At 43.9% G+C, this 230,686-nt stretch carries 172 protein-coding genes and 2 tRNA genes (1 of these 174 running past the window's edge); 43 read left to right on the top strand and 131 right to left on the bottom strand.

Features of this window, described 5'->3' with window-relative positions:
* The 7 genes from FAM09_RS24960 to gap all read right to left on the bottom strand — a co-directional run.
* Positions 1-7, bottom strand: the 5' portion of a protein-coding gene (locus FAM09_RS24960; protein WP_136579889.1) for a TPM domain-containing protein. It extends 788 nt beyond the left edge of the window; the window shows 7 of its 795 coding nt (coding positions 1-7); the start codon lies at positions 5-7; its stop codon lies beyond the left edge, outside the window.
* Between the two features lie 94 nt (positions 8-101).
* The gene (locus FAM09_RS24955; RefSeq protein ID WP_136579888.1) at positions 102-563 is read right to left on the bottom strand and encodes a TPM domain-containing protein; all 462 of its coding nucleotides are present in this window, start codon (positions 561-563) and stop codon (positions 102-104) included.
* Between the two features lie 5 nt (positions 564-568).
* Positions 569-1,165, bottom strand: a complete 597-nt coding sequence (locus FAM09_RS24950) for a LemA family protein (RefSeq protein WP_136579887.1) — start codon at positions 1,163-1,165, stop codon at positions 569-571.
* A 476-nt stretch (positions 1,166-1,641) separates the two neighbouring features.
* Positions 1,642-2,274, bottom strand: coding sequence for a hypothetical protein (locus FAM09_RS24945; RefSeq protein WP_136579886.1), 633 nt, complete (start codon positions 2,272-2,274; stop codon positions 1,642-1,644).
* Between the two features lie 131 nt (positions 2,275-2,405).
* Positions 2,406-3,041 carry a hypothetical protein gene (locus FAM09_RS24940; protein WP_136579885.1) on the bottom strand — a complete coding sequence of 212 codons (636 nt, stop codon included), beginning with the start codon at positions 3,039-3,041 and terminating at the stop codon, positions 2,406-2,408.
* A gap of 116 nt (positions 3,042-3,157) precedes the next feature.
* Entirely contained in the window at positions 3,158-4,357 is a 1,200-nt protein-coding gene (locus FAM09_RS24935; protein ID WP_136579884.1) for a phosphoglycerate kinase, read from the bottom strand.
* A gap of 109 nt (positions 4,358-4,466) precedes the next feature.
* Positions 4,467-5,507, bottom strand: coding sequence for a type I glyceraldehyde-3-phosphate dehydrogenase (gene gap, locus FAM09_RS24930; RefSeq protein WP_136579883.1), 1,041 nt, complete (start codon positions 5,505-5,507; stop codon positions 4,467-4,469).
* A gap of 384 nt (positions 5,508-5,891) precedes the next feature.
* Here gap and FAM09_RS24925 point away from each other — a divergent pair.
* Positions 5,892-5,963: transfer RNA gene (locus tag FAM09_RS24925), tRNA-Glu, on the top strand.
* A gap of 176 nt (positions 5,964-6,139) precedes the next feature.
* The gene (locus FAM09_RS24920; RefSeq protein WP_166437264.1) at positions 6,140-7,273 is read left to right on the top strand and encodes a tyrosine-type recombinase/integrase; all 1,134 of its coding nucleotides are present in this window, start codon (positions 6,140-6,142) and stop codon (positions 7,271-7,273) included.
* A gap of 223 nt (positions 7,274-7,496) precedes the next feature.
* Here the strand turns inward: FAM09_RS24920 and FAM09_RS24915 are convergent, their stop codons facing one another.
* From FAM09_RS24915 to FAM09_RS24670, 51 genes are all read right to left on the bottom strand, one after another.
* Complete coding sequence (locus FAM09_RS24915; protein WP_136579881.1) at positions 7,497-9,161, bottom strand: hypothetical protein; 1,665 nt, start codon at positions 9,159-9,161, stop codon at positions 7,497-7,499.
* Positions 9,067-9,747 (bottom strand): hypothetical protein, encoded by a 681-nt coding sequence (locus tag FAM09_RS24910; RefSeq protein ID WP_136579880.1) that lies wholly within the window; start codon positions 9,745-9,747, stop codon positions 9,067-9,069. The genes FAM09_RS24915 and FAM09_RS24910 overlap by 95 nt, the downstream gene beginning before the upstream one ends.
* Positions 9,744-10,451: a hypothetical protein gene (locus tag FAM09_RS24905; protein WP_136579879.1), complete on the bottom strand. Its 708-nt coding sequence runs from the start codon at positions 10,449-10,451 to the stop codon at positions 9,744-9,746. Before FAM09_RS24905 ends, FAM09_RS24910 begins: the two co-directional genes overlap by 4 nt.
* A 44-nt stretch (positions 10,452-10,495) precedes the next feature.
* Entirely contained in the window at positions 10,496-10,750 is a 255-nt protein-coding gene (locus tag FAM09_RS24900) for a hypothetical protein (protein ID WP_136579878.1), read from the bottom strand.
* 465 nt (positions 10,751-11,215) lie between these two features.
* Complete coding sequence (locus tag FAM09_RS24895) at positions 11,216-11,548, bottom strand: DUF1943 domain-containing protein (protein ID WP_136579877.1); 333 nt, start codon at positions 11,546-11,548, stop codon at positions 11,216-11,218.
* A 187-nt stretch (positions 11,549-11,735) separates the two neighbouring features.
* A complete protein-coding gene (locus tag FAM09_RS24890; RefSeq protein ID WP_136579876.1) occupies positions 11,736-11,933 on the bottom strand; it encodes a hypothetical protein in 198 nt (65 codons plus the stop codon).
* A gap of 63 nt (positions 11,934-11,996) precedes the next feature.
* Positions 11,997-12,368 carry a DUF4031 domain-containing protein gene (locus FAM09_RS24885; protein WP_136579875.1) on the bottom strand — a complete coding sequence of 124 codons (372 nt, stop codon included), beginning with the start codon at positions 12,366-12,368 and terminating at the stop codon, positions 11,997-11,999.
* An 18-nt stretch (positions 12,369-12,386) separates the two neighbouring features.
* On the bottom strand, positions 12,387-12,650 hold the full coding sequence (locus FAM09_RS24880) for a hypothetical protein (protein WP_136579874.1): 264 nt from the start codon (positions 12,648-12,650) through the stop codon (positions 12,387-12,389).
* Positions 12,640-12,891 (bottom strand): hypothetical protein, encoded by a 252-nt coding sequence (locus FAM09_RS24875; protein ID WP_136579873.1) that lies wholly within the window; start codon positions 12,889-12,891, stop codon positions 12,640-12,642. The genes FAM09_RS24880 and FAM09_RS24875 overlap by 11 nt, the downstream gene beginning before the upstream one ends.
* Positions 12,892-13,077: 186 nt before the next feature.
* A complete protein-coding gene (locus FAM09_RS24870) occupies positions 13,078-14,877 on the bottom strand; it encodes a hypothetical protein (protein ID WP_136579872.1) in 1,800 nt (599 codons plus the stop codon).
* A gap of 2 nt (positions 14,878-14,879) precedes the next feature.
* Positions 14,880-16,718 (bottom strand): hypothetical protein, encoded by a 1,839-nt coding sequence (locus FAM09_RS24865; protein ID WP_136579871.1) that lies wholly within the window; start codon positions 16,716-16,718, stop codon positions 14,880-14,882.
* A 3-nt stretch (positions 16,719-16,721) separates the two neighbouring features.
* Positions 16,722-17,231, bottom strand: coding sequence for a hypothetical protein (locus FAM09_RS24860; protein ID WP_136579870.1), 510 nt, complete (start codon positions 17,229-17,231; stop codon positions 16,722-16,724).
* Complete coding sequence (locus FAM09_RS24855) at positions 17,224-18,006, bottom strand: hypothetical protein (RefSeq protein WP_136579869.1); 783 nt, start codon at positions 18,004-18,006, stop codon at positions 17,224-17,226. Before FAM09_RS24855 ends, FAM09_RS24860 begins: the two co-directional genes overlap by 8 nt.
* Entirely contained in the window at positions 18,003-19,034 is a 1,032-nt protein-coding gene (locus FAM09_RS24850; RefSeq protein ID WP_136579868.1) for a DUF6712 family protein, read from the bottom strand. The genes FAM09_RS24855 and FAM09_RS24850 overlap by 4 nt, the downstream gene beginning before the upstream one ends.
* A gap of 7 nt (positions 19,035-19,041) precedes the next feature.
* Entirely contained in the window at positions 19,042-20,448 is a 1,407-nt protein-coding gene (locus FAM09_RS24845; protein ID WP_136579867.1) for a hypothetical protein, read from the bottom strand.
* Positions 20,445-20,777 (bottom strand): hypothetical protein, encoded by a 333-nt coding sequence (locus FAM09_RS24840; RefSeq protein ID WP_136579866.1) that lies wholly within the window; start codon positions 20,775-20,777, stop codon positions 20,445-20,447. The genes FAM09_RS24845 and FAM09_RS24840 overlap by 4 nt, the downstream gene beginning before the upstream one ends.
* 45 nt (positions 20,778-20,822) lie before the next feature.
* Complete coding sequence (locus tag FAM09_RS24835; RefSeq protein WP_136579865.1) at positions 20,823-21,128, bottom strand: hypothetical protein; 306 nt, start codon at positions 21,126-21,128, stop codon at positions 20,823-20,825.
* 1 nt (position 21,129) lies between these two features.
* Positions 21,130-24,027 carry a hypothetical protein gene (locus FAM09_RS24830; RefSeq protein WP_136579864.1) on the bottom strand — a complete coding sequence of 966 codons (2,898 nt, stop codon included), beginning with the start codon at positions 24,025-24,027 and terminating at the stop codon, positions 21,130-21,132.
* 2 nt (positions 24,028-24,029) lie between these two features.
* A complete protein-coding gene (locus tag FAM09_RS24825) occupies positions 24,030-24,488 on the bottom strand; it encodes a hypothetical protein (protein WP_136579863.1) in 459 nt (152 codons plus the stop codon).
* Between the two features lie 81 nt (positions 24,489-24,569).
* Positions 24,570-24,794, bottom strand: coding sequence for a hypothetical protein (locus FAM09_RS24820; protein ID WP_136579862.1), 225 nt, complete (start codon positions 24,792-24,794; stop codon positions 24,570-24,572).
* Between the two features lie 53 nt (positions 24,795-24,847).
* Positions 24,848-25,384 (bottom strand): hypothetical protein, encoded by a 537-nt coding sequence (locus FAM09_RS24815; RefSeq protein WP_136579861.1) that lies wholly within the window; start codon positions 25,382-25,384, stop codon positions 24,848-24,850.
* A gap of 57 nt (positions 25,385-25,441) precedes the next feature.
* Positions 25,442-25,732 (bottom strand): hypothetical protein, encoded by a 291-nt coding sequence (locus FAM09_RS24810; protein ID WP_136579860.1) that lies wholly within the window; start codon positions 25,730-25,732, stop codon positions 25,442-25,444.
* Positions 25,733-25,783: 51 nt separating this feature from the next.
* Positions 25,784-26,188 carry a hypothetical protein gene (locus FAM09_RS24805; RefSeq protein ID WP_136579859.1) on the bottom strand — a complete coding sequence of 135 codons (405 nt, stop codon included), beginning with the start codon at positions 26,186-26,188 and terminating at the stop codon, positions 25,784-25,786.
* A 74-nt stretch (positions 26,189-26,262) separates the two neighbouring features.
* Entirely contained in the window at positions 26,263-27,228 is a 966-nt protein-coding gene (locus tag FAM09_RS24800) for a hypothetical protein (protein WP_136579858.1), read from the bottom strand.
* A 53-nt stretch (positions 27,229-27,281) separates the two neighbouring features.
* Positions 27,282-27,713, bottom strand: coding sequence for a hypothetical protein (locus tag FAM09_RS24795; RefSeq protein WP_136579857.1), 432 nt, complete (start codon positions 27,711-27,713; stop codon positions 27,282-27,284).
* A 15-nt stretch (positions 27,714-27,728) separates the two neighbouring features.
* On the bottom strand, positions 27,729-28,532 hold the full coding sequence (locus FAM09_RS24790) for a S49 family peptidase (protein ID WP_136579856.1): 804 nt from the start codon (positions 28,530-28,532) through the stop codon (positions 27,729-27,731).
* A gap of 248 nt (positions 28,533-28,780) precedes the next feature.
* Positions 28,781-29,248, bottom strand: a complete 468-nt coding sequence (locus FAM09_RS24785) for a hypothetical protein (protein ID WP_136579855.1) — start codon at positions 29,246-29,248, stop codon at positions 28,781-28,783.
* Positions 29,249-29,304: 56 nt separating this feature from the next.
* The gene (locus FAM09_RS24780) at positions 29,305-29,523 is read right to left on the bottom strand and encodes a hypothetical protein (protein WP_136579854.1); all 219 of its coding nucleotides are present in this window, start codon (positions 29,521-29,523) and stop codon (positions 29,305-29,307) included.
* Positions 29,524-29,702: 179 nt separating this feature from the next.
* The gene (locus FAM09_RS24775; protein WP_136579853.1) at positions 29,703-30,164 is read right to left on the bottom strand and encodes a CHAP domain-containing protein; all 462 of its coding nucleotides are present in this window, start codon (positions 30,162-30,164) and stop codon (positions 29,703-29,705) included.
* A complete protein-coding gene (locus tag FAM09_RS24770; RefSeq protein WP_136579852.1) occupies positions 30,161-30,667 on the bottom strand; it encodes a hypothetical protein in 507 nt (168 codons plus the stop codon). The genes FAM09_RS24775 and FAM09_RS24770 overlap by 4 nt, the downstream gene beginning before the upstream one ends.
* Positions 30,664-30,990, bottom strand: a complete 327-nt coding sequence (locus FAM09_RS24765; protein ID WP_136579851.1) for a hypothetical protein — start codon at positions 30,988-30,990, stop codon at positions 30,664-30,666. The genes FAM09_RS24770 and FAM09_RS24765 overlap by 4 nt, the downstream gene beginning before the upstream one ends.
* A gap of 5 nt (positions 30,991-30,995) precedes the next feature.
* Positions 30,996-31,514 carry a hypothetical protein gene (locus FAM09_RS24760; protein ID WP_136579850.1) on the bottom strand — a complete coding sequence of 173 codons (519 nt, stop codon included), beginning with the start codon at positions 31,512-31,514 and terminating at the stop codon, positions 30,996-30,998.
* 1 nt (position 31,515) lies between these two features.
* Positions 31,516-31,755, bottom strand: coding sequence for a hypothetical protein (locus tag FAM09_RS24755; protein WP_136579849.1), 240 nt, complete (start codon positions 31,753-31,755; stop codon positions 31,516-31,518).
* A 245-nt stretch (positions 31,756-32,000) separates the two neighbouring features.
* Positions 32,001-35,225, bottom strand: a complete 3,225-nt coding sequence (locus FAM09_RS24750) for an SGNH/GDSL hydrolase family protein (RefSeq protein ID WP_166437263.1) — start codon at positions 35,223-35,225, stop codon at positions 32,001-32,003.
* A 2-nt stretch (positions 35,226-35,227) separates the two neighbouring features.
* Complete coding sequence (locus FAM09_RS24745) at positions 35,228-35,818, bottom strand: hypothetical protein (protein WP_136579847.1); 591 nt, start codon at positions 35,816-35,818, stop codon at positions 35,228-35,230.
* 57 nt (positions 35,819-35,875) lie between these two features.
* Positions 35,876-36,460: a hypothetical protein gene (locus FAM09_RS24740; protein ID WP_136579846.1), complete on the bottom strand. Its 585-nt coding sequence runs from the start codon at positions 36,458-36,460 to the stop codon at positions 35,876-35,878.
* A gap of 5 nt (positions 36,461-36,465) precedes the next feature.
* Entirely contained in the window at positions 36,466-36,804 is a 339-nt protein-coding gene (locus FAM09_RS24735) for a hypothetical protein (protein ID WP_136579845.1), read from the bottom strand.
* Entirely contained in the window at positions 36,773-37,300 is a 528-nt protein-coding gene (locus tag FAM09_RS24730; protein WP_136579844.1) for a hypothetical protein, read from the bottom strand. The genes FAM09_RS24735 and FAM09_RS24730 overlap by 32 nt, the downstream gene beginning before the upstream one ends.
* A 17-nt stretch (positions 37,301-37,317) precedes the next feature.
* On the bottom strand, positions 37,318-38,460 hold the full coding sequence (locus tag FAM09_RS24725) for a phage Gp37/Gp68 family protein (protein WP_136579843.1): 1,143 nt from the start codon (positions 38,458-38,460) through the stop codon (positions 37,318-37,320).
* A complete protein-coding gene (locus FAM09_RS24720; protein ID WP_136579842.1) occupies positions 38,460-40,250 on the bottom strand; it encodes a DNA cytosine methyltransferase in 1,791 nt (596 codons plus the stop codon). Before FAM09_RS24720 ends, FAM09_RS24725 begins: the two co-directional genes overlap by 1 nt.
* Positions 40,247-40,543, bottom strand: coding sequence for a hypothetical protein (locus FAM09_RS24715; protein ID WP_136579841.1), 297 nt, complete (start codon positions 40,541-40,543; stop codon positions 40,247-40,249). Before FAM09_RS24715 ends, FAM09_RS24720 begins: the two co-directional genes overlap by 4 nt.
* 184 nt (positions 40,544-40,727) lie before the next feature.
* On the bottom strand, positions 40,728-41,807 hold the full coding sequence (locus tag FAM09_RS24710; RefSeq protein WP_136579840.1) for an RNA-directed DNA polymerase: 1,080 nt from the start codon (positions 41,805-41,807) through the stop codon (positions 40,728-40,730).
* 213 nt (positions 41,808-42,020) lie between these two features.
* Complete coding sequence (locus FAM09_RS24705; protein WP_136579839.1) at positions 42,021-42,398, bottom strand: hypothetical protein; 378 nt, start codon at positions 42,396-42,398, stop codon at positions 42,021-42,023.
* Between the two features lie 43 nt (positions 42,399-42,441).
* Positions 42,442-42,903 (bottom strand): hypothetical protein, encoded by a 462-nt coding sequence (locus FAM09_RS24700; RefSeq protein ID WP_136579838.1) that lies wholly within the window; start codon positions 42,901-42,903, stop codon positions 42,442-42,444.
* A 236-nt stretch (positions 42,904-43,139) separates the two neighbouring features.
* Positions 43,140-46,469, bottom strand: coding sequence for a DNA primase (gene dnaG / locus FAM09_RS24695; protein ID WP_166437262.1), 3,330 nt, complete (start codon positions 46,467-46,469; stop codon positions 43,140-43,142).
* A 329-nt stretch (positions 46,470-46,798) separates the two neighbouring features.
* Positions 46,799-46,870: transfer RNA gene (locus FAM09_RS24690), tRNA-Ile, on the bottom strand.
* A gap of 89 nt (positions 46,871-46,959) precedes the next feature.
* On the bottom strand, positions 46,960-47,184 hold the full coding sequence (locus FAM09_RS24685; RefSeq protein ID WP_136579836.1) for a hypothetical protein: 225 nt from the start codon (positions 47,182-47,184) through the stop codon (positions 46,960-46,962).
* Positions 47,181-47,330 (bottom strand): exodeoxyribonuclease X C-terminal domain-containing protein, encoded by a 150-nt coding sequence (locus FAM09_RS31615; protein WP_394347830.1) that lies wholly within the window; start codon positions 47,328-47,330, stop codon positions 47,181-47,183. The genes FAM09_RS24685 and FAM09_RS31615 overlap by 4 nt, the downstream gene beginning before the upstream one ends.
* Positions 47,331-47,334: 4 nt before the next feature.
* Positions 47,335-47,583: a hypothetical protein gene (locus FAM09_RS24680; RefSeq protein ID WP_136579835.1), complete on the bottom strand. Its 249-nt coding sequence runs from the start codon at positions 47,581-47,583 to the stop codon at positions 47,335-47,337.
* Positions 47,584-47,585: 2 nt separating this feature from the next.
* A complete protein-coding gene (locus tag FAM09_RS24675; protein WP_136579834.1) occupies positions 47,586-47,795 on the bottom strand; it encodes a hypothetical protein in 210 nt (69 codons plus the stop codon).
* A gap of 44 nt (positions 47,796-47,839) precedes the next feature.
* The gene (locus FAM09_RS24670) at positions 47,840-48,070 is read right to left on the bottom strand and encodes a hypothetical protein (RefSeq protein ID WP_136579833.1); all 231 of its coding nucleotides are present in this window, start codon (positions 48,068-48,070) and stop codon (positions 47,840-47,842) included.
* 146 nt (positions 48,071-48,216) lie between these two features.
* On the opposite strand from FAM09_RS24670, the gene FAM09_RS24665 reads away from it, so the two are divergent.
* The gene (locus tag FAM09_RS24665; protein WP_136579832.1) at positions 48,217-48,660 is read left to right on the top strand and encodes a hypothetical protein; all 444 of its coding nucleotides are present in this window, start codon (positions 48,217-48,219) and stop codon (positions 48,658-48,660) included.
* 29 nt (positions 48,661-48,689) lie between these two features.
* On the opposite strand, the gene FAM09_RS24660 is transcribed toward FAM09_RS24665, so the two are convergent.
* From FAM09_RS24660 to FAM09_RS24650, 3 genes are all read right to left on the bottom strand, one after another.
* Positions 48,690-50,276, bottom strand: coding sequence for a recombinase family protein (locus tag FAM09_RS24660; RefSeq protein WP_136579831.1), 1,587 nt, complete (start codon positions 50,274-50,276; stop codon positions 48,690-48,692).
* 913 nt (positions 50,277-51,189) lie between these two features.
* Positions 51,190-51,798, bottom strand: coding sequence for a hypothetical protein (locus FAM09_RS24655; protein ID WP_136579830.1), 609 nt, complete (start codon positions 51,796-51,798; stop codon positions 51,190-51,192).
* Between the two features lie 15 nt (positions 51,799-51,813).
* Positions 51,814-52,158: a hypothetical protein gene (locus tag FAM09_RS24650; protein WP_136579829.1), complete on the bottom strand. Its 345-nt coding sequence runs from the start codon at positions 52,156-52,158 to the stop codon at positions 51,814-51,816.
* 340 nt (positions 52,159-52,498) lie between these two features.
* Between FAM09_RS24650 and FAM09_RS24645 the strand changes: the two genes are divergently transcribed.
* From FAM09_RS24645 to FAM09_RS24630, 4 genes are all read left to right on the top strand, one after another.
* The gene (locus tag FAM09_RS24645; RefSeq protein ID WP_136579828.1) at positions 52,499-52,741 is read left to right on the top strand and encodes a helix-turn-helix domain-containing protein; all 243 of its coding nucleotides are present in this window, start codon (positions 52,499-52,501) and stop codon (positions 52,739-52,741) included.
* 626 nt (positions 52,742-53,367) lie between these two features.
* Entirely contained in the window at positions 53,368-53,949 is a 582-nt protein-coding gene (locus tag FAM09_RS24640) for a hypothetical protein (protein WP_166437261.1), read from the top strand.
* 18 nt (positions 53,950-53,967) lie between these two features.
* The gene (locus FAM09_RS24635; RefSeq protein WP_136579826.1) at positions 53,968-54,681 is read left to right on the top strand and encodes a hypothetical protein; all 714 of its coding nucleotides are present in this window, start codon (positions 53,968-53,970) and stop codon (positions 54,679-54,681) included.
* Entirely contained in the window at positions 54,678-55,226 is a 549-nt protein-coding gene (locus tag FAM09_RS24630) for a hypothetical protein (protein ID WP_136579825.1), read from the top strand. The genes FAM09_RS24635 and FAM09_RS24630 overlap by 4 nt, the downstream gene beginning before the upstream one ends.
* 91 nt (positions 55,227-55,317) lie before the next feature.
* Here FAM09_RS24630 and FAM09_RS24625 read toward each other — a convergent pair whose 3' ends face one another.
* The 4 genes from FAM09_RS24625 to FAM09_RS24610 all read right to left on the bottom strand — a co-directional run bounded on the left by FAM09_RS24625 (position 55,318) and on the right by FAM09_RS24610 (position 62,621).
* The gene (locus FAM09_RS24625) at positions 55,318-56,067 is read right to left on the bottom strand and encodes a hypothetical protein (protein WP_136579824.1); all 750 of its coding nucleotides are present in this window, start codon (positions 56,065-56,067) and stop codon (positions 55,318-55,320) included.
* A 271-nt stretch (positions 56,068-56,338) separates the two neighbouring features.
* Positions 56,339-57,670 carry a hypothetical protein gene (locus FAM09_RS24620; RefSeq protein ID WP_136579823.1) on the bottom strand — a complete coding sequence of 444 codons (1,332 nt, stop codon included), beginning with the start codon at positions 57,668-57,670 and terminating at the stop codon, positions 56,339-56,341.
* Between the two features lie 658 nt (positions 57,671-58,328).
* Positions 58,329-62,156, bottom strand: coding sequence for a PA14 domain-containing protein (locus FAM09_RS24615; RefSeq protein WP_136579822.1), 3,828 nt, complete (start codon positions 62,154-62,156; stop codon positions 58,329-58,331).
* A gap of 39 nt (positions 62,157-62,195) precedes the next feature.
* Positions 62,196-62,621, bottom strand: coding sequence for a hypothetical protein (locus FAM09_RS24610; protein WP_136579821.1), 426 nt, complete (start codon positions 62,619-62,621; stop codon positions 62,196-62,198).
* 666 nt (positions 62,622-63,287) lie between these two features.
* On the opposite strand from FAM09_RS24610, the gene FAM09_RS24605 reads away from it, so the two are divergent.
* Positions 63,288-65,444, top strand: coding sequence for a glycoside hydrolase family 44 protein (locus FAM09_RS24605; protein WP_136579820.1), 2,157 nt, complete (start codon positions 63,288-63,290; stop codon positions 65,442-65,444).
* 109 nt (positions 65,445-65,553) lie between these two features.
* On the opposite strand, the gene FAM09_RS24600 is transcribed toward FAM09_RS24605, so the two are convergent.
* Positions 65,554-66,204 (bottom strand): carbonic anhydrase family protein, encoded by a 651-nt coding sequence (locus tag FAM09_RS24600; RefSeq protein WP_136579819.1) that lies wholly within the window; start codon positions 66,202-66,204, stop codon positions 65,554-65,556.
* 205 nt (positions 66,205-66,409) lie between these two features.
* On the opposite strand from FAM09_RS24600, the gene FAM09_RS24595 reads away from it, so the two are divergent.
* Positions 66,410-67,102, top strand: a complete 693-nt coding sequence (locus FAM09_RS24595; RefSeq protein ID WP_136579818.1) for a TetR/AcrR family transcriptional regulator — start codon at positions 66,410-66,412, stop codon at positions 67,100-67,102.
* A 111-nt stretch (positions 67,103-67,213) separates the two neighbouring features.
* Here FAM09_RS24595 and FAM09_RS24590 read toward each other — a convergent pair whose 3' ends face one another.
* Positions 67,214-69,883, bottom strand: coding sequence for a metallophosphoesterase (locus FAM09_RS24590; protein ID WP_136579817.1), 2,670 nt, complete (start codon positions 69,881-69,883; stop codon positions 67,214-67,216).
* A 405-nt stretch (positions 69,884-70,288) separates the two neighbouring features.
* On the opposite strand from FAM09_RS24590, the gene FAM09_RS24585 reads away from it, so the two are divergent.
* Both FAM09_RS24585 and FAM09_RS24580 read left to right on the top strand, forming a co-directional pair.
* The gene (locus tag FAM09_RS24585) at positions 70,289-71,269 is read left to right on the top strand and encodes a lysophospholipid acyltransferase family protein (RefSeq protein ID WP_136579816.1); all 981 of its coding nucleotides are present in this window, start codon (positions 70,289-70,291) and stop codon (positions 71,267-71,269) included.
* A 30-nt stretch (positions 71,270-71,299) separates the two neighbouring features.
* Positions 71,300-72,274 (top strand): fatty acid desaturase family protein, encoded by a 975-nt coding sequence (locus FAM09_RS24580; protein WP_136579815.1) that lies wholly within the window; start codon positions 71,300-71,302, stop codon positions 72,272-72,274.
* Between the two features lie 78 nt (positions 72,275-72,352).
* Here the strand turns inward: FAM09_RS24580 and FAM09_RS24575 are convergent, their stop codons facing one another.
* Positions 72,353-72,703, bottom strand: a complete 351-nt coding sequence (locus tag FAM09_RS24575; protein ID WP_136579814.1) for a TfoX/Sxy family protein — start codon at positions 72,701-72,703, stop codon at positions 72,353-72,355.
* A 362-nt stretch (positions 72,704-73,065) separates the two neighbouring features.
* On the opposite strand from FAM09_RS24575, the gene FAM09_RS24570 reads away from it, so the two are divergent.
* From FAM09_RS24570 to FAM09_RS24550, 5 genes are all read left to right on the top strand, one after another.
* A complete protein-coding gene (locus FAM09_RS24570; RefSeq protein WP_136579813.1) occupies positions 73,066-75,003 on the top strand; it encodes a T9SS type B sorting domain-containing protein in 1,938 nt (645 codons plus the stop codon).
* Between the two features lie 225 nt (positions 75,004-75,228).
* On the top strand, positions 75,229-76,302 hold the full coding sequence (locus tag FAM09_RS24565) for a glycoside hydrolase family 43 protein (protein ID WP_208025651.1): 1,074 nt from the start codon (positions 75,229-75,231) through the stop codon (positions 76,300-76,302).
* Between the two features lie 647 nt (positions 76,303-76,949).
* The gene (locus tag FAM09_RS24560; protein ID WP_136579812.1) at positions 76,950-78,194 is read left to right on the top strand and encodes a DUF4153 domain-containing protein; all 1,245 of its coding nucleotides are present in this window, start codon (positions 76,950-76,952) and stop codon (positions 78,192-78,194) included.
* Between the two features lie 27 nt (positions 78,195-78,221).
* Entirely contained in the window at positions 78,222-79,619 is a 1,398-nt protein-coding gene (locus tag FAM09_RS24555; RefSeq protein WP_136579811.1) for a B12-binding domain-containing radical SAM protein, read from the top strand.
* A gap of 103 nt (positions 79,620-79,722) precedes the next feature.
* Complete coding sequence (locus tag FAM09_RS24550) at positions 79,723-80,913, top strand: right-handed parallel beta-helix repeat-containing protein (protein ID WP_166437260.1); 1,191 nt, start codon at positions 79,723-79,725, stop codon at positions 80,911-80,913.
* Between the two features lie 8 nt (positions 80,914-80,921).
* Here FAM09_RS24550 and FAM09_RS24545 read toward each other — a convergent pair whose 3' ends face one another.
* Positions 80,922-82,139, bottom strand: a complete 1,218-nt coding sequence (locus tag FAM09_RS24545; RefSeq protein ID WP_136579809.1) for a hypothetical protein — start codon at positions 82,137-82,139, stop codon at positions 80,922-80,924.
* A 90-nt stretch (positions 82,140-82,229) separates the two neighbouring features.
* Positions 82,230-87,263 (bottom strand): LamG-like jellyroll fold domain-containing protein, encoded by a 5,034-nt coding sequence (locus FAM09_RS24540; protein WP_136579808.1) that lies wholly within the window; start codon positions 87,261-87,263, stop codon positions 82,230-82,232.
* A gap of 511 nt (positions 87,264-87,774) precedes the next feature.
* Between FAM09_RS24540 and FAM09_RS24535 the strand changes: the two genes are divergently transcribed.
* From FAM09_RS24535 to FAM09_RS24525, 3 genes are all read left to right on the top strand, one after another.
* Complete coding sequence (locus tag FAM09_RS24535) at positions 87,775-88,746, top strand: hypothetical protein (protein WP_136579807.1); 972 nt, start codon at positions 87,775-87,777, stop codon at positions 88,744-88,746.
* Between the two features lie 375 nt (positions 88,747-89,121).
* Positions 89,122-90,378: a YncE family protein gene (locus FAM09_RS24530; RefSeq protein ID WP_136579806.1), complete on the top strand. Its 1,257-nt coding sequence runs from the start codon at positions 89,122-89,124 to the stop codon at positions 90,376-90,378.
* 318 nt (positions 90,379-90,696) lie between these two features.
* A complete protein-coding gene (locus tag FAM09_RS24525; RefSeq protein ID WP_136579805.1) occupies positions 90,697-93,864 on the top strand; it encodes a TonB-dependent receptor in 3,168 nt (1,055 codons plus the stop codon).
* A gap of 74 nt (positions 93,865-93,938) precedes the next feature.
* Here the strand turns inward: FAM09_RS24525 and FAM09_RS24520 are convergent, their stop codons facing one another.
* Complete coding sequence (locus FAM09_RS24520) at positions 93,939-94,502, bottom strand: porin family protein (RefSeq protein WP_136579804.1); 564 nt, start codon at positions 94,500-94,502, stop codon at positions 93,939-93,941.
* A 173-nt stretch (positions 94,503-94,675) separates the two neighbouring features.
* On the opposite strand from FAM09_RS24520, the gene FAM09_RS24515 reads away from it, so the two are divergent.
* The gene (locus FAM09_RS24515; protein ID WP_136579803.1) at positions 94,676-95,344 is read left to right on the top strand and encodes an FAD-binding oxidoreductase; all 669 of its coding nucleotides are present in this window, start codon (positions 94,676-94,678) and stop codon (positions 95,342-95,344) included.
* Positions 95,345-95,346: 2 nt separating this feature from the next.
* Here the strand turns inward: FAM09_RS24515 and FAM09_RS24510 are convergent, their stop codons facing one another.
* Complete coding sequence (locus tag FAM09_RS24510; RefSeq protein ID WP_243751771.1) at positions 95,347-96,195, bottom strand: rhomboid family intramembrane serine protease; 849 nt, start codon at positions 96,193-96,195, stop codon at positions 95,347-95,349.
* 496 nt (positions 96,196-96,691) lie between these two features.
* Positions 96,692-97,030, bottom strand: coding sequence for a cupin domain-containing protein (locus FAM09_RS24505; RefSeq protein ID WP_136579802.1), 339 nt, complete (start codon positions 97,028-97,030; stop codon positions 96,692-96,694).
* Between the two features lie 213 nt (positions 97,031-97,243).
* Here FAM09_RS24505 and FAM09_RS24500 point away from each other — a divergent pair, with 213 nt between their 5' ends.
* Complete coding sequence (locus tag FAM09_RS24500; protein WP_136579801.1) at positions 97,244-98,257, top strand: LacI family DNA-binding transcriptional regulator; 1,014 nt, start codon at positions 97,244-97,246, stop codon at positions 98,255-98,257.
* 101 nt (positions 98,258-98,358) lie between these two features.
* Here FAM09_RS24500 and FAM09_RS24495 read toward each other — a convergent pair whose 3' ends face one another.
* Positions 98,359-99,399, bottom strand: a complete 1,041-nt coding sequence (locus tag FAM09_RS24495; protein WP_136579800.1) for a LacI family DNA-binding transcriptional regulator — start codon at positions 99,397-99,399, stop codon at positions 98,359-98,361.
* 193 nt (positions 99,400-99,592) lie between these two features.
* Between FAM09_RS24495 and FAM09_RS24490 the strand changes: the two genes are divergently transcribed.
* From FAM09_RS24490 to FAM09_RS24480, 3 genes are all read left to right on the top strand, one after another.
* Positions 99,593-101,542, top strand: coding sequence for a heparinase II/III domain-containing protein (locus tag FAM09_RS24490; RefSeq protein ID WP_243751770.1), 1,950 nt, complete (start codon positions 99,593-99,595; stop codon positions 101,540-101,542).
* Positions 101,543-101,749: 207 nt separating this feature from the next.
* A complete protein-coding gene (locus FAM09_RS24485; protein WP_136579799.1) occupies positions 101,750-102,223 on the top strand; it encodes a helix-turn-helix transcriptional regulator in 474 nt (157 codons plus the stop codon).
* Between the two features lie 144 nt (positions 102,224-102,367).
* Positions 102,368-102,916 (top strand): DUF4199 domain-containing protein, encoded by a 549-nt coding sequence (locus tag FAM09_RS24480; RefSeq protein ID WP_136579798.1) that lies wholly within the window; start codon positions 102,368-102,370, stop codon positions 102,914-102,916.
* Positions 102,917-102,996: 80 nt separating this feature from the next.
* On the opposite strand, the gene FAM09_RS24475 is transcribed toward FAM09_RS24480, so the two are convergent.
* The 4 genes from FAM09_RS24475 to FAM09_RS24460 form a co-directional block, all read right to left on the bottom strand.
* A complete protein-coding gene (locus FAM09_RS24475) occupies positions 102,997-103,989 on the bottom strand; it encodes a DUF4466 family protein (protein WP_208025650.1) in 993 nt (330 codons plus the stop codon).
* Positions 103,990-104,090: 101 nt separating this feature from the next.
* Positions 104,091-104,501 carry a hypothetical protein gene (locus FAM09_RS24470; RefSeq protein ID WP_136579797.1) on the bottom strand — a complete coding sequence of 137 codons (411 nt, stop codon included), beginning with the start codon at positions 104,499-104,501 and terminating at the stop codon, positions 104,091-104,093.
* A gap of 72 nt (positions 104,502-104,573) precedes the next feature.
* Complete coding sequence (locus tag FAM09_RS24465; RefSeq protein ID WP_136579796.1) at positions 104,574-106,448, bottom strand: RagB/SusD family nutrient uptake outer membrane protein; 1,875 nt, start codon at positions 106,446-106,448, stop codon at positions 104,574-104,576.
* Positions 106,449-106,460: 12 nt separating this feature from the next.
* A complete protein-coding gene (locus tag FAM09_RS24460; protein WP_136579795.1) occupies positions 106,461-109,598 on the bottom strand; it encodes a SusC/RagA family TonB-linked outer membrane protein in 3,138 nt (1,045 codons plus the stop codon).
* A 204-nt stretch (positions 109,599-109,802) separates the two neighbouring features.
* On the opposite strand from FAM09_RS24460, the gene FAM09_RS24455 reads away from it, so the two are divergent.
* On the top strand, positions 109,803-110,588 hold the full coding sequence (locus FAM09_RS24455) for an RMD1 family protein (RefSeq protein ID WP_136579794.1): 786 nt from the start codon (positions 109,803-109,805) through the stop codon (positions 110,586-110,588).
* Between the two features lie 94 nt (positions 110,589-110,682).
* Here the strand turns inward: FAM09_RS24455 and FAM09_RS24450 are convergent, their stop codons facing one another.
* Positions 110,683-111,318 (bottom strand): SET domain-containing protein, encoded by a 636-nt coding sequence (locus FAM09_RS24450; protein WP_136579793.1) that lies wholly within the window; start codon positions 111,316-111,318, stop codon positions 110,683-110,685.
* A 599-nt stretch (positions 111,319-111,917) separates the two neighbouring features.
* Between FAM09_RS24450 and FAM09_RS24445 the strand changes: the two genes are divergently transcribed.
* Positions 111,918-113,267 (top strand): T9SS type A sorting domain-containing protein, encoded by a 1,350-nt coding sequence (locus FAM09_RS24445; protein WP_166437259.1) that lies wholly within the window; start codon positions 111,918-111,920, stop codon positions 113,265-113,267.
* A 157-nt stretch (positions 113,268-113,424) separates the two neighbouring features.
* Here the strand turns inward: FAM09_RS24445 and FAM09_RS24440 are convergent, their stop codons facing one another.
* The 3 genes from FAM09_RS24440 to FAM09_RS24430 form a co-directional block, all read right to left on the bottom strand.
* Positions 113,425-115,788: a glycoside hydrolase family 127 protein gene (locus tag FAM09_RS24440; protein ID WP_136579791.1), complete on the bottom strand. Its 2,364-nt coding sequence runs from the start codon at positions 115,786-115,788 to the stop codon at positions 113,425-113,427.
* Positions 115,789-115,886: 98 nt separating this feature from the next.
* Complete coding sequence (locus tag FAM09_RS24435) at positions 115,887-117,596, bottom strand: DUF885 family protein (protein WP_136579790.1); 1,710 nt, start codon at positions 117,594-117,596, stop codon at positions 115,887-115,889.
* Between the two features lie 229 nt (positions 117,597-117,825).
* Positions 117,826-118,755, bottom strand: coding sequence for a dihydrodipicolinate synthase family protein (locus tag FAM09_RS24430; protein ID WP_208025649.1), 930 nt, complete (start codon positions 118,753-118,755; stop codon positions 117,826-117,828).
* 391 nt (positions 118,756-119,146) lie between these two features.
* Here FAM09_RS24430 and FAM09_RS24425 point away from each other — a divergent pair, with 391 nt between their 5' ends.
* The 4 genes from FAM09_RS24425 to FAM09_RS24410 all read left to right on the top strand — a co-directional run bounded on the left by FAM09_RS24425 (position 119,147) and on the right by FAM09_RS24410 (position 131,111).
* On the top strand, positions 119,147-120,025 hold the full coding sequence (locus FAM09_RS24425; protein ID WP_136579789.1) for an AraC family transcriptional regulator: 879 nt from the start codon (positions 119,147-119,149) through the stop codon (positions 120,023-120,025).
* Positions 120,026-120,429: 404 nt separating this feature from the next.
* Entirely contained in the window at positions 120,430-124,416 is a 3,987-nt protein-coding gene (locus FAM09_RS24420; protein WP_136579788.1) for a T9SS type A sorting domain-containing protein, read from the top strand.
* A 516-nt stretch (positions 124,417-124,932) separates the two neighbouring features.
* A complete protein-coding gene (locus FAM09_RS24415; protein WP_136579787.1) occupies positions 124,933-128,778 on the top strand; it encodes a T9SS type A sorting domain-containing protein in 3,846 nt (1,281 codons plus the stop codon).
* Between the two features lie 404 nt (positions 128,779-129,182).
* Positions 129,183-131,111, top strand: coding sequence for a T9SS type A sorting domain-containing protein (locus FAM09_RS24410; RefSeq protein WP_136579786.1), 1,929 nt, complete (start codon positions 129,183-129,185; stop codon positions 131,109-131,111).
* 204 nt (positions 131,112-131,315) lie between these two features.
* Here FAM09_RS24410 and FAM09_RS24405 read toward each other — a convergent pair whose 3' ends face one another.
* Both FAM09_RS24405 and FAM09_RS24400 read right to left on the bottom strand, forming a co-directional pair.
* The gene (locus FAM09_RS24405) at positions 131,316-131,549 is read right to left on the bottom strand and encodes a fibronectin type III domain-containing protein (protein WP_136579785.1); all 234 of its coding nucleotides are present in this window, start codon (positions 131,547-131,549) and stop codon (positions 131,316-131,318) included.
* A gap of 481 nt (positions 131,550-132,030) precedes the next feature.
* Positions 132,031-134,817 carry an immunoglobulin domain-containing protein gene (locus FAM09_RS24400; protein WP_136579784.1) on the bottom strand — a complete coding sequence of 929 codons (2,787 nt, stop codon included), beginning with the start codon at positions 134,815-134,817 and terminating at the stop codon, positions 132,031-132,033.
* Between the two features lie 579 nt (positions 134,818-135,396).
* Between FAM09_RS24400 and FAM09_RS24395 the strand changes: the two genes are divergently transcribed.
* Positions 135,397-137,601, top strand: coding sequence for a DUF5723 family protein (locus tag FAM09_RS24395; protein ID WP_136579783.1), 2,205 nt, complete (start codon positions 135,397-135,399; stop codon positions 137,599-137,601).
* Positions 137,602-137,697: 96 nt separating this feature from the next.
* On the opposite strand, the gene FAM09_RS24390 is transcribed toward FAM09_RS24395, so the two are convergent.
* Complete coding sequence (locus FAM09_RS24390) at positions 137,698-138,276, bottom strand: DUF4136 domain-containing protein (RefSeq protein WP_136579782.1); 579 nt, start codon at positions 138,274-138,276, stop codon at positions 137,698-137,700.
* 756 nt (positions 138,277-139,032) lie between these two features.
* Complete coding sequence (locus FAM09_RS24385; RefSeq protein WP_136579781.1) at positions 139,033-141,168, bottom strand: response regulator; 2,136 nt, start codon at positions 141,166-141,168, stop codon at positions 139,033-139,035.
* 76 nt (positions 141,169-141,244) lie between these two features.
* On the opposite strand from FAM09_RS24385, the gene FAM09_RS24380 reads away from it, so the two are divergent.
* Both FAM09_RS24380 and FAM09_RS24375 read left to right on the top strand, forming a co-directional pair.
* The gene (locus tag FAM09_RS24380; RefSeq protein ID WP_136579780.1) at positions 141,245-141,649 is read left to right on the top strand and encodes an Hpt domain-containing protein; all 405 of its coding nucleotides are present in this window, start codon (positions 141,245-141,247) and stop codon (positions 141,647-141,649) included.
* A complete protein-coding gene (locus FAM09_RS24375) occupies positions 141,646-142,338 on the top strand; it encodes a LytR/AlgR family response regulator transcription factor (RefSeq protein WP_136579779.1) in 693 nt (230 codons plus the stop codon). The genes FAM09_RS24380 and FAM09_RS24375 overlap by 4 nt, the downstream gene beginning before the upstream one ends.
* 1,167 nt (positions 142,339-143,505) lie before the next feature.
* On the opposite strand, the gene FAM09_RS24370 is transcribed toward FAM09_RS24375, so the two are convergent.
* From FAM09_RS24370 to atpG, 5 genes are all read right to left on the bottom strand, one after another.
* Positions 143,506-144,909, bottom strand: coding sequence for an MBL fold metallo-hydrolase RNA specificity domain-containing protein (locus FAM09_RS24370; RefSeq protein ID WP_136579778.1), 1,404 nt, complete (start codon positions 144,907-144,909; stop codon positions 143,506-143,508).
* A gap of 121 nt (positions 144,910-145,030) precedes the next feature.
* Positions 145,031-145,522: a DUF4442 domain-containing protein gene (locus tag FAM09_RS24365; protein WP_136579777.1), complete on the bottom strand. Its 492-nt coding sequence runs from the start codon at positions 145,520-145,522 to the stop codon at positions 145,031-145,033.
* Positions 145,523-145,654: 132 nt separating this feature from the next.
* Positions 145,655-146,869: a diaminopimelate decarboxylase gene (gene lysA / locus FAM09_RS24360; protein ID WP_136579776.1), complete on the bottom strand. Its 1,215-nt coding sequence runs from the start codon at positions 146,867-146,869 to the stop codon at positions 145,655-145,657.
* Between the two features lie 243 nt (positions 146,870-147,112).
* On the bottom strand, positions 147,113-148,198 hold the full coding sequence (gene scpB, locus FAM09_RS24355; protein ID WP_136579775.1) for an SMC-Scp complex subunit ScpB: 1,086 nt from the start codon (positions 148,196-148,198) through the stop codon (positions 147,113-147,115).
* A gap of 73 nt (positions 148,199-148,271) precedes the next feature.
* Positions 148,272-149,153 (bottom strand): ATP synthase F1 subunit gamma, encoded by an 882-nt coding sequence (atpG, locus tag FAM09_RS24350; RefSeq protein ID WP_136579774.1) that lies wholly within the window; start codon positions 149,151-149,153, stop codon positions 148,272-148,274.
* A gap of 352 nt (positions 149,154-149,505) precedes the next feature.
* On the opposite strand from atpG, the gene FAM09_RS24345 reads away from it, so the two are divergent.
* The 4 genes from FAM09_RS24345 to lpxB all read left to right on the top strand — a co-directional run bounded on the left by FAM09_RS24345 (position 149,506) and on the right by lpxB (position 152,632).
* Positions 149,506-150,156 (top strand): NAD-dependent epimerase/dehydratase family protein, encoded by a 651-nt coding sequence (locus FAM09_RS24345; RefSeq protein WP_136579773.1) that lies wholly within the window; start codon positions 149,506-149,508, stop codon positions 150,154-150,156.
* 115 nt (positions 150,157-150,271) lie between these two features.
* Entirely contained in the window at positions 150,272-151,060 is a 789-nt protein-coding gene (surE, locus tag FAM09_RS24340) for a 5'/3'-nucleotidase SurE (RefSeq protein ID WP_136579772.1), read from the top strand.
* Complete coding sequence (locus FAM09_RS24335) at positions 151,060-151,356, top strand: hypothetical protein (protein ID WP_136579771.1); 297 nt, start codon at positions 151,060-151,062, stop codon at positions 151,354-151,356. The genes surE and FAM09_RS24335 overlap by 1 nt, the downstream gene beginning before the upstream one ends.
* A 163-nt stretch (positions 151,357-151,519) precedes the next feature.
* Entirely contained in the window at positions 151,520-152,632 is a 1,113-nt protein-coding gene (lpxB, locus tag FAM09_RS24330; protein WP_136579770.1) for a lipid-A-disaccharide synthase, read from the top strand.
* Between the two features lie 134 nt (positions 152,633-152,766).
* On the opposite strand, the gene FAM09_RS30935 is transcribed toward lpxB, so the two are convergent.
* Positions 152,767-152,937 carry a DUF6728 family protein gene (locus tag FAM09_RS30935; protein ID WP_166437258.1) on the bottom strand — a complete coding sequence of 57 codons (171 nt, stop codon included), beginning with the start codon at positions 152,935-152,937 and terminating at the stop codon, positions 152,767-152,769.
* A gap of 220 nt (positions 152,938-153,157) precedes the next feature.
* Between FAM09_RS30935 and FAM09_RS24325 the strand changes: the two genes are divergently transcribed.
* Positions 153,158-155,731: a zinc-dependent metalloprotease gene (locus tag FAM09_RS24325; RefSeq protein ID WP_136579769.1), complete on the top strand. Its 2,574-nt coding sequence runs from the start codon at positions 153,158-153,160 to the stop codon at positions 155,729-155,731.
* Positions 155,732-155,820: 89 nt separating this feature from the next.
* On the opposite strand, the gene FAM09_RS24320 is transcribed toward FAM09_RS24325, so the two are convergent.
* Together FAM09_RS24320 and FAM09_RS24315 are read right to left on the bottom strand one after the other, a co-directional pair.
* Positions 155,821-156,285 carry a hypothetical protein gene (locus FAM09_RS24320; RefSeq protein ID WP_136579768.1) on the bottom strand — a complete coding sequence of 155 codons (465 nt, stop codon included), beginning with the start codon at positions 156,283-156,285 and terminating at the stop codon, positions 155,821-155,823.
* Between the two features lie 896 nt (positions 156,286-157,181).
* Positions 157,182-157,577, bottom strand: a complete 396-nt coding sequence (locus FAM09_RS24315) for a group III truncated hemoglobin (RefSeq protein ID WP_136579767.1) — start codon at positions 157,575-157,577, stop codon at positions 157,182-157,184.
* Between the two features lie 367 nt (positions 157,578-157,944).
* Between FAM09_RS24315 and FAM09_RS24310 the strand changes: the two genes are divergently transcribed.
* Both FAM09_RS24310 and FAM09_RS24305 read left to right on the top strand, forming a co-directional pair.
* Positions 157,945-158,508 carry a YciE/YciF ferroxidase family protein gene (locus tag FAM09_RS24310; protein WP_136579766.1) on the top strand — a complete coding sequence of 188 codons (564 nt, stop codon included), beginning with the start codon at positions 157,945-157,947 and terminating at the stop codon, positions 158,506-158,508.
* Positions 158,509-158,804: 296 nt separating this feature from the next.
* Entirely contained in the window at positions 158,805-160,286 is a 1,482-nt protein-coding gene (locus tag FAM09_RS24305) for an MFS transporter (RefSeq protein ID WP_136579765.1), read from the top strand.
* A gap of 208 nt (positions 160,287-160,494) precedes the next feature.
* Here the strand turns inward: FAM09_RS24305 and FAM09_RS24300 are convergent, their stop codons facing one another.
* From FAM09_RS24300 to FAM09_RS24175, 26 genes are all read right to left on the bottom strand, one after another.
* Positions 160,495-161,877 (bottom strand): chloride channel protein, encoded by a 1,383-nt coding sequence (locus tag FAM09_RS24300; RefSeq protein WP_136579764.1) that lies wholly within the window; start codon positions 161,875-161,877, stop codon positions 160,495-160,497.
* Between the two features lie 340 nt (positions 161,878-162,217).
* Positions 162,218-162,967 carry a hypothetical protein gene (locus tag FAM09_RS24295; RefSeq protein WP_136579763.1) on the bottom strand — a complete coding sequence of 250 codons (750 nt, stop codon included), beginning with the start codon at positions 162,965-162,967 and terminating at the stop codon, positions 162,218-162,220.
* A gap of 288 nt (positions 162,968-163,255) precedes the next feature.
* Positions 163,256-163,531: a zinc ribbon domain-containing protein gene (locus FAM09_RS24290; protein WP_136579762.1), complete on the bottom strand. Its 276-nt coding sequence runs from the start codon at positions 163,529-163,531 to the stop codon at positions 163,256-163,258.
* 285 nt (positions 163,532-163,816) lie between these two features.
* Entirely contained in the window at positions 163,817-165,112 is a 1,296-nt protein-coding gene (locus FAM09_RS24285; protein WP_136579761.1) for an MFS transporter, read from the bottom strand.
* Positions 165,113-165,174: 62 nt separating this feature from the next.
* Positions 165,175-165,834, bottom strand: a complete 660-nt coding sequence (locus tag FAM09_RS24280) for a bifunctional 4-hydroxy-2-oxoglutarate aldolase/2-dehydro-3-deoxy-phosphogluconate aldolase (protein WP_136579760.1) — start codon at positions 165,832-165,834, stop codon at positions 165,175-165,177.
* The gene (locus FAM09_RS24275; RefSeq protein WP_136579759.1) at positions 165,831-166,841 is read right to left on the bottom strand and encodes a sugar kinase; all 1,011 of its coding nucleotides are present in this window, start codon (positions 166,839-166,841) and stop codon (positions 165,831-165,833) included. The genes FAM09_RS24280 and FAM09_RS24275 overlap by 4 nt, the downstream gene beginning before the upstream one ends.
* A complete protein-coding gene (gene uxaC, locus FAM09_RS24270) occupies positions 166,841-168,241 on the bottom strand; it encodes a glucuronate isomerase (RefSeq protein WP_136579758.1) in 1,401 nt (466 codons plus the stop codon). Before uxaC ends, FAM09_RS24275 begins: the two co-directional genes overlap by 1 nt.
* Positions 168,242-168,427: 186 nt before the next feature.
* Positions 168,428-170,083: a UxaA family hydrolase gene (locus tag FAM09_RS24265; RefSeq protein ID WP_136579757.1), complete on the bottom strand. Its 1,656-nt coding sequence runs from the start codon at positions 170,081-170,083 to the stop codon at positions 168,428-168,430.
* Positions 170,083-171,597, bottom strand: coding sequence for a tagaturonate reductase (locus FAM09_RS24260; protein ID WP_136579756.1), 1,515 nt, complete (start codon positions 171,595-171,597; stop codon positions 170,083-170,085). The genes FAM09_RS24265 and FAM09_RS24260 overlap by 1 nt, the downstream gene beginning before the upstream one ends.
* Before the next feature lie 238 nt (positions 171,598-171,835).
* Positions 171,836-173,776, bottom strand: a complete 1,941-nt coding sequence (locus FAM09_RS24255; RefSeq protein ID WP_136579755.1) for a glycoside hydrolase family 88 protein — start codon at positions 173,774-173,776, stop codon at positions 171,836-171,838.
* Positions 173,777-173,822: 46 nt separating this feature from the next.
* Entirely contained in the window at positions 173,823-175,469 is a 1,647-nt protein-coding gene (locus tag FAM09_RS24250) for a glycoside hydrolase family 28 protein (RefSeq protein ID WP_136579754.1), read from the bottom strand.
* Positions 175,470-175,922: 453 nt separating this feature from the next.
* The gene (locus tag FAM09_RS24245) at positions 175,923-177,611 is read right to left on the bottom strand and encodes a RagB/SusD family nutrient uptake outer membrane protein (protein ID WP_136579753.1); all 1,689 of its coding nucleotides are present in this window, start codon (positions 177,609-177,611) and stop codon (positions 175,923-175,925) included.
* A 31-nt stretch (positions 177,612-177,642) separates the two neighbouring features.
* Positions 177,643-180,915 (bottom strand): TonB-dependent receptor, encoded by a 3,273-nt coding sequence (locus FAM09_RS24240; RefSeq protein ID WP_136579752.1) that lies wholly within the window; start codon positions 180,913-180,915, stop codon positions 177,643-177,645.
* A 148-nt stretch (positions 180,916-181,063) separates the two neighbouring features.
* The gene (locus tag FAM09_RS24235; RefSeq protein ID WP_136579751.1) at positions 181,064-182,161 is read right to left on the bottom strand and encodes a FecR family protein; all 1,098 of its coding nucleotides are present in this window, start codon (positions 182,159-182,161) and stop codon (positions 181,064-181,066) included.
* Positions 182,162-182,490: 329 nt separating this feature from the next.
* Positions 182,491-183,078, bottom strand: coding sequence for an RNA polymerase sigma-70 factor (locus tag FAM09_RS24230; RefSeq protein WP_136579750.1), 588 nt, complete (start codon positions 183,076-183,078; stop codon positions 182,491-182,493).
* 144 nt (positions 183,079-183,222) lie between these two features.
* Entirely contained in the window at positions 183,223-184,827 is a 1,605-nt protein-coding gene (locus FAM09_RS24225) for a glycoside hydrolase family 43 protein (protein WP_136579749.1), read from the bottom strand.
* Between the two features lie 262 nt (positions 184,828-185,089).
* Positions 185,090-186,088 carry a pectinesterase family protein gene (locus tag FAM09_RS24220; protein ID WP_136579748.1) on the bottom strand — a complete coding sequence of 333 codons (999 nt, stop codon included), beginning with the start codon at positions 186,086-186,088 and terminating at the stop codon, positions 185,090-185,092.
* Positions 186,089-186,135: 47 nt separating this feature from the next.
* Positions 186,136-187,050: an alpha/beta hydrolase gene (locus tag FAM09_RS24215; protein WP_136579747.1), complete on the bottom strand. Its 915-nt coding sequence runs from the start codon at positions 187,048-187,050 to the stop codon at positions 186,136-186,138.
* Positions 187,051-187,155: 105 nt separating this feature from the next.
* On the bottom strand, positions 187,156-194,829 hold the full coding sequence (locus tag FAM09_RS24210; protein ID WP_136579746.1) for a pectinesterase family protein: 7,674 nt from the start codon (positions 194,827-194,829) through the stop codon (positions 187,156-187,158).
* Positions 194,830-195,098: 269 nt separating this feature from the next.
* Positions 195,099-195,833 carry a rhamnogalacturonan acetylesterase gene (locus FAM09_RS24205; RefSeq protein WP_136579745.1) on the bottom strand — a complete coding sequence of 245 codons (735 nt, stop codon included), beginning with the start codon at positions 195,831-195,833 and terminating at the stop codon, positions 195,099-195,101.
* A gap of 6 nt (positions 195,834-195,839) precedes the next feature.
* Complete coding sequence (locus tag FAM09_RS24200; RefSeq protein ID WP_136579744.1) at positions 195,840-197,243, bottom strand: pectate lyase family protein; 1,404 nt, start codon at positions 197,241-197,243, stop codon at positions 195,840-195,842.
* A gap of 23 nt (positions 197,244-197,266) precedes the next feature.
* Entirely contained in the window at positions 197,267-198,892 is a 1,626-nt protein-coding gene (locus FAM09_RS24195) for a DUF5123 domain-containing protein (protein WP_136579743.1), read from the bottom strand.
* 21 nt (positions 198,893-198,913) lie between these two features.
* A complete protein-coding gene (locus FAM09_RS24190) occupies positions 198,914-200,770 on the bottom strand; it encodes a RagB/SusD family nutrient uptake outer membrane protein (RefSeq protein ID WP_136579742.1) in 1,857 nt (618 codons plus the stop codon).
* 10 nt (positions 200,771-200,780) lie between these two features.
* Positions 200,781-204,017 (bottom strand): SusC/RagA family TonB-linked outer membrane protein, encoded by a 3,237-nt coding sequence (locus FAM09_RS24185; protein WP_136579741.1) that lies wholly within the window; start codon positions 204,015-204,017, stop codon positions 200,781-200,783.
* Positions 204,018-204,375: 358 nt separating this feature from the next.
* Entirely contained in the window at positions 204,376-206,184 is a 1,809-nt protein-coding gene (locus tag FAM09_RS24180; RefSeq protein WP_136579740.1) for a RagB/SusD family nutrient uptake outer membrane protein, read from the bottom strand.
* Positions 206,185-206,308: 124 nt separating this feature from the next.
* Positions 206,309-209,515, bottom strand: coding sequence for a SusC/RagA family TonB-linked outer membrane protein (locus FAM09_RS24175; RefSeq protein ID WP_136579739.1), 3,207 nt, complete (start codon positions 209,513-209,515; stop codon positions 206,309-206,311).
* A 534-nt stretch (positions 209,516-210,049) separates the two neighbouring features.
* Between FAM09_RS24175 and FAM09_RS24170 the strand changes: the two genes are divergently transcribed.
* From FAM09_RS24170 to FAM09_RS24160, 3 genes are all read left to right on the top strand, one after another.
* On the top strand, positions 210,050-211,090 hold the full coding sequence (locus tag FAM09_RS24170) for a LacI family DNA-binding transcriptional regulator (protein ID WP_136579738.1): 1,041 nt from the start codon (positions 210,050-210,052) through the stop codon (positions 211,088-211,090).
* A 1,279-nt stretch (positions 211,091-212,369) separates the two neighbouring features.
* Positions 212,370-213,053: a ribose-5-phosphate isomerase RpiA gene (rpiA, locus tag FAM09_RS24165; RefSeq protein WP_136579737.1), complete on the top strand. Its 684-nt coding sequence runs from the start codon at positions 212,370-212,372 to the stop codon at positions 213,051-213,053.
* Positions 213,054-213,227: 174 nt separating this feature from the next.
* Positions 213,228-214,667: an aminotransferase-like domain-containing protein gene (locus FAM09_RS24160; protein WP_136579736.1), complete on the top strand. Its 1,440-nt coding sequence runs from the start codon at positions 213,228-213,230 to the stop codon at positions 214,665-214,667.
* Positions 214,668-214,812: 145 nt separating this feature from the next.
* Here FAM09_RS24160 and mobA read toward each other — a convergent pair whose 3' ends face one another.
* The 11 genes from mobA to nirB form a co-directional block, all read right to left on the bottom strand.
* Entirely contained in the window at positions 214,813-215,403 is a 591-nt protein-coding gene (mobA, locus tag FAM09_RS24155; RefSeq protein ID WP_136579735.1) for a molybdenum cofactor guanylyltransferase, read from the bottom strand.
* Between the two features lie 33 nt (positions 215,404-215,436).
* Positions 215,437-215,724, bottom strand: coding sequence for a SelT/SelW/SelH family protein (locus FAM09_RS24150; protein WP_136579734.1), 288 nt, complete (start codon positions 215,722-215,724; stop codon positions 215,437-215,439).
* 117 nt (positions 215,725-215,841) lie between these two features.
* A complete protein-coding gene (locus FAM09_RS24145; RefSeq protein WP_136579733.1) occupies positions 215,842-217,332 on the bottom strand; it encodes a rubredoxin in 1,491 nt (496 codons plus the stop codon).
* Between the two features lie 91 nt (positions 217,333-217,423).
* Positions 217,424-220,945: a nitrate reductase gene (locus FAM09_RS24140; RefSeq protein WP_136579732.1), complete on the bottom strand. Its 3,522-nt coding sequence runs from the start codon at positions 220,943-220,945 to the stop codon at positions 217,424-217,426.
* 183 nt (positions 220,946-221,128) lie between these two features.
* The gene (locus FAM09_RS24135; RefSeq protein WP_136579731.1) at positions 221,129-222,436 is read right to left on the bottom strand and encodes a NarK family nitrate/nitrite MFS transporter; all 1,308 of its coding nucleotides are present in this window, start codon (positions 222,434-222,436) and stop codon (positions 221,129-221,131) included.
* A 147-nt stretch (positions 222,437-222,583) separates the two neighbouring features.
* Complete coding sequence (locus tag FAM09_RS24130; RefSeq protein ID WP_136579730.1) at positions 222,584-223,453, bottom strand: ABC transporter ATP-binding protein; 870 nt, start codon at positions 223,451-223,453, stop codon at positions 222,584-222,586.
* Between the two features lie 37 nt (positions 223,454-223,490).
* The gene (gene ntrB, locus FAM09_RS24125) at positions 223,491-224,273 is read right to left on the bottom strand and encodes a nitrate ABC transporter permease (RefSeq protein WP_136579729.1); all 783 of its coding nucleotides are present in this window, start codon (positions 224,271-224,273) and stop codon (positions 223,491-223,493) included.
* Positions 224,274-224,306: 33 nt separating this feature from the next.
* Positions 224,307-225,530 carry a CmpA/NrtA family ABC transporter substrate-binding protein gene (locus FAM09_RS24120; RefSeq protein WP_136579728.1) on the bottom strand — a complete coding sequence of 408 codons (1,224 nt, stop codon included), beginning with the start codon at positions 225,528-225,530 and terminating at the stop codon, positions 224,307-224,309.
* 26 nt (positions 225,531-225,556) lie between these two features.
* Entirely contained in the window at positions 225,557-227,098 is a 1,542-nt protein-coding gene (locus FAM09_RS24115; RefSeq protein ID WP_243751769.1) for an alginate export family protein, read from the bottom strand.
* 264 nt (positions 227,099-227,362) lie between these two features.
* Positions 227,363-227,719, bottom strand: coding sequence for a nitrite reductase small subunit NirD (gene nirD, locus FAM09_RS24110; protein ID WP_136579726.1), 357 nt, complete (start codon positions 227,717-227,719; stop codon positions 227,363-227,365).
* 316 nt (positions 227,720-228,035) lie between these two features.
* Positions 228,036-230,537 carry a nitrite reductase large subunit NirB gene (gene nirB / locus FAM09_RS24105; protein ID WP_136579725.1) on the bottom strand — a complete coding sequence of 834 codons (2,502 nt, stop codon included), beginning with the start codon at positions 230,535-230,537 and terminating at the stop codon, positions 228,036-228,038.
* Positions 230,538-230,686 lie beyond the last annotated feature (149 nt).

Below are 230,686 nucleotides of genomic sequence, written 5' to 3'. Positions count from 1 at the left end.
CTGTCATTGCTATAGATATAAAACCTGCTGATTATCGTCAGTTACCGGTTACCGGTTACCAGTTCCCGGGACCCGGTAACTGGCAACTGGTAACAATTCAATCACTTCCCAAACACCATGTCATCGGGTAATTCATTCTTATCGTTTGAACGGTCGTAAGGAAAATGTGTTTTTAAAGCCAGTCCTATGTCATTGACCACCGCTTCAATAGCTTCTGCAGGGTGTGCTTTGCTAAAATGCGATTTCATCACCGCAACTTCCTGGTACCAGAATGCTTGTCCAACCTTTTCATGAATACCCTGATCGGCCAGGATAGCAAACTGATGATCTTTCATAGCCACGTAAACCAATACCCCATTACGGTCTTTGGTAGCGTCCATTTTAAGACCCCAGAAAATTTCTGCAGCCCTGTCTAAGGGATCAACAAACCGGCAGCGGCTTTCGGTGTATACCCTGATCTCGCCGCTGGTTTGTTGTTCGGCCTGACGAATGGCGTTTACAATACGGTTCTGTTCGTCGGGCGAAAAAAATTCTTTCCTTTTGGAAAAGGGGAAAAATGCCATGGATATTATTTTTGGAAATCTACTTTAGGAGCTCTTTCTGAACCGGCTTCTGCCTTGAATCCCTCTTTTACGGTGAACCCAAACATGCCGGCAAAGAGGTTGTTAGGGAAACGACGAACTACTGAGTTATACTCCTGCACAGCAGAGTTAAAGTCGTTACGGGAAACCTTGATGCGGTTTTCTGTTCCTTCCAATTGAGCCTGCAGATCTCTGAAACTTTGCGTAGCCTGCAATTGAGGATATTGTTCTGCCACCACCAGCAATCGGCTTAACGCACCGCCCAATTGGCTTTGCGCTTGTTGGAATTGCTGTATTTTTTCGGGTGTAAGATTTTCGGCATTAATATTCATAGAAGTGGCTTTTGCCCTTGCTTCAATTACCTGAGTCAACGTTGTTTGTTCAAAATTGGCTGCGCCCTTTACCGTACTTACCAGGTTTGGAATGAGGTCGGCGCGTCGTTGGTAATCGCTCTGCACGTTGTTCCACTTGTTCTTTACATTTTCATCGAGGTTGATCATTCTGTTATATCCGTTACATCCGCAGCCACCTAATATTAAAATAAAGGCCAACACAACGATGAGAACCAGATTACGAGATTTCATATCTATTTAGAGTTTTATGTCTTATAAATGTACCGATTTTTTACTATAACCTATCTACCATTTCAGTGAGTAACAAACTGTTAAGGTGATCTGGTCATCCGCGGTCGTCTTTTAACACGCACTACGGGCGCCGTGTTATAAACAACGTACTACTTTAGTCGTAGCACCATGGTTTTCGTTACACAGCTTAGGCAAAATCTTATTTTATGAAACAATTTATCACTTACAACTGTTTATGCATCACGATGCTTTCTGGTATAATTCGCTGTTGCTGGCTACATGAAAGAACAACCGGTTGGTTCAAGTGAAGTTGAGTACAGCGCGTAAGGTATTGACAGTACATTCGAATTCTACATTAATTAAGACCGTATGCGCGATGTGTGTATTTCGCCTGATGGTAAAGGATGTGTTTGTACAGATAAGAAACGATGATAAAATAACAGAAGTGTAGAAGAAGCAGGTGTTGCGTTGAGTGCTTACTGCTTTTGCAATGTAAGAACTACTACTGCATGACTGATGGTTTTTTGCGACATGCCCATTACAAACTCAAGTTTAGTATCGTCGTAAACTGTTGTCATGGTCATTTTATCGCCATTAAATTTCAGCTTATAGCCGCCAGGGGTGGCTTGCGTGGTTCCGCCTGACCCTATACCCGTAAACACGCCCGATTGAACATATATTGAATCAGCGCCTGCTTTTTTGTAGCTGGCGGTAGAACTGGTGGGGGGCACGGTAGCAGCAAATGGAAATTCGAGGGAATCTTCGAGTACTCCGTTTGTATATAGATAGCCTTTGGCCATGGCATCAACTGAATAGGTTAACCCGGTGGCAGTCATTTTGGAGCCATCGAACTTCACGGTTCCCGCATTATTTTCGGTGGTATAATCACTGATGGTAACGGTTTTAACATCGTCGATCCCATCCTTGTATTCAATAGTTTGTGAGGTAGCAGCCTGCATGAAAAGAAATTTCCACGTTCCTTTTTCACTTCCGGTACTGCCAGCGCTACCGCTCCCGTGACTTAAGGTATCAACACTTTTTTCCTTTTGACAGGAGGTCATCGCCAGTAAAATGCTACCTAAAAGCAGGAAAGGGGTTAACTTTCTCATAGTTGCTACTTTTTGAGTTTTGGTTAGGGCAGAAAATTGCTTCGCAAAAATAATATTTCGCTTTGAGTATTAAAACCTAAATAAGACAAATACTATATATCTTACGTTGCAGTGGGTAAAGCCTTATTGCATTAGTTTCTTTGCAAAGTGGCCACCAGTACGGCATGCATGGTAACTTTAGCCGGAAAGCCCTGGTAGTCCTGAGTAGTAACGATATCGTACGCAACCGTTATTTTCATGGTATTACCTTCGAAAGTTAATTTGCAACCTGTTGGGGCAGAAGGCAGTATACCGCCGGTGAGAGAATTTAACAATCCGCCATCCTGAAAATACAGGGAGTCTGCGCCTATTTTTTGATAACCGGCCGTTGTACTTTGAGGTGTAATGGTATGAGTTAGTGGCGCCTGAAGGGAATCGATCAAAAAGCCATTCATATAAACATACGTTTTGGCGGTAGTATTGATACTCAGTGCCAATCCGTTAACAGTCATGGTAGCGCTATCGAAAGTAAGTGTGCCCGCATTATTTTGTGAGGTAAAATTTGTATTGCTAACGCCTTTCAGGGAAGCCCCTGACTGGGCTACTTCAGTAGTTTGAGCAATGGTTCCCTGCAGCGAGATGAATTTCCAATCCCCTACTTCGGTACCAGGGATTGTATCGGCAGGCGTACCGGGATTCAAGGCTGCATCGCCATGAATTTCTTTTTGGCAGGAAGCCATCCCCAGGATAACAGTAGCAATAAACAGCCAGCGGTAGCCCTTTTTCATAATTCGCATATTTTACATAAGACAGGCATAAGGTTAACTATTAAAACTATGCCATAATTAAAAAAGTAATGCCACGTCCTTTGAGGGGTACGTGGCATTCAGGTATGTAAAATAAACTATTTCTTAATAGCTGCGATCCCGGGCAGTTCTTTTCCTTCAAAAAACTCCAGCATAGCGCCGCCGCCGGTAGAAACATAGCTAACCTCATCGGCATAGCCAAACTGGTTAACAGCAGCAACAGAGTCGCCCCCACCTACCAGTGAGAAAGCGCCATCCTGGGTAGCTTCTGCCACAGCAGTAGCGATGGTTTTGGTGCCATGTTGAAACTTGTCCATTTCAAACACACCCATAGGACCATTCCATAAAATGGTCTTTGACCGTTTGACCACATTGGCAAACTGTGTGCAGGCGTTGGGGCCAATGTCGAGTCCCATCCAGCCATCGGGAATATTATTGCTGGGCGCATTGGAAGTAAGCGCATTGGCATCGAATTTATCGGCGATCACAGAATCGGAAGGGAAATGCAGGCATACCCCTTTGGCTTCCGCTTTTTTCAACAGCTCGCGGGCTGTATCCAGGCGGTCGTCTTCGCAGAGCGAGTTACCGATATGGCCGCCCTGTGCTTTTTCAAAAGTATAAGCCATACCACCGCCGATGATGATATCGGTTGCTCTGTCGAGCAGGTTTTCGATGATGAGGATCTTGTCAGAAACTTTGGCGCCGCCGATGATTGCGGTAAATGGTTTTTCTGCACTGTGCATTACTTTCTCAGCACTGGCCACTTCACTTTCCATCAGCAAACCGAACATTCTTTTTTCGCTTGCGAAGAACTGTGCGATCACGGCAGTAGAAGCATGTGCGCGGTGGGCGGTACCGAAAGCATCGTTCACATATACATCGCCCAGTTTGCTTAACTTTTCAGCAAAACCTGCATCGCCTTTTTCTTCTTCTTTATAAAAACGAAGATTTTCCAGCAGCAATACCTGGCCGGGCTGTAAAGCAGCGGCTTTGTCAAAAGCTTCTTTGCCTATGCAATCATTGGCAAACGCTACATTGATGCCACCAAGCAATTGAGACAAATGGCTTACCAGATGTTTTAAAGAAGATTTTTCTTCGGGACCTTCTTTTGGCCGGCCCAGGTGGCTCATGAGGATCACACTACCACCGTCGCCCAGTATTTTTTTAATGGTGGGCACAGCCGCAGTCATGCGGGTATCGTCGGTAATAGCAAATGTTTTTTTGTCAAGCGGCACGTTAAAATCAACCCGGATCAGTGCTTTCTGACCCTTAAAGTTATATTGGCTGAATGTAGACATGAGGAGGTAGTTTTAAAAAAGTTAACCACAAAGGGAATTGAAGCGTTCTCGGCTACAACATCTTTGTGGTTAATGAAGGATTAAGAAACATTAATCCTGTGATTATTTATTAAGCTTTTACTTTTTCTTTTGCAGCGCCTTTGTTGATCAGTTTTGCAAAATAGTTCACAGTACGAACGAGCTGGCTAACATAGCTCATTTCGTTATCGTACCAGCTAACTGTGCGCACCAGTTGAACATCGCCTACAGTTTGTACGCGTGTTTGCGTAGCGTCGTATAAAGAGCCATAAGAGATACCGATGATATCGCTGCTTACGATCTCATCTTCAGTATAACCAAAGCTTTCGTTGGCAGCACCTTTCATAGCGGCGTTCACTTCTTCAACGGTAACTTTTTTGCTTAATACAGCGGTAACTTCAGTTAAAGAACCGGTGAGGGTTGGTACGCGTTGAGCAGAACCATCTAATTTACCTTTCAGGTTAGGCAATACCAGGCCAATGGCTTTGGCAGCACCGGTACTGTTAGGCACGATGTTTTGTGCAGCAGCGCGGGCGCGACGCAGGTCACCTTTCGGATGGGGTGCATCCTGGGTGTTCTGGTCGTTGGTATACGCGTGGATGGTGGTCATAAGACCGTTAACGATACCGAATTTTTCGTCGAGTACCTGAGCCATTGGAGCCAGACAGTTGGTAGTACAGCTGGCGCAGCTGATAACAGTTTCAGTACCGTCGAGAATACTATGGTTAACGTTGAATACGATTGTTTTCAGATCACCGGTTGCGGGTGCGGAGATTACCACTCTTTTTGCACCAGCGGTGAGGTGAGCTTCAGCTTTTGCTTTATCGGTGAAGAAACCGGTACATTCCAGTACAACATCAACATCGTGTTGTTTCCAGGGAATTTCGGCCGGGTTCTTTTGAGCATAGATTTTTACTTCGTCGCCATTTACTATAATAGAGTTGTCGGTACTTTTTACTTCAGCATCGAAACGGCCCTGTGCGCTATCATATTTGAGGAGGTGGGCTAAAACTTTAGGGCTGGTGAGGTCATTGATAGCTACTACTTCGATCCCGTCCATTTTATAAATCTGACGATATACTAAACGGCCGATACGACCAAAACCGTTGATCGCCACTTTGACTGTGCTCATGATCTAATTTTTTAATAGTTAAAAATTGCGGGGGCTAAGGTACAATTTTGTGAGTAATTGGGTTTATGAAATTTGTGTATTGAGGCCACCAACCGGCGATTTTGTTGAGTTTGCCGAGAATACTCTACTTGCGAAAGGGATTAACCAGGAAATCGAAAGAAGAAGTAATTAAGCGCAAAAAAAGGTAAGCGGGTAGCTGTCATTTGATTAGTTAAAATTTGGTTATCAGGTATGGAATAAAATTGTAACGGGATGATTTAGGGGAAGTAAGCATCGGATAACGAGATAATCGGCAAAGTGAGGGGTTGAAAAAATATTTGAAAGAAAACGAGATTTTTTTTGGAGGAATGTGGCCGCTCCCTATCTTTGCACTCCCAAAAACGAGCCGCGTTCGTCTAAGGGCTAGGACACCACCCTTTCACGGTGGTGATACGGGTTCGAATCCCGTACGCGGTACAAAGCAAAGTCGCTCTCAAGGCGACTTTTGTCGTGTAGGGAGCAAAAGTCAGCCAAAAAGTAAGGCAAGCAATAAAGCGCTTTATAAAGACTTTTTAAATGCTCCCACTATGCAAACACAGTACACAAAACCGGAATTGTATGATGCCGGCGGAGATATTACCAAACCCTGGTATGTGGAATACTACTTCCTTAATCCGGAAACACACTTGATGGAACGGTTCCGCCCAACGTTTAAAATGAATTATAAACGTACATTATCTGACCGCTATGCATGGGGGCATGAAGCCGTAAAATTCATGAAGGAAAGATTAAAGGAAGGCTACAACCCTTTTGAAGAAATAAAGTTACAATCACAACCAGTCACCAATAAAGTTGTGATCATACCTACCTGTAAAGATCAACTGCAAAAAATATTGGATGAACTATGCAAGATCAGTACTCCAAATGCAGGTGAAACATACCGGTTAATGTTTGGGCGTTGGAAAAAATATTTAGATGCAAAAAACAAAGGGCAACTAAAGATCGATGAGGTAAACCTATCAGAATGCTTACAGTTTCAAACCTACTTAAAGGAAGATTGTAAACTAGCCCGAAAAACTGTGAATGCAACGGTTTCACATTTGGGCATTTTGTGGGATGAATTAAAAATTGGTTCCAATCCATTCCGCAACGTACCGGTTTTAAAGGCTCAAAGAGGCCGCAAACTGAAGGAAAGCAGAAAGGATATATTTGAACCTTTTACTGCTAAAGAATTAGAAAGAATTATTAAGCACTTGCTCGAAAAAGAACAGCGGCCATTTGTAAGATTCTTAGCCTTCATATATTATGCATGGGCAAGACCCATAGAAATAATGCGGCTGCGGATTAAGGATATCGATCTAACGAATCGGGCTATAATTTTTAGAAAGGAGGAAACAAAAAACGACAAACCCGCCATGGTGCAAATTCTTGATCCCTTGTATGAATTTCTGGTAGAAATGGATTTGGGGAAGTATCCTGATACCTTTTATATATTCGGCAGAAATGGGTATTTACCAGGTGAAGTAATGTTAAATCAACGGTATCACTTTAATGACTTATGGAATGATTTGGTTAAATATAGTGAACTGCAGATTGATAAAAATCCTTACGCATTAAAACATAGTGGCAATATTGAATATCTAATAAAAAATAAAGGCAAGGTTGACCTTAAATGGCAACAGCGGCAGAACCGGCATTCCAGTGCTGTACAGACTGAAAAATACAATCGTGCTTTAGGGGTTTATTTTATTGATACTGAGCAAATTAACTTCAATAGCTTTATATAGGACTTTAGTAACGTAATATTTACCAAACTACTACCGCACAACCAATTCGGAACGGTTGTTCCAAATAAATTTGAAAAAAGGCGCTCGATTCTTGGGTGTCCCTGTCAACGCGGCCGGCGGATGTTTGCCGGCATAGATATATGACGCGCTGTACGGCGCTATACAATACGCTTCGTACAGCGCTATACTATACGCTCCATGAATCGCCATGCTACATTGATAATCAATACATTCTAAACCCTAAGCCACCACCCCCAAAGGCGCTGAATTGTACACGCTTAAGCTTCAGCACGCCATGATTGATCATATCAAATGCGTCGCTATAGTGTGTGGTTTCGGATTGATCAAGGTTGGGGTATTTCGCGGTGTTCTCATACTTCTTATCCTTTTCGGTCTTCCCGCCTTTCATGGTTACCGGCGCACTTGTGATAGATCGTATGAGCTTGCAACACCGGTTCCTATTGATATAAATATCCATTGTATCACCTGTATCGTTCTTTAACCACGTTTTGGTGTCGTTGTACTTATCGAAGTGAGTAGGCGCCAGGCCGGTATAGACCTCCACAACCTTCCATCTATTCTTACGGAAGGTATTAAGCACAATGGTATAATACTTCTCCGCATCATTACGCTTACCCTTTGCTGTGTGATCGTATATATAATACACCACTTTACGCCCATGTAGCTTATACTTATTACACAGCATTTGAACAGCATCTTCTAACCCTTGCGGCGCTAATGTGTGTATGCAATCAATATAGTTCAATGAATCTTTTTGCTTACCTTGTAGTTTACCAATCTGTGTTATTGGGATAGGGCTTACACTGTGTTGATAATCGGCAGCAATAATTAATGGCTTATTAGCATCATAATCATTCATTAGCTCATGGCAATGTTTATTCTCGTCAAAGTCTGGATAGAAGCCATCCTCGGGACGATCGGGATCTTCATTCTTAATAGCTACCTTAAGCTCATACGGTCGGGTGCTGGCGACTTTATCATCATACCAGCGCTGTCCCAATATTTGAATGGTGTGCGTATGGTCGCTTTCGACGTAGAAGGTAAGGTTGCGGCGAAGGTTGGATAAACGCACTTCAATGGCGTGGATCTTTGGTTTTAACTTCTGGCGTTTGTTGATGCCGGCGCCGTCATATTCTTCTTTTAACCGGTTCAACTCCAACTGCAGCGTTAAAATAATATCCAGCTTTCGGTAGTCATTAAGTTGTTTTTTGTTGAGCACCCACCGTATATGGGCCGGATCAGCCAGCTTATCAGTGGCAAAAAACTTACTCATAAACAACGGATGGTCATAGAATCGCATTCCTTTATTCGGGTGGCCTTCCTCGGTAATTACCGCCTTTTCATTACCGCGGAATACGGGAAACACCACATCGTTTAGTTCCTTTTCATCCATCAGTTTGATTTCATCAAATACACCGTGTTGCGCGGAGATCCCGTTCGCAGACCCCTTCTTTTGCATTGAAATCAGGAAGTGATTCACTCCATTCCACCAACTGATCATATGATCATATTTCTTTGCCGTATCAACCCGGATGAGTGGTTTTTCCCAGGTATCTGGCGGTTTGGTGCCTAGCACGTAATGCACGCCCGGTTCAAAGCCATCTTCATTTAAGCTATTGAATAATGGATTCAGGGTATTATCGCCCAGGTGCTCGAATGTTGGGCCGCATATGATGCCCGTTGAGCGGGGCAATTCCTTTACGGTATCTACCACATACAGGCTGATACCCATCGTCGTTTTAAACCCACCTCGGTTTGCCACGAAATAAGTGTTATTCGCCCTCACCAGGCGAATCATCATGTGCGGTACCGGCATCACCTTCTCGCGTACCGGCTGATCCATCGGGTTGTATATCGGTTGGTCCATTGTTGTTGATTTCTTCGTAATCGATGTATTCATCAGCAGCTTTCAAGGCATCCGCCACACTCATAGGTTGGGTTATGCTAACCCCATCAGGTAATTTGAATATGTAAATGGGTGGTGGTAGCTTGGTTCTGTCAGCATCATCGGGGATGCTATTAAGGGCATAGGTGTAGGCTTCCATAAGACGCGCAAAAGCGGCGATTTCTTTGTCTTTTGGGGTACGGTTCTTTTTCACCCGCAATTCGTCATCTTCAATATAAAACAACCCTTCACGAATGCGTTCAATATCCCGATCCATCCTATCGAGGTGCAGGTGTAACAGAAACCGTTTATTGATTTTACGGTTCGAACCAAATACCTCCTGGGCGTTGCAGATATCATTTTCAGCGGTGAATTTTGAAACGGAAAAAGTTCCGGCAATATGATCACGAATCTGCAACCAGGTCTTTTCTTTCGCTACCAAAAGCTCGTTAGCCGTTTCCCACCGGGCTAAAATCTTTTCTTCATCGCTGTTCAGTAGTATCTTTTCGCCGGCCAGGAACTTACCAATCCTTGTTTTAACATCCCCTCTTTGTGCTAACTGTTTCATTCATCATCGAGCTTTAAAAGTTTATTAAACTGGTCCACTTCCTTTTGCCAATCGAGTATCTTTTGCTCCCATTTTGGAACCAGCTTGTTTGTGGGGTCCTTTTTAATCTTTGCACGGTAGTCGCGGATGTAACGTAAAGCATTTTGCCGCTCGGTTACCCATCGAACCGGATCACCTACTACCTCTTTTTCCCAGCCGCCATCAGGTAGGTGACCGTTGGCCAGATAATGATCACGTTGTGCATAGAGATCGTCGCACTGATTATCCAGATCCATAATTCGGTGAGCAAGCTGGCAAGATTCCAGCGCTTTGGCCGTATTGCCATTTTCGCCTTGCAGGGCAACTTCATAGATGCGCTGTTGGGCGCTCATCAATTCAGAATACAAAGGGCGCCATTGCTCAAATAGGGCCTGAATAACGGGGTCAGTGATCGGATTGGGCCACCCTTTGTGAAGTTGGTTAAATTCAGGTTTTATGGCGTTATAGATCAATGGAGAAAACTTCAGATTGGCTTCAGTTGTAACCGGCGTAGGGCAAATCAATTCCTGCAGCGCCTGTTGCAGCCGCGTGCGTTTAAAATCGCTTTCGGCTTCTTTTGTAAAAAGGGCTACAAGCGCGGGATCTTTCCCGAACCTTAAATATAGTTTCACCCCTGCATCATAGTTTTTAACCCGGCTGTTGAGCCAGGCTTTAATGTCTACCATGCTGGAAATTTCGGTGGATGTTTTTTAGCTGGAAAGGACAAATATCATGTGCAGGTAATGTCGTTTATGTCGTTTACCAGACGGTAAATTTTTTGCAGCAACAGCATATATGAAAAGTAGCGCTCCCTTTCTTCCTGGCTACAGTCAGGGCATTTAATTTTTTGGCCAATTAGCGTAATAATACTAACCAGATCATAGTTTACCTGTTCAATGGTCAATTCTGACTTAAACAGGGCCAATGTTTCCTGAATTTGTTCAATTGTGGTTGGTACTTGCATCAATGCAGGGATTTGGGACATAGTTAAGGCGGTTTTGGGGTGTTAAATAGGTACAAAAAAAGCGCGGCCCTCGTTGCTAGTTGATCAGGCACGGGCGTACCCTTAACACAGCAACTACCGGCCACGCATAGCGTGGGCCAGTAGTCTTCGTGTTAAGTAAAATTTTGCCCGTTTCGATCAACTGAAGACTACGACAATAATATTTTAGAGCCGCTAATATAGGCGGCATTATAGGGGATCACAAAAATAATTAATAGAAAATAAATAAAATACTTATCTGCAGGCGGAGTAAAAAAATAACTCCTACGGTTAACTGGAAATACCATAGATAAAGAAGTTAAATGAATAATAATTGAATATCGCCTGGCTGGAATTACACTATTGTAGTTAATAAGGGTAAAATCAATAGTTTATAAATGTATAAAAATCATTTAAAATACATTGTTAAAAAGAAAGACCGGGTTTAACCGGTCTTGATAAATTTAATTAGCAGTTTGGTTCTGTATTAATACCCAAATGATTATTTACCGCATCATCAAAAAATTCGTACAACCCTGCCATCATTTGCATATGACCATAATGCTTACGCCGGGTTACTTCATCGTTGGTTTCGGCCATTTGCTTTCCCAGGAACAATATGATGTTTACACAATCATTTCGAAGCTGGTTGAAATGGTAATCCTGATCTAACATCCATAACCGTAATGCGGCATAATGCTCCTGATCGGGTGAGTGCTGTTTGCTTTTAAGATGTTTGCTAAGTTTGTTTAGCTTCCGTTGGAAGGAAGATTGTTGATTTTTTGCGGTTGCCTTCTGCATACAACATTGTTTTAAATATAAATTCCCCCACGCTGCAGAAGACAACCAAACCCTTGTACAGGGAATGAGTAGAATTACCGGGCCAACCGGCTCGTGGGGGAAAAATTTTAATCTTAGATCTTAGGATTGACCTGTACATAATGAATAATTTGGTGTTCTTCTGCAATCCTAAGGTAACAATTTTTTCTTAACTAACTAATTTTTTACCGCTTGCGAAAACACATATTGCGGCAATCCAAGGGGTTAAAAAAAGACTATAAATAAGGGCTTTGAACCAGCCTATATTATAATCTTGTGCAATTAAGGTATTAAATATTGTAAATAATGGGTAACCAACAATTAGGTATAACCACCATAAATCCAAAATAATTTGTAAATCGTTCATACAAAATATGTTTTGCATTAAGGTAGCAAACTTTAGTTTTAATGTTAAAAAAATTGAGGGCGATCAATTATAACGGCTAGGATTTACGCGCAATATGGACAGTACCTTATTTACGATCTTATCGCAATTCGTATTATTTTTTACAGCATCAATTTTGCCATATTTATTCTCCCATTCACTTATTTCTTTCTCAGTACGCGGAAAATTGTAGTTAAGCTGCAGCAATTTAACCAGGTGCCGACTGGATGTATGGACTACCTGGTTATCGGTTAATATTCGCTGCCTAACTTTTCCATAAATCTTGTAATGTGGATGGCTTGCAATTATACCAGTTACTTCAAATGCAGTTCGGTCAATACCCATGGATTGGGCATAGGTATGAAGATCTTCGATACCAATATCTGAAATTAGGTGTAAACCATCAGTAAATAACATTGTAATGAGTTTAGAGGGTTAATATGCCTGAATATCATGCTCCAGTTTTTCAAAATGCGAGATTGCTTTTACTATGTCGTTTTCCGTTCCCTTAAAGCGTTTAAAGTACTGTTGCTTCAGTTCAAGCACCAGAACAACCGCGGCCAGCTTACTTTTATCCCAGCTAATGCCAACGTTTTTGAAGCGCATAATGTATTCATGTGCTTTCAGCTTAATAGCCTTTTCAGCGGTCATTGGGTCATTATCAGTTTCCCAGGCCATGGTAATTGCATTAACGTTCAATAACAAATTTTGAACTATCAACTACATAGGTGCGGCCGCTGCTATCCTTTAAGCGTGTACCAGGCAATTGATCGAAATTTCTGCCATCAGCATAGTCATTCACTAAGCCGGGGCGCATACGTATATATGTATGATGATGATCACGCACCAGGAACTTTTTTCGTGGCCTGTGGGGGAAGATCACCCAGGTACCGGGCTTTACCATAAAAAGTGGGATGGTTATGGTGGATGTAGAAGGCATATATAAAAATTAAAAATCCCAGTCAGCCGGGTGTCGAAATCGCACCGCTTCGGATGTTACCTTTGCAGTAACAATTACCGGCTGACTGGGATTTAATAAGTTAATAGCACGATTTCGACAGGGCAAACATAGAATGTTTTTTGATAACCAGTTACCATTTTTTGATAATTATTTATCAAAATAAGGTTAAATCCTTATTAATTCCATGTTAACGAACCCTTTAAGAGGCAGTCTGAAGTGTGGATTTTTTATAAAATATTCCGCATTACGTATTAAAATGGTTTGCGTATAGTTTATATTCAGTAATTCGGCAACAGTAAAAGGCATTTGTATTGTTATTTCTTCCCGCTGCTGTAGAAAGGTTAAAAAGAAGGACCAGTTTTTTATGAATAAACCATAATCGGTTGTTGCATCATTAAACTCAAACACCAATGCTGTGCTAGTTATTAAGTTACCTTTATTATCATAGCAACCTGCCGATGCCATAGGATATTTATAATCAGGTTGACCATTTGAGTTATAACTATCTTTTAATCCAAAATTATAAGCCACATAAAAAGTATCAGTTTCACTTTCACCAGGGAATATATTGATATATGGTACAGTAATATTTCGGTTAAGGCTGTTCCTGCCAATATCCCGCAGCAAATCGAAGTAGCTTTCAGGTACCAAACAGTTTGTTATTATTTCATCAGTTTGGTCCTTCTGAATATAATCAAAGGTATTATCGGCAGATTTCTCCCATGTAAATATGTTTTCATCACTAACACATCTGTAATATGCATTCTCACTGAGCACAAAGAACATTTGATTTTCCACACCTTCACCGGCAGTTGGTAAATTATGCCGATTATTCACTATGCCCTGCAAATTGGTAACATCAATTTTTTCACCGCTTCCGGATGCCTGTTTTATGCTATAAATTTTGGCTTCACTATTTACTTTAAAATTATAGGTTGCTGCAGGAATAACGTTTCTCTGGGTACGTACGGCTACTACATTGTTCCGGTGCCTAATGGTTACTATTTTTTTTCTGTAATCAAAATCGAGCCACCAACCAAATCGGTTACTCAGCGCTAACAAAAATGTACCAATTTTTACCCTCGGTACATGATTCTTCATATTCCATACAACAAACTGAGAACTACCATTAAGAGCAGCTACTGAAGGACCAACATAATCGATTATTTTATTATGGAGCAAAACAATTTTAAGAAAATCAGGATCATTTAAAACAGATCCCTGAACTGACCAACCGAATGTGCTAAAAAGCTTTTGAATAACGAATTTTAGATATGGGAAGGGGCAAATTTCATTGCGCCAGCCTAATCGGAAGTTTACCCAACTAAGATCTAAGGTATAATTACCTGGTAATACATAAGGGTTATTGGCGCTTCCATCGCCACTTGTAATGCTACCACCAAAATTAAGGATACAAGGTCCTTGCGCCTGGTACCTGGTTAAGCCACCAGCATTAATTATTGGAAATATTGCATAATCAAACGTTCCTGGTGAGCTATTCATAACAGTTGTTACATGTGCCCAAAATCCATTACCGCTATAAACGTTTGTGCCATGCCAGGGAAAGCTAATATCTGAACCATAGTCACAATCAGCCAATGACTTATTTTCAACAAACTTATAGAAGTCGCTAACTCCAAAAAGATAGTAAACGGAAATACTTCCACGGCCACTGGCATTTAAATTACTCTGACCACTTTCTAACTTAATCTGTCCTCTGCTGTGTTGAAGACCATTGGTTATGCAAACAGTTTCAATTCCTACAGTTGATTTTTTAACATTAAGCAGATTGGGATAACCCAATAGCCTCATATTCTTTTCTGTTAATGGTATAGACAATGGCAAACTATACTGACCTTGTACTTCGTTAGTTAGCTGAAGGAAAGGATTTTCTTCCTCCAACTCTAATATAGTGTTGGGAAACAGATCAAGGAATTCCCCTTTTATTTGTAATCCGAAATCCATAATTAAAAAATTGATATAATCATGCCCGCAAAAGCGTTGGAAGTTATATTATTCCAGAGTACATGTTGGCCTGTAATATTACCAGCATGTTCATTAAATCCTATACTTAAAATAGCATTAGATGGTACAATGCCTATTAACTCCAAATCATAACTGGCAGTGCCGCCCGGTACAAAAATGGGATCATAAACACCTGGGCCAATTGAACCCTGAGCAATAAGGGCACCATTGCGCGTCAAAATATAGGAGAACGGAATATCGGTATGGTTACGTACAGTACTATTGGCATCCTGACCTGCCGTTGTGGTATTAACTGTTTTCATTACCACCGGCCCATATCCATCGTTTTGGCAAACAGTACGCATATATAAGGTTATGGACTGTCCGGCCAGAACTGTATAACTAAGTATACCACTGGGCTGATAAGTAAGATCAGTCCAATTGGTAATAAACCCGGGTATCTTATACTGCAGCTTTTTTGGGGTACCTGTTGGCACCTGATAAAAGAAGTTAACCGTTGCATTTGCCCCACTGTAAGTGGTTGTAGCAGCTCCTAACAACATAATTATTTCACAAACTTCGTTGCTTTGACCATCACCTAAGTCAACATTATTAAGGTCAATGAAATTATTCTGCCCATCGCCCAGGGATACCCCTGGCGTATAGTAATAGCTTCCAGCATCTGCCAACATCCATTCAATTGGTAGGGAGAATAATTTATCGGTAGTAGCCCTTAACCGATATTGTTTGGTTAACAGCTTTACCGGTAGTAACCGGCTACCCTGGGCCATGTACACTTCGCGGTTAAGAAAGGCATCGCGCAACCGTTCTTGTTCTTCCCTGGTTATATACCCAGCATCACCCTTATATGCCGGCAATTCCCGGTGTGGTGTGCTGGCATCGAACCGGGGCAAGGTATTGGTGAACGGCCAATCGGCCGCGGCAGTCATTTCAATATCCTGCCCATCAAGGGCTATATTGGTTTCTATGACGCCGCGAATACGAACAGTATCCAGCCCGCCCAAACTGTTGCGATATAGCAGGAACTTTTGGTTATAATCGTTACGTTGATCGTGCTGAAACCGGTATTTTTCTGTCAACAATTCATCGTTGACGTTAGTTACCCATACATCCCAATACCATATTGTTTTGTTTGCCTGCAATGCCTGTAATCCTAATTGCAATACACCGGCGGGCAAAAAATATACAAAAAATTGTTTCAGCGGTTGGGCAATATTGTATTGTGTGGTTGTTTGTGTAGCATCAGTATAAGTAAGTTGAATTTTTACAGTTAACGCCACATTTCCTGCAACATCGGTATTTAACCAGGTTAACCATAAAGGCTCTGTTAATGAGGCAAGCCGGCCTCGTTGCTGCCAGGTTAAAAAAGGTTTATTGGTTGGGAAATAATTAATGAAAAAGTTATTACCCTTCCACATATAAGGGTGTACCCCGCCCTTTACAATATTACATACACTCTGTTCTTCACTTGTATTCCATGGCGTGTTTGTATTGGTAGTACTTACACGCCTGTAATGGATGAAGAATTTACCGCTATGCAAGCCGGTAGATTGAGCGCCGGCCGTAGCCGGGTCGGGTGTATAAAAATTAAGCTGGCTATTGAGCAAGTCGGCAAGATCAATGAACGCAACTCCTTTATAAGGAGCAAGGGGAATGATGGCAATTTCTACCGGCGCCGCTGCTTCTTCGTAACGGGCAAATAATACCTTTACTTCAAAAGTATAAGAGTTATCGGCCACCGCCTCCGAATCATATAGTTGGTACAATATGCTGTTGCCAGCCAGGTTTATTGTGTATGGGCGCCGCTGTATTCCTATCATAATTTATACGTTCCATTTATCGGCATTGTACGCCGGTGCGTTAACATTAAAAGGAAGATCCATTTGCCAACCATAATGGTTTTCCAGTACAGGCCCGTCAACCGGGAAAAAATTCATTTGGTCAGCCATCAGGAAGCGCAAGGGTCCGCAATCATCATTCTGCATATCGCGGATCATACGGGCATAAAAATCGAACATGATGTTCATGGCCTTTTGCAGGGCAGATTCAACGGCTACATACATATTGCCGTCGGTAACAGCAACATTGACTACGAACAACAGGCTTACCTGTTGTTGCAGACGGGCTTCATCTACCGTGCCAATAGCCCGGCCGGTAAAGTTGTCAATAACCACCAATACACTGCCTGCATTGTTAGGAATACTCTCAACATCCTCGCCGGATTGAAATCTAATGAAAGCCCGCCGGGTTGTATCATCGTGCAAAACATCCTTATGCTTAATGCACAAACTCTTTACGTAATCTTCAAATTCTTTAAAATAGTACTCAGCCATTGCCAGTATTTTTATAGGCAGCTTTAATGCGGTCTGCTTCAGCTACCAGCTCGTTAAGTTCCATCATGAATACGTGAACGTACATTCTTTCTACATCATTAATATTACCATGTATAGCCTTTTCTGCCACCCCACGCATTACACTCCACAGGCCATACTTTGCAGGATCGCCACCGGCGCCGCCAAACACGTCGGGATTATTTTTAACCAGGCTGGTGCGGCAACCTTCATACCAGAATAATATGGCCTCCTTTATTGCCACAGGCCACCTGGCCACGGACCGGACATACAAGGCTGTTAAATTATCATTATAAGGCTCACGCATATCGCCTTCTTCATTACGCAACTTATTGTACCCTTTTTTTAATGGCCGGTACAAAATTGCAATCAACGTGTTCAAATGCTGTACACCGCCTTCCTCTTTATACTGCTGGTAATACTGCTCGGTAAATATGAACTCACACACCTGCAGATTACTAAAGTTATCGGCAGGGCCATAGCGGCCCCGGTAAATAGGTAGCAGGTTTTTAGTGATCGTATTTTCTTCAAACACCCAATCGACCAGGTACAACTTATCCTCAATCTCCATTGGCCCATTCCACCATAAAATAAACCACCGAATACCTGTTAATATTTTAAAAAGTTGAACCTGCGCAACCAAAAGAGTATGGCCAAGATTGCAAATACGAAGTACTTGTACCAATTGCCTGCAAGTAAGTTCGTCCCATGTTTCAGGAATGTTATACCATTTTTTATTGAGGTTAACTTTTTTCATCTGAACCGGAATATTTTTCGGCGTTCGTTACCGTTGGTGTAGGGCTCCTTATTGGGATCGGTTTTCAAAGGGCTACTGTCAAAGGCATTGGCAAAATCGTCGCCAAAATCAACATTATACATGCCGTTGGCTATATTAACCAAGTAGGTTGTTGAGCGGCTTAAATTATTCTGCCCTTCCCTATTGGCAGCATCCAGTTTACCAACCAGGTCATTAGCTGATGCCGCTACTCTGCCATCGCTTGTTGGGCTATCGAGACTACCTCTAAAGGCCAGGGTAGTAAAACCGTTCTCATCAAATTGAACAGCCATTGTTTCACCTGCATGTTTTATTGTAAACTGGGCCAACGACCTCTTTAAAATTTTCTTTACATCCACTTCGCCACCATCTGCCGTAATGATTATTTCATCCTGTGTTTTTACCCATGCCAATAAGTCCCTACCAAGTGCCGGGGCTAAATAATTTTCCTCTACTTCCTGCATAATTGGGCGTAAGGTCCAATACGTACGCAACGGTTGAAAAAGTGGGTAGTATCTTTTGAAATCGGTACCGGTTTTAATTAAGAAACTATCCAGTTCCTTAAACTCGTTGCTTTCCGTCCATTGCGCCCATTTATCTTTTGTTTCGAATAAGTAGCCTAACAACAACTCGATGCCATCAGTAGCATAGGACATAAGAGCGTTTTGAAGCTCTCTGAACTCCCACCGATGCGCGGCCTCCATTTTATCACTGCCAGCAGTTCGTATGCCACTATCCGTAATAATCGTGTGCATAAATGCCAGGTCATCTAAAAGGGCAAAGGCCGATAACGGCAACTGAATGTTCTTTAACAGTTCCTGCTCATCGGCTGTTAAAGGCGTTGCCGAGTTATACTTTGTATTAAGCGCACTGTATTGACCATTGCCGAGCAAAGGCATTATATGCATACGGCCAGCTTTATCTACATTCGGCAGGTTAGCCGTATCGCTTAACCTGCTAAGGCGGGGAATAACGGCCCTAATTTCTGCGATGGTTTTAATGAGTGCCATAATTAAGTTATGAAGCGCTGGCCGGTTCTTGTGCCGGCGCCGCGCCTGTTACCATTGGTTTTACGTTGCTGCCCGTATCGAGCGTTGTAGGAATTGTTGCCGGTATAATAAATTCCAACTTTTGCTTTTCGTTCAAAACATACTTCTTATCCCACCCATTGAACCGCTTTATTACGTTGAATATCCGGCGCACATTCTGACGTTCAAGTTCATGAATGATCACTTGTATTAATGTGCTTTCACGAACGTTAGAACCGCCCTGGGAGTTGGTATATGGGCCACTTGGCATGTTGGCACCAATGATGGCCGGATTAAACAAGGTGGCAAAGGCTATTTCACTATTAGCTGCCGCACTATCGGGCAACAACTCCCCCTGCTTAGTGGGGTCATCGATAGGTTTAACTTCTATTTCGGGTACCAGCTTTCCGTCGGGGGTAAAATAACCATCTACAAAAATTGTTTTGTATACGTTTTTGTTACCAGCCAGGTGTTCATCTATATCGTCGTACACCTTGTTCTTCTTATCGGAAATTTGGGCATCGGTGTAATCGTTCCAGTTCTTTTCCCCTTCGCCCAGGAAAACCCGCTCCCAAAATTTATCTGAAATTATTACAATGTACTTTGGCCGGAAATTATTCTCAAACATGGCTGCTTTCATTTCCGGTACGCCCTGGGCAATTTTAACCCAATTATACGCTGCATACCACAAAGGGGTGCTGTAATATTTTTTACCCCACCCGGGGTACTTAAAGGTCATTGCAAATTCAACCTTATTGGTGGCATTCACCCGCTCAACCAGGTCTTTTAAAGGATTGTTCCAGTTAAGGAGGGGAATGGTGATTATACGGTTATCGTTCGGGCTTCTTACCTTATCCCAATGAGCGCTGAGGTAAATGTTGTTGATACGGCCGCCGGCATCCTGCTTTTGGTACCTCATTTCCGTAACATCGTCACGTTGAAAACTGGCTATTTGATTTCTGGCGCCATTGAGCATAAAACGCGCTACACCGTTACCGAACCCACATTGATCCTTCATCCATGCATAGCAGTGAAAAAAGTGGTTGTTATCGTCGAGAAAGTCCTGTATTTCGGAAGCCATTATTATATCATCAACCACCATTTGCCCATTTTTTTCGTAATGCACCAGGGCCGGCAGTATACCGTTGTTGATGGCAAAGCGTGCTTTACCATCAATGATACTGTTTAGTATACCACATGTTTCAATGTCGCGAAACATTTCGCAGGGCAATTGATTGTTATCGCCCCATTTTGCCCACGGATAACCCTTCTCTGTATCATCGACCGGAACATTTGTGGTGTTGCGGGCAGGCGTTTGTGCGGCAGAACCCATATCGATAAACAGGGCGCCACTTCGGGTGCTGAAACCAATTCCATTTTTTATGCGAACACTCATTGCAGTACTCGTTTGCCGTTAAAAAAAATAATCAGCCGCCAATGCACTTTGGTAGCATGATCGCCGGGGTTACCCGGGTTGTATATATTGATAGTTTTATGTTCTCCATGGCTGGGGTTCTTCTTAAGCGATAGACTAGTTATACGGCTGAACTCACCAGGCAGGCGGCTAACCTGCTCACCGCCTATTATTTTTACCCAATTGCTCACCCGCTTTATTTTACCGCCCGTACCCCGGCGCCGGTCGGCAGTTATGAAAACCATATCGAACAGATTACCTGTATCGAGTTCTTTTAGCACTTCATGCCGCAATATGGTTTGTTGGCTCATTTCAATTAAAGTTCACCTTTTATTATAGGCAAGGAAAGGACAAGGTTATTTACCCGTAGCAGATTTCCACTTTTCAAGAATATATTCAGCACCCATTTTTTTAGTGGCCTGGCTGGCGTTGATGGCAAATCGTATTGCTTCTACAACGTCCTTATCAGTATACTGAAAACTTTCCAGCCGGTAACCAGCACGTTGCAATACCCACAATTTTTTATCAATCGTTATATGTACGTTTCGTTTCAATTTCCAACGATACTGAGCTACATTATTTTTTGGAATGTTCAGTTTATGGTAAATACCAGGTGTACCAATTACCTGTTTAAATGCTATATGCACTTTTTCAATGTTCATATTACTTAAATGTTGCGTCTGAACGAATAGCATCAATTCGTTGCTGCTGTTTTTCACTTTGCGAAATTGACAAGTAAGCTGTGATACCAGCAGCCAGTTGAGCATTCAGGTTATCGACGCTGGTTTGTAAATTGGCTATTACGGCCGTATTGGCTGTTGTAGCTTCATTATTAGAACTGGTGGCTATTACCCCGCCTTTTTCAAAAAGGCGAACCCGATGCATGCTCTCATTAATAACAGGAATATTGAGATAAGACGAACTGGTATTCTTCCATTTTGAGACAATTGGAGCGCCATTATTGTATAGGCTATTGTGCAGCAATTGATCTACCAGAGCAGCGTTGTTGCGAACAGTATTGCGGCTCAGAATTACCTCACCACCTTCAACCTCAGCAACCTTCCGGCCGGTGGACGGGTTTATAATGGGCATACCACCTTGGGAATGTGTAGGACCATCGAGGCGACCCCCTTTTGCAAATTTTGGAGGTTTTTGAGCTGCAATAAATCCAAGTTGAATAGCTCCTAAAATACCCATAAATGCAGCCAAACCAATATTGGGAACTGGTGGAGTAGCTAAAGCTTCAGCAACGCCCCGAGCCACTGTGATTGAAGTATTAACAAAATTCGTTGCTTTGTTTCTATTGAATTCCCTAATACGTACCTGCTTTTCCCGTTCTTCCTGTTGTTTCTCTACCTGTTGAACTTTTTTGTCATACTCTTTCTGACTTATGACTCTTCCATCGAGTTGGCGCTTATAAAGTTCTTTCTTCCTATCATTACTTAATCGTTCCTGTTCTAATTGTTGCTGATCACGTTGATTAGCCGCATCAAAAAACGCATTCAGAACAAGGGACGCATTTTGAATGAAACCAACTATTTGGTTGATAAGATTAACAGTTCCCTGTAACTTTTCATCGGCAATTAGCTTCTGGTACTTACGATTAATATCTGCTATATCTTTACCTGTCTTTTCAGCATTTGAAATTTCTTTATCTCGTTCTAATTCAAGCTGCTTTATTTTAATTGCAGTTCTTTCTTTACCGGTAGCCAATAATTCATCCACCTCTAACTGAAATTGCCGTCTACCTAAGGCTTTATCGGCTGTTTCAGCGGCACTGCGTGCAACTTTTTCTTGAAATACCAGTAACTGCTGTAGCCTATGCTCTTCAATCTCTCTTATCCTTTGCTGATTCTTTTTTTCTTCTTCAAGTCTTTTATGATTAATCTCCTTTACCCATCGATCATAAATTTGAGACTGTTCGTTTAATCGATTATCATCATTTTGTATTGACAAAATGATGAATTGATCTTCAGTTAGCTGCTTTTTTTTAAGGGCTTCCTTTAATTGAAATAACTGCTTGTCGTATTTTATTTCATTTGCAATTAATTCTTTGTCAATCTGGGCTTTATTAATAATATCGATTTCCCTAGCCTGTTCAAGTAACTGCTCCTTAAATTTTTGAAATAGGTTTTCAATTTTGCTTTTCTTCGCAGGATCCTCCGTTTCGGCTCCCCCTAAACCCAATAATTTATCTGCCTCATTAATCTGTGCTTTAATTTGTGGAATTAACTTTTTGATTACTTCAATACGAAGTCTATATCTTTCGGCTCTGTCACTTGATGAATCTCCCTGTCGCTTTGCACCGGTTAACAACTTTTCAGTTTTTTCCAGTTCTGAATTTAATTTAATAAGTTCTGAGGTAAGATCGGCTGCTGATAAATTAGCAATTGCATCAAATTCTTTTTGCGCCTGATCTGTTGTAAATTTTGAAAAAGCTTCAATGTTTCTTCTAAGATCATCCGCTTGAAATATATTAAGACCTGTTTTTAATGAAAGCGAAATTGTACTGCTGAGCTTAGTAAACCCAGTTGCAACATCATCAACAAAACTGAGCAGTTTAACTTTTAATGGGAGTAACTTTGTACCAATACTTTCCTGAATATCCTTTAACTTTTGTTCAGACTTTGCTAATGCTCCTGGTAAACTTTCCCCAAAGGATTCAGCAGCACCATCAACCTTTTCCTTTAATAAACCGGTGATAATACTAAAGCGTTCTGTTTCACTTGATGTTTCTTTAATTTTAATACCATAATCTTTTAACGCTTTGCCATTCCCTTCCAACGCCTTTATAATTACCCTTGAAGCCTCATCAAGTGAGATTCTATTTTTTGCCGCAAAATTAACAATGATTGGGGTTAGCTCATCAATTTGCTTCTCTGTTAGCTTACCATAGGTAATAAGATTATTAAACACTTCAACAACATCATCATTGTCTAAAAACTTAAACTTATCAGCCATTTTTTGAGCCTTGCCGCTCAACCGGTCAAAAGCATCTGCACGACCAATATTGTCCAATGTATTCCTAAAACGAGCTGTTGCATTTTCAGCCTGTAAAGCTTCCTCAATAGATGAATTGAAAAAACTACGAACAGCACTACCTAATGCTTGAACAGTTGCAATACCTGCACCGAGGCCGGCACCCTCCAAAAATCCGCTTACACTACCAAAAGCTTTTTTAGTTAAAGACTCATCAATGTTTCCTGCTTTTGATTTTGCATCAGCCAAAGCATTTTTTACCGACTGTATTTGAACACCAAGCTGGTGAAATCGAGCAGTGCCCTGATCAACAACTAAAAATTCTTTATTTAATGCTGCTAATGTTGTTTGCAACTCACGTATACTCGGTTGCAGTTCACCCCGAAGTTTTTTCCCGGCTCTGTCAATTGGCTCTTGAAGCTTATTAATTTCGGTTGTTAGCCTTTGAATTTGCTTTGGATCAGTTGCCTTTTCCAATTCAATTTTCAATTGTTGCTCTTTCTTTATAAGCCTGTCATATGCCTTTTCAGCCTCACCACTTTGAATAAATATATTAACGTTTCTATTAACAGTAGTTGCCATATTTATTTAACATAAATGTTTTCAATAATTGCATCAACCTGGTGTATTGCCACTATGTCGGCTAACGCTTCAACCCCATTCGAGCCATTTAGCGTAGTATCAATAAAAGGTTTTGCAGTACGGCCACCGGTGCCAGCTTTCCCTAAGCTACCAGCATTGGTGCTTTTACGGCTTCCATACTTATCAATCCATCGGCTACCTTTGTTGCCACCCCTTCCTTTACCAGCGCCGGCACTGGTATATATTAAGCTGCGGTTAATTGTGCTAAAAATGACTTTGTTTATAAACCCGGCATTATCACTCCCGTATTTATCCTTTATTTTTTTAAGGCTTTCTCCTTTACTAGGACTATTTGCACGGTGGGTAATACTCATAGCTGTACCCGTAGCCTGCAATTGAGTACGTGCAGTGCTACCCCAGGCTTTTACCGCTTCATTGTATTTATCAGCATTTAATGCCATAAAATAAGTTTAGAAAAAAGCCCCGCCGGATGCGGGCGGGGCCTATTGGGTAAGGAATTACAACCGGTTATTCACAGTAAATTATTTTTTGCCGGGTTCAACGACAGGCGTTTCCTGTTTGTTCTTACCGCTGGCTTCAATAGGAACAAAATCTTTTCTACCCTGTTTAATAAGCACCTCTACTGCGTGTGGTGGTATGTCTTTTACATGGCCTGACCATACACCAGGTATCTGTATTGACCGGTTCCAGTTACCCGTATGTTTCCACCGGGCACGGGTATCAGGGTTAGTTAATTCCATTTCCATAAATGAATAACTTTAAATTAGAAAATAGTGTTTACCAAAGAGTATTTCTGGAATTAAGCGAACGTTACATCAAGCGCTGCCAGGTAAAAGAATTTCTTTTTACTTTTAATGGTAACGGTGTAAGCCTTCTGACCTTCCTTAGTTGTTTTACCATCAAAGGCAATTGATGCTTCCACAGGAACACAATCATCACCTAACTGAATATAAGAATCGTTGGTAAGGCAATCCGCATCTTTCAAAAATACTACCTTATCATCATTCAATGCTTGCACCATTTGTTCAAGCGTAGCGGGATTGTCTCCTAAGACAATCAATTCGGCAGTGTGTTCTAATTCCTGAGCGCCGGCATCACCAACGGTAGCGCTTGTATGTTTAACAGAATGAAGCTGACAATCCCATTTATAAGCACCTAACCCGGTTCCCCAGGTATGTGCCGTGGTGATCTTCACTTTATCACCAATAGCTGCAGGCGTGTTGGTTGGCCGCTGCCAGGTTGTTATGTCCTCAATAGGGCTGAAGTACAAGGCAGGTTTGTAACCGCCTGTTTTGCCGGTTTGCGATGCTTTTGGAAGGTTGCCGTAATTGGGCATATTAAAAGGTTTTTGAATTAAAAATGATTGTCGAATCAAGCTACAGGAAACAGTTAATTAGCTAACGACTTCCTCTAACACAGATCCTATGCAATTGTTCTTTATAAGCCATTGTTGAGCTTCAACATCAACAGCCAATTCCAATGCAGTTCTTTCGCCTATTTCGGGTATACGCACTTTTGGCAACTTTACCCGATACTTTTTGCCATCTACAACAAAGCACCCTTCTTCAACAAGTGGCATTACTTCATCGGCAGGCGCTTCAACAGATGGAGTTATTTCATCGGCAGGCGCTTCAACACTTGGTGCTTGAAATTCTGTATCCTGCTTTTGTTTGATTTTTGACATAAAGAATAATGATGGTAATGAAATTGTTTGTACCTGGTATAGAATTATACTTTACAACCGCCTTCGAATCATATAACCTTTGGCTGTAAGCTTAGTGGTTCCACTACTAATCAACTCAATATAATAGGATCCATAATAAAGTGGGCTAATAGTCCAAAACTTTGTATTGGTTGCTGCATTTGAAAACGTTAACGTATCGGTACTGATACCAATAAAATTTACTCCATCATTACTTGCTTTTAAAACAGCCCTGCCTGCAGCGGTTCCACTTGCCCTTTTTACAACCAACTGGATACTTTTTGCATCGTCAGGTGTTTCGAATTTAATGTAGCTGGTATCGGCATTGTTTAGCGTGTCTTTGGCGCTTTTTACCACTGTAACCTGCTGGGCATTTATATTGCCGGTAAAACACAGTAGTGTGGTTATGCTTAACAAAAAAACAATAATTCGTTTCATTTATAATTTTTTTGAAATGATATAATGAGGATAAGAAAAAAGGATAAGGTTACGGATTAAGGCTGCGATATAAATTACAGGTCCTGGTCGTTGGTGAAAACCAAATCTTTCAACAAGAACCCTTCTCCAATGTGAAAGTCGGTCCAAATTTTAACATTACGATCCACGCTTTCAACTTCAAGCGCTGTACTGTTCTCAAAACCTTTGACACCGAAAATGGCATTCTCCTTTGGAGTGCTCCAAATTTTTGCAGAACCAGACATTGAAGCCCGACCCATTACGCGGAATCCGGGGAATTCTTCTACCGTTTGGAGATCGGAAACCTGGGCGTAATTGATGTTGTATTTCTTTTTCTTACCTCTATAATAGCGTAAGGCCAGGGTACGGTTCATGTTAATGTCCATCGATTTGTCCCAGTACAATTCAGGGATGGCAGCAACAAACGCCTCAACCTGATCGCACCAGGTTTCAGGGTCAGTACTTGGTGCACCCGTTACTATAGGAGTTATTTCGGTTGCCGTAATTGCATCATTGATTATCTTTCTTACGGCATCAATTACATCAACGGCATTACCTGCCGTACCAGGAGTTGGAGCCAGATAAACTCCTTTGTACACTGCCTGATTTTCCAGATCCTGATACAACTGGTTGAAAATATATACCTCAACAAACCAGCGGATGAATGGCCACGTTTTGCGATCGGTTTTTTCATTGGTTAAAAAGCCCAACCAGGTATTAACCAACTTTGTGGGATTGAACTGCTGATCTACTTTCACCATTTGTAAATCAATTACCACTGGCTTGAATACTACTGACCCTTTTGGAGTGTATGCATCCTGATAAGGTTGCAAAATTTCACCCACCTGTACATCACTATACCGAAGTTGCGTACTTTCAGTAGGCACGTTTGTAAACGCCTCCCTGGTACCAAAAGCTTCAAAGGGCCGTATAAGCAAGCTTTGCATGTTCTGTCCTTCATTTCGGTAATACGAACCGAAATCGGCAACTATTTGGGAGGCGGTTATTGTTGTATCGGGCATTTTTAAAATTTTAAAGTTTACGGAAAATGATGGCTATGAAAATTATTATAACACTATTTTGAAACTGGTTTTCCAAACATGGAATCAGCCAACCTGTTTAATGGGTTGTTTTCATCGGCATACGATGGTGTTGATGAATTGCCGGGTTGCGGATCTTCATCGCGAGCAGTTGTTTGAAACTCACCAGCCGGGCTTTTTTTCAGGGTAGCAATTTGATTTTGCAAGCTGGCAATAGTATTGTCACGGGCTTGCAAATCGTTTTGAGCCTGGGTAGCGGCAGTTTGCGCATCCTGCTGGGCTTGGGTAAGCTGTTGCTGCAGGTTATCGCGCTCTGTTGTTAAGGTAGTCACACTACCATTAACTGTTTCTAAGGCGTTTTCAATCGCATTGAAGTGGCCAGTAGTAACCCAAATTCCTTCATTCAGCGCTGTGCTGTCGAAGTATTCGCCTTGTGGCACTAATGCAGTAATGCGTGGATAACTCATATTTAAAAAGGGTTTTTAATTTTTTTTGCGGAGGGCCAACCATGCAGCTTTACTTACCACCTGCTCAAATGATCTTATGCCATCAGCGAGCCCAAGCTTAACAGCATCTTCTGCGTAAAACATTTTGCCAGTATTCCATTCTTTTATAGATGCTGCTGCTTTATCGCCACGTTGATTTTTAACAAAGCCAATAAATTCCTCTGTAAGAATTTTGAGATCCTTTTCTACAGCCGTGTAATCACCTTTAATGGCGTCCCGATAGTCCTTATTCTTATCGGCACTCTGTGGGGCGTAGATCTCGTGCAGTTTTATTCCTTCTTTTTCAAACCAGCCGGTGAAATCGGGTATGGTACAGTAAGTGCCAATGGAACCCATTTCATCCATCTTTGAACTTAGGTAAACTTCGTTTGTGCCACTGGATAACCACATGCCCAAACTTGCATTGATACCATCGATGTAAGAAAGAATGGGCTTTTTGAACGTGGTAATGGTAGGAGCAAGTGTTGTAGCTGCCCGGGCTTCACCTCCTGGCGTATCGAGCAACATTACAACGCTACCGATATTATCCCGGCTTTGCATTTGCAAAAGCCAGCTATTTCTTTGAATAGCTCCAGGTTCACCACAATCGCCATTATACTTTGTCACAGGGCCTGATATAGGAATTACACCTACACTATTCTCAGGAATATTTGGGTTGCTTCCATTTCTCCATTCAAACCGGCGCATAGTTTTGGGTTCAATGGCAAATGGCTGTTCGACCATCTGGTTACCTGTTCGAACAATAAAGCTTACAGGATTCCCTTTAAGGATTGATAACACGGCGGGTAAATGTGCAACAGCCCAATCCTGGTGTATTAACCACCTGCCGCGTAATATTGCTGATAAAGTATGATTGAAACTCACACCCCAAACATCTATAAATAGAAGTATGACGGAAAGGACAAGGAGGGGTATAAAAAATCCTGGCACTTTAACCAGCACCAGGATTATAGTAGCACGGAGGGGACCCGAGCCAAATCAAATATATAATCTTTCCTTAATGCTTAGGAAAGAAACTACGAATCGTATTATTTTTCTTTCGTTTTAAAATAAAAAAAGAACATTGCTTTCATTGCATCAGAAAGCGGTCGAACTCCATTAATTACAGCCGACAGTTGTGTATTATTCATGCCTGTATCGTCACAAATATCCTTCAGTGCAATACCCAATTGTTCCATCTTTTTTTTTATCCAAGCTGAATCAACTTTCTGTGCAGGGCTTTCCTTGTATGGTGATGCATGCACCAATACCCTTTGCTTTGGAAAAAACTTGTCAAAGCTTTCATGAACAACCTGAATCAATTCTTTTTGATTTAAGTATTGACCATTTAACAGATTTGCCTGCGTTGCTCCTATTGTAACTTCTTTATCAGTGACTTTAAGAAACCTAAAAGTTAAACGACTATTTTGCCATTTAGAAAAAGCAACTTCCTCCATTTTCTTAATGGTTTCTTCCTTCAGCCATTTAAGCAGGTGAACCCCTTTCAAAATTTCCATAAAAAAATATTTAAAAACATTTATAAAAGGGGAGGAATTAACCTCCCCCTTTTAAATTACCCGGCTACATACAGGGTAATGATAACCTCATCAAAGTCCGAGCCTTTTAGACTCATTCCGAAAGCCTGCCTGATTGTAATTCCATCTGGCCTTTCCTCAATTTCAGATCCGAAAAGCCATTGAATTTGAATCATACTTCCGTCCGGTAACACAATTGTAAAGCCATCGGGAAAACGGTCTGCTAATAAAAGCAGTTTGAAAATGAGTCTTTTCATAACTCGGTTGGCATTTTTATTCCGGCGCCATCCGGTTTGTGTGTATCAAAGAACTTTGACAACTCAAAGATAGCAAACATTTGCATATTGCAAACATTTGCAATAATTATTTTTTATTTTTTATGAAAAAAGCCCGGTAGAAACCGGGCCTAACTTCAAAACTAACTGTTTATGAGAAATCATTGAAATCTTAAATACCCATGGATTGCCGAACGGTTCCTTTTTCGCCGGCATACCTCATACCCTTCCCGGCTACCTTCATCGTTTGTGTTTCCCTCGATGGTATCAATGGTACCATCTTCATTTACTTTCTCTACTAAGCCGGTATGACCGGTCCCCTTTCCATAGTCCATTATGAAAACATCGCCTGGTTGTGGAGTGACCCCACGGAATTGATCTTTCCGGCGGCGCCACTGGTCCAATACGCCCCCAGTCAGGTATAATGGATTTTTGCGGGCCATCTTATCGGATGCTTCATTAAAACACCAGTATACAAATGCCATGCACCAGGCGTAGCCAGGGCCAAGGCCCACAGCGGCTAAATACTTTTCTACTTGTTTCCCTCTGTTTTTATTCCCAGGATCTTCGCGTACCCCTAATTGGGTGATGGCGATATCTAACGCTTTTTCTTGTAGTGTCATACTTTGATTATTTGAATTTCCATTTCATGCGGTGCGGGCTGGTTGCCTCCGAAGTAAATACCCAGGCGGTAGCAAAATTTCTTTTTATGACGATGCGCTATTATGACATAACCTTTCCCCTGATAATTAAAGGCATGCTTTTCATCGCAGGTGAAATGATAGCCGAAAGAGGATATTCTTAGTCCTATTCTGTAATCCTTGCCGATATCGCATAATGCGATCGATTTTTTTACCCTTGCACCATTCACATAACAATAGGCATGCAGTTCGATTTTACCGGTTTCAAGTTGATATGACCACCCGAACCGGGCTGAATGTTTATGGTGATTGGGCAGGTAACCGATACCGACCAGTTTATTAATATCATACTGATCACCTGATTGCAGATCATACCGGCAGGATTCCTCGAACTTAACCGCCCACGCGAAACATTTCCGGTTCCACCAAAAGCCAAATCGCCACGGCCGGGCACGGTTCCGGCCTTTGAAGATGGTGTAGATCATGGCTCAATCCAAGATATTACCACCAATAAATTGAACAATAGGGCCAATGCTGCGAATGCGTAGGTAGGGTTCAACTGCCCTTTAATAATAGGGGGCTTAAGCCAGTTAGTAAATCCAACTTTAATATTCTTTGACCAGAAACCACCTGATATGGCACCGCCAACATAAACGTTGATAATTGCAAAAACAAAAAGCAATAGTTTGCCATGCCTTTTTACAAATTCCAAACCATTTGCAGAACTGAATGGAATAAGTATGTCGATCCCAATAACAAATATTGCGGCAATAATAAGTTTCAGCAAGTTGATAAGAAATGTTTTCATAATACTTATTTAATGAATAAATCAAAAATTGAGTTTCGTTTCCACCAGGCAAGACCAAACACTACTAATACAATCAGCCAAATCCACCAAGGCATAAATGAAGACCGTTTAACGTTACTGTTATCATTGTTTATAGTGGCAGAACTATCTTCCTGTTGTATCTGTTGTACAATTGCATATTCATCGACTTGTAAACCGGTGCTATCTTTTTGTATTACTGTTGAGGTTAGCTCAGTTCTTCTTTGCCCTTTCTGTTTTACAATACGCTTTGTTTCCCGGCGAATTACATTCGAATCTATTTCTTCTTTAATGTGTTCTTCGGTAACAACATCATAAGTACTGTCGTTTGTAACAGTGATCCATTCTATTGTATTATTTACTGAACTGGAATCAACTGAAAGCATTCGTGAGCTATCTTTTGCAGACATAGAATGCTTTTCCACCTGCAGGGATTCATGGCTTACATTTTTACGTGTTGCACTGCAGGATGCAAGGAACATGCATATAATAATGAAATACTTCATATTAAATCTGTTTTTGTTCATCTTCCCCATCATCTTTTAATAATGTTTCAAAAGCATCCAATACAGCAGCAATGCCTATTGTACACCACAACTGTAGCTTAGTGGTTAATAGTTGATCCTGAAATCCCCATTGTGCTACCATGACATTAGCCGCAACAGTTAGTATTTGAATAGCCTTTTTTGTTTTCCTGAACCATTTTGGAGCAGGATGTTTGGCATTGTTAAGACTTAGTGTTGCCATTATTTTTTGGTTTTCTGGTTCTGAAATATGATATGAATGCCTTTTTACCCACTACCCACAATTCTTTCCCTGCTACTCCCATCAGCCCACACACGCCGGCTGTAATGGCACTCTCAAACAATTTTGAAAAGAATTCCAAAGGCAGGTGAATATTAATTATGAGTTTACACACTCCCGTTATTGCTCCGATTGTGAATCCGAGCTTCGTATTGTTATCCTGCCAACTCATTAATTGTTTCATTAAATTATGGTTGATAAATTACCTTCCACAGAGTAGCATTTATATCACCTGTTGTTGCACTACCTCCACCGGCCGTACCTGTTATCTTAAGTATATTAGATGTTGTAAAATCAAGGCTTCCCAGTGTAGCATAATTAGTGTAAACCTTACCATCTATATTCCATGTAATTGTGGAACGCAATGTATTGGTCCCCGTCCTTATAATTGTTCCGCGCATGGACCAGCTTCCCGTTGCAGTTATCGATAATGCAGTTGTGCCTGAAATAGAGGTGCCCGCGAAGTAGACATTCATATCGTAAGTAGTACTAGCGTCATTGAAGGTACCCGCTGATTCAAAACTTAAACTGGTTCCATCGGCACCCAATGTTAATCCGGCAACTGTCTTTGTATAAAGATCAGTTGCAGAAGTGCCCGAATTACTCTGAGTTGTATATTGCACATCGATCGTCCTTGTAAATATATCACTGGTAGGATCAGCGCTAACTGTGACAGTATTTGTAGTTGTGTTAACAGTAATGCCAGAGCCGCCTTGTATAGTGATAGATGGCCCAGACTGCGAATTTATTGAAGTGATGCCGCCAGTTGGCGTTTGCCACGTCCCAACTCCATTCGCGTCGCTTGTTAATACCTTGCCGCTTGCCTGATTTCCATCCTGCATTTGGATGGTTCCTGTTACCTGGAGCTTCGAGGCTCCTAGATCGGAGGTTGAATTTAACTGCAATTCATTCGATGAATTAAGCCGCATACCTTCTGTTGTCCCACCTGCAGCAAATTTTAGTGGGCCGGCAAGAGCAACAATAGAATGCCCAGCAGATGGCGACCCAAGGTTATAGCTGCCTCCAGGTGCAAGCACTCCGTTGGCACTAGTCCCTGTTGAATAAATACCATTGGAAGAAAAATCATCGTTGTCGTTTTGCGCCCTGATATTTGTTTGTGCGTTTGCTCCGGAACCGCTGTTTTTAACAATCAGGTATGCATTTCCGGTAGTAGTAAATTCATTCCTTTGCAGCCCGGCCACTTGTAGTAAATTACCATCGTCGCTCGTTTTACCAATAAGTAAATTTCCTGAGGACGCAAGTCTCATATGTTCTGTCAAGCCACCTGCTGCGAATTTAATCGGGCCGGCTGTAGCTACTATAGAATGGCCCGCAGAAGGCGACCCTAATGTATAGCTGCCACCTGCTGCCAACACTCCATTAGCGGATGTTGATGTAGAGTAAATACCGGTGCCGGCAAAATCGTTGTTATTATTCTGTACCCTGATATTAGTCTGTGCATTTGAGCCTGCTGTTGTATTTTTAACTAACAGGTAATGATTCCCGTTCAACGCCTGCTCATTCCACTGAAGCCCATATACTTGAAGTTTACCTGCTGCATTACTGGTGAAGGAATTCATTAACACGCTGCCGTCGCCAGCGATATTAAAAGCCTTAGACCTATATATTGCTTCAAGGTTTTGTTTACGATAGTAAACATTCTCAATAGCCTTATATAAATGGTGCGACATAATCACCTCAGCGATCTTTGCGTGGCCAGCTTCATTGGGGTGAACGCCATCTCCACTATCATATGTTCCACTAAGGTTTGTGCCTGTGCCACTCCACAGGGGCGTATATGTATCAATGTATGTAAAAGGAAATGTTGCTTTAATAAAATCATTAACCGGAGTAATATCCAACCCTGTCCGTGGCGTTGCGAGTAGCCAAATAATTTTAGAACCATGCGCAATCAACGAATCATGTAACAATAGAAGATTAGCCTGCCAAGTAGCTGTTGGAACCGAATATGCAAGATCATTACCGCCAAGCATTATAAATGCATACTGCGGCTTCAGATGACGTACAAGGGCATACGTTTGTAACACGCCCGACGCACTTATATCACCGCCACCGGCGCAAATCACGAATTTGCAAAGGTCACCAAATCGCTTATTTATCTCAGTTGCAAAACTGCCACTGGAAATGCTGTTACCTATCAATGCTGCGATGGGTTGTTTCAAAGCGTGGGAGGAATACTTAATACGGCACAACTCCACCGAGTTGGTTGTTCCCGCGCTGTTGACAAGACTGAAATATGCTGTGTTGTGCAGGCCGCCGGTTTCACCAGATGCCTGAAAATTTCGGATTGTAGTTGCAAATCCAGTTTGCCCGCTGGTATGGTTTATAACCGTGAATTTGGTAGTGTCTTTATTACGATAAAACACATAGGTTAGGCTATCGTCTACGCTTATTCCTCCGCTCATGTTAGAACTGGCCGACAGTACCGCTTCTGAAGGCGTTCCGTTCACGACGGCGAATATTCGAACAACCCCCGTTGCTGTTCGAACTCTACCATACAATGAAACTGATAAATTAGGATGCGGGGATTCCCAACCAACCGTAAACGCACTATCGGTACTTAATAATGCTTTGTATTTAAAATCAACCTGGAGCGTTTCTTGCTCCAGCATCGATGCATGCAACCAATTGATCTTTGCTCCCGCAGGTAGCCGAATCTTGTTTGCGTTTATCGTTGGGCTACCCGTAACAGTAAACGAACTCGATGCACTTCCCCATGCGGAACTATCATACATAATTCCTATGGTGTAAGCACTGTCGACTCGTGGCATTTCACCCCTTACATTAGCAATAGCTGTATCGACCCTGTATCGTGTAGCAAAAATTGAAGAGTCACCTCCGCTTCCTCCGCTTTCATTAGCGGGTGCCCAGGCGCTCCCGTTCCATTTTAATATTTGCCCCGTTGTGGGTGACGTTGCACTAATGTTATTTCCTTGTAATTTGTCAGCATTCCATTGGGCGGTAGTAGTCCCCGCGCTTATTACGTTTGCGACAATAGACAGGCCCGAACCGGCTGCTAAAGCATCCTGCTTATTATTCCAACGCGAAGTATCTGAGCCTGTCAATGCTTTAGCAACGGTTGGTACTGTAGGATCTGTTTCAGATGGTGCACCGCCTGTATTAAGAGTAACTTTTATAGTTGTAAATCCCCCCCGCCGAACTAAAAAAAGAGTATCAGCGATTCTATATGCACTGTCGATTGCATAGGCTTTCATTAGGCTGGCAACCCCATTAAATAGCTGATTAACCTGAGTTGCAGTTATTTGTTTTGTGCCATTTGTTACTATCCAACTATTAATCTTTGTCCGTAAATCAGATGTGTCAGTTGGTATTTGCCCATAAGAAGTTACAAAACTCAACAAAATTGTGATTGACAGAATTAATTTCTTCATGCTCATATATTAAAGTCATTGCTAAAATCATCGTTAAAATCACCAACACCAGCGAATGGCGGGGTTATAATATCATCCAATATATCATCAAGGTTACCCACGTAAATAGGAGCCTGCAGTATATGCTGCCAGGTAAAGTTTATAGTTCTTTTCCTACTGGTACTATTATCAGCACTTGTATATGTGAATTCTACCTCTGCTCCTGTATCAGCATTTCCAAGAAATCTAATCTGACCATCACGATCTTTGAACATTACAACATAGTCGTTGAATGTCATTACATCGGCATTAATTGTATTACTAGAATTATTACCACCCAGGTACCCCACAACCTGCATTTCCCAATAATGGCCGGCGGATGATTTCTTTTCAGTTTCATTAAAGATTCTGCCCTTATCCACTACCTGACACTCATACCAGGTTTTTCCGGCTTTCAACGCTATTGGCGTTTTTGCCAATCCTGTTAAAGGATCAACTTGCGGCCATAAGTCAACATCCTGCCACAATGCAAAAACAATCCAACACAACCCACCAGGACGAACAGTAGGCCGGCGTAGATGCTGCACAGGCGTATAGATGTTGTTGTAATACACAAATGCAAATTCGCATTGTATAACTTCAGAGGAAAGGACAAGAAATTAAAAAGGAGATTAATCAAAAAGAGAAGGAGGGTTTGTGACATTTTTCGAGGGGACATTTCTCGATAATTTTTTTTCTTGTTGAATTTTACAGTCTTGAATCGAGAGGACATTTCTCGATAAATTTTCTTCAAGAGTTCTTCTGAATCGGTATTCAGTTTTCTTTAGACATTCAAAGGTGGTGTCTACCCCGATAATTATACCATGATTTTCTGCAAATTGTTCAATTGCCTCATTGTATCCTTTATAACGGCTGGCATGATTAATTGAACGTAGGCAATGATAATATAATTCTTCATCAAACTGAGAATCCCAGGCACGGTTTAATTGAATAATTTGATCATCAGATAAATCAACTCCAAAATGGCTCATATACCGCCAAGGTGCAAGGAATGTAATTTGGGTTGTAAACGTCCTAAACTGAAGGTGTTGGTCGCGTAAATTAAGATGCGTACATACTTTCTTTTGAAGTAAGCTTAATACAACGATACCAAGGAGCGTATTATTATTGAGCATAACAGGATGCCCATAACGGCTGGCAATATACTTTGCCAGATAAGGTTTAGTAGGAATGTTAATAGTGAAATTCTTTGACATTCAGCCTATTCTTTCATTTTTCGATAATAGTATATTGCTATTTCTGTTTGCGAGTTCGCCCCCACATTATTTGTCAGAAACCATTTCGCAAATTCAAAGCTTTCCATTCCATGTGACGGCATAGAACTTACTGAAGTTAGCTGAAACAACTTTAAAGGGTAAATAGATTCAAGTTTCCATTTGGTTGCCGGATAGCTTTCATCAGCTATTATAATTTCAATTATTGTTGATTCAAGTACATGCGCCGATACGTGTGCTTTTGGTGCAATATCAATATGAATCATACAATCACAGGCCAGTTTATTATTAAAATTAGTTGGCCAATTGATTACTTTTTTTGTCATTGCTTATACATTTAGCTTTTTTTAGCCCTTCTTCGGTTGGCAGCCAGTCAATAAGGTCCCCAATAAAAGGCAATTGATGTGTGCTGATCCAAAACTGAATCATTAAGTTGAAGGCATCCCCTGGCTGATCACGGGTCGATCCTTCAGGCCGGAAGCCATCGTGCCATGCAAAAGTGTTACGCAGTGTATCATCCAACCTGATACCATTGGTTGGTTTACCATGCGCATTTAAGTGATCTTCTTCAATCTGTACATCCTTATCGCTTATTCGGTAGCTAATTAGGTATATGTCTGTTGCTGTGATTATGATAGTGCGTACGTTGGTGCAGATCTCTTCGCGGAGTTTGCGGCACCATTTTGTACGGAGTCCAAAGTAGTGATAAAGGATATCACCTTTTTTGGCAAAGCCTTTTTTCCTACGGCCTCGTATAGTGTGTGGTTTGCTGCCATCTTCAACGAAAGGCACGAAGCGTTGTTTAAAACTATATGCTGGCATTTCAATTTATTTATAGGTTAATAATCACCGCCAGTAAAGAATAAATCTGGATCATCGGGAGTAGGCAAAAGTTTACTAGTTAATGGGAATTCGTTCCATTGCCGGCCATCGAGACTGCGGCCGGCTTTCTTTTTGCCAACCCTTGACATAGGAGTACCCCAATTAATTCCGTGTATACAAGTGAATGTGCCTACGGGATGATCCCCCCATTCGCCTGGTTTATCAACAAAAGTACCAGTATCAAAAGTTGAAAGGTCGCCATCTTCATAAGGCTTCCATTCACCCCATTGCTTAAAGAAGAAAGGGGTTCCAGCGGTTTTACATTGGTTCCTTATTGACCTGACCCATTCCGGGTGCAGTGGCCTCGCATCTTTTCCGGATTCGCCCCCTGCTATTACCCAATCAATTTTAGTGGCAATGACTTTACTACCTAAGTCATATGAATATTTGTTGCCTAACAGTACATCATAGTTTTCGGTCCAATGGTTTGACGGACCTATCTTATATTTTAATGTAAAATTGATAGTACTTAACAGCGGTTCGCATGAAAGGAACCGAACTTCAGCGGGTATTTGCATGAGTAGCGGGATACGTTCGTTGGCGGTATTTTGATCTTCAACGCTTACACCCAACCACACGTTTTTCAAAGGCCATGCATCGGTTTCAAAAGCACTTCCACACCCGGTTTCAATTCCATATTCAACACACAAGTCATAAGCATAATTCGCAGGATCATCTTGCCACTCAGGGTCCATCAATTTTAGCCATTCGAAAAAATCTAACATCCTTTGCGGCCGCTTTGTAAGAATCTGGAATGTGTGCTCTTTGCAAACTGACATAACACCGAATAGCGATCTTATAACCTGGAAAGGAACGCTTTCATGAAACAGGTCGCTTTCGCTGTTTACAAATACCATAGAAGGTTTCCTCCAGGTAAACGGCTTCACAAATTCCTTTTCAATAATATTTACCTTACCGGTCCAATTCAACTGCCCGCCGGCAGTCTTTTCTACCGTGCCAGCGTACTTATCCTTCGAGTTTGGTATATGCTGCAGGCGCCAGGCCATCCGTATCGCATAGCAGTTTTTGCAGCCAGCTGATACTTTGCTGCAGCCAACTACCGGGTTCCAGGTGCGGTTAGTCCATTCTATTTTACTCATTATGCAATTTTTTGATTGTATGTTTCAATTAATCGCGATGCTAAAGCCTCTGTCCACTTCTTCACAACCAGCGGCACTACGCTATTTCCAACAAACTTTTTTTGGTCTTCCTGGCTTCCTTCTAGTTTATAACCTAACGGAAAACCTTGTATACGTAGCAATTCATGAATTCTGAACATGCGCATCTTTATATCAGCGATGTTGAATATGGCCATGAATTCTTTTATCTTGATCATTATCTCACTATCACCTGGGTATATTGGTACCGCAACTAATCCTTCTTCAGCTTGCACCAGGTAAAGCGGAACTTTATCCTGCCGAGCAACAATAACCGGGCATGGTCCTTCGGTTGTAATAGCATGCCCCCCATATGCAGGGTTAATTAAATAATGGTGCTTGCGATTTGCAGTTATAGTAGGAGCTGGCTGATCGGTTGATACCGGTTTATTATCATAATTGGTCGGCATAATGAACGGCTCACAATTAACTACACTGTGTTTATCGTTCGTCATTATGGTCCCCGCTGGCTGCTCAATAGATTGATTGTTATGATTTGTTACCGAAACAACAGCAGACCTGTCACGTGTGCTTATTGTAGCCGATGGGCTTTCAATAGAAGAAAGCTCGCCGCCATTACTATAATAATGTTTTAAGAAACGTGTTTGCACAAGCTCTTGATTACCCCCGGTAGCCGTCAAGGTCCGAGCAGGGCCATCTATGTCAACAAGTTTACTTTCGGGTTCGCCAGAATTCCTTTGTTGAATAAATGCAGCCTTAACCAACGAATGATGATCAACCGTAGTGATCGTTCCTGCTGGCTGATCGACAGACTGAGCAGTAAACCCAACAGCTTGAACGAGGGAAGAATTGCCAAATGTCGTTACGGTAGCCGATGGCTGATTTACGCTATTCACTTTACCGGCTGGCTTCCCACTGTAATACTTGCTGATAAACGAAGTATCGCCTTTGGCCACATACTTTAGCAGTCCTGCATAGATTCTTTCCAGTGTTTTATCCGACAAAGGCTTTGCCCTTGTGAATATACTTTCTCCTTCATCGGAAAAGTCCAACACCTCTTTAACGGCCTTCCAGCGTTGCAGATCGCCATGTAGGCTGAACTTGGAAGGGTTCTTTGCGTGTGTAGGTTCAGGCCAAGCAATGGGTAACACTGGTTTGGCGAATATGCCAAACAGCCGGTTACGCGATGTATAAGCGCCATAGTTCGCGCTGTTCAGTTCTTTCCATTCATCTACATACCACCAATCTTTACTGTTCGGAAAAATTTCGCCCTTCATAACTTCGCGCCACCGCATCCAATCTTGGCCGTTCTTTCGGGAAACTGGTTTGCCGTTTGCATCGAGCGGTCCCCAACTCATGAATTCTACCACATTTTCAATCATAATGTAATCAGGATTTAATGCGGCTCTATACCGGGGGAGGTGATCTGCTAACGTCCGGCTGTCTGCGTCGCGTGGCTGCCCGCCTTTCGCCTTGCTGAAATTGGTACATTCCAGACTGGCCCAAAGTATCAGGTACGCATCCGGGTACATGGTTTGATATTGACGTGTCAATGCCGTTAATTCGGTAAGATCAAGCGTCCGGATATCTTCCTCGAAGTGCTTAACCTCCGGATGGTTTGCCCAATGTGACTTAATTGCTTTTGGATCGTGGTTAACGCAGGCAATTACCTTTGCTATTCCGCTTCCTTCCAACTCTGCCTGAACAAAACCTGTCGTTGTTCCACCAGCGCCGCAAAATAAGTCAACGATTATGAATAGCGGTTCGTTCATTGTATGTTTGAATTTGAAATAAGTGAAACGCCAATTGTTAAATTTGCAATACCATATGGAGAACCTGACTGAGAGTAAATTGCTGGCGGACGAACAATTTTTTGTTTTGGCTTATCAATTTCCACTAATCTTTTATGCGCCTTTCTCGTCAAAATATTGTTATCCTTACAGTACGCATGTATGGTTCCAATTGGCATGTTCAATTTTTCAGACAATTGCTTAAGTGTCATACTACCAGCATTCTCTTTAATGAAATCTTTTTGCCATTGTTCGTACTTTCTTAATAGTGGCATGTGGTTGATTTAATATTAAGTGAATTCGAATCGTTCATTCTCTCTAACTATTGTTGTTGTAAATGGCATTCTATCTTTAGGCACTTTTTCTATTTGGTCCATTAAACCGGCTGACCCGGTGAATACAACATGCTTTGTTTTATTTAATTCAATTTGCAGGTATAGGCATTTCCCATTGCCTTTATCATACCTTGATTTTTCGATCTTGTAGTCCATTACAACTATCTCCCGATTCAGTATCCTGTCGATCTTTATTTTGTCTCCGGTAAAGGCTTTTTGGGATGAGGTTATATTGAAGTCCTTGAATGCGTTCATTGCTTAGTAAGGTTTTAAGTAAGTGCCTGCAGTCGGCATGACAAGCCCATCCATAATAAGAGGCAATGGATAATTTATTCGGGCGTCGCGCCAGCATGCGGGCAAAATTTTGTTTTATGGATTTTCTAAGTAATGTATGCTTATGATAAAACCGGTAGCCAACGAAGTCAATGCCTCGGGAAACAACCGGGAACACTTGAAAGTTTTCTTTAACTGTAAGATTTAACTGCTCTTTTAGGTAGCTGGTAATTTCTGTTAGCAGGGTATGGAGAAAGTTTTTGTCCTGATGTAGGATTACAATATCATCCGCATAACGGAAGTAATATTTTATCCGTTTAACCTCTTTAATCCAATGATCAAAATAAGTGAGGTAAAAGTTCGCAAAGTACTGGCTGAGATAATTGCCTATCGGCAGACCATCAGCACTGTCGATGATCTCATCCAGCAACCATAAAAGGTTCTGGTCTTTAAACTTCCTGCGTAGTAACTGCTTCAGTACGGCATGATCTACCGAAGGGTAGAACTTCTTTATATCCAGCTTCAAGCAATATGTTGTTCCGGCCTCATCCTTCAGTGCACGTTTAACACCTCTGGCGGCCGCATGAATGCCCTTCCCTTTAATACATGAATAAGTATCAGAAGTAAATACGGAGATAAATACCGGCTCCAGGACATTCATTATAGCATGATGTACAATGCGGTCAGGATAATAAGGAAGTCGGAATACTTCCCGCTCCTTTGGTTCATATACTTTGAAGGTGGAGTATTTTGATGTTTGGTAAGACTTACCCACGAGAGCCAGATGCAGCGCCTGAATATTGGCCTCACGATTTTGGTCATGGATCTTAATGCCATATTGTTTGGATTTGCCTTTACGGGCGATAGCATCAGCCAAGGTTAGATTTTCAATGCTGCAAATCTCCTGGTATAATTTACCAATTCGTTTCATTACAGGCCTTGTGTTTGATAGGAAACATTCCCTTTCAGTACCAGCATCCTATTATTAAAAGTTATTTTTTGCCAAGAGGCAAGGTCTGTACTGCTATAAGGGTACACAAATCGGGCGCTGACATTCGTATTCGAGTTATCGTAATTGCAATCGTTCAGGCGAAAGCCGGAACTCGAAACCCTGCCAGCCACAGCAGTACACAACCTATTATTTTTAAAGAACCATTAAATCCTTATATAGCGCTGCAAACTGCTTCCCGGCGTATTCCGCCAGGGATCGTGTACGATACACAAGGCGGGCGCCGACATTCGTATGCGAGTAATCGTAATAGCAACCGAGCAGGCGAAAGCCGGGTTTGTCCATCCAGAACCATGGATAATATTTCCATTCACTTGTGTTATTCCAATCAGGGACCCATTTCTTTTTGCCATTATCAACAAAATTCAAAGCCTCATTGATAATGATAAGTTTGGCGGTTGCGATTAGCGCCTTTTGGTGAGCTTTTGGGAAAGACGATACTTTAGGAAGAACCTTTATTGGATCATGGCCCAAAACTTTGCATGCGCCTTCAAACGTTTTAATCTTTTTCATAAATATTCAAAAAAGAATTTAACAGGTGAATATTGAAGTTTTCCTATTCGTAGTAGTTACTGTACAAGACCAAAAATTGGTTAGCCGCGTAACGTGCCAATTCTTCTGATTTAAACACAAGGCGGGCGCCGACAGGCGTAATCGAGTAAGCGTAATCGCAACCGTGCAGGCGAAAGCCGGGTTTGTCCATGTAAAACCAGGGGAACCATTTCCGTTGGTTGCTATTATTATAGTCTGGTTCCCAACCTTCGTTTAGAGCCCTGGCAATAACCTTCAATTTCTTATATGCAACATCATCCGGTTCGTCGGCTTCATGACATACATCAGCCGGATCGATGCCAATGACCAAACAGGCATCTTCAAATGTTTTTACCCTGTCGGTTATTTTTTCATTGAAAAAATCCTTCCCGAAATTTTCAATAAGGATAGCTTTCCATTCATCTGAAGATTTTGGAAAAAGCTTTTTTGCATTATTACCATCAATGATGAGTGGTTTTTGTTCCATTTTAAAAATGCTACACTTACCAGTAGCCGGGGTTTGATGTATTTTATTACAACCGATTTTTTACAAAATGGCAATGAATTCTGTGTGCCTACGTGCCTACGTGCCTACAACGGCCTACGCGTGCCTACAAAAACAATGGGTGTGCCTACAGCATTTAAATATTATTAATTTGATTTTCACTTATTTATAGTTGTAGGCACATGTAGGCTCATTTTTTGGCATTTTAAAATCAAGGTTCAATTAAATGGTAGGCTTCCTTGATTATCCTTCAAATCATCAAAATCAGCATCAGGTATGGGTACATACCCAGTTCCAGAATTGAATTCTTCTTGCACCTGGTCGCGCTCTATATCCAAACCAAGATCCTCGTACAGGAACACATAAGAACTGCTAACAATGCTTTCTTCAACCTTATGCGTTTCAGGGATTGTAGTTGTCGTTAAACCGCCAGTACGGGTTACATTCTCAGTTTTAGTTACCCATCGTTTAAACCTGCTTTGTTTGCTGGCGCCAAGAAAATACTTCCTGCTGCTGAAATAATGTAGCAGGTTTTCCATTGTCATACCTTCTTTACCAGTACGTGTGCGGTATGCTTGTTGATAATGCTTATGAATATTATTCATACGCATATAAACGATCTTGGTAGGCTCGTTAAATGGATGTGTATATTCTTCCTTCCTTCCGTTCCTAATTCGAATCTGAGTAGTTGTTTCAATCTTATAATCCCACCCATCTATTACCATGCCCTGATCAACCAGGAAGGAAACAGTATTCCAAAACTCGCTGAGGGTGTCACTGCTTTTCATGAATGAACTCCATTGCATTCCTTTATCAAAACAGTAACTTTCAAACGACTTATTGGAAATAGGCAGAATAATGTGGTTAGCTATCAATTGCCAGCAGGTAAATAAGTGACACCAGTTTTGAACAACGCGCTGGTTAAATGCACCATCCTTACCTGAATCCGCTGCCTTTTTTCGCCACTCACTTAGGTTGGCATTAAAAGACACGCTGTATTTCTCTTTAAAGAATTGCCGGTGCTGTAAAATTTCAATTAGTATATTGCTTAGCCCGGCATCTTCATGTTTTTTTAGTTTATCGTACTGCTTCTTATCTTCCTCTGAAAGCTCGCGCTCGTTAAAGCCCTCAATAATACTTCTACTAACAATACTGTTATCGTCCATGGTGCACAGGTATTGGCCGATAAGTATTACCGTACTACGAATCTTCATTATCTCAGTACGATTTTTACTACCCATGACACCACGTTGCCGGCCTTCGCCATCGAATATGCCCTTAATTGCCTGAAACCATTCAGGCTTAATTACCTTTTCATCGAACTCATTTAATGCAGCCGGTGCATTAATGAACCGTTGCATATAACTGAAAAATGCGAAATCGGTTCCCGAGTTCAAATTGAAAGCAGGCCGTTTCTTGTAAAACAAGGCCATAACACTTTCGGCCCATTTGCTTTTTCCAGAGCTTCGTTCACCGAATCCATAAAGGTGTGGGCAGTTGTTATCAACATCAAACACTACATCACGGAAGATGGTTAGAATTACGTAAGCAATTGCAACAGGGCCTTTTTCTAAGAACACGCGGTTCATTAGGGAAGCCCATGAAGAAAAGTTTAAGTCCGTTTTTATAAATGTTAAGTAACGGTCGTTCTCGTATGGATCTTCGCCGGTAGCCTGCAATTCACGGTATGCGGCACTTGCTGCAGGAACCAGGTAATTTTGGTCGCCAAATTTCAGAATACCCCACTCATCTAGTTCATACAATCCTGAACCCGGAATATATATTTTATCAACAAAAGCGAAAAAGCCCGGCGTTTGCCATCCAAGAAATTTCACTTCATTGCAGCGTGGAAATTGACCTAATAGATTGGTAGCAATCCTTAACATCTGACCTTTGTTCCCATAAATTATGTAAGGGCCTTCACACACAACATACTGCTGTAAAAGATCAATGCTTACTAGCGCTTTGCTCTCAATGTCTAATACCGCCTTTTTTCTACCATTATCTATTTGTATAAGATGCCGGCTTTCCTTCCCTGCGTATATATGAAAAAGTGGCTTAATTATGAAGTTGGTAATCTCTATCTGTCCACCGCTTCCAAAGCTATAATACCCTGTTCTTTTATTATTATTAACTATGCAATAACCTTGCTGCAGGAACTGTTCTTTATCCATCCACTTCGGCATTTTGTCAAGGTTACTTTCACCCGTATCTTCATCTGTATTCTGCTCCTTCTCAATCAATAAATTAAGTTGCTTCTGTAGGTTTGATTTCTGCCATTTGTATTTCTTAATTATACTATCGAAATAATTGTTTCTAATAATTTCATTAGGGATGGTCATCAAAATATTTAACACGGCTTCCTGCGCTTTTCCAAGTTTAAACTCATCATTTGCTACATACTTCATGTACATATCAATCTGCCACATAACGCCGTCATAAATTTCAACGGTGCCAGCCCTATAATGATTAGCAATTAATTTTTGAGTATAGCTATCAGGATCATCTGTTTTAGGAAGTAGAATTACGTCCACTTTAAAACCAGCACGAAGTAATATTAAAAGGTCTTTTACTGTTGCCTTGCGGCCAGCATCGTCACCATCACGAAGTACCGCAACGTGATTTGTATACTTCCTTAACAGCACAGCCTGCTGATCTGTCAGTGCAGTTCCGCATGTGCCTACTGTGTTACTGTCTTTATTAGCGTGCAGGCTGATTACATCAAAGTATCCCTCAACAAGGAAGGCAAACCCTTCATAACTTATTGCTTTATCGGCTCTGCTTAAACCAAACAGTACACTACTTTTATTGTATAACTCATTTTCCGGGGGATTAATATATTTTGGAAAATCTTTCCCCTTATCGGCTGAATCAATTTCAAAAAATCTTCCCCCCATTCCAATATACTCCCCATACTTATTAGTAATTGGAATTGTTATACGACTTCTATATCCATCATAATTCCTATCTCCCGAAGCTGTTCTCTTTATGATGCCTAATTTACTTCCTTGATCATACCAACCTTTATTAATTATATCCGTGGAAATAAAACTCCATTCTTCTGTAGCCCAACCCAACTGCCATTCTGCAATAAGTTGCCTGGTTATATTTCGGTTGTACAAGTAATTTAGAACAGGGTGTTCATCAGGTAAGTTCCATAAAGATTCCTTATATCTTTCAACTGTATACCTCACCACTTGTTTAAGTTTCTCACGTTCAGATTTTTGCTTTTCAAATTTCTCCTTATCTGGAACTTCCTCATATTCTAGTGGAATGCTACATATTTTGGCAATCATCTCGACCGCCTGGTAAAATTCCACCCGTTCTTTTGAAATAATAAAACCAATTGCATCACCGCCTGCGCCGCACCCAAAACATTTATAAACTCCTTTAATATCATTAACAGTGAAAGATGGGGTCTTTTCATCATGAAATGGGCAAACACCTTTCCAATTGCTACCCACATGCTTTAGTGGGATATAATGTTTTATAACATCAACAATTGAAGCCTCACGAACCTGTTGTATTGAATTTTCAGAAAGCCGCACAAATGAGTTAATTAAGGTTGGGATTGAATAATTTTTGCTATGGTGATTACGCCTGCAATTAGGATAAGGAAAATCACCGTTCCTAAAACTGCCAAAATCATCACTGAAGAAGGTATCTGCGGGTTATTATCATCATCATAAATTGGATCAGTGTTTTTCATGCTTACTTATAATGGAGTATTAAAAAAAGTAGCCGGACGAACAACTCAACATACAATTCCGGCTACACTGCGGCATATTAATGTCCTTCGCAGCTACGGACAAGAATCTTAAAAAACCAGCGGCCAGTGTGCACCGCTGGCACCCAATTAACCTTTCCTATGAACAAGTTGCCAGGGCGGGGATCGAACCCGCGACCTTTCAGTTATGAGCCGAATGAGCTACCGCTGCTCCACCTGGCGAAATACCCCAGTACGCTCAACCAGGATATTGACCCCTAAAAACGACTATTAAAAGAACTAATGTTCAAATACAAATACGGGATCACCATTTATACTATGATATTTTCAATTGTAACAACATGGTCAAATTCTGCCTCAAATGATTTAACCTTATGGCCAATAAGCAACATTTCAAATGCTTCTAAAGAAATTTCAACACAGAATACCTTTGCAGTGGGTTCTAATGATGCGGAATAAAACAGCAAGTACAACCGCCTTCCTTTCACCGCATCTTTAAATAATTTAAGCGCATTAGGTTGTGAAAATGTAGTCATTGTCCAATGTTTTTATAGTAAGTGATTAATAATAAAAGTTCGTTGGAGAATACGACCTTCTTTTCCTCTTTCCACCATTCAAGGTATCCCGGGTTGACCTCCGAAATATATTTGAGTGTTTTTCCTTTATAAGTACCGAATGGCATTACATCATAGGTTTGCCAAACTCGAAAATTCTTTATGCTTGATTTTCTTAAGGATTTTCTTTTTCGCATACCCAAACCATTTTAAAAAGCCTATTTCTTGGCGAATTAATTTTTTGGCATCAACGATAATTGCAGGATCATAAGACTGCTCTGTTTCCGTTTTTTTCATATTTGCATCTATATAAATCCGGTAACAGATGTAGGCTATAATCAAAGTAAATATGATTAAACAATGCAGGATTAATTTATCCATAGTCAGTTGTTAATTTTGTAATGTGGATGATCTTTATTCCAATTCTTAATTAGCTGTACCTTTATATCATCTTTAGTAGTTCTTCTTTTCATTTTCTTAGTTTCCGCATCAAGATTAGAAGCAAACCCAATGTTGTTAGGATAATGCTTAACAACATTCCATATCCTTTCCAATTGGTCATTAATGCCTTTTATTTCATCAGCAATATTCATTGGTAATTGCTTATCATTTAATTATCAAATACACGGATGACTAATTACTTTAAAGCTTTTAACTTCTTAATAAGGGCTTGATGTTCTTTTTGAACTAATGAAATTTTTTCCCACACCTTAAATGTTAAAATTGTGTTTTTGTTCTTTCCCCTAATAACGTCATAAACCTGAGTATAATTAGACACAACACCGTCTTTATCAAGAAGTTGCATAACAAGTTTCACATAATTAGCAGGCAAAAGTTTTCGCTTGCATTTCCATTCTTTCTTTGTCATTCTTGTTTCAAATAATTTTTATAACTACTCTTGTATTGAATAGTCCAAAATGTTACCAAAAATTTCCAAAAGATTCCAAAACCGTAACACAACACGAATATAAGCGTTTTGGTAATTAATTACCAAATTATTATCAAATAAAATTTATGGATAAGAAGAATTACACTCAAACACTTTTTGATCAAGCATTTACCAGAGTAGTTTTATACTTATATAAAGAGGGAAAATTATCACAACAGAATCTGGCAAAGGAAATTGAAATGCCACCAAGTAATTTGAGCGATATTCTAAAAGGCGGAAGGGGTGTTCCTAAGAATAAAATTGACTTTGCGAAATTTATTCTTGCTACAAAGTATAATGTAAATAACAGTTTCCTCGATACAAATGAAGGCCCATTCCTGAATCAACCGTTAGAACCAAAAAATGAAGAACACCCACAGTTTATTGATATAAAAAATGAAAACGAAAAATTGACGATAATAAATCGGGAACTGGAAGTAAGAATTGCTGACCTGAGAAAATTAAATGAAACACAGGAAGAACTTATAAATAGTTTAAAAGAACAGTTATTAAAAACAGCCAAAAAGTAAGACATAGTAATAATAACTATAAACTATATTTAATTGAACTCAAATATATACAGTGAATGGGTAAAAGAAAAAAACATAAGGCAAGGTTTTCGAATCCCGTACGCGGTACAAGCTTCTGAAAGAGTAAAATCACTCGAGGGCTTCTCTAACAAGAGAAGCCCTTTTTCGTTGATGCTATTATAGTTGTGAGCGAGAGCCGCGTGTATGCGGGGTGTTCGAAGCGTACACCCGTCATATGTGAGACCACCTTCGAACACCTTCTTTAAAAGAGCCTGTTTACCGGCCAGAGAGATTTTCAGATATAGATTCCTGAGATTCGTTAACACAGGCATTGCCTGCTGCAACTTTTCAAAAATGTTTGTGTGGCTTTTGGCTAGATTACTAATTTCCGTTTCCAATACTCCTTTTTCGGCGGATAATTTGGTGAACCATTTTTTGTAGGTGATGGTTTCGATCTCGTCGTTTATTAGCCGCTCTTCCAACTTCTCTATCTTGGTTTTTACTTCCTTTAATTTTTGCTCCTGAGAGTCCTTCAGCAATTTCCTGTCCTTTGTTTCCTGATCCAGATTTTCCTTCGCATACCTGCTGATCTTTTCAATTTGCTGTGGAGTAAAACTCAATCCCACCAGCACCTTTTCAATTAATTCATGCATTCGTTCGCCGCGGTAATTCCGGTTTCTTTCTTTTGGACAGCTATAGTACATATAATATTGCCTCTTGCCCTTATTGAAACTGGCTGTCAGGTGCCAGCCACAATCACATTTAACGATGCCACGCAAGGGAAAATCTTCCCTTGGCCTTGAGCGGTATTTCGGTTGATTATTTAGCTTATCGTTGACGATCCAGAAATCCGCCTCATTGATTATTGGCGGATGCAATGCCTTGACCAATTTTTCCGGCTCTCCATTATAGGCAGGCAGGCGTAATAAGCCGGCATAAACGGGATTTGTAAGCACCCGCATTAAAGCGCTGTTGCCAGACCTTGTAAAACCTCTATTACGCGCTTCTTTTGCTATGAGGAAGGGAGTAACGCCACTTATGAATTGCTGGAATATAAACTGGATGATCGGCGCTCTTGTTTCGTCTATTTGCAAAGTAGGTTTGCCCTGGCTATCTCTTATGTTTTTATACCCGAATGGCGCATTGTTTACTACCCTGCCGGAAGCAATGGCATTTCGAATACCCTGGGTGGTTCTTTTCCGGATGTTTAACAGCTCATGATTTGCCATTAAATACTTGAAAGCCCTGCTAAGAAAAATGCTTGGGTCCGTTGTATCAATGTTAATTGGTTCATCAATAGCCACTACCTTAACGCCAAACTTCTTTTCCAGGTGCTCAATCTTAGCCAGCGCTTCACTGAGATTCCGGCTGAACCGGTCATGGTCTTTAATGATCAGGAAATTTACCTGTCCTTTATGTGCTTTGATAAATTTTTCTAGCGCTATGTAATCGGGCCGGTCGAACGTATCAGAACATTCGCCATCATCCCGGAAGATGGCGGAGATGGAAACATTATTTCTCTGGCAATATTCCCTGACCAGGTTCTCCTGCGCATCCAGGGAGTACATTGACTGGTCCTTTTTGCTGATCCGGACGTATCCGATGGCTATCTTCATTTTCGTTAAGTATTACCTGAACAATTAATGATGCTATTAATTTCAAAAATTCATCTTCAGTTTCACCCATCACACTACCCTTTTTAATTAGAACTACACAACCATTTCCGCAGTAATAAAATTAAAAAGGCAGCGCTGTATTATTGAGGTTTCACTATTTCAGAAATTGAAAGGGTCGCATTTTAAAAACCAGTGTGACCAAAGATGATGTTCTGTTTGAATAATTCTTTTTAGCTAAGTCTTATTTTGCTGTGCGAAATTGTATCACAAATAAGTTGCGGTATAATGCTTCGCGTTATCATAAATTTAAGACTGTTTTACTTCAAAATCGACTGACATAAATTCAGGGATTCATTTATATCACAACGGTTAAGTGAGGTGGGTTAGCAGCCGATACAACCCATAAGCTAGGGAAACCAGGCGCAAAACAATTTCTTCACTGTTTAATTCCTGTGGCACATATGTATTTAGCGACAGCTATGCCGCCAGTCATGTTTCGAACTTCTTTTAATAACTGCCCATTCGCGGCGGTGAGAAAGCCAGGCAGGCTGCTATCGGCCAGATGTAGTGTTGTATCACAACACGGATTTTAGTCGAACAAAAACTCCGGAGTCGTTTTTGTTTATTTGAAAGACAATAAGCCTATCGGCTATGGGTTCATTCTTACAGCATCCATTTAAAAAACAAGGCTTCATAAATGCTGGCACTTTCTGTGAACCACAAGCCGGTTTGTACCTTGCGGGCAGGCTGATTATACTATACACGAAGCTACTTAAAGCTAAATCTCCAATGACTGAATGACAGTGCTGACCGTCTCAATTATTAAACAGAACACGTTAATGAATGTAACACAGAAACTGTAAAACTGCATTGCTGGCCAAAAGAAAAAAAACGAGGCGCACATGGCGGTATTTTAAAGCATAGCCATGTTATTGGCTTCCATTTTTCTATACCCCTTTACTGTTCTTTTGTAATAGTGGTAAGCCGCTTCCAAAAGACATTCCAGATCATTATAAGTAAGCAACACTCTGATAGCTTTTAATTGTACCTTATCCGATTCATCAATATCAATTCCAGCCTGTAACCAATCATTTAATTCGCGCCTGATATAGATCATTGAAAACTTGCTGAAAAGAGAATGAAGCACTTCGTATGGATTGTATGCTTGATCTTGAGTTAAAAAGTAAACTTTATCCAGCCCAGCGGATTGTTCTTTTACATCTTTTTTGCCATCTAAAGGATGGCTACTTAATAGTTCATTTCTATGGATTACATAAAGAGCTTCCAATAGTAGTTCCAGGTCTACAAACAAGGTTTGCAGCCCTTGCCGGTGACAATGTTCTTCATAAACATGATTTTGATTCTCAATGGCAGCATGAAACCACCTGTTAAGGTTTAACCGAAAGCAATCGAAATCGATGCTATCAAAAACCCTGGCGATAGCACGCAAAGGATCTGTTTCAACCAGCTCAATACAAAGCGGAGGCTTATTTAAAACTTCCGCTGCAACTACACTATTCATAAGGGAAATTTTGGATTATAGGACAGGTACTTTTTTCTGCTGTTCTTCTGTATAATGGATCATCCAGCAGGCTTCTATCAATTGCTCTATTTTCTCATAAAAGAAGAAATGATTATTGCGGTCGAGGTGATCCGACGAAATGCTGTTTGGACTGGAAACAACTGCTACCGTCCAGCCCCATAGTATTTCCCTTACATCATTAAGGTGATAGCTTTGAAAAAACTCTTCCAGGATTAGGCGCGGATTGTCTCGTTCTTTTTCATTTAACCGGAGCGGTGTTTTATACCAGTCAGGATGATTGTTGGCAGTCTTGCCAATGAAGTTGATTTTGCAAGCGGATTCGTTTAATAGCTCTACCATATGTAAAAGTTTTAGGTTACAGAAGGTAAATGAGCCTGCAAGAGAAGGTGAGCTAATGTCGGATTAAAATAGAGGCCAAAAGATTATAGGGTTGAAGCCCACCTACCCTTTGCCGAACGGGCCCTGACAAAGCCCACTACCCAACGGGTAGCCGAAACACAAAGGACAAAGTGGGCCCAACCCTATAGTAAATATAAGACTGGGCACTTCACTTACCATCCTGTGTTTCGCGATTTGTCAGGTTCGTTCAGCAGGCTCGTAAGCATTATAAAGTTAAGGAAAAACACTAATACATGTATTAGGATAATAAAAATATTCTTTCCCTTACTTGCAGGTATACATGGCAAAGGAGATACAGAAAAATAAGGTAGACTGGTTTATAATAAACAAGGTAAAGGAGATCCGAACAAAGAAAGGATTATCCCAGGAAGACCTGGCTGCGCACCTGAACATATCTGCCGCATATATAGGCCAGGTAGAGAGTCCGAACTTCCGGGCGAAGTATAAGACCTTACACCTAAATGAGCTGGCGAAGCTATTGGGATGTTCGCCACGGGATTTTTGGCCGGAGAAGCCTATTTGATAAGTAGATAAATTCTCCCACTAACGAAGTATTCCTTTTATATAACAGAGCAATTACCTTTCCATTATAAATAGTTTAACGTGCCAGCCCTTAGCCAATTTCGCATTATCTACTAATGGCTAATAAGTACTATTGCTCAAACTTTTACTTATATCCAGTGCCCCATGGGACATCTTGTCGCAAATCAATTTCGCCTATTTATGTACGCTATATTCCAAACTTTGATTATATTAGATAATTACTTCATCATTTGTTTAATCTAGGCATATTAAAAAGTATTCAATATGCCCAATAATGCAGGTAGTTCAGGTAAGGATAAGCCTCATTGGCACAATTTTTTAAATATTCTTTAACGTATTGTAAATCAGGGGACATCGAAATATATGTCAATTTTACAATTTGCATAATATTTAATCTCATTAAATCATTGCCGACTTGTGGGATGATTAAAAATAAACTATTCATATTAGTACTTGTTTAAAATTTAAGACCTTAACTTAAATTTTGTCAAAAACTATATATATTTGGTCAATATGGTTCGTTTTCAGATACCCCCGCCATACCTTCCAGGCTTCGAAATATTGAGCACCCTTACTTCTGAGGAGACAAAATCGTTGTCAGATTTTTTGGGGAATGTTACAGTGGGAACTGGTCCTCAATCGTTTGGAAACGAGTTTGAAGAAGCTTTTAAATCAAACAAGAAGTTTAGTCGCGACTTATACATAACTCTTTATAGTCTTGGGAGCTTCAGAGGATATCGAGGAGAAAAATATACAGACGAGGAATTAGCTGAGGCTATTAAAGAATCATTTATAGCTCAAAAAGGAGATATTTTAAAAGATGAAGAAAAGGACCGTTTGTATGGTAATCTCGTCTTTCTATTAAAATCCGTCCTTAAACTTCAAATGACATTTAAAGCCTTCTCATTGGCTTCTGAGCGAGAAAGTGTTTATCGAGACGCAAGGATTGTAACAGATATAAGACCTTTATTCAATGAAAATTTGTCGGATAAAGGCCGGTATGGTCTTGTTACTCATCAACTAAAATTAACAACTGAAGAAAATGATGAATCCGTGGACTACTTCTTTGGCCTAAGCCTTTCCGATTTAAAGAAATTAAAGGAACAAATTGAAAGAGCTATCGATAAAGAAAATTTGATACGGGATAATTATAAAGACCAAATTTCGTTTATTACTATTACTGAATAAGTAACAAACATTCAAGCCATGATAACTTCTGACAAAAAATTGAGTTATTATCATGACGAAGTTCCTGATAGTCACAAAGATGAATTTAAATGCCTATCAGGTATGGATGTAATTTCTTTGAGTGTGCAACCAAAATTTCAAAAGGGAGTCAAACATGTAGTTCCAAGTTGCGAGTATTATCAAGTTAAAGGATCCCATTCCAATATTTACCCAGTAAAAAATAGCGTTCATGCAATTGCACGTCAAATGCGGCGTGCAGCAAGAAAATCATCTTTTGCAATAGGTTTTCCTTCTTATAAATATCCGCCCTTAGAAAATGAGGACATCCAGATAATCTACTCACAAGAAAAAGAGTCTGATATTGAAAAGGCGCTTTCGCAAGCCAAAAAAATGCTAACACTTTCAGAGGGCTGGGATGAAGCAAACGCTAAGCGAATCGAACCATCTACATTTCAAGCAGCAGCAACCTTTTTACTGCGATATGTTAATCGTTTGGAAGAAACGAACATTTACATACAAACCCCAGAAATAGACCCGTGCCCTGATGGTTCCATTGATTTAAATTGGCATACTGATAATGCTAGGATGCTTGTAAATATCAGGCAAGAAAATAACGAGTATGTTGCATACTATTATGGAGACTTCTATGATGGTAAAATGCCTTTTAAAGGCAATATAGCAGTAGATACTTTTTTTGACTTTTTTGCAGCTTGGATGAAATATCTAGTATGACTGAAAAACAATTCCTAACTCCATTACCAATTTTGGACGAGCATAACGTTTATAGACAGGTTCACATTCAAGACCTGCACCCAAAAGAACGTGACCATCCGGAAAGATATCCCAAGCCAAGCCATTTTAAACCCGATCCTGACGGCCTTTCAGTATATTGGAATCAACATATTGACCCTGAAGGAGTTTATAATATAATTGGATTAAGCTATAAAGCAAATAAAACAGAGTTTAAGGATCCTGCAAATTTTTTCGTTTTTTCAATTCCAGTTTTGTATTTAAGAGCAGTTGAGGGAATAAGTGACGTTAGTCATTCGCCCCGGTATATCGGCAATCCTGCTCCCATTGGCAGCCCCAATATATACTCACACGCATCAATTGTTTATTCTGATGATGAAGAAATAAGGTTAAAGCTATCGGACTATTGCAAATCCAACCATGCCTCATGTCATTGTAAAATAGATTTTTCAATTGTTGAGAAAAAAGTACAAGAACTTAGACAAAGACTTGACAACACAATATATCACCGCTTACCGGAAGACTGAATATAAAGCTGAAGTTTATCCCTCAATATTGCCTGTACAGGCAAGTCAAAAATTTCATTCAATTCCTCATACAGCTAAACAAAATCCTTTTTTAAATATTTCCCAACATTTCCGGCGGGGTAATTTCTGCATATTCCGGGCTAAAAGTAAAATGCTGCTGATATCTTCTACCATCAACATCCTCATACGATAAATTAATCATGCACCTTACTATATTTAACAATGAAATTTTTGCAACCAAAGTAATCGTTACAACTTCATCAGTGTCTAAAACGCTTTGTTTATCGATAATCAAATTATCAAGCGAAAAGTCATAAATAGACGCCACAACGAAAATTTTTACAGCTTTATAACCAGTATTTCGAAATCTTGCAAGAATCAGTTCTCTTGAATATATTGGTCTCCCGTGTAAAGCTAAGTTTGGCTTATGAAACGCCTTACTTTCAGCAACCCTACGCTCTATTAATTCATTTATTGAAAAACGCGGATCCTGGCCATGATTAGTGACTAATTCCAAAATAAGAGTTTCGGTATGAGTTTTCCATCCTTTGAGAACGTTAACAGTGTAGGTTAAGTCATCACTATCAATAAGCTTTGCGCAATTTTGACATAACCATATCCCATTTTCTATACACGACCTCTGTTCATTGGATTGTTGAGAGTTAAAACGCTTACCTCCGGTAGACGCAGCTTCAATATGAGCTGCTACCCCAATATTAATTGCACTGCCATGTTGAGGATGGGGCCCACTGGTTACTTTTAAGCAACCAGGATTAGAACACCTATAAGCAACCCTCCTAGCAAGTATCTCTTTAACTTTATTAGAAAACTCGTCCCGCATACATTAAGTATTTAATATCGAGCATTCGTGCTTTTAAATGAAATGAATAGAAAATACGCGAAATAATGTCACAACTATTACTGTTATTGTTGTAATAAAGAAGATTAATAGTATTATCTCATTAAATGTCAAGCATTTACACTCTATAGAAAATATTCCTAAAAACTTAATTTTCACCTCTTTGTTTTCTCGCTTACGCATTGTACAAGTCATTTGTTTCCACAAATTTGCGATGAAAGTCAGCTGGTGGGCAAGTTAGTGGGTAACCCACTTAACACTTTGCAATCTCGTCTTCGATATCTTTTACCGCTGCCATTAAACCTATTTCCTTGAAGAAGGGGATTATAAACTCCAGGTCTCTTTTAAGAGTTTTATCATTTAAATTAAATGGCTTGACAACCTTTTTATATATCGTCGTATCTTGAATACGATTTGCATTTACTTCTCTCCCTGTAAGAAATTGTATAAATTTTGCTATAGAGGAAGGATTGTCCACGATGTTTATCCCTAATTGCTTAAGCAAGTAATGTAAAGCAAGAACCTGTCTTGCAGTTGTAAAATCTTTATTCTTTCCACCAGTTTCCTCCCTATTCATATCCTCAACGGCAACTTTGGGAACTAATTTCTCAATAAGTTGCTCTGCAAGTGCAATTCTTCTTTCCCAAGTCTCATTTAAAGCACAATTATTTCTATCTCTGCATTCGTTCTGCAGATGATAATAATAAACCTTTTGGGCATATTCGACTCCCTTTTGAAGTGACTTAAGAACATACTGATCAGAAATGGTATTGAGAAAGGTTATCAGTTTGTTTTGCCATTCCATATAATCTGCATCCTTTCGAAAATGCTCCCCTTCAAACATCCTAACTATACCATGTTGTACCACATATTTCGGTAAATCCTCAAAATCAATATCGACTTTGTTTAAATATCGGCTCTCTGTAATTTGAAATTGCCTTTTCAATGCAGCGTGGACGTTTGCTTCGGCATCCTTTAACACCTTTATTTGTTCACTAGATGTCGCACAAAAATCCTTTTCAGGAGTTTTGGCGTTTGCGAGCGAGGAATGGAAATCCCTTTCAATAAGCTTTAAAATAGTATCATATTTTGGATTCAGGTTCTCGACAGGATAGCCACCATGCCAATACAAAATCATTCCCCAAAGTGTATGTTTCTGTATTTCACTTATTGGTAATGCCCGCAAATGATTAATGAAGTCTATAGGTTTATCTAGATGTCCTTTTAACTCGTCAATTTGACGGAATAGAATATTGAAAAAATCTAAAGGTTCTAAATCCTTACTTCTATACTTTTCTAGGAAATCTTTTGTGGCAAAAACAGATTTTTGATTAGGAATATTGTCAGCATTAAAATACCAATTCCAGTCTCTTTCATATTTAAACATGGTATCTACATGAATATCTTCGATTAACCTTTTGGCTTTTATTTCAAAATCATCTTCATAATCCATGGAATTTTGTAGACCCAGACCTTGTTGAGTCAAAAAGTAATTATTTAAAGCTTGATTAATGGCCAGAATTTTTTCATGCTTCGGCATGTTTATTATTTCTGCTTTAAGCATTTCAGTATTGTACTTTTCCATAATTTTTAATCACATATGCCCTTTATTAAAATTAAGGCCAATAACCTTTGCTACAAAAGCCTAATTATAAACCTTCTATTAACATGGCTAGTTCTATAAATTACATACTGGAATGCACTTGATGATCGACAAAGCTTTGATAACCAACAAACAACTGTCATTCAACAAATTTAACGAAATCAATAAATGTATTTAGGTGTTCCAATTCCCTCCCATACCCGGTACAAGCTTCTACATTCGAAGAAAATGCACTGGGTTGCTCTAACAAGAGCAGCCCTTTTTCTTTGATATTATTGTAGTTGTGCGCCAGGGCGGCGTGGAGGCGGGGATCAATTCAAATTCCCGACACCTGTGGTTCGATAATAATTTTTTTCAAAAATTAATTTGCCAGAAAGATCGAACCGATGATTAAACGTTTGCCTTGCAAGGTGGCGTTAGAATAGTAATACCCAGGCAGATTTTTAAGCATATCATATTAGGCGCAAAACAACAAATTCCTAAATCCCCCAAGAATTCAACGACGCTACATCTTTAAAAATATATAGCCCGCCAGGGCGAGCTATATATTTTTCATTTTAAGGTTCTGACCTTTTTGGTCAGCCACTTTTTTTGTGCGCCCGTCTCCTCCCAACAGGTAGGGAGAAGCCGGAGGATGATGTTATTTTCTTTTCGGCATTGACAGCCTGATCATCTTAATCGTTGCTGATCTTTCTTTAGTTATGAGCCTGCATATATAGTTGCCAGGTGTCAATCGCTGTGCATTAAACGGAATAGTATGTTTTCCAGCACCCAGGTTACCATGATAAATGTCTGCAACTTTATTTCCCTGAATATCATACAAGACAAGAGATACCCTTTCTTTTTTTGTAAGGTTGAACTCAATTGTCGTTGTTTGGCTAAATGGATTGGGAAAATTTTTAAACACAGCTTCAGTAAGGGCTGCGGAAGTGCCGGCAGCAGACTGATTGGCCGGTGTTGCAGCAAAAGGCAGGAGCCGGTTTCCGGGTATGGGCCTTTCCATACCACCGGTTGGCAGTTGCCATCCAACGGCTAAGTGATCGGGACCACCGCCATCCTTTTGCAAAGCTTCGATATAATATTTTTGACCGGCTACCAGAAAAACAGGTACTGACTTTTGCGTTGCCTGTGCCTCCCAATCACGGGGATGAACATATGACGTCACATAGGCCAGTTTAACTTTATTCGCAGGATTATCATTGGTACTTAACCACAACTCCGATTCATCATCACTGGCGATCCAGAAAGTATAGTTACCGGTAAGCGGCGCGCATATATATCCTCTTATACGGCTACCATAGGACTCTGCTATGTCGGGAACAGCTTCGAATTGTGTAAGCAAACCTGTAGATGACGGAGACGTTGTTACAGGAATGGCCGACACTGCAATTCCGCCAATATTATCCCATTGCTCCCGTAAAATAGTACCGGCGCCTGTACACGTAATCAACGGGGTCTCCACAGGCAACAGCCGGTTTCCGGGTATGGGTCTTTCCAGATCACCGGTTGGCAACTGCCATCCAACGGCTAAGTGGTCGCCACCCCCGCCATCCTTTTGCAAAGCTTCGATATAATATTTTTGACCGGCTACCAGAAAAACAGGTACCGATCTTTGCGTTGCCTGTGCCTCCCAGTTACGGGGATCAACATATGACATTAGATAGGCCAGTTTAACTTTATTCGCAGGATTATCATTGGTACTTAGCCACAACTCCGATTCGTCATCACTGGCAATCCAGAATGTATAGTTACCGGTATAAGGCGGGCATATATATCCTCTTACACGGCTGCCATAGGCCTCTGCAATGTCGGGCGCAGCTTCGAATTGAGTAATCAAACCTGTAGTTGACGGAGGCGTTGTTACAGGAATGGCCGACACTGCATTTCCGTTAATATTATCCCATTGTTCACGTAAAATAGTACCGGCGCCTGCACAGGACACAATCGGCTGTATCGGTATGAGCCGGTTTCCCGGTATAGGCCTTTCCATATCACCGGTTGGCAGTTGCCATCCAACGGCTAAGTGATCGGGACCACCGCCATCCTTTTGCAAAGCTTCGATATAATATTTTTGACCGGCTACCAGAAAAACAGGTACTGACTTTTGCGTTGCCTGTGCCTCCCAATCACGGGGATGAACATATGACGTTACATAGGCCAGTTTAACTTTATTGGCTGGATTATCATTGGTACTTAACCACAACTCCGATTCATCATCACTGGCAATCCAGAAAGTATAGTTACCGGTAAGCGGCGCGCATATATATCCTCTTATACGGCTGCCATAGGACTCTGCTATGTCGGGAACAGCTTCGAATTTTGTAAGCAAACCTGTAGATGACGGAGACGTTGTTACAGGAATGGCCGACACTGCAATTCCATTAATATTATCCCATTGCTCCCGTAAAATGCTACCGGTGCCTGCACAGGAAACAGCGGGGTGGCTGCTCAATGGGGTTTCCCAAACGCCTCTTCCCCAAAATGCTACTCTAAGAACACTGTTCGTTGTACTATCATTGAAAATCATAAATTCATTAATAGAAGCAATGGTAGGCAGCCCTTTTGAATAATTTTGCCATTTACTCATGCTATTATTCTTATAGTATACACCGGTTGCCATTCCTACATACACCGACTCATCATTGCTATATATATCATGATGTATTTTAATAATATTCACGTTTGGCAGGCCATCTGATATATTCGTCCAGGACACGCCATTATCGGCACTCCGGTATACTCTGCTTCCACATGTTATATACACAACATTCTGGTTGGTCTTAATACCCGTTATACTGGCGCTCACATTTGTTGCTGCCGGTGCTGAAAGCGTTACGAAGGAAGGGGATGCACTTAATGCATTGTCGCTTCTTAAGACGTTCCCATTTTCGGTAACAACGTATAGCGTATTGGCACTTACCGGTGACACCGCCAGGGCCTTTACCGGTGTTTTTATATTAGTGAGTTGTTTCCATCCAGGACTGGTTGATGACAGATTATCTGTTCTCCAGACCTCTTTTTTAGAAAAGAAAGCTACATTTTTTTGAAGCGGCGTAAACTCCAGCTCCATGTTCACACCCGCGGTTTCTTTGTTGCCGAAATCTGGTTCTGCCCAACTGTTTGCGAAATAATTCAGGCGTCTCCTGGTGCCATCGTCCAGATAGTAAGCCATTGCTTCATCCTGATAACTCAGCACTATTTTTGAACCCACGTCTCCACCCCGATTGGTAACCCATGCGTTGTTGCTAAAATATAATTCTCCATTGTCCTGGGTACCAATGTAAGCCATATCCTTACGCAGCCGGCTTTGGCCTGCATGGTAACATTCGGTAGCTTCCAGTCCATTACTTTTAGGAGTCCAGTTATTACCACCATCTGTACTAAGCCATACGCCGCCATCATTCACATTAAACAATTTAGAGCTGTTATAAGGAGAAATTTTGACATCATGCATATCGGTGTGCACATTTTCCCACCAGCTTGTTAGCTGCGTCCAGTTTACTCCCCCATTAACCGATTTCCACACCACATGCCCTGTTATATAAACAATATTGGCATCATAAGGGTCGGCTGTCATGCTGTAGTTATAATTACCCTGTCCACCTTCGTCAGGGCGATACCCGTTTAAATTGGGTAAGCCAGCCGGCTTCATGATAGTAAACGATTGACCACTGTTTGTTGAACGAAGTACCGGAGCAGATGCAGAAGCCTTATAGTCACCTACAAAACTTACATAAACAATGTCGGGATTAGCTCTGGAAACAGCCAGTCTTCCCCCTCCCGTAATACCGGAACCGGGAAGGGCAACCGGAGACCAGGTTTCGCCCATATCGGTAGAGCGAAAAAATTGATCAAACGTAGCAGCATAGATCGTTGACGGGAAAGGTGAAGGTTTAAAGATCATATTTGTAAACGCACCTCCGTTTTTTTTTGCAATCCAGGTGGCCCCTGCGTCATAGGATTTATATATGCCGTTATCTGTTGCCGCGATCAGTTCTTTGTTATTGGAAGAGTGCATTAAAATTTCAACCACTAACCTGTTACCCATGCCGCTATTGGAAAAATTCCAGGTCTTTCCTGCATCGGTACTCTTCCAGACACCGTATCCGCCACCATAGTAGTTGGCATCACCGGTTCCAAGATAAATGACCTGGTTATTCGTATAATCGATGCAAACCGAAGCACATGACATGCGGGGTAAACTATCAGTACCTGTTCGTTGCCATGATTTAGCGCCATCATTGCTGGTCCATAGTCCGCCCGAAGCAGATACTGCATACAATTTGCTTGAATCGCCGTGTGGATGAAATTTTATCTGGCTCACTCTGCCAATGCCGTTTATTTGTCCACTGACATTGGCTGGAAAAAGAATTGGACCTATTGGCTTCCAGTTGCCTGCGATCTGGGCAACAGATTGGGTGAGCATAAAAAAGAAAAATATCAGCTGAAAAAAAATATATTTTTTCATGAGTTCAAGGGTATATGAAGAAAAAAATGGTGAAATGAATTATTGCCGTTGGTGTTTCCAAATCTCGAGTTGCTCCTCCGCCGACAGGATGCGGCCATCTGGCTGCACAAATGGTTGCACCATGATCTGCCAGTGCTTAAACCTTTTGTACTCGAAACTGTATTGTTCGGCAGTTTTTTCGTCGTTGTATTCTTTATGGTGCAACAACTTTCGTAACGCTGTCCATTTCTTTTCCTGCGGAGGTTTTCCGTCAACGATGAAATCGTTTTCTGCAGGAACTTTCCGCTTTTTCCAAAATTCTCCAAAGGCTTTAACCGCCTCAAAATAATTAACCGAAGGATCAGCTATCATTTGTATCCAATATGGATTTTTGTGATAGTTCAGTTTTTGAATGTTTGTTTTTTGCTGGGCATGCAGCGCCAGGCAACTGCTTACCATGCACATCGTAATGAAAATGGTTTTCATAAATCGTGGTATCATTGGGTTTAATTGAAATATATTTCAGCATCAATCCCCCCAACACCACTGCATTCAGGGGCGTTGGGATCTTTAAGAAGCGGGCGCAAATGTGAGCGTTTTTCCTGGCGCACCGTTTAGTATTAATTGGAGATGCCGTTATATAATAACAGGTACTTATTTGATAAGGTTATATATATATATATATATATGAAAATTTACAAATCAAGTTTTGGGGCAAATTCGCAAAAACCGGGTCGGTAAACACCCACTTACGGGTAAACAGCTTTTTTTGTTCTTCATATGGAGTGATAGATTAGTATACTGGTAGTGGTAGTTGAGCGTATCGCAGATGCTCACAAGCCCGCCTGGTAATTGCATAGGAAGTGCATAGGAAGTGCATAGAATTTGAATTATACCATGTAATTCCGGTGGTAGGCCGATGCAAGGTCTCGTCCCAAATGTTTCTTTGAATGATAACAAATGTTACACGATAACTGCCAGTGATCTTCACCTCCCTGCCATAGAAACCAGAGCCGCAATCTTTTATAACACCCTCTCTGCTTCTACACAAATTCGCCTACAGCACCTTGTTCCTATTTTGGCACTTTACTTGTTACTATCACATTTCCAATCTCCTTCCCTTATGCTTATTTGTAACCTATTACCAACTCTATGAAACAGTTCTTCTTAACAAATTTGTTCCTTTGCCTGTATATATCACTCACTGCTCAGAACGTGCAGGTTAGCGTGAAAATATTTAATAACAGAAAGACGGTTTCTCCTTACATCTATGGCCGCAATAATTCTATTACAGACTTTATCGGCAATCCGGTTCCAGCAAATACCTGGCAACTGTATAAAGATGCAGGCCTTAATTTCTTCCGCGAAAATGGAGGCAATAACCTCACTAAACATAACTGGCGGCTTAATATCAGTAGTCACCCCGACTGGTATAATAATGTATACACTTCCAATTGGGATTATGCCGCACAAACCCTTCACCAGCAAATTCCTGCCGCCCAGGGCATGTGGGGTTTTCAACTCATTGGCCAGGCCGCCCGTACCAATGCCAACAATTTCAATGATTGGGCTTATAATAACTCACAATGGTGGTCGGGCGTAAATCAAAATCTTGCAGGAGGCGGCGTTGTTAATACCGCCGGCGGCAGCCAGGCCCTGGTGAATGGAGATCCCAGCCAATACCTGCAGACCTGGAATCACGATTCTACCACTGATATTTTGAACCATTGGTTCGGCACTGGAGGTCTGGGCCTGGACTCTACCAAGATCAGGTACTGGAATATGGATAATGAACCGGAGATCTGGTCGGGCACGCACGACGATGTGATGCCCGTACAACCCAGCGCAGAATCATTCATGCAACTTTATTTTGCAGTGGCCAAAAAAGCTAGGGCGCTTTTTCCCGGCATTAAGTTAACCGGGCCAGTGAGCCCGAATGAATGGCAATGGTACAATTGGGGCGCAGCCCCGGTTACGGGCTCCGACGGTAAACAGTACCCCTGGGTGCAGTATTTTATTAAACGGGTGGCAGAAGAACAACAAAGTTCAGGAATCAGGTTGTTAGATGTCATCGATCTCCATTTCTATCCTTCGAGCGCTTCGCCTTCGAATGTTGTTCAATATCACCGGGTGTTTTTTGACAGCACTTATATTTACCCCGAGGCCAACGGCGTGAAAGTGGTCAATGGCGGATGGGATAATTCCATACAAATAGAAAATATTTTTGGCAGATGCCAGAAGTGGCTGAACCAATATATGGGACCCGGCCACGGGGTTACTTTCGCTGTATCTGAAACGCATACACAACTTCAAAATGATCCGAATGCGGTGGCCATTTGGCATGCATCAATGATGGGCGAGTTCATGAACCATGGTGTAGAATACTTCTCTCCCTGGAACTGGGATATAGGCATGTGGGAAACGCTGCACCTGTTTAGCCGGTATAACAAAAGCAATAGTGTACAGGCTACTTCCAGTGACGAACTGAATGTATCTGCCTACACAACAGTTAATAACAATAATGATTCTGTAACAATAGCATTGGTTAACAGATCACTAAATCAGTCAAAGACTGTTGTGATAAACTTTCCCGATTTTCTTCTTGCCAACCAGGCTGTAACCACGCTCACGCTAAGTAACTTACCGGTGGGTTCAGAAACATTTGTATCGCATAGCAACAATGCACTGCAAACTGCAAGTATTTCGCCGCAGAACAATAGCTTGCAGGTTACACTGGCCCCTTTGTCGATCACTTCCCTGCTAATCACCGGCACTGGCGTTGCGCTTCCTCAAAACTTGCTCTCTTTCACCGCATCGAAGGGCGATAATAAAGTGTTGCTGAATTTTACAACCGCCAACGAAATGAAAGTTACTTCTTTTGATGTGGAAAGAAGCGCGGATGGCTCGTCCTTTACTAAAATCGGAACAGTGATTGGTGGAAGCGCCAATGGCCAATACGCATACATCGATGCACAACCGCTGCCCTCTATGAATCATTACAGACTTAAAATGAATAACCAGAACGGCGGTTATTCCTATAGTAAAATCTTATCGATCCGCTACGATAAAAATGCTTCTATTGCCATTTTCCCAAACCCGGCTAAAGACGTGGTAACTGTTCAGCTGCATATGCCGGCAGGCGCAATATCGCTTAAAATGATTGACGGAATGGGACGCATGGTGAAAACGATAACATTGCAATCATCTGGTAACACTTTATCAACTGCAATAGATATCAGTGGACTTGCTATTGGGCAGTATTATATTCATGCAGGCAGCGAAGTTGTAAGCTTTATTAAACATAAATAAACGGGCCGGTATAAAAAAATAAAAGGTCTCGATTAGTCGAGGCCTTGTTTTATTGTACCTATCATACAAAGATTAAATAAACAGGTATGTTATGGTGCGAGCCTGCTCATTACTGAGGATTGTTAAGCAAAAGTGTATCTTCATAAAAAGTGACTTCACCGTTGCTAATGTTATGCATACCACCTACAATTCCGATCTGTCCCTGCTCAATCATTTCTTTCAAAATGGGACTGCGTTCAATGATCGCATGAACTGTTCTTTTTACATTAATGCTGGCCACTTTTTCCACAAAATCACTATTGGATGAATTGCGATTTTCTTGCACCGTTTTTTCATCAAACACGGCAGGTTGCAGTTTACTTAACAACGCAGTCAAATTACCCATTTCCACATGGTCGCATGCGCCTTTCACTGCACCGCATTTAGTATGCCCCAATACCACAATTATTTTTGAACCGGCCACTTTGCATCCAAATTCCATACTTCCCAAAATATCTTCATTGACAATATTACCGGCAATGCGAACACTGAAAACATCGCCCAGCCCCTGGTCGAAGATCAACTCTGCCGATGTACGTGAATCTATGCAGCTCAGAATTACTGCAAATGGATGCTGCCCATTAGATGTTTCATTTGCCTGTTGCAGCAGGTTACGGTTTATTTTCAGGTTGTTCGTAAACCTTTTATTCCCCTCTTTTAACAGTCCCAGCGCCATAGTTGGAGTAATGGCGGCCTGCATTTCTTTAGTTAATGTTTTCATGCTTTGTTTTTGACTGGTTTAAAATATATGGCTTCTGCCCCGGCAATAATATTCCTTATTTGGGTGACGAAGATAGTGTAGTTATCTCACACAATAGTAATACTATCACAAAAAATTGTAAAACTTATATTAATTTTGCTTGTAAGATTGTAAAGTTGCTAAGTCCCTGCATTTTATATTTGAAGCATAGTTCAAAAAAGTTTATATGGAATTGCATTTGCAGATTAAAATGAATGAAAAGCTCTTTTTGCGGGACCCTGAACAATCGGAATTGGGCAAGAAAATCATTTCACATAGCATTCGCCTTATACATGAAACCGGGTTTGAATCATTCACTTTTAAAAAACTGGCCGAAGACATTGGCACTACTGAAGCCGGTATTTACCGGTATTTTGAAAACAAGCATCGGCTGCTGATTTACATTGTAGCCTGGTATTGGAGTTGGCTTGAATACCGGGTAACGGTACATACAAACAATATTAGCGACCCTATCACTAAATTAAAAAGGGTCATCAGGCTTTTAGCGGCGAATGTAGAGGATGATATACGTACAAGTCACGTTGAAGAAAACATTTTGCATCAGATAATCATTGCAGAAGGTTCAAAAGCATATCTTACTAAAAAAGTGTCGAAAGACAACAAAGATCACCTGTTTAAACCCTATAAGGACCTTTGCGCCAAAATTGCCGATATAATCCTGGAATGCAACCCCAAATACGAGTATCCACGATCGCTATCAAGCACTATTATTGAGATGGCCCATTTTCAGGTTTTTTTTATGTATAATCTTCCGTCGTTAACTGACTTTGGCCCTGCAAAGGATGAGGAGCGGGTGGTTTCCTTTCTGGAAGATCTTGCGTTGAATTGCCTTACAAAAAACCGGAAAGCAAGCCGTTAAAATTTTTCGGCACTACTCAGCCTCTTTATCATATCTGCTGCGATGTTGTTGCAGGGATTCAGCTCCAACAACTTCACCAAGACAAACACCTATGCGGAAAGAGAAAGAGCATCATTCCGTCACCACAATTTTTTGAGTAATAGCTGTTTTGTTGTCTTTTACTTTTATAAAATAAGTACCTGCCTGTAAGGTTTGGGTATCAATATAACCAGTACCTGCAAACCGAAGTATTCTAATTATTTTTCCCGAAATATCAACCAAAGTAATATCTGTTGTTTCGCCTGAATTCGTTTGCAGCCTGATGCTTTGCCCTTTCTTTACAAGCGTTGGCTGAATTTTTAAAGTATATACTGCTACATCTGCCACCTCTGATTCTACTCTTGCCCCGCTGGTAATAGTTATATTAAATACATCAGTGACACAAGTGCCCGAAGTGTTGTCTGATACGGTATACCTGGTATTGGAAGTAGGACTTACAGTTATGCTTCGGGTAGTAGAACCATTAGACCATCTATAGGTCCCTGAAGGCCATGATGCCGTTAATGTGGTTGGCCTGCCTGAAGCAATAGACAAATTCGTAGTCTTTTTTACATCTTTCATAATGGTAAACCTGTCCCAAACAGTGCCATTCATTCTAATGAATTTATGATCGAGCCGGTTTTCCTGCACTTCGATATAGGTCATACCGCCATCATTGACCGACCAGGGCATTGCATTATGCGGATAACCACTCTGTGTGCCACCGCTGGCGCCCGCAGAGCCCGACACAACATACACCGTTCCATGGTTAGCTCCTGCAGCAGGAAAATAAGGACAGGAATTAGAGCTGCCATCGTATTTACCACTGCTGCTGCTTTTTGTATGGGCGCTTACGCTGAATGAAGACTCATTGCTATAATATCCATTCAAAAAATAAGAACGCTCATAATCATGGCTATGCCCGCAGAGAATAACATCAACGCCCAGGCGCTCAAGAATGCGAATAAACCGCTGGCGAATATTAACCAGCTCTGACGAATTGTCGGAATTATGACTGCCCATTGTATAAGGCGGATGGTGCCAGTAGGCAATGGTCCATTTTTTTGTATTAGCCGCAAGATCTTTCTTTATCCAGGTCACTTGTGCACCTGAAGTGTCAAACAGGCGGGTGGTGCCGCCATTTTCTTTTCCATAAGAATCCAATGCCAGGAAGTGAACATTGCCGATATCGTAGGAGTAATATCTTTCATTGCCGGAAGGCACACCACCGCATTCTGCATTGGCGGGCAGCGAAAAGATGTTGAAGTAAGGAACATTGTGGCTTGCCTGGTTTGAAGAACTATTGGCATAGTCATGGTTGCCCAGGACGGGGTATAGCTTATGATTTTTTAATATTGTATTACCATACGCATTGAAGAAATTGCTTGTGTATTCTGCATCTGTTCCATCATTGTACGCGTTATCGCCCAGCAATAACCATGCATCTGCAGCATCCAGACCATTATTAGCAAGATAATTCCTATAGGCAGTGAGTGTATTGGACTGATGCCCCAGGCTATTTCTGCCACAATCACCAAAAGCTGCAATGCGTATCTTTCTTGCAGTGGTTGGCGGTGGAACTGTGGTAAAATAATTATCGTTGGCACTCTGTAATTTTTGTGAAGAACTGCCAAAGCGGTAATAATATTTGGTATCAGCAGCAAGGCCGGTGATGCGAACTTCGTGTTCGGTGGTTACAGTAGCATTGGTGGCAGATAAAGTATATGTACCGTATGTAGTGCCCACTTCAATTTTTGAATCGGTAGCAACATTGGTTCTCCAGCGAAGGGTAGCAGCATTTTGATTACCCATTTGCAGGTAAGGCCCGCGGGTCAGCAGTGCTGATGTTCCGCCCGACGATTGAACGGTAAAGTTCCAGGTTGTTGCATTGCTGATACCTGCATAATTATTGTTTGCATGGTCTTTGAAAGCGCCTGCAGCTATTTCGATATTTACTCCTGCACCACTGGCAAAGTCTGCCGGGTTAATGGTGGCAGAATTTCCAGAAACGGTTACGTTGGAATTTGTTACACCAATGGTTTGCCTGAGAACACCGCCTTCTTTTACTAAAATATTGCCGCTGCCTTTTTGAATGTTTTCACTGAATGTAAGAACGAGGTTGGCAGTTCTGGATATATCGGTAGCATTATCTTCTGGTGAATAGGTGCTTATAATAGGCGGTGTTACATCAGGCCCGCCTGTACCTGAGTCGTTGCCGGTCAATTCAAGATCAAAGGTGATATCATTACTTGTTGGCTTCCTCTGGTGAATTTCCACAGCTATTACATTGGTCCCTGTAACTAAAGAACCAGTTGCCAATGTGGTGGAGAACCATGTATAGCCATCATCGCTGGCAGTGGTAGATGCCCAGGTATTGTACGCAATGGTTCCCGAGGGCATGTTGTTCCTGTATTCTTCCTCACCATTTATATATACTACGATGCCGTCATCTCTCCTCACACGCAAAGTATAATTGGAAAGGTTAGATGCATTCGAAATAGTCTTTCTGAAATAGGTCGTTGTGTACCTGTTGCCGGAAGGGCCACCGTTTACAACGGTGGCTTCATCGCCATGGCCATAGCCTAATAGCGCAGGGCCCGATTTCCAGCTTCCGTCATTGAAAGAAGTGGTTCGCCAGGCAGTACCCTGGTTACTTCCATTGTCGAGGTATTTCCAAATTGAACCAGATGGAACCAGTGCCGTTTGTGCCAATACATTATTGACATAAAACAACAAAGCAAAAGTGTAGATGATCTTTGTCATAGTTATTGGTGGTTGGTTTTTAATGGATCTGTTTTAGGATCAAACACTTGAGTTAAATGACCCAACTGTTGTGTTTAAAGATTAAGCCAATATCACTTCCCTGAGGTGATATAAAACCGCTACTCCTGTATAATTTTTTGATCTTTGTTCCGGGGTCTTTTATTGTGAACTGCCAATAGTGTACTGCGTTCCGGATTTAAACCGAATGAGCCGGCCATTTTTGTTTTTGTAATGGATCCTGAAATGAGAATTTTTGTTTCAGTGTGACTATAACAACAAGATGGTTGCTTGAAAAAATTCTTTTAAATGAAGGTCGTTATGAAAGCATTTAAATATACGTAACATTTTTTTCAGAAGAGAATTGAGTTTAATGCTGATCTCTCAGAACTTCAACAAAAACCGTGGATGAAAAGTCAGGGATCTTTGCTTTTCGGGGGGGTAAACAGGAATTTTAGCCATAAATGCACCATATGTAAGGAGAAGAAGTATCTTCGCCACCGCATGCAAGGCTTGATTTATTACATTTCTTTACCGTTTATCTATTTACTTTCCCTTCTGCCCTTTCCAATCTTATACAGGGTTTGTGATGGGTTCTATTTTGTCCTCTATTATGTTATTGGCTATCGCAAAAAAGTAGCCATGCAAAACCTTCGTAATTCCTTCCCCGAAAAATCGGAAGCCGAAATAAAAAGATTGTGCAAGGATTTTTACCACTACCTCTGCGATCTATTCCCCGAGAGTTTTAAAACACTTACGATCAGCCGGTCGTCTATGTTAAAACATTGTACTTTAAGCCCGGCGGCAAAGGAAATTTTCGACCGCTATCACCGCGAAGGGAAAAGCATCATTCTTGTTATGGGGCATTACGGCAATTGGGAATGGGCAGGCAATACCTTCAGCCTCCTTTGTAAACATCAATTGTTTGTGGTATATCATCCGCTCGCCAATACATATTTCAACGGATTGATGATCCGCATGCGTACCCGTTTCGGTACCGGACTTATTGCGATGAGAGAAACCTATAAAGACATGGTGAGGCACAAGGCAATGGTCAGCGCCACTGCATTTATTGCCGATCAAACGCCACCGCCGGAAACTGCATTCTGGACAAACTTTCTAAACCAGGATACACCCGTATTCCAGGGAACGGAAAAAATTGCAAAAAAAATGGGTTATCCCATTGTATATATAACAATAAAGCGGTTGAAAAGAGGTTATTATAACATTCTGGCTGAAGTATTGTCGGAAGACTCTAAAAATACCGCTGACGGAAAGATCACAGAATTACACACCGCCAGACTGGAAAAAGATATACGAGAACAACCAGAAATTTGGCTTTGGACACATAAACGATGGAAGCACAAACGCCCGGCAGAAAATAAATAAATTGTTTAAAAATCCCTTTAGATCCAAGACATGCAAAAAAAACCGGGCAGGGAGTTGATCCTTGCAACAAAACCATTTGCTAAAGAAATCGCGTGGAAAAGCTGGTACTACACCCTGTCCACGCTTATGATCCTGATCACTTTTTTCTCAGGCATCTATTTTTTGGATAATATCTTCCTGCGGATTGCCTGCAGTCTTGCCGCCGGCCTCACCATGGTTCGCATGTTCGTGATCTACCACGATCACCAGCATCATACCATTCTGCACCGGTCATTGCCCGCAGATATACTTTTCAAATTGTACGGCATTTTTATACTTGCGCCAACCAGCATATGGAAGCGCTCGCACGATTACCATCACAACCATAACTGTAAATTATTCAGCGCCAGCATCGGGTCATACCCGGTTATGACCAAACAACGGTTTCTGCAAGCTTCCAAAGCAGAGCAGCGGGCCTACCTGGCCATCAGGCACCCACTGACCATTTTCTTCGGCTATATTACTATGTTCATTTTCGGCATGTGTGTGCGCTCCTTTGTTAGTGCGCCCAAACGTCATTGGGATTCACTGATCGCACTTATAGTTCATCTCAGCATTAGTGTATTGATCTTTGTTTACCTGGGCTGGCTCACCTGGCTGCTGGCTGCCGTGGTGCCATTTATGCTGGCCTTTATGATAGGCTCGTATTTATTCTATGCACAGCATAATTTTCCGGGCGTAACCTTCCGTGAAAAAGATGAGTGGTGCTACGAGGAAGCGGCCATGTCGTCGAGCAGCTACATGGTCATGAACCCCTTCTGGAAATGGGTTACAGCGAATATCGGTTACCATCATATTCATCATATCAATTCCCGCATTCCGTTTTACCGCCTTCCCGAAGTAATGGCCAGCATTCCGCAATTGCAGGAGGCAAAAACAACCACATTGAACCCGTTAGATATCGTAGCCTGTTTTCGGTTGAAAGTATGGGATCCGAAAACGAATTCCATGGTTGGAATTAAATAGTTATTTTATTGATAATGGTCAAAATGGTATGGCTGAAGGATATTATTCAGCTAAATATAAACTGCAATGTTTAAGCTTTTACTTTTTTTTCTTCTTCGATGATTTGGCCTTTTCATTAAAGGCCAAACACAAATTGACCCAATATTCAAAATCTGCTTTTCTTGCAAAGCCGGCAGGGTGAATATAGCAGTAACCCTTATACTCTTTACCTTTCATGATCATAGGCTGAAAGCCGTTCTTTTCAGCAACTTCTTCCTGCAAAACAGGATCAAACCGGCACATCAGGTTCTCTCCGCTTACACTAACACACATTTTGTCATTGATCATGAATGTTAGCCCCCTGAACATTTCCTTTTCTTCAATTTTTAGTTTGGGGAACTGCACAAGGTATTCCCTGATCCTGTCAACAAGTTTTAGATCATAGGCCATATAAAGGTTAATTTGAGGCAAAAGACGGAAAAATCAGGAAAGGGCTCAAAAAATTTATCAGCAGTAGTAAATCATGTCTAACTATGCCAGGTTTGTTCATATCTGGCGGCAGGAAAAAGGTCAATGGAAGATCACCAGGGTGATCAGTCTTCATTAACTCAAGTGTACGTCAGGTAAACAAACAAAACCTCTGAGTTATCCCAGGCAACGCAACACAACCAAACATATTACAATTATTTTAATGTAGATAACTCACCTAACGCTTATCAATATTTACTGCGTAAATTTATAGCACGACCATATTTTCTTCCCTGTCCATTGAATATCCGGTAGTAAACATTTTTTCCGTATAAAAATACCTTATGCGACTGGTTTGTAGTGTACCTGCTATTGCAATAATGACCTTATTCCTGTTTCAAACAACCAATGCCCAGCTTTGCAGAGGCAGCCTTGGCGATCCGATTGTGAATATTACATTTGGCGCAGGCGCCAATCCCGGACAGCCGCTGTCTGCCGCCACCACCACTTATCAATATGCAGCCAATGATTGCCCCAGTGATGGCTCATATACAGTTCGCAACAGCACCTCCCAATGTTTTTATAATGAATGGCATTCCCTTTCAGCAGATCATACCGGCAATGCCAATGGTTATTTTATGCTCGTTAACGCAACCTATCAGCCCGGCGCTTTTTATTTAGAAACGGTTCGTGGACTTTGCAGTAACACTACTTTCGAGTTTGCTGCATGGGTAGCCAATGTGCATAAACCCACGGCCTGTTCAGGCAATGGCATTCAGCCCAATCTTACTTTTACCATCGAAAAAACCGACGGCACGGTTTTGTCAACCTATAATTCCGGTAATATTCCGCCAACGGCCAGCCCTGCCTGGCAACAGGTGGGATTCTATTTTACTACCCCGGTTGGCGTAACTGATGTGGTGTTGCGCATGGTGAACAATGCACCGGGCGGGTGTGGAAATGATATTGCCCTCGATGATATTACTTTACGCCCCTGTGGCCCCAATATTACCGCGTCTATTCTTGGCTTAACTTCCAACAACCAGGCCTTTTGCCAGGGAGAAGCGCATAGCTATACATTTACGGGTACAGTAATGGCAGGCTATGCCAACCCTTCTCTCCAATGGCAACAAAATATCAATGGCAGTGGCTGGGTTGATGTTCCCGGCGCTACTACCACTACCCTTCTCCAGGACTTTCCGGCCAGTATGATGGCCGGCACTTACCTGTACCGGCTTAGTGCAGTTGAAACCGGCAATATGGGTTCAACCACCTGCAGAACGGCTTCCAACCCTATATCCATTACTATAAACTCAAATCTTGCCACTACAGCTTCTGTTAATACCCCTGTATGCACAGGCGACAGCCTTATACTCACGGCAACAGGTGGCGCACAATATCAATGGACGGGGCCGGGCAGTTTTTCATCAACCAGTGCAACCGTGTCTATTAATAATGCACAACCAACACATTCCGGGAAATATTATGTAACGGTTACCAATGCGGGTGGTTGCATGAACCAGGATTCAGTAACGGTTACTGTTAATACTGCACCGCTGGCTACAGCAGCGCCTGCCATTTCCGACATATGCCAGGGTGTTGATGTTCAGTTAACAGCCAGTGGAGGCACCCGCTATCAATGGATTCCTGCGACCGGTTTATCCTCAGCAAATATTGACAATCCCATTGCCAGGCCAACAGATACCGTGAATTATACAGTTGTTGTATATAATGAATTCTCCTGCAGCGACACAGCCATGGTTACAGTAAATGTAGCCGCAAAGCCATATGCCAATGCAGGCCCCGATAAATCGATCTTTGAAGGTGAGGCAGCGCAACTGGAAGGCGTCGTTGAAGGAAGTGATATTTATTCCTGGTCACCTGTTTTAAATATGACCAACGCCCAATTGCTCAACCCGGTGGTAACGCCCCCAACCAACACAGACTACCTGCTTACCGTTGTTTCGGAGCTGGGCTGTGGTACTGCAACCGATACCATGCGTGTTTTTGTGTACAAAGATATTTTTGTACCCAATGCGTTTACACCCAATAATGACGGCAGGAATGACTCCTGGAATATTCCTGCATTAAATGCCCTGCCCAATTTTGAAGTAAGGGTTTTCAACCGCTATGGGCAGCTCGTTTTCAACACACGCAATATTAATAGAAGCTGGAATGGAAAATTTAACGGCACCGATCAACCTATCGGCACTTATGTATACCTGATCAATATAAATAATGGTAAGAGGATATTAAAAGGCCCGCTGCTGCTTATACGGTGATCGCGCTAAAACTGGCTTATTCAAACACGAAGTTCTTCCAAAAAATCAATATAAACCCTGGCTCAAATATAGGGTCGTTCTCCCCTGTTTCTATATTTCCCCTCCATGTTGCTAAATTTGAAGCAATTGCATAATATAATTTTTTATATTACTTTCGGCTTCCGTTCGGGTTTAGAATCAGTGAATGCCGCATCATCGGCAATGCCCCAATCTTATATATAAAAAATGCATCAACAACGCGGTGAAAAGAAGTGTAAAATTGTAATAAAAAACAACATGTTTCATTCCCTGAAAATCGGCATTACCTGTATAGCGAGTGTGATTATTGCCACGCTATGCCCCGCACAACAGAAAGCAATTGAGCCTGGCAAGATCTGGAATGATACAGAGGGCAACCCCATCAATGCGCATGGCGGAGGAATACTGTATCATAATGGCAGTTACTACTGGTATGGTGAAATTAAAAAAGGTAAAACCTGGCTGGTGCCCAACCCCAACTGGGAAAATTACCGGGTAAATGCCGGTGGCGTTTCCTGTTACTCATCAAAAGACCTGGTAAACTGGAAATATGAAGGCGTGGCGTTGCCCGCTAACACGACCGATTCCACGCATGACCTGCATACTTCAAAAGTAATTGAAAGGCCCAAGGTGATCTTCAATAAAAACACCGGAAAGTTTGTGATGTGGATGCATATCGATGCCGCCGATTACCGGTATGCCCGATCTGGTGTGGCTGTCAGTGATAATCCTGTCGGTCCATTTACATATCTCAGAAGTGAACAACCCAATGGCAATATGGCCAGGGATATGACCATTTTCCAGGATGATGATGGAAAAGCCTACCATTTTTACTCATCTGAAGAAAATGCTACCATGCACATCTGTTTGCTAAGCGATGACTATACCTCTCACACAACCACCGAAAAAAGAATTTTGATTGGTAAATCGCGCGAAGCGCCGGCAGTGTTTAAAAACAACAACAAATATTACCTGATCAGTTCCGGGTGCACAGGATGGAGTCCCAATCCCGCGGCCTATGCGGTGGCGGACAGTATTATGGGCGAATGGACAGCCGGCACCAATCCCTGCATTGGCCCCGGTGGTGAAAAAACCTGGGAATCACAAAGCACTTACGTGATCCCGCTGCAAGGCCATAAAAACAGTTACATCTTTATGGCTGACCGGTGGAACAAGACTGATCTTGAACACTCCCGTTATGTGTGGCTGCCTTTACTCATCAACAGCAAAGGCATTCCCGAAATAGTATGGAAAGACAGATGGAGCATTCCAAAGAAATAAAATGCTGATCTTCGGGAAAAACCCCGAAGGAGAGCCATATCGCAAATAGCAACGTCCCAAGCTTCAACGGTTTGGGATTTTTGCTTTGCATGCTGTCAAGTATTCTTGTTTATTATAACTCATTGATTCTTTCAACTTCAGAGTATGTATAGAGTATGTATAGAGTATGTATAGAGTATGTGTAGAGTATCTATAGGGAATGCATAGATTATCCATAGAGTATGTTGAATGTGTCAACGGGGTACTCAAAGGCTACGCTACCTGATCCTACAGCCCCTCCCTACCCTGTTTTAGTACCTTCCTTCCATCCGGCGGTTTTTTCTAAAAAATATTAAGCCCGATAGGTTGCTTTTCTGAATTCCGTTCATTAACTTTGAAATACAAAGTACTTTTAGAAGAATAAATAAACGGGTTGTACCAGGAATAGGCTCCCGAAAGGTGCGGGCTTTCATATTTTTTGCTTTCCGGTTTGGCAGGCATAATGGTTGGAATTTATCTATTGGCAGGAATCCCTATTTAGTGTTTGAACTTAATCCTGATGAAATAGTGAATAGCAACAGCACGCTATCGCTAGGTATTGACCAGGATTATTTTTTTGGTTTTACACTTTGAAATTCAAAGTTCTTTTAACTACATAACAATGTTTTATGAAAAATGAAATTTTAGCCAGTCTCGATAACCCGGCGCAGCTTGAAAGGCTGTACAGGACCAACAAATCAGCTTTCAAGCAGAACTTTAATGCTTTGTATCCGGAGCTTAGAGACAATACCCTTCTTAGTTTTTGGAATGAACGATTGAACTTCGTCAGGGAAGAAATTTCCTGGGGCAGCAGTAAGGAACTGGTATTTGTGATCCTTGCTTCTCTCCTCGCAGGCCTGATCGCAAAGCTGCCGGCCTTTATATATATCAATGAGGAATTTTTTTACTCCAGGAATGCCGGTTTTATCATCTTCCTGGCACTGTCTGCTTACTTTGCCTGGAAGAACAAATTACCAATTGCTAAAATTGCTTTTATAGCCGGTACCACCATCGTTGGTTTATTATTTATCAATTGGCTTCCTGATGATAAGAAAAGCGACACCTTAATATTATCGTGCCTTCATTTGCTCTTATTTCTATGGTCGATATTAGGTTTTGTTTTTGCCGGCGAGCAGAAAAATAACGTTGAGAAACGGCTCAGCTATTTAAGCTATAACGGCGACCTGGTAGTTATGACAACGCTTATTGTGATAGCTGGCGCCATCCTGAGCGGCGTAACCATCGGACTTTTCTCATTGATCGGCATAAATATTGAAAACTGGTACATGAAGAACGTCGTTATTTTTTGCCTTCCTGCCGTACCCATTATAGGCACGTACCTTACGCAAACCAATCCACAATTGGTAGGTAAAGTTTCACCGGTGATCGCTAAAATATTCAGTCCGCTGGTATTGGTAATGCTGGTAATTTACCTTATAGCCATCGTTTACTCGGGCAAAGATCCCTACAACGACCGGGAATTTTTAATGGTTTTCAATGCACTATTGATTGGCGTTATGGCCATTATTTTCTTTTCTGTTGCAGAATCATCCAAAACAACTAAAAGCCAGGCAGAGATCTGGGTGCTTGTTCTATTATCTGCTGTAACCATAATAGTTAATGGCATTGCCCTGTCGGCCATTTTATTCCGCATCTCGGCATGGGGATTTACCCCCAACAGAACTGCGATCCTCGGCGGCAATGTTTTGATCTTGATAAACCTGCTGTTAGTAACGGGGCAATTGATAAGGGTACTTTCAAAGAAGACCGATATAACCGGCGTTGGAAAAGTCATTACGTTCTATCTGCCAGTTTACCTGGTATGGTCAACCATCGTGACCTTTTTATTTCCATTCCTGTTCGGGTTTAAATAAAACCACACACTACCTCAATACCAGAAAATGAAAATAGATCTTATCATAGCATACGTACAGCGTTATGAATTCGGGCATGAAAGGGATTTCGTGCCGCCCATTACCGGGATTCATTTAGCAGCCATTACGCCTGTTGAACATGAAGTGAGGGTATTTCACCAACAAATTGACAAGATAGAGATGGATACCGACGCAGATGTGATCGCCATCTCCTTCTTTAGTGGTTTTGCCATAGCAGCTTACAACCTTGCTATTGAATTTCGGAGAAGAGGGAAAATACTGATAGCTGGTGGCCCGCACGTTACTTACTGTCAGGCAGAAGCGCTCACTTATTTTAACGCTATTGTTACCGGAGAAGCTGAAAATGTGTGGCCAACCTTGTTACAGGACATTGAACACGGCCGGTTACAGCGCGTGTATGCCGGAACCCCCTGTGACATGACCAGCCTGCCAACGCCCAGGTACGACCTGTTACCCAACAGGTTCTTCATTAAAAAAGTACTTCAGGCAACAAGGGGCTGCCCTTTCTCCTGTTCCTTTTGTACCGTTCCTTCATTGAACCCTGGTTTCAGGTTACGCCCTATTGAGGATGTAATACGCGATGCATCCTATGATAAATTCAAATACTGGTGGCAAAGAAAAATTGTTTGGTTCTGGGATGATAACCTCACCATTAAGCGCCCCTACATCAGGCAGCTTCTAAAAGAAATGATCCCCCTGAAAAAGTGGTGGCTAACCCAGGCCAGCATGGACATTGCAAAAGACCCGGAACTGCTTGACTTAATGAAAGCCTCCGGATGTATCGGGGTATTTTTAGGCATTGAATCATTTGGGGTTGAGTCCCTGGCAGATGCCAATAAGCGGCAAAACAAAATAGCCAATTACAAAACAGCAGTAAAAGAGATCAGAAAACGGGGCATTGCCGTTATGGCTGGTTTTATTGCCGGGTTTGACCATGATGATGAACAAAGCATCATCAATATGGCCGACCAGTTGATGGAGATCGGTATTGACGTGCCCTTTCTGAGTATCATGACCCCGTTCAGAGGAACGCCTATTTATACCAAACTTAACCAGGAAGGGCGGATATTACATGACAGGAACTGGAATTTTTACAACGGATATAACGTAGCGTTCAAACCTCAAAAGATCAGTGAGCACCAATTATTGCAGGCGCACAGAGCGTTATGGAAAAAGTCATTTTCTCCCCTGTATTCTTTCAAAAGGATCCTGCGTGGCGTATTCACTTTACGGTGGGGCGCCTTTCTTTTATCGTTCTTTATGAACTCCTTTTACGGTTATAAGCGAATGAGAAAAAATTATCCTATCGACATGAGCAAACGAAAAGACCTGAACAAATTGGTTGAACCGTCGGTAAGGACCTTTGGCAAAAATGCCATAGACTATGTGAAAACGTATAGCTAAAAGTTGAGATACTAAAACAAGGTGAATGTACTCCACCTAAAAAACGTTATCTTACTTTCATCTGATGCCTTTCGCCTTGTTTAAAATACAAACCTTATTTTCAATGCTTGCATCCACCCTGAACCGGCGGCGCCTTTTTCATTTTTTCTGTCTGATCATCTTGCCCGGCTTTTTCTTACCAGTAGAAGCCAAAACACATCATGTAGGCGCCCATCAAACCTATACCACGCTTACCCAGGCCGTGGCAGTAACGGTTCCCGGCGACACTATTATGATTCACGAAGGGAATTATGCCGGTGGCTTATCTTTCTTACACTTACAGGGAACCGCTGACAAGTGGATCTATATCATTTCCGCACCATCAGCAACGGTGATCTTTAATGGCGGCGCTAATTCCTGGCAAATGTCAGATGCGGCTTACGTGCAAATAAAAGGCATCACCTTTCAACAACAAACGGGAAATGGTTTCAATATAGATGATGGGGGATCGTATAGCACTCCTTCCCACCATATCGTTTTTGACGCCTGTACTTTTAAGGATATTAAAGCAAAGGGAAATAATGATCTCCTAAAAATGTCGGGGGTAGATTTCTTCGAGATCAAAAACTGCACATTCCTCAATGGGTCAGCAGGTGGAAGCGGCATAGACATGGTGGGTTGCCATGAAGGATTGATCAAAGGCAACCGGTTTGAAAACCAGGGAAGCAATTCCATCCAGGTAAAGGGCGGCTCAAAAAATATAAGGATAGAAGTCAATTTTTTCAGGAACGGAGGTCAGCGAACGCTTAATTTAGGCGGATCCACCAACCTGAAATATTTTCGTCCCCTCGATGCCCGGTATGAGGCTGCGGGATTAACGGTTTATTCCAATATCTTCATAGGGTCTGATGCACCTATTGCGTATGTTGGTTGTATTGAAACCGAAGTAATAAACAATACTATTTATCTTCCACAAAAATGGGTGATCAGGATCTTACAGGAAACGGTGGATACATCCCGGTTTTATGCATGCGGAAATAATACTTTTAAAAACAACATCGTATACCGTGACAGCCGGGTAAGCATCGACTGTAACATCGGGGCACATACCAATCCACAAAGCTTCAGCTTTTCTAATAACCTTTGGTATCATTCACAAAACCAGGCATGGACTGGTCCTGTTCTCCCTGTAAAAGATGTTAATGGTTTAATTGGTAAAGACCCGCTTTTTAACAATGCGGCTTCCGAGGATTTTACGCTGAGCAGGATGAGCCCTGCTGTGGGAAAAGGATATAATTCTACTTTGCTGAAGTAAGTAAAATATTAATTACAGGAAATATATTTTCTAATTCTAACAACACTACTCACGGGGAAATCAGGTCCTTTATAATCCACTCTAAAAGTTGAATTCGACTGGAGGTTTACATTAGTTGTTTGCTTCTCATAAGCGCTTATCCATATATTCAAATGTTGAACTAATTTCTCTATATCTCCGTTCAATGTATCAGGAATATGAGCGGAATTTTTTGAGATGAGATCCCTGATCTTAATATCATAATTGTATAATCTTTGCGCCAGACTTAGTATATGCTTTTTCTTATAAATATCATAGATAGTTTTGTTACTATCAAGCAAAATTCTAAGCGGTATAACAAATTCGTTACACACATTAAACTGATTTGGAGCCTTTTTAACAACTGGTTCTTTGCGTTCTGAAGCCTTGACTATGTCAGTCTTTTTTACAACCGGCTCTTTGCTTTCCGGATCCTTGACTATGTCAGCCTTTTTAACTTTGGCCGAGAAGTCAATAAATATGTTACAATCTCCACTTAAACTATCCCTTGAAAACCGTTTGTTTTTAACCCCATGAAAACTATCCGATTTAATATTAAAAAGAATTCCTTCTTTTACTTCATTAGCGGATACCCTAAATTCAAATCTTCCATTCTGTTCAGTTAATACAGAAGGGTGATTTATAGAAGGTATTATCAATGCATTCGGGATTGGTGAATTATCCTGCCAATAAACATGTCCGTGGATATTAGTATACCCCTCAGCATCTATACTCAGTTTATCACCTATTGTACCTGCTATATTTTTCCTGTTTGGGTCATTAAAACTTTTCGGGTATTCAAAGAATGCACAGGAAAGCAGAAGAAATATAGAACTTATGAAGAGGATAACCATTCCCCAAACAATGAATTTACCCGGGCCATTAAAATAACTGGTCTTATTTAAAGATGCTTTTGCCAAAACCAACAGAATGGTCATTAATGCAAGAACAATAATTGTTCCCCACACTCCAACTTCATTATTGATCTTAAAAGATTTATACAAGCCAATCACGGAGCCAATACCCGCTATTCCCAAGGCGTATTTCATAACCGGAACAGCTTTCGTTGCCTCTTTAATAACCGAGATAAAATTCATAATTATTATTGCTTTTTCTGAAGAAAGAAAAGTACCAGCGGTTGGAACCGACTGCGCAAACCGGTAATTAAATGTGCAACTTTTCAATTCAGGAAAAAACCGTTTTTTCACGGTAATTATCTGGCTAAATCGGTATCAATAGTAAACAAAAAAGCCCCCTGTAGAAACAGGAGGCCACGTGCTTATGATATATACAACAGTTTATTCTTTTATTATTTTTTGAATGGTTATTTGTTGTCCGTTTTTCACCCGCACATAATAGATGCCTCTGGCCAACCAGCGTAAAGAAATGGTACTGGTTGCCTGCACCAGGTTTTTAGCAATAACCATTGTCCCCTGCGAATTGTAGATCTGTACAGTGGCGCCATTATTCAACCAACCTACCCGTACCGTAAGTTGATCTCTTACCGGATTAGGATATATGATGACATCCGTATTTCCCGGGTTACCAGGCTTTGGACTTCCTGTGCTTACACAGGCGCCTAATTGACTACCCTGACATAAATAGGCATGTACTGCAGATGCGGCCACACATAGGGTTTTGCCATTGTGACAAACCAACACTTTATTGTTACGGTTTCCACATGACACATCCTGGGTTTTGATAACTACTGAAGCCGGGATATGACAGCCCTTTGCATCGGTAACCGTCACGGTATAAGTAGCGGCTGAACTTACAACTATGGATTGCGTTGTTTGCCCCGTACTCCATACATACGAATAAGGAGCAGTGCCGCCTGCCGGCTTCACCCTGATGGTAAGGCAGGAAGGGCCGTAACCCAGGTAAATGGTATTCTTTGCAATGCCTGAAGTGTTCATCGCATACACATCAGGAATGGTAGCCGTTACAGGCACCGGATTGGTATCATCACAATCTGTATTGCTGGCAACGCCACAGGCAACAGGTGCGCCTGCGCCTGAACCATCGCCATCATTATCTGCATACAAAACGCTGCTGTCGTCACAGTCTGTATTGTTCTCTGCATAACCAGCCGGAGCAACAGCGGCCGGGATCCATTTCGTTACAGTAGAACCAAACCCGTCATTATCGCTGTCGACATAATAAAGCTTGTTCACTGTTAATTTTTGCACCACAGGTGCCGCGGCTGCATAGCGGGTATCCCCTGCCTGTATGGCGGTGATATCGGTGGTGCCGGCGCCTGTAATATGAACCATCCCATTTGTAATTACAGCCACGTTTTCATTGGAAGACGTATAAGACACCGGCAAACCAGATGAAGTGACGGCAACAGCATCAAAGTCACTGTCGCTAACCGTTTTCTCGGCCAGTGCATTGAATGTAATTACCTGTTCTTCTTTCATTGCTTCTGAAATTTCAAAAGCATTCAATGCCCTGTTATAAATTTTAAATTCATCTACTGAACCTTTTAACAGCGGGTCGTTCCATTGCGATTTACCAATATAGTTTTGATTGGTATTGCCCAGATCAGCAGGTTTAAGGGTTACTGAATTACTTGATGTTACCAATTCACCATTGATGAACAAACTAACGGTACTGCCCGATTGGGTTATGGCAAAGTGCGTCCAGGTATTTAACGGGAAAGCATAAGGATAACTGAGCGATTGTTCTCCACTGCTGTTCCTAATGCCATACCGGATGGTTGAGTTGCCGCCGCTAACACTGGCCTGCACCGTAAGGAACATGTAATTATTCGTTCCTGTACCGAAATCAAATACGCGCATCCAGGTAGACAGTGCATCCATTTTTACCCAGGCAGCTATGGTAAAATCATTTAAAGATGTAAGTATTCCTTCACCCAGTGTTACATAAGAAGTTGCCGTACCATTCAGCTTCACCGCATTGGCCGTATACCCGCTATCGCGTACGGCAGCAGCAGCCAGCGTTCCGTGATAACCACCCCAGCTATCTTCTGCGAATGAACCTGTGCTTTCATTAAAACTAACGTACAGATGGCGGCCTGCTACCGGCTTGCCCGGCAATACCGCCGTTTCAGGACTGCGTCCTGCTCCGTTATGCGCAACTACTTTGTAATAATAGGTAGCGCCATTCACAACAGTTGTATCTACATACCGCACCGCATCTACATTGGCTGCAATGGTGTCATAAATACCATTCTCTGATTCGGCACGCAGGATATCATATACTGCGTCGTAAATAAAATCCCAGGTTACCGTTATTTTAGCATCGCCGGAAGCAATATGCGGGTTTTGAACACCTGCTGGTGCAACCAGGTCTTTCGTGCGCAATTCCAGCACAGTTGAGTTTACGCTTTCCCCGGCTGAATTTAAAGAGGTAACCACATAGTAATAATTTGTAGCGGGGGTAAGGTTTTCATCGAGATACTCCATTTTGGTGGTGCGTGGCGAAATGATGGTATCGAAAGGCCCGCTTGCATTGAGCGATCGCTTCAGGTTATAGGAGCGCGCATTCGCTGCGGCATTCCAGTTCAATTTGATCTTTGTTGCTGCCAGCACTTCTCCTGTAAGGCTCGATGGGGCTACCGGAGCGGCGTCTGACACTACATCGTAAGTGGTTGAATAAACAAACTGATCGCCGGTGAGGTTAAACGCTTTTACCCGGTAGGTGGCTTTGGCATACACACTATCTATATACGATACCGTACCGCCAAAAGCATAACCGGTAAATTCCTGAACAGGTTCAAAGGCTGTATCTCTGCCGTCAATTTTTCTTTCCAGGATATATTTGGAACCGTTTTCTCCATTTAAATCCTTCCAACTGAGCGTAACCTTAAAATAATCGTCGCTGTTAATAGAACCTGAAAGCGGCGCACTTACCAGTTTCCAGTTATGCACAAAGGCTCTTTGCGGGTTGTAGGCAAAATCAGATTTATTAGCGGCATAATACTTACCGGCAGGCGTAAGCGTATCAGCCAACACCATGGCCCTTTTATTTTCTACCCAATCATAAATGGCGTACCGTTCAACAAAAGAGGTTGTATCCAATACCTGCAAAATGCCTTTCATATCGTTTAATTGCTTCTCGAATTGCGCCTGTTGATCCGTTGGCCAGCTTTCGGTAGTCCAGTTGGCGCCATTGTTCCATTCTGTGATCCAGAGCGGTCGTTTAACCCGGTCGTAAATGCTTTTTAACTGCGAGTACCATTGCTGCGGTGTTAACCCGCCCCAATAAGCATGGATGGCTACAAAGTCAACGCGGTAGTTGAGTTGATCGCATTTAGCGAGGAACTCAGTTATCCAACTGTTATGCGGACTCGCCGGTGCCGGAGAGCCAATGCGCAGTCCCGATTTCATCATCTCGGGCCATTGTGCAAAGGCCTGGTCTACGGTCATGTTCGCCTGATCCGGACGGTCGGGTTCATTAAAGCCAAGCAGATGGTTTACATTCTTTTTGTTATTAATATCCGTCCAGGATGGCCAGCCTCCATGTTGCCTGATGATGGTATAATCATAATTGGAAGCAGAAGATCCGGCAATGTTCCAGTCGTAATACCAGGTACAATTTATTTTAGCCGGAGACCAGCCCGCTTTTCCTTTTTTGCTGATCCAGTCCCACCGAAATATGCGGATAAACGAAACGGAGTCTAAACCCTGTGGCATCGTATTCACAATAAGATCATCGTCATTGGCAATGAAAACGCGGCTGTAGCCCGAACCATCTGGGTTGTTTGCCAGTGTGGCCATATAGCCTCTGCGCAGTTTGAAAGACCTTATTTTGTTATTGAAACTATCCAGGTTATTATGATAGGTTTCTATTTCAAAAGCTTTTGTATTTCCTGAAAGATTTGGGCCTGTAAATACTTCCAACGCCTTTGCAGAAGTTGCATTGCCGTTTGGAATAACGGCCGTTCCATTTTTATAAATAGCTATTCGCACCGTGGGATTGTTGGAAGCCGGCACGCCGTTAATGGTAACTTTATTAAGCCAGTTTGCTATTACATCAGATGGTTTTATATTGTCGAAGAACAGCCACGCATCTTCCGAATTCAATTCAACGGTAGAATTGATCAATGGCGCATAATCTCCGGTAAGGTGCAGATCGGTTTTTCCCGGTACAACAAAATTGGTATTGAAGGTGGGCAGAAAAGAGGCTACCCTATCTGTAATAGTTACCTGCTGGGTTGGCCCGGGAACAATGCCTGCAGGCGCATACGCTCCTGCTTCGAAGGTTGCCGAGCTTATTTCCATATCAACCGCACCGGAAGGATAGTTTTTTCCAAAGATGAACCTTGGATTGATCTCCATTTTATTTAACGATAATTCTCCGATCGAAAACAGTCCCCAGTTGCCGTTAATAGTTAAATAATACGTGCCTGCTTCCTGGGAAGTAAAAACAAAGCTTTCCCGGTTCAGCACCCTGGTACCATTGGTTGTAATTACCTGGGAAGCAATTCTTCCACTGGTAGCGGTTGTTTTACCTATGCCAACCGTCATGGTTCTGCTGCCTGTTGCATTGGTAAGGTAAGCATGCAGCATAGAGAAATCGTACGTGGTATTCGCTTCGAGCGTTACCGGGTAACTATATACTGTATTTTGAATACCACTTCCATCCCATCTTATGAAAAGGAGCCGGCCAGTATAAGTAGCGCCGTTGTATGTGTGCAGGTTTCCACCCGATGAGGCGTTTACATCCATGTACCTCGATGTACCGGCGGTAGTAGAATTGGCAGTGGAAAATAAGGTGGTAGATGTAGTTCCCGTATATGCCCATCCATAATCACTGGGCCTGCCGGTGTTATTAGGTGCAGTGCCCGCCCAGTTAGGGATCAGCGTGGGCCCTTTTACCGTATTCAGCAATTCATTCGTTTCCACCCCGCCTGCAATATCTTTTACTGTTGACAAGGGTTGGGTGAGAATATAGGCTCCGTTTTGATAAATGTAGGCGGAGTCATTATTGACAGCTACCCGTATGGTATGATACTGGCCGCCGTTGGAAGCTGTCAACGACCTGGCAGCGGTTAAGGGCGATGTCAGTTTCAAGGTAGCAGCGTCTAATGATAGCCTGAACCCTTTTACCTTATCATTACGGGCTTCAATATCAAGTCCGCGCCCGGTAGCAGCATTTACTTTTGCCACCACTTCCAGGGTGTAATTACTGGGTATAGCCTGTTGCTTTACAACAGTATCTTCCTGCGAAGCATTGGTAAATGTTCTTCCCGAAAACAGCGTTTCGCTGAGGGTTTGTTTTACGGGTAAATTGGGAGCCTGGGCTGTAACTTTTAAACTAAAGATGATAAACAGTACAAAAAGTAAATACCTGAGTGGGTGACTCATAAAGCAAGCATTGGTTAAGTAATAATTGTAGTATCGGACACAAAAGCGACACAAATTATACTTAACCAAAAGAGCCTTCAGGGGGATAATTCGCACAATAATGGGGTGATTCTGGTAAATACTGCCCTTTCAATGGCGCCCTTTTCCAATACAATAAATGGCAACAATACCAAAGCCCATTACTACCAGGTAACTTATAAAACCGATCGCGTCAATTTGACCTTTATTCTTTGTCTATCACGGCCTTCCATATTCCTGCTGTCCCTGGAAACCCATTACCCACGGCCCAAATTCCAGGCGGCATGAAGCCCGATCGGGAAAGCAATTCCTTTAGTTCTGCTGCGCTTTTTTGCATGCATTAACATTATATCATATTTATTTATTATAAATATTTGCAGGAAATTTCAGAAGAAACTGAAATGAAAATCAGCCTTAACAAGTTTTAATAATTTACGGGGGTTGTCTTCCTGCTATTTTCTTGTTATTTTAACGCAAAAAATCCCCTATAAAAATGAAAAATGTGCTTATCGTTTTTACAGTACTTGTGACACTGGTATCGTGCAGTAAAAGCGATAATGACAATCCGGCGCCGCCCACTCCCCCCTCTCCTACCGACTCAACAGGTACGACGCCTGTTACCCCTGCCAGTAAACGCTGGTTGTTAACGTATGTTGATGCCTGGAACAGCTTTAATTACAACATGGAACTGCAATATGACTCCAGCAGGCATTTAAAAAAGATCAAAGTAAGTCAACTGCTTGCGGAGTTCAATGTGTATCATAAAGACGACACCATTAATCATATTGTTTATGCTGGAAGCTACGGAGCCAAATCTTCCGCTATTTTTTTGTATCGATCCGATAAAAGATGCCATAAAGTGATCTACAAAAAAAGAGTGTATACTTATAACTATCCACCCGGCGGGCTAGACGATAGCAATCCCTATTTTTCCAATACCACAGATGGTGAGTTTGATAGGATTGATTCGTTGGTGTATTCATCTACCAACCAGTTAACAGAAGTATGGCATAAATCGTATGGTGAAGTTATGCTGCACAAGTTTATATATACCGACCTGCAAAAAACGGCGCCAGAAAGAGCGGAAACTTATGTAACGGATGGACAGGGCAACTTTCCCTTAAGATATAAAGTACTTCTCACCACGAATGACCAGGATTACCCTGGCTATCAATTTTTATGGGTATACCCGTTTATCAATCATTTACTGACGGTTCACGCTACTCTAGGTATTCGAATGCCTGTGACGCCCTATGATACACCGGCCTATTCAGCATCGATGATGGTGCTGATTCAGAAATGCATTACCAAACACGTTACTTATAATTACTATTCACCTTCCAGTATTGAAACCAGCAGTGACTTTAGTTATTTTTATAGCGCCGATTCCACCTCTTTTACCGGCCGTTATGTAATGACGGATGCCGGTTTTCCGAAATTCAAATACCTGTTTAAAAAATTCTGATAACTAACGCTGTAACAATAATGATGGGTAACCGAAAGTGAATTGGCTGCCGGTTGAATGCCATTCAACCCTTTCATAAACGCTTTGCACCCCATGAGCAAAAAAACGGTAGTTGCAATTTTTTTGCACCGTAGCTTAATCATTATTCTACACACTTATCAGCCAAAATTGCACGTTTATCGCCCAAAACAACACGCTTATTAAGTATATATATGATTATATAAATTTCTGTTTTAGATTTACGCCGGAACACACGTCAAAAATATTCTATCACTGTATTTCCGGGTTCTTCAGATTTATATTTCTATAAAAACTGAACACCCGACTGTGGCAAACTGTTAGCTATAGTGCGAAATTTAAAAAGCGAGCGGCTGCATGAATTTAGCAGACAAGTATACACCCCTGCAATCAGAGTGGAACTCGAAAGGTCTGTCGTATGCCAGGGAAATAAATGCAATGATTGCATTTGGTGAAACACATGGATGGGACAATTGGAAAGGTGAGGAACCGAGTGACAACAGAAATCATTTGGCTTCAGCAATACTTCCGCTTTTAAGAAAAGCAAATAAAGAAGGGACAATTGATGAATTCAGATCACAGTTTCCACCCGCCCATGCACCTTTTATAAATACTATTCAAGAGCAAGGACAAAGCATAGAGAATTTATGCTATATAGGCGGTAATAAAATTGCTTTTGTTATTGGCACCGCTTATGAAAAAAGAAAAGCGTACCTGTTAACGAATAGAACCCTTGAACGGTTAAGAGACTCCATTCAATCAATTGGCAAGTCGCATCAAAATGAGATTTTCGCAATAGCAGAAAACAGATCAGTTACGACTTATAAGGGTTGGGATGGAAAGAAAATATTCCAGTTTAAACTTCCTGATGTCGCCAACCTGCCCATTACACAACTTATACCCTTTAACGACGGATTATCGGTCCTGCTCATATCATCTGAAGGAATTTATCTGCTCACTGCCAATGGGAACACCATGATCCACCCGGTTCCCGATCCGGAAGATAAAGACTGGACATCTTATATTGACATGGAGCATGCGGCCTTATCGCATGACAATACATTAATAGCCCTCGGCGACCAATGCTCAGGACACAGGATCCTGAACCGGTATGGCGAGGAGATCGCTTTAATTGGTCCGCAATCATCTTATCCACATTATGCATTGTTTTCTAAAGACGGACAACAGGTAGCATTGAACTCATGTCATTTTTATAATGGCATAAGTATAGGTATTCCTACAAATAACATTCATGGATTACACATTGAAGCATATACTAAAGACGACAGGTATACGGTCATCGACAATAATTCCAGGGTGTATGCAGCAATAGCCACATCGGAGTATTATATTTTTGGCGATGCGGGTGGTAATATTAAAGCCTTTGATAAAACGGGCAAAAATATCTGGCGCTATTTTGTAGGTTCCAGTATTACCGGCATAACCATCTCTGATGATGAAAAAACGTTGTGGGTTGCTTCCTGCTCAGGCATTATCCATAAACTTAAACTCGACATAGGGAAAAGAGACGAACACACCATTGGCAATGGCAATCATTACGAAGACTTCAGGCTTATTTTCTGGAAGAATGAGTCGCAACCATTAATTTGGTAGATCGCAATTTTAAAAAATTCTCCCCTCAAAATCACGCTTCCATTCGCTTCTATTTATTAACATCATGTATAGTTGTAATATTAAGGACAAAAAATCCCTGGTGTAAACTATAAATGAAATTAATGTTATCAAATTTTTCCCTGCATTCATTCCTGGTGTCACATATTATTTTCGCGCCTGAAATTTAATACATAGTAAGTAGTTGCTATAGTACCTATCGATTGTTTTGTCCGTCTATGTTTGCACGGGCATTTATTGCACGAAGCCCCTCCCCTCAAGCATTATAATTTCTTACATACAATAAAAGTAACCCAGCAAATGAAGAAACCATTCTTAGCATCGCTGTTATTCTTGCTATTGGCAAGCCTGACAGGCTACAGACTTTCTGCACAAACAACGCAGGCATCTATCATTGGTGTAATTACCGATGAAAGCAAAAAACCGGTAAGCGGCGCCACCGTGCAGTTGTACAATGAATCTACCGGATTTACTACAGCAACATTGACTAATGCAAAAGGTGAATATATTTTTAAAGAATTGCCATTGGGCGGTCCTTATACCATCAAGGCTACATTTGTTGGTTATGGGGAGCAGAAGCGAACAGATTACTCCCTGAACCAGGGCGATCTGCTGCGGGTAAACATAAGTATGCAGGTTTCTGCGGCCAGCATGAACGAAGTTACGGTTACAGCTACGGGTCAGCGGAAAAAAACCGAAAACTTCGGCGCCGCTACCTCTGTAACAGCTCGCGATATTTCAAGATTACCGGTGAACGGCCGCAACTTCACTTCTTTGATCGACCTGTCGCCATTAAGCAGCGGCAACAACCTGGCCGGCCAGTTGGGTTCTTCTACCAATATAACCATCGATGGTACATCCGCTAAAAACCCCACCTCCAGCAGTGGTACCAATAGCAGAATTGGCGGTCCTTACGCTATATCCATGGAGGCTATCCGCGAATTCAAAGTAGTAACCAACCAATACGACGTTACTTATGGCCGTAGCGGTGGCGGTACCATTAGCACGGTGACCAAATCAGGTACCAATAATTTTTCTGGAAGCGCTTTTATGTTCTCAAGAGCCGACTGGTTGTCGAGCAAATATGATATTCGTGGCGCCAGACGCGTAAATGATTTCTCTACGTACCAGTATGGGTTCTCCTTAGGCGGCCCCATCATCAAGAACAAAGCGCATTTCTTTATTGCCTGGGATCGCCAGGATGATGCCCGGCCTTTACAGTTGGCCGACATCAAATCGGCTGCTGATGAGAAAAGATTGAATGTAACTCAAACTAGTCTTGACCGCTACCTTGAGATTGCCAGAGGCAAATATGGCGTTTCGAACGAACCGCAATTTGGCTCCTTTAATAAAAGAAGAAATACCGATGCAGCTTTTTTACGGGTCGACTGGCAGTTGAATGAAAAAAACCTGCTTACCATCCGGAATAATTATGTAAATGACCGCGCGCCATTGGGCCGTGATGACAACTCTTCTATTAACCTATATGAGGTATATGCAGATGCAAATGCATGGAATAACAGTTTAATGGCCACCTTACGTACCGTGGTAAACTCCCGCTTAACCAATGAATTGAAATTACAACACCTGTATACGTTTGAAGAAAGCACGCCCGGCGACCAGTTACCTAAACAAAATATTCCACGTGGTATTGTGGAACGCGTTCAAAGCACCATCGATGGCGCCAGTGCCTTTACCACCATTCAGTTAGGTGGGCAACGGTATTCACCGGAACACTTTTACAACAATGTATTTCAATTGGTGAATAACGTTTATTTCAACACCAACAAGTTCAATTATACGTTTGGGACCGATATCCAGTACACGCACATGAACTCTTTATATGGCAGTGAAATGAACGGACGATTTTATTTCACCGGCCTAACCAATTTCGACAACCAAACGCCATACCGCTACGCACGTGAAGTAGCTTTGGAAGACGATCCCAGTGTAGATCAAAACGTATTGAACGCTGCTTTATATGGCCAGATGAAAACACAATTGTTTCCGGGATTTGAATTAACAGCAGGCATTCGGGCAGATTATACCAATTACTTCAACAAACCCAACTTCAACCAGGTGGTGTTTGATGACCTGGGCCTGACCACGAATCGCTCCCTGAATACTTTTCAATTACAACCCCGCATCCAATTCAACTGGGACATCAATGAAAGACACCGGGATTACCTGCGGTTAGGCGCCGGTGTTTTTGGATCTGACATAAACAACTACGCCATGATCAATAACATGGTGTTTGATGGAACCAAGGTACTTTCGGTGGACATTCAGGGCGCGGGCATTCCCACCCCCAACTTCCCCGGCTATCGCAACAATCCTTCTACGGCTCCCGGCAAAGAATTGTTCGACCAGGGTATTCCCCGCCTCGCTACCATTAACATGAACGGCAAAGACGCACGGATCCCGGTTGTTTATAAAGCAAATATTTCTTACAGCCGCTTTATTACCGATCGTTTGAAAGTGGGTGTTACTTTCTTCACCACGTTGGCGCGTAATAACTATATGTATGTTGACCGCAATATGGTAGATGATCCTTATTTCCGCTTGGCGAATGAAGGCAATCGTGGCGTGTACGTTCCTGCCAACACCATCAACACAACTAATGGCGCTACCGACTGGATGAGAGGACGCAAAAGCAACCGCATTGGCCGGATACTGGAGTTGACCAGCGAAGGAAAAGTAAACCAGTATGCTTTTGTTGTTGATGGTACCTGGCGCTATTTCAAAGACGGAGAAGTATCGTTCAGCTATACATGGAACGATTCAAAAGACAATACTTCTTATAATGGTGATGTGGCTAATACAGCTACGCTATCGCTCATGGTAAATGACGATCCCCGCAATCTTAGCAAAATGTCTTACTCCGATAATCAGTTCAGACATAAAGCGGTATTCTATGGTACGCTGCCAACATTTTATGGTGTGAGCGTAGGCGTACGCTATTCAGGTATAGGCGGCACCCGCTATTCATTAGCGGTGAATGGCAACGTAAATGGTGATTTTGTAAACTCTAACGATCTGGCTTATGTTTTCGATGTCAACGATCCTAAAGTAGCAGAGAAATACCGTACCGGCTTAACTACCATTTTGAATAATCCCGGGGCAAATAAGAGCATTAAAAAATATCTCGAAAAAAGCAATGGCAATATTGCCGAACGCAATGGCGGCATCAATCGTTTTAACGGTGTATGGGATGTACGGGTTGCCAAAAAGTTCAACGTATGGAAAAAGCAATACATTGAACTGTCTGGCGACATTTTTAATGTAGAAAACCTGATCAACAAGAGTTGGGGCGCTACAAAAAACCTGGGTAAACAAAACATCTATTCTTTAGGCGGGTTTGATCCCGTAACTTCTTCTTACAATTACAATGTGAATCTGAACGCCGGCGTAATTACGCCTTCCGGCAATCCCTGGCAAATACAAGTGGGGGTTCGCTACGGATTCTAATAAAGTATATACCCTGTAAAAAAGCGCCCCGACAAATCGGGGCGCTTTTTTTAAAGTTTAGCTTTTTGAAAAAATTACTTAGGCTTAAATTGATAAAAAAGACCTATTTGCCAAACCCGGTTCTGCAGATCTGTGGTCCGGCTTTTACTCACATCGGTTAAACCCAGGTTATAACGGGCATCAACACCTAATCCCATTCTACCAACATAACTGGCGCCAAAGATCCAGGAAAAGTCAGCATTGCTCAGATCATCAACATCCGATTCTGTATTTCCGCTCTCGTACTCCGACGTAGTTAAAATACCCAACTGGGGGCCGGTCTGCAATCTAAAGCCGTTAGCAAACATGTACTGAGCCAATACGGGAACATTAATGTAATTCAGTTTTAATTTGTCGTTGCCATATTCAGCACCCTGAGTACTGTATACTATTTCAGGTTGAACAGCAAATGCGCGGGTAATATGAATATGGGCCAAACCGCCAACATGGAATCCTGTTCTGGCGTCAGCACTTTCATCGGCGGCATCATTTCTGAGATTGGCAAAGTTAACACCACCTTTAATCCCAAATTGAACATGCTGTGCATAAGCACCATGTATCAGCATTAGCATGAATGCCGAAATAATAATTCTCTTCATAATGCTGGTTTAATTAACAATACAATAGTTAATGCAAACTGAATACCAGCATAGGCATAAACGATTATTTATAACATAACCAATTGAAGGATAGAAATTTCGCACTGTGGAAATTGGGGTATTCAACACGATTAATAATCAGTAAATTGCTATAACAATAAAAAGAGTTACTTATGGAATCGCATATAGTGAAAATAACAGCTATTCACCAGGTAACCCACGATGTAAAATGTTTCCGCATCGAAAAACCGTCGGGTTATCAGTTCGTACCCGGACAAGCAACCGAAGTTGCCATTAATAAAAGCGGCTGGGAAAATGAACGGCGGCCTTTTACTTTTACTTCGTTGAATCATGAGCCTACCCTTGAGTTTACCATAAAACGATATGTTGATCACAAAGGCGTTACCGATCAATTGCACCAGTTAAATGCAGGCGATGAACTGATATTACATGACGTATGGGGCGCCATCGAATATAAAGGACCCGGTTATTTTATTGCCGGTGGCGCAGGCATTACACCATTCATTGCCATACTGAGGCAATTGCACCGCGACAATCAGCTTACCGGCAACACGCTGTTCTTCTCAAATAAAACGGCTGCAGATATTATTTATGTAGAAGAGTTAACCGCTATGCTGGGAAATAATGTCCGCTATATTCTTAGCCGTGAGCAAAAACAGGGCTATGAGAACGGGATTATCAATACCAACTTTCTGCGCTCGCACATAACCGATTTCAGTAAACATTTTTATGTATGCGGCCCTGATAAAATGATCACCGATATAAATGCAGCACTGGAGAAACTGGGCGCTAATGCCAACCTGGTTGTGTTTGAGAAATAATCTCAAATCCATCTCCGCCTCGACGCATTACGGTGCGCAATAAACTCTTTTGCAAACATCCCAATGAGCAGCATTCCAAAAATAAAACCACCGATGTGCGCTGCATAGGCTACGCCTCCTGCTTCGGTACCACCAAGCGCACCCAATCCGTTTACTACCTGAAATGCAAACCAAACGCCTACCGCAAGAAAAGCCGGCACGGTAACGATAAGAAAGAAGATCCATAGATGTATGCCCTTTCCTGGATACAACCTAAGGTAAGCGCCCAATACCGCAGAGATAGCCCCTGAAGCGCCCAGACTGGGGATCAACATGCTTTGTCCCAGGATCAACGTGCTGAATACATGACTTAACCCCGCAAGCATGCCGCATAATAAATAAAAGAGGAGATATTTCAGATGGCCTAATGCATCTTCTACATTATCGCCAAAGATCCATAAGTAAAGCATATTACCCGCCAAATGCGCCAACCCGCCATGCATAAACATGGAAGTGAACAACGTAAGAAAAACGGGGATGTTGGTAGCCTCTAACCCGGGCATTTCAAAACGCTGCCCCGTATATGGATCTGTTATGATCTTTGAATCGGTAATTATATCCTGGCCGGTCAATATTTCACCGGGTACTGCGGCATAGGCCAACGTAACCTGCATATCCTGCCCAAACTTCTGCCAATACACATAAGCTAAAATATTAAGGGCTATAAGCAGGTAATTTATAAAGGGAACAATTTTCCTGTCCCTGTTATCATCGCCAATGGGGAATACCATTTTTTTATCAAAAATAGGCAAAAGATGTACCTGTTCCGCTCTGATAAGAGAAGCGAATGAAATCGTTTTTTGTAAGTTCATATACTGCAGTAAGCCAGGGATTCCATTTCAGGTTAAAGTATTCATATCCTGTTCCCCGCAGCACAGCGCTTAGTTGTAACTTTTCATGCAAAAATCTTTTTGATGCATGAACAAAAAAACCGTAGCTCGTATAATTTAAATTATGTCCCTGAACCGGTGGGATTGATAAAGTAATTACCATCAGGCACAATGATATAATCCCTGAAATCAGCGCCAATTTGCAGATTGTAATTTGTGTGCAATAATTTCCCCAGATCAACTGCTGCTTCTGTATGTACGAGGTTGGCTTTTACTTTTAATACCGCGCCAATATCCCAGTTATTTATTTCCTGCAGTTGTTTCAGTTTGCTTTTGAAGGCATCTGTACCAGGTTGTAATCGTTTGTCATCCGCTACATCCCGCGCCTGATGATGCGCTGTGGCAACATCGGCATTTGAGGAGATGGCATTATTAAATGCATTGGAATAATCCTGGAACCATTTGTTGTAGAGGAAGATTATTGCAGGAAATCTTCACGGTGTGGAGAGAATACATCTACCAGCATGCCGGCTTCCAGGCAAACACAACCATGTATGGTATCAGGCGGCACATAATATCCGTCGCCTTTGCGAATGATCTTTTTGTGATCACCAATGGTCATTTCAAAAACACCGCTTTCAACATAGGTAACCTGTGAATGCGGATGCTGGTGCAACGACCCAACGCCTCCTTTTTCAAACTTTGCTTTTACCAGCATTACCCGGTCATCGTATCCATAGATCTGCCGTTGTATGCCATTGCCCACGTCTTCCCATAGAATTTCGTTTTCAAACTGGAACTCATTGCTTTGAATCATAACTGCCTGGTTGTATAGATTTTCAAAAATAGGAATAACTTTTTCATCAGGCTACATTACCTTCCGTAAATGAAAAAGCTGAACCATTGCCAGCCGGTGAATTACTATCCATTCTACCCCCTGCTTATTTGTTAACATGGAATAATTGGTCAGATATCCGATTTTCCATAAATATTACTTAATTTATATGCGAAAAGTGTAGAACCAACCTCAATGGAATCACCAGTTAATATCAAAAAGCTTGCGCAGCTTTTAAATTTATCGATTGCTACCGTATCAAAAGCATTGCGCGATAGCCATGACATAGGCCAGGAAACAAAGGAAAAAGTGATAGCATTGGCCAAAGAATTAAATTATCAGCCCAACCCCCATGCAAGTTTTCTGAGAAAACATAATAGCAAAACCATTGCGGTCATTATACCTGAAATTGCCAACAACTATTTTACCCTGGCGATCAATGGTATTGAATCGGTGGCTGATGAGAAGGGCTATCATGTAATTATTTATTTATCGCATGAAAATGTTGACCGGGAAGTGGCATTCAGCCGGCATTTGCATAGTGGCCGGGCCGACGGCATACTTATTTCCGTTTCCAGCACAACAACCGATTATACGCATTTGCATGACCTGCAGAAAAAAGGCCTGCCCATTGTTTTCTTTGACCGGGTTTGTGAAGATTTCAATACAGTAAAAGTAACTACAGACGATTACCAAAGTGGCTACCTCGCTACCAAACACCTCATAGATCAAGGTTGCAAACGTATTGCTCATTTAGCCATTTCCACAAGCATTTCCATCGGTAACAATAGAGCCAAAGGCTATTTACAGGCATTGCAGGACCATGGAGTAATGACCGATGAATCGTTTCTGATTGAATGCATCAATAATACCGTTCTGGATACTGAACTGATAAAAGACCTTTTTCTACACATAAAACCCGATGGCATCTTCGCTGCAGTGGAACGCTATGCCATTATCTGTTATGAGATCTGTGAAGAACTGGGCTTGAACATACCGCAGGATGTGAAGATCATCAGCTTTTCCAACATTCAAACCGCATCTTTGTTAAACCCATCTATGTCTACCATTACACAACCGGCGTTTGAGATCGGGCGGGAAGCCGCTACCATGCTATTGAAAAAACTGGAGAAGAAAAATTTTGAGCTGAAAGATGAAACGATTGTTATTCAATCGAAGCTGATACCAAGAAAATCTACTATGATGTGAATGGTGAGTGATGAGTAAGCCCGCCGAAAATTAAGCATTCCGAAAATTCCGGAACCAACTCACCACTCACCACTGACCACTCACGATCGCCCATTGCCGATTCACGTGCTCATTCTTCTAATCAACTCCACCGGTATAATTATGGGATCCGATTCAGTAATAGTTCCTTCTGTTTCATGCTCCTGCTTCAACAGCTTCAACACTTCAGCCACGATCACTTTCCCAATATTAACCGGGAATTGTTCGATGGTAGTTATAGAGGGCGTAATAATTCCGGAACGCGGATCATTGGAATATCCCACTATGCGCAATGCCTGTGGCACCTTGATCCCTATTTCCTTGGCATATTCAAGCACCGCAATCGCCGTTACATCGTTGGCGGCCATGATGGCATCGGGATAAGGCGGCTTCGCAAACAACCGATGCATCGCCTTGCGTGCATTCTCGGCTGTTAGTTCATGATAAAAGATCCAGTCTTTACGAACCGGTATTTTATGTTGTGTCAAGGCTTTTTCAAAACCGGCATGCCGGTCGATATAAATATTACAGGACAACGGCCCTGAGATATAAGCAATGCGTTTGCAACCGAGTTGAAGCAGGTGCGATGCAGCCAGGTACCCCCCACGAAAATCATCCCCTTTGATGATGCGGGCCGGATAGGGTTGCATGGGAACGCGATCATAGAAAAGCACCGGTATATTGTTCTCAATTAAAACATCAAAATGACTGAAGTTTTTTGTAAACATGGTACAGGCGGCAATCACTGCATCAACCCGCGAAGCATAGAGCGTACGCGCCAGGTCTTTTTCAATTTCAACAGAATCGTTCGACTGGCCAATGATCAGGTGATAGCCATGCGCATGCAACCCGTTCTGAATAGTGGTGATCACTTCTGTGTGCACAAACATGGAAAAACGGGGAACAATTAACCCAACGGTGTTCGTCTTATTGGTTCGCAATCCCGACGCCATAATATTACGGGTATAACCCACCTTTTCTACAAAGGCCATTACACGGTTGCGGGTGGCGGTATTTACATGCGGGTGGTTATTCAGAACCCGGGAAATAGTAGCCGGTGATAACCGCAGGGCTTTCGCGAGCTCTTGTATAGAGTTCTTTTTGGTCTGTTTCTGGGACTTCATGTCTGCAATCGTTTACAGAAAAGTTTAATGGTGGAAGAGGATCAAACTTGGTAAAAAATGATGAAATCGTTTTCATAAATAAGGTGATTTATTTACTGAAACGTTTTCGTAAAAAGGGTTTGCTTCGAGCAACTATTTTCGGCCTGCTTAACATCTAATAGAGATACATTCCCCCATAATCACATGCTGCTATATGAAAAAAACAATGCTATTCCTGACCGTATTTCTATTCTACCTGCAAATAACCGCACAACAACAAAACCTGCTAAGCGGGAAATATTCAACCCAACAATTGCAGGAATTACTAATACCCAAGGCCCAATGGACACCCTTTCCGCGAACCGATGACCGGGCAGGTTGGGCCAAAGCGAATGAGCCTATGATGCTCGCCATTGTAAAACAAGCCACATCATATATTAATTATAACTGGCCTTCTATTCCGGCCACTTTATCCCTGCTGATCGACCGCACCGGCGACCGGAACGAATACCAGCGCGTGAGTTATGAAAAACGAGAAGTACTGGGCACCTTGATCCTCGCTGAAGTATATGAGAACAAAGGCCGGTTTGTTGACCCCATCATTAATGGTATCTGGAACATTTGTGAAGAATCATTCTGGGGTGTTCCGGCCCACCTGCCCCGTGCAAAGGATTATTCGGGACTGATGGATGTTTCGCAACCATTTGTTGAATTATTCAGCGCCGAAACCGCCACCTTCCTGGCATGGGCCGATTATTTCGTGGGCGAGAAACTGGATGCCGTATCGCCCCAGGTGAGAAAACGCATTTATTACGAAACCAATAACCGCATTTTTCAACCGCTGATGAACAAACCGCATGGATGGATGGCGGCCAACGCCAATGGCCGCCCACCCAATAACTGGAACCCGTGGATCTGTTCCAACTGGTTGAACGCGGCTTTGCTACTGGAAAAGGATGCCACCAAACGCGCTGCTATGATCACCAAACTACTAACGGTGCTCGACGCATTCCTAAATCCCTATCCGCAGGATGGCGGTTGTGATGAAGGGCCCGGATACTGGGGCGCTGCAGCGGCTTCTTTATTCGATAATATTGCATTGCTGAACCTGGCCACCAACAATGCATTCAACTACGTGTATGAAGATGAAAAAATTAAAAACATGGCCCGCTTTATTTACCGGTCACAAATAAGCGCCGCCTATTTCTTAAACTTTGCCGATGCCGATCCGCAACCCGGTATGGCCGCCAGTATGATCTATCGCTTTGGCAAAGCCATTCACGACACCAGCATGATGCAATTCGGTGCTTTTTATCGCAAGCCGGCCAGTGGCCGGGTGAGCAGGTCGCATTACTTCAGGAACCTGTTCGAACTGTTCATGCAGGATGAATTTCAGCAAACACCCCAACACCTGCCGCTACCCGCCGACGTATGGTTGCCCGGTATACAGGTGATGATAGCCCGGGACAAACAAGGCAGTACCGATGGCTTATTTGTAGCCGCCAAGGGTGGCCATAACGATGAAAGCCACAACCACAATGATGTAGGCAATTACATAGTGTACTACAATGGCGCACCGGTATTAATTGACATAGGCCGGGGCACCTATACCCGCAAAACATTTGGCGACAGGCGGTACAACATCTGGTACAATTGTTCCGACTACCATAACACGCCAACCATTAATGGCGCCAATCAACCGCCCGGCCCCGGCTACAAAGCAACCCGGGTAGCGTATAACAAAAGCAAGTTGTATGCTGAATTGTCGCTTGATATGGCAGGCGCTTACCCCGAACAGGCAGCCGCCACCAGTTGGCAACGCTCCGTTAAATTAAACCGGGGGAAAAATGTTGTGATTAAAGACATCTTTGTATTGAAAAAGGCCGGCGCCATTACCGAACACCTGATGACCTGTTACCCCGCTGAAATAATAAAACCCGGAGAGCTTGTCATTCATTACCAACCAAAGAATGGCGAACCGAAGGATTTTGTTATTCAATACAATGCCCGGCAAATGCAGCCAACGGTGGAGAAAATACCATTAACGGCTATGGAAGATAAAGGTGTGCAGGATAAATGGGGCGACAATATTTATCGCATCAATTTTACCGTTACAACGCCCAAAACCAATGACGCCATCCAGTTTGTGATAGCGCCGAAATAAACCGGGGCTGACACCATCAACTTTTGGCGCATCAGGATGAAACTCAAATGAATTATCCATATATAAAGTACCGTACTTAGCCCTTAATACAAATGCCCGGTTTTTTATGGTAATAGCAACAGCCATCGCGCCCTTTTGCTTCAAACAAAAAGACAGCTCATAAAATAGTGTATTTTTATAATACAGTAGAGTTTCTAATTTTGCGATATGGCATTCAGGCAATTGGGAAAATATAAACACACGATCGGGTATGGCATTTCCCTGGCCATATTATTATTTATATTGAAGTGGCTCCAATTCAGGTTTGTTATCATTGACCATGCGCTGGAAATTTACATCGGCGCCATTGCGGTAATTTTTACGGCCCTGGGCATTTGGCTGGCGCTGAAACTGGCCCGCCCGAAAATTGAAACCGTGGTGGTGGAAAAGGAAGTTTATATAACGCCCGCCAATGATTTTGCTACCAATGATGAAGAACTGGCCAGGCTGGGATTAAGCAAACGCGAACTGGAAGTGCTGCAGTTGATCGCCGAAGGATTGAGCAACCAGGAGATCGCCGCCCGCTTATATGTTTCGTTGAACACCATTAAAACACATTCTTCCCGCATCTTTGAAAAACTGGATGTAAAGCGCCGTACACAAGCTATTGAAAAAGCTAAAAGATTGAATCTCATTCCTTAGAAACTTTCACCCTTTAGTATAAAAATCGGGGTTTAGGCAAAAATCACCCGAAAGCATGAACGGTATAATCGTTTTGCCCTTCATTTTTGTGGCATAGCATAACAGGCGCCCGTTCATGCTCATTAATAATTAAAAGTAACACCAATGAAAAAAAATGTATTCGTATTTGGCTTACTATCCGGTTTCATCATTTCAGCTTTTATGGTTTACTCCTCAACCATGTGTTATAAGACCGCCGAATTTAAGAGCAATGAAGTAGTTGGGTACGCCGGCATGCTTATAGCCTTCTCTTTTATTTTCGTAGGTATTAAAAATTACCGCGACAAATACAACAATGGGGTCATCAGTTTTGGTAAAGCTTTCAAAGTTGGGTTCTACATTACACTCATCGCATCTACTTTATATGTGCTTATCTGGCTTATTGAATACTATGTTTTCTTCCCCGACTGGATGGATAAATACTGCACCCATATGATCGATGAGGCGAAAGCAGGCGGCGTCAGCCAGTTGGAACTGGATAAAACAAACGCCCAGATGAATTGGTATAAGGAAATGTATAAGACCCCCTTGTTTGTGGTATTGCTCACCTATGTAGAAGTGTTGCCCATCGGCCTCGTTATTTCGCTCATCAGCGCCCTGTTCTTAAAACGGAAAACAAAACGCGGAAACCTGGTTACCAGTGCGGCTACCTGATAATTACCCGTGCCACGGGTTCCCTTTCGACTTCGCTCAGGACCGTGGCACGGGTATCATTTTTTCAATCAATCTATATATTATAACGCATACCGCTTCATGCTTATTAAAGCAGTTTTAGCGGTATTATTAACTCCATTAATATAAATATAGGCCCGGTATTTATGATCGGCAGTTTCAACCCAAACCCCTGCTTCCTGTTTCAGGTTAATGGCATAATTGGGTTCGTTTGCTAAATTCAATTTCTCGAAATCGAGGTCATCGATATAGATACCGTATTGCATCTGCGCCAGGTTAAAATCCTGCAGGTTAAACGTTTTGCGCTCAAAGGTGCTTCTGTTAACGCCGCTGGGCAGGGTTATGCCCGGCAAATATTGCGCATCTGCGGCCGGCGATACCAATGCATGGTTAAAAGCGCTGGTAGTTAAATTGCGGTACAAATACACCAGGTCAATAATTCCTGCCTTGCTTGCTGCATCGGTAGCATTGTAAGCGGCCATATCTGCAATAGAAATATAGGCCAGGTTGCCATCGCTGACCAAAATATTTTTCTTCATGTCCATTTTAGCAATGGTGTACGGCCCCATTTTGTATGAAACCGTTTGTCCATTGCTGCTCTCGGCTGAAAAAGTAAAGGATACGGATTGTCCACGGGCTGCTTCAGGAATATAATAATAATACCGCAAGGTAGCGGCATTGGTATCTTTATTAAAAGTTACCGTAGTTACATTCTTGTTGGTAACAGAAGCGCTGCCCACCGTTATGCCAACGTCTACACCGCTGTTGTTGGTGTAATACGACTTGTTTTCCAGGAAGGTACCTGTTGCGCCGTCAATAGAGGCTTCTACCCTGGCATTAACCAATTTTCCCTGATCGGGCAATATGGCCATAGCATAGGCAAACTCAATAATCTGGCCCACGATATTTGGCCCCTGCGTTCTTTTAATACAATCGTTTTGTAGCCCGTCTTTTGGCGTAGGCAGTGCATATTCGTTCTTCTTACAACCTATCATTACTGGTAGCGCAGCCAACAGTAAAAAAGTATATTTGAAATATGTTGTTTGATACTTCATAATTTTTTATTTAGTGGTGATCATGATCGTGAAACAGCAAACGTGAAACGGCAAATAAAACCTCGGGAACTCTTTCACGTTTTACGTTTCACGTTTCACGTCTATCTTGGCTGCACTGTAATTACAACTTTAAAGGTCCTTCTTACCTGCCGGTTGCCCGAAACCACCGTGTATTCCTTCGGGTTAGCCAGGTCGCTAAAGTCAACTTTGCCAACGATCTTGGGGTCCAGCTTGCAATCGGTAGCCAGCGTAAACTGCGGGTACAGGTTCTTCAGGTCGGTACCATACAGCACCTGTGCGTTTATCGTTTGGGTGGTATCATTTATAACCGCCGTTTTGGTAAGTACAGTTACATAATCTGCCCCTAATAATTCAAAACTGCTTACATAGCAATCTTCCCGGGGCGTTATCAATAATCCATCGTCATCAACCGGATAATCTTTTTTGCAGGAAGGCAATGCCGCCAACAAAATCAAAAAAAACACATTTATAAATATTATTTTCCTTTTCATTTTAATTACACTTTATAGTTCTGAATTCCTAATTGCCTTTTTCGCTTGCAGCTTGAAGCTTGTAGCTTTCTTCTATCTCCAGGGAGCATTCTGAGTTAAATTAGGATTGCGGTCACGCTCAGCAGGGGGAATCCTGAAAATATAATTCTGCTGGTATTCGCGGAATGTAGTGTTTTGGTAATATCGTTGCTGGTTTGCACCCCAGGTATCCTGGCGCCACACACCGGCGCCATTGCCAGGCGCTACCCATACTCTTTCAATAGCGCGCCACCGTCTGAGATCAAATGACCGCTGGCCTTCTCCTACCAGTTCAACAATTCGTTCCTGTTCAATGGCATCAAAGAAAGCAGCCGCAGAAGCTGTTTTACCGGCTGCCAATGCGGGCAGGTTACCACGGCGTCTTACTTTATTAACCAGGTCAATGGCATCAGGCAGCGGTCCGCTCACTTCATTGGAGGCTTCGGCATACATCAGGTATACATCAGCGAGGCGGATCACCGGCCAGGCAAAATCGCCATCGCCGCGTCCCTGCCCTGCATAATTGCGAACGAACTTGCGGAACGCGTAACCGGAATTAATTCCATCTGTATTGTAGGTGATATAATTTGCGCCGCCTATGTTCACCTGCGTACCCCAGGTCCTGTAAATGAATGGCACCCAGCCTGTAGGCTGTAATGAAACCATTCCCACACTCACTTCATAATCCCACATGATGGATGCTTTCATGCGGTAATCGCGGCCGGCATAACTGGCCGGGTTAACTGCCGAATTGGCCCGGGTGCGTGCATCTGTGACCGTAGTAGGGTTTAAACCAACCAATTTAGGCGCAAAATCGCCTGTACTGAGCAGTTGATAGCGGTCGGCTAATTCGAAGCGGGGCGATACCCAGCATTGTGAACCTTCGTGCGAACGGCCGGCAAAGTCGCGCATCAGTTCTTCACCCTGGCTGGTGCCGGTTCCGCCGTGCGTAAACACCATCAGCATTTCCGGATCGCCATTGGCCTTGGGTGTAAAGAGGTGATAATAATTGGGTAATTTATCGGCTTTGCCTAATGTATCTATTTCACCGGGATCGCCGCCTTTGTATAAGGTTAAACCAAAATCGTTCGCTACTTTTTTAAAATCAGCAGCGGCAGCCGTATAGGCGGCAGTTGCTTCCGATGCGTTTTTCGTAAAGCCATCCAGTTCATCCCAGCCATTCTTTTTCCAGGAGGCCCAGTACAAATACACTTTACCGCGTAATGCAAGCGCCGCAGGTTTTGCAGTTCTACCCAAGGCAGAAGCCTTCAACGGCAACTTATCATAGGCATAGGTAAAATCGGCTATAATAGAATCTTTTACCTGACCAATAGGTGTACGGGGCGCTTCGCCTATTTCGGCATTGGCTTCATTTACATCATTGGCCACGGTATGACCGATGTACGGCACATCGCCCCACATGCTTATCAGTTTGAAGTAACACAGTCCGCGAAGCAGGCGGGCTTCCCCGATAATTGTTTCCAGGTTGGCTACGGAAGAAGGAGAAGCCGTTTGTAACATGGTAGTTACATTATCTATAACATAATTGGCGCGGTTCACGCCTCCATACAAATAGCGGAACATTTTATCGAAGGACCCGCCATAGCCGGAAGGATTGTAATTGGCATTATTATACGCATCGCCTAACCGAAGGTTACCACTGGTGGTGCTGTTGTTGGCATTGCGGGTGCGCACATATTCTCCCTGGCCATCAAAATAATAGTCGCGGTCGAAGCAAGGCCTGATGGAAGCATAAGCCCCCATCAGTGCATACGTAGCATCTGCTTCTGTTTTCCAGAACTGTGCAGTAGCTAATTCTGTAGTTGGGTCCTGATTGAGCAGGTCTTTGCGGCAGGCTGTTTGTAACAGCATGCAACCAGATAAAAGGATTAATACGGGTATTGTTACAGGAATATTTCTTTTTTTCATAACAGCAGCAGTTTATAAACCTAATTGAACAGACAAGGCCCATGATTTTACCAGCGGGTACGCATTATTGTTGCTTCCCGCTTTTTCAGGATCAAGTCCGCGATAAGAGGTAAATGTGGCAATGTTTTCAGCGGTACCGGCAATGCGCAAATTGCTTAAACCGGCTTTGCCAATTAATTTCTTAGGCAGCGTATAACCTACCTGAATATTCTTCAACCGTGCAAAGCTCATATCATCGAGCCAGAAGGTTGTCATACCGCCACCGGTAGCGCCTGTTTGCTGGTTGTTACCACTACCACCCAAACGGGGCCAGGCGGCATTGCGGTTTTCCCATGTCCAGGGGTTGTTCCAGTGGTTCCAGGTAGAGGCATATCTTGCTGTGCTGAAGTTCACGTTATTGAAGGCATTTAACCAGAAATCCTTGCGGCCGGCGCTTCCCTGCAGCATGAATGCAAAATCAAAACCTTTCCAGCTTGCATAACCGCTTAAGGTAACATAGGTAGTTGGCCGGTCGCGGGCAATATTGGTATAGGCCCGCATATCATTGGCATCAATACGGCCATCGCCATTGATGTCTTTCCGAAGAATATCGCCAGGCTGCGCACCCTGAGGTGTATTGCTATAGATATCGGCCCAGGTTTGTGCAATACCGAGGGCTTCATAGGCATACACAAAATTGTAAGGCATGTCAACGAAGATATTGGCGCCTGAATTGGTTGAACCACGGCCGATATACTCATTCCACTTTTCCAGCCGCGTAGCATTGTACGAGGCATTCAATGTTATGGCGTAGTTGAGGGTGCGGATATTGTCCTTCCAGGTGAAATTTCCTTCTACACCGCGGTTACGGAGGTTGCCGATATTTTTACGCGGTGGATTATAAGCGCCCGACAACAGGATCGACAGATCGGAAGGGCGGTTCATACCGGTGGTGAGCCGGTCGTAATAATCAAACTCAGCCGTAAGCCGGTTGTTGAGGAAAGCCAGTTCCATACCCACATTAAGCACGGTTGTCTTTTCCCACGACAGATCGGCGTTCAGTAGTTTGCTGTTTACAAAACCGCGGTAAACAAGGCCATTGAGCATGTACATGTTATTGGTAAGCGTAGGTTGTTGCTCGAACCGGCCTACCCCGCTGTTATTACCCAACCCGCCATAGGATACCCGCAACTTACCATTGGTTAAAATGTTTTGGGTATAGCGGTTAATGAATTCTTCTTCGGTGAACCGCCAGCCTACTGCCACAGAAGGGAAAAAGCCATACTGGTGACCGGGCAGGAATTTCGAAGAACCGTCTACCCTTACATTTCCTTCGAACAGGTACTTGTTAAATGCGGTATAATTAATTCGACCTATGTAAGAACGCAAGCCTTCGGTGCTTGAATTACCACCGGTAGTTTGTATGTCGGTCAGGGCAGCATCTATTTCATGCAGGGTCGGGTACAGGCGATCATTACGCGAGCTACCCTGAAAACGATCGTACCAGTACTCTTCGCTATACACGAACAACGCACTAATGTCGTGATGCGTGAACAGGTTGGTATGGTAGTTCAACCGCGCGTTCATCATGGTTTTATAACCGGTGTTGGTATTGTTGCTTACACCGGCGTTAGTACCTACATACACGCGACTGCCGAAGGAATTGGTTTGAAAGTTGAATGCCTGGTTGGGCGTATTGGCATTCCAACTGAACTGGTTGTAGTAGTTCAGGGAATAATCAATAGTGCCGGTCAAGCCTTTCAGCGGGGTCCAGTCCCAATACATAGTAGCATTGGCCTCCTGGCGGTTTTGCCGGGTGAGGTTGTTGATATATAAGGTATAGGGGTTATAAGCTTGAGGATCTTCACCATAAGCCATTACACCGCCATATCTGCCAGAAACCGGATCATACGGCAAAATACCGGCAATAGCGTATTGCAGATCGGTACCGCCTGTGTTGGTAGGGTCTGAATCAGTAAAGCCTTCTTCCAGTGCATATGATATTTTCGACCAGTTGCCATTGAACTTCACACCTGTGTTCATATTGCTGCGCACTTTGTAATCGAAATTAAACCGGGCATTGTACTGCGTGTAATCATTGTTGATCTGTAAACCAGCTTCATCACGCATCCCTACCGATGCAAAGAAGTTCGATTTATCATTGCCACCTGTAGCACTGAGGTTATAGTTTTGAAACGCGCCGTCGCGTACAATGATATTCCACCAGTCGGTATTGGGATACCGCAGCGGATCTATCATACCCAGCGCCATCCACTGATCGATGGTACCGTTTTTAAAGGTTTGGCTGGATTGTAAAGTATTGGTAGCTGCACGCCGTTGTTCCAGCGTTAAAGCCCGCGGATAATCGGCCATGAACTGATAGGCCTTTACCGGTTTCTCCAGGGCCATATTAGAGTTGAAGTTGATAGCCGTTTTTCTATTTCCCTTACCCGTTCTGGTGGTAATGAGAATAACGCCATTGGCAGCTCTTGAACCGTACACCGAAGCAGACGTTGCGTCTTTTAATACCGAAATGGTTTCGATATCATTTACGTTAATGCGGTTGATGTCTACATCGGGCATACCGTCTACCACAACCAGCGGGCTGCTGTTATTAACGGTTCCCAACCCACGAATCAATAACGCCGCTCCATTGCGACCTGCCATACCGGTACTTTGCGTGGCTGCAAGGCCAGGCACCATACCGCTTAATGCGGAAGATACGTTGGGTAGTGACCGGGTGGTTACCTTGTCATCTACAGTTACTGTACCAACGGCGCCAACGAGGTTCACCTTCTTTTGCCTTCCATACCCTACCACAACCACGTCGGTCATGTTAGTTATTTTCAGTTTCAAGGTAACGGAGTAATCGTTGCGGTCATCAACCGGCACTTCCATGGTTTCAAAACTGGCGGAGGAGATCACAAGAATGGAACCCGCGGAGGCACTTATGTGAAATTCGCCTTTGTTATTTGTTTTTGTAGCTGTAGAAGAATTTTTAACGATTACCGTAGCGCCAATTACCGGGGCATTGGTTTCGTCGATTACTGTACCTGAAATCGTTTTCAGTTGGGCTAAAGTAAATAAAGGGAAGATTACTATTAATAAAGGCAATAGCAGCCTGGGTACGGGCAAGGGAATCTTAGCCCGCATATAGCAAGTAAATGGCATAAGCAATCTGTTTTAGGTTAGGATTTCTCCAGCCTCAAACTTGCTAAAAAAAGCTGGAATCGTTTTCATAAATGGACGGATTTATTTACTGAAACGTTTAAGTTTTTGAGTTTGAGGAACGAAACGACAAATGCGAAACGCCTATAAATCAGTAACTTTAAGTACTGAATGGAGATAATTGGAAGATCAATCAAAAAGACGCATATGCTTAAAGTATTGTCTTTACAAATAGCCGACAGTATTGATATTAAACAATTTAAAACAGTATTTAAGGCTGAGTTGTTGCATGAGGATTCCGATGAATTGTTTTACCGGGTTAAGTCGCAGCCGCAGAAATGTGCCTATATTTTCAAATACGGCATTGTGAGTTTGCTTGGTTACAACGAAGTGGAAACGATGGCGTTCATTCAGGCCATTTCACCGTATTGCAAGAACCTGTTCGACCAGCACATCAGTGATGAATTTGATATTGAGGTAAATGCAGGTCGCAATAAATTCGGTTATAATAAAATTGAAATAGAAGGCGCTACTACCGACAGTTTGCGACTCATTATGCTAAACGTTTCGCAGTCTGTAGCATTAGACCATTTCAACCAGCAAACCAATTTGCTGCTGGAAGAAACGACCCACCATACGCAGCAACTGGAACGAAAAGGCCGGCTCGACCTATCGGGCACCAATCTTAAAAAATACATTGGCCGCACGCTGAACCTGAAGAACCGCATTGAGGCCAACCTGTATATTTTTGATTCACCGGAAGAAACCTGGGAAGATGAAGACCTGAACCGGCTGGACATTGGTCTGAAAAAAACATTCGACCTGCAGGCCCGGTTCAGAACTATCCGCGAGGGTTTGGAAATTGTAAAAGAAAACCTCGACTTGTTTAAAGACCTGCTTCAATACAGGAACAGCATTGTGCTGGAGTGGATCATTATCCTCCTCATCCTGGTTGAAGTGGTTAATTTGTTTATTGAGAAGCTGATGAAGTAGAAAGCCAGTTAAGGGGTTATTCAGTTATTGAGTTATTCAGTTATTGAGTTCAATCCGATTAACTTAAAAACTCATGAACTTAACAACTAAATAACTATGCCCTTTTCTTCCCATTCACCTTCGCTTTAACTGCTTCGCCATTTGTTTTAACGGCATTCCCATTAACTTTAGTCCCGTTCACTTTCCTGCCATTTACCTTCGTTGCTTTTCCATTCACTTTGGCCGCCTCACCGTTCACCTTTTTGCCGTTCACTTTCCTGCCATTCACCTTTCCATTTACTTTGGTTCCGTTGGTCAGCAACTTCTTTTTCTCTTTTTCATCAATACGCATGTTGTGGCGTATCACCTGCCAGTATTCGGGACCATACCCTACAAAAATTTCCGCTCTGGCCGGTATGTCTTTAGCCGCTTCAATAAACACACGCGTACCATCCTCTACATATTCGGCGTTGTTGTTGATGTTCTTTACACGTTGTAATCCCCTGGCATCATTTGCGTATCGTGCCATAGCTTTCTTATCATTCAAAGCATCGATCACAAAATTGCGTTTAACATAATAAATATAAGGGCTCTCTTCTTCGTCCTGCTGCACTTCTTTCCATGTTCTTGTTCTGCCTTTGTACTCTACAATACGAGTTCCTTTTGGAATAAATTTTTTTGTAAATAATCCATTTCCAGCGCCGGGTAAGGTGGATTTCTTAACGTACAACTGTTTCTCCAGGAATGCCATTCAATAAATAAATAAGTAGTTTAAAAGATGCTTTTACTGTATATCAAAACCTACAGGCCATTAACCTTACTATATATTAGATTATTGTGCGAAGTACGATAATAATATTCCGTTCCCCAATAACCGAAAACTAGTGGTTAAACAGGCGTCGAAGATAAGAACTAAAGTTATATTTTTTACATGCTGCCGTTAATGAACATGCATATTATCTGATAGTCCCGCATCCAATCGTAACTTCATTAACAAGATTATTTCAGCAACATCAATAAAAAAGGCGGCCTCTTTTTTCCGGCAACGTTCCCGGAACTTTATCAATGCGCTAATCAAGCTGCTAAAAAAAGAACAATTCCCGTTTGCTTATAGTTGGGTTTAACCTAATAAAAAGCCGTTTTAAGCGCCGTTTGCCCCATACAAAATTACCCTTACAGCCTGCTATATAGTTTACCTACCGTTCAAATCCCAGCCATAACAAAACTGGAACAAAATCCCATACCGGGAAATTTTCCAATTGGCACAATTCTATAAATCATTCATAGTAAGTTATTTACATTTTGGCATTTGGATGGTTTATTAACAACATGTGCAAAAAACCCTATAAAATGAAAACAATAGCTACCCTCTACCCTTCTAAACAAAACCGTTCAACGCCGAAAATCAGCATGATCATAGCCGGCTTATTAATGCCGCTTTTCTTATCGGCACAGAACCTTACCACCAATTCTTCTTTTAATAGTGGAACAACCGGCTGGACAAACACCTGTACTGTGGAAATATATCCCGAAACAACTTATGGTGGCACTAATGCTTCTAATAACGTTACAGAAATTGATAAGGAGACTTGTATTGATCAGGACGTTTGTATAATGCCTGGTGTAACTTATGTTTTGAGTTTTAAAGGCACAAGAAGAACTGCCGGCGGTGCGCCCTCAAGCGTTGGTATTAATGTTAAAATAAAAGGTGTTAACACTGGCACTACCTACATAAACCAGGATAGAAATTACAACAACACTACATTTAATTACACTACGCAAACGTATGCATTCACAGTTGCGGCCAACAGCAACGACCGGAAAATAAACATCCATATAAAGGACAATAATAACCACACCACCCTGGGCGCTATTTTAGATGATATTGAACTGCGTCCCCAGACAGAGCTGGCCATTAGCGGTTCAACTTCAGCATTAGTTGGCGCTACTTATAATTATGCAGTGAGCAACAGTCCTGCTGCAGGCATCACTTACAACTGGAGCATGGGCGCCAATGCCACCAACGCTTCCTCTACTTCGGCAACGCCTTCAACAGGCTGGACCACCGCCGGAAATAAAACCATGAGCGTTTCAATAAGCAATTCAAGTTGTGTGGTAACTTCTTTAAGCGCAGCAGTAGTGGTATCGGGCGTACTGCCGGTAACATTTACCAATTTCACCGGCATAATAAAAGATAATAAAGCTGCATTAACATGGTCAACAGGGCGTGAAGAAAATAACAGCCACTTTATTATTGAACGATCAGCAAACGGTCGCACCTATGATTCTGTAGGCCGTGTACAGGCAGGCAGCAACATCTCTAACACATATACATTCACAGAGAACAATACAAATGCTATCAGCTATTATCGCCTGAAACAGGTTGACATCAGCGGAACATACATGTATTCTTCCGTAGTTACGCTGAAAAATACAGGCAGCAGCCGGGAAATGACAGTGTATCCTGCACAGGCTACTTCAACTGTTCAATATGTGATTTCGAACAACGCACAGGCTACGGCAACCCTGCAGGTATTTAACCTGGCCGGACAATCTGTTATGAGCCAGAAAGAAGTATTGCAGCAAGGCGTTAATATCAGATCATTGAATGTTTCGCAACTGGCTACGGGTACTTATATTCTGAAATTACAGGTACCGGCTACGGGTGTTACAGCCATCAAACAGTTTCAGAAATTGTGATAGATTGAAAGGCGACAGAGGTGACAAAGAGAGGCAGGGTTCACGAGTTGGCGATTTTACAAGTTCACGAGTTCACAAAAAAAAGTCCGGAAGCATCCCTGTTGGATTTCTTCCGGACTTTTTATCTTTTCAACCTGACCATTTTATCAACTATCGCTTACTCCCCTTTCATCATTCGCACTTCGCCATATACCGGCCCGGCCATATTGTTGGCAGCCGGTTTGAAAGTAACTTTTACTTTATCTTTTCCTTTGGTAAGTTCGGCCGGAATAGCATACACGATCTCATAGAATTTACTGGCCTTGTATTTATTCAGGTCTTCCGTAGCCACCTTCACATCGTTTATTAAAATATCGAAAATTCTGCCGCGGTTATCCATTCCCCAATAAGTGCACAACAGGCTGTTTATTGTTGACGGATCAACTTTCATGTTAAACGTGAAAAAACCGCCCGGGTATGCAATCCGGTATTTTTTGGTATGCTCTTCCCCAATATTTACCCTATCCCCAACAAAATCATGGTCCCGCTCGGGCTGCATTTCACCAAGGCGCAGCAGATCAACCGTTTTTATTTCCATTTCATGTCGTTTTTTGCGTTCCGCCTCATACACTTTTTGTTGTTCGCCCCAGCTTTGCGGCGTAAACAGGTCCCAATAAACGCTGTAAAATTCTTTTTGTACCTGGTTAAACGGCATCAGCGTAACCTCCTTCGGCTGTCCGGTATTTACAGAATGAAAAACCAGCGGCTGGCTGTTATCGGCTTTTAACCATTGCGCCGGATTGGTTTCCGTTGAAACCAGTACCGGAATGCCCGTTACCGGATCGGGTTCTTTATTTCCAAAAACACCCGCCAGCACCAGCGGCCCATAAAAAACAGCTACACGATTGGGATTATCGGGCATAGCCTCGGTATACAATTGCAGATCTGGTTTGAATTCTATTTTATCGCCGGTCTTCCAGGTGCGGGAAATGGTAAAATAACCATTGGCATCTGCTTGCACATCCGGCACTTCTTTTCCGTTCACAGCTACCACTATGCGTTGCTTTGACCAGTAGGGGTTACGAATCCGCAAAGGGAACGCTGCTGGTTTTACAGCTTTGATCGTAAACAGGATCTTATTATCGACCGGCAGTTGGGTTTGTTGTTCAACAACAACACCTTTTTCTTTCCAGTTCAAACGCGAAGCAATGAAGAGGTTCACGTACAGGCTGCCATCTGCGCCCAGAAAATAAATGCTTTCGCCATATTTAACATGGTTTTCCATGCCTGAGCCCACACAACAGGTAAATGTATTGAACGAATCGCTGAACTCTTTCTGCGTACCCATCCGCAGCGGCACAAAATAGCACATCATGCCATTACTATGATTTTGCGAGGAAAGGATATGATTGTACAACGCTTTTTCATAATAGTCCATGAAATGGACCGAAGGCTGCAATGCAAACAGATGCCGGGTTAACTTAAGCATGTTGTAGGTATTGCAGGTTTCCATGGTGTTGTCGGTAAGCGCATCGTTGAGCTTACCGGGCGGTCCCAAATACTCGTAATTGCTATTGCCACCCGGTGCGTAAGAATGATTTTCCACCACCGTTTTCCAGAAGAAACCGGCAATAGTTTTGTCTTTTTCGCTGGCAGTTAATTCATACCGGCGAATACAACCGATCACTTTAGGTATTTGGGTATTGGAATGTTTACCGGGCAGAATATCTTTTTGCAGGGCCAGTGAATCCAGGATCCTTTTATCGTGGAATTTATACGAAAGGTCAAGGTATTTTTTATTGCCGGTTAACGCATAGGAATTCACCAGCACATCGTTCATGCCGCCGTACTCGCAAAACAACATGCGTTGCAGGGAGCTGTCGGGCAGGTTGCGGATAATATGACCCGACCAGTCAGCGATACCGGTTTCCACCGTCAAAGCTTTTTTATTATCACAATACAGGTAAGCATCCAGCAACCCGGCCATGATCTTGTGCACGGTGTACCAGGGCGACCAGGCGCCGTTCAAATCAAACCCCCGCGAACGGATATTCCCTTTTTCCACCTCAGCCCACATACTATCTTCTTTGGGAATGGCGCCCACATAACCATTCCGTTTAGGCTGGCATTTAGCCAACTCATCTACGATATAATTTACTTTATCAAGGAACAGCTTGCTGCGCGTAACTGCATAATGCATGGCGCAGGCCGATAAATAATGGCCAAGCGTATGACCGGCCAAACCGGAGTTTTCCCAGCCACCATAGCGTTCACCCTTTGCTTTTAGCCCTGCATGCTCGCGAAAATCAGCCAGCAGCCTGTCTGGCTTTATCAACAGTAAATAGCGCACGTCAGCTTCCATGGCAGTTTTAAAAGGGCCGTCAAGCAGTTGCACATCCTGCAGGTGGAAACTGTAAGCCTTCACCGGCACAACCGGCTTTACTTTCATCAAAGGTTGTTGCTTCTCCGGCACGTATGATTGGGCCTGCATGCACAGGCTAAAAATCAAAATGATTGATGTTGAAAATAGGTGCTTTTTCATTTTGGTGCATTTACAGGAATAAGGTCATGGTTATAATTTGTGGGTAGCTAGTTGCCTTATTGCCTCGTTGCCTCTATGCCTTTATGCCTCGTTGCCTTTTATTTATAAAACTTCCACTCTGCTTTGTATTCCTTCGGCAGCACCTGGTTCGTTATGATCGCCCGTACCATAGATACCGGCATTGAATTTTCGTGCAGCACGGCATCGTGGTATTGCGCATAGGTCATTTTACCGCTATCAACCAGTTCTTTTTTCATTGCATAGAATTGCAAGCCGCCGATCATATAGGCCAATTGGTATAAAGGACTGTACCCGCCTACAAAAGAACGACGCACTTCGCCTTCTGCATTGGCGCGTTCGTGCCCCACGCGGTCAACGAGGAAATCAATGCACTGTTGAGGGGTCCATTTACCAAGATGATAGTTCAATGAAAAAATGATGCGGGCGCAGCGGTGCATACGCCAGAACAACATGCCAACGCGATCTTCAGGTGATTGCGGGAACTTAAGGTCCCACAACAACATTTCCCAGTACAAGGCCCAGCCTTCGATCCAGAACGGCGTATCAAAATTGCGGTACACTTTGTACCGGTTGTTCATAAAGCCCTGCAAGTGGTGCCCGGCAATCAATTCATGATGCACTGTTGCGCGGGAGAAGTGCGGATTATTACCACGCATGCTCATCAGCTTGTCATCTTCTTCCATGGTATTGGTTGGGTAAGAAATACTCAACACTTCCCCACCGGTAAAAAATGGATTGACCAACTGGCGTTCGGGCGTCATCATGATCATGCGCCAGGTTTCTTCAGCCATGGGAGGAATGGTAAGCAGGTTATTCTTTTTCAGGAACGCTACCGACTCATTGTACAATTTCATAATGGCCTCGGGTTGTTTACCCGGCGGCACATAGGTGTTCTTTACTTTTTCCAGGGCTTTCTTCCAATCCTTGCCAAAACCCATCTCCTGCGAAGCCTTTAACATTTCGGCATCGCACCAGGCAAATTCTTTATTGGCAATTTCTACCAGTTCTTCCGGTGTATATGGAATAAACTCCTGTTGCAACTGGCGAATGATCTCTTCTTTGCCGATGGGGTAACCAACGATGCCGCTGCCATCATCTTTACCACCCGGCGCTGCTTTGGCTTTCTGTTGCCACAGCTGGCCATAAGCAGCCAGGATACTGTCGATGTTTTTAAACGTATCGGGCAGCCACCAGGTAAAACCCGGGTCATACCCTGAATAAAACTCATGTACGCTTTTCAAAGCAGCCTGCAGCCCTTTCACAATACCCTGCGCCCGGCGGATAAGGTTAATGGTTATGGTTGTATCTTTTTCCAGGGCTTTGGTAAGCTTACTGATACTTGTGGTAATGGTTTTCATAGTAGCCGCCCATTGCTGCGCGTCCGGCTGGGAACCGCGACGGCGGAATTTTTCCATCTCATAAATACCTGCCGTAAATGCAAACCAGGTATTGAGCTGAGCGTATTCTTTCTTTTCCACTTCCAATGCCCGCAACTGCTCATCGAGATTTCTTTTGAACAGGATATAATCTACCCGGCTGCCTGCAGGCAGGCTCTCATAGTTGAGTTGTTGTACCTGTTTCAGGTAATCGTTGGTAAGCGTTGCCAGCCTGTCGCGGCGTTCGGGTGAATTTTCAACGAAGTAAAACCGGCTCAGGCTACCGCGGTCGGCTTCGTATTGTACCATCAAATTGTTTACTTCACTGGTTTGCAGGTATAGAACCGATTGGGCCATGGAGGATAAGGCAATTAGCATGCAGCCAATAATTAATGTATAATTCTTTCTCATAATAGTTTTGTTTCGGAAACAGAATGCTAAAGCTGCAAGCTGCAAGCTGTAAGCTGCAAGTTGTAAGCTGCAAGCTGTAAGCAAAAGGGGAAGGCAAATGCAATTTGCATTTTATCGAATGGGTTTTCTACTTCAATATTCAACACTGGAAATTCAATATTCGATATTTATAACTGCCTTCCCTTTCTCATTCCTAATTCTTAATTTCTCATTATTAATTTCCGGGCTCTTACTTCATACTTACTGCATCATACTTCAAATATTCCGGTAACTCAGGTCGGTTTTCTATACCTTTCTTAATGATCTGCAGTATCCGCTCCCGCTCTTCCCCTACCAGCGTTAACCGGGGCGCACGTACATATTCTGAGCCCAACCCAACCTGCGCTTCAGCCAGCTTAATGTATTGCACCAGCTTGGGATGAATATCCAGTTCGAGCAGCGGTAAGAACCAGCGGTAAATGGCACGGGCTTCTTCCAGCATACCAGCTTTTATTAACCTGTAAACGGCTACTGTTTCCCGTGGAAAAGCAGTTACCAGTCCACCTACCCAGCCATCGGCGCCCATCACCAATTCTTCCATGGCCAGGGTATCTACGCCACATAAAATTTTGTACCGGTCGCCAAACTCGTTGATCATGCGCGTAACATTCGAAATGTCGCGGGTTGATTCTTTTACGGCCTGTATATTATCAAACTCCTGTAGTTGTTCAAAAATATCCAACGTTACGTCTGTTTTATAATCAACCGGGTTGTTGTAGATCATAATGGGCAGGTCGGTCGATTGCGCAACGCTCTTGAAGAAAGTAAAAGTTTCACGTGCATCGGTCTTATAACGCATCGGCGGCAACAACATGAACCCTTTCACCCCCCAGCTTTTGCCCAAAGCAGCTTGTCTGATAGCTTCTTTGGTGGCGCCTTCTGCAATGTTCAATACGACCGGTACCGGGCCTGCTATTTCAATAGCCAGTTTTACCAGTGTTTCTTTTTCTTCCGTAGTGAGGGTACTGGCTTCCCCGAGACTGCCTCCTAAAACAATGCCATCTACACCGGCATCCAACTGCGCTTGCAGTCCTTTTTCAAACAATGTCAGGTCGAGGGTATCGTTAGCTGTAAACTTTGTTGTGAAGGCAGGAAAAATGCCTTTCCATGATATACTCATTCGTATTAATTTTTAATAAAGGTATTATGAAGCAGTTAGTATAGGATAGCCTGTTTTAATCAGTTTGTTACCAATATTAACAAGCTGGTGGCTAGTGGTAAATAGCTAGTGGGGCTGTTATGCCAGATTCAGTAATTATCCTGGCCACCTATTTTGCCTTTCCCTACTTGCCACTAGCTACTTACTACTCGCTCATTCTGCAATTAATCACTTCTTTACCAATATTAACCTGTTGCAACGGATTATGAGAAAAAATTGGTAATATTGGTTAAACAGACCAAAGCACTGCATATGAAAGATCCATGACAAAATTTTCATTATTTCATACAGGGAAATGAGATTTTTGTCATGGCAAGTTCCATCTGGCCAAAACAACAAATAATATTTTCAGATGAAAGTCGTTCAGTTCACCATACCGGTTTCGCAGGAACATTCCATTATGGTACAGGAAGATAAGCTGCCGCATTTTTACAACCACCTGCACCGCCATAACGAAACACAAATTACGTGGATCATCAAAGGCGAAGGCACCCTCATAGCCGGTACCTGTATGCAACGCTTTCAATCGGGCGACATATACATCCTGGGCGCTAACCAACCGCACCTGTTCAAAAGCGATCCTGTGTATTTTGAAAAGAACAGTCAGAAAGATATACATGCCCTGACCTTGTTTGTTGATTTACATGGCCCGTTTGGCAGGATCATGGACCTGCCGGAAATGAGCAACGTTAAAAAGTTTATGGAAGTCACCCGCAAAGGACTACAAGTGCCTGCATCGCATCAGCATGATATTATGAAAAAAATGATGCTGATAAAAGAAGCCAGGAACGGCATCAGGCTGGCATTCTTCATTCAATTGCTGCAAACCCTCTGCCGCATCAAACAATACAAATCACTTTCCAGCACCCATACAGAAAGCTCCATTACAGAATCGGAAGGACTGCGCATGAATGATATTTACCAATACACCATGGCGCATTATACCGAGAACATTACGCTTAAACAAATTGCCGATGTAGCCCATCTTACACCACAGGCTTTTTGCCGGTATTTTAAAAAACATACATTAAAGACATACGTTGCCTTCCTCAATGAAGTGCGCATTAATGAAGCCTGCAAGAAAATAGTAGCGGAAAATTTCGACAGCCTCGCTGCTGTAGCCTATCAAAGCGGATTTAACAATGCCGTTACCTTCAATCGCGTATTCAAAAAAATAACCGGACAACCTCCCAAGAAATTCCTTACTGAATACATGCAGAAGGTAAATTAGACCAAATAACAAGTACCAAATCACAAAAGTCGAATCCTAAACGGTATTATATCTGGAACTTGATTTTTGTATTTTGGAATTTATTATCACTCATCCCTCATCTTGCAACTATTTATAACTTATCATACATTGACCAGCACACGGGAAAAGATAAGTTCAAAATAAATATGTTTCCCCGGAAACTTTGTGTTTAATTTGATCACATTCAATAGCCTTCGCTTTAAAGAGTAGCCAACGCCCTGCAATACCTGAAATTCAATTAGTCTCCATTACACAACCTTATCAGCGAACGAACGAGCGGTTTTTACCGCCCGGGAAGTTTTGCATTTACCGGTCGCTGATCACACCCATTCAATGGCTGTAATTAGCGGTCACCCTTATACCCGTGATCAAACACAATCTATATGAAAAGACGACTACCTAAACCATTAACGCTTTTATTGCTTTTCTTTCTACTAAGTAATTACTTATCGGCCTCGCCGGATTGTCCCATTGTAACAGGCAGGATAACCGGGGCCGATGGCACGACCTCAGACCCTGCCGCAACCGGGTGGTATTTAGATGCGACCAATGTAGCTTCCTCCGGTTATTTTGCTGTAAAATCGAACCGTTTGCATGCCCAGGAATTGGGCGGCGTAGGGATCTGGTATTCGCGGGTGTTTTCTACCGCGGGTTATTCAGAGTTCCAGGTAGCAGTAAAAATTTCTTCAGAAGGTGATATGAACAGTTCGGAATATGTGCAGATCTACTACAAAATCAATGGCGGTGCAGAAACACTGCTCGATTCACGTACCGGCAACTTCGGCACCATCGATTTCATCTCGGGTGTACTTAGCGGCAACAACGTGCAATTGGTTGTAAAAATATACAACTATAACAACGGTGGTTCGCAAACCTCAAAATACTACCTCGAAGAATACCGGGTATTCAAAGAAAAAGGCCCCTGTTCAGTTTCGGCTATTAACGTAACAGCAACAGCCGGCAATTCGGGTGTGCTTACCTGTGCCAACCCATCACTGGGTTTATCAGCAACCGCCACCGGATCAGGCACCACCACCTGGAGCTGGTCGGGACCCAATGGCTATACTTCTACTTTACAAAATCCTACGATCACAACAGCCGGAACTTATACAGTAGTAGCCACCAATAGCACCGGTACCGGATCAGCCAGTGTTACGGTTACGGAAAACAAAACAGCGCCAATAATCACCGCTACCGGCGGCGCATTGAATTGCGGGTCGTGCGTAAGCATCAGCGCCACCTCTAATGTAAGCGGCGCTACGTATAGCTGGTCGGGACCGAATAGTTTTACGTCTACTTCGCAAAACCCCACGGTTTGTGCGGCCGGTACTTATATAGTAACAGTTACCAATCCGGCTAACGGGTGCAGCGCCCAGCAATCAGTTACCGTATCGGCCAGCACCGTGTCCACCATCTGGCTCGAAGACTTTACCGGCCTGGCCAACGGCACCACGTCTGATGCGGGCGCCACGGCATGGTCAACTTCTGTTACCGGCTCCGGCACCTGGTCGGTACAAAGCAATGAATATAAAGTTTCATTCAGCGGCAGCCAGGGCGTAGGCACCTGGACCTCACAGGCAATAGATATCTCTACGAAATCGAATGTCACATTCTCGGTTAACCTGCGCAGTGAAGTGGCCAGCGGCAACGATGCTTTTGAAGCCTCCGATTACCTTCGGGTTTACTATAAACTGAATGGCGGGGCAGAAACGCTGGTATATGAAGATTTCGCCGGAATAGGTACAACTACCAACACCACCGGTTCTGTTACGGTAAATTCAGCCTCTCTCAATGGCAATACCCTGCAGATAATTATCAAAGCAAGTAATTCCGACCCTACAGAACGTTACTTCTTCGACAACATCAATGTAACGGGCAGCAATGCCGGTACCGCTACCATAACACCAACCGTAACCGGAACAGTAACCTGTACAGCTACGGCGCAATTGTCGGCAACAGCCAGCAGCAGCGTAACAGCCTGGTCATGGACCGGGCCAAACGGCTTTACTTCATCGGTACAGAACCCGGTTGTAAGCGCAGGCGGTCAGTATATAGTAACCGCTACCTTAGCGTCGGGATGTGCTGTATCCGCTACTACTACGGTCGCGGAAAACAGAACAACACCCAATATAACCGCTACCGGTGGAACCCTGGCCTGTTTGTCTTCCATTACCCTGAACGTGAATTCAACCGTAAGCAATGCCACCTATAGCTGGACAGGACCCAACGGTTTTACCAGCAATGCAAAAAACCCTTCAGTAAGTACTGCAGGCGCTTATACTGCAACCGTAACCAATCCGGCCAACGGTTGTACCGCCTCTCAGGAAGTTACCGTAACTGCCGGTGCAACTTCGCCCACCACTTTCTGGACAGAAGATTTCGCAGGTCTCACCAATGGCACTACTACAGATGCAGGCGCTACTGCGTGGACCGCTTCCACCAGCGGCAGCGGTACTTATTCCGTACAAAACAATGAATTCAAAACCTCCTTCAGTAGTCAGTCGGAAGGCGTATGGACCTCACAGGAAATTGACATTTCGGGCAAATCCAATGTCACCATTTCGGTTGACCTGCGTAGTGAAACCACTTCCACAAGCGATCACCTTGAATCAACCGATTACATCAGGGTTTATTACAAACTGAACGGTGGCGCAGAAACACTGGTATATGAAGATTTCGCTGGTATTGGCAATACTACCAACACCACGGGTTCAATCACCGTTACTTCGGCAGCCCTCTCCGGCAGTACGCTGCAGGTGGTTATAAGGACCAACAACTCAGACCCCACCGAAAAGTATTTCTTTGATAACATCAACCTGACTGGCACCCCTAACTTAAACGAAAGTGCAACAGCTACTGCCGCCGGTATAATCACCTGCGCGAACACATCGGTATCACTACTGGGATCTTCGCCATCGGCCGGTGTAAGTTATAGCTGGTCGGGACCGAACGGGTATACATCAACAGCCCAGAACCCGGTTGTAACTACCGGAGGTGTTTATACGTTAACCGTTACCAACCCCTCAACCGGTTGCAGTGCCGCCGATACGGCCTTTGTTTCAATGAATACCACTGCACCTGAAATAACCGCTTCGGCCAATCCTTTACAATTAACCTGCATCGACACCAGTTCTATCCTTTCCGGCAGCGCATCTGTGCCGGGCGCCAATTACAGTTGGAGCAATGCCGGCGGTATCATTGCCGGAACGGCCAGTACCTCAATAAACACTGCAGGTACTTATACCTTAACTGTTACCAATCCAAACAACGGTTGTGCAGCCGTGAGCCAGGTGGCCGTATCGCAGAATACTGAAACCCCGGCAGGCGTAACAGCTACCCATTCAGGTTCTATCACCTGCCTTACGCCAAGTATCAATATCACCGCTACCGTTTCTTCACCCGGAGCAAACTACAGTTGGAGCGGCCCGAACGGGTACAGCGCATCTACCCTGATTGCATCCATAACAAGAGGCGGCACGTACACCTTCACGGCTATCAATTCAACCAGTGGTTGTATTGCAACTGCAAGCACCATTGTAGAAGAAAACACGGTACAACCCGGTGAAATTTCTATTAATAACTCCGGCACCATTACCTGCTTAACCAACAGCGTAACCATTTCAGGTGCTTCTTCATCAACAGGAGTGAATTATAAATGGGAAGGGCCAAACGGGTATAGCGCCTTTTCTTCATCGGCAACAGTTTCCCACGGCGGTATTTATACTTTAATAGCCACCAACCCGGTAAACGGTTGTAACTCGAGCAAATCGACCACCGTTACAGAGAACACAGCGATGCCTGAATTAACTATTAGTAATACCAGTCCGCTGAGCTGTGCCAACCCAACCGTTACCCTCACGGCAAATACAAATACGCCAAATGCTTCGTTCTTCTGGTTAGGCCCCGAAGATTTTGTAGATGTCATGAGCACAACAACAGTTACTATCGCCGGCACTTACATTGTCACCGTGACCGACCCGGCCAACGGTTGTATCACTACTGACTTTACAGAAGTAACGGAAGATTATTCTGATTGCGGCGCCCGGAAAGTTACAACTGATGCTACGGCAAAGGTTACTGAACAAAATACACCAGTTACTGCAGTAACCAGCCTTACGCATAAAGCGTATCCCAATCCGGTTATAACAAATGGGCTTATTGAGTTCACATCGCCCCTAAGCGCCAATGCTACGGTTGGCATTTACAATGCGCTGGGCACATGCGAAAAAGTATTGTTCAAAGGCAATGTAACAGCAGGCCGGTTGTACCGGGTTGCTCTTCCTGCCACACAATTATCAGCAGGCGCTTATTATTACATCATCAATACCGGCAGTAAAACCTACACCGGCAAACTGGTGATCGTGAAATAAACTGTTTTCAATAAAAACAGATATTAAAGACCCCGCTTGAAGGCGGGGTCTTTTTTTTGTTATATTAGTTTTTAATCGATTATTATACTCCGTTACTTACATTAAAGCATACATTAATTTATTATTTTGCCAGATAAGTGTATCCTTTATTTATAGCTCATACGGCCTCTTCAACGTATTAATGGTCAAATAATAGCGATAATTGCTATTTACATACAAATAACGAATTATCATAATCCAATTAGTACTAAGACACAGTTTCCCCGGGCTATCCATTTTTACAGGGCTATGTTCTGTTACTAACAAAAATCCGTTACCCGATGAAATTCGTTGTTCAAAAATACCCTGCCAAATGCATCCTGTTTACGGCTGTATGGCAACCCCAACAGCCTATGCCATGCATCATACATGGCATTATCCATTAATATAACCTGTGACCATAGTGCCCCTTCTGCCACGGCGGAACAGGGAAAACATGCATACAGGCAGCCTTATACGTGAATAAATTCCCTATATATGCAAAAACGTATACCCAAACGGTTTACTCTTTTAATGTTCTTTTTTTTGCTCAGTAATTATTTATCGGCTTCGCCTGACTGTCCTATTCTCACAGGCGAGGTTACAACAGTTGATGGCACCACTTTTAAAGAAAAAGGCCCCTGCACGGTTTCAGCTATCAATGTAACAGCAGCAGCGGGCAACGGCGGTGAACTTACCTGCACCAACCCATCATTGGGTTTATCAGCCACCGCCACCGGATCTGGCACTACCACCTGGAACTGGTCGGGACCAAACGGGTATACTTCCACTCAACAAAACCCAACCATTACTACAGCCGGCACTTATACAGTGGTAGCAACCAATAGTACAGGTACCGGATCAGCCAGTGTGACTGTAACAGAAAATAAAACAGCGCCTGATATTACGGCCATCGGGGGAACCCAGGCCTGCTCAAGGGTCATTGCGCTTACTGCAAACTCAACGGTAAGCGAGGTTACGTATAGCTGGACAGGCCCGAACGGCTTCACCAGCAATGAAAAAGATCCAAGCGTAAGTGTAGCGGGCACCTATACGGTTCTCGTAACCAACCCGGCCAATGGCTGTAGCAACCAGCAATCAGTGTCAGCAACAGCTGGTGCAGCTATACCCGCCACGCTCTGGTTAGAAGATTTTAACGGTCTCAGCAATGGCGCCACATCCGATGCAGGCGCCACCGCCTGGACAGCCACTGCCAGCGGCGGCGGCACTTACGCTGTGCAAAACAATGAGTTCAAAACCTCGTTCAGCAGCCAGAAGGAAGGCGTATGGACTTCGCAGGAAATAAACATTTCCGGCAAAAAGAATGTATATATTTCGGTTGACCTGCGTAGTGAAGCCACCCCCAACCATTCCTTCAATACACTCGATTACATCCGCATTTATTTTAAATTAGACGGGGGTGAAGAAATATTGGCTTTTGAAGACCTAGCCGGAATAGATTCCAGCACTACCGGTACAGCCTCTACTACCTTTGATTCTTGGGCGCTCCGAGGCAGTACCCTGCAGGTGATCATTAAAACAAACAACTCCGCCGATAACGAGCGCTATTATTTCGATAATATCAAGGTTGCAGGAAGCGATTTTGTCACCGAAAATGTTACGGCAACCGGCAGCATAACCAGCTGTGCCCCTTTATCAATAACTTTGTCAGGTAATGAAATACCGGGTGTAGTAATTTATACCTGGACAGGACCTAATAACTTTTTTTCATCAGGAGTACGAAACCAAAACCTGGTTGTGACTGAACCAGGTATTTACACCTTAGATGTTAAGAACTGGTCTACAGGTTGTTCTGGTACCGATACAGCCGTGGTTATCCTTGACAACTCAGGCCCGGGCGCCTGCGCCAGTGCAAGCGGAATACTCTCCTGCACCGGTACATCTTCAGTTACCCTTTCCGGCTCTTCCTCCACTTCGGGAGTAACATATAGCTGGACGGGTCTGAATAACTTTACCTCTGCAGCGCAGAACCCCGTAGTTACTACAGTAGGGCCATATAATTTAACGGTAACCGATCCGGCAACCGGATGTACCAGTACCGCAACAGTTAACGTTACTACCAGCATCAGCACAGAGGCAACGGCTACCGACATACTAACCTGTACCAGGAACAGTGTAGACCTTACAGGCAGCAGCCCGGCCACCTCACCTGTAAATTATAGCTGGACCGGCCCTGGTAATTTTACCTCAATAATGCAAAATCCATCGGCTACTGCTGAAGGTATCTATACATTGACCGTTACAGATCCGTCAACAGGTTGCATCGCCAGTGATACCGCCCTGGTTTCATTAAATAATACCCCGCCGGGCGCTTGTGCATCTGCCTTTGGAACACTTGACTGTAACAGCGGTTCTTCGGCCAACCTTTACGGTTCTTCTTCCACTTCGTGCGTAACGTATAGCTGGACGGGACCGAACAACTTTACGTCTGACGAGCAGAACCCTGTAGTTACTGTAGGAGGTACTTATAATTTAACGGTTACCGATCCGGTAAATGGTTGTACCAGCACGGCATCGGTTACAATTACCGTAAGTAACACCAAAACGAGCACCTGGCTGGAAGATTTTACCGGTTTGCCCGATGGCACTATTTCCGATGCAGGCGCCACACCCTGGACCACTTCTAAAACGGTGTCTGCGGCTGAAATTGCGGTTCATAATAACCAACTCAGGATCACCAATTGCACCACAACCGGTGAGGTAGTGTGGACGTCAGGCGCGATCGACGTGGCCGGAAAAACCGGTATCCGCATTACAGCTGGCATAAGAAGCTCCGTTATCAATGGCGCGGTGATGAATAGAGATCCTGTTTATGGGGATTACATCCGGATCTATTATAAACTAGATAATGGCAACGAAGTACTGTTTCACGAAAGAACCGGCGACATTAACTGGCACGGCGAAAACCCTGCACACATAGCTGTTGGTCCCGACAATGGAAACTATAACACGCTGCAGGTGATAGTAAGAGCAAGGGCCATAGGCAATGATGAATTCTATTATTTCGACAACTTGCAGGTAGTGGCAACCGAGGCCGCTAACATATCAGCCAGCGCAACAGGCGGAACCATTAACTGTATTAACAATTCGGTTGCGCTTCAGGGCAGCTCTGCGGCATCAGGCGTAAGCTATACCTGGAGCGGGACGGATGGTTATACCTCCAATGCACAAAACCCGGTTGTAAATACACCAGGCACCTATACATTAACAGTGGCATCTGGAAGTTGTACAGGAACAGCCACCGCAACGGTGATCATGGATACAACGAAACCTAACATAGCAACGCCCAGCCATGCGGGTATTATCACCTGCACCACGCCAAGCATTGGTATCATGGCTACCATTTCAACGCCTAATTTAGTTTATAGGTGGAGCGGCCCTGATAATTTCAGCGCTACTACATTAAATGCATCTGTGACCAGAAGTGGTACGTATATTTTCACCGCTACCAATCCAAACAATGGTTGTTATGATACAGCCATCACAGTGGTTGACGAAAACACCGCGCGACCGGGAGAAATTTCTATCAACAACTCAGGGACCATTACCTGCCTTACCAAGAACGTAACCATTTCGGGAAGTTCTACTTCATCTGGTGTTAACTATAGATGGGAAGGCCCAAACAACTACAGCTCGAATTCTTCATCAGCCACGGTGACGCGCGGCGGTACTTACACCTTAACTGCCACCAACCCGCAGAACGGTTGTACTTCAAGCAAGCCAACTACGGTTGCAGAGAACACAACGGCGCCGGTAATAAATATTACCAATACCAGCCCCATTAGTTGCGCTAACCCAACTGTTAATTTAACAGCCAATAACAATACGATGAATGCCACCTACCTGTGGCTGGGCCCTGAAGATTATGTAGCGGTAACGAAGACTATAGAAGTTAATATCCCCGGCACTTACATTATCACCGTTACCAACCCGGCCAATGGCTGTTTGACTACCGATTTTGCGGAAGTAACGGAAGATTATTCTGATTGTGCGGCTCGAAGGTCGGCCAACGTTGTCACTGAAAAGGCTGCTGAACAAAATACACCGGTTACAGTAGTAACCAGCTTTACGCATAAAGCATATCCTAACCCGGTTATAACAAATGGTGTTATTGAGTTCACAACGCCTCAAAGCGCCAATGCTACAGTTGGTATTTACAATGCGCTGGGCACTTGCGAAAAAGTATTGTTCAAAGGCAATGTAACAGCAGGCCGGCAGTACCGGGTTGCGGTTCCTGCCACACAATTATCAGCAGGCGCTTATTATTACATCATCAATACCGGCAGTAAAACCTACACCGGCAAACTGGTGATCGTGAAATAAGCAATTCGATCGTAATTAACACATCAAATGGTCCCGCCTTCAGCGGGATCTTTTTTTTGCATCACATAATACGACGATTGCCACCGGAATAGCACGACCGAAAAATAGTAGATCAACCATCACGCATTCATCAATCACTAAACACATACAATTATTTGCTTACATGACCCTGGAAATCACAATTAAACAAAACAACCATTAAACTCACGAAACGCGCTACCAGCAAGCATTTCAACAATCGTCGTATTTCTACCCACATTAAATGCATGCAAACATTAATATGTATAAATATATCACAAACATATATACGTAGTTTAAAAATAATAGTGTGTTTGGAAGAAATAATTGCATTACTTTGTTGCGGATATCCCTAATATAAGTGTACCCACTAAAATCCGAACCTAATGAAACAAATCTACCGTTTATACGGTATCCCCAACCGTATACTTTGTATACCTTTCTTAATTGCCCTTTCACTTTCATTGGTCTTATTGATACCTGTAACCGCTCATGCGCAAGTAAATTCGTATGCCCGGGTTACGGCGATCAATGGGACCAAAACGCAGTTAACGATCAGTAATCGAAATGAAACCTATCACACATTTACCGTTGGTGAAGAGGTGATCGTAATGCAAATGCAGGATACTGTTATCGGCACCAATACGGCTAACAATGCTAATTTTGGTAACCTATCTGCCATTGCCAATGCGGGCTTTTATGAAATAGCTGTTATCAGCGCCATTAACGGCGGCAGAACGACTATTACATTAAGCGCCCCATTGTCGAAAACATTTTCCATTGGCAACAACAGTCGCGTACAGGTAGTAAGTTTTACCCAACTCAGTACCGGTGGTACCAGTAATTTCATAACTACAGCCGCTATTCCTGCCGTGGCATTCAATGGAAACGTTGGCGGTGTGGTGGCCATACAGGTACCCGGCACATTAACGCTGCGGCATAATATTACTGCCGATGGACAGGGCTTTACCGGCGGCGCTATTTCCGACAATTATGAAAATGAATGTGAGCCTGGTGTGTACCGTACAAACTCAGCTAACTACGCAGCCAAAGGACAAGGGATCTATTTAAGCACCAACACCAACTATGCCCGTGGCCGGGCCAGGTGCGTGAATGGCGGCGGTGGTGGCAGTGATGACAATGCCGGTGGCGCCGGCGGCGGCAACTACTCTGCCGGCGGCGATGGTGGCGCTGGCTGGACCTGCAATCTTACCCCTTCAGGCGGCCTGGGTGGTATAGCATTGAACACCTATTTAATAGCCGGCACCCGTTTGTTTATGGGCGGCGGCGGTGGTGGCGGCCAGGGTAATAATTCAAACCAGACAGCCGGTGGAGCTGGTGGAGGTATTATTATCATAAAAGCAGGAGCTATAACTACTAACTGCACTTCTACCACACTAAGTATCTCGGCCAATGGAAGTGCTTCACCCGGAACCAGTGGCACCGGTAATGATGGCGCTGGTGGCGGCGGTGCAGGCGGCACCATTTTATTACAGGTAGGCAGTTGGAGCGTTTCTGAAACCTGCCGGTTAAATATACAGGCAAACGGCGGCAATGGCGGTGACGTAAATAACGCCGGCGCTCATGGCGGCGGCGGCGGCGGTGGACAAGGCGCTATTCTTTTTACAGGCGCCAGGCCTACAACCAATGTTACTACCGGCACCACTCCTGGTACAGGTGGTTTAAACAGCAACGGACCAGGCGGCACCCGGGCAAGCAATGGTTCGGGCAATAATAATGCAGGCATCGTTGAAGGTATTGGTACTGTATTGCCGATCAGGCTGCTGCATTTTTCAGCGGAGAACAGCAACAAAAAAGTATTGTTAAGCTGGTCGGCTTCCGGTGAAGCCAATGCGCTGTTCACTGTTCAACGCGCTGCCGATGGTATCAATTTTACGACTATTGGCACTGTAAAAGGCGCCAGCAACAGCACCGTCAACCAGTATACCTTTACCGATCCCAATCCCGTACCTGGTAAAAACTTTTACCAGTTACAAATGAGGGACGAGATCACCAGCCAGATAACCTATTCAACCATTGTATCGGTAAATATTACAGAGGCGCAAAGCATTGTTGCAGCCTGGCCTAACCCCGCGCACGATCATTTCAGCGTTCGGGTGAGCAATGAGTATAGGGATAAAAATCATGTGGTAACTATAACTGATCTTACCGGCAAGGTAATGTACACAAACACATACAAACCGGCTAACGGTATCATTACCGTAACCCCGGGCAGTGATTTAAAGCCGGGCTTCTATTTATTCAAGCTAACCAGTGAAGGATACGAGCAATCGGGAAAGGTGATAATACGATAAGCGATATTTTAAATTATAGCGAGGCCGTCGTTCAAAAGTAATTTTGAGGCGGCCTTGTTGTTATTTTAATTTCCTGTCGATTGTTTTAACAGGCGTTATTAAAAAAACGAGAGCCCCGATGGTCGGGGCTCCTAAAGATTAAGTAATATGTTGGTTATTCATCTATCATTGAATAACCCGGGCAACTGGCGGAGAAGCAGACTCCTAGCCGTTCAATCCTACAGCTATTACCTGGAACCAGTACTTCTCTTTCGATTTCAGACCGGTAAAAGTGTAGCCGGGATCGGTAGTTACCTTGTTAACCCATACATTGTCACCTACAAGCGGGTCGATTGTATACTGGTGAATGTACGCTTTGGCGCCTGCCACTTTTTTAACCCTGATAACTGCTTCACCGGAGCGATCGATTGATACGCTCAGTTCTTTAATGGGCGACATAGTCTTTGTACCCCTTGCCTTATTTTCCTCAGGAATTAACTTATAAAACTGATCAATTTGCTTATCGCCCCGAAAAAAAATTTATAACTCATCTGTTTTAACTTATAGCCGTTGAAAAAGTAATTATAACCCACCGGCTTTAACTTATCTACCAGAAAAAAGTTATTATAGCCTCAACCTTTTAACTTATAACCAAATAAAAACAACTATAGCCTGCCGGTTTTAACTTATCGCCGGGGAAAAACAATTATCCGGCCGCTTACACTATACATAGGCGGCAATAATTCCTTTATAAAGCCAGGCAATAAGCATATAGCGCAAAATATTTTCTTATAAAACCAGCCAACCTTCTCAAAACCTTCTCCCATAAAAAAGGGTGAGCCGCCATAATAGACGACTCACCCAGGAAGCTCACTTAAATATATTTATTTGGTTAGAAGGAAGAACACCTCCCTACTAGCCACTCGCTACTAGCTACTCACTATTGTTTCACCAACGTAAGCACATTGGCATTTCCTTTCGAATCTTTCACATGCACATTGTACACGCCTTTGTTCAATCCACCGATCCAGAGCGGCAACAGGTGCTCTCCTTTATTCACGGGCAACATCCTGCGTGCATGCACACGGCCAGTGATATCAGTTACATAAATAGTAACTATCGATTCGTGCATTGCCTGTAAATATACATAGGTTGTTGAACCATTAGTTGCCGAAGGCCTCAACTGAACCAGGTTCGTTTTGTTAAACAACAATGATTGAATGGCGCTGTAGGCAATATCATTTTGTTGCCCGGTCATCTGCAAACGATAAAACACGGTGCCGCTGCCAGGCAGGTTATCGGTATAATTATACGATGTTTTGCCAGCCTCGGCATTCACCTGCCCAATGGTTATAAAATGAACGCCATCGGTTGCTCTTTGTACGTTGAAATGTTTCGCGGTAGTAGAAGCAGTTATGTTCCAGGTTAAACCTGCTGCTGCATTACCGGACTTTTGTGCCGTAAACGATTTTAGCTCCAAAGGTAATGCCACCGCACCGCTGGTTACACTGAATTGGGTAAGCGTAGCAAAAGAACCGTCGGCGCGGGCATATGGATTTGCACCGTTGGCCGGGCCTCTTAAACTCGCCTCAACAATTTGTGTTCCGTTCGAACGGATGATCTGCGTTTGTGTTCTGTCGAAAGAAGATTGCTCTTCGCCACCTTGCCATTTCAGCGACAACGTTACATTACTTCCTCCATTCACCGATTCCGACACGAGCCATGTTCTCACAACCCCTGAACCAAATACACCACCGGGTATCATTTGATCATTAACTGCAATGGCAAAATGATCTACTGTTCCGGCATTGGTCAACTGAATGGGATTATAAGCCGCAGGGGTAGGCCCTACCGGGAACAACACAGCGCCATCGGCTGCATCTACCTGTTCAATACGCAATCTACCCAAACCGGTATTACCCGCACCGGCACTCCCATTTCCGGTAACGATCCAACTGGTGGCCGGGTCGGTAAAGGCGCTGGTCACAATAGGATTACTGCCGGTTCGCATAGTAAGGATATTTGTGCGGGTCACCAGTTTAGCCGAACCGCCCAAAACCAGGTTATTGCTTACATCAACATTATTGCTTAAAAATTTATTACCACTGCCATTGATCTCCAGCGAGCCGTGGTTGGCGGGGAATATTTCCTGGTTACCGGTAGCTATATAAGCAACAGTTCCCTGGATATTAAAAGGCCCCGTCATATTATCAATTACTCCGCCGCTAATGGTGAGGCGGGCTGCATTTTCAATTTCAATACTTTTATAGAATGCAGTGCCAGTACCGGCACTGATCAGCGGCATCTTTGTTGGCCAGTTGGGCACCAGCACATCGATGGTATTATCAGGAACGCCGCCACACCAGTTCAATGGTTCCTGCCATGCAGTATCTTTTGCACCCAGCCAGGTCCCCGACCGGCGAACAGTTAATGTTCTACCTAATGAAGTAATTGGCCCACCACAAAAACTGTTAGTAACAGTTACCCGGTACCGGTAGCCATTCAGGGCGGTGGTAACCGCCCCTAAACTTAGTGTGTTCGTTGTAGCACCGGTTACAGTTGACCATGTACCGCCGTTTGTGCCGTTATCTGTTTCCCACAGGTATTGCAGCGTTACACTACCCGCAGCAGTTACTCTAAACCCGGCAGGGCTGTTGGCACAAACAATAGTATCCCTGGGTTGAACGGCAATTGACGGCATGGTACGTACCGATAAAGCGCCCAGATTGGTTGCCATGGCGCAACCTAAGGTAGAAGGATAACTGGCCACCAGGCGTAACTGATAGGTATTGCCCGAAAAAGGAGTAAAACCTGTTAATTGCAAGGTATTGGTTTGCGCACCACTGTACACTGCATCATTGGCCAGGTCGGTCCAGGTTGGCGAAGCCACCGGTTTCAATTGCCATTGATAGGCTATAGCAGCGCTACCTGTAGCAGTAGCAGTAAAGCTCGTACTAGCACCCGGACAAATTGTTGCACTTACAGGAGTAAGGTTGCCGCTATTGCCGAATACCGGTTTCGATAATACATACAAGGTATCCAATGCAATACTGGTAGCAGAACAACCAGTTGTTATATTGGTAGCAATATACCTATATATATAACCACTCATACCCAAAGTAGCTGTGGGATAGGTAAGGTCATACGTATTAGCGCCTGAATAACCGTCGCCAGCCGTGGCATTATTCCACGTGGTACCATTATTGATGCTCACCTGCCATTGATAGCTAAGGCTGGCATCATTAAATACCTGCAAACCGGCCCCGGTTGCCCCTTCACATACTGTCGTTGATCTTGTAGCCGAAGAAACTGCCGGCGTGGCATTTACGGTAAGCAACGCACCTACAGTGGTGGAGTTTCCCGTAGCATCGGTTACTACACACCGGTACATATTCCCATTGAATGCGGTTGATACATTTAACACGGTTAAAGTAGAAGTATTAACACCGCTGTAGTTGGCTCCATTCGTTATAGGGCTGTAACTACCGCCGCCGTTAACACTCACCTGCCATTGAATAGTTACCGTACCGCTGGTACCCGTAACAGTTCCAATAGTAAAGGTGGGGTTTGAACCGGCACAAACCGTTTGAGGTGCCGGACTCTGCCCCAACACCGGAACGCGCGACATGGCTGCCGACGCAATGCACAATAACCAGATTGTGCAGATAATAATTTTCACCAAAAGCCCCAGGTACACGCGCGAGGCCGATTGAGTAAAGTTTTTCATACGTACGGAATTGTTTTAATAGGTCGGATATTTTGATTATACAATCAAGCAGATTATTGATAAATGGTGGCTGGAAATTATGAAGAAGAGAATCAGGTAAACAGTAATCAACCGGCTTCAAATACATCTTACCGGTAGCACTGCATTGGTAACATTGGGTTTCTTCAATCCAGGGTTATATACGTTATTGATGCAACGTTAAATGTAGGAACTTTTCCAGTTTTCGCATATTCATTCCATGTATATAAAGCGTCGATATATGAATATGAAGCAGGCTCATTATTAAGCTGGTAACAATAACCGGAATATAATATGTAAAAGAATTATTATTGATTTGCCCCCAAATAAACCGGCAAAATCAGGCAGGCCCCAGGCAAACCGCCATTTCATTGATCACCCCAACAGGACGGGATATCCACTTATGCAGGTACAATTCTTTACCCCCTAAGGCAATAAAATGATTTATATCATATATAAGCTATTCCATTTCATATTACATATAATTTAGTTACCTTGCGACGCTTTGATTTGTAACAATAACATTATAATTTAACCGCTTAAACTCCAAACTCCTAAGTCATGAAAAAAAGCCTGGCACTAGGCCTTATAAGCTGTATACCCCTGTATGGCTTATCTCAACAGTTCACTGGTTACTCGTACGACAATTATTCGGGTGTTCACGGCATGTTACAAAACCCCGCCTCCGTTGCCGGAAGCAAGTATAAAGTGAATATCAACCTGTTTTCCATGAGCGCATTGGCTGGCAATAATGCCTATGAGCTTAAGAAAGACAAATTTTCCAATTTCGACTTTTCAGACCTGGAAGAGAACAGGGATTTTCTGAAATCGGCCAATGCCGATAAAAAGCACCTATGGTTGAATACCGATATCATGGGTCCCTCTTTTATGATCGCTACCGGCAGAAAAAGTGGCTTTGGCCTGTACAGCCGCATGCGCACGCTGGTAAACGAATTTAACCTCAGCGATAAAACATTTCGCCTTTTTGGCAACGATTCTGCCTTTTATAATACCGCACTCCAGGAAAGCAACGTGCAGTTCAAGGCCCATGCCTTTGCGGAAGCAGGCTTATCTTATGGCCGGGTCATCTACAATTCTCCGCAACACCTGCTTAAACTGGGTGTTACCGGTAAATATGTGGTCGGACTGGCGGCAGCCTCCGTATATTCCAATAAGTTATTGGTGAATATTGCCAAGAACGACTACATCAACCAGCTTGAAGGCGACTTTAACGTACGCTATTCAAGCAACCTCGATGACGTGGACGATGACTTCTCCGATATCCTGGACAAATCTTCCGGTAACCATGGCTGGGGGTTAGACCTGGGCCTGGTATATGAATGGCGCCCTGAAAGCAGTGGCTGGCTCACGACCGACCCTACCCTGTATAAACTTCGCCTGAGCGCTTCGGTAAATGATATCGGTTCGGTAAAATATAAAAATTCCGAGCATGGCGACAGCTATACCATGAACGCGTCTACCCGGTCTACCGATGACTTTGAAAAAGACGATGACGAAACTTTCGATGAATATTTCACCAGGCTCGAAAGCATGAACATCCTCACGTCTAAAGCCCATACCGACAAAATGAAGGTCAGCCTGCCTACCACCCTTCGTTTTGACGCCGACTATCATATTTACAAACGGCTTTTCATTAATGCAGGTACCGTAGTGAACCTCCTTAACAGAAACAAGAACCAGTTTTCGGCCCAATATGCCACGTCCTTTACCGTAACACCCCGCCTGGAAAAAAAGTGGTTCAGCATTTACTCACCGTTTTATTATAATACGCTGAATAAGGCAATGGCATGGGGAGCAGGCTTACGCGCAGGACCCGTGTTTGTTGGTTCGGCTTCCATTCTGTCTAATTTCTTATCTAATAAAAATGTGAGTGCCGCCGATGTACACCTGGGCGTAACCTTATCTATTTACCAACGCATCAAAATAAAGCGGCATAAAGCTTCTCCCCCACCGGAACCTAAACCGCAACCTGTGGTTGAAACAAGGGTTGATACTGTTGTGAAAAATGTAGAGGTTATAAAAGAAGTACAGATCACGCAGGATAAAGACAACGACGGCCTTGTTGATGATAAAGACGAGTGCCCTGAAATACCTGGCGAAGTTGCTTTGGCAGGTTGTCCAGATAAAGACAAAGATGGCATTGCCGATAAAAACGACAAATGCCCTGAGGTTGCCGGTACCACTAAATACAATGGTTGCCCTGTGCCCGATACCGACGGCGATGGACTGAATGATGAGAACGATAAATGCCCTGATGTTGCCGGTACCGCCAAATACAATGGTTGCCCCATTCCTGATACCGATGGCGATGGATTGGATGATGAAACCGACAAATGCCCTAACACACCAGGCAAACCCGCCAACAATGGCTGCCCTGAAATAAAACAGGAAGTTGCCAAGAAGGTAGCCATAGCGGCCAAAAGCATTTACTACATGTCGGGCAAAGACATCATTCAAAAAGTTTCTTACCCCAAACTGGATGTTGTAGTTAAAGTGCTGAAAGCAGATCAGGAGTTACAGATCAGCATTGAAGGGCATACCGACAATAAAGGAAATGCGGTATTCAATTTGAAACTATCGGCCAAACGCGCCCAGGCTGTGAAGAACTACCTGATCAAAAAAGGTATTGCCGAAAACCGGATCAACGCGCAAGGCTTTGGTGATACAAAACCAATCGCCAGCAATGTTACCCCGGCAGGCCGCGCCAAGAACAGACGCGTAGAGTTGCATTTGAATTATCAATAGATGATGGCAACCATCAAGCAATTCAACCATCAAAATATTAAAAAGGGGGCCTTTGCCGCGGCGAAGACCCCCTTTTAATTTTCACCAGTTCTGCATTTACTTTCTTACTACATCAAACTTGCGGAAGATAGAGTTCACACTACTGTTAATTTCCTTTTTGGTCACATTCCTGCTGTTCACGTCGTCGGTCGTCCAGCCCTGCCAGATGGTTTTATCGGTTCTCGCATCTACCATCGTTATAGTTAATGTACCTTGTCGTACTTCCGCAGTATTGTTATCGTATCCCATAAACATGGAAGGATAGTAAATAGTCCCCCACCGGCGATAGAATGGGTTGTAAAACATGCGCCGGTATGGCATTGAGTATACAGGATTTGATTGTTCCCTGGTAGTTTTTTCAACAAGCATATCATAGCTTATCAAAACATCCGGTTTGCTCTTGTCTTCCCGCCAGCCTTCTTTTAGCAATTGCGCATTTACCGCTTCATGAACATGCTTTTTCATAAACTCCATATGCCTGCCTTTTTCCTCTTTCTTATCACTATCTATCCAGGCGTACGTTTTATAACGGCTGAAATCTGCCGTCTCGTCTTTTTCAATGTAAGCAGGCGTAGCGCAGCTCACCGCCAATAGGATGGGCACAAAAAGAACTGGTATAGCTTTTAGTATATTCATAACAACTCCTCCTTTTTTTGTGTATAGTTAACCTACATTATTAACGTTGAAAATGAAACAGAAGTAATTAAGGCTTTGTGAAAGTATACCTAAGGAATTGTTAAACACCCCTAAAAAATAGGCAGCCCTGAAGAATCAGGGCTGCGAGTCACATGAGAAAATTATGCAGCAATCGTTTTGATTCCGGGTTGATCGCTGCAGCTATTCTTTACCCGGAAAAGATGTATGATAAATTAATTATCGGCTGATGTAAAACAGCTTAAGGAAAGGTCAATTACAATAGTTCAGGATCACCCAAAGCCTGGGCTTGCTTACCATAAGGTATTATCCGGTAAATGAACTGAAAATTAGTGCAATAACACTAGTTGACTGAAACTCCGTGAATTGGCTGGCTAATGGCTTTGCCTTGTACGGCGGCAAATTATAACAGATTGAAGAAACATTCGATGGAATCTTTCTCATGGCTTTGTTTTTTCGGCTAATACTAAACTATGTGCGCTCCAATTGAACAGGTATGCAAGATACAAAGGTCTTGGAATATAACCCGAACGAATGCAAAGACAATTAAAAATTAGTGGCTCTTTTTATCAGAATTTACAAGGAACAACTTATCATGCGAGTTTAGTTATGACAGTTTTGACCCTTTTTCGGCATTGAATGCATCTACAATGCTACTCACGTCCTTCTGTTCCTGAAAAATTAGAAGTACTTCCTGTTTCTTACATCCTGCTTCGGTCTTTTTAATGAACGCACGTTTTACGCGCGTAGCGCAGATACCAAATAACTTATCTTAGAATGTAACTCCTCTGGCCGGAATGGTTTATGAATGAAATCAGTAAACCCTTTTTGCAAAAGATCGGCCTGCATATTATCATATACTGCCGCAGTAAATGCCACTGCAGGTATAGACGTATTGATCTTACGTATTTCTTTCAGGGCAGTGGCGCCATCCATTTCTGGCATTTCAAGGTCGATCAACAACAGATCGTACGTGCCTTTTTTGAACTGGGCCAGGGCTTCCCGGCCATTGGTAGCCTCGCTTACCTGTATGCCCCACTTGGTTAAAAATCTTTTAGCGATAGACAGGTTCACCGGGTTATCTTCTGCAATAAGTAATCGTATACCTTCCAGCGAATGGAGGTGCTTTATGTTGTCTTCATTAATATAGCGTTTCCTGTTCTCACAGATCTTCAGCTCAACAGTAAAGTGAAACGCACTGCCCTTTCCTTCCTCGCTTTCTAACAGCAGGTCGCTGTTAAACATATTAACGATACGCTTGGTGATGCTCAACCCCAATCCGGTACCGCCGTACTTACGTGTAGTATTTACATCAGCCTGTGTAAAGCTGTCGAATATTTCCTTGTGTTTATTTTTAGGAATGCCAATACCCGTATCCATCACAATAAACTGCAACGTTGATTTGGCGCTTGAGGAGAACAATTTACGAACCGCCATAGTGATGGTGCCCGCATGCGTAAACTTGAGGGCATTGGCCAGCAGGTTGCTCAGCACCTGGTTCAACCGGGTTTCATCGGTATAAAACTCTAAGTCGAGCCGGTCATCAATGTCTACTTTAAATTCAAGCCCTTTTGCTTTTATTTGCGGAGAGAACTGCGAAGCCAGCTTCTGCATAAACTCTTTAATGTTTACGGGCACATCTGCCAGTTCCACTTTTCCGGCTTCCATTTTATTGTAATCGAGGATATCGTTGATCAGCATCATCATGTGCTCAGATGAAAACTTCAAAATATCCAGGTGTTGCTCCTGTGTTGGTAAATGTTCTTCCTGCAATAACAGGTTCGACGCACCGATAATACCATTCAGCGGCGTACGCAATTCATGGCTCATGTTACTGAGGAAGCGTGATTTTGTTCGGGCAGCCGCTTCGGCTTTTTCTTTGGCCTTCATCAGTTCAAACTCGGCCATCTTCACATTCGTTACATCCAAAATACTGATCTTGGTGTAACCGGTATCTTTATAGGTAAAGGGCACCACACTTACAAAGCCATAAAAGGTACGGCCTGTTTTGGCCGTAAGGGTCAACTCGCCCTGCCAGGGACGCGATTCACCAGCCAGCGACTCTTTTATTGAGTTGAACTGTTTAATATGATGTTCTTCGAACCAGTCTTCAATGTTTGTTCCTTCAATTTCCCTTTTCTCATTCACCTCAAACAATTCCAGTGCCCGCTTGTTACAACTGGCAATTATATTCGACTGGTGGAAAATAATAAATACCCCATCGAGCGAAGTATTGAAGATGGTATCGCCAAATGTTTTTTCCTGTAGAATGGCTACTTCATTATCCTTATTCACCTGTAATATGGAGTAGGAAAAAATAATGGTCATGGCCAGCGAAATAACCAGGTTACCGCTATACAACTGAGTATACAGGGCCTCGTTAATATGCTGTATGTTGTTTATATACGGACAAATCTTTACACAGGCCAGTGACGATATAACCGTTATGGAGTATACAGATAACAGCTCTTTAAAATTACGCCTGATGCTAACCACAAACGTTAGAACCACGAAGTAAGGAAAATACAGCAGGTACTCCCCTGCCCGCAAGCCTTCTATATAACTTATTACAATGAGGTATAAGTTTATATTTATAACCGCAATGATACGGCCTGTTTCGAGCTTTCTTTTTGAACCAAAATAAAATGCCAGCAGGAAAAAATAAGCTGAAGTAATGTTTACTAACGCACTGATATATAGCTTATGATAAAAATAGGAGAAGACAGAGAAAAAATTAAGCAGCAGGGCAAGCAGTATAAACTGGTTGAAGCGGATGATTCTTTTACGTAGATCCTTGGAAACGCCCTCATACAAGCCAGAATGAACTATCTCCCTGTAAATAGACCAGACAAGATATAATATTTTCTCCTTCATAGAGTTATTGGATTAGAACGAAAGGTTTCATTCTACGGATGCCTAATTAACGAAAAAATGGATAAACTATTTTCCTATGAGTGGATCAAATTTCTCTAAAAAATTCATTTTCAACGAAAAAATTGACAGCGATTATCTTTATAGTTTGTATGAAGATGATTACCAGTACATAGAAGAGATCTTCGGCACAACGCTCGCGCACTTTGATGAAGATTATAATTCAATTAGAACTGCTTACGAAGCAAATAATTTATTGGAACTAAAAAAGGCAATACATAAAATTAAACCGACGTTTGGTTTTTGTGGTTTGCCGCTGGTGCAACATATTTGTAAGGAATTTGAAGATTTTTGTCAAAAAGCAAATACTTCAAATGAATTAAAATCCGAATATCAACAAATTGTAATTACATTAGCAGAGAGCAAAGAGCTTATCGCAACGGAATACAATAAGTTGAAAGAATTCAATTCCAATTTTTTATGAAATGGACCTGTGTCATTGTTGAAGATTTGCAGGTAGCCGCCGACTATTTGGTAAAATGCTGCGAGAAAAGTGCACTGTTGCAAGTGAAAGGACATTTTACCAATGTGGAGGAGGCGCTTGACTATCTTAATAAAAATTCCGTTGACGTATTGTTTCTTGATGTGGAAATGCCCGGCGCTACCGGGTTCGATCTGCTCGATCAACTGGCGTACTATCCCAAAGTAATTCTAACCACTTCCAAATCGGAATATGCGTATAACGCTTTCGAATACAATGTCACAGATTTTCTAAAAAAACCATTTACCTATCAACGTTTCCAGGAATCGCTGAATAAACTAACCACCCCTGCAGGAGAAAACAACATCAGTAGCACGGCTACCGATCATATTTTCATAAAATGCGACGGCAAGCTGGTTCGGTTAAACAATGATGATATACTGTTTATTGAAAGCATGGGCGACTATGTTAAGTTCGTAACCATCGATAAAAAGTATATCACCCATAATACCATCAAAAACCTGGAAGAAAAAGTAAACCGGCAGTGCTTTATAAAGGTGCACCGCTCTTACATAATAAATATCAATAAGATAGATGATATTCGCGAAAACGACCTGTTTATAAAGGGGAACGAGATCCCGGTAAGCAAGGCCCACAAGGCAGACGTTTTAAAGCGTTTAAACATTATCTGATCTTCATCGAAACTTTCTTGTTATTTACCGGCATAATTAACCCAAATAGCTAATAATTTTCTCTTTGCGGGTGTTCGTAACCATCTTTGTTACAACAAATAAGCCCCTAAACGCAGAACCATATATACTGTGTAACTTATTAATTGTGACGGTTATCAATTATAAACCCTATCCCTTGAAACGGAAAAAAAAGTGGAATCCAACGCTATGAAAACTAGTGCGATTTAAAAAATCTCCAGCCTGCTCATGATATGGATTTCATTAAAAGGTACCGAACCTCAAAAGGGTTCGGTTTCTTTTTTATACCGAATGCGGAAGGCTTAACGCTTAACGCCTAACGCGCAAAACCCGCCAATAGGAGCTTGCCTTAAGCGTTCTGCGTTTAGCGTTCAGCGAAATTTCTACCCAAACACCCCAGGTATATTGTACACATATTACACTTAAAATCCATTTACCCGGGTTTTTCCACCTAAAAATCGAAGGTTTCCACTTATTAGTCGAATAAAATTGAGATCCGGGGAAAGAATTAGCATCTTTGTTACAGATCAAAATTCCTGTAAAAAACCAAAAAAACCCGAAAGGGCAAATCCTGAAGAAGGCGTCACGGAGCCTGAAGATCCTGAAAAACCTCGTACCCAATTTATCCAACGATCCATTTGAAACCAACTAAAATCTCCTCGAGAAAACCCTAAACGATCCGATCCGATGAAAAATCCAAATTTGCAAAATCCATTATCTGAAAGGAGAACTACCCAACAAAATCTGAGCCTATAGATGAATTAAATTTACACTAGAGACTACCCAAAGATTATTGAATTAGAAAGCCGCCCCGTGAGGCGGTTTTTTTATTAAGGTACAAGGCCCAAACTTCGGGGCTCAAGCGTTTAATTTTCAATACTCCCCTTTTATCGTCCTTCCCTATATATCCAAAAGTTTATTTTTCTTACTTCCAGTTGTCTTGCTTGCGCCTTTCATTCTTTATGCCTTGGAACCTTGAACCTTGAACCTTGTGCCTTGAACCTTGAGCCTTGGAACCTTGTGCCTTGTGCCTTGATCCTTGTGCCTTGAACCTTGAACCTTGTGCCTTGAACCTTGTGCCTTGTGCCTTGGAACCTTGTGCCTTGAACCTTGAACCTTGTGCCTTGTAGCTTTAATTATCACATTGTTCTACGTTAATCCTATCTCATAATGCACCTCCGGTATTTCCACATCGGTAAATCCTTTTTTAATTAATCGCTGGCGGAATTGTTGTTGCACGTTATACTCGCCATGCACCAAAAACAAACGCTTTACCTGACGGGGGTCCTGGCAGGCCAGGAACTGGCTCAGGTCTTCATAATCACCATGGGCGCTCATGCTGTGTATGGCGTCTATATCAGCATGTACTTCATGCGATACCCCAAAAATTGATACTTCTTTCCTGCCCGATAATAAACGGCCACCTAACGAATCAGGCTCGCAATAACCGGTCATTAAAATGGTGTTGCGACTGTTCTCAATATTATTGCTGATATGGTGTTTTACGCGGCCGGCCTCTGCCATACCACTGGCCGAGATGATCACACAAGGTTCATTGCGAAAGTTCAGCAGTTTCGACTCCTGTACTGTTTTCACAAACTTCAATCCTTTGAAAGCAAACGGATCGGAGTCTGATTCCAGCACCCGCTGAATGGATTTATTAAAGTAACTGGGATATCGTTTAACCAGCGTAGTTGTTTTTACACTCAACGGACTGTCCACAAAATAATCCAGGTCGGGCAGGCGCCGCTCCAGCTCTAACTGGTTCAGGTGATATAACAATTCCTGTGTGCGTCCCACGCTGAAGGCCGGAACAATCAGTTTGCCCTTTTTCTGCAAACATGTCTTTTCAATCCAGGTCAACAACTGGTCGGGCGTAGTAACATTCAGTTCGTGCAGGCTGTTGCCATAAGTTGATTCAAGAATAATATAATCTGCTTGCGGAAACACTGCGGGCGAACGCAAGATCACATCCCTGTACCGGCCTACATCGCCGCTGAACGTGATATGCGTGACCTTACCATTCTCTTTTACCTTCAGGTTTACAACGGCACTGCCAATAATGTGACCGGCATCGGTATACATCAACTCCACAAAATCATCGATCGCATACCAATGGCCATATTCAACCGGGCGCAGGTATTTAAGCGCTTCTTCAGCATCGGCCACGGTGTATAATGGCAGCAGATAGGGTTGACGCTCTGCAGCTCGCCTCTTGTTCACGTACTTTACATCATCCTCCTGTATTTCGGCCGAATCAACCAGCAGGAGTTCCGTCAACTCCTTGGTAGCCGGCGTACAATAAATATTACCGGCAAACCCGTCTTTGGTTAGTTTGGGAATAAGACCGCTGTGATCAATATGTGCGTGCGATAATATAAGATGATCTACTTCGCCCGGATTGAAGCCCCAATGACGGTTCAAATTACTGGTAGCCTGTCCCAATCCCTGGAACATACCACAATCGAGCAAATACTTCCGGCCGTTATTCAACGTAAGCAAATGCTTCGATCCTGTAACAGTACGCGCAGCGCCGTGGAATGCGATCTTCATTGTTATAATGGTTTGTGGTTTGTAGTTTGTGGTTTATCGTTTGTGGTTCTTTAGTTTTGAGCCTCGCCCCTTTTTCAACATGCTATACCTTTTTGCCTGCGGCGTGCCCCTGCATTTGTATTCACTTTCGGCTTGCAGCTTCTTTCGCCTTAAACGACCAGGTTATAAAACATTCCGCTACTTTATCGCCTTGTTTGCTGGTGCCAGTTGATGTAGTAACACAAACCTGAGGTTCGCCGGTGGCAATGGCCTTTTCAATGGCGTTCAATAACAAGGCGCCATCTTTACATTCAAAGCGGGTACGGCCCGTTGCTTTCTTGAAATAATTGGCCTCAAATTTTACCACCAGCATCGATACGGCGGGTTTACGATCGTATACATGCGCCATAGCCAGCGAGCCGGTGCTCATTTCCGCAGCCATGGCCAGGCAGGCAAAATAGGTAGAACGGAAGGGATTTTGCGAGAACCATTTATACGGAACCGTTACCACACAATGCTGTTCATCGATCTCTCTTACGCGAACACCCGAAAAGAAAGCGGCGGGCAGCTTCCATAGCAGGAATACCCTGAATAAAACAGGGTTATTAAGTCGTTGGATGAATTTATTTGGCATGAAGGAAAGGTTATTCAGTTATTGAGTTATTGAGTTATTCAGTTATTGAGTTCGGGTTAACTTATGAACTGAACAACTCAATAACTTTCTTCAGTGAATGTAAATAAAAAATGCTCCCGGAGGAGCATTGATTTATAAAACTTCAATTTGATTCTTCAACAGGTCATCAAATTCATCGCGCTTACGAATGAGATGGGCCTTGCCATCTTTCACCAGCACTTCTGCCGGTTTAAGGCGGGAGTTGAAGTTGGATGACATTTCAAAGCCATAAGCGCCGGCATTATAAAACACCAGGTAATCGCCTTCCCGTACTTCATGCAACTTGCGGTCCCAGGCAAACGTATCGGTTTCACAAATGTTCCCTACCACCGTATAGATCCTTTCGGGACCGTTGGGGTTGGAAATATTTTCAATATGATGGTACGCTTCATAAAACATGGGACGGATAAGGTGGTTAAACCCGCTGTTCACCCCGGCAAATACCGTAGCAGGCGTTTGCTTTACCACGTTTGTCTTTACCACAAAATAACCGCACTGGCTTACCAGGTATTTACCCGGTTCAAACCACACCTGCAGTTTTTTACCGGTTTCTTTTTCATAGTTCTTAAATGCTATCGCCATCTTCTGACCAAGCGTATTCACATCCGTCTCCGGATCGTCGGGCTGGTAAGGCACTTTAAAGCCGCTGCCCAGGTCAACAAATTCGAGGTCGGGGAAATGGTTAGCAATTTCAAACATCACTTCCAACCCTTCGAGGAATACGCCGATGTCTTTGATCTCACTACCGGTATGCATATGCACGCCGGTCACTTTTATTTTGGCGCTTTTTACAACGCGTTCAATATGCCTGATCTGGTGAATGGAAATACCAAACTTACTGTCTACGTGCCCGGTAGAGATCTTGAAATTACCACCGGCCATGATGTGCGGGTTGAGCCGGATGCAAACAGGATAGCTGCCGCCAAACTTATTGCCAAATTGCTCTAAAATGGAAATGTTGTCGATATTGATATTTACACCCAGTTCTTTTGCAGCAACAATTTCCTGGAAGTCGACACAGTTAGGGGTATATAAAATATTCCTGGGGTCAAAGCCTGCCTTCAGGGCCAGCTTTACTTCATGAATGCTCACGCAATCTACACCCGCGCCCAGACTATTGATATACTTTAATATATTAATATTGGTAAGCGCCTTACAGGCATAGTAAAAACGGGCATTGATCTTGCCAAATGCACCTTTCAGCTTCTCGTATTGCTCTTTTATTTTTTCAGCATGGTACACGTATAATGGGGTACCGTATTCGTTCGCTAACTGAATTAAAAACTCTCTTGATAATTGCTGTGACATATTATGCGAATATAAGAAGAAAACCGCTGCAAGCTGTAAGCCATAAGCTGAAAGCAAATGCAAAACGCCAAAAGCCGAAGCGGAAAGACCTAAACCAATAATTGTTAAAATAACAATGCGCATTGGCCGGTTGGCGAATGCGCACAAGTAATATAAATCAGTGCATGAGATTCGGGAAGTTTGAGTAATGTGAGCCGTCTTGAATGGAAGAACCACAAACCATAAACCTCAAACCATAAACTGTTATTTCATTTCTCCATCCTTATCGTCAGCCTCGTCTTCACCATCGCCCTCTTCATCCTCATTCTCGGGAGAACCATGTTCTTCTATCAGCTCCCCGTCTTCATCAACCTTAAATGTGGTGGTATCGTCTTCGGTATAAGCATCTTCGTCTTCTTCTGGCGTAATGTAAGCTTCCTCTTCTTCAAACCCTTCCTGCTGTTCTTCTTCCTCCCCTTCTACTTCATTAAAAGTTTCTTCATCGTCTTCGTAAGCCTCTTCTGCAATTTCATCCAGCACTTCACCGGCCTCTTCATCCAATGCTTCGGCTTCTTCTTCAATCAATGATTCATCGGTATCCAATTCTACGCTCTCATCCTGCATTTCCAACGCTGCCTGGCCCTCGGCCGGTTCCTCCGCTTCTCCTTCTGCACCTTCTTCTGTAAATGATATGGCAGCACCATTCAGGTGTGTGCCATTCAAAGAGGGTTCAACAGTTCCTGTATCTTCTGCGGCGGGTGTTGTGCCTCCTTCACCAACCGCTGTTGGCAATACTATATTATCGTCGAATACTTCTTTCAGTTTCGGCAGGTCATCGGTAGTGTTCAGGCCGAAGTAATCCATGAAGTTTTTAGAAGTACCATACACCAGGGGATGACCGGGTTGGTTTTCATTACGGCCTGTAATAACGATGAGGTCTTTCTCGAGTAACTTCTGAATAGCATAATCGCTGCTCACGCCCCGGATGGCTTCAATTTCAGATTTTGTAACCGGTTGTTTATAGGCAACGATGCTTAAGGTCTCTAACGCGGCCGTAGACAGGCGCTTCAGGAATTTATCACCGTTTAACTGGGCAACGGTTTTATGAAAGTCTTTTTTAGTAAGGAATTGCCAACCACCGCCGCTCTCGCGCACTTCGAAGGGATAGAACTCGGCTTTATACTTCTCCAGGATCCCTTCAATGGCCGATTCAATCTGATCGAGCATGATCTTATCCTCCATAAAGCCGAAAGCATTATTGATCAGGTCAGTGATCTCTAATGTGGTCAATGGCTTCTCACTGGCAAAGATCAAAGCTTCTATATGGGGTATCAGGTTGGAAATTTCCATTTTTTTAGTTTATGGTTTCTGGTTTATAGTTTATTGTTAACCAGAAACAACACACTATAAACCATAAACTATCTTAACCTTGTAATGCAGCAGCACCGCTCACAATTTCTGTAAGCTCGGTAGTGATGGCTGCCTGACGGGCCCGGTTGTATGATATTTTATAGTGCTTTAATAACTCGTTGGCGTTTTCGCTGGCTTTATCCATCGCAGTCATCCGGGCGCCATGTTCTGAGGCATTGGCATCAAGTACTGCTTTGTATAATTGCGTATTCAGGATCTTGGGCATCAACTCAGCGATCAGCTCGTCTTTGGCAGGTTCAAAAATGAAGTCGCTCTTTTTAGCGCCTTCTTTCTTCTCTACTTTAGGAATAGGCAGGAAGCGTTCTACGGTAAACCGTTGAACCGCGGCATTGCGAAACTCGCTGTATACCAGTTCTATTACATCATATTCTTTTGCCTCAAAAGCTTTAACAGCAGCCTGGGCGGCAGCTTGTACGTTCTCAAACTTCAAACCGAGGAAAAGATCTTTATAGGTATCGCTAACCTTGTATTTATTTTTCTGGAAGTATTCAGTTCCTTTTTTACCAATGCCCCATACATGTACAGTGCCTTTGGCAGCCTGCGCGCTATACTTTTCCTGGATGGTAGTACGGGCCAGCTTTATTACGTTGGCATTGTATGCGCCGCACAAACCGCGGTCGCTGGTAATTACGATCAACAGCACTTTTTCAACAGGCCGTTCAGCGGCCAGCCCAATGCTTGCATCGCCTTCTGAGCTGCTTACGATGTTACTAAGCACTTCCTGCAGCTTGCGTGCATAGGGACGCATTTGAATGATTGCATCCTGGGCTTTTCTTAATTTGGCAGCGCTTACCATTTTCATTGCCTTGGTAATTTGCTGCATATTTTGCGTTGCCTTGATCTTATTACGAACTTCTTTTAACTGACCTGCCATATTGCAAAGTTGAAATGTTGATCACTGCCAGGGATTTAGCTCTACAAACAATTAATAATCAACAAAATAGAGTCAATAAACCTACCTGTAGTTTTAATCGGCTGCAAAGGTAGCGGAAAGAGGGGAAAATTCCTTGTTCTGTGTAAAATTCCGTATGGGATATGAGTTTCCTGCCACAACGGCCAGATATTCAGTTCCTGGTTCTTAGTTCTGAGTTCTTTAATGCTGGAATCCCTGTTTACTCGCTGCCTTGTTGCCTCTTTGCCTTTTTGCCTTGTTGCCGTCTACTTTCTTCATAGTCACAATCTAAAACATGTAGCTTCACGTATATACCCAATAACCCCATCCCATCATGCAAACCATTTTTATTACCGGCGGTACCGGGTATATCGGTACCCGGCTTATTAAAGCCCTGTTACAAACGGGCGGGTACCGCATCAAGGCGCTGGTGCGCGAAGGTTCAGCCCATAAACTGCCGCCGGGCTGCGAAGTGATCATTGGCAACGCCCTCGATGCCGCCACTTACGCAGCTTCGGCCGCCGGGGCCGATACGTTTATCCACCTGGTGGGCGTTCCCCATCCCTCTCCTTCCAAAAAAAACGCTTTTGAAACCATCGACCTGGTATCGGTTCAACAGGCCGCTGCGGTTATCCGCCACAACAAACTGCCGCATGTAATATATTTAAGTGTAAGCCAATACCCGGGCCGCATCATGAAAGAATACCGGGAAGTGCGGGCAGCAGGTGAAACGCTATTAAAAACAACAGGCGCCCGATGTTCCTTCATCAGACCCTGGTATGTACTGGGACCGGGTCATTGGTGGCCGGTAATGCTGTTGCCTTTTTATGGCCTGGCCCGGCTTATTCCCGCCACCCGCGAACAAAGCCGCCAGCAAGCCCTGGTAACAATAAAGCAAATGATCAGCACCGTTTACTTTGCTATTAATCATCCACCAGAAAATGAGATCAATATTTACAATGTTCCTGACATAAAAACGTTTTGAAGTAGCATGTTCGGGGTTTGATAAAAAGTAACCAATCGCGGGTTCGTACTGCCTTGTACTTATTTCTCCTATTTCATGCATTTGACAGAAATTTTCAGCACTTTTGTTATAAGATATGGCAAAAAAGAAGAAAGCAGCTCAACCCGTTATCCTGATAACGAATGACGACGGTATAACAGCGCCCGGTATTCATAACCTGGTAGAAGCAGTAAAGGATCTCGGAAAAATAGTAGTAGTAGCTCCCGATAAACCACAGTCTGGCATGGGTCATGCCATCACTATAGGTCAACCCCTGCGTCTGAGTTCAGTGACCACCTTCTTTGAAGGCGTGGAAGCATACCAGTGCTCGGGCACCCCGGTTGATTGTGTAAAGCTGGCTGTAGACAAAATACTGCGCCGCAAACCCGATCTATGCCTCAGCGGCATTAACCACGGCGCCAATCACTCTATCAACGTAATATATTCCGGCACTATGTCGGCCGCTGTAGAAGCAGCTATTGAAAGCATTCCTTCCGTTGGATTTTCATTGCTCGATTACAGTATTGAAGCCGATTTTACGGCCGCCCGTCAATACGCCCGTATTATTGTAGAGCAAATGTTGAAGAAAACGCCGGAGAAACATACGGTACTAAATGTAAACTTCCCTCCTGTTTCACCCGATCTTATAAAAGGCATTCGTATTTGCCGCCAGGCCTATGCGAAATATGAAGAAGACTTTGTTGAGCGCAATGACCCTAATGGACGTAAGTATTACTGGCTTACCGGTGAGTTTGTAAATTTCGACAAAGGAAAAGATACTGATGTGTGGGCGCTTAAAAATAACTATGTTAGTGTTGTACCGGTGCAATTTGACCTCACCAATTATCAACTGAAAGATAAGCTCGAAAAAACCTGGAAACTGTAATGTTCAAAAAAGACAACCTCCGTTTTGGCATGTTGCTGGGCTTTATCGCCCCCCTGTTAAGCCTTATAGCCTATTATTTTATTAAATTTTATCCGCTCTTCAGTGTAAAAGACTGTTTGAATTTTATTGCAGCCAACAAAAACCAGATCACTGCTATTTCAGTGCCCTGCCTGGTTTTGAATATTGCGCTGTTCACATTTTATATCAACACCCGCCGCGATAAAACCGCCAAAGGCATTTTTGCCATCACGCTTATATATGCGATAGCGGCATTGTTACTAAAGTTTATTTTGTAGTAGCTTGTGTCAATAGTGAATTCTAAAACAGTTACCGGTTACAGGTTACCGGTTGCCAGGCCCTACAATCGAGACCGCAAACTATTTTCATGCATCCCGCAATGCAGTCCCCTTCCTGGTAACAGGCAACTGGTAACTGGCAACTTTCTCTTATCTTTACCCAATGCGTTATTACATTATAGCAGGTGAAGCTTCTGGGGATTTGCACGGTAGTAATCTTATCAAAGAGATCAGAAAAACAGATGCCGCAGCATCCATCCGGTGCTGGGGTGGCGACAGAATGCAACAGGCAGGCGGCGACCTGGTGAAGCATTACCGCAAACTGGCATTTATGGGTTTTTGGGAAGTGGCCAAAAACCTGGGCACCATTTTAAAGAACCTGCAGTTTTGTAAAGATGATATCACCAAATACAAACCCGATGCGCTCATCCTCATCGATTACCCGGGTTTTAACTTACGCATAGCCGAATGGGCAAAACAACAAGGTTATAAGATCATTTATTATATCTCACCGCAGGTATGGGCCTGGAAAGAGAACCGCGTTCACAAGATGAAGCAATGCATTGATAAAATGCTGGTGATCCTGCCATTCGAAAAAGAATATTACAAAAATAAATGGAACTGGGAGGTTGATTACGTAGGGCATCCATTAATAGAAGTAGTGGAAGAAGCGCAACTGGCGCCGGACAGTAAGCCATTGGCCAAAAAGCCCATCGTGGCATTATTACCAGGTAGCCGTAAACAGGAAATTCTTAAAAAGCTACCGATCATGCTGGAAGTAAGCCGCATGTTCCCTGCCTGCCAGTTCATTGTAGCCAAAGCGCCGGGGCAGGAAGATAGTTTTTATGAATCGGTACTGGCCATGTATCCCAATGTTTCATCGGTGCGTGACGCTACCTATTCTTTGTTATTACAATCCCGGGCAGCCTTGGTTACATCGGGCACCGCTACACTGGAAACGGCATTGTTCGGCGTTCCGGAAGTAGTATGTTATAAAGGAAGCAATATTTCGTACCAGATCGCAAAAAGGCTTATCAAGGTCAAATACATTTCGCTGGTAAACCTGATCATGGATAAACCAGTGGTAAAGGAATTAATTCAAAACGAACTAACGCCGGGCAATCTGCGTAAAGAGCTGGATGCGTTGCTCACCAATGAAGCCACCCAACAACAATTACGGGAAGATTATTCCAATCTGCGGCAATTACTCGGCCAGGGCGGGCATGCGTCTGCAAGAGCAGCGGCCATTATAGCAGAATTTTTACAAAAGAAATAAAGAGCTTTTTACAGGTTGTCAGATGCAAGTTACAGATTACATGTTCCGGGGCTTATTGCCAGTCTCCGATTTCCCCCCTTGTATTCCCTGCAACCTGAAACCTGGACCCTGTAACTGCCCCCGGTAACCGGTAACTACTTCTTCATCGTCACCAGCTTCACTATAATAACGATCAATGCTATCAGGAACATGAACAGCGAGATCCTGTTAATGCCGTGCATATAGCGCATCCAGGTAGAATGCGGTGCCTTCGGATCGCGTTTTTTCAAGTAGAAATATTCCTGCAGTTGTCTCCAAACTCCCATAAATGATAATATGCTAATTTGATAATGTACAAAGAAATTACGTGATGCTTTGTTATCACAATATTACTTCATTTAGCAAAGTCAGCAAGCGATCTACCCATATGGCATTAAATAAGCACATCAGCAAATTAGCCAATTAGCACATTCTTCTTCCTTCCATCCCAAAAGATGCCAGCTTACCTAAAACCATCAGTAAATTGAAATACCTAAAAACACACGTATGAAAAAATTCCTGATGGTCCTGATCCTATCCCCCGGTTTGTGTTTAACTGCATCCCGGGCTCAGGATAAAAACAAAGGGGCCACCGTGTCGCCGCCAGTGACCGATACAGCCAAGAAAAAACCCGCCGGAATTACTGACAAGGTAAAAAGCAGCCGCAAGTTCGATGGCCTGTTCACCCTTTACCAGGATACGGCCACCGGTACCGTTCAGTTATATGTTAAGAAAAACCAGTTAGGCAAAGAATATATCTATCAAAGCTTTTCCATCAGCGGCCCCAACCAGTTATACCTGAACCAAAGCATGCACCGCGCCACCCTGGTATTCAAGGTGCAGAAGGCGTTCGATAAACTGGAATTCTCCCGGGTGAATACCCGGTTCTGGTACGACCGCAATAATCCCGTAAGCAAAACCGCTGAGGTTGACAAACCCGAAGCAGTGTTCCTGGTAGAAAAAACCGTTGCCGAGGATGCAGACGGCTACCTGATCAATGCCGACGGCTTATTTATCAGCGAAAAGCTGGATCCCGTAAAACCGCTCCTGCTGCCTGGCCCCAACACCATGACCATTTTCAACCTGGGCAATTTGAACCCGGCCAAATCGCGGTATGCGAATGTTCGCTCCTTTCCCAATAACTCTGATATAGTCGTTGATCTCGCATATGACAATCCTGCTCCTTTTAATTCAGGCACTACTGACATTACAGATGCCCGTTATGTACGGGTACGGATGCAGCACAGCCTAATTGAAATGCCGCAGAATGATTTCCGCCCCCGGAGAGATGATCCGCGGGTAGGTTACTTTTTGCAATACATAAACGACCAAACCAGCATCAGCCCTGTTCCGTACAAAGACATTATCCATCGCTGGCACCTGAAGAAAAAAGACCCTTCTGCAGCCCTGAGCGAACCGGTTGAACCGATCGTTTACTGGATAGAAAATACAACCCCGAATGAATATCGCCAGATCATTGTCGATGCCGGATTAAAATGGAATGAAGCTTTTGAAAAGGCCGGCTTTAAGAACGCCATTCAAATGAAGATCATGCCCGACGATGCCGACTGGGACCCGGCCGACATCCGGTATAATGTGATCCGCTGGGTTTCTTCAGCCCAACCTACGTACGGTGCTATTGGCCCCAGCTTTGTAAATCCCAAAACTGGTCAAATTATCGGCGCTGATATTACCATAGAATGGTATTCAGGAAGCGCCACCCCGGTACTTGATGAATTGTTCAACACCACTGCACCTGCCGGCAAACTGCAATATCCTGGTATGGACCCGCAGCATGAAGCCAATTGCACGCTGGCCGGCGAATTGAAAAGCCAGTTACTAACGGGCATGACCGTCCTTGACGCCTCAGGCGCTTCGGCCAATGAAGTAAAGGAAATGCACAAGCAGTTCCTCATCTATCTTATCATGCATGAAATGGGGCACACCCTGGGGTTGAACCATAACATGAAAGCCAGCCAGATGCTGTCGCCTGCCGAGATCAACAATACAGAAATTACCCACAAAATAGGGCTGATAGGTTCTGTAATGGATTATCCCGCCATCAACATTGCTTTAGACAGAAGCAAACAAGGCGATTATTATACCACCAAAGCAGGTCCATACGACCTATGGGCTATTGAATACGGTTATACACCTTTTAGTGAAGCCGAAGAAGCGGCAGGGCTGAAATCGATCATCGCGCGCAGCACTGATCCTAAACTGGTGTTTGGGAATGACGGCGATGATATGCGGGCACCTGGTAAGGCCATGGACCCACGGGTTAACGTCAATGAGCTAACCAGTGATGCCATAGGTTATGCAGAAGACCGGTTTAAAATAGTGAATCAAACCATGGGCAAACTGGTTCCGAAATATACCAAGGAAGGCCAATCCTATGCAGAACTTCGTACGCGCTATTTCACGTTGCTTGGTCAACGCTATAGCATGATGGCGGCCATCAGCCGTTATATCGGGGGTATTTATATTGATAGAAGTTATCCTGAACAGAAATCGGGCGTTAAACCCTATACTCCTGTTCCGCTGGCTACACAAAAGCGGGCCATGGACATGTTGCACAAATATGTATTTGCACCCGATGCCTTCGAGGCCGACGCACAGGTATATGCCTGGCTGCAACCACAACGCCGTGGTTTTACCCAGAACGGTTCCGGCGATGATTTCCGCATTACCAATACCACTCTGGCTATACAGGCCGATGGCGTGCTGTCGCACTTATTGCATGGCGTTACTTTACAGCGTATCACCAACAGCCGTTTATATGGCAACCAATACAGCGTGGCCAGCATGATGGGCGATCTGCAAAAAGGTATCTTTAGTGCAGATATTGCCACCAACGTAAATGTATTTCGTCAGAACCTGCAAACCTATTTTGTGCGTCAGCTGGCTTCTATGATAGCTCCGCAAAATCAGCAGTTCGACGATGTATCGAAAGCGGCCGCCTTATATACATTGAAAAAGATCAAGACACAATTGTCCACTGCCGTTTCTACCAATGAAGAAACAAAGGCTCATCGCGCCAACCTGTCGTTCATCATTGAGAACGCCCTGGAGCAGAAATAAGCGGTTATACCACACACTCTCAATAAAAAAACCATCCCCACGCGGCGGATGGTTTTTTATTGTTAACATCAAAACAACACAAGCAGAATTTACCTGAAAAACCTTGCCAGGGGAAGCGATTTTTTATTTCGGTTAATAATAGTTCTCAATCCTTTTTCAATGGTATGCACCTTGTCATGCGGTTCTTCATCACTAAGGGCAAGCGACAGATCGCAATACCCGCTACTTATATCAAATGTCATGATAAGTACGATCACCTTCTGTCCCCAGAAATTAAAAGCATTATTATGTACCAGCTCAAGGGTCACTTCTTCTACATTTTCATCAAACAATTCATACCCATATTCATCCATTGACCGCAACACTTCTTTGTTGCCCTGTGCTTTCTGAATGGTAACGGTAATATACGGGCTCAATGGCCTGTCATTTCCTTTTTCGAGATTTAATAGCAGAATGCGGGGAATGTTCCGGTTAATGTAGTTTTCAATACGTTGGAATAGCGCCTTGTCAATGGCGTAGGGGCCTAAGTGCTTTTGTAGGCTGTGGCGTTGCATAGCTCAATTAGTTTTGATGGTAAAAAATAATTGCTATGCTATTAATCAGAGGTCCTTTGCGTACTAAATATAACCAACATTTGTAATATAGAAAAATAAATGTGCAAATGGGAAAATGCGAAAATGTGCAAATGGGAAAATGTGCAAATGAAAACTTGGCTGAAAGTTTTGCTTACGACTTTAGGCTTTGGGCTTTTAGCTGTATTACGTGTAACGTGTAGTTGCCAATTGCCTATTGCAAATTGTAGACTGGCTATTGCAAATTGCCGGCTACAGATACCAATTGCGGCTACCTATTGCCTATTGTTTTGCCTTTATGCCTCGTTGCCTTTATGCCTCTTTGCCTTTATGCCTCGTTGCCTTTATGCCTTTATGCCCTCTTTGCCTTTATGCCTCGTTGCCTTGTTGCCTGTATTGCTACATACTACTCTCTATCGCCGGTTAAACAATACGGTCATTCTAAAGAAACAGGCCAGCCGAAATTTGTAAACCGCCTGTTCACTGTATTACTTTTACATCAGCAAGCAATCACAACGCCAAAATGCGGAACGCTGAAGGCAAAACGCCGGAAAACAGATCAGAGATACGAGTTCGTGATTTTCGGCCTTAAGCACCAAGCGTTCGGCGTTAAGCGTTCAGCACTAAGCGTACCTCTGAAACCCTATTTTGATCGTATCCTTTGAATTAAACCGAACCTTAAGAAGATCGCGTACCCTTGCAGTTCCCAACCTAAGCCCGTTTATAATCCGATGCCCGAAAACCCTGAACCTTATCATGTCCAATCCAATGAAAGATCAATGAAAACCCTTCCTTTTGGAAAAATACGCCAAAAGAGATTGTCCTTCCGCCTCCCAATAGCTATCGGGATGGCGGGAGGATTTTTTTATATCCCGGGATCAAATGATAGACTTCGGATCATTGGCCGTTAATACCTTGATCCGCATCATGGTAGCAATGGAAAGCGCGCGTTGTTTGATCAGTTCGGCCATATCGCCTTCAAATAGTTCATCAACGGTGGCCTTAAACAACAGCAGCCACCGGTCAAAATGGGCAGCATTAAGAGGTGATAATTGATGCAACTGCATGTGGGCTACCATCGGGTTGCCCTTAAAGCTGGCGGTTTGAAACAGGATGTTCTCCCAAAAATCATACATACGGGGCAAATGCTGCTCCCAGTTCACTTTGGCCACATCATTGAAGAGGTACCCGATGGTTTCATCGGACCGCACCCGGGTGTAAAACGCATCTATCAACTGTTGAATGTCTGCTCTATTACGAATATCTTTCTTCATAAATGGTTGCGATTAATTGTCGTACCGACCACTACAAAGCATCAGGCCAGGTCGATAAGATGTAAACAACTAAACAGGAGCATTGGTTTTGCCAGAAACACATGCCATCAAAACCAGGGCAAAATAAGGACTTATTTATTCGATCGCAATTGACATCGATCATCCTGCATGGTGCTTAAGATCATTTACATTTGCATTCTCCTTTTTTTTCTGCTTGCAGCGTGAAGCCGTGTAGCTTGCAGCTTTTCTTCTGCCACAACATTGATCCACACTTTCGGGGGTATAATAATTGCACATTTAGCGCGGCAAGCACTGTTAAAACAATTAACCCCTGCCCCAACCATTATTAATACCTAAATACTTTTCTATGGCAAATCAAACTAACGCAGGATCACAACAATCAACACGCCGCTCTACAGGTAACACCGATTCCAAACTGCACCTATTCTTCATGCAACAGTTGCAGGACGTATATTGGGCTGAAAAGAAGCTGGTAAAAACTTTACCCAAACTGGCCGAGGCCGCTACATCAACCAGGTTAAAGCAAGCGTTTAATGATCATCTTGAACAAACCATTCATCATGTAACGCGACTTGAAAATATATTTAATTTATTGGGCGAAGAACCCAAAGGGCTCAAATGCGCGGCGATGGCGGGTATTGTAGATGAAGGCGCAGACATTATTGATGAAACCGATGAAGGCAGCGCCCAACGGGATGTGGGTTTAATTTTTGCAGCACAGAAAGCAGAACATTATGAAATAGCCACCTACGGTGGGTTGGTTACGTTAGCCCGCACCATGGGGCATGATGATGCGGCCGAGTTGTTGGACCAAACCCTGGCAGAAGAAAAGGTTACCGACAACCTGCTCACAAAAATTGCGGAAGAAGATGCCAATGTGAAAGCAAATGAAGAAAGAATAGATAATTAATACCCAATCAGACAGTAGTCGACTAAGCATATAAAGACGTTTTCAGGACTGTCTTTATTAAAAGAAGCCATTCCACTTAAAGCGGGATGGCTTTTCTTTTTAGCTTCGGCCTTTAGCATTGCACTTTGCCTTTTTCTTGTTGCCTCGCTGCCTTGTTGCCTTTTCTTAAGGAAATTATAAATAATGGATTTATCGCATACTAAGTGTCAATAAGTAATGGCCTGGAATAATATCCACAGTTGTAATTCGTTTTTTATTTGTGCGTTAATATTGTGTATCCATTAAGAGGCTGTGTGATGAAACTTCAACCATCTGATCAATTAACCAATACCCAGGTAAAGACCGGGCTGCATTTAATATTAAAGGATGGCCTGGCTACCGAGACCATGAACACCCTTACGGCAGGCACTTTCCTGGTTGCCATAGCCTTATACATGGGCGCCTCCAATATTCAGATCGGGATTTTGGCCGCATTACCCACACTCACCAATATTTTTCAACTTGTATCCGTTTGGCTGGTACAGCGTTTCAATAACCGGCGTAAAATAACCGTGATCGGCGCTTTTTGCGCCCGGGTGCCGTTACTGGTGATCGGCACGCTGCCCTTACTATTTTCCAACAGCGCCAGTGTTTCAGCCCTTATCTTTTTATTGTCGTTTCAATACCTGTTTGCTTCCATAGCCGGCGGTAGCTGGAACTCCTGGATGCGCGACCTCATTCCTCAACAAATACTGGGCAGCTATTTTTCGCACCGCAGCCGCCTGATGCAAATTTTGAATGTTACGCTCAGCCTGTTCATTGCCCTGAGCATTGATCATATCAAGGAACATTATCCCGCTTATGAAATAACCGCGTACGCAGGGATGTTCATCATCAGCGGCATCACCGGCATGTGGGGGGTATACGCCCTGGCCCGTACGCCCGAGCCCAAACCAACACCTATCAATGATAATATTGTAAAGCTGTTCAGCAAGCCGCTTACTGTACCCAACTTCAGAAAGCTGCTGGTTTTTAATTCCATCTGGATCTTTGCTTTCAACCTGGTTACACCCTTCTTCTCTGTATATATGATGAAGACCCTGGGCCTGCCACTGGTGTATGTTATCTGTTTGAATATTGTTAGCCAGGTGAGCAGCATTACCTCCATAAAATTGTGGGGAAGATGCTCTGACCGCTATAGCAATAAAACCATTATTCGCATTTGTGCCCCGGTTTACATTGGCTGTATTATGGCCTGGTCGGTAATCGGGGTTATGAACGCAGCTTTGCTTCTGCCGCTGCTGGTGGTAATGCACATTCTGATGGGTGCTTCCAACGCCGGTATTACCCTGGCATTACAGAATATCGGGTTAAAGCTGGCGCCTGCCGAAGAAGGCATTGTTTACCTGGTTACCAAAAATATTGTTACCGCTGTTTTTTCTGCAACCGCTCCCCTGGTGGGTGGTTTACTGGCCGATTTCTTTACCAGTCATTTCGTTATTCATTTGTTTGGCCGGGGACAATGGAATTTGTTCTTTATGGCCGGCGCTGCTACTGGTGTGCTCTCGATGAAATTATTGAAGGCTGTTCAGGAAGACGGCGAATTGGATAAAAAACTGCTGGTTGCCAACTTACAGCACACCTTTAAAAAACGGGTACGTTACTGGCATCACCTGCCTGTTTTACGCCGCAAGTTTTATCAACGCACCGCCCTCGTGATCTTTAAAAAAGGCCTTTCTTTTGATTTTGATGATCTGATCAAATTTAAAGGTTGGGATGGGAAGAATACAAAGAAATAAAGAGTAAAGTTTGTTGCAATGGCAGAAATAGGAATCAGGCTGCAAGCTGCAAGCTGTAAGCAAGAAAGGCAACAAGGCATAAAGGCAGCGAGGTAACAAGGAACAGCCTAATTGGCAATATGCACGCATAGCAAAGACGGCAGCAAAGAAATATACAATTTGCAATAGACAATATGCAAATAGAAAGGTCCCCTGCCCTCCTCCCCAGCTACTTACCACTCGCTTCTTTCTCTTCTTCTCGAATCGCTTCATGATGCACATCTTGTATGTATTGCATTTTCAGATGATCATAAAATGAATGCCTGTCAACCAGGTAGGCAACGAGACTTGCCACCATACCGGCTAACATCAGGTGAAAAATAACATTGTGCCGGTCGGTCATTTCAAGCACCAGGATGGCCGACGTAAAGGGCGTACGGGTTACGCCTGTAAGAAAACCTACCATACCTGCCAGGATCAGCAGATTCACATTTGTGGGAGAAACATGGAACCACTCCCCCATCACGACGCCGATACTGGCGCCCGCCGTTAAGGCCGGAGCAAATACGCCACCTGCTGCGCCGGTAGTAAATGATAAAATCGGTCCTATTATCCGCACGAAGGGCATATACCAGGGCAGGGTTTTATCATTCGTAAACAAGGCATGCGTCATGATCTCCTTACCAGAACCCAATGCATGCACACTTACAAAATAGGCCAGTGTAGCCAACACTAAGGCACATGCGGTAATGTATAATACTCTTTTAGGGACCGACCTCAACGACCGCGTCCATTTCATGATACTTAAAATTGCCCGCGCCATTGCGCTCCCTAATACGCCGGTGACGATACCCACTGCAATAACGCCAAAGAATATATAACCCGACAAATTACTTACATCGGGATAACCCAGGTATAAATAAGGGCCCAGCAAACCCTGGGCGGTTAAACCTGCAATGATCACTGCCGTAAATAAAGCTGTTTTAAAATAACTGATATGGGTACGTGTTACTTCTTCCATCGCAAACACTACTCCACCCATCGGCGTGTTAAATGCCGCAGCAAGTCCGGCTGCAGCGCCGGCCATGATCATATTCCGTTTTGAGATCTTGGGCCACCAGGAAGGCAGCATTTGGTTAATAGACCTGAACACAGAGCCGGCAATTTGTATGGTAGGCCCTTCCCGCCCAACAACCCCGCCGCCAAACACCATGATAACGCTCGATACTATTTTAAAGAAGATGATGCGAATGCTCAGCAGTTTTTTAACCTTGTCAATGTATTTGGGCGTGGCCAGTTCTACCGCTGCAATCACCTGTGGTATGCCGCTTCCGCGTGCTGCAGGCGCAAACTTATACACGAGCCACCAGGCAGTAACAAAACAAACAGGCATCACAATAAAAAGCCACCATACCCCATGATGCAGCACCCATTCCGTACCCATTTCTGCCCAGGAAAATAATTTGGCATACAATACCGCCAGAAGGCCGGTTATCACCGAAGCGATCCAGAAAGGAATAGCCTGTAATAAATTGTTTTTGAAACCTTCGTTGTGTAACCGGTTGTACACGCGTTTCAGCCGGTTTCGTACTGGATTAATGATCTTCTTCATAATAATAACACTGTATGTGGTTGAATAGTACAATAGCTGCCGGTGAATGAAATCACCGCGTAACCGGGCTTACTGATATTAAAAGCATGACAGAGCGATCGTGAATAGAAAAGTGAACAGGCTTTATGCGCAGTTAAAGATACTTTCGATGACAGGAACCGGAGATTAAAATAATATGAGAATTGGGGAGAGGTCCTATAACTCTAAACAAAAATCCCGCCTTACGGCGGGATTAAATAACTGAAAATCATTTATAAGTGCAGGTATCTGGCTTACAGTTTTGATAAGCTGCCGGCCCAATACCCGATAACAAGTAATTTATGAAAAGCTACCTTGCTTGTTAAAAGCTCACGCCTATTCCTGCCATTACATTTACAGTAGCCTGCTTATACTTATTTTTTACAGTAACCATTTGCACGGGCCCGCCAGGCGGGTTGGGTATAATAGTATAGCTGAATTCATTGGTGGCTTTTGTATTAAAGGAACTGATATCTAACAGCACATGCCAGTTCCGGCTAACCTTATACTCAAGCGCCGCACTCACCTGGTAGCAGAATGACCAGGGCAGTGGTACTTTTTCATTATTAGCACCAGCAGTCGACATTCCGCTTTGATCGGCCCCCCACCACCAGATCTTCGGAACAGCCGTCTTTGCAAGACCAGCAGTTAGTTTTGTACGCAAAACCAGCTCCGATTCCGACGTTAATGGGGTAACCAGAAAGCCCCCGGCCATCACTTTTGCTGTCTTCCAGCTTTTAGCCTCCATTTGTCGCACTGTTATTCCAGAAAAAAATCCATTAAAATAATCCCTGTAGGCCTGTTCATCCTGCTCATGTATAGTGTATCCCGATGAAAGCAAAAGCCCAAAAGATTTATTTAAATAATAGCCCAGGGAAAGATGAGCGCCTATTCCTGTTTTTGCGAAACCGGGCACTTCATTTTCCCCTTTATAGGAAGTTTCGGCAAAACGCCCAATGGGAAATGAAGGACCGACTGCCAGTTGGGTGAAAAATTTTGATTGTTTTTTTTGTGCTTGCAGAATAATAGAAAGAAACAGAAAGCCTGTTAGAAGAGTAGATGTTTTTTTCATGGCTGTTTAAGGATAAAAGTTAGGTTGAACCAATATGGTTCACCTGCAATTTAAACAACCAACAGAAAGAAGGCCGTTGCAATGTTGTTAAATGAGAACATATGAAAATTACTAATAAGGTGGGGAAGTAAAATATCAGGAATATCTGTTATAGGAACGCCTGGCATCAAATACGCTTTGATTCGGCGCACAGATAAACGGTGCCATTCTTTTGAACAGCACATAAATTTTACGGGTGAAGAATTGCTATAGATTCAATGTTCATAAAAACGCCCTGCTCCTGGGAAATTATTCAACAGCAAGGGGGTGTGATTTCCAGCGCTCCAGCTTATGTATGTTACGGGTAAAAAAACCGGTCAGGAAACCAGGAAAGCCAACCTCTTTTAATTTACCTTTTACCCGTTCCTTCATATCATCAACTGTAATGTTCCGCACTGTAAATTTTCCATCCTGGAAACAGTGGCTGCAATACATTTTGCTTATGGTGCCATCCCCATGGGTGCCACCGCTATCCCGTTTCATAGGCATACCACAGGATTGACAGCATTTGTAGGCTCTTTCCATAACAGTCGATTTAGATTATTTCTAATTTACAAAATTCTTGCACACTACGATCAATAAACGGAAATTGTTTCTGAATTTTTTAATTATTACACCCTCATGGGTCATTATTTGCCCTTTATGCGGTTTTTTTACACACTTTCAAGGCGGGCCATCAAAATCGATTTGGGCTAAAATTTTTGCCTTTGGGAAGGCTACAGCAGCGCTAAAAGGATTTAAATAAAAACGGGGAAGATGCCGTTTCACCGGCTTCTTCCCCGCCCTCTTTATACTGAGAATTCTTTAATACTACACTTCAACACGTTTTTCTTTTGGCACCAGGAAGTGCATGAGCACCCAGGCCAACAGATAAGCACCACCGCAAACCGCAAACATGATGTAATAAGCAACTTCAATTTTTCCAATACTGCGATAATGCACAAACATATTTTTTTGTACGGCAGCAGAAAGCAATATACCACCCACTGCGCCAAACATACCGCCAATACCAGTTACTGAACCTGTTGTATGCTTGGGGAACATATCACTTACCGTTGTAAAGATGTTGGCGCTCCATGCCTGGTGTGCAGAAGCGGCAATACCAATGATTATAACGGCCAGCCACATGTTAACACCACCTGCTAACTGCGCGAACAATATAGGAATAACAAAAAAGGCATAGATCAGCATGGAAGTTTTCCGGGCTTTATAGGTTTGCCAGCCACTATTGATCAATTTCATGGGTATCCATCCTCCGAATACACTTCCTATGGTCGACATACTGTATACCAGGGCAACCGGCAATGAAACCTGGGTACCTTTTAAGCCGTACTGACTTTCCAGAAAATCGGGTAACCAGAAGAGATAGAACCACCAGATGGGATCGGTAAGCAGTTTACCAACGGCAAATGCCCAGGTTTGTTTATAAGTAAGCAATCTGGCCCAGGAAACACTGGGTTTTACCTGGTCCAGCGCCGGTGTTTCATCTTTATCGCTGTGGATGTATTCATATTCGGCCTGGGATAATTTCTTTTGTTTCTTCGGCACTTCATAATAAATGAACCAAAGCATCAGCCATACAAATCCCAATGCACCGGTAATAATAAATGCCCATTGCCAGCCTAGTTTCTCTACAATGAAAGGAACGCTTGCAGGTGCAACAATGGCGCCTATATTGGCGCCTGAATTGAATATACCGGTAGCCAACGCCCGTTCTTTTTTGGGAAACCATTCGGCCACCGTTTTAATTGCAGCCGGAAAGTTACCTGCTTCAGTTACGCCCAATGCAGCCCGGGCAACACCAAAACCGAATACGCTGTTAGCCGCTGCATGCGCTACGGCCGCAATGCTCCACAGGGCAGTAGACAATGCATAACCGATCTTTGTTCCCAGCTTGTCTATTACGCGGCCGGCCAGCAATAAACCGATGGCATAGGCTATCTTGAATGCAATTTCCACATTGGCATAATCACCATCATCCCAATGCATTTCTTTGGTGAGGGTCGATTTCAATAAACTAATTACCGCGCGATCGAGGTAGTTTACCGTGGTGGCAAAGAATACCAGCCCACAAATAGTCCACCTGTATTTTCCTATAGCTTGCATATCAGTCCTTTTAAGGAACAAAGACGTGCCACGCTGTTGGAACGTGGCACGTCTTTGTTATTTTATTTTATGTTACTTAGTATTTCCAGAACTACTTTCGTCAGCGTTGTTAGTTTATCGTATTCCTGGTTCTGCATAATACCTTTGCTGATCAGTTTGCTTCCCATCCCTACCGCACATACGCCATTATCGAACCACTCCTTGATGCTTTCTGCAGTGGTATCTACACCTCCGGTAGGCATAAACAATAAACCGGGGAACAATTCTTTAATAGCTGAAATATAAGAAGGCCCTACTACACTGCCCGGAAAGATCTTCACCATTTTGGCACCATTCATTTCTGCAGTGAAAATTTCGGTAGGTGTTAAACAACCGGGAATCCATAACAACCCGGCATCCTGCACCACCTTGGCTACCGGTGGGTATACCACGGGGCTTATGATGAAATCGGCGCCGGCTGCAATAAACTGTTCAGCATCGGCGATGGTTTTTACAGTTCCAATTCCCAACAGCATACCGGGCATGCTCTCGTTCACTACCTTGCGTAACGCTTTAAAATTATCTACTGCTTCTGCGCCGCGGTTGGTATATTCTACGGCTTTAATGCCGGCTTCATACAAAGCCTTCAATACGTTTATGCTTACGGCCTGATCTTTATGAAAATACAGCGGTAGCATTTTCTGCTGGGCGATCTGCCGTATTATATCCAGTTGTTTGTTCATGCTTTTTTTATAGATGCGTTTATTTCTTCTACCGATTTATTGGTGGCGTCGCCTTTAATGAATAGTTTCTGAAAGGCAGCCGCTGTTGCAAACTCAAGAATTTCCTGGGGGGCCTGCTGCTTATAGAAACCATATATTAAACCGGCCATATAACAATCGCCACTACCTACTTTGTCAATCACAGTTTCGGTTGTGTATACTTGCGAAACATGCAATTGCCCGTTGGTATATAAAGTGGTATAATATAAAATACCTTTATGATCGAAACGGAAAGTGTTGGCTACTGCCTTGCAGCGTGGGTATTGCTTTATGATCTCTTTAGAGGAAACCAATGCCTGCTCAAGGTACATTTCTTTTTTATCAACTGTTACCAGGTCGGGATGCACCGGAATCTGTAACATCTTTTCTGCAGCCCACACATTACCCATGATGAGGTCGCAGTAAGGCGCCAGCCGCTTCATCACTTCATGCACCGGTACGCCGTACTGCCACAGTTTTGCGCGGTAGTTCAGGTCGATGGATACGGTGATGCCTTTTTTGTTACATACCTGCATTACTTCTTCGCATACATCGGCCGCATCGGCGTTCAATGCCGGGCAAATGGCGCTTACATGGAACCAGGTTACCCCGTCGAGGATAGCGTCCCAATTGATAGTGCCTTTTTGCAAACTGGCAAAGGATGAACCTGCACGGTCATATATAACGCCTGCGTTCTTAACATCCAGTCCCTGCGGCAAATAATATAACCCGATACGCTGACCGCCATATTGAATGGCCGAGGTATCAATATTCCATTGCTGCAGCGATTTAACGATCTGGTGTGATAAGTAATTATCGGGTAAGCCGGTGAAATATTTCACCGGTATTTTCCAAAGAGCAAGTGCCCTGGCTACATTCAATTCAGCACCACCTACGTGTACGGGCATCGATGTATTGACCAGCCATTGACCTTCGGTATCCGGCGATAATCGCAACAGTAATTCTCCAAAGCTTAACACATTACTCATTACCAGTTGAAGTAGTTTTTAGCGTTGTTAAAACAAATGTCCTGGATCACTTTACCTATCCAGTCAATATCTGCAGGCAATTCGCCATTCTCAATTTCTTCTCCAAACAGGTTACAAAGCAATCGCCTGAAGTATTCGTGGCGGGGGAACGACAGGAAACTTCTTGAATCGGTTAACATCCCTACAAACTTGCTCAGCAGCCCCATGTTCGACAAGGCATTTATTTGTTTGGTCATGCCGTCCTTTTGATCGAGGAACCACCAGGCCGAACCGAACTGCACTTTCCCTGCTATGCTGCCATCATTGAAGTTACCGATCATGGTTGCCATCAACTCATTGTCGGCAGGATTAAGATTGTACAGGATAGTTTTTGCCAACTGGTTATTGGTATCCAGTTTATTCAGGAAGCGGGCAATGGCACGTCCCTGCGAGAAGTCGCCAATGGAATCCCAACCGGTATCGGGACCGAGCCGCTTCAACATCCGGCTGTTGTTGTTACGCAACGCGCCGAGGTGGTATTGCTGTACCCAGCCTTTTTCCCAATCCCATTTGGCAAATTCAATCAGCATGGCTGATTTGAATTTCAGGTTCTCCTCGTAAGAGATCTCCTTACCGCTTCTAATTTTATCAAAGATATTCCTGATCTCAGTTTCGGTGTAATCTTCGGCATAGATCTGCTCCAGGCCATGATCCGATACGCCACAACCCATAGTTGCAAAGAAGTCGTGTTGTTTCTTTAACGCAGACAGGTATTCGCTGTAGCTGCCAACGGAAGTGTTGGAAGCGGCTTCCACTTTGCCTACATAGGCATTAAAGGTAGCGGCATCATCCACATTCATCGCCTTATCGGGACGGTATGCGGGTAATACTTTTATATCAAGGTTGTCGGCCTTGATCTTTTTATGATATTCCAGGTTGTCAATGGGATCGTCGGTGGTGCACACCACTTTTACATTCATCTTGCGCAGCAGGCCACGAACAGAGTATTCTTTTGTTTGCAGCCTGGCGGTACAGGCTTCGTATACTTTTTTTGCCGTGGTTGCATCCAGGATGTCGTGTACATCAAAGTAGCGTTGCAACTCAAGGTGTGTCCAGTGATATAACGGGTTGCGTAAGGTGTAAGGAACGGTAGCGGCCCATTTTTCAAACTTCTCGTAATCGCTTTTATTACCGGTGATGAACTCTTCATGCACGCCGTTGGTACGCATTGCGCGCCATTTGTAGTGATCGCCATACAACCAAACCTGGGTTAAATTTTCGAACTGGGTATCATTGGCAATCTGATCGGGCGGTAAATGACAATGATAATCTATAATGGGCATTGATTTGGCAAACTCATGGTACAGCTTCTGTGCGGTTGGTGTTTGCAGTAAAAAATGCTCGTCAACAAATTTTTTCATTTGGCCGATTTGGTAAAAGCGAGTAGCTAGTAGTGAGTAGCTAGTGGGAATCCCACATGTATAGCTCTCCTTTTTATTTTTTAAATGATAATATTTGAAAAGTTAATTAGTTCGTAAGTTTTTCAGTTCAAAACATTGTAATAAACACCAAGGAACTGAATAACTAAATAACTTATGAACTAAGAACTATAACGATACCCCTCTCTTCCAGGGAATAAAATCATCCTGCCCATGGCGTACGGCGCTTATCTGCAACTCACCACTGGCCACTTTGATCACATAATCCAGGATGCGTTCACCAGCCTGCTCAATAGTTTCCTCCCCTTCAATGATAGTACCGGTGTTGATATCAATGATATCACGCATTTTATTATACAAAGCGGTATTGCTTGCTAATTTAATAACCGGTGCAATGGGATTACCGGTGGGCGTACCTAAACCGGTTGTAAACAACACCACATTGGCGCCACTGGCTACTTCGGCAGTGGTAGATTCCACGTCATTGCCGGGTGTGCACAGCAGGTTCAATCCTGGCTTATTTACTTTTTCGGGATAATCCAAAACATCTGTTACCGGAGAAGTGCCACCTTTCTTGGCGGCGCCAGCCGATTTAATGGCATCAGTGATCAAACCGTCTTTGATATTTCCCGGAGAAGGGTTCATATCAAAACCACTGCCTACGGCAACGGCTCTTGCATTATAGGTTTTCATCAGGTGCGAGAAGCGTTTAGCAACATCTACCTGCACGCAACGGTCGCTCAGTTCCTGTTCTACACCGCACAGTTCAGGGAATTCGGAAAGAATAACTGAACCGCCCAAACCTACCAGCAGATCGGATGTATAACCGATAGCGGGGTTGGCAGAGATCCCGGAGAAGCCATCGCTGCCACCGCACTCTAACCCGATGCACAGCTTGCTGAGCGGAGCGGGTTCGCGCCTGCTTTGGTTGGCTATGATAAGCCCTGCGAATGTATGCTTAATGGCAGCAGCCAGCAGATCAGATTCCATTCCGATCTTCTGTTGCTCCAGAATATATAATGGTTTGCTGAAGTTGGCATCGCGCTTTTTGATCTCTTCTTCCAGAATGGAGACCTGCGCATTCTGGCAACCCAGGCTTAACACAGTTGCACCGGCACAGTTGGGGTGCGTGATGTACCCGGCCAGCAGTCCGCACAACGCCTGTGCATCCTGGCGGGTGCCACCGCATCCACCTTCGTGGGTAAGGAACTTTATGCCATCTACATTGGGGAATAAACGTTTTGATTCTTCCAGGTCGGCTTCTGCCTGCAGATCGGCCTTCAGGATCTCTTCAACACTTTTACCGGTTTGGTATAACTGGATCAGTTGCTGCGCCTGGTAGCGGTATTTTCGGTTACGGCCATAACCCAGGTCGCGTACCAGGGATTCCTGTAATACATCGAGGTTTCGGTTCTCGCAAAAAACCATGGGAATAACCAGCCAGTAATTTGCCGTACCTACTTCACCATTGGGGCGATGATAGCCCATAAAGGTGCGACCGGTAAACTTCGTTACATCCGGCTTTTTCCATTCGGTATTGCGCTGGGCGCGTATTTCGAAATCGTTGGCTGCGTGCTTTACATTGGCTGTTGAAATAAGACCGCCTTTTTTAATGGGCGACTGAGCCTTACCAACCAATACGCCATACATGATGATGGAGTCGCCAGCCTGCAGATCTTCGGCCACGAATTTGTGCTTGGCAGTAATATCTTCCTGCAGCGTAAATTCCTGACCATTTAGGGATACTGTCTCATTCTTCGATAAGTTCGTCAGTGCTACGACAACATTATCGTCTTCATGAACTTTTAAGACCTTTTTCTTCATTACGCCAATACTTTTTTGGTCTGATGTATTTGAATTGTTTTTGATACACCGGTTTCCAGTATCGAGGCCATATTTTCTTTAATTGCCTGGGCAAACCCAGGTATGGCGCTCAGATCGGCTCCCCACAGGGAGGTATCGGCCAATACTGCATCGGCCAGATCAGCCGGTGTTAATTTGCTCCATTTTTCAAAGAAATAGGCTGCAAAATCGTCCTGGATCAGGTATTCTTTACCTTGCCACTCGCCGTAATATTTGTCCTGCTTCTTAATAACGGGCTTCAAAAATAACAGATAAGCGGCAAATCCCAGAGCAATATTCTCAGGTACAGCTTTTATCCGCTCTGCATATTTCAGTATCACGGGCACATTACGCATTTTCATCTTTGACGTGTACTGCATGGTAATGTTGATCCAGAGATGCTCGATATTCGGGTTGGCAAAACGATCCAATACTTTATGACCAAACGTTTGAGACACGCCAGGCTCTACATTGTAAGGAATGCCGGTAGCTATTTCATTTAACATCAATTGGGAGATAAATGTTTGCATGCTGGCATCATCCATCGCCTGTTTCACAGTGCCAAAACCAGCCAGGTAAGCCAGTCCGCACGATAAAGTATGCGTACCGTTCAGCATGCGTAGTTTCAGTTCCCTGAACAGGTTAATATCGGGTGCTATTACCACCCCTTCATCTACCGATGCAAAGGTTAGCACCGATTTAATGTGCTCGCCACCTTCGATAGCCCACAGGCGGTATACTTCCGACATGGTAAGCAGTTCATCTTTATAGCCATGTTGTTTTTCCAGTTGTTCGCGGATGGCGCTATCGGGTTTACCGGGCACAATACGGTCAACCAGGGAGCTGCAGAAATAGTTGCAGTTCTCAAGCCATTGAATGAAGGTATCATCCAGGCCGTTCAGGTGGGCCAGTTCCAGTACGATCGACTCCAGTTTTTTACCATTATCGGGGATCAGTTCGGTAGGCACAATGACCATACCGCTTTGACGGCTGCCATCAAATGCTTTGTAGCGCTCTATTAAGAACGCCAGCAGTTTACCGGGGTAAGAAACGGGCGGCAGACGATGAATATCATCCTGTACCAGTTGAATACCTACCTCGGTAGTATTGGAAATAATGATCTGCATGTGGGGATTATGCGCACATTGCAGAACCTCACTCCACTCGTCTTTTGCACTCAACACGCGGCTGATAGAAGAATTCACGATATTCTCTTCTATCTTTTTGCCGCCATCTAAACCACGAACGCATAAAGTATATAGTCCGTCCTGTTTGTCGAATGCGGAAGAATCGCTGTCGGTTGATTTAACCACTACCACCCGGCCATTGAAAATGCCCTGGCGGTTGGCTTTGTCAATAAAATAATCGGGTAATCCACGTAATAATACGCCTGTGCCGAACTGCAATACTTTTTCTGGAAGATCAAAAACAGACTCAGCAGGCGTTACTATATCCTGCGCACTGATATTTTTCAGGTTATACCTCGAAAGGATCATACACTACGCGTTTAAAGTTTTTTAGAATCTTTATTATTTATTTACATACCTAATTTCGAATTGCCTGATGGCTTGATGGCTAAATTGTTAGGTTGGCCGAATATCGAAAAACCGAACAAATGCCAACATGTCCAACAATCAAACCATCTAACAAGGTAAAAATCTACTCAATTATTGTATTTCCTGTCCTGCACCTTCCTAATGCCCGTCTTTATAAATACAGCCAGTGGCTAATATATTATTTCTTAGTTCCCTGCTGTAAAAGCCATTTGGCCAGTTCATAAGCCGCTTTGGCATTTTCATACTCGGCCGGTAATTTACGGCCATCGGTATATTCATTGTACAGCCAGGGGTCGCCTACCGCAAACACAGTGCCTTTGCCGTATTTGGCTACCGCCATGATCACATCGTTATCTACCTTCACCAATGGTTTGGCAGGCGCTTTTGTTTCCAGGATGCTGATCTCCTTCAGGTAGGCCTTTTTGGTTTGTTTGAATATTTCGTTGCCAGCCGGAATGGGAACGGCGCCGGTTTCGTATTGATTGCCCTGTACAAAGTTGCGTCCCCGGTTGCTGAACGTAATACCAAATGTTTTGGCGAGCTTATTAAAATGCGCCAGGTCGCAATTTACACTGTCATTTGCCATTAATACCAACACACCGCCATTTTGTACCCAGGCACTGATAGTTTTTACATGGCTGTCCTCTACATAATTGGGGTTCTTGTTATCTTTTAACCCGTCGGGGTCAACAACGATGTATACATCTGTTTTGGTCAGGTTAGCGGCGGTAGGCGCTGCTTCTAGCGTATTCAGCCTGGCGCCGTAGCTGCTGAAGATATCGCCCAGGTAGCTGAACCCATTATAACTCATTTCATTCCAGGTATAATGCGTTGGATATTGAAACCCGTTCAGGGTCTTTTTATCTTCATGGTTGAAGTAATAATCTACCGTTACGGTTTTTCCTTTACCAGGCAGGGCAGCAGGCAGGTTTTCCATTTCAGCGCCGGCCAGCAAATAAGCGCCTATTCCTTTCCAGTCGTTCACGATCACGGGTTCACTCATGTAATAGGCAAAGCTGCCATCGCGGTAAGGATTGCCACCCAGGCCTGATACTTTTACGGTGCCTTTAAACTGCACCTGTCCTTCGGCATTTTTATCAACAAAGGCTTTCAGGATACCAGCATATCCTTTTTGTGCATTTGCCCAATACGTAGCGGGCAGGTAGCCTTTGCGAACGCCTTTCGCCATAGTGTATACCAGCATGGCCGAGGCCGAGGCTTCCAGGTAATTTTTAGGCGTGGTGGCCATATCAACCACATCGTACCACAAGCCGGTTTTGGCATCCTGTACTTTGGATACTGCTTTGGTGAACCGGTTTAAAATAGCAATGATAGAATCGCGGCCCGGATGTTTGGCAGGAAAATAATCCAGCACATCTACCATGGCCATACCATACCAGCCCAACGCCCGCGCCCAGAAGTGCGGTGAAGTACCGGTTTGTTTATTGGCCCATTTTTGTTCTTTCGATTCATCCCAGCCATGATACAGCAAGCCTGTTTTTGCGTCGCGGGTATGACGCTCAATGGCTATAAACTGCCGGGTAATATCATTGAAGGCGGTATCTTCTCCAAACAGCATGGCATATTCTGCATAGAACGGTTGTCCCATATACAACCCATCGAGCCACACCTGCCAGGGATATACTTTTTTATGCCAGAAACTGCCCTCATGTGTGCGCGGATGAGTTTGTAATTGTGCGCGACACAGATCTGCTGCTTTTTTATACTTGGGCTTTTCGGTTACCCGGTATAACAGCAACAACAGCTTTGCATTATTTACGTGGTCAATATTATATTCATCGGCTTCGTACCCTCTTATATTTCCGTCTTCATCAACCCAGGCGTCCATGCTCTTTTGAATGTATTTGAAGTAGGAAGCATCGCCGGTTGCTTTCCACAACGCTTCCATCCCTTTTAAAACAACGCCCATATCGTAACTCCATTTTCCAGGCTTCTTTGCGGCGGAATCGTTCCCCCAGCTCATTACCGAGGCTGCCATTCCCTGCGACCAGTTCATTTTGCCCGAAGTTACTTTATCGGCTGCTGCAGTTCCCTGCTGGGCATAGGTGGTTATTGAGAATGCACTGCTAATGACAAACAATACGAATGAAAACTTCATGATTGCTATTTTGAACAGCTATTTTAATTACTTGATACTTGTTTCTTTATTTAATCGTCACATTTTGCTCCGATGCCCCAAACTCATACTGGATCTTTTCTCTGGCCTTAGAAGCATCGGTATTTTTTATGTTAATGCTTTTTGTTCTGTCGCCAGCTACCCGGAATAACAATTCCGCATCTTTTTTATAACCCAGTTTTTCAAAGGTAAGATTGTCACTGTTGATGATATCTACTACCGGGTTGGTTTGACGGCTCAGGATCGTAATATTCTTGAAGGTAATGCCGGATGCTTCCTGGCAATCGATGCCCTTTTCTGCATTCAATACCATATTCTCCAAATGAATATCCTTTACATGCATTTCGGGAATACCGCGAATGAAGATGCCTTTGGCAGCGCCGTTACAAACCACATTTTTGATAACAAAGTTCCTGAATTGCGGCGTGGCTTCGGTTACCGGCAAGGTTTCTACTTTAGGCAGTTCGCGTTTTTCTCCGTGTAAAGCAACGGGGTCCTGGGCCATGTAATACATGTCGAACAGGATAGCTTCGCCGGGGATATCCATCATCTGGATGTTATCTATAAAAATGTTCTCTACAATACCGCCACGGCCACGGGTAGTTTTAAAACGCAGGCCAATATCGGTGCCAATGAAAGTGCAATTGGAGATCCACATATTGCGGGCGCCGCCGCTCATTTCACTGCCAATTACAAAACCGCCATGCGCATGGTACACCTGGCAGTCGCGGATAATTACATTCTCGGTGGGCATGCCTCTTTTTCTACCAGCTTCATCACGTCCGCTTTTCATACACAGCCCATCATCCCCTACATCAAATTTTGAATTTTCGATCAGTACATTCTTGCAGCTTTCTACATCAATGCCATCGCCGTTCTGCGCAAACCAGGGATTCAATACGGTCACATTCCGTACGGTCAAATGCTCGCTCATGAGCGGGTGCAAACACCAGGCTGCTGAGTTTTGAAAGGTTACGCCTTCCAGCAATACCTTTTTGCATTTGGCTATAACAACCAGGTTAGGCCGTAAGAAATCTTTAATGCTTTTATAGAATTCCGGCGTTTTTTCGGGTGTGATCTCACCGGGGTTCTTCATTTTTGACGCCTTGAGCCATTGTTCAGAGGGGTACCATGATTTGCCATCTTCACTAACCACACCGCCTGCAGCTACCCATTTCTTCCATTGGGTTTCGGTAAGCTTGTCCTTTCTTACCAGGCGCCAGGCCTCGCCGCCACCGTCGATGATACCATGGCCGGTAATGGCAATATTGGTTGCATTGGTAGCCGATATGGGACTTTGGTTACGCATTTGCGGTAACCCTTCCCAATTGCCTTCTACTAATGGATATTGATCAAAATCTTTGGTGAATTGTAACAACGCGCCTTTTTTCAGGTGCAGGTTCACATTGCTTTTTAACACAATTGGACCAGTGAGCCACAGGCCGGCAGGAATAACAACTACCCCACCCCCTTTTTTGTTACAGGCGTCAATTGCGTTATTAATGGCCTGCGTATTCAACGTTTGACCATCAGCAACTGCGCCGAATCTGGTAATGTAACTCGAATCTTTCCTGAAACTGGTCTGTAGTATAACCGGCAACTTGCTTTGCGCTGCGATGCCGGAAGAACAGGCCATTAAACCTATTACTGCTGTTGCTTTAACCCAATTGTTCATTACACGTTGTTTACTTCTATAAATATTTGAATGCAAAGGTATTAAGACCCGCGGAACCATCCCGATGAATTAACGATTTGCGCGTACGACGCCTGCAGTAGTTTTTGGAAAAGGTAAAATTATGCATTAAGGGCGTAGCAAGTCAACCGTTCAAAAAATGATAGTTACAGGTTATCCCGCCTCGGCGGGACAACCTGCAACCATATAATACCTGTTTTTCAAAGCAAGTGTACACAGATATTTAAACCCACCGAAACGAATAAGGAATTTTATTTACGCAAACGTTACCGGCAACGATAACAAACCAGATAGGAAATAAAAGGCTGGCAATCAACGTAAAATTACCCAGAACCATACCCCTATACGCGACTGCCAGCAAGAAGATGAAAATATGTTTGTAGTTTATGGTTGCTCCAAGCAACCTGAAACCGGTAACGGGAGTCCTTTAGCCAGTTACTGATAACCTTCATTTTGTGTGAACTCGCCCTTGTTGGTAACGGCGTCTATCTGTGCCTGCGGAATAGGACGCACCGTTTGAAATGCTTTTATATACTGGGCTGCATCCGGATTCATGCTCTTAACCCGGTCAATTAACTTATTGGTACGTTTAAGATCGAACCAGCGCAATTGCTCACCCGCCAGTTCGCGGGCACGTTCGTCTAATATGAAGTCGAGGGTTACCTGTGAACCTGTAACCTGCATGGCAGATTCACGGCCCGGAATGGCTGCCCGGGTGCGAATGATATTCAGGTAATAAGCTGCAGAATCGGGCTTGCCGATCTTCAATTCGGCTTCAGCCGCGATCAGGTACATTTCGGCCAGCCTTATTACAAACACATCGCGGGCGCTTTGCGCTTCATTTACCGCTGTGCGGGTTGAATCTTTGAACTTCTTCAGCGATACATAGAACCTCCGTTGCGAAGGAATGCCGTTTGTACCGTACACCCGCGAAAGATCGTAGGTAGTGTAACGTTTGGCATTCATGTCGGCTGCTACAAGACTGTTTTTAGAAGTAAAGCACACAGTATCGCCTACTTTAAAGTTGCTGGTGTCTTTTGTGTTGAAGGTATTACCGGCTGCCCGGGCTGCTTTGTTGCAGTACCAAACCGTTTGAAAAGTACCCTGGTAACGGGCGTCGTCATCTTCATTGAACAGGTTTAAGAAGGCTCTGGTTGGCATATACCGGTTGAACGGCCGGCCATTGGGCACATCACGCGCCAAAAGCGCTGAATTCACCTGGTCATACACCTGCAGAAATAACATGTGTCCGCTGTTACTACCGCGGCTATGTCCAAAAGGGAAAGCTGAGGTAGTAAGGTCGTTATTGGCAAGGTTAGTAGAATAGTCAACCACCCAGATCACTTCCTTATTCTTCAAATTACCCATGTTCCACAGATCGGCGTATTTGGCCACCAGCGTATACCCGTAATTTTTGATCACATCATTGGCCATGGCAATTGCCTGTGCGTTCATACCACGGGTTAAATACATGCGGGCCAGGAAGGCTTTGGCCACGGGGATGGTAGCACGGCCGTAATCAGATGAAGTAGCCGGTAAATTTTTTACCGCGATCTCCAGGTCGGCAAAGATCTGTTGATAGAAAGTCTCTACCGGTGTTTTGTTGGCGGTAGACGCTACCGTAGCATTCGGTTCGGTATTGAAGTGAACACCGCCCCAGGTTTCAACTATATGCCAGTAGTAAAACGCACGCAGAAAACGCAATTCCCCTTCGCGGATCGTTTTCTGGGCCACGGTATAATCGCTTACATCGCCCACTTTCGCAATGGCGTTATTACATAGGTTAACAGCGGCATATAAGTTATCCCATAACAGGTTCAACGCCGCAGTATTACTTCCCTGCAGGTTGTCGTACCGCGATAATTGCGGATACACGTCCCCCGTTCCGTTCGTCCAGATATCGGTACCCATTTCAGATACACTGTACCCTTCTTCTTTTCCGTACCAGAAACGGTTATAGGTATAAGCTGCATTTACCAGCGTTTCAAAACCTTTGGCATTTGAATAAACAGCGTCTGATGTTAAGCCGCTGGGGTTATATTCTGTCAATTTTTTATCGCACGATGTAAACACCACTGAACCTGTCATCAACAATCCCAATACACTATTAATTCTGTTTTTCATATTGCAGTAATTAATTCGATAGTTAATAAGATTAGAACTCAATATTTATCCCGGTAACGATCAGTTTGGTTAACGGCCGGTCAAAAGAACCTTCGCCTTCCGGATCATAATCTTTCTCTTTGGCAAACGTGACATAGTTCTTGGCGCTTACATACCAGCGCAAAGAATTCACATGGAATTTTTGGGAAAGCGTTTTAGGCAACGTATACCCCAGGGTAATGTTCCTGATCTTTACAAAAGAGCCGTCTCTATAACCGAGCGTTGTGGCAAATGGCATTGAAGCTCTTGAAATATTGATATTCGGTCGTGGATAACTGTTTGTTGGGTTTTCCGGTGTCCAGTAGTCAACATTGGCGCCATTTTCAATAGCGTTGGGTTCAAACTTGTTGGCATAATCGGATACAAAGGTTTGTCCTACCCGGGCAAATACATATATATTCAGGTCGAAATTCTTATAGCTGAGATCGTTGCTGAAACCGAGGGTATAATCAGGCACTGCCACGCCCACGATGGTCCTGTCGTAAGTAGCATCCAGTTTTCCATCGGGCTGGCCTTTGTCACCGCTCAGGTCAGCTACGCGAATGTCGCCTGCTTTATAACCAAAGCTTCTAGCAGCAGCGGTATCGGCAGTTTGCCAGATGCCCACTTTTTGAAAGTCGTAGAACGATTTCACGGGATTACCAATGAACAAGCCACTGGCTATATCATTTTTTCCGTTCACCAGTTCAACGATCTTTTCTTTATTGCGGGTATAGGTAATGGCGCTCGTCCAGGTAATTTCCCTGGTTTGCACATTCACTGTACGCAATGAGATCTCAACACCATTGTTGCGGGTTTTGCCCACATTCTCTACCACTCTTGAATAGCCTGAGGTTGTTGGCAGCGGACGCAACAATAAAAGGTCGCGGGTTTTTGAATCATAATAATCTACGCTGGCGGTAATGCGGTTTTTAAGCAAGCCGAAGTCTAACCCGAAGTTCTGTGTACCGGTCAACTCCCATTTCAGGTTGCGGTTACCGGTCCTTGGATCAAACCCATAAGCAGTTATACTGGCATCGTTCCAGGCAAACGGAATGAGTATTAAACCGGAAGCCGTTGAATATGGTTTAACGGCCGCGTTACCGGCAATACCATAACTGGCCCGTACTTTCAAATCGCTGAAAATATTCTGGGCAGCCATAAAACCTTCATCGATCACGCGCCAGGCCACGGCTGCTGAGGGGAAGAACGACCAGCGGTTGTCTTTGCTCAATACAGAAGAACCATCGGCACGGCCGGTTAATGTTAACAGGTACTTGCCTTTGTAACCGTAGTTCACTCTCAGGGCACCTGATAACAGGTCGCTGCCTATGTAATTACTCCAGATACTCAGGTTGGCCGGGTTGTTCAACAACGCGTAAAACGACTGGCCCGGCAGCAATTGTCCTGTTCCCTGTGCGTATGAGCTATCCTGTTTGTTGGAAAGATAGCTGGTAACCCCTGTAACATCTATGCTATGATCGGCGAACTTCTTTTGCCAGGTGATGATGTTTTCCCAGATGAGATCGGTTTGGGTGGCATTGGTAACTTTTGCCAGCGAACCGGTTGAGGTAACACGGGTTATAGTATTCTCACCCAGGAACAAGCCGTTGCGGGAACTGCTGTTGGTGATACCCAGGTTGGAACGCAGCGTCAGGCTGCTAAAGGGTTTCCATTCTGCATAAGCAGAAGATAAAATACGGGTGGTGTTGAACTTATTGACATAAGCCCCCGGCAATTCTTCCAACAAGGGGTTTACCTGGTTGGCATTGCCGGGAAACTTAATCAGAGAACCATCCAAATTATAAGGTGTGTAATACGGTATTACTTTATAGGCAACGTTCAATACGTTATCGGTGCGCCTGTTTTCATTATAATACGTTAACTGGCTTTGCAAACCCACCTTAAAGGTGCCGATGATCGTTTGATCGATGTTCAGGCGTAATGTATAACGACCTGAAAAATCATTGTTCAGGATACCTTTCTCTTTAAAATAGTCGAACGAGAAGAAAACTTTTGTTTTTTCACTGCCCGCGGCCACGTTCACACCGTAATCCTGTTGTGAACCTTCCTGCGCCAGCAAGCCGGGCCAAAAGGTAGAAGTACCGTCCGTTGCAGCAGCGAGATCAGCGCCGAAGATCCTGGCATCATCTGCAGAAGAATTCCACTGGCCTGCTGTGCGGCTGGCCTGGCGTTTTAACTCGGCATACTGCGGACCGGTCATCGGTTTCGGGTAGCCGGCCACTTTGTTCACACCGTAGTACGCATTGGCGCCTACTTTTATTTTTCCGGCAGCACCTCTTTTGGTAGTAATGATAATTACGCCATTAGCGCCGCGTGAACCATAAATAGCGGTAGAGGACGCATCTTTCAATACCTCCATAGATTGAATGTCGTTCGGGTTAATATCCTGGAAGGTGGGGTATTGAATACCATCAACGATAAACAGCGGCGTGTTTTGCGCCAGGATCGACCGGTTACCTCTTACAGTAATGTTTACGTTTGAACCCGCGCCTCCGCTGGTACGGGTAATATCAACCCCGGCCACTTTACCTTGCACGCTCTCCATTACGTTACCGGCCGGTACTTTTTTTACCTCATCGCCTTTGAGGGAAACAACAGCTCCGGTAAGGTCTCTTTTCTTTACGGTACCATAACCGATCACTACAATGTTCTCCAGGCTTGCAGCAGCAGATACCAGAGAGAGATTGATCTGCGATTTGTCGCCCACTTTTATTTCCTGTGATTCATAACCTACGTAAGAGAATACGAGCACTTCATTATCATCGGCTGTAATAGTAAATACGCCCTGTTCATTAGTGAAAGTGGCTTTATTAGTGCCTTTTATAGTTACGGTAACGCCTGAGAGCGGCGCGCCGTTTGGGTCAGAGATCTTACCGGTCACTTTTTTTTCTATAGCCTGGCGGCCTGTTCCTTCATTGATCACAATAAGGCCGTTGGCCATGAACCGGTAAGTAAGCACGGTTTGAGAGAACAAATTATCAAGCGCCTGACGAATATCGACGTTTTCTAAATTGATGGTCACTTTTTGTCTAACACCCTGTAACTGGTTGTTATACAGGAAGCGATAGTGTGTTTGCTTTTCTATATTGATCAAAATGCCAGCGATTTCGGCATTTTTATACCGAAGGCTCAGCTTATCCTGACCGAAGCCCCGGGCGGACACCTGCAGCACACCAACAAGCAAAAGAAATGTGGTTATCTTCATAACAAGCAGCGCATTGGAAAGCAACGGGTTTTTTATACCCGTTCTAAAACTTTTCATACTTTAGTATTATTATGGGTTAAGAAATCACTTCCCAATCCCGCCTGCAAGCGGGATTGTGAGAATACAACACCGAAAAATTTAACCTGTAATTCGCGGAGAATGCTGCCAACATTCTCCGTTTTTTTTGCCTATGTAGGATCCATAATTATTTCGTCGATTTTATAAATACTTCGTTATTGGTTATTGATATATTGAACGGAGCAACCTCTTTTAATGCCATAAAAGCCTGCTCTACGGTCTCGTTCTGTAATGAACCATTAAATACCAGTTGGCGCGCGGCCTCATCTTCAAAATGGATCCTGATATTATACCATCTTTCAAGTTTCAACGCCAGTTGCTCAAAATTGTCGCCACGAAATTCAAGCCGGTTATACACCCACGCTGTTTCTATATGCTCGTTCTCCTGCTTTGTACTGTCGATATGTATTATTTGCTGAACCGGTTGCTGATTTTGTGTGGTGATTACCTGTCCGCTGGCAGTACCTGCATCGGGACTGCTGACGGGTAATACGATCTTTTCATTGGGATGCAGGTATACCGGCGCTCCTTCGGCATCGCCCTTACGAGTAATCTGCACCAGGCCCCTGATGAGGGTGGTTTCAATCGTTTTTTCTTCGGGATACGATTTTACATTGAAGGCCGTACCCAACACTTTAATATCGATGGAACCGACATGAACGATAAATGGTTTTTTCTGATGCGTAGCAGCCGAAACAACAGAAACTACATCAAAGAAAGCTTCCCCTTCAAGGGTTATTTCACGCACCGGGCCATTGAAGTTGGCATATACAATGCGCGAACCGGCATTGAGCCATACGGTTGACCCATCGGGCAGTATGGTCCTTGTTTTACTGCCTTTAGGCGCCACCACTTCATTAGCCGTAAGGGCTTGTTGTTTTTCATCCCATTTTACAAACAACCAGGCGCCGATGGAAAGGGAGGCAAGGATAGCGGCAGCCCAATATAGTTTACGCCATTTTTTAATGCGTACAACGGGACTGGCGGATTGTTTGTCGTCTGATTCTTCAGCAGCCAGTTGTAAAATGCGGTTGATCTTGTCACCGGCTGCAGGTTCTTCATAAACGGAGGCGTTCACCGACCATAACTGGAGCAGCATTTCATATTGCTGCATCAGTTCGGGGCGCTCCTGTAACAAACGATCCAGTTCTTCTTTATCCTGTTCGGTAGCATCTCCGCTCAGACTGCGAGACAGTAAAAACCATATTCTTTCGGGTGTTTCCATTTGCGCCTAATGCGTTTATACCAGAAAGGACAGGGATTTTTGAAAACACCATTAAGCGTTTTGAAAAAAAATTTGAAGAAAGTTGAGGAAGTTACCGGGTGCCCAGGGAAGGCTGGGAAATGAAAAATGAAGAATGAAAAACAGAGAAATGAGAAAGGAAAGAATGTGCAAATTAGCAAATGGAAAAATGTGCAAATGGGAAAACATAAGGCCGCGATTTCGCCTGGCCGACCGATCATTTGCATTTGCTTGCGGCTTGTAGCTTGAAGCTTGAAGCTTTATTTGTTTTGGCGGATGTAGCTTGTAGCGTGAAGCTTCTCACGACTTGCCTATTGCTTATTAGCCTTCTGCGCCCAAAAGTTCTTTGCAGCCTTACTCACCTGCAGCTCGGCACATATTTTTTTGATAGCAATGGCCATTTGCACATCGACTGTATTGAGGGAGATATTAAGAATTTCTGCTACTTCGCGGTGCTTGAGACCATCTTCGCGCACCAGTTTGAAGATCATTTTACAACGGGGAGGTAAATTGTCAACTGCCTGTTGCATGCGTTTCATCATTTCGGCAGTAACCAGCAGGTTGTACGGATCAGTAGCCACTAGGCCGGTTTCTATATCCAGATCATCGAAAGGCGCCCGGATGAGTTCCGTAGCCTTCTGGGAGATGGCATTCAACGACCTGTTCTTTACAGCTACATATAAATATACCGTGAGATTTTCTACTTCGTTTATGCGATGGCGATTGCTCCACAATTTTACAAATACGTCTTCCACAATTTCTTCAGCCATTTCGGGTGAGCGGGTGATAACACGGGCAAAGTGATGCAGCCGTTTGCTGAATAACCGGTACAGTTCCTCCAGACATTGTTCGTTTCCGGCATGTATACCCTGTTGAATATGTGGCAGGCTAATGGTCATTCTTTTCTCAATCGCTAGTTATCGGTGATAAATGTAGGTATTTTTTAGTTATAATGAAAGCATGCTGGTTTATGCGGAGACTACGCTAAGCACTGTACACGGTTCTTCGACTTCGCTCAGGACAGTGACACTGCTAGCTTATAATTAATCAATTCTAAACCAATCTACATCGGCAAACCCCGCATCATTGGTAACAGTCGTACGGGTGCAAAACATTCCCACTTTGGCGCCGATCCATCTGCCGGGCACTGCGGTAAATATATCGCCGGCCGAAGTGAATTGTTTCCCATCTTCACTGTACGTAAAACTACATTTGGCGCCTTTGCTCACTTGTACGCGCAAATACGAAGTGGCTCCTGTAACCTTACCAATAATCTTTTCCTGCTCCGGCTTTCCGCCTTCGGCCTGTTTGCAGATCACATATGAAAGATAAATACCATCTTCCTTCTTAGTTAACCCAACAAATGCATAATCGGAGCCCATTATGATCAATCCGGTCTTCTCTCCTGCCAGGCGGGGTTTGAAGTCCAGTTTCACAGTAGCGGTAAATTCCTCTGCCGGAAATTTCTGCATCAGTACATTGGGCACAAACCAGAGGTTCTTTGCCGAATCAGCTACCATCCCGGAGAACAAACGCAGGTATCCATTACCGGGAAAAGCCCAGTAAGGTTTGGGGTTCGCCTGCCATTGCCATTGCAATCCCATAGTATGGCCGTTAAACTCATCCGATTCCTGTGGTGTTTGTACAGGATATGTTTTTCCTACATTGGGTTTTTTGTATTCCAGCACCGGCTCCCCTTTTCCATCACCATCTTTATCAACGCCGATCACCGGCCAGTTATTCACCCATTTCATCGGTTGCAGGTGAACGATACGTCCGTATGCTTCGCGGTCCTGAAAATGCAGGAACCAGTCTTCCCCCGTTTTGGTATCAACCCAGGCGCCCTGGTGCGGACCATTGATAGGAGAACCGCCCTGGTCCATCACCACTTTCCTTTCGTACGGACCATAAATATTTTTTGAACGCAATACCAGTTGCCAGCCGGTTGATACCCCACCAGCCGGGGCAAAAATGTAATAATATCCATTGCGCTTATAGATCTTCGGCCCTTCCAGCGTGGGGTCCTGGTCGTGGCCATCGAATACCATTACGCCACCATCCAGCACTTTGGTACCTGAAGCATCGAGCCTTTTTACAACAACAATACTTTTAATACCTGCGCGACTGCCTGCATAGGCGTGCACGAGGTATACTTTACCATCATCATCCCACAACGGACAGGGATCAATCAATCCCTTGCCGCCTTCTACCAATACAGGATCAGACCAGGGACCGCTGATGTTTTTTGCTTTTACTACATAAATGCCAAAATCCGGATCGGGGTAGTAAATGTAAAATTCACCATTATGATAGCGGATGGCCGGCGCCCAAACGCCCATGCCATGGCGGGGTTGTGAGAAATGATCGTACGGCGGCTGACGGTTCAATGCATGACCAATGATCGTCCAGTTTACGAGGTCTTTTGAATGCAGAATAGGTAAACCGGGAATACCATCAAAGCTGGAAGCTACGAGATAATAATCGTCGCCCACGCGGCAGGCATCGGGATCGGAATAATCGGCATTAAGCACCGGATTTTTAAATGTTCCGTTCCTGTTATCAGGCACCCATACTTTTGACACGTAGGGCTGCCGGGCAGAAGAATACAAACTGAGGCAAGTGAATCCTAATACAAAAAGTTTTTTCATTATGGTCTATTTCTAAAAAAGTGATTTATTCGTGAATCGGCAGTCGGCAATCGTGAAACGAGAAACAGCTACATGCTATAAGCTGTAAGCGATAAGCCGCAAGCAACTACATTTTTTGTTAAGCAAAATGATTTATTTCATCTTTTTGCATGTAAAGGTTTTCTTACTTTCTTGCTCTTACTTCCTATTGGGTACTTTCTAACACGAACTTCATTCTACTACCTGTATCAACTATATCAACATTATCAACTAACACGTCAACTTACTTCCTACTTCCTACCTCCGGTTCCCAATCTGCTAAAATATTCTTCAAAGTATACTTATTCGCTTCCTTCTTCGTAAGCTGGTGCGACCACCCTACTCTTCCGGTTGGATTGGCGCCGGGACCGGTACTGTTGTACTCAGCATAGTACGCTGTCTTTTCATTGGCCGGGTTACGCCAGTTATCCCAACCCACGGCAGTAATATGACCGCCCATAACCGTATTGATGAAAACCGTTCTGGCATAAGGCCGCCATGGACGCCCCAACAATACTTTGGTAGCTCCGGTATCTGCTGCTATCAACGTACAATTTAAAAACACCAGGCCATATGCTTGCCTTTGTGTTGTAGAAGCTGCTGTTATATAAGAGTTCGCCAAGCTCTTAATGGTGCAGCGTTGAAACACGACGGTAGCCGGACCAAAAATAAAATCGGTAGTGCCTTCTATATGGCAATCTCTATAATATTGCCGGCTGCTATCGATACCTACATACAGCGTATCCTGGTTGCCCAGTAACCGGCAATTCAATACCACACAACGATCGCCTTCTGCATGCAATGCCACGGCCTGCCCTACGCGGCCGGCCGTATTTTGAATGGTCAGGTTCTCAGCGCTGAAATCATTTCCCTGCACCAATACAGTATAGGAAGTAAACGTTCTGAACTTTTCACTGCCGGTAGCATCCTTTTTACCATCAGGATAAGGCTTACCACTATAATCGTCATTGGTAATGATCGTGCTGTCGCGGCTCTCCCCTACCAATGAAATGTTGGTCTTCCAGGAAGGAATGACCAGCTTTTCTTTATAAACACCTTTCTTTATAAATATGGTTACCCGTTCCTGCGAAAAATCGCGCATGGCATTTACCGCTTCCTGAATGGTTTTATAATTGCCGCTGCCATCCTGAGCCACTGTTAAGTGCGTGGGATAAGTTTGTTGTTGGGCGATTGAATGTAGTACGGGAACAAGCAGCATCAATAGCAAATAAACTCTTTTCATACTAACTGTCTTGAATCGTGTAATGTATCTTTTAAGCTAGTGGCTAACTATTTCAAAAATCCCATTTCAGTCAACCACATCTCACATAAACTCGTCCACAACTGCGCAGAGCCGGGATTATTTCGCAGTGCAATGTTGTGACCACCCTGCGGAAAAACATGAAAGCTGGTTGAAATATTCTTTTCAAGCAATGCGTGATAAAATAGCAGGCTGTTGCGCGGATCAACTCCTTTATCATTAAATGCATCTGCAATAAAACAAGGTGGCGTGGCAGATTTAACCTGCAATTCCATAGAGTATTTTTCAACCAGTTCCTTCGATGGATTATTGCCCAATAGATTTTCGCGGCTGCCTTTATGCGTGTATTGTCCCATGGTTATTACCGGCGAAACCAATATGGTAAAGTCTGGACGAAATGAAATGGTATTGAGCGAGTCACCAATCGCCGCCACATCATCGGTACTATTTCCCAGAGAAGCGGCAAGATGTCCGCCGGCCGATACGCCCATGACCCCTATTTTATCTTTCTGTATTTTCCAGCGATCTGCATTGGCGCGAATGACACGTATTGCACGTTGTGCATCCTGCAAAGGACCTATTTCCCGTTGTGCCAGATCAGGCGCATTGGGTAAACGGTAATTTAGCACAAAGGCGCTAATGCCCATTGTATTAAACCATTTAGCTAACTGAAAGCCACTGATCTGGTAAGATAAATGATGATAACCGCCGCCCGGACAAATGATCACTGCACACTGCTTATTTTCCTGTACCGACGGAAAAAAGGTGTACATACCCGGCGTACCCACCTGGTACACGCGTTCATTGTAGATACTATCTTTCAATCGCATGCCTTTTGTATTTGGCATTTTACCCGCAGGCCACAAAGGAATAAAATCCTGCGCCTGCATAACAAAAGTGCTTAACACATAAGCAACAAATAAACTGGCAGCTTTACCGTGCATGAAAAATATTTTTTGGCGCCGAAATTAATAACTTATTATGATGAGAAAAGGTGTGTCACGTCCTAAAGACGTAACACACCTCGTTATAGTTGCTGACTACTTGTGTTATTGCTTAATAAATCGCAACAACACTCTGTCATGTAATCGCTCTACTTCTACAAAATACATTCCATTTGGCAATGCACTAATGTTAATAGCAGTATAATTCGTTGCCCGCTTGCTGCGATATGTCCCCATCAGGTGTCCATTCATATTATAGATCCTGATGTTTGCCTGGGTATACAGTTTAGTATGGAAAACATTTATAAAGCTGTTAGCCGGGTTCGGATGGAGGGCGTACTCGCTATAAGCAGTTCCTATCACCGAAACATTGGCGTCGGCAGCATTGAGGGTTTGCACCACAATATTTCCTTCATAGATTCCTGTAGCCGATGCATTCATCCGAACCATTACCGATCTCGACAACACACCGCTGGCATTTCCTGAAAGCGCCGGCACTGCAGCTTCAGTATACCATGTTTTACCGGTATCTACTGATATTTCATACCCTGCAGGTGGTGTAATAGTAGCAGTACCCATCATGTCTTTTACCTGCAGTGTGAACGTTTGCGCATCTGTTGACTTACCAACAGTTTGCGAGAAGGCATTGAACACACCGGTGGTAACAATAGTAGGAGCTGGTATTGCATGACCTACAACAAAAGCGCCAAATTGTGTAAAGCCGCCTGCTGTTGCTATATAAGGCGCAGCAGCAGTTCCACTGCCCGTGGTTGTTGCGGTTGCATTGGCCCAGGCATTATTGCGATATTGTAAGATATTGGCGGAAGCCGGATCGAATTTAGAACCCTGATTGGCTGCCACCCAACCGAAAGCAAGACCTACATTGGCGGCGCCCGATGCATTATCCGGTGTGATCGTCCATTGTTTCCTTACAATCTTCGTGGTATCGTAAATGGTATAATCCAGGTTATCTTTCACGCTAACACTGAAATTATCGGCCGTGCCGGTATTGCTTAAAGTAGCTGGCGTATAAGATGAAAGGGAAGTGCCTATCGGGAACAGCACGTTACCTGTTGCAGCGCTCACTTTTTGTTTGAGCCTGCCGGTACCGTTGAGAACAATATAATTTGCCGGCACATTACCTGTGATGGCAGAATCTGCAAGGGTATTATTGCCCAACAACAATTTACCATTGGTTAAACTCACTACGTCGGCTGTTAATGCTCCAGACAGGGTAACATTCGCGCTGTTATTAATGGTGAGGGTATGCGCTCCGGCAGGCATGGTGGCGCCGGTTGTTTGCGCTGCCGTACCATTAAAGGTATAATTGGCAATTACACTGTATTGTTTAATTCCGGTATTAGCAAAGTTGCCATCGATACCTGTTGCTGAACCAAAGCTTACGGTAGCAGTATCGGCCACTGTGGTATTACCCGCGCCGCTTACAACGTACGTACCGGTATTGAGCGTTCCATTTACAACCAGGCCAAAGTTTGCTGTTGGCAATGCCAGGTTGCTGCCCAGGTTATATTTTCCGTTCACCAATACATGGGTGTTGGCTAGCGTTCCCACATGACTGAATGTTTTATTACTTCCATTCAATTTAATATACAACGGATCGCTGTTCTTCATATTCGTAGTAAAGGTGCCGCCGCTTATAGTAAAGTCGCCGCCAACTACCAGCGAATCGATAACGCCGGTGGCGCTTTCGTTGAAATAAACGCTGCCGCCTGTTTGTAAATAATTTCCGCTAATGCGTAATGCAGCCGTGCCCTGCGACAAAGCAACATACGTACTTCCGGTGCTTTGCACAGTGAGGTTACCGGTAACGGCTGCCAGCGTATTGCGCAGCGCAAAATAATTCTGCTGGGCTGTACAATTCCAGATCATGTTGCTTACTGTAGTAGCTGAAGTGAACAGATTGGTTTGTGCAGTTTTGATACCGGTAACCAGCAAGGTAGAGCCTGAAGCAAATGAAATGCGTGCAGGCAAGCCGCCATTCATATCGTGTTGGTAGATGCCGGTAGCACCTACAGCAACAGAGTCGCCGGTATTAAAGCTGAGTGAACCTGAGTTCACCATTTTACCATTTATCTGGTACACCACTTTACCATTGGTGCCAATAGTACCGAGGTTGGTTAATGTACCATCTACCTGCAGCACTACAGAAGAACCATTGATGCCGGCTACGCTTAATGTTTTGCCGGCGCCAACGATCAGTTGCCCGCCCTCGGCGATAACTGTTTTTTGTATATAGCCAAACCCTTTGGAGAACGTCTGGGTATAACTTACGGTATGATTTTTTTGAATAGTAGCCTTGTTAACCCCGTTATCGTAAGCAGGATAATCAGTACCTGCAGCCACCCAGTCAGTACCATTATATTTCAGCCAGGTAGCGCCATCGCTCCACTCGCCTGATTTTATGGTACGGTAATCACCGGTGTTCGGCTTGAGCTCTGAAATTCCTTTTACCATTACATTCTTCAACTTCACATACCGGTTGGTACTGGTAGAACCGGTGCAATGATAAACACGGAACGTCAATGTATCACCGGCCCTTACAGTAACACCGGCAGAACCATTCACCAGCATAGCAAACACATCGGGGTTACCTGCTACCTGATTGCTTACATCAAAGGCATTGGTAAAGGTACCGTTGGTGCCTGCTGTTAACGGCGTACCGTTCTTGGATACTACTTTTATTTCAGTTGAATCGGTCCTGAAACCGGTTTTGGAATACAGTACCGCCACTTTGGTGGTGCTGGATGTATTGTGGAAAGCAGTATTAAGGATGATAGAATCTACGCGCAGATTATGCGTTGCTGCAGCCACCACGGTAAATTGCTCATAGTGACGACGGCTGAGGGTAGAACCCGGTCCGCCACTGGCAGTTGTCCAGGAACCATCGGCCGTTGCAGCGTATGCCTGTCCGTGTAAAGCAGAATAAGCCGGTACTGTGGGGTCCGTTGTGCCATTAGAAACAACGAGGTTGTTGAGCACCGGAGTTGTTCCTATAACACCAACCGCCCGTACCCCCGTACTATCGAGGTTATTGGTGGTTAATGGCCATTGCTCCAGCAGCATTCCGCCTGCACTCAGCGGATCGGCCTGAATGGTTCCACTCACGGCCACATTCACACTGGTAGCGCCGGTAGAAGCATTTACAATGTTGCTATTGTACGTACCAACGGCTGTTCCATTTAGCCGCACCGTTATATAGGTATTGGCCACCATACCGTTCGATTGAGCTACGGTAAGTGGTGTAGTGCTGTTGTACCAGGTTGTATTATCAACCGATACTTCATATGAAGCCGGGGGCGTAATAGTAATACCGGCTGTAAGGTTAGCGCCCGACACTACAAAGGTTTGTGTGGCCGACGGCGTTCCCAACCCCTGTAAAAAGCTGCCCAACGTACCCGATACGGTAATGGTAGGTGTACTGGTTACAGAAGATGTATCGGACGTAGTGCTGGCATAGCCACTCTTTGAAGCCCGTACTATATAATAATAGGTTTGACCGGGCGGCGGTATGTTCTCAGTAAAACTGAAGTTATTGGCAGAGTCTTCTGTACTTACCTCAGAGTATATTTTAGAGAAGTTCGTTTTATCATTACTACGGTACAGATCACAGGTAATGCCGGTCATGGGCCACGACATATTCCAGGTGATGGTAGTAGTGCTTACGCCTTTTTTAGCGATCAGGTTCGATACTGCCAGCTCAGGTTTGAAGGCTGTACTTAATTCAGAATAAGTGGCATACGGGTTCCAGGTTGCCATGGCCGGTGTATTGGCATTTACAAACACCGTATCGTTATTATAATATTTCACTGCCTCTGCAGCGGTCAATTGCTTCGTCCATGATAAGCGACTGCTCACATTAACCGCGGTGCCATTATAATTTCTTGAATTGTATTCGCCATAGGTAATATAACTGGTATTGGTACCCGCATCCCAAACACTCCAGCCATCAGGCCGAACGGTAGAACCCATGGTGGTATTCAGGAACACGGTTTTGTTGCGCGATTTGGCGGCATCGGCAGTACCGGCATCATTTTGCCAGGGACGACCTAATGAATATAATGTAAAGCCCCTGTTCTTGGTGATCTTGCAATCGCGGAACACATAGCCGTACAAAGAGGCAGCTTTGGTGTTCACGGCTGTTACATAACCACCGGTAGCATTATCGAGGCGGGTACGGGGATAGATGATACAGGTATCAAATATGATGGTAGAAGAACCGAACATGAAATCGGTGTTGCCATCTATATAGCAATTCTTCAAATAACATCTTGTTGCGGGGTTGTTACCACCGTAATAGGTATCCTGTCCGCCATTCATCCGGCAATTGTAAAACACTACCCTGTCGGAAGTTGTGTAAACAGCAACCGCCTGCGGGCCATCGCCCGGTGCAGGCACCAGAGCATTGGCATTGACACCATAACCTGTTGCATTTTCTATAGACAGGTTCATCAACATTACATCCGCCGCATTGATGATGAGGGTACCGCTGGTAGAAGTTCCGTAAGTGCCACCGGCCGGATTGGCTTTACCCGAATAGTTATCATAGGAAATAATGGTTTCGGCCAGGCTTTCCCCTACCAGCTGTATGAAAGGTTTATTGCTGGGAATGATAACCGCTTCCACATACTTACCCTTCCTGATATAAATTTTATAAGGAGCGGTTTGCCCTGTGGGCGCCGCATTAATTGCCGCCTGAATACTGGTATAATCGCCGCTGCCATCTTTGGCCACCACGGCCCTGGTGCCAGTTGGTGGCTGACTGCCTGCAGGCACTGTGTTACCACTTACTGCTATATTTATTGTTGTTGCATTGGCACTGCTTACTACTACATTACCTGAATAGGCGCCGGTGCCAGTTGCATTCAACCGTACCAATACAGTTGTAGCCGAAACAGTGCCACTGGCAGGTGTTAACGTTAGGGAAGAAGAACTCCAGGTAGCGCCATTATCGGTTGACAGTTGGAAATTGACAGGCACAGTTATAGTTATATTACCGGTGAGGTCAGTACCTGACACCGTAATTGTTTGTGTAGAAGAAGGAGCACCTACTGTTTGTGTAAAAGCAACTAACGTACCGGTTGCACTGATGGTTGGTGTTGGTGTAGTCACTTCATCGATCATTACATTAGCCGACACAGGCGCTGCACAATAGTTATATGCTTTATCTGCCGTAAATACATAATAATAATATCTTGTTGTTGCAGATATTACAGGATCTGTATCAGTAAACGAAGTATTGGTACCAAGGTAAACAACCTGGTTACCTGTTCCCATCGTATTGCCGGCAATATATACGCCGTTGGCATTGGGCACCGGTGCGGTAGCAGAAGTGCTGCGCACTACCACATAACCACCACCGTCTATACCCGAAGCAGGCGCCGTCCAACTTACATTGATCGTATTATTATTAGCATTCCCGCTGGCAGTTGGCGCTGTAGGCGCATCTGGCGCAATGGCATCTGCTGCAGAACCGGCATACAATACAAAATCGTCTATATCAAAATAGGGCGATTGCGGGTTACTGGTCTTTAACCCTGCATAGGTGCTGGTGGGCGTACCCGCAGGCGTAGTAAGCGTACCTGAAAAGAAGTACCAGGTACCAGGTACTGTTGCGGCGCTTAAAGAGGCAGTGGCCGATGATGAGGCAGAGTTGGAACCACCGACTGAGCCAACAATTGTTGCCCAGGCAGATAATACCGTAGTACTGCTTAATGCAGATGGCGCCCGGTACCAGAACTGCACCACATAAGGCGTACTGGCCGCCAATGGCGTAGTGGTGCACACAGGTGAGAAAATGTATTTGTTGCTGCTGCTGGCCTGGTTGTAATGAAGGAATTTTGAGCCCGTTCTGGCATCGGTTGAGCTAATGTTCCATGCAGCCGATACTTCCCACTGTGTAGTGGAAGTATGGGTTGCTACCGTAGTATAGCTACCTTCGGTCTGGCGTTCGAAGCCGCCATCCATATCGGCATTAAAACCTAACCCGTTGGCAATGGTAGTGTATATACCCGTTACAGCTACATTGGTGGTAGCAGCCCCCGCACTGGTATGCGTAATGTTACCGGCATAAGTGCCCTGGGCAGTGGCATTTAAGCGCACCATGATATTTGTGCTGCTCAGCGTGCCGGATGTGGGTGTTAATACAATGGTGCTGGTACTGCCGTACCAGGTAGTGCCATCAAGTGATAGTTCATAGGAGGCCGGGGGCGTAATGCTTACATTGCCGGTAAGGTTGTACCCGGCCACTGTATATGTTTGTACAGCCGATGGACTGGCTGAAGATTGCGAGAAATATCTTAATGACCCGCCTACTGCCACAGAAGGATCTGTATTTTCCACACCGTTTAAATATTTTTCCAGCATCGTATACCCGCTGCCGTCGTATATGTTTCTGTCAGACGCGTCGTTGGGGTTTAAACTATGGCTGGTTTCCCAAGCGTCGGGCATGCCATCGTGATCGGTGTCTACCGGAGCCGTGGTTGAGTTTAACGTAGGCCAGGCATTTACAGTTAAATTATATGCCGTTCCGTGCGGATAACCGCCCTGTACATCTATGATGCGGCCTGTTCTGTTTCGCACATCATTCGCAATACGTTGATCGAGTGTATCGCGGCGGGGCAAGGTAGCGCCCGCCCCCTGCAATACAGATTCAAAGGCATCGATAGCCGCTTCTGTTGTTACCGAATACCCCAGATCAAACTGGGTGGTGACTTTAGAAAGCACGGTATCATTTGCATTCGTCTGCATCACCACACCCGACCAGTTATTATTGGTATTCTGGGTAGAACCATCCACATAGTTTCCGTTCACATACCATTTTCCGAAAGGGATTGACGGCGATGTGCTGTAACTCGGATTACAGATCCGGTATTTTACCCCTGATCCGGTATTAGGTCCCCATTTGTAATAGTTGTTAACCACATTATAATTACCGCCTTCACCGCCGTATACCGTATTGATTCCCCAGTTATAAATTACGTTGTTGCGAAAGTCTACATTCTCAACCCCCACTGTATTGGGTGAATACGTTTCAATGCCTGCAAACCGGGGATTACGGTTCCGGGCATCGGCATACAGGTTATGGTGGATGGTTGCTCTTTTGCCACCTTGTATACCATTATACCCGTGTTGCTCAAAATCTGTGTCCCCTGCTTCAAAGTGATAAGAATAGTTGAGGGGTTCAGTTATAAAACACCATTGTATGGTCAGGTTATCGCCGCGGTAGATCGTCAGCGCTTCATCTGCACTCCAGCTTACGCTGCAATGGTCAATGATCACATTATTTACACTCGTGCCGCCAAATGCGTCATCGCCGCCGCTGCCATCAACCATCCCTTTGTTCTGGTTCCTGTCGCCCAATCTGAAACGGATATGTCGCACGATCACGTTATCACCGCCAATTGAAACGGGATGATCGGCAATACAAATACCATCACCCGGCGCTGTTTGCCCGGCAATAGTTGTATTCGCCTTGATACTTAATTTTGAGTTAAGATGAATGGTGCCCGACACCCGGAACACAACGGTACGGTAGGTAGCCGTAGTTGTTAATGCATAGCGCAAACTGCCGGGATTGTTATCATCGTTCAGGTTGGTAACTTCAAAAACCGTGGTTGGTACAGCAGCCGTACCGCGGCCACCGGTGGTATACATACCGGCTCCTTCGGCGCCCGGGAAGGCAGGTTGCTGCGCCTGTGCACGGATAGCTAAAAACAAAAAGCTCATCAATACAATTGCATAACGGGTAAAATTTCGCATAAGCAATCTTCGTTAGTATGGTTGTAAAATCAATATACAATGGGCAATGGTGAAAAAGCTGCAAGCAATAAGCTGTAAGCCAAAAGCCGAATGCAAATACAGCTAAACGCTACACGCAAACAGAAGCTAGTGGCTAGTAGTAAATGGCTAGTGGGGTTTACATTCGAAGCTCACTCTTGTCTTTTGCCTTTCTCCTACTCGCCACTCACTCCCGATAGCTATCGCGACCTCGCCATTCTCCCCACTCGCTACTAGCAACTTACTACTCGCTACCTTCTCACTCTCTCACCTAATTCCAATCCCAAACTCTTTATGTTCTTCAATACAATTTGCGCTATCATGCGGGCGCCCAGATCATTGAAATGAGTGTTATCTTCTTTCCCCTGCGGGTAATTGGGATGTTCGCCCGGCGCCAGATGATTGAATAATAATTTTGACTTGTCAACTCCCCACTGCTGGTACAGCGCCTGCCCTTCTTTATCAAGATCAATCAACGGCACATTATTTTCTTTGGCCACGTTGCGCACAATTTGTGCATACACATCATGCGTTCCTACTACGTGACCCGTTGAATCAAAATTGCGACGCGCCACCGGCGTCAATAAAACCGGGTTGGCCTTTTTGCTTCGGGTATCGGTAACGTATTTAACCAGGTTAGCTTTAAACTCATCTTCTGTAGTGTAGCTCTTTTTTGTCTTTACTTCATCATTATGCCCGAACTGAATAAAAACATAATCGCCTTCCTGCATGTCAGCTACCACCGGCTGCCAGCGGTTCTCCTCCATAAACGTTCTTGTACTGCGACCGTTCTGGGCGCGGTTGTCTACTTTTACCGTACTATCAAAAAAATATACAAAGGGCATCCCCCACCCGTTCTCCGGATAGGTTTTCACCTCTTTAGCCGACATCGTTGAATCGCCTATTAACCACACCGTGATCTTCTTCTTCGGCGGCATGGTAAAAGCTGTTAACAACATCAACCCAATGACTATAATCCTGTTCATGTTCGTTTATTTTTTTGCCTCCACTAACCCATTCACATACACTTCCACATTCGTATACTCTTTATCCAGCGTAAATAAAATCGCATCTCCAGCATCCGCCGGGTTCAACGCATGCGCTGATTCCCAGGCATCAGGCATTCCATCATGGTCTTTATCCGGTGCTGCAGGCACTGAGCGTAATACTGGCCATGCATTTACGGTAGCTTCATATTCGGTGCCATGCGGATAACCGCCCTGCACATCAATAAACCGGCCCTTGCGGTGTTTTACATCGTTTATGATCCGTTCGTCCAGGGTATCTCTGTTAGGTAAACTGCAACCCACTTGTATCAATACCGATTCATACGCATCTTTTGCGGATTGTGTTGTAACTGCTACGATCGCAAACGGCGCGGTTGCTTTTGCCAGCGCCGGATCATCGGTGTTCTTGTCGCCCAGGCGTACGCCCTGCCAGTTATTACTGCTTACCTCATACGACCCGTCTACATAATTTCCATCAACAAAATATTTCCCATAGGGTATGGGTGGCTTGCTCCAGGGATTTACCACCTGGTACATTACCTTTTTATTGGTGTTAGGTCCGTACTTGTAGTAATTGTTCACGATGTTGTAATTGCCGCCTTCACCGGCATACACGTTATTTCCGCCCCAGTTGTAAATAACATTGTTCCTGAAATCGACATTCTCTTCGGAGGTGTTACGCAACCCGTTGAACCGGGGGTTACGGCTATTGCAATGGGCAAAGAGATTATGGTGAGCCGATAAATGCCGGCCGCCCCAGATACCACCGTACCCATGATGCTCGTAATCTTTATCGCCTTTTTCAAAATGATAGCTGTAGTTCAATGGCTCCGATATCAGGTTCCATTGCAGCGTAGTACTGTCGCCGCTGTACACCGAAAGCGCTTCATCGGTGCTCCAGCTCACCGAGCAATGATCCACGATAATATTATTTCGCCGGGTACCGCCAAAAGCGTCATCGCTGCCACTGCCATCTACCATGCCGCCTTTTTGATTTTTATCGCCCATGCGAAACCGCAGGTACCGCACAATGATATTATCACCTGACAAAACCACGGGATAATCAGCTAAACAAATACCATCACCGGGCGCTGTTTGCCCGGCAATGGTTATGTTTCCTTTTATATCCAGCTTTGATTGCAAATGAATAGTGCCCGACACCGCAAACACAACAATACGCGGTCCTTTTGCCTGTACTGCCTTTCTTAAACTGCCGGCCCCATCATCCTCAAGCGTAGTAACCACCAACACTTTTCCACCCCGGCCGCCGGTAGTATACTTCCCAAATCCTTCTGCACCGGGAAAGGCAATGGGTTGCGCTGCGGCAACCATGGCTTCCACCAATACTATGCACGTTAACAGTAAAGAATATGACAGTCTCTTTTTCATTACTTGTAGTTTATTCTATAAAGCTACAGTCTCCAGCGCGGATCACCGCTATCTGACCGGCCCGCGAACGTATTATCCTTTATCAGAAAATTATTATTATCAGGATCTGTAAACAGGTCCGCAGCAGGTTTGGTATAATCGATTATGTTGCTAATGGCATTGCCTGCAAACGTAACATCCAACGCCTTGTAGTTGCTGGCCACAGTAGCGGCTGTTCCTGCACGGATGCCCCTTGCGGTAGCAGCAGGCGACAATGTTTTTGCAAGAATGTTATTCTGGAAAGTAAAGCCGCCCGAAATGGCCTGCGCATTATAATCGATGAAATACCGGGCGTTACCTACCACATTGTAAAATGTATTATTGCTCACATTCAGGGTCACAGATGGCGCCAGGTTATGCAGAACAAGACCGTAGCCGATTTTAGCAAAACTGCTATTGGTGATCGTTATATTGTTGATCTTTCCGGTAGCCACATTGTTGTTTATAAAGGCATAGGTACCGTTGCTTCCGTTGTCTCCAATGTCATAAACCATACATTTGTTAACCGTGAACTTATCAATGGTTATCGCATTGGCGCTTTGGATACGCATGGGTGAGTTAACCAGGTTACGGATGGTACAGTTCTCAAATATGATCTCTGATGTGTTGCTGGCCGTTGACTGGTTGAAGATATAGTTGCGTTTGGTAAGGGAAGTATTGGCATCCTGGTAACCCGTAATATCGAGGTTCTCGAATTTTATAGTACCTGCAGATGCCGGCAACGTAAACCCATTAAATGCCAGAATAGGTTTGTTAGCGCCCGACTCGCCCCATATGGTAAATGAAACACCATTAGGAATAATGATAGGATTATCGGTAGTATACCTGGTTCCCTGCCGTAAAACAAACATAGTTCCTGTAGCCACATTCGTTATCAACGTGGCCAGGTCATCTGTAGCGCCTACCAAAACAACATTAGGCCCGCTGGGCAGATCGGCCGGCAGCGTGAAGGCTTGCGATCCACGAATACTTGTATTATAATATAACAGCGCCGTATAGGTTTTTGTAGGTGTAAGACTGGAAATCGTTTTTGATCCGGCTGTTTTCTCAGCATCTGCGATATCGTATTTTGTTCCTGCACCCTGGTCGTTAACAAGCATAAAATGCGTTACCTGGTTAGGCACTTTCCACTTCAGCGTAACGGTATACGGCGTTTTATCGGAATCCGTTACCGTAGTCATGATCTGTTCGGTAGCGGTTTTAAAAGTAACAGCCGCCCATTCTGACGCCCCTGTTTCTTCTGTTGTATCCAGGCCTCTAACCCTTGCCGACATCCTGGTCAACGGCTCAAGAAGTTCAGGGATTACGTAATTAATATAGCCGTCTGCATCTTTGGTGCCGGTAGCCGTATAACTTTTTGTAATCGTTGCAAACTGCAAACTATCCTTGCTCAATTCTATTGTATAAGAATTGGTTGATGGCTTAGGTTTCCACCGCAACGTTACGGTTACCCCATCCACAATACCCTGCAACTCAGTTGGACGGAACAGCCGGTCGTAATTCTCATCGGCATTCCAGTCGTTAAATTTTTTACAGGATACTATGCCTGTGCAGATAATACCGGCCAGTACCGCCGTTAAGAAGATCTTATTTATAATTGTTGATTTCATTTCTACGAAGATTAAGGGTTATTAAAATCCATACGCATTCACCAATGTTCCCTGCGACTCGGCTATTGAAGAACTGGCATAGGGATACAGGTGCCGGTTCTGCACACCGCCCGACGTTAATCCGCTGCTGAACAGGTCAACACGTTCTGAATACAGGGTTTTATTGGCAGCGCTCAGGCCAGCCAGCCAGGCAACTTTTGTATACCCTGCTATATCAGCTGTGCCCTTGTCTACATAGAAATTAATTCCTGATTTATCGAGGATCTCATTATCTGATTGATATTTATAGAACAGGTACGTGGGCAATGTATTGTAAGGCGCTGTGCCCGCCAGCATTTTCTTAAAGCCATCCCGTTGCTCCTGTATTTTGCTCACCAGCAGGTTCCAGCGAATGAGGTCATATTTGCGAATCGCTTCACCACCAAACTCATACGCTCTTTCGTTTACAATGGCGTTGAAGAAAGAAGTTTGATCAGTAAGCGCATTTACATACGATTCAACCTTGGTAGCTTTGTCTGCATCGGCAAACGCGCGGCTACGCACCTGCTTCAAGGCATCTTTAGCCAAAGTAGTGGGTCCATTTAAAGCATTCTCAGTTTCAGCAAACATCAGCAACACATCGGCATATCGCATAACCGACCAGTTAATACCGTAACCAAATTTTCCGGAAGCGGCTTTGTTCAGAGCGCTCCAGTTTGACCCCATAAACCGTTGGTCCCATTTGGCAAAGTTGAACGACATGGGATTTGTTTGAAATACTTCTTTGACATCGGCAGAACCGTTGCTATAGGTATAATAAGCAACCGTAGCGTCGCGGCGAAGGTCCTGCTGGTCGAACATGTAGAAATACCAGGCGGTAGTGTTCACCACGTTGGCATTGTTACCGAAGCCATATTTTGAATTGGTATAAAACCGAATACCGATAGAATAACCCATTTCTCCACTTCGTCCCAATCCATTGGCTACTTCAAACAGGTTTTCCTGGTAGGTGGCATCCATTTGAAGTGAGCAAAGTTTTTTCCAGATATCAATATAGCTGCTGTTCAGCTTGTGCACGCCCTGGGTCATGATCTCCTGGCATTTTGTACGGGCCAGGGTGTAATACTTCTGCCAGTCGCTGCCGCGTTCGGTAACAGCATTGCCATTCCTGTTGCGCAAACTGTATCCACCTCTAAACAGGGCAATACGGGCAATCAGGCCTTTAATAAATCCTTTTGTTACTCTTTCCACTGTAGCATATGTTCCGCCGCTTCCTACCCAGGGAACATAATTCTCCGCTTCCTGCAGGTCGGTTAACAGGTAATCATAAATTAAATCGCGGTCAGTAGGCGCCAGGTAAACATTCGACAGATCGTATTTGGTGGGCTCTGCTTTATAAGGAACATCGCCCCAGTTCTTTACCAGTTCAAAATAAGCCAGGGAGCGCAAGGTGATGGCTTCACCCAGGAAAGCTTTCATAGTTGATGAATCGGATGTTTTCATCAGACCACTTTTCCTGATGCCATCAACACACAGGTTAGCCCGCTCTATCAATTTGTAAATGGTTGTCCACTCACGGGAAAGGGACGTATTATCTGCCGTACCCAGGTAGTTCGATAAGCCGCGGGTACTGTTCTCTTTGTAAGATGCGTTATCTGCGCCCGCCACTTCAATATCTGAATTGGTGGCATAGTTCAACGGTAAGCGGGCCGAATACAGTTGATCCTGCGTAAGCAATGCATAGGTGCCGGTTATGGCAAAATCAGTATACGCCGTTGATGAAAATACCAGGTCGGGGGTAAATTCAGAAGGCGATGAGGTATTGAGAAAATCTTTTTTACATGCAGTTACAGAAAGGCCTGCAATAGCTATTAATACGATAGATAATCTTTTTTTCATAGCAAGTCAATTAAAATGTTACGTTAATACCACCTACAAATGAGCGGCTTTTTGGATAAGCAGAAAAATCAACACCAGGCGTTACAGGCGGATTTCTGCGGGTATCAACTTCCGGATCAAATCCTGTATAGCTCGTCCAGGTATGCAGGTTGTACGCTGTTACGTATACCCGCAGGTTGCTGATGTGGGCGCGGCGCAATAAATTACGGGGAACCGTATAGCCCACAGTTATCGTGTTCAGGCGCAGGAATGATCCATCTTCAATAGCCCATGAGTGCAGGGGTGTTACCGTCATTAAAGGACTCCAGATAGTAGCGTTCTCATTTAATTGCATCAGGCGCTCAGGATTGGCATTGGAACCGGTTGCTACATTATATCCGGTTTCAGGATCAATGATCGTGAAGCGGTGATTCAGGTCCATTTCAGCCAGTATATTCTGGTATTTACGACTGAGCAGTAAAGTAGTATAATCGATCTTATTGGCGTTATAGATCTGGTTTCCGTATGTCCAGTTAAAAAATGCCAGGAAGTCGAAGCCTTTATACCGGGCATTCAGATTAAAGCCCCCCTGATGTTTGGGATTGGCATTACCGATCACGGTTTTATCATAGGCGTCAATTTTGCCGTCGGGCTTGCCATCGGCGCCGCTGATATCTTTGAACTTCAGGATACCAGGACCAAAATAACCGGGCGAGATCAATGAACTGTTATCAGGCACACCAGATACCAGGTCCCACTTTTTGGTAGTGGTGTTAAAGGTGAAATCATCAAAGGTGTACATGCCATCGGTAACATAACCGTACATCTGGCCCACCGGCTGACCTTGTTGTACCAGGAAATCTTCCAGCGGTTGGGCAGTGCCATTCCAGCCAGAAGTATACGTTTTATAGTTTATATCGCCGTTCTTAAATTCATCTACATTATTCTTGTTCAACCCGATATTGAATGAGGCCGACAAGCTGAAATCCTTTGTATTTACAATGTTTCCTTCGAGGGTAAGTTCAATGCCGCGATTGGTAGTGCTGCCCTGATTTATTAACTGTCCCGTATAACCTGAGTTAGGCGGTACGGGCCGTGTTAACAGCAGGTCGCGGGTGGTGTTCTTATATACATCTACGGTACCGCTTAACCGGTTGTTGAACAAGCTAAAGTCAACCCCAACGTTTCTGATAATGGAAGTTTCCCATCTCAACTCAGGATTGTACAACAGGTTATCGGGAATAAAATTGCGGGCTTCCACTTCGCCCAGGTAATAGGGTTTATTTTCGTTGCTGGTTATATACTTCATTTGCCACTGACCGGCCAGAATGCGGTTGTTCCCCGTTTCGCCATAACTGGCCCTCAATTTCAACTGGGTTAACCAGTCAACCGATTTCAGGAAGTCTTCTTCAGATATTTTCCAGGCCACGGCGGCAGAAGGAAAAAAGCCCCACTGCTTTCCATCGGCAAATTTGCTGGAACCATCGCCGCGGAAAGTGGCTGTTATAAGATACTTATTGTTGATGGTATAATTAAGGCGCCCGAAGTATGACCGCATACGATCATCCGGCGCAATATAGGTTACCGTAGGGATGGCCGTACCAAAGTTCATATTGGCCAGCACATCTTCATATTTCATGTAGGTAGGAAAGAAACGGGATTCGTTGGTAACGGTTTTATATCCGGCTGAAAGGATCTCCTGCCCTGCCACCACATTTAAATTATGGCCGGGGAAAATGCCCCGCTTATCGTAGGTGAAATAGTTTGAGATGCGATAAGATGAACCGTTCAGGGTATAGATATTACCAATGGGCTGACCGGCATATTGCTGTGCAGCATTGGTATGTGGCCCCCATACGTTATCGGTACGCTCATTCCTGAATTCGAAACCACCTTCCGACCGGAAGCTTAAGCCTTCCATGATCTTCCAGGTAACACCGCCATTGAATGTACTGTTGAGGCGGGATTGCTTTTTGTATTCATCATTGGCTGAGGCAACGGGATCGTATAACAAACTTTGATCTTCTGCCGTAATGGTATTATCATCTATCACACTCTGATCAAACTCACTTAAACCGCGGGTTGGCGCATACTTGATGGAGTTACGTAAACGGGTAACAGAACCTGACCCCACATTCACGCCGGCGCCGTCGATCTTCATGAAACCAAGACGTGTATTAAGATCGAACGTGACCTTTGGGCCTATTTCACCATTGAGTTTAAAATCGAGGTTATTGCGCTCATATCCTGAACCAATCATAACGCTTTCTTCCTTGTTTCGGGTAAGTCCCAGGTTGAACCGCGCTGTTTTTGAACCACCATTTAAACCCACATTGTAATATTGCTGTTGTGCATTACGGCCAAACACTTCCTTTTGCCAGTTGGTTCCTTTTATTGATTTATATATATCGAGGTCAGCATAAGAACCATAATAATCCTGGAAGGTTTTTGACTGATCAACCTCATACTGGTATTTTACATACTCGTACGGTCTCAATACTTCCAGTTCTTTGGTTATTTTTCTGACCCCGGCATAAGCATTGGCAGAAACATTTATTTTACCAGCCTTACCTTCTTTGGTAGTGATCAGGAATACCCCATTGCTGGCGCGTGAACCGTAAATAGCGGTAGACGCAGCATCTTTCAGGAAGGTCATGGTTTCGATGCTGGAAGCGGCAATATTATTGATATTGCTTACCGGGAAACCGTCTACAATATATAAGGGTGCATTATCCTGTGAAATGGAAGTACCGCCGCGTAACCGTACTTTTATTTCGGCATCGGGCGATCCTTCGGTGGTGGTGATCTGCAAACCGGCCACTCTACCGGTAAGCGCTTCGGCAGCATTGGCCACCGGCGTTTTGATCAGGTCCTTACCAGTAAGAACACCCACTGCACCAGTCAGGTCTCTTTTTTTAGTTTTTCCGTAGCCTATCACCACTACGTCATCCAGGCTATTGTCTTCTTTATCCAATTGAATTTCCAGGGCTTTGGAACCATCTGCAGATGCTTCCGTTTTTTTATAACCCAGATAACTTATGACCAAAGTAACTTTCCCGGTTTTACCACCTACAGTCAGAGAAAACTTTCCCGACGCATCTGTTTGTGTACCGTTCTGCGCATTTTGCATGTTCTTCACCAACACACTTACACCGGCAAGGGGTGCACCTTTCTCATCGGTGACTGTTCCTTTAATTTGTCGGGTTTGCGCAAATAGAAAAAATGGAGAAATGAAAAGAAGGACTACCAAGGTAATTCGCATGCTCATATGGCGGTTCTTTTTGAGGTTCTTATAGATTCCGGATACCTGTCTGGAGGGGCCAGAAACCTGAATTACTTAATTAATTACAATCGTCTTTAACATAAATCCAATGTCAATACTATTGAGATATTTTTTAAAATGATAGATTTCGTATGCATTTATCTATGCAATCGTTCCCGGCAACGATGTAATTTTCAGAGGCAGAATAAGCTAGATAAAAAGAAGATTCGCAATAAGCAATTAGCCATCCGCATATAAAAGAAAACGTGTCACAGTTATGGAACCGTGACACGCTTAACTATTTGAAATTTAAATGATTTACTGCGTGTAGCGTGCAGCTTGCAGCGTGTAGCTGTCTTCTGCGTCAATACCCCGGGTTCTGCGTCAACCGCCCCTGATAGGCATCCAGCGTTGCCTGATCAAAGGGGAACAGTTCGCTTTTACCGGAAACGAAAAAGGAGGCCATACCTGTACGCAAGGGCTTACCGTCTATTACATTGGTCACCAGGTAGGTTCTCCACGGCAATGCATTCCACGTACCTGAAGTTGGCTTTTGCTTGGGCTGCCAGAAAGGTTGTGCCGTAGCAGCTGTATTGGAGCCGGCATAGAATTGGATCTCTTCGCCCACGTTCCGCCAATAAACTGTATCCGGAACATTTGCATACGCGCCGGCGCCCGTGCGGATCTGCTCAATTTTTGTTCTTGCTTCATCGATCTTGGTAGCCAACTGGCCCCAACGCAACAGATCGAATTTGCGAATGCCTTCATGACCAAACTCCAGGAAACGTTCGTTGGCCAGGGCATTAAAGAAGCCTGTTTTATCTGTGGGCGTGGTGCCTATCAGCCCAACATTACCTCTGTACGCTCTTTTCCGAACTTCTTCATAAGCTGTTATGGCCGCTGCGGTGGGACTTCCATTTAATTCATTCACAGCTTCGGCATACATCAGCAATACATCTGAAAAACGGATCATTGCCCAGTTGTACCCTACATTCAGTACGGTGCCGGGTAATAAGGGCACGCGCCAGTCGCGGCGGTATTTACCGGTATTCAATTCAGTCAGGCGCCGCATCGATTTAACATTGTTCGCTCCATTTACCGCGTACCAGGTCACCGTAACATCGCGACGCGTATCTACCGAATCGAACGCATAAAAATAATTAGGCAGCATAATGATACCGCCGCCGCCAGCGCCATACCGGGAGGCATTGCTGAGGTTAGGGCCATCGTAATTACCCATACGGCTGTCGCTGTTACCATTACCACCACCGGCGCCCACTTCAAACAGGATCTCGCCCTGGGGATCATATACAAACGAAGTTACATTACGCCAAATGCTTTCATAGTTGGGGTTCAATGTATGCTGGTCCCTGCGCGCCATCAGTTCTTCACATTCTTTTTTAGTTATCTCGTAGTACTTCAGGTAATCGCTTCGGCGTTCAATTTTGGCGTTGCTGCGCAAAGCATAACCACCTCTGAACAAAGCGATCCTTGCCCGCAATGCTTTTGCAGCGCCTTTGGTTATGCGTTCATTACGCGTAACCTCTGTGCGCCAGGGCAGCAGGTCAATAGCTGTTGCCAAATCTGTGAGGATTATATCGTAGGTTGAATCGCGATCAGTACGCGGGATAAACAACCCTTTTTGCTGATAAGAAGGGATCAACGGCGCCGGTACATCGCCCCAGTTGCGGATGAGTTCAAACAGGAATTGCGCCCGGAGGGTCAGGGCCTCGCCATACAACCGCTTCAACTCTTTTTTCTCGGCAACCGTTCCTTCGGCATACAATTTCATTTGCGGAATTTGCTCAATACACAAATTGGCTTTTTCCAATCCGCGGTATAACTGGCGGAAGGGGTTGGATATTTCCGTATTGGTGAGCAACAATTGGTAACGCCCAACACCGCGGCGGCCATTATCTATATTTCCACTTACAATACCTTCATCGGTATCATACGGATAATACATGCTGATACGAATGCCATAACCGGCATCGCCCTGTAATTCATCATAAGTGCCAATAACAGCCATGGTGGCATTGGGCACATCGGAAAATACTTCAGGAATTGTATATCCTGATTGCGGTTCTACTTCAGTATATTTTTTACAACCTGTTATAGAAAATATTACAATGATGGCGGCGGTAATTATTTGATACAATCGTGTATGCTTCATCTGAATTTTTTTTAATTGTTATGTTGGCCAGATGGAACTTACCATGACAAAATTTTCATTGTCGTAATTGTTATATTGAAAGTTTTGTCATGGACGTTTCATACGTCAATCGTTTTTTGTTTTGTTAGAAAGTTGCATTTACTCCAAATACCCATGTACGTGAACGCGGATAGGCGGCAAAATCAACACCGGGTGTTAACGGGTCGTTTCTGCGGGCCGTAACATCCGGGTCGTACCCTGAATAGCTGGTGAGGGTAGCCAGGTTGTTCACGGTGGCAAACACGCGGAAGGTGGAGAGTTTTATTTTGTTAAGCACCGGTTTCGGTAATGAATACCCTACTGTTACGTTGTTAAACCGTAAGTATGTTCCATCTTCCACTGCCCAGGAGTGCAGCCACCAGCGTTGTACGCGCACCGGCGACCATATTTTGGCATTTGCATTAAGCGCTGCCAGTTCCTTGGGATCGGTTACCCGTACACCTGATGCATTGATCCAGGTGAACCGGTCTTTCATACTGTTGATCATATTCAGGTTAGGGAAAGCGCCATCGGTCCATTCAATTTTATTGGCATTATAAATATCATTGCCTACCACAAAATTTACAAACACACTCAGGTCGAAATTCTTATATGATAACTGATTGTTCCAGCCACCGGTAAATTTGGGATTGGCATCGCCTACCACCGTGCGGTCGTAATCGGCTGTGATCAGGCCATCAGGCACGCCATTGGGGCCGCTGATATCTTTCCATTTCAGCATACCGGGTTGGGCGGTGCCGTATACACCATTATTGGCTATACCTGCTTTCAGGGTATAGGTCCTGGTGGTTGAGTTGTAATCAAAATCATCTACACTAAACATGCCATCGGTTAGAAAACCATACATCAGCCCGGCGGGCTCGCCCACTTTTACCAGGTAGTCATCTACCCCATCGCTACCCTGCCAGCCTGAGTTGCGGGTCATTTGGCTTACCCCGCCCAGGTTTTCAATTTTGTTTCTATTGAAAGAGATATTGAAGTTGGTATTCCAGGTGAAATCTTTATTGGAAATTGGAATAGCGTTTATCTGGAATTCTACACCGCGGTTGGAAGTAGAACCCAGGTTTTGCAATTGTGTAGTATAACCGGTTGTAGGTGGAATGCTCACCGCCAGCAACAGGTCTTTGGCTGTGTTCTTATATACATCAACGGTAAACTGCAGGCGGTTGTTGAACATAGCCCAGTCCATACCCAGGTTCATAGTGGTATTGCGCTCCCATCTTAGATCGGGATTACGCAAGGCCGTAGGCGCTACGCCGGGTTGTATTATATGGTTGAACGCATATTGACCGGTTACACCATATAATTGTATATACTGGAGGTTATCGATACGGTTGTTTCCCACTGACCCATAACCGAAGCGAAGTTTAGCGTCATTTAACCACGAAAGATCTTTCATGAAATCTTCTTCGCTGAAACGCCAGGAAACTGATCCTGACGGGAATACCAGCGTCCCATTGCTTGAGCTGAATTTCGAAGACCGGTCGGCACGCAGGTTAAAGGTGGCTGAGTATTTATCATCGAACGAATAGCTGGCCCGGCCAAACAAAGAGAAGATGCGGCTGGGCGGTTGCTTAAAGGTAGTAGGCAAAGGTTGGGCTGAACCGGGCGGTGCAGCACCGGCACCCATATTCTCCAACGCTTTTTTGGCAGTAATGTCTGATGGGAAATAGCGCGTTTCAAAGGCGCTTGTCTTCATCCGTTGGTCAACTATTTCCTGCCCTACCAGCACGCTGATATCGTGGTGCCCTTTATAATTATTCAGGTTATACTGCAGCGTATTGGAATTGCTCATGGTATTGTTGTGCTGCTCGCCAATGGAAGCCGTTGGCAACGACGCAAAGTTGCGCGCCGTAGGCGTGATCTTGCTGAAGAAGAGATCGGTTTCTACAAATGCATTGTCATATCCGAATGTTGAGCGGAAGCTCAGGTTCTTTACAATATTGTAATTTAAATAACCGCTCAGGTAAGTGGCCTTTGTAAACTGCCGCCGGTATTCTGCTTTGGTAAGAATAACCGGGTTAATGGCGCCGCTGGAAGCGAGGTAATAGGCTTCGTCAAAATCATCCACACCACCCGTTGGTGTTGGCAGCTCAAACGGCCGGTAATTAATGGTGTGCCGCAAGCGGTTGGTAGCGCGGGTGCCACTGTTGGTTGTACCGGCACCGCGAATGGTTTGATCGAGATAGCGCGCATTAAAACCTACTCTTAATTTATCCGAGGCTTTATGTTCGAGTTTGAAGTTCACGAGGTACCGGTCAAAGCCCGATTCCAGCAAAATACCATCTTCTTTATTGCTGGTTAGGCTTAAATTATAAGTAGTGTTTTCGCTGCCGCCGTTCAGCGATACATTCTGGTTACTGTATTTCGCCTTACGGCCAAACACTTCTTTTTGCCAGTTGATGGCCGGGAAATTTTTATATACGTTCAGCGTATCCCAGGTGCTGCCATAGGTTTGCGCAAAGCTGGAACTGTCGGCGACGTTGCCGCGGCTTCTTTCATATTGCCACACCACAAAATCGTATGGGCTCATAACGTCCATGGTCTTGGGCAGTTCGCGCCAGCCGAAAGAACCGTTATAGGTAATTTGTGTTTTACCGGCCCGGCCTCCTTTGGTGGTAATGATCACCACGCCGTTGGCTGCGCGGGCGCCATAAATGGCAGTTGTGGAGGCATCTTTCAATACGTCGATAGAAGCAATGTCTTGCGGTGAGATCACCGACAAGGCATTTTCAACCACCACGCCGTCTACAATATATAAAGGAGAGTTGTCTTGCGTAATAGAGCCGCCGCCGCGTACCCGAACAATGATATCGCTACCCGGTGCCCCTTCAGAGGCAGTTACCTGCACCCCGGCCAGGCGGCCCTGCAGCGCTTCGGCTGCGGAAGACAGTGGTACATCTTTTATCTGCTTGCCCGCCAGTGATGATACCGAACCACTTACTTTAGTTCGCGGAACGGTTTGGTAACCGATCACCACTTCCTGCAGGGTGGTGGCATCTCTTTCCATTTGAACACGCATTTCCTGGCTGCTATTGCCGGTAACCGTAATGGGTTTAAACCCTACGCTCGAAAAGGTTATACCTACAGTATTTCCCGTACCTGTAACCGGTATGGTAAAATGGCCTTTGGCATCGGTTTGAACCGCTCTTCCCCCCTTCACCTGAACGGTAACGCCGGCAACAGGCGCCCCCCGGTCATCAGTAACCGTTCCTGAGATCTGACGGGTTTGTGCATTAAGAAAAAACGGAATAAATAATAGCAGTGCTAGTAATGGATGAAACTTAATCATATGGCGACTCTTTTAGGTTTGAGAATACAGGGCTTATCGATAAGCCCTATAGGCAATCGGTTAACCAGCAGACTAAAGCCTGTGGCTCAATTCACTTTATGTAACAGTACGGGTGTTTGAACAGGTTTTCTTGCACGCTCACTCAAAAGGCCGATCATTTATTCAGGGGTTCGGGTGGATAATTGCCGGTAGTTATCTATTATTAATACCTGCCGGTAACATGAAGAACATAAAAAAGCAATCAAAAAAGCGTTGTTTAGTAAATAAGTATTTAATATTCTAATCCAATTCTAACGAGATATTTTTGAATATAGTAATTTCCGCAGACCTTTTTCTGTGCAATCGTTCCCGACAACGATAGGCAGAAGGCAGAAGCAATAGGCAATAAACAATTGGCAATAGGAAGTTTGCGAATTTTAGGGTAGCCCGACAATTGCCAATTATTCATGTGATTGTTTACAACTTGTTATTTTAAAAGGTATATAACAGTCTTATTGAAAAAGACTATTTTTATCAGCACTTAGCTGCCACGCTGTGAAATTTGAGACTGTAACCATAAAGGATATTGCCAGGGCATTGGGACTTTCTACATCTACCGTATCGCGCGCTTTACGAGGTAGCTATGAAATTAGTCCCGAAACCAAAAAACTGGTACTTGAGTACGCCGAAAAGATCAATTACCGGCCCAACCCGATCGCTTTGAGTTTGAAAGAACGGAAAAGCCGGTCGATTGGAGTGGTAGTTAGCGAGATTGCAAATACGTTTTTCTCGCAGGCAATTAATGGAATTGAATCCATTGCCTACAATCGGGGGTACCACGTAATTATTTCCCAAAGTCATGAATCGTACGAACGCGAAAAGGTGACCATTCAGCACCTGGCCTCCCGGTCGGTGGATGGATTGCTGGTTTCCCTGTCGAACGAGACCATCGACCTTTCGCACCTGAAGCAATTGCACGATAAAGGGTTGCCCGTCGTTTTCTTTGACCGCATTACCGATGAAATAAATACCCATAAGGTAACCGCCAATAATATAAAGGGCGCTTTTGATGCCACCCAGCACCTGATCAATAAGGGTTTTACGCGCATTGCGCACGTTACCAATTCGCCCAACCTGTCTATTACCCGGGAAAGGCTGCAGGGGTACCAGGAAGCCCTGAAAAAGAATAACCTGCCGTTTGATGAAAAACTGGTGCATTATGCTATTCATGGCGGAATGATCTATGAAGAAATTGAAGGGGAGATCAAGAAAATGTTCAGCGCCCCCCAAAAGCCCGATGCCATTTTAACGGCGAGCGACCGCATTACCACTTCCTGCCTCACGGCTTTAAAAGCTGCCGGCAAAAAGATCCCGGACGATATTTCGGTCATCGGGTTTACCAATACGAATATTGCCGACCTGTTCAACCCGCCACTTTCGGCCGTACGCCAGCCCGCTTTTGATATGGGACAAACGGCCACCGAACTGCTCATCCAGATCATTGAAAGCAAACGCCCGGTAACGGAGTTTGAGACCAGGATCCTGGATACGGAGTTGTTTACGAGGGAGTCGTCGAGCCCCCTAAAGGGCGAGTAGTAAGTAGTGAGGGGCGAGCAGGCGAAAGGCAGGTAGCTTGCCTTGTATATTGCCTATTGCAAATTGTTTATTGATTATTGACTATTCAAGATTGCATATTATTTTAAGCCGTTTTATTTTGCCGTTCACGTCTCGCGATTGGCATTCACGAGTTTTGCTTTCGTTTTTTTTGCATTAAGCTTTCTTCTCCGATTTCTATATCGATATAGAAACCTCACCGGTAACCGATTTTATCTTTTTTGGGACTTTCCTCCAACAGGACTGCTAAATATTTTCTCTAACGCTATAGCATGTTCGATGTGACAAGGATGAACTATTGATTACGGTTAGTAGTCAAGCCTGAACAGCGTAGTGCATTTGCGTATCAAACACGCATATGCGTAGCTGCGAGGCAGCTTTTGCCGTAGCAGTGCCGGGGCTGCCGTATAAGACACTTAAACACGTAAGCTTTATTTCGTTGGAATTTTATCGGTGTCCGGCTGGTATTGCGCCGGTTTTTGTTCGGAGATTCTTCGGACTTTCATTGGGGGTTGTTCGGATGCTCCCTATAGCACCCCGAACAACTTCCGAACAAAGTCAAATCAAAACCCCTGGCAATACCGGAGCAGTCCCGAACAAAACGCCCTTATTTTCCTTCTTTTCACTTCAATAGTGCTTCGACTTTACTCATTCACTGTGATAATTTTTGGGCATCCCTTCCTTATTTCGCTGTTTTTCATTTTTACTTCCTGATTTTCCCTCCCATTGCCTTCCCACCTGGCTCCTAACCTCATGGCGGACTGCTCAACACCTTCTCCCGCCATTCTCCCGGTTTTTCCCGCTTTCTCCAATGAAAAGCGGGAGAAGTCCGGGACGAGGTCAGGAAACAAGTGGGAGAAATTGTAGTATACAACAGCGTGTCTCGAACTAAAATCACTTTACACTTGGGAGGGTTAAACTGAAGCGAACTTTACAGTTTTAGCAATTATACTAATAAGGCTTTACAAGCCTGAAGGCTATTTAAAGGCTACTTACAAGCTAGTGTATGCCGTAAAGAGGCGCTTTAGAAGGCAAAATAAAAGTGGAGAGGCTTCGGCGGGCATACTCACAACTCACCTTGTTTTATTCACCATTGACCATTCACCATTGACCCTCCTTACTCATTTAAGCGATCGCAAAATTCAATATTCCTTATAAGTTGTTTATATGACCGTATAATGGCCACTAAATTGTTAATACTGCTTATGGGAATGTTACTCTCTATTGTTAAATTAACAATTTTTCAAATTATCTTCATTATATGCTTACGCAGGAAGAGATCAAGCAATTAGTAGCTAAACAGGCGGCACAATTGGTGCAAAACAATATGACCATTGGTATTGGTTCAGGATCTACGATCTTCTGGCTCATTATGGAGCTGGGTAAGCGGGTAAAGGGCGGGCTTTTCTTCAGGGCTATTCCCACTTCCAGAAAAACCGCTGCCCTGGCTGCCCAGTGCAATATTCCGCTGGCCGAACTGAACGCCGTAACCAACATAGATATTACCATCGATGGCGCCGATGAAATTGATCCGCAGTTGCAATTAATAAAAGGCGGTGGCGGCGCCTTATTGCAGGAGAAAATGGTAGCGGCCGCTTCGCGCGAACTGCTCATCCTTGCCGACGCCTCAAAACTGGTAAAGCAACTCGGCAAATTTCCATTGCCATTAGATGTAATTCCCTTTGGCTGGAAACAGGTACAACGTCATATTCGCGAGACTTACCACGTAGAAGCTATTTTGCGCATGGAAGACGACCAGCCTTTTATTACCGATCATGGTCATTATATACTCGACTGTCCCTTTCAGCATATTGAACACCCCGATATCTTAACGTATGATCTCAATGCCATCCCCGGCGTTGCAGATAATGGCCTCTTTGTAAATATGGCCGATATTGCCCTCATTGGTTATCCCGATGGGAAGATGGAGACGAGGCATAGATGAAGAATGTGCTAATGAATTGTGAAGGCTGCAAGCTATAACTAAGCTGCAGGCCTAATGCAGAATAGTAATTATCGAATTATCACATTATCCAATTATCAAATTCTGTTTTCCACCCTTGTGTATCAGATCCAATTTTCGTAACTTTAAGTATATCAGATTCACTATATCACATTCATGCACAAAAACAAACTGAGCGGGGCAGATCACCTGTACCTGCAGATCGCCGAGGGGTTGGAGAAAATGATCCACAATGAAATATTGAAGATCGGCGATAAGCTGCCTTCGGTACGCATGCTGAGTGATGAATACGGCATCAGCATGGGTACGGCCTTCCAGGCATATTATTATCTCGAAGGAAAAGGATTGATCGAGTCACGGCCCAAGTCGGGTTACTATGTTCGCTTCAATCAAAAACGTTTTCCTGCTTTACCCGCTGCGCCGAAACCGGAAACGCTTGCCGGTACCATCAGTGTAGATGAAATGGTGGCCGCCGTTTTTAAAAAACTGAGCGCTACCGATGTCACCAACCTGGCTATAGCAGCGCCGGCCATGGAACTGTTGCCCGCGGCCAAATTGAATAAATCGCTCGTGCATGCATTTCGTCATTCGGCAACCAGTTGTATTACGTATGAAGAGGTACAGGGTAACCTGGAATTGCGCAAACAGGTTGCGCGGATGGCGTTTAACTGGGGTGGAAAAATTACAGCGAACGACGTGGTGATCACCGCCGGATGTATGGAAGCCCTGTCGCTCGCCCTGCAAACAGTTACCCGACCGGGTGATACCGTAGCCATTGAAACGCCTACCTTCTTTGGCATCTTCCAGGTAATGGAGTCGCTGGGATTGCACGTTATTGAAATTCCAACCGATGCGGTTACCGGTATCGACCTGAATTACCTGGAGCAGGCGATTAAAAAAGAAAACATCAAGGCCTGCGTGTTCGTTCCCAGCTTTAACAACCCGCTCGGCTGTTGCATGCCCGATGAAAATAAAAAGGCATTGGTTGAACTGATCACCAAACATCGCATTCCATTAATTGAAGATGATATTTATGGGGAGTTGTATTTTGGTCATCACCGGCCGCGCTGTTGCAAAACCTATGATACCGAAGGCTGGGTATTGTATTGCGCTTCTATCAGCAAATCGCTGGCCCCCGGCTATCGCATCGGGTGGACCATTCCCGGCCGCTTTAAGGAACAATTCACTCGTTTAAAAACGCGGCACACGATCACCGGGGTTACCATTACCCAACATGCCATGGCGCATTTCCTAAGCATAGGCCGGTTCGATTATCACCTGAAAAAATTACGTACGTCCCTGCATACCCAGCAACTGCGCTATGTACAGGGCATACTCGATTATTTTCCGCCCGACACCAAGGTGTCGAGACCCCAAGGCGGTTTTGTATTGTGGCTGGAACTGAATAAAAAAGTGAATACATTTCAACTATACCAGGAGGCGATGAAATACCAGGTTTCGGTTGCGCCGGGGAGAATTTTTTCCATGCGCGATCGCTATAGCAACTATATGCGAATTGGTTATGGCCAACCGTGGAACGATGGGGTGGAACGTGGACTGAAGATATTAGGTAGCTTAGTTAAAAAAATGGGATAGTGAAATGAAGAATTAAAAATGAAAAACAGAGAAATGAGGAAGGCCGGAAAACAGAAGAATATTGAATACCCAATATCGAATAATGAAGTAAGTCGTTCCGGAGCTGTATTTCTCGATGCCTTTATACCTCGTTGCCTTCTTCCCCCTAATGCTCAAAATACGCCTCGATATCTGCATTGGAGTTATAATTGCGAAACACGTGAGGAATGCGGATGGGTAACCGCAGTGTATGCCCTTCATCGAAAATGGCTTGCAGACTGTAATTTTTCAATCGCCCGATCATAATGCGACCTGCCACTTTTTCCAAACCGGTGCGGGTATATATGCCGCAAAAAGGCTGTGCAAAATCGGCATCCTGGTATACATAAAAATCATACTGGTTATCGCGCATGTATTCCTGTAACAGATGATTGATGGAACCGGCATCCAGATCGAGCATGTCGCAAGCCAGTAACAGCAGGTCTTTATCAGGAAATTGCTGATGAACGCTGAGCAGTCCTTTTAACGGGCCTTCCACTTCAGCATTGTCAACCACCAATAATTCGGGAGAAACTTCTTCAACATACGTGAGCACCTGTTGCTGATTAACCGAATACACCACCGGCAGGTGGAACATGGCCAGCTTCTCATGCATATGTTTAGCCCATATGGTATTACGAATCGGCAACAGCCCCTTGTCGGAGCCCATGCGCTTGCTTTCGCCGCCACATAATATTACACCTAACAAGTTTTCCATAATTATATACTGGGAAGGTGATCAATCAAGCTATCAGTCATGTACTTTGCGATCTGCGTGCCCGAGGCTTTTACCCGGCGCCACCACATCACGCACCAACTGCTTTACTTCTTTAATTTCCAGGAAACCGCCCACCTCTTTACGATCAAAAACCTTTTGTTCCCCGATGCAAATAGTATACCGGCCACTTACTTCACTGGGTTTAAGTAACACACCCTGCAACTCATCTGCAAAGGTGGTTAACAACTCCTGTGCCATATACGCAGCCCGCAGCAACCATCCGCATTTCGGACAATATTCTATAGTTATAGTGGGTTTCATGGAACAAAGATAAGGGTTCAGGGGTCAAAAGCACAAACGTCCCTAAATCCAGTCCCGGACTTGATTTGGAGGAGAAAAAAGGAATGTTAAATATGATGAATTATTGATACGTTGCCCTTAGGCTTTAGCCACCTCCGGTTTTACTACCTGAAATTCTGATTTCCCGGCCTCACACACCGGGCAATGGTATGCATCTGGCAACTGACTGAATGACGTACCGGGAGCGATACCATTTTCGCTATCCCCGTATTGTTCATCATACACCGTAAAGCAATGCCTGCACTGGTAAATAACGGGTACATTCACCGCTGATTTGGCAACAGGCTCCTTCACCACTTCCTGCCGGTACACATTGTGTAGAATTTTATCTGCTTCTTCGGTAGTAAGATCATAAAAGTATTTGCAGAGCGCGATCAGGTAAGCGCCCAGTTCTTCCTTCAGCACCCCTTTGCGAAATAAGATATATTCCCTTGAGTTGGGATTAAAATCCCTGGTGTACATTATATCGTACCGGTTCATGGCCGCGCTTTTATTGCGGCTTGTATTGAACTGTTTCGCTATTACAACAGCACCAAACAAACCGAACAAGCCCGATTTCTGTTTGGTTTTGATAGCGAAGCTCAGTCCATATGTACGCACATCGTCTTTATCAAATTGACGGATAATATATCGCTTTAAATTCAACCCCTCTTCACTCAGGTCCTCGATCTGCCAGTTCAGTTCATTGGCGGCATGACGCACATTGATGCGGTACTTGTTCAACACAATGTCCCAGGCGGCACGATCGTTTTGGGCAATACCTTTTACAATAAGCGATTTCCACGGTGTTATATATAACTGACCTACCTTGGTCTTCAAACATATTGCAGCAATATCTTTTAAAAACGAAACGGGGAAGCACTCATCGCGCCGGTAAATGCCCAGCCATGTTTTTTCGCCATACCGGTTAAACCCTTCGTAATAAGGCAGGGCAAATTGGGGAATGCCCAACTCGGCCGCAACGGGTTGCATGATGAATTGTTCTTTGGCATGCACCAGGTTATACAGGGCATCACCATCGGTCAATGTGCTATTTTTTATGATCGCTTCTTCCAACAACCGGGTTATGCGGGGAATATCGTCTGAATAGATCAACCCTTTCCAGCAATAGATAATGGTGGTCCTGGGAAAACGAACATACAAATACCAATAGTTGCTTAGCGGTGACGATATAAAATTGATGTTACCGGTAAAGAACGGAATGAAACTTTGACTGGCATCAACCAGGTTCAGCTTCAACCGCGGGCGATAATCAAACAAACCCAGAATATCTTTATAAACGCCTTCACTTAACCAGTTGGCGTTTTGAAATACATCTTCTGCCACATACGAAGTAAGAATATTGGCATGCTCATCGCGATTCACTTCATAAAAAACACCCAGTTGATCCAGCTCGTTGCGGAATTCTTTCTCATTGGCGCTATCGGCCCGGCAATACAATTGCTGGCGGTTACCGAATTGCACCTGGTCTACGCCACATCTTTCAGCAGCTTCCATCCATGCATGCAGATCGCCGGCAGCCACGATGCCACCCGGCAGGTTGATTTTTATATGATGATACTTGCGCATAAAATCGGTTTGTTGTTTGTGGTTTATGGTTTGTGGTTCTTCAACTTGTAGCGCCGCTGCCTTGTTGCCTCGATGGCTCGTTGCCTTTCTATTATTTCACCAACAAACCGTTAGTCACATTTGCCAATGTTTCTTCCAGAATCCTTTGCACTTCGGGCCGGCACGAACCGCAGCCGGTACCCGCGCCCGTTACAGAGCACAATTGCTTGAGATCAGTGCAACCTTCATTGATCTTATTCTTCAGATTGTCGCTGCCCACGTTATTACAACTACATACCAGCTTACCCAATACCGGTTCTGCTTTTTTACCGCTGCGGAGTAATTGCAGGCGCTTTTCATTCAGCTCAATCTTATTGGCGATCAGTTCCCTGAACTCCTGGAACTCACTTTTGTCGCCTATTAAAATAGCGCCTACCAACCGGTCATGGTGAATGATACATTTTTTATAATAACGTTTGGCTTTATCCAGGAAGATGATCTCTTCGTAATCCTGTTCGTTCGGGCATTCCGGTATACCTATGCTACAAAGATCGAAGCCATGTATTTTAATAATGTTCATGAACAGGCTACCGCCATAGAAGGCTGCGATATCGCCTTGTAAATATCGAGCCACTATATGCGCCTGCTGTTCCGCTGCGGCAGTAATACCATACAGCATGCCTTCAAACTCGGCAATTTCACCAATAGCGAAAATGTTTGGATCGCTTGTTTGCAGGCGTTCGTTTACAATAACCCCACGCTGGCAATGCAGGCCGGTTTCTTTGGCCAGCTCAATATTGGGAATAGTACCAATGGCAAATACCAGGGCGTTACAATTGATCACCACGCCGCTTTTCAGGCGTATACCGGTTAACTCACTGCGGCCATAGAACAACGTCACTTCATCATCGTAATAAATATCGCACTGATGATCCGACATTTCTTCGTGCAGCAACTGGCTTCCCAATGGGTCTAACTGACGATCGAGGAAACGCGAGATCCGCTGTACGATGGTAACCTTGATATCTACTTCACGCAACGAAGCCGCCAGCTCAAGACCAAGCAATCCACCACCTACGATCACTACATGGCCATCGCGCGGTACGTGGTTCTTGAATTCATCGGCATCGGTACGACTGCGCATGGTGAAAATACCTTTTAACGCAGGCACATTACGGGGAACTGCTGCACGACTACCGGTTGCCATCAACAACACATCATAATAAGTAGTACGGCCGGTAGAATCTACCACACATTTATTTTCCCGGTCGATCTTCTCAACGCTCACGCCTTTATGCAACTTGATATTATAACCGGGCTCTTCCGATTCCTTCATTTTGATCAACTGCTCCCAGCTTTGGGTACCGCTGATGTAATCGGGCAACATCACCCGGTTATAAAAAGGAAAATTCTCTTTGCTGAAGATCACCAGTTCATCTTCACTGTTCATTTCGCGGTACGATTTCACAAAACCAAATGCACCGGCGCCGGCGCCAATGATCACAATGCGCTGGCGTGGCTTTTTATATGGCGCTACCTGTACGGCGCAGAATTTAAAATCAGGTTCTTTTGAAATGGGATCTATCATCGGGCTGGTAACATTATTTGCCCGGTTGAGGTCGTTGTTCAGGATCTTGCCCCAGTGCATGGGCAGAAATACAACGCCTTTTTTTATTGTGTTGGAAACAGTGGCTTTTACGCGCACTTCACCGCGACGCGAGCTTACAATGGCAATATCACCGTCTTTCAAATGCAGGCGGCGCGCATCTTCGGGATGAATTTCCAAAAATGATTGCTGAATATGTTGCTTCAGTTTATTCACCTTACCGGTCTTGCTCATCGTATGCCATTGGTCGCGTATACGGCCGGTGGTTAGAATAAACGGAAAATCGCCATCTGGCTTTTCACTGGTGAGGTCATCAGGCACCGGGTGAATGACGGCTTTGGCAGAAGGTGTATAAAAAGTTTTGTCAGTAAACAAGCGTACAGTGCCCTGGCCTGTTTCCCCTTTGGGATACGGCCATTGCACTGACCTCCTGTTTTTTAACGTACTATAATTTAACCCACTAATATCGATATTGGTGCCGGCAGTCAACTGCACATGTTCATCATAGATAGCCGATGCATCGGCATAGTCGAAACCATGATAGCCCATTTTCTGAGCAAACCGGCAGATAATTTCTGCATCCGGTAATGCTTCACCGGGTGCATCAACAATTTTATTCAGGTAAGCAATGCGTCGTTCAGAATTGGTCATGGTGCCCTCTTTCTCCGTCCAGGTGGCGGCGGGCAATATAACATCTGCATATTTCAGGGTTTCGGGGCGATTGCTCATATCCTGCACTACCACAAACTTCGCTTTCTTCAAACCTTCTTCCGCGGCCCGTACATTCGGCAAACTGATCAGCGGGTTGGTGCAAATGATCCAGATGGCTTTTAACCGGCCATCATTCAATGCATCGAACATTTCTGTTGCGGTAAGACCGGCCTTTTCAGAAATGTGCGTGCCACCCCAGAACTGTTGTACTTCTTCGCGGTGTTTGGGATTGGCCAGGTTACGGTGCGCCGGCAACATGTTCGATAAACCGCCCACCTCACGTCCACCCATGGCATTCGGCTGTCCCGTTAATGAAAACGGACCAGAACCCGGTTTTCCAATATGGCCGGTGATAAGATTGAGGTTAATAAGGCTGAGGTTTTTGTTTACGCCAATCGCGCTTTGGTTCAACCCCATCGTCCACATGCTGATGAAACCTTTGGCATTACCAATATGTTGTGCCGCCAGTTTAATGGTCACTTCATCGATGCCACAGATCTGTGCAGCTTCTGCCAGTGTTCTTTGAAATACGATCTTTTTATATTGTTCAAATCCTTCCGTATGATTCTTAATAAAATCAAGATCCACATCCCCGTTCTCGATCAGCAACCTGCCAATAGCATGGTTCAACGTAATATCGGTGCCGGGGTTCAGTTGCAAATGCACATCAGCTAAAGAACAGGTGTCAGTTTTACGCGGGTCGGCAACAATGATCTTTACATTCGGATTCGCCGCTTTATGCGCTTCTATCCGTCGCCATAAAATGGGGTGACACCAGGCCGGATTGGCGCCGGTGATGAAAAAGCAATCTGCCGCTTCTATATCATCGTAACAAACGGGCACGCTGTCTTCGCCCAATGACATCTTGTAACCTACCACGGCGCTGCTCATGCATAACCGGGAGTTGGTATCGATGTTATTACTGCCAATAAACCCTTTTATCAATTTATTGATCACGTAATATTCTTCGGTGAGACATTGCCCGGATACATAAAAGGCTACGGAGTCAGGACCATACTTATTGATGAATGTTTTGAATACAGCCGCAGTGCGCTCCAACGCCTCATCCCATGAAACGCGTTGCATGGGCATGTTCTTATTGTAGCGCATCTGCGGGTACAGCAAGCGATCGCTTTTATCATTGATAGTATAATGCAGATTCATGCCTTTGCTGCACAACATGCCTTTATTGACCGGATGTTGCTTGTCGCCTTCAACCGTAATATTCCCTTTCTTATCCTTATTTACTACCACGCCACATCCAACTCCGCAATAGCAGCAGGTGGTGGTCATTGATTCGGGATGCTGATTATTCATGATTATACTTTAGAAACGTTGAATATTGAATGTCGAACCTGCCTGCCGGCAGGCAGGTATTGAATATTGAAATAACACCCGACACTTTATTACTCATTGTTCCTTATTTTATTTTTTCCTTGCTTTTGTTTTTTCTTTCCCTTCAACAATCGACGTTCAATATTTAATATTCATCCGTTTTATCTATGCTCTGGCCAGGGCCGCGTCGTCTTTAATATTTGTAGCCGACTGCACTTTATTTGAAGTACGCAAATGGGTAACCAACACCACCAACCCAACTACGGCTACACCAATACCTATATAATAAAAAGCCTGAGAATAAGAAATGTTCTTTGATTTAAACAGGAAGCCTACCAGCATGGCGCCGATGTTTCCACCCGCACCAACAATACCCGCTACACTACCGATCGCATCTTTATTTACAAATGGTACAATTGAATAAGTTCCACCATTAGCCATTTTCAGGAACAAGGCAAATATTAACATGGAAACAATAGCCATTGGCAAGGTGCCCGCTTTGGCAAAGAGAATGATACCAATACCTTCCAGCACCAGGAAGCCGGCCAGCAACAATCCTTTACCGCGCAAGCCATATATTTTACCAACTTTGTCGCTGAAAATACCACCCAGCGCCCGGGCAAAGATGTTCATGAAACCGAAGATGCTGGCCAGCGCGCCGGCCATAATAATGCTCGCTTTGAAATTATCTACGAAGTAAGTAGCGGCAACGTTATCAACGGTGATCTCAATACCGAAACAGGCGGCATAAGCAATTGCCAGCACCCATGTTCTGTAATCTTTTAATGCTATTACAAAAGTGCCTTTCTTTTTTTCTTTTGTCTGGCGTTTGATCTCATTGTAATTACCATTCGGGGTGTCTTTGGTAAAACGGTAATACAGGAATGCCATTATCAACAATATAACGCCCGGTACTATCATGGCAATGCGCCATGAATTGGCTTTGTCAATATAACCGGCGCCAACAAAAGCGGCAGCGATCAATGGCATTGCAATTTGGGTAATACCACCACCCAGGTTACCCCAGCCACCGGCAACGGCATTTGCAGTACCTACTACGTTAGGTGCAAACATTACCGATGTATGGAATTGGGTAATTACAAAGGAGGCGCCAATGATACCGATGATCAAACGGAACAGTAAGAAAGATTCGTAGCTGTTGGCAAAGCCAATACACATTACCGGGATAGCGCCTATCACCAGCAAAATGGTGTACGACAAACGGGGCCCCAGCGTATCGCACAAACGACCGATGATCAACCGTGCAATTATGGTAGCAGACACCGATGCGATGGTAATATTACCTACCTGCTCTTTGGTTAAATGCAATTGCTCGCGTACGATCGGCATCAGCGGCGCAATGCCGAACCAGCCAAAAAAGCAAAAGAAAAAAGTTAGCCAGGTAATGTGGAAAGTGCGCATCTGTATGCCCTTACCCGAAAAAATGTTCAGCTTTGCAAGCGGTTGATTCATGATTCAAAAATTAATACTGTTTTAAAAAAATTAGCTTTGTTTGTTTTGGTTACCCGGTAAACTGGTAACCGATTACCAGTTTACCGGAATTGGGTTTATTGTTCCTGTGAATAGTCTTGTGAACTTGTCACTTCTCAACTTATCAACTCAATCCTTAATATCAGCTATAGAGAACTTGTCGATTAGCAGGTTCAGCAGTCTGTCATGCGTTTGCATGTAAACCGGATCATGCACGATATCTTTTTTATTGCGCGGCCGCTCCAGGGGAACCGGCACAATCTCTTTGATCGTTGCTTCCGGACCGTTATTCATTACCACTACCCTGTCGCTCAAAAAGATGGCTTCTTCAATATCATGGGTAACCATCACGATCGTTTTTTCCCGGTTGTCGAGGTTCCATAATTTCAGCAACTCTACGTGCATATTACTTTTGGTCAATGCATCGAGGGCCCCAAACGGTTCATCGAGCAACAGGATCGAAGGGTTGATGGCGAAAGCACGGGCAATGGCCACACGCTGTTTCATACCACCTGATAATTGTCCAGGCAATTTGTCTTTATGATCCCACAAATGCACGGTTTTCAGATTGCGTTCAACCAGTTCTCTTTTTTCCGCTTTCGACAGTTCTTTCAATGCAGAGTCAACGGCTTCATAAATATTCCTGTACACCGATAACCAGGGCAGCAGGGAATAATTCTGGAAAACAATGCCTCTGTCGGGCCCCGGACCGAATACTTTTTTGCCATTGGCAATTACTTCACCGGTCGTGGGTTTAACCATGCCGCTGATAGTTCCCATGAGGGTTGATTTACCACAACCAGAGTGACCGATCAGCGAAACGATCTCTCCTTTTTGTACAGTGAGGGAAATTTCCTTCACCGCGGTATATGTTCCTTTCGGTGTTTTAAAACTTACGGTAACATTATTGATCCCTATTGCGGTTGTGGGTGTCAATACCGGTTCCAAAATGGAATCGGCAATATTTTTTGTCGCTATGTTAGTGGTTGCTGTGCTCATTGTTTATCGGTTTTTAACGCGTTAAAAAATTAATTGACTATACCGCATAGGTGAACCGCTTTTGTAAACTGGTAAATATCCGGTCGAGCAACAGCCCAACCGCTCCTATGATCAGGATCGCCACCAGGATCTTTCCTATACTACCGCCGTTAAACCCTTCTTCCCAAACAAAATACCCGAGACCGATACCGCCCGATAACATTTCACCGGCAACGATCACCATCCAGGCCACGCCTATCGACAAACGCAATCCGGTGAAGATATGAGGTAAGGTATAGGGCAACATTATTTTGGTTATATACTTCCAAACTGAAAATCCGAATGCCTTGCCTACATTTTTATGGTCCTGTGGTATGCTCGATGCGCCAAAGGACGTATTGATGAGCGTTGGCCACAAAGAGCAAATGAAGATCATAAAGATGCTGGCTTTGGGCGAATCCTGGAAAATGGCCAGTCCCAGCGGAAACCAGGCCAGTGGTGACACCGGCCTTAAGATCTGTACAATGGGATTGATGATATTCATTGCGATGCGGCTGCTGCCCAATACAAAACCCAGCGGAATGGCAATTAAACTGCCCAAACCGAAACCGATACCCACACGTGCCAAAGAGCTTAACAGTTTTATACCAATGCCCTTGTAATCGGGATCATTCTGCCAGGGATTGGTCATTACTTCTTTAAAGGTTCCCCATGTTGCCACCGGCGAAGGGAGCTCGCCTTTTGTCATACGAGAAACCATATCCCACATCCCCAGCAACAACAGCATTCCTGCTACGAAATACACCACCGACCATCCTATTTTTATTGCTTTTGCTTTCATTGTTTTAACAATTGAATGGTTACTTAATTGGGTTTATTTTGGCGAAGCAGCGATGTACGCTTTCGGGTTATTAGGATCAAATGGCACCGCTTCAATGTTCAACTTGAATGGCTTCATATCATCTGCAGGAACCGGTATGTTCATGCTCTTCGCTACTTCAGCATACAAGTCGTCCATGATCAATTTATCAGCGATCTCTTTATAATTGCCCGGCAATGCACCGATATAACCAAACCGTACATACTGCGACATTGCCCAAATACCATGTGCTTTACGGGGCGCATTTACAAAACCGTTGTTATGGAACAACATATAATCGTCTTTATACTTTTGCACACCCAGCTCACAACCCAGGTCAGTGCTTCCCATCAGGCGGGCTTCCAGCACTGAAGCCGGCGCATTCACATAATTAGGGCGTGAAAGAAATTGAGCGGCTTTTTTGCGGTTACCCATATTGTCGAGCCATTTACAGGCTTCCAATATCGCCATCATTACTTTCTTCAGGTCTTCGCGGCTGCCTTCGGCAAATGCCTTGTTAACCACCAGTGCTTTTTCAGGGTGATGTTTCCAGATATCCTGCGTAGCGATGTGGGTGAACCCAACATTTTGTGCAGCGGCAACACCGTTCCAGGGTTCGCCTACACAATAGCCTTCCATGTTATCAACCCGCATATTGGCAACCATTTGCGGCGGCGGAATGGTAATGATCCCTACTGACTTAGAGCTAATACCACAGGCAGCCAGCCAGGTGCGTAACCAAAGATCGTGTGTGCCACCGGGAAAGGTTTGGGCAAAGGTTACTTCCTTCCGGGACTGTACCGATTTTACAGCACCGGCTACTTTTTTAATTTCTTTAAACCCAACCAGGCCGCAGAAATCTTTGGAAAGCGTAATGGCCTGGCCATTGTTATTCAACATCATCGCAATGCGCATTTCTGAACCGGCTTTACCGCCAATGCCTGTGTACACAGAGAAAGGCATTGAGAACAAACAATGAGCGCCATCGAGCTCTCCGTTTAAAATTTTATCGCGCACATTGGCCCATGATGCTTCCTTAGAAACCTGTACATCGAGCCCATATTTTTGAAAGAACCCCATTTCCTTGGCGATCACCAGCGGTGCGCAATCGGTTAAAGGAATAAACCCCAGCTTTATAACTTTTGCCGGCCGGCTTGCTATGCGATGTACAAACGAGGTTGATATCACAAAAACAACCAGCGTAGCTATTAGTATTTTTGATATTTTATAAATTTTCATTGTTGTTTGATTTTTAAAGGCCATGATTATTGTTTAATTGCCACGGGTTTTGTAAAGAAGAAATCGGGACGGATGTTGATCATCAGGTAAGCCCAATTGGCATTGTGCCTCGCCTGGTCCATGGTTCCTCTTTTAACATACTCGGTACTGTTGTTTGCCTTCATGAATGAGTAACCGAGCTCCAGCGTGGTAAATTTGTTTAGTGAATAATTGGCTATAAAATCAAACTCGTATCCTAAATTTTTATCGATAGTAGCTTTATCGGGGTCAGCGGCATTCGCTACATTTTCTGCCAGCCTGAAGTTGTGCGCATCGAGGCTCAGGAAAAATGCATTGGCCTGATATTTTACTTTAAAGTAATAATCCTGTAAACCACCTACGGGTGAGCCGGTTCCTACATAATAGTAATCCATGTAGCCCCAATGTTTATGCGGTGTTCCGTACAGGGGATCGAAGCGATGATTTTCGGTGCCTGGTGTTGTAGGCGTATTACCCGATAAATAATCGTAACCGGGGCCAAAGCTGAACTTGCCTTTTTGTAAGGTAAGTGATGCAGTATAATGCGAAGCGGTCAGGTCCTTTCCATCGCGGTCTTTACCACTTTGAAAATAGGCGCCCACCTGCCATTGCTTTTTCAAGCCTGATGCATTACCGATGGTACCATTGATCATGAGGCCGTAAGTAAGGCGGCTATTCACACCTTTTACATCATATCTTCTGCCAAATACATAACCTGATGAAGCGCCCCCCACTGAATCGAGACGGTATTTTGAGAAATCATCTTTAAAGAAAAGTCCCGCAAATTTTGTTTGACCGAACTTGCGGCTTATATACGCCATTTGCATGGATTTATATTGCTGGTTCATACCATTGGTGCTAACGGCATTGGCCAGCACCGGTGAACCTGTGAGGCTGCTTTTTCCGCCCATAGTGCCAGTAGCCGAAAGCGGTATGAGGCCTGCAGGCGTTGCAACCAGCGCACCCATTGAATTGGTAACATAAGGAGGTACGTTGCCGGCGATATAATTAGTTCCTGTAATTCCAAACCCATCGCTGTTCTGGTTAAATCCTACTCCCAGGTCAACCTGCCAGCCATGGTGCAAAGCTTTAATCAGTAAGGCATCGTGACGGCGCGCCTGTTGTAACCAGTCCAGGTCGCCCAGTAAGCGCACATCATCATATATCAAAGCCTGGCGGCCTATTTTAAAAGAAAGATTGTCGATACCTTTTGTTTTAATGGTGGTATCAGCCACATTCATCAGGGTAACTTCTGCCCAGGCTTCATGAACCATCAGCTTGTTTCCGTCGGCGTTATTGATAGAAGAAGCGTCTTGTCCCCACACGCGGATATCCTGAACAGATAAATTGAAGTTTACACGGTCCCATTTGTACCCAAACGTTAAACGGGCCCGTTGAGAGGTGAAAAAAGCAGCGTCAGTACCTTTTACATTGAGTGTTCCGAGCCCATCGCGTACTTCTGAACGCGTTCTCAGTTGCCCCTGCAATGAAAATTGAGCGGTACTGTTAAATGGGTTCACTAAAAAACACACAATTCCGGATACTGCCATGAAAATTAATTTTTTCAACATACTTTTGTTTTGGTTTTTTTAAGATGATGATTCATTTTAAAATTTGCTTACCCCGGTTAGACTGCCATCTGCCGGGGTTTTTTAATCGGCTTTAGTGTTCTTTGATCTTACCATACGGTTATTTTTGTTAAGCAATTGGTTTAAAATAAGGCAGGCAATCGTTAATTAACTCATTAGCAGGCAACCGATAGATCATCAACTCTACAAAACCCGCCCCGCGACCGGGGCTTCACCTTTTAATTGTTATGCATTGTTTTCTACACCTATATACACCCAGTCGTTTTCAATTTTTACGGGATAGGTTTTTATATCACCACAATCATCGCCACTCAAACATTTTCCGGTAGTCAGCGAAAACGTTTTCTTGTGGAATGGGCATGCCACTTTAGGTTCACTGTTTTGCGTACCGATCATACCGCGGCTTAAAGCCATTTGCTGGCGGTGCGGACACATATTCTGCGTAGCATACCACTCACCGCGGCGGCTAAAATTGAACAAAGCGATTTGTTCCTCTTGGTATTTTACACATACACCACCGTTTTCGGGTACGTCTGTAGTACGGCAGGCTAAAAACCAGGTAAGTACATTTTCTTGTATCATAGCATCTTCATTGTGTTTACAAAAAATTCCCTATTCAGCTTTCACTGATCATTTTTTCAAATGGCATTCAAAATGGGGAAATAAAAACCCGCTGCATTTTTGATGCAGGCAAGCAATCGTTAGTAAGGGCAGCTAATGGCAATCAGCTGCATGGCTTTTGGTGTGCGTTTTAGTGTATCAGAAGATTTATATGAACCTAAGTAACTATCGTGAATCGGCAGTCGGCAATGGTTGTTGAAATTCATGATCTCATTTTCAATCCGGCGTTACAAGGCAAAACAACCACAAACCATAAACTTCAAACCATAAACTCAAACTATTTCCATTCCTTCGCTTTTTTCTGTTCCCGCATGGGTTCAAACTGTATCGAAGGATCTTTTGTTTCCGGCGCATTTACGAAATGCGTGAATCGTTTACGGATCTCGGGATTCTCTACCGCCTCTTTCCATTCGCATTTGTAGTTATCTACCAACTGTTGCATCTCTACTTCCAGTTGTTCGGCAATGCCTAAACTATCATTCACTACTACGTTGCGCAGATAATCGATGCCGCCTTCCATTTTATTCAACCAGGTAGCAGTACGGGTTAACGGATCAGCCGTTTTGATATAGAACATCAAAAAGCGATCGATATATTTTATACAGGTTTCCGAATCTACATCGGTAGCCAGTAACAGGGCGTGCTGTGGTTTTGAACCGCCGTTTCCGCATACGTACAGGTTCCAGCCTTTTTCTGTTGCAATAATGCCGAAATCCTTGCTTTGCGCTTCGGCACATTCGCGAATGCAACCCGAAACAGCCGATTTCAATTTATGCGGTGCGCGCAAGCCACGGTATCTTTCCTCAATCTGAATGGCAAAGCTAACGCTGTCGTGCAGGCCAAACCGGCACCAGGTGCTTCCCACGCAACTTTTCACCGTACGCAATGCTTTACCGTATGCATGACCGCTTTCAAAACCGGCAGCGATCAGTTCTTCCCAAATGGCTGGCAGATCATTTACATGAGCGCCAAACAGATCAATACGCTGACCACCGGTAATTTTTGTATATAGATTGTATTTTTGAGCAACTTGTCCAATTACGATCAGCTTTTCAGGCGTAATTTCTCCACCGGGGATCCGAGGAACTACAGAATAGGTTCCACCCTTTTGAATATTGGCCAAAAAGCGGTCGTTGCTATCCTGTGCAGTATCATTACCTTTTGCCAGGATCATTTCATTCCACAAACTGGCTAAAATAGAAGCCACAGGCGGTTTACACAATTCGCAACCATCGCCGGCGCCCAGTTTGTTCAACACTTCGTCAAACGTCATCAGCTTATGCACTTTAACCAGGTCGTACAGTTCCTGACGGCTGTAGTTGAAGTGTTCGCATATAACGTTACGTACATATTTACCTTGCGATTTAAGCGTATGGGTGATCAGGTCTTTCACCATAGGAACACAACCGCCGCAACCGGTACCTGCTTTGGTGCATTTTTTAATGGCATCCATGGTTTCTGCGCCATCGCAAACCGCAGTGCAGATATCGCCTTTGCTAACGCTTTCGCAACTGCATATCAATGCATCATCGGGCAGGCTCGAAACACCAGCACCACCTTCGCCACCTGATCCGCCGCGGGCGCCCAGAATTACATCTTCTGGGTTGGGAGGCAATACCACTTTGTTCTTGGTAGTTTGCAGCAACATATTATATGCATCTGCATCGCCTACCAGAACACCACCTAATAAATATTTTCCGTCGGGTGAAATATTAATGCGTTTGTACACACCTTTCATGCGATCTTCCAGCACAATGCTACGGCCTTCAGAAGCGGACACAAAAGGATCACCAAAGCTGGCCACATCAACACCTATCAGTTTCAGCTTGGTGCTCATATCAAAACCGGTGAACGACTTGTCGCCACCCATTAAGTTGGTAGCTACTACATCGGCCATATCATAACCGGGCGCTACCAGACCATAGATCATTCCATTATGCAGAGCGCATTCGCCAATGGCAAAAATGAATGGATCGTTCGTAGCCAGCCTGTCGTTCACTACAATACCACCACGGTGACCTGTTTCCAAACCAGCCAGTTTCGCCAACTCATCGCGTGGTTTTATACCGGCTGAGATCACCAGCATGTCAATATCCAGCCTGGTATCGTCTGAGAACTGCATACCGGTAATAAACTGATCGCCCAGGATCTCGGAAGTGTTTTTGCTGGTATGAATAGAAAGCCCAAGAGATTCGAGCTTTGTCTTTAATATATTGGAACCGGCTTCATCAATTTGCCGGGGCATGAGACGAGGTGCAAATTCAATTACATGGGTATTGGTAACGCCCAGATCGATCATGGCTTTGGCGGCTTCCAAACCAAGCAAGCCACCGCCGATCACCGCACCGGTTTTTGCCTTTTTAGCGTAGGCGGTCATCATTTCCAGGTCTTCAATAGTGCGGTAAATAAAAACGCCTTCTTTTTCAACGCCGGGAATGGGCGGTACAAAAGCAGCTGAACCTGTGGCCAGAATGAGGTAATCGTACGATTCATTGATGCCGTGGTGAGAACGAACGGTCTTTTGTTCGCGATCTATATAAGAAATGGGGTCGCCGAGGTACAGTTTGATATTTCTTTCAGCATACCAGTCGAGACCAGCCATAGTAAGATCTTCGGCTGTTTTACCGGCAAAGTACTCACTCAAATGCACGCGATCGTAAGCCGGCCGGGTTTCTTCCCCGAAAACAACAATGTCAACTTGCCCCGCTTGGGCTTTGGCCGTTAGTTTTTCACAAAACTTGTAACCAACCATTCCATTGCCAATAACTACTATTTTCATATATCTGCGTTTTTTGGATCAATTAATTTTCCGCAGCAATCGTTAAATATTAAATAAAATCACATATAATATCAAAATGGCAATTCAATTAAAAATTTACCGTCGTTTTGTGATCTGTGTAATAAAAATACAGTCTTTTTGTTATTATT

This window comes from Niastella caeni, from assembly GCF_004834005.1.
GTDB classification, from domain to species: domain Bacteria; phylum Bacteroidota; class Bacteroidia; order Chitinophagales; family Chitinophagaceae; genus Niastella; species Niastella caeni.
The sequence above is the reverse complement of the archived record's forward strand: the minus strand, read 5'-3'. Positions and strand labels throughout refer to the sequence as shown.

Excerpts from the sequence above, each read along its gene's own strand:
- FAM09_RS24955 (WP_136579888.1), bottom strand. The coding sequence starts at position 563 with ATGGCATTTTTCCCCTTTTCCAAAAGGAAAGAATTTTTTTCGCCCGAC.
- FAM09_RS24950 (WP_136579887.1), bottom strand. The coding sequence starts at position 1,165 with ATGAAATCTCGTAATCTGGTTCTCATCGTTGTGTTGGCCTTTATTTTA.
- FAM09_RS24945 (WP_136579886.1), bottom strand. The coding sequence starts at position 2,274 with ATGAGAAAGTTAACCCCTTTCCTGCTTTTAGGTAGCATTTTACTGGCG.
- FAM09_RS24940 (WP_136579885.1), bottom strand. The coding sequence starts at position 3,041 with ATGAAAAAGGGCTACCGCTGGCTGTTTATTGCTACTGTTATCCTGGGG.
- FAM09_RS24935 (WP_136579884.1), bottom strand. The coding sequence starts at position 4,357 with ATGTCTACATTCAGCCAATATAACTTTAAGGGTCAGAAAGCACTGATC.
- gap (WP_136579883.1), bottom strand. The coding sequence starts at position 5,507 with ATGAGCACAGTCAAAGTGGCGATCAACGGTTTTGGTCGTATCGGCCGT.
- FAM09_RS24915 (WP_136579881.1), bottom strand. The coding sequence starts at position 9,161 with ATGGACCAACCGATATACAACCCGATGGATCAGCCGGTACGCGAGAAG.
- FAM09_RS24910 (WP_136579880.1), bottom strand. The coding sequence starts at position 9,747 with ATGAAACAGTTAGCACAAAGAGGGGATGTTAAAACAAGGATTGGTAAG.
- FAM09_RS24905 (WP_136579879.1), bottom strand. The coding sequence starts at position 10,451 with ATGGTAGACATTAAAGCCTGGCTCAACAGCCGGGTTAAAAACTATGAT.
- FAM09_RS24900 (WP_136579878.1), bottom strand. The coding sequence starts at position 10,750 with ATGTCCCAAATCCCTGCATTGATGCAAGTACCAACCACAATTGAACAA.
- FAM09_RS24895 (WP_136579877.1), bottom strand. The coding sequence starts at position 11,548 with ATGCAGAAGGCAACCGCAAAAAATCAACAATCTTCCTTCCAACGGAAG.
- FAM09_RS24890 (WP_136579876.1), bottom strand. The coding sequence starts at position 11,933 with ATGAACGATTTACAAATTATTTTGGATTTATGGTGGTTATACCTAATT.
- FAM09_RS24885 (WP_136579875.1), bottom strand. The coding sequence starts at position 12,368 with ATGTTATTTACTGATGGTTTACACCTAATTTCAGATATTGGTATCGAA.
- FAM09_RS24875 (WP_136579873.1), bottom strand. The coding sequence starts at position 12,891 with ATGCCTTCTACATCCACCATAACCATCCCACTTTTTATGGTAAAGCCC.
- FAM09_RS24870 (WP_136579872.1), bottom strand. The coding sequence starts at position 14,877 with ATGGATTTCGGATTACAAATAAAAGGGGAATTCCTTGATCTGTTTCCC.
- FAM09_RS24865 (WP_136579871.1), bottom strand. The coding sequence starts at position 16,718 with ATGATAGGAATACAGCGGCGCCCATACACAATAAACCTGGCTGGCAAC.
- FAM09_RS24860 (WP_136579870.1), bottom strand. The coding sequence starts at position 17,231 with ATGGCTGAGTACTATTTTAAAGAATTTGAAGATTACGTAAAGAGTTTG.
- FAM09_RS24855 (WP_136579869.1), bottom strand. The coding sequence starts at position 18,006 with ATGAAAAAAGTTAACCTCAATAAAAAATGGTATAACATTCCTGAAACA.
- FAM09_RS24850 (WP_136579868.1), bottom strand. The coding sequence starts at position 19,034 with ATGGCACTCATTAAAACCATCGCAGAAATTAGGGCCGTTATTCCCCGC.
- FAM09_RS24845 (WP_136579867.1), bottom strand. The coding sequence starts at position 20,448 with ATGAGTGTTCGCATAAAAAATGGAATTGGTTTCAGCACCCGAAGTGGC.
- FAM09_RS24840 (WP_136579866.1), bottom strand. The coding sequence starts at position 20,777 with ATGAGCCAACAAACCATATTGCGGCATGAAGTGCTAAAAGAACTCGAT.
- FAM09_RS24835 (WP_136579865.1), bottom strand. The coding sequence starts at position 21,128 with ATGAACATTGAAAAAGTGCATATAGCATTTAAACAGGTAATTGGTACA.
- FAM09_RS24830 (WP_136579864.1), bottom strand. The coding sequence starts at position 24,027 with ATGGCAACTACTGTTAATAGAAACGTTAATATATTTATTCAAAGTGGT.
- FAM09_RS24825 (WP_136579863.1), bottom strand. The coding sequence starts at position 24,488 with ATGGCATTAAATGCTGATAAATACAATGAAGCGGTAAAAGCCTGGGGT.
- FAM09_RS24820 (WP_136579862.1), bottom strand. The coding sequence starts at position 24,794 with ATGGAAATGGAATTAACTAACCCTGATACCCGTGCCCGGTGGAAACAT.
- FAM09_RS24815 (WP_136579861.1), bottom strand. The coding sequence starts at position 25,384 with ATGCCCAATTACGGCAACCTTCCAAAAGCATCGCAAACCGGCAAAACA.
- FAM09_RS24810 (WP_136579860.1), bottom strand. The coding sequence starts at position 25,732 with ATGTCAAAAATCAAACAAAAGCAGGATACAGAATTTCAAGCACCAAGT.
- FAM09_RS24805 (WP_136579859.1), bottom strand. The coding sequence starts at position 26,188 with ATGAAACGAATTATTGTTTTTTTGTTAAGCATAACCACACTACTGTGT.
- FAM09_RS24800 (WP_136579858.1), bottom strand. The coding sequence starts at position 27,228 with ATGCCCGATACAACAATAACCGCCTCCCAAATAGTTGCCGATTTCGGT.
- FAM09_RS24795 (WP_136579857.1), bottom strand. The coding sequence starts at position 27,713 with ATGAGTTATCCACGCATTACTGCATTAGTGCCACAAGGCGAATACTTC.
- FAM09_RS24785 (WP_136579855.1), bottom strand. The coding sequence starts at position 29,248 with ATGGAAATTTTGAAAGGGGTTCACCTGCTTAAATGGCTGAAGGAAGAA.
- FAM09_RS24780 (WP_136579854.1), bottom strand. The coding sequence starts at position 29,523 with ATGAAAAGACTCATTTTCAAACTGCTTTTATTAGCAGACCGTTTTCCC.
- FAM09_RS24775 (WP_136579853.1), bottom strand. The coding sequence starts at position 30,164 with ATGACACTACAAGAAAAAGCGTTAGATATCGCCATCACCCAATTAGGG.
- FAM09_RS24770 (WP_136579852.1), bottom strand. The coding sequence starts at position 30,667 with ATGATCTACACCATCTTCAAAGGCCGGAACCGTGCCCGGCCGTGGCGA.
- FAM09_RS24765 (WP_136579851.1), bottom strand. The coding sequence starts at position 30,990 with ATGAAAACATTTCTTATCAACTTGCTGAAACTTATTATTGCCGCAATA.
- FAM09_RS24760 (WP_136579850.1), bottom strand. The coding sequence starts at position 31,514 with ATGAAGTATTTCATTATTATATGCATGTTCCTTGCATCCTGCAGTGCA.
- FAM09_RS24755 (WP_136579849.1), bottom strand. The coding sequence starts at position 31,755 with ATGGCAACACTAAGTCTTAACAATGCCAAACATCCTGCTCCAAAATGG.
- FAM09_RS24750 (WP_166437263.1), bottom strand. The coding sequence starts at position 35,225 with ATGAAGAAATTAATTCTGTCAATCACAATTTTGTTGAGTTTTGTAACT.
- FAM09_RS24740 (WP_136579846.1), bottom strand. The coding sequence starts at position 36,460 with ATGTCAAAGAATTTCACTATTAACATTCCTACTAAACCTTATCTGGCA.
- FAM09_RS24735 (WP_136579845.1), bottom strand. The coding sequence starts at position 36,804 with ATGACAAAAAAAGTAATCAATTGGCCAACTAATTTTAATAATAAACTG.
- FAM09_RS24730 (WP_136579844.1), bottom strand. The coding sequence starts at position 37,300 with ATGCCAGCATATAGTTTTAAACAACGCTTCGTGCCTTTCGTTGAAGAT.
- FAM09_RS24725 (WP_136579843.1), bottom strand. The coding sequence starts at position 38,460 with ATGAGTAAAATAGAATGGACTAACCGCACCTGGAACCCGGTAGTTGGC.
- FAM09_RS24720 (WP_136579842.1), bottom strand. The coding sequence starts at position 40,250 with ATGAACGAACCGCTATTCATAATCGTTGACTTATTTTGCGGCGCTGGT.
- FAM09_RS24715 (WP_136579841.1), bottom strand. The coding sequence starts at position 40,543 with ATGCCACTATTAAGAAAGTACGAACAATGGCAAAAAGATTTCATTAAA.
- FAM09_RS24710 (WP_136579840.1), bottom strand. The coding sequence starts at position 41,807 with ATGAAACGAATTGGTAAATTATACCAGGAGATTTGCAGCATTGAAAAT.
- FAM09_RS24705 (WP_136579839.1), bottom strand. The coding sequence starts at position 42,398 with ATGAAAAAGATTAAAACGTTTGAAGGCGCATGCAAAGTTTTGGGCCAT.
- FAM09_RS24700 (WP_136579838.1), bottom strand. The coding sequence starts at position 42,903 with ATGGAACAAAAACCACTCATCATTGATGGTAATAATGCAAAAAAGCTT.
- FAM09_RS24685 (WP_136579836.1), bottom strand. The coding sequence starts at position 47,184 with ATGACTACATTTTCACAACCTAATGCGCTTAAATTATTTAAAGATGCG.
- FAM09_RS31615 (WP_394347830.1), bottom strand. The coding sequence starts at position 47,330 with ATGCCATTCGGTACTTATAAAGGAAAAACACTCAAATATATTTCGGAG.
- FAM09_RS24680 (WP_136579835.1), bottom strand. The coding sequence starts at position 47,583 with ATGGATAAATTAATCCTGCATTGTTTAATCATATTTACTTTGATTATA.
- FAM09_RS24675 (WP_136579834.1), bottom strand. The coding sequence starts at position 47,795 with ATGAATATTGCTGATGAAATAAAAGGCATTAATGACCAATTGGAAAGG.
- FAM09_RS24670 (WP_136579833.1), bottom strand. The coding sequence starts at position 48,070 with ATGACAAAGAAAGAATGGAAATGCAAGCGAAAACTTTTGCCTGCTAAT.
- FAM09_RS24665 (WP_136579832.1), top strand. The coding sequence starts at position 48,217 with ATGGATAAGAAGAATTACACTCAAACACTTTTTGATCAAGCATTTACC.
- FAM09_RS24660 (WP_136579831.1), bottom strand. The coding sequence starts at position 50,276 with ATGAAGATAGCCATCGGATACGTCCGGATCAGCAAAAAGGACCAGTCA.
- FAM09_RS24655 (WP_136579830.1), bottom strand. The coding sequence starts at position 51,798 with ATGAATAGTGTAGTTGCAGCGGAAGTTTTAAATAAGCCTCCGCTTTGT.
- FAM09_RS24650 (WP_136579829.1), bottom strand. The coding sequence starts at position 52,158 with ATGGTAGAGCTATTAAACGAATCCGCTTGCAAAATCAACTTCATTGGC.
- FAM09_RS24645 (WP_136579828.1), top strand. The coding sequence starts at position 52,499 with ATGGCAAAGGAGATACAGAAAAATAAGGTAGACTGGTTTATAATAAAC.
- FAM09_RS24635 (WP_136579826.1), top strand. The coding sequence starts at position 53,968 with ATGATAACTTCTGACAAAAAATTGAGTTATTATCATGACGAAGTTCCT.
- FAM09_RS24630 (WP_136579825.1), top strand. The coding sequence starts at position 54,678 with ATGACTGAAAAACAATTCCTAACTCCATTACCAATTTTGGACGAGCAT.
- FAM09_RS24625 (WP_136579824.1), bottom strand. The coding sequence starts at position 56,067 with ATGCGGGACGAGTTTTCTAATAAAGTTAAAGAGATACTTGCTAGGAGG.
- FAM09_RS24620 (WP_136579823.1), bottom strand. The coding sequence starts at position 57,670 with ATGGAAAAGTACAATACTGAAATGCTTAAAGCAGAAATAATAAACATG.
- FAM09_RS24615 (WP_136579822.1), bottom strand. The coding sequence starts at position 62,156 with ATGAAAAAATATATTTTTTTTCAGCTGATATTTTTCTTTTTTATGCTC.
- FAM09_RS24610 (WP_136579821.1), bottom strand. The coding sequence starts at position 62,621 with ATGAAAACCATTTTCATTACGATGTGCATGGTAAGCAGTTGCCTGGCG.
- FAM09_RS24605 (WP_136579820.1), top strand. The coding sequence starts at position 63,288 with ATGAAACAGTTCTTCTTAACAAATTTGTTCCTTTGCCTGTATATATCA.
- FAM09_RS24600 (WP_136579819.1), bottom strand. The coding sequence starts at position 66,204 with ATGAAAACATTAACTAAAGAAATGCAGGCCGCCATTACTCCAACTATG.
- FAM09_RS24595 (WP_136579818.1), top strand. The coding sequence starts at position 66,410 with ATGGAATTGCATTTGCAGATTAAAATGAATGAAAAGCTCTTTTTGCGG.
- FAM09_RS24590 (WP_136579817.1), bottom strand. The coding sequence starts at position 69,883 with ATGACAAAGATCATCTACACTTTTGCTTTGTTGTTTTATGTCAATAAT.
- FAM09_RS24585 (WP_136579816.1), top strand. The coding sequence starts at position 70,289 with ATGAAAAGTCAGGGATCTTTGCTTTTCGGGGGGGTAAACAGGAATTTT.
- FAM09_RS24580 (WP_136579815.1), top strand. The coding sequence starts at position 71,300 with ATGCAAAAAAAACCGGGCAGGGAGTTGATCCTTGCAACAAAACCATTT.
- FAM09_RS24575 (WP_136579814.1), bottom strand. The coding sequence starts at position 72,703 with ATGGCCTATGATCTAAAACTTGTTGACAGGATCAGGGAATACCTTGTG.
- FAM09_RS24570 (WP_136579813.1), top strand. The coding sequence starts at position 73,066 with ATGCGACTGGTTTGTAGTGTACCTGCTATTGCAATAATGACCTTATTC.
- FAM09_RS24565 (WP_208025651.1), top strand. The coding sequence starts at position 75,229 with ATGCATCAACAACGCGGTGAAAAGAAGTGTAAAATTGTAATAAAAAAC.
- FAM09_RS24560 (WP_136579812.1), top strand. The coding sequence starts at position 76,950 with ATGAAAAATGAAATTTTAGCCAGTCTCGATAACCCGGCGCAGCTTGAA.
- FAM09_RS24555 (WP_136579811.1), top strand. The coding sequence starts at position 78,222 with ATGAAAATAGATCTTATCATAGCATACGTACAGCGTTATGAATTCGGG.
- FAM09_RS24550 (WP_166437260.1), top strand. The coding sequence starts at position 79,723 with ATGCTTGCATCCACCCTGAACCGGCGGCGCCTTTTTCATTTTTTCTGT.
- FAM09_RS24540 (WP_136579808.1), bottom strand. The coding sequence starts at position 87,263 with ATGAGTCACCCACTCAGGTATTTACTTTTTGTACTGTTTATCATCTTT.
- FAM09_RS24535 (WP_136579807.1), top strand. The coding sequence starts at position 87,775 with ATGAAAAATGTGCTTATCGTTTTTACAGTACTTGTGACACTGGTATCG.
- FAM09_RS24530 (WP_136579806.1), top strand. The coding sequence starts at position 89,122 with ATGAATTTAGCAGACAAGTATACACCCCTGCAATCAGAGTGGAACTCG.
- FAM09_RS24525 (WP_136579805.1), top strand. The coding sequence starts at position 90,697 with ATGAAGAAACCATTCTTAGCATCGCTGTTATTCTTGCTATTGGCAAGC.
- FAM09_RS24520 (WP_136579804.1), bottom strand. The coding sequence starts at position 94,502 with ATGAAGAGAATTATTATTTCGGCATTCATGCTAATGCTGATACATGGT.
- FAM09_RS24515 (WP_136579803.1), top strand. The coding sequence starts at position 94,676 with ATGGAATCGCATATAGTGAAAATAACAGCTATTCACCAGGTAACCCAC.
- FAM09_RS24510 (WP_243751771.1), bottom strand. The coding sequence starts at position 96,195 with ATGAACTTACAAAAAACGATTTCATTCGCTTCTCTTATCAGAGCGGAA.
- FAM09_RS24505 (WP_136579802.1), bottom strand. The coding sequence starts at position 97,030 with ATGATTCAAAGCAATGAGTTCCAGTTTGAAAACGAAATTCTATGGGAA.
- FAM09_RS24500 (WP_136579801.1), top strand. The coding sequence starts at position 97,244 with ATGGAATCACCAGTTAATATCAAAAAGCTTGCGCAGCTTTTAAATTTA.
- FAM09_RS24495 (WP_136579800.1), bottom strand. The coding sequence starts at position 99,399 with ATGAAGTCCCAGAAACAGACCAAAAAGAACTCTATACAAGAGCTCGCG.
- FAM09_RS24490 (WP_243751770.1), top strand. The coding sequence starts at position 99,593 with ATGAAAAAAACAATGCTATTCCTGACCGTATTTCTATTCTACCTGCAA.
- FAM09_RS24485 (WP_136579799.1), top strand. The coding sequence starts at position 101,750 with ATGGCATTCAGGCAATTGGGAAAATATAAACACACGATCGGGTATGGC.
- FAM09_RS24480 (WP_136579798.1), top strand. The coding sequence starts at position 102,368 with ATGAAAAAAAATGTATTCGTATTTGGCTTACTATCCGGTTTCATCATT.
- FAM09_RS24475 (WP_208025650.1), bottom strand. The coding sequence starts at position 103,989 with ATGAAGTATCAAACAACATATTTCAAATATACTTTTTTACTGTTGGCT.
- FAM09_RS24470 (WP_136579797.1), bottom strand. The coding sequence starts at position 104,501 with ATGAAAAGGAAAATAATATTTATAAATGTGTTTTTTTTGATTTTGTTG.
- FAM09_RS24465 (WP_136579796.1), bottom strand. The coding sequence starts at position 106,448 with ATGAAAAAAAGAAATATTCCTGTAACAATACCCGTATTAATCCTTTTA.
- FAM09_RS24460 (WP_136579795.1), bottom strand. The coding sequence starts at position 109,598 with ATGCCATTTACTTGCTATATGCGGGCTAAGATTCCCTTGCCCGTACCC.
- FAM09_RS24455 (WP_136579794.1), top strand. The coding sequence starts at position 109,803 with ATGCTTAAAGTATTGTCTTTACAAATAGCCGACAGTATTGATATTAAA.
- FAM09_RS24450 (WP_136579793.1), bottom strand. The coding sequence starts at position 111,318 with ATGGCATTCCTGGAGAAACAGTTGTACGTTAAGAAATCCACCTTACCC.
- FAM09_RS24445 (WP_166437259.1), top strand. The coding sequence starts at position 111,918 with ATGAAAACAATAGCTACCCTCTACCCTTCTAAACAAAACCGTTCAACG.
- FAM09_RS24440 (WP_136579791.1), bottom strand. The coding sequence starts at position 115,788 with ATGAAAAAGCACCTATTTTCAACATCAATCATTTTGATTTTTAGCCTG.
- FAM09_RS24435 (WP_136579790.1), bottom strand. The coding sequence starts at position 117,596 with ATGAGAAAGAATTATACATTAATTATTGGCTGCATGCTAATTGCCTTA.
- FAM09_RS24430 (WP_208025649.1), bottom strand. The coding sequence starts at position 118,755 with ATGAGTATATCATGGAAAGGCATTTTTCCTGCCTTCACAACAAAGTTT.
- FAM09_RS24425 (WP_136579789.1), top strand. The coding sequence starts at position 119,147 with ATGAAAGTCGTTCAGTTCACCATACCGGTTTCGCAGGAACATTCCATT.
- FAM09_RS24420 (WP_136579788.1), top strand. The coding sequence starts at position 120,430 with ATGAAAAGACGACTACCTAAACCATTAACGCTTTTATTGCTTTTCTTT.
- FAM09_RS24415 (WP_136579787.1), top strand. The coding sequence starts at position 124,933 with ATGCAAAAACGTATACCCAAACGGTTTACTCTTTTAATGTTCTTTTTT.
- FAM09_RS24410 (WP_136579786.1), top strand. The coding sequence starts at position 129,183 with ATGAAACAAATCTACCGTTTATACGGTATCCCCAACCGTATACTTTGT.
- FAM09_RS24405 (WP_136579785.1), bottom strand. The coding sequence starts at position 131,549 with ATGTCGCCCATTAAAGAACTGAGCGTATCAATCGATCGCTCCGGTGAA.
- FAM09_RS24400 (WP_136579784.1), bottom strand. The coding sequence starts at position 134,817 with ATGAAAAACTTTACTCAATCGGCCTCGCGCGTGTACCTGGGGCTTTTG.
- FAM09_RS24395 (WP_136579783.1), top strand. The coding sequence starts at position 135,397 with ATGAAAAAAAGCCTGGCACTAGGCCTTATAAGCTGTATACCCCTGTAT.
- FAM09_RS24390 (WP_136579782.1), bottom strand. The coding sequence starts at position 138,276 with ATGAATATACTAAAAGCTATACCAGTTCTTTTTGTGCCCATCCTATTG.
- FAM09_RS24385 (WP_136579781.1), bottom strand. The coding sequence starts at position 141,168 with ATGAAGGAGAAAATATTATATCTTGTCTGGTCTATTTACAGGGAGATA.
- FAM09_RS24380 (WP_136579780.1), top strand. The coding sequence starts at position 141,245 with ATGAGTGGATCAAATTTCTCTAAAAAATTCATTTTCAACGAAAAAATT.
- FAM09_RS24375 (WP_136579779.1), top strand. The coding sequence starts at position 141,646 with ATGAAATGGACCTGTGTCATTGTTGAAGATTTGCAGGTAGCCGCCGAC.
- FAM09_RS24370 (WP_136579778.1), bottom strand. The coding sequence starts at position 144,909 with ATGAAGATCGCATTCCACGGCGCTGCGCGTACTGTTACAGGATCGAAG.
- FAM09_RS24365 (WP_136579777.1), bottom strand. The coding sequence starts at position 145,522 with ATGCCAAATAAATTCATCCAACGACTTAATAACCCTGTTTTATTCAGG.
- lysA (WP_136579776.1), bottom strand. The coding sequence starts at position 146,869 with ATGTCACAGCAATTATCAAGAGAGTTTTTAATTCAGTTAGCGAACGAA.
- scpB (WP_136579775.1), bottom strand. The coding sequence starts at position 148,198 with ATGGAAATTTCCAACCTGATACCCCATATAGAAGCTTTGATCTTTGCC.
- atpG (WP_136579774.1), bottom strand. The coding sequence starts at position 149,153 with ATGGCAGGTCAGTTAAAAGAAGTTCGTAATAAGATCAAGGCAACGCAA.
- FAM09_RS24345 (WP_136579773.1), top strand. The coding sequence starts at position 149,506 with ATGCAAACCATTTTTATTACCGGCGGTACCGGGTATATCGGTACCCGG.
- surE (WP_136579772.1), top strand. The coding sequence starts at position 150,272 with ATGGCAAAAAAGAAGAAAGCAGCTCAACCCGTTATCCTGATAACGAAT.
- FAM09_RS24335 (WP_136579771.1), top strand. The coding sequence starts at position 151,060 with ATGTTCAAAAAAGACAACCTCCGTTTTGGCATGTTGCTGGGCTTTATC.
- lpxB (WP_136579770.1), top strand. The coding sequence starts at position 151,520 with ATGCGTTATTACATTATAGCAGGTGAAGCTTCTGGGGATTTGCACGGT.
- FAM09_RS30935 (WP_166437258.1), bottom strand. The coding sequence starts at position 152,937 with ATGGGAGTTTGGAGACAACTGCAGGAATATTTCTACTTGAAAAAACGC.
- FAM09_RS24325 (WP_136579769.1), top strand. The coding sequence starts at position 153,158 with ATGAAAAAATTCCTGATGGTCCTGATCCTATCCCCCGGTTTGTGTTTA.
- FAM09_RS24320 (WP_136579768.1), bottom strand. The coding sequence starts at position 156,285 with ATGCAACGCCACAGCCTACAAAAGCACTTAGGCCCCTACGCCATTGAC.
- FAM09_RS24315 (WP_136579767.1), bottom strand. The coding sequence starts at position 157,577 with ATGAAGAAAGATATTCGTAATAGAGCAGACATTCAACAGTTGATAGAT.
- FAM09_RS24310 (WP_136579766.1), top strand. The coding sequence starts at position 157,945 with ATGGCAAATCAAACTAACGCAGGATCACAACAATCAACACGCCGCTCT.
- FAM09_RS24305 (WP_136579765.1), top strand. The coding sequence starts at position 158,805 with ATGAAACTTCAACCATCTGATCAATTAACCAATACCCAGGTAAAGACC.
- FAM09_RS24300 (WP_136579764.1), bottom strand. The coding sequence starts at position 161,877 with ATGAAGAAGATCATTAATCCAGTACGAAACCGGCTGAAACGCGTGTAC.
- FAM09_RS24295 (WP_136579763.1), bottom strand. The coding sequence starts at position 162,967 with ATGAAAAAAACATCTACTCTTCTAACAGGCTTTCTGTTTCTTTCTATT.
- FAM09_RS24290 (WP_136579762.1), bottom strand. The coding sequence starts at position 163,531 with ATGGAAAGAGCCTACAAATGCTGTCAATCCTGTGGTATGCCTATGAAA.
- FAM09_RS24285 (WP_136579761.1), bottom strand. The coding sequence starts at position 165,112 with ATGCAAGCTATAGGAAAATACAGGTGGACTATTTGTGGGCTGGTATTC.
- FAM09_RS24280 (WP_136579760.1), bottom strand. The coding sequence starts at position 165,834 with ATGAACAAACAACTGGATATAATACGGCAGATCGCCCAGCAGAAAATG.
- FAM09_RS24275 (WP_136579759.1), bottom strand. The coding sequence starts at position 166,841 with ATGAGTAATGTGTTAAGCTTTGGAGAATTACTGTTGCGATTATCGCCG.
- uxaC (WP_136579758.1), bottom strand. The coding sequence starts at position 168,241 with ATGAAAAAATTTGTTGACGAGCATTTTTTACTGCAAACACCAACCGCA.
- FAM09_RS24265 (WP_136579757.1), bottom strand. The coding sequence starts at position 170,083 with ATGAAGAAAAAGGTCTTAAAAGTTCATGAAGACGATAATGTTGTCGTA.
- FAM09_RS24260 (WP_136579756.1), bottom strand. The coding sequence starts at position 171,597 with ATGATCCTTTCGAGGTATAACCTGAAAAATATCAGTGCGCAGGATATA.
- FAM09_RS24255 (WP_136579755.1), bottom strand. The coding sequence starts at position 173,776 with ATGAAGTTTTCATTCGTATTGTTTGTCATTAGCAGTGCATTCTCAATA.
- FAM09_RS24250 (WP_136579754.1), bottom strand. The coding sequence starts at position 175,469 with ATGAACAATTGGGTTAAAGCAACAGCAGTAATAGGTTTAATGGCCTGT.
- FAM09_RS24245 (WP_136579753.1), bottom strand. The coding sequence starts at position 177,611 with ATGAAAAACAGAATTAATAGTGTATTGGGATTGTTGATGACAGGTTCA.
- FAM09_RS24240 (WP_136579752.1), bottom strand. The coding sequence starts at position 180,915 with ATGAAAAGTTTTAGAACGGGTATAAAAAACCCGTTGCTTTCCAATGCG.
- FAM09_RS24235 (WP_136579751.1), bottom strand. The coding sequence starts at position 182,161 with ATGGAAACACCCGAAAGAATATGGTTTTTACTGTCTCGCAGTCTGAGC.
- FAM09_RS24230 (WP_136579750.1), bottom strand. The coding sequence starts at position 183,078 with ATGACCATTAGCCTGCCACATATTCAACAGGGTATACATGCCGGAAAC.
- FAM09_RS24225 (WP_136579749.1), bottom strand. The coding sequence starts at position 184,827 with ATGAAAAAACTTTTTGTATTAGGATTCACTTGCCTCAGTTTGTATTCT.
- FAM09_RS24220 (WP_136579748.1), bottom strand. The coding sequence starts at position 186,088 with ATGAAAAGAGTTTATTTGCTATTGATGCTGCTTGTTCCCGTACTACAT.
- FAM09_RS24215 (WP_136579747.1), bottom strand. The coding sequence starts at position 187,050 with ATGCACGGTAAAGCTGCCAGTTTATTTGTTGCTTATGTGTTAAGCACT.
- FAM09_RS24210 (WP_136579746.1), bottom strand. The coding sequence starts at position 194,829 with ATGCGAAATTTTACCCGTTATGCAATTGTATTGATGAGCTTTTTGTTT.
- FAM09_RS24205 (WP_136579745.1), bottom strand. The coding sequence starts at position 195,833 with ATGAACAGGATTATAGTCATTGGGTTGATGTTGTTAACAGCTTTTACC.
- FAM09_RS24200 (WP_136579744.1), bottom strand. The coding sequence starts at position 197,243 with ATGAAAAAGAGACTGTCATATTCTTTACTGTTAACGTGCATAGTATTG.
- FAM09_RS24195 (WP_136579743.1), bottom strand. The coding sequence starts at position 198,892 with ATGAAATCAACAATTATAAATAAGATCTTCTTAACGGCGGTACTGGCC.
- FAM09_RS24190 (WP_136579742.1), bottom strand. The coding sequence starts at position 200,770 with ATGAAAAAAAGATTATCTATCGTATTAATAGCTATTGCAGGCCTTTCT.
- FAM09_RS24185 (WP_136579741.1), bottom strand. The coding sequence starts at position 204,017 with ATGAGCATGCGAATTACCTTGGTAGTCCTTCTTTTCATTTCTCCATTT.
- FAM09_RS24180 (WP_136579740.1), bottom strand. The coding sequence starts at position 206,184 with ATGAAGCATACACGATTGTATCAAATAATTACCGCCGCCATCATTGTA.
- FAM09_RS24175 (WP_136579739.1), bottom strand. The coding sequence starts at position 209,515 with ATGATTAAGTTTCATCCATTACTAGCACTGCTATTATTTATTCCGTTT.
- rpiA (WP_136579737.1), top strand. The coding sequence starts at position 212,370 with ATGCTTACGCAGGAAGAGATCAAGCAATTAGTAGCTAAACAGGCGGCA.
- FAM09_RS24160 (WP_136579736.1), top strand. The coding sequence starts at position 213,228 with ATGCACAAAAACAAACTGAGCGGGGCAGATCACCTGTACCTGCAGATC.
- mobA (WP_136579735.1), bottom strand. The coding sequence starts at position 215,403 with ATGGAAAACTTGTTAGGTGTAATATTATGTGGCGGCGAAAGCAAGCGC.
- FAM09_RS24150 (WP_136579734.1), bottom strand. The coding sequence starts at position 215,724 with ATGAAACCCACTATAACTATAGAATATTGTCCGAAATGCGGATGGTTG.
- FAM09_RS24145 (WP_136579733.1), bottom strand. The coding sequence starts at position 217,332 with ATGCGCAAGTATCATCATATAAAAATCAACCTGCCGGGTGGCATCGTG.
- FAM09_RS24140 (WP_136579732.1), bottom strand. The coding sequence starts at position 220,945 with ATGAATAATCAGCATCCCGAATCAATGACCACCACCTGCTGCTATTGC.
- FAM09_RS24135 (WP_136579731.1), bottom strand. The coding sequence starts at position 222,436 with ATGAATCAACCGCTTGCAAAGCTGAACATTTTTTCGGGTAAGGGCATA.
- FAM09_RS24130 (WP_136579730.1), bottom strand. The coding sequence starts at position 223,453 with ATGAGCACAGCAACCACTAACATAGCGACAAAAAATATTGCCGATTCC.
- ntrB (WP_136579729.1), bottom strand. The coding sequence starts at position 224,273 with ATGAAAGCAAAAGCAATAAAAATAGGATGGTCGGTGGTGTATTTCGTA.
- FAM09_RS24120 (WP_136579728.1), bottom strand. The coding sequence starts at position 225,530 with ATGAAAATTTATAAAATATCAAAAATACTAATAGCTACGCTGGTTGTT.
- FAM09_RS24115 (WP_243751769.1), bottom strand. The coding sequence starts at position 227,098 with ATGGCAGTATCCGGAATTGTGTGTTTTTTAGTGAACCCATTTAACAGT.
- nirD (WP_136579726.1), bottom strand. The coding sequence starts at position 227,719 with ATGATACAAGAAAATGTACTTACCTGGTTTTTAGCCTGCCGTACTACA.
- nirB (WP_136579725.1), bottom strand. The coding sequence starts at position 230,537 with ATGAAAATAGTAGTTATTGGCAATGGAATGGTTGGTTACAAGTTTTGT.